The sequence below is a fragment of the Leclercia pneumoniae genome (assembly GCF_017348915.1).
In the GTDB taxonomy this organism is placed as follows: domain Bacteria; phylum Pseudomonadota; class Gammaproteobacteria; order Enterobacterales; family Enterobacteriaceae; genus Enterobacter; species Enterobacter pneumoniae.
On record NZ_CP071383.1, the window covers coordinates 2,233,510 to 2,461,759 of the forward strand.

The 228,250-nt window shown below is 55.1% G+C and carries 226 protein-coding genes, 2 tRNA genes, 4 other RNA genes, 13 pseudogenes and 1 other annotated feature (2 of these 246 running past the window's edge); of the genes and pseudogenes, 108 read left to right on the plus strand and 137 right to left on the minus strand.

The features are described 5' to 3' along the window. The 5 genes and pseudogenes from JZ655_RS10750 to JZ655_RS10770 all read right to left on the minus strand — a co-directional run. Positions 1–695 carry the 5' portion of a response regulator gene (locus tag JZ655_RS10750; RefSeq protein WP_207291751.1) on the minus strand. Its footprint begins 46 nt before the window's first position, so the window shows 695 of its 741 coding nt (coding positions 1–695); it begins with the start codon at positions 693–695; its stop codon lies off the left edge, out of view. 47 nt (positions 696–742) lie between these two features. Next, positions 743–1,739: pseudogene (locus tag JZ655_RS10755) on the minus strand (alpha/beta fold hydrolase). A 138-nt stretch (positions 1,740–1,877) separates the two neighbouring features. Then, positions 1,878–2,345 carry a GNAT family N-acetyltransferase gene (locus JZ655_RS10760; RefSeq protein WP_040075718.1) on the minus strand — a complete coding sequence of 156 codons (468 nt, stop codon included), beginning with the start codon at positions 2,343–2,345 and terminating at the stop codon, positions 1,878–1,880. 142 nt (positions 2,346–2,487) lie between these two features. Beyond that, on the minus strand, positions 2,488–3,378 hold the full coding sequence (locus JZ655_RS10765; RefSeq protein WP_207291752.1) for an alpha/beta hydrolase: 891 nt from the start codon (positions 3,376–3,378) through the stop codon (positions 2,488–2,490). Positions 3,379–3,475: 97 nt separating this feature from the next. After that, on the minus strand, positions 3,476–3,736 hold the full coding sequence (locus JZ655_RS10770) for a DUF2798 domain-containing protein (protein ID WP_046885629.1): 261 nt from the start codon (positions 3,734–3,736) through the stop codon (positions 3,476–3,478). Positions 3,737–3,864: 128 nt separating this feature from the next. Here JZ655_RS10770 and JZ655_RS10775 point away from each other — a divergent pair, with 128 nt between their 5' ends. The 3 genes from JZ655_RS10775 to JZ655_RS10785 all read left to right on the plus strand — a co-directional run bounded on the left by JZ655_RS10775 (position 3,865) and on the right by JZ655_RS10785 (position 6,041). Then, positions 3,865–4,755 (plus strand): LysR family transcriptional regulator, encoded by an 891-nt coding sequence (locus JZ655_RS10775; RefSeq protein ID WP_207291753.1) that lies wholly within the window; start codon positions 3,865–3,867, stop codon positions 4,753–4,755. Between the two features lie 133 nt (positions 4,756–4,888). Then, positions 4,889–5,437: a GNAT family N-acetyltransferase gene (locus tag JZ655_RS10780; RefSeq protein WP_207291754.1), complete on the plus strand. Its 549-nt coding sequence runs from the start codon at positions 4,889–4,891 to the stop codon at positions 5,435–5,437. Between the two features lie 157 nt (positions 5,438–5,594). After that, positions 5,595–6,041, plus strand: coding sequence for a hypothetical protein (locus JZ655_RS10785; protein WP_242637260.1), 447 nt, complete (start codon positions 5,595–5,597; stop codon positions 6,039–6,041). Between the two features lie 39 nt (positions 6,042–6,080). Here the strand turns inward: JZ655_RS10785 and JZ655_RS10790 are convergent, their stop codons facing one another. The 11 genes from JZ655_RS10790 to sad form a co-directional block, all read right to left on the minus strand. Further along, positions 6,081–6,590, minus strand: a complete 510-nt coding sequence (locus JZ655_RS10790) for a GNAT family N-acetyltransferase (RefSeq protein WP_207291755.1) — start codon at positions 6,588–6,590, stop codon at positions 6,081–6,083. A gap of 144 nt (positions 6,591–6,734) precedes the next feature. Continuing rightward, entirely contained in the window at positions 6,735–7,649 is a 915-nt protein-coding gene (locus JZ655_RS10795) for a bestrophin family protein (RefSeq protein WP_040075725.1), read from the minus strand. Between the two features lie 207 nt (positions 7,650–7,856). Continuing rightward, complete coding sequence (locus JZ655_RS10800) at positions 7,857–9,308, minus strand: tagaturonate reductase (RefSeq protein ID WP_207291756.1); 1,452 nt, start codon at positions 9,306–9,308, stop codon at positions 7,857–7,859. A gap of 117 nt (positions 9,309–9,425) precedes the next feature. Continuing rightward, positions 9,426–9,953, minus strand: coding sequence for a GNAT family N-acetyltransferase (locus tag JZ655_RS10805; protein WP_207291757.1), 528 nt, complete (start codon positions 9,951–9,953; stop codon positions 9,426–9,428). A 64-nt stretch (positions 9,954–10,017) separates the two neighbouring features. After that, entirely contained in the window at positions 10,018–10,989 is a 972-nt protein-coding gene (locus JZ655_RS10810) for a sensor domain-containing diguanylate cyclase (RefSeq protein ID WP_207291758.1), read from the minus strand. 51 nt (positions 10,990–11,040) lie between these two features. Then, positions 11,041–12,033, minus strand: a complete 993-nt coding sequence (locus JZ655_RS10815; RefSeq protein ID WP_207291759.1) for a sensor domain-containing diguanylate cyclase — start codon at positions 12,031–12,033, stop codon at positions 11,041–11,043. Between the two features lie 178 nt (positions 12,034–12,211). Next, positions 12,212–13,663 carry a GGDEF domain-containing protein gene (locus JZ655_RS10820; protein WP_207291760.1) on the minus strand — a complete coding sequence of 484 codons (1,452 nt, stop codon included), beginning with the start codon at positions 13,661–13,663 and terminating at the stop codon, positions 12,212–12,214. A 109-nt stretch (positions 13,664–13,772) separates the two neighbouring features. Next, positions 13,773–14,135, minus strand: coding sequence for a DUF4186 domain-containing protein (locus tag JZ655_RS10825; RefSeq protein WP_207291761.1), 363 nt, complete (start codon positions 14,133–14,135; stop codon positions 13,773–13,775). Further along, positions 14,135–15,037 (minus strand): glutaminase B, encoded by a 903-nt coding sequence (glsB, locus tag JZ655_RS10830; RefSeq protein WP_425352489.1) that lies wholly within the window; start codon positions 15,035–15,037, stop codon positions 14,135–14,137. Before glsB ends, JZ655_RS10825 begins: the two co-directional genes overlap by 1 nt. 87 nt (positions 15,038–15,124) lie before the next feature. After that, complete coding sequence (locus JZ655_RS10835; RefSeq protein ID WP_207291763.1) at positions 15,125–16,714, minus strand: methyl-accepting chemotaxis protein; 1,590 nt, start codon at positions 16,712–16,714, stop codon at positions 15,125–15,127. Between the two features lie 114 nt (positions 16,715–16,828). Further along, on the minus strand, positions 16,829–18,211 hold the full coding sequence (gene sad / locus JZ655_RS10840; protein ID WP_207291764.1) for a succinate-semialdehyde dehydrogenase: 1,383 nt from the start codon (positions 18,209–18,211) through the stop codon (positions 16,829–16,831). 99 nt (positions 18,212–18,310) lie between these two features. On the opposite strand from sad, the gene ptrR reads away from it, so the two are divergent. Beyond that, positions 18,311–19,189: a putrescine utilization regulator PtrR gene (gene ptrR / locus JZ655_RS10845; RefSeq protein WP_207291765.1), complete on the plus strand. Its 879-nt coding sequence runs from the start codon at positions 18,311–18,313 to the stop codon at positions 19,187–19,189. Here the strand turns inward: ptrR and JZ655_RS10850 are convergent. Further along, positions 19,143–19,625 carry a GNAT family N-acetyltransferase gene (locus tag JZ655_RS10850; protein ID WP_207291766.1) on the minus strand — a complete coding sequence of 161 codons (483 nt, stop codon included), beginning with the start codon at positions 19,623–19,625 and terminating at the stop codon, positions 19,143–19,145. The genes ptrR and JZ655_RS10850 overlap by 47 nt on opposite strands. A 152-nt stretch (positions 19,626–19,777) precedes the next feature. Between JZ655_RS10850 and JZ655_RS10855 the strand changes: the two genes are divergently transcribed. Further along, a complete protein-coding gene (locus JZ655_RS10855; RefSeq protein ID WP_207291767.1) occupies positions 19,778–20,722 on the plus strand; it encodes an L-lactate dehydrogenase in 945 nt (314 codons plus the stop codon). 3 nt (positions 20,723–20,725) lie between these two features. Here JZ655_RS10855 and JZ655_RS10860 read toward each other — a convergent pair whose 3' ends face one another. From JZ655_RS10860 to dtnK, 3 genes are read right to left on the minus strand one after another with little or no spacing between them, the layout of a single operon-like run. Next, positions 20,726–21,487 carry a DeoR/GlpR family DNA-binding transcription regulator gene (locus JZ655_RS10860; protein WP_040075740.1) on the minus strand — a complete coding sequence of 254 codons (762 nt, stop codon included), beginning with the start codon at positions 21,485–21,487 and terminating at the stop codon, positions 20,726–20,728. A gap of 1 nt (position 21,488) precedes the next feature. Further along, a complete protein-coding gene (locus JZ655_RS10865) occupies positions 21,489–22,475 on the minus strand; it encodes a D-threonate 4-phosphate dehydrogenase (RefSeq protein ID WP_207291768.1) in 987 nt (328 codons plus the stop codon). Then, positions 22,468–23,685, minus strand: a complete 1,218-nt coding sequence (dtnK, locus tag JZ655_RS10870) for a D-threonate kinase (protein ID WP_207291769.1) — start codon at positions 23,683–23,685, stop codon at positions 22,468–22,470. The genes JZ655_RS10865 and dtnK overlap by 8 nt, the downstream gene beginning before the upstream one ends. A 172-nt stretch (positions 23,686–23,857) precedes the next feature. Here dtnK and JZ655_RS10875 point away from each other — a divergent pair, with 172 nt between their 5' ends. From JZ655_RS10875 to JZ655_RS10900, 6 genes are all read left to right on the plus strand, one after another. Beyond that, a complete protein-coding gene (locus JZ655_RS10875) occupies positions 23,858–25,003 on the plus strand; it encodes an iron-containing alcohol dehydrogenase (RefSeq protein WP_207291770.1) in 1,146 nt (381 codons plus the stop codon). 17 nt (positions 25,004–25,020) lie between these two features. Then, positions 25,021–25,905 carry a dihydrodipicolinate synthase family protein gene (locus tag JZ655_RS10880; RefSeq protein ID WP_207291771.1) on the plus strand — a complete coding sequence of 295 codons (885 nt, stop codon included), beginning with the start codon at positions 25,021–25,023 and terminating at the stop codon, positions 25,903–25,905. A 76-nt stretch (positions 25,906–25,981) separates the two neighbouring features. Next, the gene (locus JZ655_RS10885; RefSeq protein ID WP_040075745.1) at positions 25,982–27,394 is read left to right on the plus strand and encodes a sodium:solute symporter family protein; all 1,413 of its coding nucleotides are present in this window, start codon (positions 25,982–25,984) and stop codon (positions 27,392–27,394) included. A gap of 1 nt (position 27,395) precedes the next feature. Continuing rightward, positions 27,396–28,565: a sialidase family protein gene (locus JZ655_RS10890; protein WP_207291772.1), complete on the plus strand. Its 1,170-nt coding sequence runs from the start codon at positions 27,396–27,398 to the stop codon at positions 28,563–28,565. Then, positions 28,562–29,032, plus strand: coding sequence for a NanQ anomerase/TabA/YiaL family protein (locus tag JZ655_RS10895; protein ID WP_207291773.1), 471 nt, complete (start codon positions 28,562–28,564; stop codon positions 29,030–29,032). Before JZ655_RS10890 ends, JZ655_RS10895 begins: the two co-directional genes overlap by 4 nt. Position 29,033: 1 nt before the next feature. Next, positions 29,034–29,711 (plus strand): SDR family NAD(P)-dependent oxidoreductase, encoded by a 678-nt coding sequence (locus tag JZ655_RS10900; RefSeq protein ID WP_207291774.1) that lies wholly within the window; start codon positions 29,034–29,036, stop codon positions 29,709–29,711. A gap of 37 nt (positions 29,712–29,748) precedes the next feature. On the opposite strand, the gene nadS is transcribed toward JZ655_RS10900, so the two are convergent. From nadS to JZ655_RS10920, 4 genes and pseudogenes are all read right to left on the minus strand, one after another. Further along, a complete protein-coding gene (gene nadS / locus JZ655_RS10905; protein ID WP_207291775.1) occupies positions 29,749–30,033 on the minus strand; it encodes a NadS family protein in 285 nt (94 codons plus the stop codon). Between the two features lies 1 nt (position 30,034). Next, the gene (locus tag JZ655_RS10910; protein ID WP_040075751.1) at positions 30,035–30,367 is read right to left on the minus strand and encodes a type II toxin-antitoxin system RelE/ParE family toxin; all 333 of its coding nucleotides are present in this window, start codon (positions 30,365–30,367) and stop codon (positions 30,035–30,037) included. 173 nt (positions 30,368–30,540) lie between these two features. Then, positions 30,541–31,332 (minus strand): annotated as a pseudogene (locus JZ655_RS10915) (PhzF family phenazine biosynthesis protein). Between the two features lie 15 nt (positions 31,333–31,347). After that, complete coding sequence (locus JZ655_RS10920) at positions 31,348–32,139, minus strand: PhzF family phenazine biosynthesis protein (protein ID WP_207291776.1); 792 nt, start codon at positions 32,137–32,139, stop codon at positions 31,348–31,350. Positions 32,140–32,313: 174 nt separating this feature from the next. Here JZ655_RS10920 and JZ655_RS10925 point away from each other — a divergent pair, with 174 nt between their 5' ends. Further along, positions 32,314–33,510 carry a sugar transporter gene (locus tag JZ655_RS10925; protein ID WP_207291777.1) on the plus strand — a complete coding sequence of 399 codons (1,197 nt, stop codon included), beginning with the start codon at positions 32,314–32,316 and terminating at the stop codon, positions 33,508–33,510. 30 nt (positions 33,511–33,540) lie between these two features. Here JZ655_RS10925 and JZ655_RS10930 read toward each other — a convergent pair whose 3' ends face one another. Then, positions 33,541–34,206, minus strand: a complete 666-nt coding sequence (locus JZ655_RS10930) for a MarC family NAAT transporter (RefSeq protein ID WP_040075757.1) — start codon at positions 34,204–34,206, stop codon at positions 33,541–33,543. A 257-nt stretch (positions 34,207–34,463) separates the two neighbouring features. Between JZ655_RS10930 and marR the strand changes: the two genes are divergently transcribed. The 3 genes from marR to marB are packed head-to-tail and all read left to right on the plus strand — an operon-like array spanning position 34,464 to position 35,544. Further along, the gene (gene marR, locus JZ655_RS10935; RefSeq protein ID WP_046885601.1) at positions 34,464–34,898 is read left to right on the plus strand and encodes a multiple antibiotic resistance transcriptional regulator MarR; all 435 of its coding nucleotides are present in this window, start codon (positions 34,464–34,466) and stop codon (positions 34,896–34,898) included. A gap of 18 nt (positions 34,899–34,916) precedes the next feature. Beyond that, complete coding sequence (gene marA, locus JZ655_RS10940) at positions 34,917–35,300, plus strand: MDR efflux pump AcrAB transcriptional activator MarA (RefSeq protein ID WP_154298843.1); 384 nt, start codon at positions 34,917–34,919, stop codon at positions 35,298–35,300. Between the two features lie 28 nt (positions 35,301–35,328). Next, positions 35,329–35,544, plus strand: a complete 216-nt coding sequence (gene marB / locus JZ655_RS10945) for a multiple antibiotic resistance protein MarB (protein WP_046885600.1) — start codon at positions 35,329–35,331, stop codon at positions 35,542–35,544. 33 nt (positions 35,545–35,577) lie between these two features. On the opposite strand, the gene eamA is transcribed toward marB, so the two are convergent. Next, entirely contained in the window at positions 35,578–36,477 is a 900-nt protein-coding gene (eamA, locus tag JZ655_RS10950; protein WP_046885599.1) for an O-acetylserine/cysteine exporter, read from the minus strand. A 193-nt stretch (positions 36,478–36,670) separates the two neighbouring features. On the opposite strand from eamA, the gene ydeE reads away from it, so the two are divergent. Next, positions 36,671–37,867, plus strand: a complete 1,197-nt coding sequence (gene ydeE, locus JZ655_RS10955; protein WP_207291778.1) for an efflux MFS transporter YdeE — start codon at positions 36,671–36,673, stop codon at positions 37,865–37,867. Positions 37,868–37,900: 33 nt separating this feature from the next. Here ydeE and zinT read toward each other — a convergent pair whose 3' ends face one another. From zinT to JZ655_RS10995, 8 genes are all read right to left on the minus strand, one after another. Then, positions 37,901–38,542, minus strand: a complete 642-nt coding sequence (gene zinT, locus JZ655_RS10960) for a metal-binding protein ZinT (protein ID WP_207291779.1) — start codon at positions 38,540–38,542, stop codon at positions 37,901–37,903. Between the two features lie 68 nt (positions 38,543–38,610). Next, complete coding sequence (urtE, locus tag JZ655_RS10965) at positions 38,611–39,309, minus strand: urea ABC transporter ATP-binding subunit UrtE (RefSeq protein ID WP_207291780.1); 699 nt, start codon at positions 39,307–39,309, stop codon at positions 38,611–38,613. A gap of 10 nt (positions 39,310–39,319) precedes the next feature. After that, complete coding sequence (gene urtD / locus JZ655_RS10970) at positions 39,320–40,117, minus strand: urea ABC transporter ATP-binding protein UrtD (protein WP_207291781.1); 798 nt, start codon at positions 40,115–40,117, stop codon at positions 39,320–39,322. Further along, the gene (urtC, locus tag JZ655_RS10975) at positions 40,117–41,190 is read right to left on the minus strand and encodes an urea ABC transporter permease subunit UrtC (protein WP_046885595.1); all 1,074 of its coding nucleotides are present in this window, start codon (positions 41,188–41,190) and stop codon (positions 40,117–40,119) included. Before urtC ends, urtD begins: the two co-directional genes overlap by 1 nt. Further along, entirely contained in the window at positions 41,190–42,764 is a 1,575-nt protein-coding gene (gene urtB / locus JZ655_RS10980) for an urea ABC transporter permease subunit UrtB (RefSeq protein WP_207291782.1), read from the minus strand. Before urtB ends, urtC begins: the two co-directional genes overlap by 1 nt. A gap of 17 nt (positions 42,765–42,781) precedes the next feature. Beyond that, positions 42,782–44,053, minus strand: a complete 1,272-nt coding sequence (gene urtA / locus JZ655_RS10985) for an urea ABC transporter substrate-binding protein (protein ID WP_207291783.1) — start codon at positions 44,051–44,053, stop codon at positions 42,782–42,784. Positions 44,054–44,250: 197 nt separating this feature from the next. Beyond that, complete coding sequence (locus JZ655_RS10990) at positions 44,251–45,354, minus strand: cobalamin-independent methionine synthase II family protein (RefSeq protein ID WP_207291784.1); 1,104 nt, start codon at positions 45,352–45,354, stop codon at positions 44,251–44,253. A gap of 162 nt (positions 45,355–45,516) precedes the next feature. After that, complete coding sequence (locus JZ655_RS10995; protein ID WP_046885591.1) at positions 45,517–45,915, minus strand: rhodanese-like domain-containing protein; 399 nt, start codon at positions 45,913–45,915, stop codon at positions 45,517–45,519. Between the two features lie 68 nt (positions 45,916–45,983). Between JZ655_RS10995 and ftrA the strand changes: the two genes are divergently transcribed. The 3 genes from ftrA (at position 45,984) to JZ655_RS11010 (ending at position 48,590) form a co-directional block, all read left to right on the plus strand. Beyond that, positions 45,984–46,976 (plus strand): transcriptional regulator FtrA, encoded by a 993-nt coding sequence (gene ftrA, locus JZ655_RS11000; protein ID WP_207293834.1) that lies wholly within the window; start codon positions 45,984–45,986, stop codon positions 46,974–46,976. Between the two features lie 270 nt (positions 46,977–47,246). Further along, on the plus strand, positions 47,247–47,915 hold the full coding sequence (locus JZ655_RS11005) for an SOS response-associated peptidase (RefSeq protein WP_207291785.1): 669 nt from the start codon (positions 47,247–47,249) through the stop codon (positions 47,913–47,915). A gap of 384 nt (positions 47,916–48,299) precedes the next feature. Continuing rightward, on the plus strand, positions 48,300–48,590 hold the full coding sequence (locus JZ655_RS11010; RefSeq protein WP_166182385.1) for a Bor family protein: 291 nt from the start codon (positions 48,300–48,302) through the stop codon (positions 48,588–48,590). A 72-nt stretch (positions 48,591–48,662) separates the two neighbouring features. Here JZ655_RS11010 and dcp read toward each other — a convergent pair whose 3' ends face one another. Continuing rightward, the gene (dcp, locus tag JZ655_RS11015) at positions 48,663–50,708 is read right to left on the minus strand and encodes a peptidyl-dipeptidase Dcp (protein WP_207291786.1); all 2,046 of its coding nucleotides are present in this window, start codon (positions 50,706–50,708) and stop codon (positions 48,663–48,665) included. A gap of 125 nt (positions 50,709–50,833) precedes the next feature. Between dcp and JZ655_RS11020 the strand changes: the two genes are divergently transcribed. After that, positions 50,834–51,373 (plus strand): DUF2058 domain-containing protein, encoded by a 540-nt coding sequence (locus tag JZ655_RS11020; RefSeq protein WP_040075776.1) that lies wholly within the window; start codon positions 50,834–50,836, stop codon positions 51,371–51,373. Positions 51,374–51,379: 6 nt separating this feature from the next. On the opposite strand, the gene JZ655_RS11025 is transcribed toward JZ655_RS11020, so the two are convergent. Further along, the gene (locus JZ655_RS11025) at positions 51,380–52,063 is read right to left on the minus strand and encodes an RluA family pseudouridine synthase (RefSeq protein ID WP_207291787.1); all 684 of its coding nucleotides are present in this window, start codon (positions 52,061–52,063) and stop codon (positions 51,380–51,382) included. A gap of 261 nt (positions 52,064–52,324) precedes the next feature. Beyond that, positions 52,325–52,729 (minus strand): hypothetical protein, encoded by a 405-nt coding sequence (locus tag JZ655_RS11030; protein ID WP_207291788.1) that lies wholly within the window; start codon positions 52,727–52,729, stop codon positions 52,325–52,327. 76 nt (positions 52,730–52,805) lie between these two features. Here JZ655_RS11030 and JZ655_RS11035 point away from each other — a divergent pair, with 76 nt between their 5' ends. The 4 genes from JZ655_RS11035 to JZ655_RS11050 all read left to right on the plus strand — a co-directional run bounded on the left by JZ655_RS11035 (position 52,806) and on the right by JZ655_RS11050 (position 55,141). Next, positions 52,806–53,195, plus strand: coding sequence for a hypothetical protein (locus tag JZ655_RS11035; RefSeq protein ID WP_207291789.1), 390 nt, complete (start codon positions 52,806–52,808; stop codon positions 53,193–53,195). 88 nt (positions 53,196–53,283) lie between these two features. Beyond that, the gene (locus tag JZ655_RS11040) at positions 53,284–53,529 is read left to right on the plus strand and encodes a YmjA family protein (protein WP_046885573.1); all 246 of its coding nucleotides are present in this window, start codon (positions 53,284–53,286) and stop codon (positions 53,527–53,529) included. An 88-nt stretch (positions 53,530–53,617) separates the two neighbouring features. Continuing rightward, positions 53,618–54,364 (plus strand): bifunctional NADP-dependent 3-hydroxy acid dehydrogenase/3-hydroxypropionate dehydrogenase YdfG, encoded by a 747-nt coding sequence (gene ydfG / locus JZ655_RS11045; protein ID WP_046885572.1) that lies wholly within the window; start codon positions 53,618–53,620, stop codon positions 54,362–54,364. A 90-nt stretch (positions 54,365–54,454) separates the two neighbouring features. After that, the gene (locus tag JZ655_RS11050) at positions 54,455–55,141 is read left to right on the plus strand and encodes a GntR family transcriptional regulator (RefSeq protein WP_040075785.1); all 687 of its coding nucleotides are present in this window, start codon (positions 54,455–54,457) and stop codon (positions 55,139–55,141) included. 42 nt (positions 55,142–55,183) lie between these two features. On the opposite strand, the gene JZ655_RS11055 is transcribed toward JZ655_RS11050, so the two are convergent. Further along, positions 55,184–55,615, minus strand: coding sequence for a universal stress protein (locus JZ655_RS11055; protein ID WP_207291790.1), 432 nt, complete (start codon positions 55,613–55,615; stop codon positions 55,184–55,186). 262 nt (positions 55,616–55,877) lie between these two features. Between JZ655_RS11055 and ydfZ the strand changes: the two genes are divergently transcribed. Next, entirely contained in the window at positions 55,878–56,081 is a 204-nt protein-coding gene (gene ydfZ, locus JZ655_RS11060) for a putative selenium delivery protein YdfZ (RefSeq protein ID WP_207293835.1), read from the plus strand. Between the two features lie 41 nt (positions 56,082–56,122). Here the strand turns inward: ydfZ and JZ655_RS11065 are convergent, their stop codons facing one another. The 3 genes and pseudogenes from JZ655_RS11065 to JZ655_RS21375 all read right to left on the minus strand — a co-directional run bounded on the left by JZ655_RS11065 (position 56,123) and on the right by JZ655_RS21375 (position 59,411). Continuing rightward, positions 56,123–57,586 carry a mannitol dehydrogenase family protein gene (locus JZ655_RS11065; protein WP_207291791.1) on the minus strand — a complete coding sequence of 488 codons (1,464 nt, stop codon included), beginning with the start codon at positions 57,584–57,586 and terminating at the stop codon, positions 56,123–56,125. Between the two features lie 216 nt (positions 57,587–57,802). Beyond that, positions 57,803–59,098, minus strand: a pseudogene (locus JZ655_RS11070) (MFS transporter); the annotation flags it as partial. A gap of 139 nt (positions 59,099–59,237) precedes the next feature. Beyond that, positions 59,238–59,411: a hypothetical protein gene (locus JZ655_RS21375; protein WP_242637261.1), complete on the minus strand. Its 174-nt coding sequence runs from the start codon at positions 59,409–59,411 to the stop codon at positions 59,238–59,240. A gap of 147 nt (positions 59,412–59,558) precedes the next feature. On the opposite strand from JZ655_RS21375, the gene JZ655_RS11080 reads away from it, so the two are divergent. Both JZ655_RS11080 and JZ655_RS11085 read left to right on the plus strand, forming a co-directional pair. Then, entirely contained in the window at positions 59,559–59,879 is a 321-nt protein-coding gene (locus JZ655_RS11080) for a tail fiber assembly protein (RefSeq protein WP_207291793.1), read from the plus strand. Positions 59,880–59,939: 60 nt separating this feature from the next. Then, positions 59,940–61,087 (plus strand): IS3 family transposase gene (locus JZ655_RS11085; protein ID WP_160435769.1). Its coding sequence is split into 2 segments (ribosomal slippage): positions 59,940–60,177 and positions 60,177–61,087, totalling 1,149 coding nucleotides; the frame shifts between segments, so codons are not numbered across the junction. Here JZ655_RS11085 and JZ655_RS11090 read toward each other — a convergent pair. From JZ655_RS11090 to JZ655_RS11105, 4 genes and pseudogenes are all read right to left on the minus strand, one after another. After that, positions 61,084–61,461, minus strand: coding sequence for a hypothetical protein (locus JZ655_RS11090; protein WP_207291794.1), 378 nt, complete (start codon positions 61,459–61,461; stop codon positions 61,084–61,086). The genes JZ655_RS11085 and JZ655_RS11090 overlap by 4 nt on opposite strands. Before the next feature lie 50 nt (positions 61,462–61,511). After that, positions 61,512–62,209, minus strand: a protein-coding gene (locus JZ655_RS11095; protein ID WP_242637262.1) for an IS1-like element IS1A family transposase whose coding sequence is annotated in 2 segments (ribosomal slippage) — positions 61,512–61,960 and positions 61,960–62,209 — 699 coding nt in all. Because the reading frame shifts where the segments join, the coding sequence is not laid out codon by codon here. Positions 62,210–62,818: 609 nt separating this feature from the next. Further along, positions 62,819–63,253: pseudogene (locus tag JZ655_RS11100) on the minus strand (Y-family DNA polymerase); the annotation flags it as partial. Between the two features lies 1 nt (position 63,254). Then, positions 63,255–63,674, minus strand: coding sequence for a translesion error-prone DNA polymerase V autoproteolytic subunit (locus tag JZ655_RS11105; RefSeq protein WP_040075493.1), 420 nt, complete (start codon positions 63,672–63,674; stop codon positions 63,255–63,257). 635 nt (positions 63,675–64,309) lie between these two features. Between JZ655_RS11105 and JZ655_RS11110 the strand changes: the two genes are divergently transcribed. Continuing rightward, entirely contained in the window at positions 64,310–64,492 is a 183-nt protein-coding gene (locus JZ655_RS11110; RefSeq protein ID WP_040075491.1) for a con-10 family general stress protein, read from the plus strand. Positions 64,493–64,638: 146 nt separating this feature from the next. Further along, positions 64,639–64,836 (plus strand): hypothetical protein, encoded by a 198-nt coding sequence (locus JZ655_RS11115; RefSeq protein ID WP_207291795.1) that lies wholly within the window; start codon positions 64,639–64,641, stop codon positions 64,834–64,836. 76 nt (positions 64,837–64,912) lie between these two features. Here the strand turns inward: JZ655_RS11115 and JZ655_RS11120 are convergent, their stop codons facing one another. Further along, entirely contained in the window at positions 64,913–66,238 is a 1,326-nt protein-coding gene (locus JZ655_RS11120) for an MFS transporter (protein WP_207291796.1), read from the minus strand. 222 nt (positions 66,239–66,460) lie between these two features. Further along, entirely contained in the window at positions 66,461–66,991 is a 531-nt protein-coding gene (cybB, locus tag JZ655_RS11125) for a cytochrome b561 (RefSeq protein ID WP_040075490.1), read from the minus strand. A gap of 185 nt (positions 66,992–67,176) precedes the next feature. On the opposite strand from cybB, the gene gap reads away from it, so the two are divergent. Both gap and JZ655_RS11135 read left to right on the plus strand, forming a co-directional pair. After that, the gene (gene gap, locus JZ655_RS11130) at positions 67,177–68,178 is read left to right on the plus strand and encodes a type I glyceraldehyde-3-phosphate dehydrogenase (RefSeq protein ID WP_046885324.1); all 1,002 of its coding nucleotides are present in this window, start codon (positions 67,177–67,179) and stop codon (positions 68,176–68,178) included. Between the two features lie 103 nt (positions 68,179–68,281). Next, the gene (locus JZ655_RS11135) at positions 68,282–69,208 is read left to right on the plus strand and encodes an alpha/beta hydrolase (protein ID WP_207291797.1); all 927 of its coding nucleotides are present in this window, start codon (positions 68,282–68,284) and stop codon (positions 69,206–69,208) included. A 168-nt stretch (positions 69,209–69,376) separates the two neighbouring features. Here the strand turns inward: JZ655_RS11135 and aldA are convergent, their stop codons facing one another. Together aldA and JZ655_RS11145 are read right to left on the minus strand one after the other, a co-directional pair. Further along, on the minus strand, positions 69,377–70,816 hold the full coding sequence (aldA, locus tag JZ655_RS11140) for an aldehyde dehydrogenase (protein WP_040075488.1): 1,440 nt from the start codon (positions 70,814–70,816) through the stop codon (positions 69,377–69,379). 198 nt (positions 70,817–71,014) lie between these two features. Continuing rightward, the gene (locus JZ655_RS11145; protein WP_207291798.1) at positions 71,015–71,818 is read right to left on the minus strand and encodes a YdcF family protein; all 804 of its coding nucleotides are present in this window, start codon (positions 71,816–71,818) and stop codon (positions 71,015–71,017) included. Positions 71,819–72,035: 217 nt separating this feature from the next. Between JZ655_RS11145 and JZ655_RS11150 the strand changes: the two genes are divergently transcribed. Continuing rightward, positions 72,036–72,308 carry a CsbD family protein gene (locus JZ655_RS11150; protein WP_040075486.1) on the plus strand — a complete coding sequence of 91 codons (273 nt, stop codon included), beginning with the start codon at positions 72,036–72,038 and terminating at the stop codon, positions 72,306–72,308. Positions 72,309–72,347: 39 nt separating this feature from the next. Here the strand turns inward: JZ655_RS11150 and JZ655_RS11155 are convergent, their stop codons facing one another. Then, positions 72,348–73,169, minus strand: coding sequence for a hypothetical protein (locus JZ655_RS11155; RefSeq protein WP_207291799.1), 822 nt, complete (start codon positions 73,167–73,169; stop codon positions 72,348–72,350). A gap of 1 nt (position 73,170) precedes the next feature. Continuing rightward, positions 73,171–73,368, minus strand: a complete 198-nt coding sequence (locus tag JZ655_RS11160) for a hypothetical protein (RefSeq protein ID WP_046885321.1) — start codon at positions 73,366–73,368, stop codon at positions 73,171–73,173. A gap of 250 nt (positions 73,369–73,618) precedes the next feature. On the opposite strand from JZ655_RS11160, the gene JZ655_RS11165 reads away from it, so the two are divergent. The 6 genes from JZ655_RS11165 to JZ655_RS11190 all read left to right on the plus strand — a co-directional run bounded on the left by JZ655_RS11165 (position 73,619) and on the right by JZ655_RS11190 (position 80,045). Then, a complete protein-coding gene (locus JZ655_RS11165) occupies positions 73,619–75,271 on the plus strand; it encodes an MFS transporter (protein WP_040075483.1) in 1,653 nt (550 codons plus the stop codon). Positions 75,272–75,314: 43 nt separating this feature from the next. Further along, positions 75,315–76,394, plus strand: a complete 1,080-nt coding sequence (locus JZ655_RS11170; RefSeq protein WP_207291800.1) for an HlyD family secretion protein — start codon at positions 75,315–75,317, stop codon at positions 76,392–76,394. Further along, complete coding sequence (locus JZ655_RS11175; protein WP_207291801.1) at positions 76,391–77,773, plus strand: efflux transporter outer membrane subunit; 1,383 nt, start codon at positions 76,391–76,393, stop codon at positions 77,771–77,773. The genes JZ655_RS11170 and JZ655_RS11175 overlap by 4 nt, the downstream gene beginning before the upstream one ends. Before the next feature lie 11 nt (positions 77,774–77,784). After that, entirely contained in the window at positions 77,785–78,444 is a 660-nt protein-coding gene (locus tag JZ655_RS11180) for an O-methyltransferase (RefSeq protein WP_207291802.1), read from the plus strand. 15 nt (positions 78,445–78,459) lie between these two features. Further along, a complete protein-coding gene (locus tag JZ655_RS11185) occupies positions 78,460–79,056 on the plus strand; it encodes a DUF1349 domain-containing protein (RefSeq protein WP_207291803.1) in 597 nt (198 codons plus the stop codon). 140 nt (positions 79,057–79,196) lie between these two features. Next, positions 79,197–80,045, plus strand: coding sequence for a DMT family transporter (locus JZ655_RS11190; RefSeq protein ID WP_207291804.1), 849 nt, complete (start codon positions 79,197–79,199; stop codon positions 80,043–80,045). A gap of 168 nt (positions 80,046–80,213) precedes the next feature. Here JZ655_RS11190 and hrpA read toward each other — a convergent pair whose 3' ends face one another. Then, positions 80,214–84,116: an ATP-dependent RNA helicase HrpA gene (gene hrpA, locus JZ655_RS11195; RefSeq protein WP_207291805.1), complete on the minus strand. Its 3,903-nt coding sequence runs from the start codon at positions 84,114–84,116 to the stop codon at positions 80,214–80,216. 204 nt (positions 84,117–84,320) lie between these two features. On the opposite strand from hrpA, the gene azoR reads away from it, so the two are divergent. After that, a complete protein-coding gene (azoR, locus tag JZ655_RS11200) occupies positions 84,321–84,926 on the plus strand; it encodes an FMN-dependent NADH-azoreductase (protein ID WP_207291806.1) in 606 nt (201 codons plus the stop codon). Between the two features lie 49 nt (positions 84,927–84,975). Here azoR and JZ655_RS11205 read toward each other — a convergent pair whose 3' ends face one another. Both JZ655_RS11205 and JZ655_RS21630 read right to left on the minus strand, forming a co-directional pair. Beyond that, complete coding sequence (locus JZ655_RS11205) at positions 84,976–85,248, minus strand: hypothetical protein (protein WP_040075470.1); 273 nt, start codon at positions 85,246–85,248, stop codon at positions 84,976–84,978. A 90-nt stretch (positions 85,249–85,338) separates the two neighbouring features. Further along, positions 85,339–85,452 (minus strand): annotated as a pseudogene (locus tag JZ655_RS21630) (2-thiouracil desulfurase family protein); the annotation flags it as partial. 161 nt (positions 85,453–85,613) lie between these two features. Here JZ655_RS21630 and JZ655_RS11210 point away from each other — a divergent pair. The 8 genes and pseudogenes from JZ655_RS11210 (at position 85,614) to JZ655_RS11245 (ending at position 97,271) form a co-directional block, all read left to right on the plus strand. After that, a protein-coding gene (locus JZ655_RS11210) for an IS1-like element IS1A family transposase (RefSeq protein ID WP_242637262.1) occupies positions 85,614–86,311 on the plus strand; the annotation gives its coding sequence in 2 pieces (ribosomal slippage) (positions 85,614–85,863 and positions 85,863–86,311; 699 coding nt in all). 9 nt (positions 86,312–86,320) lie between these two features. Further along, positions 86,321–88,063, plus strand: coding sequence for a glycosyltransferase family 2 protein (locus tag JZ655_RS11215; protein ID WP_207293836.1), 1,743 nt, complete (start codon positions 86,321–86,323; stop codon positions 88,061–88,063). Further along, positions 88,060–89,391 (plus strand): DUF3131 domain-containing protein, encoded by a 1,332-nt coding sequence (locus JZ655_RS11220; protein ID WP_046885266.1) that lies wholly within the window; start codon positions 88,060–88,062, stop codon positions 89,389–89,391. Before JZ655_RS11215 ends, JZ655_RS11220 begins: the two co-directional genes overlap by 4 nt. Beyond that, positions 89,388–90,935 carry a DUF3131 domain-containing protein gene (locus tag JZ655_RS11225; RefSeq protein ID WP_207291807.1) on the plus strand — a complete coding sequence of 516 codons (1,548 nt, stop codon included), beginning with the start codon at positions 89,388–89,390 and terminating at the stop codon, positions 90,933–90,935. The genes JZ655_RS11220 and JZ655_RS11225 overlap by 4 nt, the downstream gene beginning before the upstream one ends. Continuing rightward, entirely contained in the window at positions 90,920–92,314 is a 1,395-nt protein-coding gene (locus JZ655_RS11230) for a DUF3131 domain-containing protein (protein ID WP_207291808.1), read from the plus strand. Before JZ655_RS11225 ends, JZ655_RS11230 begins: the two co-directional genes overlap by 16 nt. Then, positions 92,311–92,745: a globin gene (locus tag JZ655_RS11235; RefSeq protein ID WP_207291809.1), complete on the plus strand. Its 435-nt coding sequence runs from the start codon at positions 92,311–92,313 to the stop codon at positions 92,743–92,745. Before JZ655_RS11230 ends, JZ655_RS11235 begins: the two co-directional genes overlap by 4 nt. A gap of 2 nt (positions 92,746–92,747) precedes the next feature. Further along, positions 92,748–95,420 (plus strand): hybrid sensor histidine kinase/response regulator, encoded by a 2,673-nt coding sequence (locus tag JZ655_RS11240; RefSeq protein WP_207291810.1) that lies wholly within the window; start codon positions 92,748–92,750, stop codon positions 95,418–95,420. Further along, positions 95,410–97,271 (plus strand): annotated as a pseudogene (locus tag JZ655_RS11245) (glycoside hydrolase family 2 protein). Before JZ655_RS11240 ends, JZ655_RS11245 begins: the two are co-directional and overlap by 11 nt. 83 nt (positions 97,272–97,354) lie before the next feature. Here the strand turns inward: JZ655_RS11245 and paaY are convergent. The 13 genes from paaY to paaA form a co-directional block, all read right to left on the minus strand. Further along, positions 97,355–97,951: a phenylacetic acid degradation protein PaaY gene (gene paaY, locus JZ655_RS11250; RefSeq protein ID WP_207291811.1), complete on the minus strand. Its 597-nt coding sequence runs from the start codon at positions 97,949–97,951 to the stop codon at positions 97,355–97,357. 10 nt (positions 97,952–97,961) lie between these two features. Then, positions 97,962–98,897 (minus strand): phenylacetic acid degradation operon negative regulatory protein PaaX, encoded by a 936-nt coding sequence (paaX, locus tag JZ655_RS11255; RefSeq protein ID WP_207291812.1) that lies wholly within the window; start codon positions 98,895–98,897, stop codon positions 97,962–97,964. Between the two features lie 87 nt (positions 98,898–98,984). Then, the gene (gene paaK, locus JZ655_RS11260; protein ID WP_207291813.1) at positions 98,985–100,301 is read right to left on the minus strand and encodes a phenylacetate--CoA ligase PaaK; all 1,317 of its coding nucleotides are present in this window, start codon (positions 100,299–100,301) and stop codon (positions 98,985–98,987) included. 26 nt (positions 100,302–100,327) lie between these two features. Further along, positions 100,328–101,533 (minus strand): 3-oxoadipyl-CoA thiolase, encoded by a 1,206-nt coding sequence (gene pcaF, locus JZ655_RS11265; protein WP_046885258.1) that lies wholly within the window; start codon positions 101,531–101,533, stop codon positions 100,328–100,330. Then, positions 101,533–101,955, minus strand: a complete 423-nt coding sequence (paaI, locus tag JZ655_RS11270) for a hydroxyphenylacetyl-CoA thioesterase PaaI (RefSeq protein WP_207291814.1) — start codon at positions 101,953–101,955, stop codon at positions 101,533–101,535. The genes pcaF and paaI overlap by 1 nt, the downstream gene beginning before the upstream one ends. Further along, complete coding sequence (gene paaH, locus JZ655_RS11275; RefSeq protein ID WP_207291815.1) at positions 101,945–103,372, minus strand: 3-hydroxyacyl-CoA dehydrogenase PaaH; 1,428 nt, start codon at positions 103,370–103,372, stop codon at positions 101,945–101,947. Before paaH ends, paaI begins: the two co-directional genes overlap by 11 nt. 2 nt (positions 103,373–103,374) lie before the next feature. Next, positions 103,375–104,160 (minus strand): 2-(1,2-epoxy-1,2-dihydrophenyl)acetyl-CoA isomerase PaaG, encoded by a 786-nt coding sequence (gene paaG / locus JZ655_RS11280; RefSeq protein WP_207291816.1) that lies wholly within the window; start codon positions 104,158–104,160, stop codon positions 103,375–103,377. Positions 104,161–104,162: 2 nt separating this feature from the next. Continuing rightward, positions 104,163–104,930 carry a 2,3-dehydroadipyl-CoA hydratase PaaF gene (gene paaF / locus JZ655_RS11285; protein WP_207291817.1) on the minus strand — a complete coding sequence of 256 codons (768 nt, stop codon included), beginning with the start codon at positions 104,928–104,930 and terminating at the stop codon, positions 104,163–104,165. After that, on the minus strand, positions 104,927–105,997 hold the full coding sequence (gene paaE, locus JZ655_RS11290; protein ID WP_207291818.1) for a 1,2-phenylacetyl-CoA epoxidase subunit PaaE: 1,071 nt from the start codon (positions 105,995–105,997) through the stop codon (positions 104,927–104,929). Before paaE ends, paaF begins: the two co-directional genes overlap by 4 nt. Positions 105,998–106,004: 7 nt before the next feature. Continuing rightward, positions 106,005–106,502 (minus strand): 1,2-phenylacetyl-CoA epoxidase subunit PaaD, encoded by a 498-nt coding sequence (gene paaD / locus JZ655_RS11295; RefSeq protein ID WP_040075424.1) that lies wholly within the window; start codon positions 106,500–106,502, stop codon positions 106,005–106,007. A gap of 14 nt (positions 106,503–106,516) precedes the next feature. Beyond that, positions 106,517–107,263: a 1,2-phenylacetyl-CoA epoxidase subunit PaaC gene (gene paaC / locus JZ655_RS11300; protein ID WP_046885252.1), complete on the minus strand. Its 747-nt coding sequence runs from the start codon at positions 107,261–107,263 to the stop codon at positions 106,517–106,519. 8 nt (positions 107,264–107,271) lie between these two features. After that, the gene (paaB, locus tag JZ655_RS11305) at positions 107,272–107,559 is read right to left on the minus strand and encodes a 1,2-phenylacetyl-CoA epoxidase subunit PaaB (protein WP_040075422.1); all 288 of its coding nucleotides are present in this window, start codon (positions 107,557–107,559) and stop codon (positions 107,272–107,274) included. An 11-nt stretch (positions 107,560–107,570) separates the two neighbouring features. Then, on the minus strand, positions 107,571–108,500 hold the full coding sequence (paaA, locus tag JZ655_RS11310; RefSeq protein WP_207291819.1) for a 1,2-phenylacetyl-CoA epoxidase subunit PaaA: 930 nt from the start codon (positions 108,498–108,500) through the stop codon (positions 107,571–107,573). Positions 108,501–108,784: 284 nt separating this feature from the next. On the opposite strand from paaA, the gene paaZ reads away from it, so the two are divergent. The 3 genes from paaZ (at position 108,785) to JZ655_RS11325 (ending at position 114,148) form a co-directional block, all read left to right on the plus strand. Next, positions 108,785–110,830, plus strand: a complete 2,046-nt coding sequence (paaZ, locus tag JZ655_RS11315; protein ID WP_207291820.1) for a phenylacetic acid degradation bifunctional protein PaaZ — start codon at positions 108,785–108,787, stop codon at positions 110,828–110,830. 175 nt (positions 110,831–111,005) lie between these two features. Next, entirely contained in the window at positions 111,006–113,282 is a 2,277-nt protein-coding gene (gene tynA, locus JZ655_RS11320; RefSeq protein ID WP_207291821.1) for a primary-amine oxidase, read from the plus strand. A gap of 143 nt (positions 113,283–113,425) precedes the next feature. After that, positions 113,426–114,148, plus strand: coding sequence for a DUF6216 family protein (locus JZ655_RS11325; RefSeq protein ID WP_046885249.1), 723 nt, complete (start codon positions 113,426–113,428; stop codon positions 114,146–114,148). Positions 114,149–114,179: 31 nt separating this feature from the next. Here the strand turns inward: JZ655_RS11325 and JZ655_RS11330 are convergent, their stop codons facing one another. Then, positions 114,180–115,679, minus strand: coding sequence for an aldehyde dehydrogenase family protein (locus JZ655_RS11330; RefSeq protein ID WP_207291822.1), 1,500 nt, complete (start codon positions 115,677–115,679; stop codon positions 114,180–114,182). Between the two features lie 236 nt (positions 115,680–115,915). Between JZ655_RS11330 and feaR the strand changes: the two genes are divergently transcribed. Next, positions 115,916–116,824, plus strand: a complete 909-nt coding sequence (feaR, locus tag JZ655_RS11335; RefSeq protein WP_046885471.1) for a transcriptional regulator FeaR — start codon at positions 115,916–115,918, stop codon at positions 116,822–116,824. Here feaR and JZ655_RS11340 read toward each other — a convergent pair whose 3' ends face one another. From JZ655_RS11340 to JZ655_RS11350, 3 genes are read right to left on the minus strand one after another with little or no spacing between them, the layout of a single operon-like run. After that, positions 116,825–117,145, minus strand: coding sequence for a YdbL family probable chaperone protein (locus JZ655_RS11340; RefSeq protein WP_046885247.1), 321 nt, complete (start codon positions 117,143–117,145; stop codon positions 116,825–116,827). 7 nt (positions 117,146–117,152) lie between these two features. Further along, entirely contained in the window at positions 117,153–117,344 is a 192-nt protein-coding gene (locus JZ655_RS11345; protein ID WP_046885246.1) for a YnbE family lipoprotein, read from the minus strand. Next, positions 117,341–119,980: a YdbH family protein gene (locus JZ655_RS11350; protein ID WP_207291823.1), complete on the minus strand. Its 2,640-nt coding sequence runs from the start codon at positions 119,978–119,980 to the stop codon at positions 117,341–117,343. Before JZ655_RS11350 ends, JZ655_RS11345 begins: the two co-directional genes overlap by 4 nt. Positions 119,981–120,294: 314 nt before the next feature. On the opposite strand from JZ655_RS11350, the gene JZ655_RS11355 reads away from it, so the two are divergent. Then, positions 120,295–121,284 carry a 2-hydroxyacid dehydrogenase gene (locus JZ655_RS11355; protein ID WP_207291824.1) on the plus strand — a complete coding sequence of 330 codons (990 nt, stop codon included), beginning with the start codon at positions 120,295–120,297 and terminating at the stop codon, positions 121,282–121,284. 133 nt (positions 121,285–121,417) lie between these two features. Then, on the plus strand, positions 121,418–121,831 hold the full coding sequence (gene hslJ, locus JZ655_RS11360; RefSeq protein WP_207291825.1) for a heat shock protein HslJ: 414 nt from the start codon (positions 121,418–121,420) through the stop codon (positions 121,829–121,831). Here hslJ and JZ655_RS11365 read toward each other — a convergent pair whose 3' ends face one another. Next, entirely contained in the window at positions 121,832–122,098 is a 267-nt protein-coding gene (locus JZ655_RS11365; RefSeq protein ID WP_040078481.1) for a putative hemolysin, read from the minus strand. A gap of 268 nt (positions 122,099–122,366) precedes the next feature. Between JZ655_RS11365 and nifJ the strand changes: the two genes are divergently transcribed. From nifJ to JZ655_RS11380, 3 genes are all read left to right on the plus strand, one after another. Continuing rightward, positions 122,367–125,891 carry a pyruvate:ferredoxin (flavodoxin) oxidoreductase gene (gene nifJ / locus JZ655_RS11370; protein WP_207291826.1) on the plus strand — a complete coding sequence of 1,175 codons (3,525 nt, stop codon included), beginning with the start codon at positions 122,367–122,369 and terminating at the stop codon, positions 125,889–125,891. A gap of 363 nt (positions 125,892–126,254) precedes the next feature. Beyond that, positions 126,255–127,364: a porin OmpC gene (gene ompC / locus JZ655_RS11375; protein WP_207291827.1), complete on the plus strand. Its 1,110-nt coding sequence runs from the start codon at positions 126,255–126,257 to the stop codon at positions 127,362–127,364. 188 nt (positions 127,365–127,552) lie between these two features. Beyond that, positions 127,553–127,765, plus strand: coding sequence for a KTSC domain-containing protein (locus JZ655_RS11380; RefSeq protein WP_207291828.1), 213 nt, complete (start codon positions 127,553–127,555; stop codon positions 127,763–127,765). 37 nt (positions 127,766–127,802) lie between these two features. Here JZ655_RS11380 and JZ655_RS11385 read toward each other — a convergent pair whose 3' ends face one another. Further along, complete coding sequence (locus JZ655_RS11385; RefSeq protein WP_207291829.1) at positions 127,803–128,225, minus strand: GFA family protein; 423 nt, start codon at positions 128,223–128,225, stop codon at positions 127,803–127,805. A gap of 531 nt (positions 128,226–128,756) precedes the next feature. Between JZ655_RS11385 and JZ655_RS21545 the strand changes: the two are divergent. Together JZ655_RS21545 and ttcA are read left to right on the plus strand one after the other, a co-directional pair. After that, positions 128,757–128,998, plus strand: a pseudogene (locus JZ655_RS21545) (hypothetical protein); the annotation flags it as partial. Positions 128,999–129,009: 11 nt separating this feature from the next. Continuing rightward, positions 129,010–129,945: a tRNA 2-thiocytidine(32) synthetase TtcA gene (gene ttcA, locus JZ655_RS11390; RefSeq protein WP_207291830.1), complete on the plus strand. Its 936-nt coding sequence runs from the start codon at positions 129,010–129,012 to the stop codon at positions 129,943–129,945. 43 nt (positions 129,946–129,988) lie between these two features. Here ttcA and dbpA read toward each other — a convergent pair whose 3' ends face one another. From dbpA to JZ655_RS11405, 4 genes are all read right to left on the minus strand, one after another. Continuing rightward, complete coding sequence (gene dbpA, locus JZ655_RS11395; RefSeq protein ID WP_046885238.1) at positions 129,989–131,362, minus strand: ATP-dependent RNA helicase DbpA; 1,374 nt, start codon at positions 131,360–131,362, stop codon at positions 129,989–129,991. 28 nt (positions 131,363–131,390) lie between these two features. Next, the gene (ynaL, locus tag JZ655_RS21390) at positions 131,391–131,573 is read right to left on the minus strand and encodes a proline-rich small protein YnaL (RefSeq protein WP_072039506.1); all 183 of its coding nucleotides are present in this window, start codon (positions 131,571–131,573) and stop codon (positions 131,391–131,393) included. A gap of 274 nt (positions 131,574–131,847) precedes the next feature. Beyond that, complete coding sequence (zntB, locus tag JZ655_RS11400) at positions 131,848–132,831, minus strand: zinc transporter ZntB (protein ID WP_040078480.1); 984 nt, start codon at positions 132,829–132,831, stop codon at positions 131,848–131,850. Between the two features lie 122 nt (positions 132,832–132,953). After that, a complete protein-coding gene (locus JZ655_RS11405) occupies positions 132,954–134,096 on the minus strand; it encodes a methyl-accepting chemotaxis protein (RefSeq protein ID WP_072039505.1) in 1,143 nt (380 codons plus the stop codon). 777 nt (positions 134,097–134,873) lie between these two features. On the opposite strand from JZ655_RS11405, the gene JZ655_RS11410 reads away from it, so the two are divergent. Then, positions 134,874–136,106, plus strand: coding sequence for a GGDEF domain-containing protein (locus JZ655_RS11410; RefSeq protein WP_207291831.1), 1,233 nt, complete (start codon positions 134,874–134,876; stop codon positions 136,104–136,106). A 74-nt stretch (positions 136,107–136,180) separates the two neighbouring features. Here JZ655_RS11410 and JZ655_RS11415 read toward each other — a convergent pair whose 3' ends face one another. Next, positions 136,181–137,797 carry a peptide ABC transporter substrate-binding protein gene (locus JZ655_RS11415; RefSeq protein ID WP_207291832.1) on the minus strand — a complete coding sequence of 539 codons (1,617 nt, stop codon included), beginning with the start codon at positions 137,795–137,797 and terminating at the stop codon, positions 136,181–136,183. A gap of 185 nt (positions 137,798–137,982) precedes the next feature. On the opposite strand from JZ655_RS11415, the gene mpaA reads away from it, so the two are divergent. Beyond that, complete coding sequence (gene mpaA, locus JZ655_RS11420; RefSeq protein ID WP_207291833.1) at positions 137,983–138,696, plus strand: murein tripeptide amidase MpaA; 714 nt, start codon at positions 137,983–137,985, stop codon at positions 138,694–138,696. On the opposite strand, the gene ycjG is transcribed toward mpaA, so the two are convergent. Beyond that, entirely contained in the window at positions 138,687–139,652 is a 966-nt protein-coding gene (gene ycjG / locus JZ655_RS11425) for an L-Ala-D/L-Glu epimerase (protein WP_207291834.1), read from the minus strand. The genes mpaA and ycjG overlap by 10 nt on opposite strands. 105 nt (positions 139,653–139,757) lie before the next feature. On the opposite strand from ycjG, the gene tpx reads away from it, so the two are divergent. After that, a complete protein-coding gene (gene tpx / locus JZ655_RS11430) occupies positions 139,758–140,264 on the plus strand; it encodes a thiol peroxidase (RefSeq protein WP_040075395.1) in 507 nt (168 codons plus the stop codon). 44 nt (positions 140,265–140,308) lie between these two features. On the opposite strand, the gene tyrR is transcribed toward tpx, so the two are convergent. The 7 genes and pseudogenes from tyrR to pspA form a co-directional block, all read right to left on the minus strand. Beyond that, the gene (tyrR, locus tag JZ655_RS11435) at positions 140,309–141,850 is read right to left on the minus strand and encodes a transcriptional regulator TyrR (protein ID WP_207291835.1); all 1,542 of its coding nucleotides are present in this window, start codon (positions 141,848–141,850) and stop codon (positions 140,309–140,311) included. 103 nt (positions 141,851–141,953) lie between these two features. Next, positions 141,954–143,018: a YcjF family protein gene (locus JZ655_RS11440; RefSeq protein ID WP_207291836.1), complete on the minus strand. Its 1,065-nt coding sequence runs from the start codon at positions 143,016–143,018 to the stop codon at positions 141,954–141,956. After that, positions 143,015–144,411, minus strand: a pseudogene (locus tag JZ655_RS11445) (YcjX family GTP-binding protein). Before JZ655_RS11445 ends, JZ655_RS11440 begins: the two are co-directional and overlap by 4 nt. A 109-nt stretch (positions 144,412–144,520) precedes the next feature. Continuing rightward, the gene (pspD, locus tag JZ655_RS11450; RefSeq protein ID WP_040075390.1) at positions 144,521–144,739 is read right to left on the minus strand and encodes a phage shock protein PspD; all 219 of its coding nucleotides are present in this window, start codon (positions 144,737–144,739) and stop codon (positions 144,521–144,523) included. A gap of 14 nt (positions 144,740–144,753) precedes the next feature. After that, positions 144,754–145,113, minus strand: coding sequence for an envelope stress response membrane protein PspC (pspC, locus tag JZ655_RS11455; protein WP_040075388.1), 360 nt, complete (start codon positions 145,111–145,113; stop codon positions 144,754–144,756). Continuing rightward, positions 145,113–145,337: an envelope stress response membrane protein PspB gene (pspB, locus tag JZ655_RS11460; RefSeq protein WP_040075387.1), complete on the minus strand. Its 225-nt coding sequence runs from the start codon at positions 145,335–145,337 to the stop codon at positions 145,113–145,115. Before pspB ends, pspC begins: the two co-directional genes overlap by 1 nt. Before the next feature lie 57 nt (positions 145,338–145,394). Then, entirely contained in the window at positions 145,395–146,063 is a 669-nt protein-coding gene (pspA, locus tag JZ655_RS11465; protein ID WP_207291837.1) for a phage shock protein PspA, read from the minus strand. Between the two features lie 151 nt (positions 146,064–146,214). On the opposite strand from pspA, the gene pspF reads away from it, so the two are divergent. The 10 genes from pspF (at position 146,215) to pdeR (ending at position 158,983) form a co-directional block, all read left to right on the plus strand. Continuing rightward, complete coding sequence (pspF, locus tag JZ655_RS11470; RefSeq protein ID WP_172657812.1) at positions 146,215–147,204, plus strand: phage shock protein operon transcriptional activator; 990 nt, start codon at positions 146,215–146,217, stop codon at positions 147,202–147,204. 88 nt (positions 147,205–147,292) lie between these two features. After that, positions 147,293–148,933: an ABC transporter substrate-binding protein SapA gene (gene sapA / locus JZ655_RS11475; protein WP_046885229.1), complete on the plus strand. Its 1,641-nt coding sequence runs from the start codon at positions 147,293–147,295 to the stop codon at positions 148,931–148,933. Further along, the gene (sapB, locus tag JZ655_RS11480) at positions 148,930–149,895 is read left to right on the plus strand and encodes a putrescine export ABC transporter permease SapB (RefSeq protein WP_046885228.1); all 966 of its coding nucleotides are present in this window, start codon (positions 148,930–148,932) and stop codon (positions 149,893–149,895) included. Before sapA ends, sapB begins: the two co-directional genes overlap by 4 nt. Then, on the plus strand, positions 149,882–150,772 hold the full coding sequence (gene sapC / locus JZ655_RS11485; RefSeq protein ID WP_046885227.1) for a putrescine export ABC transporter permease SapC: 891 nt from the start codon (positions 149,882–149,884) through the stop codon (positions 150,770–150,772). Before sapB ends, sapC begins: the two co-directional genes overlap by 14 nt. Then, the gene (gene sapD, locus JZ655_RS11490; RefSeq protein ID WP_207291838.1) at positions 150,772–151,764 is read left to right on the plus strand and encodes a putrescine export ABC transporter ATP-binding protein SapD; all 993 of its coding nucleotides are present in this window, start codon (positions 150,772–150,774) and stop codon (positions 151,762–151,764) included. The genes sapC and sapD overlap by 1 nt, the downstream gene beginning before the upstream one ends. Before the next feature lies 1 nt (position 151,765). Continuing rightward, positions 151,766–152,572, plus strand: a complete 807-nt coding sequence (gene sapF, locus JZ655_RS11495) for a putrescine export ABC transporter ATP-binding protein SapF (RefSeq protein ID WP_207291839.1) — start codon at positions 151,766–151,768, stop codon at positions 152,570–152,572. A 125-nt stretch (positions 152,573–152,697) separates the two neighbouring features. Next, the gene (gene fabI, locus JZ655_RS11500) at positions 152,698–153,486 is read left to right on the plus strand and encodes an enoyl-ACP reductase FabI (protein ID WP_040075380.1); all 789 of its coding nucleotides are present in this window, start codon (positions 152,698–152,700) and stop codon (positions 153,484–153,486) included. Between the two features lie 170 nt (positions 153,487–153,656). Next, on the plus strand, positions 153,657–154,646 hold the full coding sequence (locus tag JZ655_RS11505) for a CMD domain-containing protein (protein WP_207291840.1): 990 nt from the start codon (positions 153,657–153,659) through the stop codon (positions 154,644–154,646). An 87-nt stretch (positions 154,647–154,733) separates the two neighbouring features. Beyond that, the gene (locus tag JZ655_RS11510; RefSeq protein ID WP_046885224.1) at positions 154,734–156,668 is read left to right on the plus strand and encodes an exoribonuclease II; all 1,935 of its coding nucleotides are present in this window, start codon (positions 154,734–154,736) and stop codon (positions 156,666–156,668) included. A gap of 323 nt (positions 156,669–156,991) precedes the next feature. Further along, the gene (gene pdeR, locus JZ655_RS11515; RefSeq protein ID WP_046885223.1) at positions 156,992–158,983 is read left to right on the plus strand and encodes a cyclic di-GMP phosphodiesterase; all 1,992 of its coding nucleotides are present in this window, start codon (positions 156,992–156,994) and stop codon (positions 158,981–158,983) included. Here the strand turns inward: pdeR and JZ655_RS11520 are convergent. Further along, positions 158,980–159,849, minus strand: coding sequence for a crotonase/enoyl-CoA hydratase family protein (locus JZ655_RS11520; protein ID WP_207291841.1), 870 nt, complete (start codon positions 159,847–159,849; stop codon positions 158,980–158,982). The two genes, pdeR and JZ655_RS11520, sit on opposite strands and share 4 nt — an antisense overlap. Before the next feature lie 192 nt (positions 159,850–160,041). Between JZ655_RS11520 and JZ655_RS11525 the strand changes: the two genes are divergently transcribed. The 3 genes from JZ655_RS11525 (at position 160,042) to osmB (ending at position 161,555) form a co-directional block, all read left to right on the plus strand. Further along, positions 160,042–160,224, plus strand: coding sequence for a YciZ family protein (locus tag JZ655_RS11525; protein ID WP_040075375.1), 183 nt, complete (start codon positions 160,042–160,044; stop codon positions 160,222–160,224). A gap of 88 nt (positions 160,225–160,312) precedes the next feature. Continuing rightward, complete coding sequence (gene yciT / locus JZ655_RS11530; protein WP_207291842.1) at positions 160,313–161,065, plus strand: DNA-binding transcriptional regulator YciT; 753 nt, start codon at positions 160,313–160,315, stop codon at positions 161,063–161,065. A 271-nt stretch (positions 161,066–161,336) separates the two neighbouring features. After that, on the plus strand, positions 161,337–161,555 hold the full coding sequence (gene osmB / locus JZ655_RS11535; protein WP_040075373.1) for an osmotically-inducible lipoprotein OsmB: 219 nt from the start codon (positions 161,337–161,339) through the stop codon (positions 161,553–161,555). 69 nt (positions 161,556–161,624) lie between these two features. Here osmB and yciH read toward each other — a convergent pair whose 3' ends face one another. The 5 genes from yciH to pgpB form a co-directional block, all read right to left on the minus strand. Next, positions 161,625–161,951, minus strand: coding sequence for a stress response translation initiation inhibitor YciH (yciH, locus tag JZ655_RS11540; protein WP_046885220.1), 327 nt, complete (start codon positions 161,949–161,951; stop codon positions 161,625–161,627). After that, on the minus strand, positions 161,951–162,688 hold the full coding sequence (gene pyrF / locus JZ655_RS11545; RefSeq protein ID WP_207291843.1) for an orotidine-5'-phosphate decarboxylase: 738 nt from the start codon (positions 162,686–162,688) through the stop codon (positions 161,951–161,953). The genes yciH and pyrF overlap by 1 nt, the downstream gene beginning before the upstream one ends. Before the next feature lie 187 nt (positions 162,689–162,875). Next, positions 162,876–164,045 (minus strand): lipopolysaccharide assembly protein LapB, encoded by a 1,170-nt coding sequence (gene lapB, locus JZ655_RS11550; protein WP_207291844.1) that lies wholly within the window; start codon positions 164,043–164,045, stop codon positions 162,876–162,878. A 6-nt stretch (positions 164,046–164,051) separates the two neighbouring features. Then, entirely contained in the window at positions 164,052–164,360 is a 309-nt protein-coding gene (locus JZ655_RS11555) for a LapA family protein (RefSeq protein ID WP_207291845.1), read from the minus strand. Positions 164,361–164,511: 151 nt separating this feature from the next. Beyond that, positions 164,512–165,276, minus strand: coding sequence for a phosphatidylglycerophosphatase B (gene pgpB / locus JZ655_RS11560; RefSeq protein WP_207291846.1), 765 nt, complete (start codon positions 165,274–165,276; stop codon positions 164,512–164,514). Between the two features lie 176 nt (positions 165,277–165,452). On the opposite strand from pgpB, the gene ribA reads away from it, so the two are divergent. Beyond that, on the plus strand, positions 165,453–166,043 hold the full coding sequence (gene ribA / locus JZ655_RS11565) for a GTP cyclohydrolase II (protein WP_040075365.1): 591 nt from the start codon (positions 165,453–165,455) through the stop codon (positions 166,041–166,043). Between the two features lie 49 nt (positions 166,044–166,092). Here ribA and acnA read toward each other — a convergent pair whose 3' ends face one another. The 6 genes from acnA to topA form a co-directional block, all read right to left on the minus strand. Further along, on the minus strand, positions 166,093–168,768 hold the full coding sequence (acnA, locus tag JZ655_RS11570; protein ID WP_207291847.1) for an aconitate hydratase AcnA: 2,676 nt from the start codon (positions 168,766–168,768) through the stop codon (positions 166,093–166,095). A gap of 174 nt (positions 168,769–168,942) precedes the next feature. Beyond that, entirely contained in the window at positions 168,943–169,041 is a 99-nt protein-coding gene (gene ymiC / locus JZ655_RS21395) for a small membrane protein YmiC (RefSeq protein WP_327061775.1), read from the minus strand. Between the two features lie 133 nt (positions 169,042–169,174). Then, entirely contained in the window at positions 169,175–169,345 is a 171-nt protein-coding gene (locus JZ655_RS11575; protein WP_207291848.1) for a hypothetical protein, read from the minus strand. Between the two features lie 2 nt (positions 169,346–169,347). After that, positions 169,348–169,509 (minus strand): YmiA family putative membrane protein, encoded by a 162-nt coding sequence (locus JZ655_RS11580; protein ID WP_080346611.1) that lies wholly within the window; start codon positions 169,507–169,509, stop codon positions 169,348–169,350. A gap of 305 nt (positions 169,510–169,814) precedes the next feature. Next, positions 169,815–170,789, minus strand: coding sequence for an HTH-type transcriptional regulator CysB (gene cysB / locus JZ655_RS11585; RefSeq protein ID WP_040075362.1), 975 nt, complete (start codon positions 170,787–170,789; stop codon positions 169,815–169,817). Between the two features lie 187 nt (positions 170,790–170,976). Continuing rightward, complete coding sequence (gene topA / locus JZ655_RS11590; protein ID WP_040075361.1) at positions 170,977–173,574, minus strand: type I DNA topoisomerase; 2,598 nt, start codon at positions 173,572–173,574, stop codon at positions 170,977–170,979. A 398-nt stretch (positions 173,575–173,972) separates the two neighbouring features. Between topA and JZ655_RS11595 the strand changes: the two genes are divergently transcribed. Then, positions 173,973–174,224, plus strand: coding sequence for a YciN family protein (locus tag JZ655_RS11595; protein WP_040075359.1), 252 nt, complete (start codon positions 173,973–173,975; stop codon positions 174,222–174,224). 31 nt (positions 174,225–174,255) lie between these two features. Here the strand turns inward: JZ655_RS11595 and sohB are convergent, their stop codons facing one another. Beyond that, complete coding sequence (gene sohB, locus JZ655_RS11600; RefSeq protein ID WP_040075358.1) at positions 174,256–175,302, minus strand: protease SohB; 1,047 nt, start codon at positions 175,300–175,302, stop codon at positions 174,256–174,258. Positions 175,303–175,549: 247 nt separating this feature from the next. Between sohB and JZ655_RS11605 the strand changes: the two genes are divergently transcribed. Both JZ655_RS11605 and cobO read left to right on the plus strand, forming a co-directional pair. Then, positions 175,550–176,311, plus strand: a complete 762-nt coding sequence (locus JZ655_RS11605) for a YciK family oxidoreductase (protein ID WP_040075357.1) — start codon at positions 175,550–175,552, stop codon at positions 176,309–176,311. Then, entirely contained in the window at positions 176,308–176,898 is a 591-nt protein-coding gene (cobO, locus tag JZ655_RS11610) for a cob(I)yrinic acid a,c-diamide adenosyltransferase (RefSeq protein ID WP_046885212.1), read from the plus strand. Before JZ655_RS11605 ends, cobO begins: the two co-directional genes overlap by 4 nt. Before the next feature lie 31 nt (positions 176,899–176,929). Here cobO and rluB read toward each other — a convergent pair whose 3' ends face one another. The 3 genes from rluB to rnm form a co-directional block, all read right to left on the minus strand. Next, positions 176,930–177,805, minus strand: coding sequence for a 23S rRNA pseudouridine(2605) synthase RluB (gene rluB / locus JZ655_RS11615; RefSeq protein ID WP_040075355.1), 876 nt, complete (start codon positions 177,803–177,805; stop codon positions 176,930–176,932). Positions 177,806–177,907: 102 nt separating this feature from the next. Then, complete coding sequence (locus tag JZ655_RS11620) at positions 177,908–178,528, minus strand: L-threonylcarbamoyladenylate synthase (RefSeq protein WP_040075354.1); 621 nt, start codon at positions 178,526–178,528, stop codon at positions 177,908–177,910. Then, positions 178,525–179,406, minus strand: coding sequence for an RNase RNM (gene rnm / locus JZ655_RS11625; protein WP_207291849.1), 882 nt, complete (start codon positions 179,404–179,406; stop codon positions 178,525–178,527). The genes JZ655_RS11620 and rnm overlap by 4 nt, the downstream gene beginning before the upstream one ends. Positions 179,407–179,565: 159 nt before the next feature. Beyond that, positions 179,566–179,661 (plus strand) — a sequence feature (Trp leader region). 23 nt (positions 179,662–179,684) lie between these two features. Here rnm and JZ655_RS11630 point away from each other — a divergent pair. The 7 genes from JZ655_RS11630 to yedF all read left to right on the plus strand — a co-directional run bounded on the left by JZ655_RS11630 (position 179,685) and on the right by yedF (position 187,816). Continuing rightward, positions 179,685–181,247 (plus strand): anthranilate synthase component 1, encoded by a 1,563-nt coding sequence (locus JZ655_RS11630; protein WP_207291850.1) that lies wholly within the window; start codon positions 179,685–179,687, stop codon positions 181,245–181,247. Further along, on the plus strand, positions 181,247–182,842 hold the full coding sequence (trpD, locus tag JZ655_RS11635; protein WP_207291851.1) for a bifunctional anthranilate synthase glutamate amidotransferase component TrpG/anthranilate phosphoribosyltransferase TrpD: 1,596 nt from the start codon (positions 181,247–181,249) through the stop codon (positions 182,840–182,842). The genes JZ655_RS11630 and trpD overlap by 1 nt, the downstream gene beginning before the upstream one ends. Positions 182,843–182,845: 3 nt before the next feature. Then, on the plus strand, positions 182,846–184,204 hold the full coding sequence (trpCF, locus tag JZ655_RS11640) for a bifunctional indole-3-glycerol-phosphate synthase TrpC/phosphoribosylanthranilate isomerase TrpF (RefSeq protein ID WP_207291852.1): 1,359 nt from the start codon (positions 182,846–182,848) through the stop codon (positions 184,202–184,204). Between the two features lie 10 nt (positions 184,205–184,214). Further along, positions 184,215–185,408: a tryptophan synthase subunit beta gene (gene trpB, locus JZ655_RS11645; RefSeq protein ID WP_040075347.1), complete on the plus strand. Its 1,194-nt coding sequence runs from the start codon at positions 184,215–184,217 to the stop codon at positions 185,406–185,408. Continuing rightward, positions 185,408–186,214 (plus strand): tryptophan synthase subunit alpha, encoded by an 807-nt coding sequence (gene trpA / locus JZ655_RS11650; protein WP_207291853.1) that lies wholly within the window; start codon positions 185,408–185,410, stop codon positions 186,212–186,214. Before trpB ends, trpA begins: the two co-directional genes overlap by 1 nt. Before the next feature lie 160 nt (positions 186,215–186,374). Further along, positions 186,375–187,586 carry a selenium metabolism membrane protein YedE/FdhT gene (gene yedE / locus JZ655_RS11655; RefSeq protein WP_207291854.1) on the plus strand — a complete coding sequence of 404 codons (1,212 nt, stop codon included), beginning with the start codon at positions 186,375–186,377 and terminating at the stop codon, positions 187,584–187,586. After that, positions 187,583–187,816, plus strand: coding sequence for a sulfurtransferase-like selenium metabolism protein YedF (yedF, locus tag JZ655_RS11660; protein WP_040075344.1), 234 nt, complete (start codon positions 187,583–187,585; stop codon positions 187,814–187,816). The genes yedE and yedF overlap by 4 nt, the downstream gene beginning before the upstream one ends. A gap of 31 nt (positions 187,817–187,847) precedes the next feature. Here yedF and JZ655_RS11665 read toward each other — a convergent pair. From JZ655_RS11665 to JZ655_RS11715, 11 genes and pseudogenes are all read right to left on the minus strand, one after another. Beyond that, positions 187,848–187,964: pseudogene (locus tag JZ655_RS11665) on the minus strand (OmpW family outer membrane protein); the annotation flags it as partial. A gap of 165 nt (positions 187,965–188,129) precedes the next feature. Further along, entirely contained in the window at positions 188,130–188,447 is a 318-nt protein-coding gene (locus tag JZ655_RS11670; RefSeq protein WP_207293837.1) for a hypothetical protein, read from the minus strand. Beyond that, a complete protein-coding gene (locus JZ655_RS11675; protein WP_207291855.1) occupies positions 188,447–188,686 on the minus strand; it encodes a hypothetical protein in 240 nt (79 codons plus the stop codon). Before JZ655_RS11675 ends, JZ655_RS11670 begins: the two co-directional genes overlap by 1 nt. A gap of 81 nt (positions 188,687–188,767) precedes the next feature. Further along, entirely contained in the window at positions 188,768–189,529 is a 762-nt protein-coding gene (locus tag JZ655_RS11680) for a phage tail fiber protein (RefSeq protein ID WP_242637263.1), read from the minus strand. Between the two features lie 34 nt (positions 189,530–189,563). Next, positions 189,564–189,827 carry a putative holin gene (locus JZ655_RS21635; RefSeq protein ID WP_425352454.1) on the minus strand — a complete coding sequence of 88 codons (264 nt, stop codon included), beginning with the start codon at positions 189,825–189,827 and terminating at the stop codon, positions 189,564–189,566. 256 nt (positions 189,828–190,083) lie between these two features. Next, positions 190,084–190,698, minus strand: coding sequence for a hypothetical protein (locus JZ655_RS11690; protein WP_207291857.1), 615 nt, complete (start codon positions 190,696–190,698; stop codon positions 190,084–190,086). Positions 190,699–190,710: 12 nt separating this feature from the next. Further along, positions 190,711–191,718, minus strand: a complete 1,008-nt coding sequence (locus JZ655_RS11695) for a DUF968 domain-containing protein (protein WP_207291858.1) — start codon at positions 191,716–191,718, stop codon at positions 190,711–190,713. Next, complete coding sequence (locus JZ655_RS11700) at positions 191,718–192,074, minus strand: RusA family crossover junction endodeoxyribonuclease (protein WP_207291859.1); 357 nt, start codon at positions 192,072–192,074, stop codon at positions 191,718–191,720. The genes JZ655_RS11695 and JZ655_RS11700 overlap by 1 nt, the downstream gene beginning before the upstream one ends. Continuing rightward, entirely contained in the window at positions 192,071–192,277 is a 207-nt protein-coding gene (locus JZ655_RS11705) for a hypothetical protein (protein WP_207291860.1), read from the minus strand. The genes JZ655_RS11700 and JZ655_RS11705 overlap by 4 nt, the downstream gene beginning before the upstream one ends. Positions 192,278–192,407: 130 nt before the next feature. After that, on the minus strand, positions 192,408–192,653 hold the full coding sequence (locus tag JZ655_RS11710; RefSeq protein ID WP_207291861.1) for a hypothetical protein: 246 nt from the start codon (positions 192,651–192,653) through the stop codon (positions 192,408–192,410). A gap of 40 nt (positions 192,654–192,693) precedes the next feature. Beyond that, positions 192,694–192,927, minus strand: a complete 234-nt coding sequence (locus JZ655_RS11715) for a DinI-like family protein (RefSeq protein WP_207291862.1) — start codon at positions 192,925–192,927, stop codon at positions 192,694–192,696. A 527-nt stretch (positions 192,928–193,454) separates the two neighbouring features. Between JZ655_RS11715 and JZ655_RS21400 the strand changes: the two are divergent. Together JZ655_RS21400 and wcaA are read left to right on the plus strand one after the other, a co-directional pair. Further along, positions 193,455–193,589, plus strand: a pseudogene (locus JZ655_RS21400) (pentapeptide repeat-containing protein); the annotation flags it as partial. A gap of 81 nt (positions 193,590–193,670) precedes the next feature. Beyond that, positions 193,671–194,555 carry a colanic acid biosynthesis glycosyltransferase WcaA gene (gene wcaA, locus JZ655_RS11720; protein WP_242637318.1) on the plus strand — a complete coding sequence of 295 codons (885 nt, stop codon included), beginning with the start codon at positions 193,671–193,673 and terminating at the stop codon, positions 194,553–194,555. A gap of 89 nt (positions 194,556–194,644) precedes the next feature. Here the strand turns inward: wcaA and JZ655_RS21405 are convergent. The 5 genes and pseudogenes from JZ655_RS21405 to JZ655_RS11735 form a co-directional block, all read right to left on the minus strand. After that, positions 194,645–194,873 (minus strand): annotated as a pseudogene (locus tag JZ655_RS21405) (DNA cytosine methyltransferase); the annotation flags it as partial. A 55-nt stretch (positions 194,874–194,928) separates the two neighbouring features. Then, positions 194,929–195,183, minus strand: a complete 255-nt coding sequence (locus JZ655_RS11725; RefSeq protein WP_207291864.1) for a hypothetical protein — start codon at positions 195,181–195,183, stop codon at positions 194,929–194,931. A 333-nt stretch (positions 195,184–195,516) separates the two neighbouring features. Continuing rightward, entirely contained in the window at positions 195,517–195,648 is a 132-nt protein-coding gene (locus tag JZ655_RS21505) for a hypothetical protein (protein WP_281064303.1), read from the minus strand. Between the two features lie 56 nt (positions 195,649–195,704). Continuing rightward, positions 195,705–196,031: a hypothetical protein gene (locus JZ655_RS11730; RefSeq protein ID WP_207291865.1), complete on the minus strand. Its 327-nt coding sequence runs from the start codon at positions 196,029–196,031 to the stop codon at positions 195,705–195,707. After that, positions 196,028–196,189, minus strand: a complete 162-nt coding sequence (locus JZ655_RS11735) for a PerC family transcriptional regulator (RefSeq protein ID WP_242637264.1) — start codon at positions 196,187–196,189, stop codon at positions 196,028–196,030. The genes JZ655_RS11730 and JZ655_RS11735 overlap by 4 nt, the downstream gene beginning before the upstream one ends. 134 nt (positions 196,190–196,323) lie before the next feature. Here JZ655_RS11735 and JZ655_RS11740 point away from each other — a divergent pair. The 3 genes and pseudogenes from JZ655_RS11740 to JZ655_RS11750 all read left to right on the plus strand — a co-directional run. Continuing rightward, positions 196,324–197,784, plus strand: a pseudogene (locus tag JZ655_RS11740) (3'-5' exonuclease); the annotation flags it as partial. A gap of 52 nt (positions 197,785–197,836) precedes the next feature. Continuing rightward, entirely contained in the window at positions 197,837–198,085 is a 249-nt protein-coding gene (locus tag JZ655_RS11745) for an excisionase (RefSeq protein WP_207291867.1), read from the plus strand. Next, on the plus strand, positions 198,063–199,190 hold the full coding sequence (locus JZ655_RS11750; RefSeq protein ID WP_207291868.1) for a phage integrase Arm DNA-binding domain-containing protein: 1,128 nt from the start codon (positions 198,063–198,065) through the stop codon (positions 199,188–199,190). The genes JZ655_RS11745 and JZ655_RS11750 overlap by 23 nt, the downstream gene beginning before the upstream one ends. Before the next feature lie 46 nt (positions 199,191–199,236). Here the strand turns inward: JZ655_RS11750 and ompW are convergent, their stop codons facing one another. Continuing rightward, positions 199,237–199,869, minus strand: a complete 633-nt coding sequence (ompW, locus tag JZ655_RS11755) for an outer membrane protein OmpW (protein WP_207291869.1) — start codon at positions 199,867–199,869, stop codon at positions 199,237–199,239. Positions 199,870–200,088: 219 nt separating this feature from the next. Between ompW and JZ655_RS11760 the strand changes: the two are divergent. From JZ655_RS11760 to yciA, 4 genes and pseudogenes are all read left to right on the plus strand, one after another. Beyond that, positions 200,089–200,184: pseudogene (locus JZ655_RS11760) on the plus strand (YkgJ family cysteine cluster protein); the annotation flags it as partial. A gap of 25 nt (positions 200,185–200,209) precedes the next feature. Next, positions 200,210–200,953: a YciC family protein gene (locus JZ655_RS11765; RefSeq protein ID WP_046885205.1), complete on the plus strand. Its 744-nt coding sequence runs from the start codon at positions 200,210–200,212 to the stop codon at positions 200,951–200,953. A gap of 54 nt (positions 200,954–201,007) precedes the next feature. After that, complete coding sequence (locus tag JZ655_RS11770; RefSeq protein ID WP_207291870.1) at positions 201,008–201,547, plus strand: septation protein A; 540 nt, start codon at positions 201,008–201,010, stop codon at positions 201,545–201,547. Between the two features lie 216 nt (positions 201,548–201,763). Further along, positions 201,764–202,159: an acyl-CoA thioester hydrolase YciA gene (gene yciA / locus JZ655_RS11775; protein ID WP_207291871.1), complete on the plus strand. Its 396-nt coding sequence runs from the start codon at positions 201,764–201,766 to the stop codon at positions 202,157–202,159. A gap of 38 nt (positions 202,160–202,197) precedes the next feature. On the opposite strand, the gene tonB is transcribed toward yciA, so the two are convergent. Next, positions 202,198–202,923 carry a TonB system transport protein TonB gene (gene tonB / locus JZ655_RS11780; protein ID WP_207293840.1) on the minus strand — a complete coding sequence of 242 codons (726 nt, stop codon included), beginning with the start codon at positions 202,921–202,923 and terminating at the stop codon, positions 202,198–202,200. A 221-nt stretch (positions 202,924–203,144) separates the two neighbouring features. Between tonB and JZ655_RS11785 the strand changes: the two genes are divergently transcribed. Continuing rightward, positions 203,145–203,441: a YciI family protein gene (locus JZ655_RS11785; protein WP_040075339.1), complete on the plus strand. Its 297-nt coding sequence runs from the start codon at positions 203,145–203,147 to the stop codon at positions 203,439–203,441. Between the two features lie 31 nt (positions 203,442–203,472). Here JZ655_RS11785 and leuE read toward each other — a convergent pair whose 3' ends face one another. The 3 genes from leuE to JZ655_RS11795 all read right to left on the minus strand — a co-directional run bounded on the left by leuE (position 203,473) and on the right by JZ655_RS11795 (position 204,630). Further along, entirely contained in the window at positions 203,473–204,108 is a 636-nt protein-coding gene (leuE, locus tag JZ655_RS11790) for a leucine efflux protein LeuE (protein WP_207291872.1), read from the minus strand. Between the two features lie 82 nt (positions 204,109–204,190). Then, entirely contained in the window at positions 204,191–204,322 is a 132-nt protein-coding gene (locus tag JZ655_RS21640) for a KPN_01571 family protein (protein WP_216767431.1), read from the minus strand. Positions 204,323–204,456: 134 nt separating this feature from the next. Then, complete coding sequence (locus tag JZ655_RS11795; protein WP_154298803.1) at positions 204,457–204,630, minus strand: YciY family protein; 174 nt, start codon at positions 204,628–204,630, stop codon at positions 204,457–204,459. Positions 204,631–204,771: 141 nt separating this feature from the next. On the opposite strand from JZ655_RS11795, the gene cls reads away from it, so the two are divergent. Both cls and JZ655_RS11805 read left to right on the plus strand, forming a co-directional pair. Continuing rightward, positions 204,772–206,232, plus strand: a complete 1,461-nt coding sequence (cls, locus tag JZ655_RS11800) for a cardiolipin synthase (protein ID WP_040075278.1) — start codon at positions 204,772–204,774, stop codon at positions 206,230–206,232. A gap of 33 nt (positions 206,233–206,265) precedes the next feature. Beyond that, entirely contained in the window at positions 206,266–206,595 is a 330-nt protein-coding gene (locus JZ655_RS11805) for an HI1450 family dsDNA-mimic protein (protein WP_040075277.1), read from the plus strand. Positions 206,596–206,640: 45 nt separating this feature from the next. Here the strand turns inward: JZ655_RS11805 and oppF are convergent, their stop codons facing one another. From oppF to JZ655_RS11835, 6 genes are all read right to left on the minus strand, one after another. After that, complete coding sequence (gene oppF, locus JZ655_RS11810) at positions 206,641–207,645, minus strand: murein tripeptide/oligopeptide ABC transporter ATP-binding protein OppF (RefSeq protein WP_040075276.1); 1,005 nt, start codon at positions 207,643–207,645, stop codon at positions 206,641–206,643. Continuing rightward, a complete protein-coding gene (oppD, locus tag JZ655_RS11815; protein WP_040075275.1) occupies positions 207,642–208,655 on the minus strand; it encodes an ABC transporter ATP-binding protein in 1,014 nt (337 codons plus the stop codon). Before oppD ends, oppF begins: the two co-directional genes overlap by 4 nt. Before the next feature lie 11 nt (positions 208,656–208,666). Beyond that, positions 208,667–209,575, minus strand: coding sequence for an oligopeptide ABC transporter permease OppC (gene oppC, locus JZ655_RS11820; protein ID WP_040075274.1), 909 nt, complete (start codon positions 209,573–209,575; stop codon positions 208,667–208,669). A gap of 14 nt (positions 209,576–209,589) precedes the next feature. Then, a complete protein-coding gene (gene oppB, locus JZ655_RS11825; protein ID WP_040075273.1) occupies positions 209,590–210,510 on the minus strand; it encodes an oligopeptide ABC transporter permease OppB in 921 nt (306 codons plus the stop codon). A gap of 85 nt (positions 210,511–210,595) precedes the next feature. Continuing rightward, complete coding sequence (gene oppA / locus JZ655_RS11830; protein ID WP_046885199.1) at positions 210,596–212,227, minus strand: oligopeptide ABC transporter substrate-binding protein OppA; 1,632 nt, start codon at positions 212,225–212,227, stop codon at positions 210,596–210,598. Between the two features lie 773 nt (positions 212,228–213,000). Beyond that, complete coding sequence (locus tag JZ655_RS11835) at positions 213,001–213,648, minus strand: YchE family NAAT transporter (protein ID WP_046885198.1); 648 nt, start codon at positions 213,646–213,648, stop codon at positions 213,001–213,003. Between the two features lie 476 nt (positions 213,649–214,124). Between JZ655_RS11835 and adhE the strand changes: the two genes are divergently transcribed. Beyond that, positions 214,125–216,800, plus strand: a complete 2,676-nt coding sequence (adhE, locus tag JZ655_RS11840) for a bifunctional acetaldehyde-CoA/alcohol dehydrogenase (RefSeq protein ID WP_046885197.1) — start codon at positions 214,125–214,127, stop codon at positions 216,798–216,800. Positions 216,801–216,874: 74 nt separating this feature from the next. Here adhE and tdk read toward each other — a convergent pair whose 3' ends face one another. Then, complete coding sequence (gene tdk, locus JZ655_RS11845; RefSeq protein ID WP_040075270.1) at positions 216,875–217,489, minus strand: thymidine kinase; 615 nt, start codon at positions 217,487–217,489, stop codon at positions 216,875–216,877. A 523-nt stretch (positions 217,490–218,012) separates the two neighbouring features. Between tdk and hns the strand changes: the two genes are divergently transcribed. Further along, positions 218,013–218,426 carry a histone-like nucleoid-structuring protein H-NS gene (gene hns / locus JZ655_RS11850; RefSeq protein ID WP_040075269.1) on the plus strand — a complete coding sequence of 138 codons (414 nt, stop codon included), beginning with the start codon at positions 218,013–218,015 and terminating at the stop codon, positions 218,424–218,426. Positions 218,427–218,591: 165 nt separating this feature from the next. On the opposite strand, the gene galU is transcribed toward hns, so the two are convergent. From galU to rssA, 3 genes are all read right to left on the minus strand, one after another. Next, positions 218,592–219,500, minus strand: a complete 909-nt coding sequence (gene galU, locus JZ655_RS11855) for a UTP--glucose-1-phosphate uridylyltransferase GalU (protein WP_040075268.1) — start codon at positions 219,498–219,500, stop codon at positions 218,592–218,594. Positions 219,501–219,699: 199 nt separating this feature from the next. Then, complete coding sequence (gene rssB / locus JZ655_RS11860) at positions 219,700–220,713, minus strand: two-component system response regulator RssB (RefSeq protein WP_207291873.1); 1,014 nt, start codon at positions 220,711–220,713, stop codon at positions 219,700–219,702. 93 nt (positions 220,714–220,806) lie between these two features. Beyond that, positions 220,807–221,709 carry a patatin-like phospholipase RssA gene (gene rssA / locus JZ655_RS11865; RefSeq protein WP_207291874.1) on the minus strand — a complete coding sequence of 301 codons (903 nt, stop codon included), beginning with the start codon at positions 221,707–221,709 and terminating at the stop codon, positions 220,807–220,809. A gap of 113 nt (positions 221,710–221,822) precedes the next feature. Here rssA and JZ655_RS11870 point away from each other — a divergent pair, with 113 nt between their 5' ends. The 8 genes from JZ655_RS11870 (at position 221,823) to JZ655_RS11905 (ending at position 224,228) form a co-directional block, all read left to right on the plus strand. After that, on the plus strand, positions 221,823–222,281 hold the full coding sequence (locus tag JZ655_RS11870) for a YchJ family protein (RefSeq protein WP_072039561.1): 459 nt from the start codon (positions 221,823–221,825) through the stop codon (positions 222,279–222,281). 47 nt (positions 222,282–222,328) lie between these two features. Continuing rightward, positions 222,329–223,171: a formyltetrahydrofolate deformylase gene (purU, locus tag JZ655_RS11875; protein ID WP_040075264.1), complete on the plus strand. Its 843-nt coding sequence runs from the start codon at positions 222,329–222,331 to the stop codon at positions 223,169–223,171. A 156-nt stretch (positions 223,172–223,327) separates the two neighbouring features. After that, a tRNA-Tyr gene (locus JZ655_RS11880) sits at positions 223,328–223,412 on the plus strand. A gap of 43 nt (positions 223,413–223,455) precedes the next feature. Further along, a non-coding RNA gene (locus JZ655_RS11885) (RtT sRNA) lies at positions 223,456–223,587 on the plus strand. Positions 223,588–223,621: 34 nt separating this feature from the next. Next, a tRNA-Tyr gene (locus JZ655_RS11890) sits at positions 223,622–223,706 on the plus strand. Between the two features lie 43 nt (positions 223,707–223,749). Beyond that, positions 223,750–223,880: non-coding RNA, RtT sRNA (locus JZ655_RS11895), on the plus strand. Between the two features lie 43 nt (positions 223,881–223,923). Beyond that, positions 223,924–224,054: non-coding RNA, RtT sRNA (locus JZ655_RS11900), on the plus strand. 43 nt (positions 224,055–224,097) lie between these two features. After that, a non-coding RNA gene (locus JZ655_RS11905) (RtT sRNA) lies at positions 224,098–224,228 on the plus strand. Positions 224,229–224,288: 60 nt separating this feature from the next. Here JZ655_RS11905 and JZ655_RS11910 read toward each other — a convergent pair. Beyond that, positions 224,289–224,732 (minus strand): Lrp/AsnC family transcriptional regulator, encoded by a 444-nt coding sequence (locus tag JZ655_RS11910; protein ID WP_046885195.1) that lies wholly within the window; start codon positions 224,730–224,732, stop codon positions 224,289–224,291. Between the two features lie 106 nt (positions 224,733–224,838). Between JZ655_RS11910 and JZ655_RS11915 the strand changes: the two genes are divergently transcribed. Beyond that, entirely contained in the window at positions 224,839–225,735 is an 897-nt protein-coding gene (locus tag JZ655_RS11915; protein WP_207291875.1) for a DMT family transporter, read from the plus strand. Here the strand turns inward: JZ655_RS11915 and narI are convergent. The 3 genes in view from narI to narH are tightly spaced (each overlapping or abutting the next) and all read right to left on the minus strand, a layout consistent with a single transcriptional unit that may run on beyond the window. After that, a complete protein-coding gene (narI, locus tag JZ655_RS11920; protein WP_207291876.1) occupies positions 225,732–226,409 on the minus strand; it encodes a respiratory nitrate reductase subunit gamma in 678 nt (225 codons plus the stop codon). The genes JZ655_RS11915 and narI overlap by 4 nt on opposite strands. Beyond that, positions 226,409–227,119 carry a nitrate reductase molybdenum cofactor assembly chaperone gene (gene narJ / locus JZ655_RS11925; protein WP_040075259.1) on the minus strand — a complete coding sequence of 237 codons (711 nt, stop codon included), beginning with the start codon at positions 227,117–227,119 and terminating at the stop codon, positions 226,409–226,411. The genes narI and narJ overlap by 1 nt, the downstream gene beginning before the upstream one ends. Beyond that, a protein-coding gene (narH, locus tag JZ655_RS11930) for a nitrate reductase subunit beta (RefSeq protein ID WP_040075258.1) crosses the window boundary here: on the minus strand, positions 227,116–228,250 show its 3' portion. The gene runs 401 nt beyond the window's last position; 1,135 of the gene's 1,536 nt are visible here — the last part of the coding sequence; its start codon lies beyond the right edge, outside the window — the gene reads right to left on this strand; it ends in the stop codon at positions 227,116–227,118. The genes narJ and narH overlap by 4 nt, the downstream gene beginning before the upstream one ends.

The window sequence follows — 228,250 nt, forward strand, 5'->3', positions numbered from 1 at the left end:
CCTTCGCTGCGCACGGTTTTGATATAGGCCGGGGTACGGGCATCCTCGTTCAGGCGTTGTCGCACCCGGCTCACCAGCAGGTCGATAGAGCGCTCGAACAGCTCGGCGTCTCGCCCCTGAGTGAAGTTGAGAAGCTGGTCGCGGGTTAACACGCGCTGGGGGTGATCCAGAAATACCCGCAGGAGACGGTACTCCGCCCCACTCAGCGCCACGATCGTCCCTGCGGCATCCAGCAGATGGCGGGCGCTGGTGTCCAGCTGCCACTCCCCAAAGGCAATGATCCGCCCGGCTTCTGTCACCTGCAAATTAGGTGGCAGGGTACGAAAACGACGCAGAATCGCTTTAATGCGCGCCAGCAACTCCCGGGCAACAAAGGGTTTCACCAGATAGTCATCGGCCCCCATCTCCAGCCCAAGGATGCGGTCCATATCGTCGCTGCGGGCGGTGAGCATCAATACCGGTAGATCCTGGTGCTTATCGCTACGCAGCTGGCGGCAGAGCGTCAAACCGTCGTCGCCGGGCATCATGACATCCAGCACCACCAGATCGATATGTTGTTTATCAAGCACGGCGCGCATCTCTTTGCCGTTGGCCGCCCCGGTCGCGCGGTAGCCCGACTTATGCAGGTAATCAACAATTAGTTCACGAATATCCCTGTCGTCATCGACGACAAGGATATAGTCAGCTGCATCCACGATAAGCTCCTGTTAATAAGGGATACGCAGAAATTAGCATAGTTTGCTTAAAGATGGTCCGCATCCACCACGGCCTGAACAAAATCGCGCGGATCTTCCTGCGGCGGGTTGTGCCCTATATTGCCCGTAAAGGTGCGGTGCTCATATTTGCCGGTAAATTTGGCGGCATAGGCGGCCGGCAGCGGATGCGGCGCGCCGTTGTTATCCCCTTCGATGGTAATGGTAGGCACGGTGATAACGGGCGCCGCCGCCAGTTTTTGCTCGTAGTTGTCGTATTTTTTCTCGCCGCGCTCAAGACCCAGACGCCACCGGTAGTTGCTGATGGTGACCGCCACATGATCCGGGTTATCCAGCGCTTTAGCGCTGCGATTAAAGGTGGCATCACTAAATTTCCAGCCCGGTGAGGCCAGAGTCCAGATCAGCTTCGCAAAGTCGTGGGTGTTTGCGGCATAGCCCTTCTCGCCGCGTTCGGTAGCGAAGTAGAACTGATACCACCACTGTAATTCGGCCTGCGGCGGCAGCGGTTTTTTTACCCGCCTGCTGGTTACCAATCAGATAACCGCTCACCGAAACCAGCGATTTGACCCGATCAGGCCACAGCGCTGCCACGATATCCGCCGTTCTGGCGCCCCAGTCGTAACCAGCAAAAACCGCCTGCTTGATGTTAAGCGCATCCATCAGATTAATGACATCTTTCGCCATGGCGGCAGGTTGCCCATTTCGAGGGGTTTTCGAGGAGAGAAAACGGGTGGTACCAAACCCGCGGTTATAAGGAACAATGACGCGATAACCTTTCGCCGCCAGCGCCGGGGCTACCTCGGCATAGCTGCTAATGTCGTAGGGCCAGCCGTGCAGCAAAATCACCGGTTCGCCATTTTTTGGGCCGATATCAACGTAACCGACGTTCAGGTCACCGGCGTTGATCTGATGCAGCTGATTAAATGCGGCATGGTAATCCGTCCCTGCCGCTTCGGCCTGACAGGCCATCACGGTTGAAAGAGAGAGGGCTGCGACCAGGGTTGAATAAGCCAGTTTGTTTTTCATTTGTCTGTCTCCGGGTTGTGTTTACCCGGACATAACAACATGCCAGTGTAAGGATAATGTGTGCACAACCGGGCCGAACTGCATGTCTGCGTATCGGACCCGGCGCTATATACACTGTGATACAAACAAGGGGAAAAATTAGAGGGTAATGGCCATATTGACGCAGCGCAGCTCGGCGCGGGCCATTGCCGACGGGTGCATACTCTCACCCAGCCACTCAAACCCGTGGCGCAGGTAAAAATCGGCAGCATTCGGTGTCGCTTCGAGTGTCAGGCGGGTTATACCCCGCGCGGCCGCCTCATCTTTAATTGCCGCAATAATTTGCGATGCCAACCCTTTGCCGGTGTAGCCTGGCAGGGTAAAAATCGCTTCTACGCTCGCAGCATTAAGATCGAGATAACCGCTGGCGGCCAGCACACCCTGGGCATCAATAACATAAAACGGGTTATCGATAATCATCTTACGGTAATGTTCGGGCATGGCCTCCGGGGTCCAGTTACGGATAACCTCCGGGCTATAACTGCTGACACAACCGTGGCGGATCGCCAGATTGCGCAGATTCCACAACGCTTCGGCTTCATGCGCCTGTGCTTTTCTCAACTGCATCGCCTCTCCTTATTGTTGTTATTTTTGATTATGAATCGCAGGCGTTTGCGATGTGCGGTTTCAAACGAACACCGCCAGATCCGCGTCACGAGACATAACAATGTTTTAACATGAAAAGGCGGCAGGATGTCAGAGCCAATATTCAGTGCCGGGCAAGAAATTGCGTAATGGCAGCAACCACCCCGGGCGCCAGCGGAAGCGAGGCATCGGAATAAGCCGCCATGTTTTCTTGCAGGCTATCGGAGCGAACCGACTTCGGTACATGATTGGTATCCGGGAGCAGGACCAGAGTGGCATTGGGGTTAGCCGCGCTGAGGCGCCGGGCCTCCTCCGGCTCAACCTGCAGGTCGCGCTCGCCCTGTAAAATCAGCAGCGGTTTGCGCACGGTAGCGATCATGGCCTGCGGATGGCGGGAAAAGAGATCGATAAGAAAGCCTTGAACAGCGGGATTAAAGAGGCTTTGCAATGCCGGGTGGGCGTGTGCAACATCGACACGGCAACCCTGCTCGAGCCCGGCAATAATAGCGCTGCCCTCCTCCTGAAGCGCGGCGTTTGCCAGCTGCTGACGCAAGATTTCACCCAGCGGACGCGCTGGCGTTGCGACCAGCATGACCCCTTTTACCTCCTCTTCCTGCGCAGCGAGCGCCACGACGCCGCCTTCGCTGTGGCCCAGTAGCCAGACGGCGGCGGTAGGCACTTCGCGTTTTAGCACTGCTATCCAGGCACGAACATCATCAACGTAGTCCTGCACTGTTACCGCATTGGCATCAGGCACGGCGGATGCGCTGGCGAACATCCCGCGCTTATCAATACGGAGCGTAGCAATGCCGTACGCGACCAGCGCCTGGGCCAAATGTCGATAGGTAGACGCACTCACGCCCAGCGGGTTATTGCCGTCCCGATCGGTGGGTCCGGATCCGGGAAGAATGAAAACGACCTGTTGAGGAGAAGGGACCGGCGAGAGTAACGTTCCCCTGAGCATACCGCAGGGGCCCTGGGCTTCCAGAAGCGTTTCGATAGTCGTGTCTGGCATAAGCGTGAAACCTGCAAAGGTTGCGAAGCTAAACAAAGAGATATCCGTAAGAGATAAAAGGATATCCCTCTGTTTGTCGTAGCACAACGAGCCGTTTTCAGCCGTGGACCGTCAATCCGACCAGACGGCTCACCACCGGACGGACCACGAGGATGCAGAAAAAGGCCGCCGGCATGGCAACCTGATAAGCATTCATCACATTTTCCATGTAATGCGGGCCGGCGCCGAATTCAGCCAGGGTAATAACCAGGCTCATCAGAAAGGCCATAATGGTCGCCATATAGAGTGCGAAGACGTAAGGTGAGGCGTGCTTTGGCAAGCGAATACGGGGAGTTCTGTTTGCGATGGTGTCGTTCATGAACCGTCCTTCTTGATTTTGTCAGGTGAAAACAGCCGCTAAACTAACAAGTTAAGCGTTCTCTCAGTAGAGCGGCTGTGCTTTAATCATTATTAAGAGAATGTGATGAATAGAACCTCGGAGACGCGATGGACGTGTTAGGGCTAATCAGCAATTTTATTCGGGTGGTCGAGAATGGAAGCATCGCTGCTGCGGCGCGGGCAAAAGGGATGAGCCCAGCGGCGGTAAGCCAGAGCTTATCCCGGCTGGAGTCGCATTTAGGGGTGCGTCTGATTTCGCGCACTACCCGGAGCATGACGTTAACCGAAAACGGAAAACGTTATTTCGAGAAAGTTCGACATATTCCTCAGGATATTGAGATCGCTTCGCAGGCCGCAGCCACGGAGAGTCGACCGCAGGGTCCGCTCTGCATAGCCACAACGGCCGCGTTTGGTCGCCATGTTATCGCCCCACTCATGCCGGCTTTTAATCAGGCTTTTCCCGATATAGAGGTCGAGCTGATCGCAACCGACCGTAACGTCGATCATCGCCTTGAAGGGGTGGATGTGAGTATCCGCATCGAGGCGCAACTTAACGATCAGCTTATCGCCCGAAAAATCGCCTCCCTCCCCTTTGTATTCTGTGCAGCACCGGCCTATCTGGCGCTTGCCGGTACACCCAGCACGCCGGACGAACTGAGCCATCACGCCTGTCTGGTATTTCGTTATCCCACAGATGGACGTTTCCTTCCATGGACATTCGCCGTCAACGGCCAGCAGGTTAACGCCAAACTCAACCCAAAATTTATCAGTGATGATATTGATATCATTGCCAGAATTGCCGTCAACGGCGGCGGGATAGCGCGTCTGGCAAGCTTTGTCGCACAGCCCTTTATTGATAATGGACAGCTGGTCCCTCTGTTCTGTCACGATACGGAATCCGTGCCGATGACGATTTTCGCCTGTGTTCATGAACGATCGGCGCTGAATGCGAAGGTCAGAGCGTTTATCGAATTCCTGGAAGAGGCAATCCGGGAGTGAGTCATGGCCTGGAGGGCCGGTGAAACGTCATAACCTTATACTCATTTACCATTGTTATTAGCGCTTTACGCAGGGCTAAAAATGTTCAATGCTTTTCGTGGCAGCATCTGAACATAAACTCCGGGAGAAGAGTGTGATAGTAGAAACGAAACGCCTGCAACTTCGGCCTGTCACAGAGACCGATGCACAAATGCTGTTCAGCATTTATGGTGACCCGGCGACCAATCAATTTAACCCCGCAGGCCCTTATCCCTCTCTCCAGCATGCAGAAGCGGTGCTTGAACGCTGGCTCACGCACTGGCGTGATAAGGGATTCGGCAACTGGGCGATCGCGTCACGCGAAAATCCTGAACAGATCATTGGCTTTGGGGGATTAAGCATCAGCCGTTATGCCGACATCACTATCAATAATCTCGGATATCGTTTTGCCACCGACGCCTGGGGTAAAGGACTGGCAACAGAGTTTTCTCTCTCTGCCGTGTATTACGGCTTTGAGACGCTCGGACTGAGTGAAATTTCTGCTGTGGTACGGGGTAACCATCTCGCATCGCAAAAAGTGCTGATGAAAACGGGGCTGACCTATAGCCGGGAAGTTGACGACGTGAAGAACGCGCCCCCGAGCCTGCTCTTTACCCTTTCACGAGACGACTGGCGCAAGAGTAGTGCACTGGCTATGCTCTGATCTGTTTGAATTTAAAGAGTAATAAGAGATGAAAATCGTGTTTATCCCCGCGCTGGTGGCAAAAGAGAGAAGATCATGGAGCATAAATGTTGGCCGCAACGGGCCTTTTGACCGGATGGCAACGTTTATCCCTGGCTGCGCAGGCGGATAAGACACGATGAAAAACAGGCTAATTTCTCTGCTTTTATTCCTGACGGGAGTGCTATGTATGACTGAGGCAATGGCTACATCACCAGAGCAGATGGTAGTGGCATTTCAGCATGATTATAAAATCTGGAACGATGAATCCTTCCAGAATCGTCGTCCAGATGATGTCAATGCGATGAAAACGGCGGAGCAAAATTATGCCGCACTGCTAAAAAAATATACCCAACCTGACTTTCACGGTGAACCCGTCGCGTATGGTTCCGACGCTTCGCACGACCCGGCGCGGGAGAAAATTATCGGCAAAAACATCCAACAATATGAGGCGGTTATCACCACCCAGCTGTCGGCTGAGTACTATTCGCCCGTGTATGAGTACCATTTTAGTCAGGAGAAGCAAAAATGGTATTTAACCCAGATTTACCTGGTGGATGAGGACGGGAAATATCCCAGCCTGTGAGATGACTCGCCGGGAATCGCCTGGCGGGTTTTACATCAATTAAAAGCGCATCAACATAGCGACACGTCGGGCGGGATCGAACCCGCTGTTGATTTCATCGGTGATCCGATCCGCCAAATGACACGGCCTTGCGGACCCTTCGATTATTTCAAAACCCAGCGTCGCGTAAAAACGCGCATTAAACGCCGCCATGCGATCGGTTGTCAGGGTTGCCCCAACAAGACCACGGGCTCGCCCGGTATCAAGTATCGCCCGCATCAACTGAGTCCCCACGCCCTGACGCTGCCAGTCAGGGTGCACATCCACTTCAGCAATATGAAGCCAGTTCTCTTCCATGCTGCCTGCTGCAAAACCGACCGGCACCGCCTCCGGCGTCAAAGCCGTCAGTAACACCCCTTCCTCGAGCAAGGCACCCAGTTCGTCCAGGCTTGCCGCAGAGGCCTCGCCGCTGACCGCACCGGCGAGCCGTAATGTATCAAATGCCGCCAATTCAATGGCGCGCAACGCGGCAAACTGTTCAGGCTGCGCGGGCGTGATGGTGATATTCATGATTCCTTTCCAGATAGCGGACAGGATAACGACGCTACTGCAGGTTAGTCCTGCGCGCAAGGCCTGGCTGGCGGCCCGGTTACGTCTGCCGATGGGATAATAAACCTCGAGGCGTGCCAGCGTTGCCAACCGCCCCGAACCGTTTCAGGTTAACTGGTAGTACTTATCAGGCAGGATGCGCGGCGGGATCTCTTGCTCGTCGTTCATCTGCAGGAGGTCTCTTTCCATCGCATTACAAATAGCATCCAGCGGCAGGTCATTGTTTTCAGTGCCGAATGGCTCTTCAAGCTCTTCTGCCAGCGCATCGAGAGAGATAAAGGTATAGGAGATCAACACCGAAACGAACGGCGTCATGTAATGCAGATCCCCCACCAGGGCGAAGGGCAACATGATGCAGAACAGATAGACCGTGCGATGCAAAATCAGCGTATAAGCGAACGGTACCGGTGTATTGGCAATACGCTCGCATCCGGCCAGCACCACAGACATATCATTCAGACGGTTATTGAGGCTGTGAAAGAGGATATCGGACAACTGCCCTTCCCGGCGCCGTACGGCCAGCCACTCCCCCATAATCAACAAAATGCGATTTGCCGGTGTACTGGAATCCATCGTGTGGCGCAGGTTTTCGGGTGACAGGTAGTTCGCCAGCTGGCTGGCCTGCGGTTGGCGGCGGAGCGACATACGCAGGCAATGGGCGAAGGCAATCTGCAGACGCACAAATTCACCCAGTGCCGGATCATCGGGTAGCGTGTTTTTCACCTCGCGGAACAGCGAACGGGAGGCAATCATCAGTTGGCCCCAGAGTTGCCGCGCCTCGACATAGCGTGAGTAACAGGCGTTGTTACGAAACCCGAGGAAGATCGCTATCGCCACGCCGAGGATACTGAATGGCGCTACGGTCAGTTTGATGCCGAGTGAGGTATACCAGGGCAACAGGATAATGACGGCAATAGAGAGCAAAAAATTAAGAAACAGGCGGGAGGAAATTTTAACCAGCACCGAACCGTGCCAGACAAATATCATCCGCAGCCAGTGCTGTTGAGGACGAACGATCATAGTCAGCTTCTGAAGAATTAAGAGCGGCGACTATTAAACGTGATCGTTGTCACGGTTGCAAGTATGTTAAAGAAGTATTGCGCCCTTGCCAGACCTCTGACAGCGCGCACGATGCCAGACCTTGATTAAAAAAGCGAAATAGTATGTTGTAACTAATTGACTTGCTGAAAAACCCGGCCGCAGCCGGGTACAGTTAAGGCAGAAGAATTAGCACAGCGGCTCCACCGCCGCACGCATCCCCTGGTGCAAAATCGCATCCAGATCCAGCGTCACCTGCTCGACCAGACCTTTCACCTGCGTCAGGTCCTGCTCCCAGTGTTCGCTCACGCTCAGAACCGCAGTGACCAGTTGGCTGGTTGCGATCTGCTTATCACGATGCTGAGCCCAGAGCTGCTGGAAACGGGTCAGCCAGTGGGCATCATCCTGCACCGGGTAGGATTCGCCGTTACGTTCACCACGGTAGAAGGCAATCAGCGCAGCCAGCGCAAAGGTCAGGCGCGCCGGGAATTTACCGCTCGCCTGCTGCCCTGCCAGCAACTGCGGCAGAATACGGGTGCGGTATTTGGTCATGCCGTTGAGCGCGATCGACAGCAGTTGATGCTTAATGTACGGATTGCGGAAACGCCCCGTCACCGCGCTGGCGAATGACTCCAGCTCATCGCGCGGCAGATCCAGCACCGGGATTATCTCCTGGTAGATGGCTTTCTCAACAAAGGCGCAGATCTGCGCATCATTCATCGCTTCGCCAACGGTATCCAGCCCGGCCTGGAAGGCCACCGGCACCAGCGCGGTATGCGCCCCGTTCAGAATGGCCACTTTGCGCTCTTTATAGGGTTTGATGTCATCCACAATCAGCACATTAAGCGGCAACTGGTCGAGACGCAGCTCGGCGGCCAGAGATTTAGGCCCCTGAATCACAAACAGGTAAAAGTGTTCGGCGGTGTCGAGGAAGGCGTCGTGATAACCCAGAGATTTCTCGAGCGCCGCCACTTCGTCACGCGGATAGCCCGTGACGATACGGTCAACCAGGGTGGAACAGAAGCTGTTGGCCTCGTTCAGCCATTGAGTAAAGGCCGCCGGCAGCGCCCACTCCTGGGCATAGCGCAGCACCAGCTCACGCAGCGCCTCGCCGTTATAGTCAATCAGTTCACAAGGAATAATCACCCAGCCTTTATCGCTGGCGCCGTTAAAATGGCTGAAACGCTCAAATAACAGACGGGTCAGTTTGGCCGGGTAGCTGACGGCAGGTGCGTCGTCGAAGCGATCTCCGGCGTGGTAACTGATCCCCGCTTCGGTGGTATTCGAGAAGACAAAGCGCATCTCCGGGTTGTGCGCCAGCTTCAGAAATTCATCGTACTGATCGTAGACGCTGATCTCGCGGTTAACAGAGCGGATAAGGCGCGCGTCGCTCACGGCTTCACCCTGCTCATTCAGGCCGCGAATGATGGTGGTATACAGGCCGTCCTGAGTGCTGAGTGACGGGGGGAAATCACTTTTAATCGGACGCACAATCGCAATGCCGGCATTAAGGTCGGTGTGCTCGTTTAGCTGGTCAATCTGCCAGTCGATAAACGCGCGCAAGAAGTTGCCCTCACCAAACTGGATGATACGTTCAGGGTAGAGAGCACCGGGGAAATCACGACGGTTGAGTGTGTTCACAAGGGGGTTCCTTTTATGATTAGTCATACAGCCTGATAAGATTGGTGTGATAACTTACCAAAACTTTACGACCACGAACCCCGTTTTGATCAAACCTTGTAGCAGTTTTGCTAAAGACTATAAAAATTTGTAGAACACCGAGGTAGCCGTCATTTCACCATCAGGCATGAGCGCATAGCGCGGGATCTCACCCACTTTTTGCCAGCCCGCACGGGTGTAGAAGGTTTCCGCTCCGCTGCCGGTGGCGGTATCCAGCACCAGCACGTTTTTATTATGGGAACGGGCGTGCTGCTCGAGCGCCTGCATCAGCTGTAGACCGGCCCCGAGACGACGCGCCTTTTCGTGAACCAGCAACTTGGCGACATCCGCGCGATGGGGTTGGTTTGGCGGCTGGTCGGTAATGAGCTGCACCGTACCGATCAGTGCGCCATCGGCGCGGGATGCGACCAGCACAACGCGTTCGCCACGCCCCACGCTATCGGCAACACCGCGCCAAAAATCACAGGCCTGATCATGGGTAAACGGCAACATAAAGCTTACCGATGCGCCACCCTGTACACAGTTGTGCAGAATGTCGGCTAAAGCGGAAAGGTGGGTAAGGATCTGTTCACGCGAGAGAGATGAAATAGCGAGTGATGTGGTCATTATTTTCTCCATAATCAACCACATCAGCTTGCTCTTAACGTTTTATTAACACAAGAGGATTTACTTATGTTACGCGCCCGGTACCGCGCTGCTGTTTCATGGAGTACATCTTCTCATCGGCGGTGCGTAACCAGCTATGTAGGTCATCGCGATCGTGATCAAACTCGCTCACCCCCCACGAGAAGGAGAGCGCCCACGGGTGCTGGGCGTGCTCATTCCAGACTGCCGCCTGTTCCGTTAGAAACTGCATTGCAATCCAGGCGCCCTTCTCATCACTGTTGGTAAAGAGAATGGCGAACTCATCTCCACCATAGCGCGCCAGCACGTCGGCCTCCCGGAAGGTGGCTTTCAGCAAATCGGCCATGGCCTTCAAGGCCGCATCGCCATCCGCATGACCATAACGATCGTTGATCTGCTTAAAACGATCCAGATCGAGCCAGGCCAGCGTCAGGGGTTCGGCGCGACGACGGGCATTATTGATACCCCAGGTCGCCATATGGTGGAAGCCACGGCGGTTATAGAGCCCGGTCAGGTCGTCGGTGATGGCCGAACTGACGGCTGAAAACTCCACTTCAGCCAGCGCCGCCAGGTCACGCAGACTGGCGATATCCTGTTCGCTAAACTGCCGCGGCCGGTTGTCCAGCAGGCACAAAGCACCTACGACCGCCCCGTTCGGCAGGCTGAGAGGATAACCGGCATAAAAGCGGACCGGCGGGTCATCGGTTACCAGGGGGTTATCGAGGAAACGTTCATCTTTCAGAGTGTCGGGCACGATCAGCGCCGAGGATGAAAGAATGGTATGCCCGCAAAAAGAGATGTTCCGTGGCTGGGCAGCCTCGGACATGCCCGCGGCCGACTTCACCAGGACGGTATGCTCGCCCACCAGATTCACCATCGCCATGGGCACATCAAATAACCGTTTTGCCAGCCTGGTCAATCGATCGCAGGTAGGGTGTAAATTGGCCTCAACGAGACCTGAATCGCGCAGCGATGCAAGACGCTCCGCTTCGTTGGCAGGGAATATGGGTGGTTTCATGTCGTCTCCGGAGGGCGTCCTTTTTAAAAGCTTAGCGCATCTTGCAGTGAATCAATGGGCAAAAATGCGGTTTTTACCTTCCCGTTTCGCCTGATAGAGAGCGGTGTCTGCAGCCTGTAACCAGTCGGTGACACTCTCCATCTCTCTCGTTGCGCTGGCAATACCAATACTTACGGTACACAGCACCGGCTCTTCGGCAACTTCATCAATGATAGCAGCGGCATCCATAATACGGGTAGCCACGCTCCGGGCCTCTTCCAGGGAGGTGTCAGGGAGTAAAATGACGAACTCATCCCCACCCAGCCGCGCAGGAGTGTCGGTTGTACGGGTGGCAACATGCAATATTTGTGACACTGTCACCAAAAACATATCCCCTACTTTGTGGCCAAAACGGTCATTCACCTCTTTGAAGTTATCGATGTCGATAAACATCAGCGCCGATTCATGACAGCTTTTACGCAGTTTATTCAGTTCATGCTCGATGCGTGTTTCCAGTAGACGGCGGTTAGCGATATCCAGCAGCGGATCCATCATCGCGATGCGTTCCAGCTCACGGGATTTCAGGCGCAGGCGAATGGCAATGCTGTCGGTCAGCACGCTCAGCGCCAGGGAATAGACGGCAATCAGCGGCAACGTGGCGTACATGGTACGTTGAGACACCTCAGCAACCAGTGCCATACCCTGGGTCAACCACGTCGCCAGAAATACGGCCACCATCAGCCCCAGCGCCTTTTTCATTAAGGGTACACCGCCTGCTGACAGGCGATCCGCCAGCAGGATGGTGGCAATGGTCACCGAAGGAAGCGGATTGGCGGCCATCATCGCAATCCAGAAACCGCCGGCCCCTGCATCGAGTATCAGGTTCTGATGCTCGGTTTTAAGCGGCGTTGCGGAGTGACGTGAGCGCATCCAGGCGAGAGTTGGCCAGACAAAGGCATTCAGCGCCAGCAGGCCAATTAGCCAGCCGGAGCGGTGTTGCTCTAACAAGACGGAGCAGATAGGGATAAAGCAAAGAAAGGTGCCAAGGATCCGCATCAAGTACATGCGTTTGACGAACCGACTTCCTGGTATGCGGGGGGGCTTACTGATTTGGTCAGTTCCGTTCATCACACGTTTTTTCCGATACAATCACCCTGTTATAGTATTGGCGTTAAAAATACGTAGCAAGATATTTATCTGTTAAACAAGGATATAAACCCCGCAGCCAGACTGGTCTGCGCGGTTATACCTGTTCACGCGCGGTGGTATTCCCGGCAGGCTGAACCCTTTCGTCCAGTCGACCGCTGGTACGATTTCGTCCTGCTTTTTTCGAACGATAGAGATAATCATCCGCTTCGGTCAGCAGGCGGTTAAAGACCTCGGTGAGTTGCCAGGATTCAGATTTACCGCTTCCCAGGCCAATGCTGACCGTGATGAAGAGCGTCTGCCCACGCCAGTGGAAGGGATGCTGCTCAATAGAGGCCCGGATGCGTTCGGCCAGCGCATAGCCCTGCTGTGCCGAAGAAGAGTTGACGACCACCGCAAACTCTTCGCCCCCCATTCGCGCCACCAGGCCATCCTCTCCCACGGTGGTTTGCACCTGTTCGGCGAACTCGGCAAGCACCCTGTCGCCGCACTCATGACCATAGTTATCGTTAATACTTTTAAAGTAATCGATATCCAGCAACATCACCGTCAGGAAGCGAGGATGCCGGTGCGACTCCTCATGTTTGAGCGCTTCGTACAGTCCGGACCGGGAGTAAACACGGGTCAGGAAATCATAGTCCGCGCGCAGCGAGACCTGGCGGATAAGCGAGTTGATCGCCGCCACGCTCACTGCGACCATCACCGGACAAATCGCCATGGTAGCGACCTCCAGACGCGCCGAAAACATCATCGGCGTGGTAAGGGGCGACGTCACGGCGATATCAATAATCGAGTTGGCGATAAGCGTGATCTCTGTGGCTCCGGTCACGAAGGTCAACAGACAGGTTACCGGCACTGAATAGCGTACTGCACACCAGATGAGCGCAGGCAGCGGGAAGGCAAGGCTCCCGGCACCTCCGATCAATACAGAGGCGAAGACCGAGACGATCAGCGCCGCTACTGGCATCAAATTTTGCAGGCGAACCTGACGAGTCAATTCAGGCCACCGGATGGTCAACAGACAGGGCACAATCAGCACCCCGGTAGAGAACTGTTCACTGAACCAGTCGGCCACCGACGGCCAGAAGGTCTGACTGGCAATACCCACAGCACCTGCCGCCCCGATTAACGCACAAAACAGCGCAGCAACAAGACAGTAGCCAAACAGGCGCAGGGCGTTGAGCGGATCCGGCGTACCTTTATTGAGCCGTTTATCGCGGATCACCAGCAGCGCCAGGGTAACGATAAACGCCATATTCGAGAGGTTGATCACCAGCGAGGCGATACCCCAGTTGGTTGTGATGGCATCGTAACCCATCATCGCCACGTATGAGATGGCGTAGTAGCGCAACCGGTTGAGGTAGATATAGCGGGCAAAAATCCCGGCCATCACGCCATTAAGCGGCCAGAAGACCGACAGCGCTTCGATCAGACGTAACTTCGCACCGATAAAGTAAAACAGCGTGGTTAACAAAAAGATCCACACCGCGTTACGTAACGGGTTGTTCTTAGCAAAGAAAGTAAATCTGAAGAAAGGAGAAGCTGACATTCAATCTCTATCCATATCACTGCTTGTGACAGACAATGATCTAGCGGCTGGCGGAAGTGTTAAAAGATTAGCATCAATATATAACACAGAGGTAACACTGCGGTACCCATCAACGTTTTGCGTTCATTTCCTGCACCAGCCAGAAATGAATGACTTGCACAACATAGTGCTGCTGCGCGGCGGTCAGTGCAACCCCTTCCGGAATATTATGCCATTTGGCAAGACAGCCCCGACAGCAGGTCGCGGTAGCATGCTGTGCAATAAACACAGGGTGTCCACGCATCGGCGTCTGTTTGCCATCCTTCGCCGGGCGCGCCGGGGCTAACCGTTTGGCAATAAAATCGGCCGCGTGCTGATCGATGGTCTCTGCCCCTTTATCCCAGCAGTACTGTCGCTCTTTCACTCCCAGACGAAAACGGGAACGAAACGGCGAACGTGCCAGCCGGGTAAACAGCGGAGTGAAATCAGTCATTAGTATACAGAACGCCCCAGTTGGTGGGTGAGCTGCTCCAGTGCCGCGACCCCCGCCAGTGAATTACCCGTCTCGTCCAGTTCGGGGCTCCAGACGGCAATGGCCATCTCATGGGGAACAATCGCTACCACGCCGCCACCCACGCCCGATTTTGCCGGCAGCCCCACGCGCCAGGCAAACTCCCCGGCATTTTGATACATGCCGCTGGTCGCCATCAGGGCGTTAATCTGCCGTGCCTGTAGCGGTGACACCACCTCCTGCCCCAGATGGGGAGCCGAACCCTGGTGGGCCAGAAACAGGAAGGTGCGCGCCAGCTCTACGCAGTTCATCCGCAGCGCGCAGTAGTGGAAATAGTTTTGCAAAACGGTGGTCACGTCGTTGTGGAAATTGCCAAACGACTTCATCAGCCAGGCGATGGCGGCATTGCGCGCCGCGTGTTCAAACTCCGAACGGGCCACGGTGGTGTCGTAGGTGATATCCGACTGGCCGCTGAGCTGGCGCACAATTTCCAGCATCCGCTGACGCGGCGCGCTGAGGCGGCTTTGCAGCATATCGCACACCACCAGCGCCCCGGCGTTAATGAAGGGATTGCGCGGTTTTCCCTGTTCCATCTCAAGCTGGAGTAGCGAGTTGAAGGGCTGTCCGGAGGGATCTTTTCCCACGCGTTGCCAGATCTCGTGCTCGTCGTACTGGCGCATGGCCGCTACGAGGCTTAGCACCTTGGAGATCGACTGGATTGAGAAGCGTTCGGTGGCATCCCCGGCCTGAAACTGCTGTCCGTCGAGGGTGCAGATGGCGATGCCGAGCTTATTGCCCTTTACCGAGGCCAGCGCCGGGATGTAATCAGCTACCTTACCCTGCCCCAGTAATGGGCGCACCTGCGCCAGAATCTCTTCCAGCATCTGATTGTCGATGACCGCAGCCACGTCTTACTCCTTGCTCACAGCCCAAAAACGGGCTGGGAGTATACCAGAGGCAAATGTATTGCGTCAGGCTGGAAGTCGAAAACGCGAAACCGCCTGAATCAGCAAGCCCGACTCATCATGCAGGCGTTGAGACGCTTCGGTGGCGGTGTTCACCAGGAGATCGGTTTGCTGCGCCACGTTGTTCAACCCCTGCAGCTGGCGGGTCATATGGTGAATGCTCTCTCCCTGGCTCAGGGTCGCCACCGAGATATCATTCAACAGGCTGCAGAGATTCCCCACCAGGCTCATGACCTGCTGCAGGTTATCTTCCAGCCGGGTCACCGCCTGCGAACCGTCATCGATCCCCTGCAGGGAGCGATTAATCAGCTCCTGGATGGTTTGGGTCGAGTGGCTGCTCTTGCGGGCCAGCAGCCCGACTTCCCGCGCCACTACGGCAAATCCTCGCCCCTGATTACCGGCGTGAGCCGCCTCAATCGCCGCATTGAGCGCCAGAATATTGGTCTGAAACGCGACGTTATCAATCATTGCTACGATGCCGCGCATTTCAGACGAGCGCTCGACGATGGCCGCCATCGAGGCATTAACGGTAGCCATCATGCGATCCCCGCCTGCCGCCACCTGGCGGGCCTCGTCGGCGCGTGAGCTGGCGAGCTTCGCATAGCCGGTGTTACCCTCCACGTGAGTTTCAAGGGTGGCGATATGGGCGGTGACCTCTTTCAGCTCTCGCGCCTGCAGGGTGGACTGGTGATATAACGCCCGGTTCCCCTCGGCCAGCGAGCCGATATTCTCTACCATCGCTGTGGTGGCGTCGCTCACTTGTCTCACCAGCTGCTGCAGGCCGCATTGCAAGGTATGAATGCTGTCATCCAGCTGCGAAATCTCCCGGTTGACCTGTTTTATCGCAGGCGGCGTACCTGAAAGATCCCCCGCGGCCAGCTGATTGATCCAGCCAATCAGGCCGCGCAGCGGTGTAATGACCCAGCGCGACATGCCAAACCAGACCAGTACGGCAATGGCCACCAGCAGTAGCGGAGCCAGCATAAACAGCGTCTGCAGATTCGACAGGCTACTGGTCAGACGCTGGCGCCCCTCGGCGGCAAGCTGGCTACTGGTCTGCTGATAGCGCGCATAGTTGTCGTTAAAATCGGCCTGGAATGCCTGGGCCGGTACAGCGAAGAAGGCGTCAATGGACTGCGTTTTCACGAGCCCTTCCGCCTGCTCCTGAATCGCACCGAAGAAGAGTTTATAGCTGCTCACCAGCGCGTCGTCCTGTCGCGGCTGCATTGCCTGCCAGCTCGCCCAGGCCTTTCCCGAAGCCGCCAGGGCGCTCCGTGCCTCGTCCATCAGGCTTTGCCAGCTCCCTTCAGAACCTGTCTCTTTGTCCTGCATAAAGTAGACCCCGGCACGGTTGAGCAGATCGCTTGCCGACAGCAGAGCGATACGCGCCTCGTCGAGCTTTTCCTGCTGGGTCAGGGCGAGTTGATTTCGTTGATCGTTGCGCTGGGCGTCGCTCAGCGAGAACGTAAGCAGCACGGAGGAGGAGATTTGCAGTGCGGAGAAAAGCGCAATAATACAGAAGATCCCCGCCAGCAGGCCAAACTGCCGTGGCCTGAGTCGCTGAACAAGGGGACGAAAAATTTGCGTTAGGTTCATATTTGTGTTCTGTAACAAGACGTTAGACGCCAGCGAGTCTACGGTTTATAAATGACAGAACCATTTCAGCAGCATGACAAAGGCCTGCGATCCGCAGGCCTTTACCGGGTTTTGTTACAGACGATCTCTCCACACTGTCTGCACGTTACAGAACTCATGCAGACCAAAGTGGGACAGCTCGCGACCGAAACCGCTCTTTTTCACCCCACCGAACGCTACGCGGGCATCGCTGGCGCTAAAGCCGTTGATAAACACCCCGCCGCACTCCAGCCCATCCGCAAACTGCTGCGCGGTGGCATCGCTGGTGGTGAAGACCGTTGCCGACAAGCCAAAATCACTGTCGTTAGCCAGCGCCAGGGCATGGGCGGCATCGTTCGCCACGGTGATGGCCGCAACCGGCCCGAACAGCTCCTGGCGAAACGCGGTCATTGCAGGCGTAACGTTACCCAGTACGGTTGGCGCATAATAGTTGCCCTCGCCCGCTATTTTCTCGCCGCCAAGCAGCAACGTCGCCCCTTCGGCCAGGGAGGCCTGAACCTGCTGATGCAGTTCATCACGCAGATCATAACGCGCCATCGGCCCGATAAAGGTCTCTTCCTGCTCCGGCGCGCCCATCTTCAGTGCGGCGGTAGCGGCGACGAAGCGCTCGGTAAAGGCCCCGGCAATGCCTGCTTCCACAATAAATCGTTTGGCGGCGGCGCAGACCTGCCCGGTGTTCTGATAACGCCCCGCGACCGCCGCTTTGACCGCCAGATCCAGATCGGCATCGTTAAGCACGATAAAGGGATCGGAACCGCCCAGCTCCAGCACGCATTTTTTCAGCGCCGCCCCGGCCTGGGCGCCGATGGCGGCCCCGGCGCGTACGCTACCGGTGACGGTCACGGCGGCGATACGCCGATCGTTAATCGCCTGGCTCACCCCTTCGTTGGTGGCGTTGATCTGGGCGAATACCCCCTGCGGGAAGCCGGCGGCGGTAAATATCCGGGCGATCAGATCCGCGCATCCCAGCACGTTGGGCGCATGTTTTAACAGATAGCTGTTACCGGCAAGAATAATCGGTACCGCGCCGCGTAATACCTGCCACAGCGGGAAGTTCCACGGCATCACCGCCAGAATCGGCCCCAGGGGACGGTACTCAATGACCGCTTTTTCCACCTGCGTGGCTTCCGGGCTCAGCATCGCCGGACCGTGATCGGCATACCAGTCGCAAAGGCTGGCGGATTTCGCCACTTCGCCCCGCGCCTGAACAAGAGGTTTGCCCATCTCACGGACAATGATCTGGGCCATCTCTTCGCCGTGCTGGCGCAGTGCCGCGCCGAGATCCCGCAGAAGCTGCGCGCGATTGGCCAGCGGTACGGTACGCCACTGGCGGTAGCCCACATCAGCATTGGCGATCGCCGTCTCAACATCAAACGCCGTGGCCCACGGCCAGCGGGCAAGGGTTTCACCGGTCGTCGGATTGACCGAAAAAGCATGAGTAGCTGAGGAGTAGTTCATCTTGTGCTCCAGTGAATAACAGTTGCCTAAGTGTGGCCTGGTCTGCTATTTCTGAAAAATGAATAATATTGACCACCTTTTTCACGAATCGAGAATGGTATGGATTTAACGCAGCTGGAAATGTTTAACGCCGTAGCACAGACGGGGAGCATCACCCTGGCGGCGCAGAAGGTGCACCGCGTCCCTTCTAACCTCACCACCCGTATTAAACAGCTGGAGGCCGACCTGGGCGTGGCGCTCTTTATCCGTGAAAACCAGCGCCTGCGGCTTTCTCCTGCCGGGCATAATTTTTTACGTTACAGCAGGCAGATCCTCGCCCTGGTGGATGAGGCGCGGATGGTGGTGGCCGGCGATGAACCTCAGGGACTTTTCTCTCTGGGGGCGCTGGAGAGTACCGCTGCGGTGCGCATTCCCGCCTCGCTGGCGCAATTCAACCAGCGCTATCCGCGCATACAATTCGCTCTGGCGACCGGTCCCTCCGGCACCATGATCGACGGCGTACTGGAGGGGACCCTCAGCGCGGCCTTCGTTGACGGGCCATTAACGCATCCGGAGCTGGAAGGGATGCCGGTCTACCGGGAAGAGATGATGCTGGTGGTGCCGGCGGGTCATGCGAAGGTGGCGCGCGCCACCGAGGTGAGCGGTCAGGACGTTTACGCGTTTCGCGCAAACTGCTCTTATCGCCGCCATTTAGAAAGCTGGTTCCATGCCGACCGGGCCACGCCCGGTCGGATTCACGAGATGGAGTCTTATCACGGCATGCTGGCCTGCGTGATTGCCGGGGCGGGTATTGCCCTGATGCCGCGCTCGATGCTGGAAAGTATGCCCGGACATCATCAGGTCGAGGCCTGGCCGTTGGCCGAAAACTGGCGCTGTCTCACCACCTGGCTGGTATGGCGCCGGGGAGCAATGACCCGGCAACTGGAGGCTTTTATAGCGCTGCTAAACGAACATCAGCCACCAGCGCCTTCTCCATAAAATGGCTTAGCGGATCGGCGGTATAGGGCGGGAAAGCCTCGCAGAGCTGATATCCCTGCTGGGCATAAAGACGAATAGCGGCATCCTGCTTAATGCCCGTCTCAAGGCGGAGAGTATGGCAGCCGCGGCTCAGGGCTTCATCTTCCAGCGCCGCCAGCAATCGGTTTCCCAGGCGCTGCCCGCGATGCGTCGGATCGATATAGACCCGTTTCATCTCGCCGGTACCGTCACCGTTCAGCACAATGGCACCGCACCCCACGGCGCGTAGCTGCAGGTCGCGGATCGCCATCATAATCAGGCTGTCGGCGGGCAGCGCCGTCAAATCCAGCAGGTGGTTACTTTCAGCCGGGTAGAGTTCGCCTTGATACCGGTCAAGCGCGGCAATCAGCGTAACGATGTCCGGATGAGCGGGTGATTCAGAGGTAATGGAATACATAGCAGGCTCCTTTTGTCGTTTTTCTCTACCCTACCCCTTCACTATGACGGGTTATTCATATTTTAAACTTATAGCTACCCGCGCCCGTTGCGCCGCCCGTTCCCGCGGCGTAACGTTGAAGGCAGTTAACGGTTAAAACCTCAGGAAAAACAATGCACACCAAAGCCCGTAAAGTGATGATTATTGGCGCCGGTAATGTCGGCACCTCCGCCGCTTACGCCCTGTTAAACCAGAATATCTGCGAAGAGCTACTGCTGGTGGATCTTGATAAGGCGCGCAGCGAGGGGCACGCCTGGGATCTGGCCGACGCCGCGGCCTATATGCCGGGGATGATGACCATTTCCACCCGCGAAGTGAGCGACTGCGCGGATGTGGATATCGCGGTGATCACCGTTTCCGGCGGCGCGTTAAAGCCCGGCCAGACCCGGCTAGATGAGCTGACCGCGACGGCTAACATTGTCAAAAGTATTGTGCCGCAGATGATGGCGGGAGGCTTTAAGGGCATTTTCCTGATCGCCACTAATCCGTGCGATATCATCACCTGGCAGGTGTGGCAACTCTCCGGCCTGCCGCGCAGCCAGGTGATCGGTACTGGCGTCTGGCTGGACACCACCCGTTTGCGCCGCACCCTTGCGCAAGCGCTGGATATTGGCGCCCAGAGCATCGATGCCTTTATTCTGGGTGAACATGGGGATACCCAGTTCCCGGTGTGGTCGCACTCATCGGTCTACGGCTCACCTATCGCCGAAGTTTATCAACGCCATACCGGCAATACCCTGGACTTCGACGCCCTGGCTGAACGCGTGCGCAAGCAAGGGTTTGAGATTTACGCCCGTAAAGGGTGCACCGAATTCGGTATCGCCGGAACCATCGCTGAAATCTGCCGCAATATCTTTACTGGCAGCCACCGGGCGCTGGCGATCTCCTGCATTCTGCAGGGGGAATATGGCGTCGATGAGGTGGCAATTGGCGTACCGGCCGTACTGGCGCAGAGCGGGGTTCAGCAGATTATCGAACTGAAACTGGCGGAAGAGGAGCAACAAAAATTCCGCCAGTCGGTAGAGGTCATTAAAGCCAATATTGCTCGCCTGCCCTGACGCTCAGGGTGCCAGCGTCAGGGTGGCGTCGAGCTGACTTAGCGTCTGTTGCGCATCTTCATCCAGATGGCGGTCGGTCACGATATCGGTCAGCGAGTGAAGGTGCGCAACGTTAAACAGCGACCAGGCGCCATACTTTGAGCTGTCTGCCAGCAGTACACGACGGCGGGCGTTAGCAATCAGATCGCGCTTTAACGCCGCTTTTTCTTCCGTGGGCGAGGTTATGCCTCGCTCCACATCCCAGCCATTACAGCTGACAAACGCAATATCCGGCCAGATGTTTTGCAGCAGACGGCGGCCATGTTCGCCGATGCAGGATTGGCTGGAGTCATCGATGCGCCCACCAATAATGGTGACCTCAATCTGCTTAAACTCTGAAAGAAATAGCGCGATATGCAGATCGCTGGTAATGACGCGAAGCGGCAAATGCGTCAGCTGTCGCGCAAGTTCAATCATGGTGGTGCCGGCATCCAGCACCACCGCATCGCCGGCCTTAACGAAGCTTGCCGCCGCGCAGGCGATGGCATGTTTTTCAGCCAGGCTGCGCTGCATCTTTTCACTGGTGGTGGGCTGGGAAGGAATAAACCGGTTCAGGGTTACGCCGCCGTGGGTACGGCTGATAACCCCCTCCTGATCGAGCTTAATCAAATCCCGACGTATGGTCGCCGGGGAGGCGTCAGTCACGGCTACCAGCTGGTCAACCGTCACCAGATTGTGCCCCTTCAGGTAGTCCATTATCTGCTCTAACCGGTTATATCCCTTCATATTATTCCCGTGTGATTTGCATCGCTAACTGGATAGAAACCGTCATGCTCTCAGACTTCGCTTTACCTGTCCACGCAATGTCGAACGCGGTGCCATGGTCAGCGGAAGTGCGGATAAACGGCAGCCCGGCGGTGATGTTGACACCATCATAAAACCCAAGCAGTTTCAAGGGAATATGCCCCTGATCGTGATACATCGCCACCACCATGTCATACATACCTTCATGGCACTGCATAAAGACCGTGTCCGGCGGGCAGGGTCCAAAGACATTCAGCCCCTGCGCTTTCATCGCCTCGACGGCCGGGCCAACGATGGTGATCTCTTCATCGCCAAAAAGACCATTCTCTCCCGCGTGCGGGTTCACCCCCGCCACGGCGATGCGCGGGTTGGTGTAGCCTACGCGCTTAAGGAAGGTATCGGCAATGCCAATCACCGTTTTTACCCTTTCCGGGTTCAGGGTATCAAGGAATTTGCGCAACGCAATGTGGGTGGTGATGTGAATGACCTTAAGCTGATCGGTATAGAGCACCATCGCGTAGTCTTTACTGTCGGTCAGATGTGCCAGCAGCTCGGTGTGCCCTGGATAGAGATGGCCCGCCAGATGCAGCGCTTCTTTATTTAGCGGAGCGGTGGCAATGGCTTTTACCTCTCCGGCCATCGCCAGCTCGGTAGCGCGACGCACGCAGCGATAGGCCAGATCGCCGGCCTGAGCCTGTACCACGCCGGGCTGCAAGGCCTGCGGATCGGCCAGGGGTTCGTCGAGCACGTTGATGATAGCCGGGCCAAAGTGGGCATCGCTGACGCGGGTAATCATCCGTAATTCGGCCGCAGGTGTAATGCCCTTCTCCAGTACGCGCTGCAGCGTCACTGCGCATCCCACCACCACGATCGGTGCACCAGAGAGTTCCCCCCCGGTCAGGGATTTGATAATGATCTCCGGGCCGATGCCCGCCGGGTCGCCCATCGTTACAGCAATGATATTAGTCACTCATCTTCTCCTCGATAAAATGCAGAACCTCAAGCAGCATGGTTTCACTACCAAAACCGCCCGCTTTGGTCATGACTGGCCCCTGCCAGCGACAACCTAAAAACCGACCGAAGGGTACGCAGCGCGCCACCTGCCCGGTGATTTCAAACCCTTCGGCGTGAAGCGCACTGGCTACCGCCATTGCCACATCCCCCCCGGAGACATATAACGCTGCCGGGTTACTGCTCTCCAGCACCTGGCTCGTGAGCGCGCCCAGACATGTGCTGATTTGCTCACCCAGCTCCGCACGACTCAGCTCGTACTGTTGGCACAGCACGTCAATTTGATGACGCGCGGCGTGATCGGAACAGGTGTGCACCACGCAGTGTTCTCCAGCCGCCAGCGCCACACTAATCTGCTGCGCATAACCGCTTATTCCGTCGCGAAAGAGATCGGTGATGTCGATAAAGATAGAGCGGACGTTCTGCTGCTGGCGTACTCGCAGAATCTGCTTTTGCGCGATTTCACTCATCGAGCCAACCACCGCCAATAAAGGACGCGGACGCGCCAGGTGACGCGCCAGGGCATCACACAGTCCGGCGGAACCCACCAGCAACGGACGCGGGTCGCAGGCTGCGGCTACGGCCATGATCTGATCCAGATCGTCATCGCTCTGGGCATCCACAATCAGTAATCGGGTGTCGCCAGTCAGGGCTGCGGCCAGGGTCGACGCCGTAACCACCTGGCTTGACAGCGCCGTCTGCTCTGCCAGCACTGCGGCAATCTGCGCATGACGCACGGGCGTTTTGGGGTCGCTGGCGAATTCGGTTTCCGTCACCGGTAGGCCGAACACGCGACAGACACCCTGCTCGGTGGTACGCCCGGCCTGCGGAAACGCCGGCGCGATAATCGCCTGACGCTGGCCGGTCGCCTGCAGAAGCGCCTCCACTTCCGCCCCGGGATTACCCCGCAGGGTGGAGTCGATTTTTTTCACCTGCCACTGTGCCTGGCGCATTTCAGCACCATAGCCCGCCACCTTTTCAGCGGCCTCTGATGCCGTTAGCGCCCGGCTATCGCTATTAATAACCAGCGCGTCGGCATGACCGGTAAAGGGGGTCTGAAACGCCACACTGACTTTTTTACCGCGCAACGCCAGGCTCACCCCCGCATCGTTAGCCCCGGTAAAGTCATCGGCAATGACTACGACCTCTCTTTTGCTGTTCACTTTCATCCCCACTCCGGTTTGTATTTCTTGTTAATGATTATATTCAATCATGATTGATTATATGTGAGCAAGATCAAGTTATTCAGTTCGTGAATAAATTATAAATTTAAGGACACGATGACTGTGATTGTCTTGTAATGAGCGAAATCAATCACAGACACAGCAACAGGAGATTCATGTGTTAACCATCAACAGTACGATCATCAGCGGCGCGGGCGCTATCCCCGCCATTGCCCCCCTGCTGGCAGGTAAAACGCGTCTATTACTGGTCACCGACGGCAATATCGCCCGTCTTGACGCCGCCCGCTCCATCCGCAGCCTGCTGGAGGCCGATGGCCGCCAGCTCAGCGTGATTGACAGTGTGCCACCCGAGCCCACCAGCCACGACGTGCGCGCCCTGCTGGCTGAAACAAAAGAGACCGCCTTCGATCTGGTGGTCGGCGTAGGTGGCGGCAGCGTACTGGATGTGGCCAAACTGCTTTCGGTGCTGTGTCATCCCCACTCCCCTGGGCTGGATACCCTGCTGGCAGGCGAAAAACCGCAGGTTCGCCTCCCCTCGTTGCTGATTCCGGCCAGCGCCGGCACCGGTTCCGAGGCAACGCCAAACGCGATTCTCGCGATTCCCGAGCAGAGCACCAAGGTTGGCATCATTTCCCCCGTGCTGCTGCCAGATTATGTCGCGCTGCTGCCGGAGTTAACGACCAGCATGCCGCCGCATATTGCCTCTTCAACGGGTATTGATGCCCTCTGCCATCTGATTGAGTGTTTCACCGCAACCGTGGCCAACCCGGTAAGCGATAACGCGGCGCTGACGGGGCTGCGCAAATTGTTGAACAACATTGAAACCGCCTGCGCCGAGCCGCACAACCTGGCCGCGAAGCTGGAGATGTTGTGGGCCTCTTACTACGGCGGCGTCGCCATTGCCCATGCGGGCACCCATCTGGTTCATGCCCTCTCTTATCCTCTGGGCGGGACGTACCATCTGCCCCATGGCGTGGCGAATGCCATTTTGCTGGCCCCCTGCATGCGCGTGGTTCGTCCGGATGCCGTTGAGAAATTTGCACAAGTGTGGGATCTGGTTCCCGGCGCCGACACCTCCCTGTCGATGGAAGAGAAGTCGCACGCGCTGGTGGACTACTTCGCCGCCCTGGTACGTCGCCTGAATTTACCCGACAACCTCGAAACGTTGGGGGTCCCGCGCGATGACATCGCCTCTCTGAGCGATGCCGCCCTGAACGTAAAACGTCTGATGAATAATGCCCCGCGCCAGGTCAGCCATGCCGAGGTCGCAGGTATTTATCAGACTCTGTTTCCAGCCAGTTAACTTCAAAGGAGTGTGTAATGCGTAACAACATTGAGGGCGTGCTGACGGCGATCGTCACCCCCTTCACCGACGACGGGGCGCTGCACCTGCCGGGACTAAAACGTCAGATCCAGCGTCAGCTGGCGGCGGGCAACGGCATCTTTTGTGGCGGTACTAACGGAGAGTTCTTTGTGCTGACCGAAGAGGAAAAAGTGGCCGTCACCCGCACCTGCGTGGAAGAGGTGGCCGGGCGCGCACCGGTGGTGGCACATATTGGCGAAATTTCGACCCGGGCAACGATTCGTCTGGGTAAACAGGTCGAGGCGCTGGGGGTGGACGCGGTCTCCGTTATCACTCCGTGGTTCGTTCCGCTCACCCAGGCTGAATTGATCGCCCACTACACCACCATTGCCGATGCGCTGAACGTACCGGTGTTCCTCTACAACATCCCGGCGCGAACCGGCAACACCATCGCGCCTGAGACGGCCCGGGCGCTGGCCGCTCATCCCAATATTATCGGCATTAAAGACAGCGCGGGGAGCCATGAGAGCCTGAGCGGTTTTCTGAAAGCCGTTGAAGATATTGACGGTTTTGACGTGCTGAATGGCCCGGATTCGCTCATTCATCAGGGCTTTGTTGAAGGATGCTCCGCCTGTATTTCTGGCCTGGCGAACGTGGCGCCGAACGAAATCAACGCCATCTGGGCACGTTTTCGTGCCGGGGATATCGCGGGCTCGCGGCAGGCCCAGGAGAGCGTGACCGATCTCCGTACCCGACTGTACAGCGTCGCTTTTTCGCCTGCGGCCGTGAAAAAAGCGCTGCAGGTCATGGGTGAAGAGGTGGGAGAGAGCCGCTACGCGGTGGCTTTCGATGCGCAACAAACAGAACAGATCCGCCAGATAGTGACGAAGTCACTGCAGTAACCGGCGTTTGCTTTCGTCCATAAGAATTCGGGTGCCCTCTGCGCCCAGGATTCATACGCCCTGAAGAGAGGCTAAGATGAACAACTTTACCGCTGAAGATACCCTCATCATCGTAGGCATTGTGATTGTCTACATTCTGTTTACTACCTGGCTGACGTTCCGGTTACGCAGTAAAAACACCGGCGATTTTATGGAAGGCTCGCGCGCGATGCCGGCGTTTATCGTCGGGATCCTGCTGATGTCGGAATACATTGGTGCGAAATCCACGATCGGTACCGCGCAGGCGGCGTTTGAAGATGGCTTTGCCGCCTCCTGGTCAGTCATCGGCGCGGCTATCGGCTTCCCGCTGTTTGGGCTGCTGCTGGTGAAACGCATCTACAGCACCGGCAAGATCACCATCTCCGGGGCGATTGCCGAAAAATACGGCACCAGCACCAAAAACATTATCTCCATCATTATGATCTACGCCCTGCTGCTGGTGAACGTGGGTAACTACGTGAGCGGCGCGGCGGCGATTTCGACGGTACTGAAGGTGAACTTGCCTGTTGCCGCCTTTATCACCGCCATCGTCAGTACCTTCTATTTCGCTTTTGGCGGCATGAAGGGGGTGGCGTGGGTGACCCTGCTGCACAGCGCCCTGAAGTATTTCGGTATCCTGGTGATTATGGGCTTCGCCTTGTCTAAAACCGGCGGCTTTACCCCCATGATTGAACAGATGCCATCTTACTACTGGACCTGGGACGGCAATATCGGCGCCAGCACCATTGTCGCCTGGCTGATTGGCACCATCGGCTCCATTTTCTGTACCCAGTTCGTGATTCAGGCCATTTCCTCCACGAAAGATGTGAAGTCAGCTAAACGTTCCACCTGGATCGCGTTCTTCTTCTGCCTGCCCATCGCGCTGGCGATTGCGGTAATTGGCGTGGCGGCGAAGTACCTGCATCCGGAGATTAACAGCCTGTACGCAATGCCTATCTTCCTGCAGGACATGAATCCGTGGCTGGCGGGACTGGTGACAACGTCACTTGTTGCCTCCATCTTTGTCAGCGTCAGCACCGTGGCGCTCGCTATCGCCTCGCTGGTAGTAAAAGATTTCTACGTGCCCTACCGCAACCCGACCCCGGAGCAGGAGTTTAAAGCGACCCGCTGGCTGTCGTTGTTGATTGGCTTCCTACCGTTAATCTTTGTGCTGCTGGTCCCGGAAGTCCTGAAGCTGTCGTTCTTTACTCGCGCTATTCGTCTGTCGATTACGGTTGTGGCCATCATCGCCTTCTACGCACCGTTCTTTAAGAGCGCCCGCGGGGCGAATGCCGGGCTGATTGGCGCCTGCGTAGTCACCTCGGTCTGGTATCTGCTGGGCGATCCGTTTGGAATTAACAATATGTATATTGCGCTGGTCACCCCGGCGGTGATTATGGTTCTCGACCGTTTGATCCCCAATAAAGCGGATCGCAAAGCGCCTGCCCCTGTTCAACATAATGGAGTCTGATATGTCTGTAACCGTAACCCGTGACGGGATTATTCGCCCGCTGCCGCAGGATGCCCGCGTGGAAACGGCCATGCTGCCCTCTTCTTGTCCGCAGAACCATGCCGCCAACCTGCTGCCCCTGCCGGATGGCACGCTGATGTGCGTCTGGTTCGGCGGCACCCAGGAAGGGATTGCTGATATTTCTGTGTGGGGGTCTCGCCTGGCTCCCGGTAGCAACCAGTGGAGCGAGGCGGTAAAGCTCTCTGACGATGCCAGCCGCTCCGAGCAGAACCCGGTGCTGTTCCTCGCGCCGGACAACGTACTGTGGCTGCTGTGGACCGCGCAGATCTCCGGCAACCAGGATACCGCCATCGTACGTTACCGCCAGTCTCATGATCTTGGCCAAACCTGGGGTGAGATTGCTACTCTGCTGGATAAACCGGGTACCTTTATCCGCCAGCCCATCACCGTTCTCGAAAACGGTAACTGGCTGCTGCCGGTCTTTTATTGCCGCACCCGACCGGGCGAGAAATGGGTCGGAAACGATGATATTAGCGCGGTGAAAATCTCTGCCGATTGGGGGAAAAGCTGGCGCGATGTCGAGGTGCCGCAAAGCCTGGGCTGCGTCCATATGAACATTACGCCGCTGAAAAATGGGCATCTGGTGGCGCTCTACCGTAGCCGCTGGGCGGATCATATCTATATCAGCCAGTCGCAGGATCAGGGCGAAAGCTGGTCTGTACCGGAACCCACGGCGCTGCCGAACAACAACTCCTCTATCCAGGTCACCACCCTTGCCAGCGGTGAGCTGGCGCTGGTGTTCAACCACATGAGCGCAGCCGGAGCGCTGGAGCGTCGCGCCTCACTGTATGACGAGATCGACGATGGTGATGACCGTAAAGAGCCAGAAGCGACCGGAGAACGCACCGCCTTCTGGGGTGCCCCGCGCGCACCGATGACGGTAGCCATATCGGCCGACGGCGGAAAGAGCTGGGCGTGGCAGCGCAATCTTGATGAAGGCGATGGCTACTGCATGACGAATAACTCGCTGGAGAAGCTGAACCGCGAGTTCTCCTACCCCAGTATTAAACAGGGCGCCGACGGCACGCTACACATCGCTTACACCTATTTCCGCCAGGCGATCAAATATGTTCGTGTCTCGCCTGAATGGGTTAAGGAGTCATCACAGTGATTATCGGCCATCTGAACGCCCTGCCGCTGGCAGGGCTCCCCACCGCGCTGCTGTCCATCCTGACGCGCGCTGATTGCACCCTGGCGGCGCTAGCCGCCCGGGACGACGGCCGCTGGCTGCCGGAAGGTTGCGCATGGTTTTGCCATATCGGCCCGGCGCAGACCCAGCCGCAGACCCAGCGCCATACGGAGTATCATCACCAGTGGGCGGATATTCAGGTTATGCTGGCCGGCAGCGAGATGATCAACGCAGGTGTGCAGTCGCTGGCGCAGCCGCAGGATGAAGAGCGCAAACCGGATCTCTTTATCGCCACCGGCGCTGCGCTCCCGGTCAGCATCAAGTTAACTCCCGGTGCTTTTGCAGTATTTCTGCCCGGCGAGCCGCATCAGGCGTTGTGCGCCTTAGACGATTCCATGACCGTGCGCAAAGCGGTATTCAAGGTGCCGCGCGCCCTGCTGGAGGTGTGACATGCCCAGTGCCATCGTAACGGGTGCAAGCTCAGGAATCGGCGAAGCCATTGTGCATCGCCAGCTTGATGAAGGCTGGCAGGTTATCGGCCTGAGCCGGCGCGCTTTACCCCTTGATCATGCGAACTATCGCTGCGTGAGCGTGGATCTTAGCGACAGCGACGCGTTTGCCGCCGCACTCGCTACCCTGCCTGTACCGCAGGCGATCGTCCACGCAGCCGGGATGATGGCTGCCGCCCCGCTCGGCGAACTGGATCCGGCCATCAGCGCCCGGCTCTGGGGCCTGCATGTTCATGCTGCCGAGCAGCTTTTTAACCACTTTGTACCGCAAATGCGCCCCGGTGGACGGCTGGTTGTTATCGGCAGCCGGACCTCCCGGGGTGCCGCGGGCCGCTCGCAGTATGTCGCCACCAAAGCCGCGCTGGTAGGGATGATTCGAAGCTGGGCGGCAGAACTGGCGCCACGGGGTATCACCGCCAATGTGGTCGCGCCCGGCGCGACCCAGACGCCGATGCTTAGCGACCCCGGACGCGTCTCTTCCCCACCCAGGGTCCCCCCCATGGGTCGCCTGATCCTTCCTCAGGAGGTGGCCGCTGCGGTGAATTTTCTACTGAGTGAGGAAGCGGCCCCGATCACCGGTCAGGAGTGGGTGCTCTGCGGTGGGGCGTCGCTGGGTTAAGGTCATTAAAAAAGCCTGCGGTTGCAGGCTTTATTCTTTAATGCGCAGCGAGAACCGCATAAAACGCCGGATCGGCCTGAATCGCCGCCAGCACTTTTGCTGCCAGCCCGGTAGGATTACGTCTTTTGGACTCCCAGCTTTTAATGGTATCGACGCTGGTGCCCAGCGCTTTTGCCATTTCCGCCTGAGAAACATTTAACTGCGCTCTGATGGCCCTGACATCTGCGATCTCATAGCGGGTTACTCGAGCGGGTTCAGTTACCCCATTCTTGATATCGACCGCCTCTTCAAGAGAAGATTTCAGGTCGTTATAAAAGCTCATGTCATACCTCATTTTTCAGCAATTTGGTTAATTTCTTTAGTTCTGCTTTTTCCGCGTCAGTGAGACTCTCCTTCTCACTTTTCAGGTAAGCCATCAGGAACCAAATAACTTCAACGTTAGCAATAAAGTAGATCACCCGGGCGCATCCACGTTTCCCCTGCGAACCGAGCGCCATCCTGATCTTGCGTAAGCCCCCAGTGTTTTCAATAACATCGCCCCGGTCGGGATATTCGATGAGGGCTTTTTGCAAATTTTTTAGCTCATCATCGGTGGCAATCGCTTTTATCTGTCGAGTGAATGTTCGAGTCTCGATAAATTCTATCGCGTGAGTCATTCGCGTACGCTTCTTGTTATGTACACAGTACACCATTTACATGTACACTGTACACCTCTAAAAAAAGAACGCGAACAAGCGTGCTTAAAAATGCGAGGCGCTTTCCGGGAAAACGTTGGGAGGGGGATTGGCTGCTTTTAACGCGGGCGGAATTTCACGCCGCCCGCGGGATGTTAGCGAAGAAACACCGTGCCTTTCAAATAAAGCGCCGCCTGGCCGCTCATCAGCACGCGGTCTCCCTTGAGTTCACAGCGCAGATCGCCGCCGCGGGCGGAAACCTGACGTGCGGTCATTTGGGTTTTGCCGAGTTGCTCACTCCACCAGGGGATCAGCATACTGTGCGCGGAGCCGGTGACCGGGTCTTCTGCCACCGATTCGCCCGGGCAGAAGAAGCGGCTAACGAAATCCACTTCATCGCCTGGCGCAGTAACGCACACCATTTTACCCAGTGGTTTCAGCGCCTCGATAGCCGGGGTCAGGGATTCAACCTGCTGCTGGTTTTCCAGCACGACCATATAATCACGCCCGACCCGCACCGCGCTGGACGCCGGTATACCGAGCGCACTAAACAGCAGCGCGGGTGGATTGTCGACCGCGTCGCTGCTCCAGGCCGGGAAGTCCAGCGTGAGCCAGTCGCCGTTACGCGAGACCTTCAGGTCGCCAACAAAGCGGGTGGAAAAAAGGATCTCCGTTGCCGGGTAGTCGAGGTATTCAAAAATGACGTGCGCGCTGGCAAGCGTCGCATGGCCGCAGAGGTTAATCTCATCCTGGGTGGTAAACCAGCGCAGCTCGAAGCCTGCGTCCGTGCGGACAAAAAAGGCCGTCTCGGACTGGTTATGCTGCTATGCCATCTTTAACAGAATGTCGTCCGGCAGCCAGCTTTCCAGCGGACAGACGGCAGCAGGGTTGCCACTAAAAGCGCGATCGCTAAACGCATCGACCAGATAAAATGCAATTTCTTTCATTGGGTTACCCCTTTGTTATTCACGAATAAACAGCTGCCCTTTCATATACAGCGACGCCTTCCCGCCCATCATGACGCGATCGCCGTTCAACTGACAACGTACCTCACCGCCCCGGGCTGAGACTTGTCGCGCCAGCAGAGTGGTCTTAGCCAACTTGCCCGCCCAATAAGGGATAAGCATGGTATGCGCCGAGCCGGTGACCGGATCTTCCCAGAGTGCGACGCCCGGTGAAAAGAAACGGCTGACAAAGTCATACTCGCCCTCGCTCGGGGCGGTAATACACACTTTATGTTCACCGGGGATCATAGCGCTGATATTCGGAGTAACGGCTTCCACCTGCTGTCGATTTTCCAGCACCACTACCCAGGCACGGCCTTTACGAGCCTCGACGTAGCGCTCAATCCCCAGCGCGGCCAGCATTTGCGGAGGCGGCGTTTGCTTCTCTGTCGGACAGGCCGGGAAATCGAGCGTGAGCCAGTCGCCGTCGCGGGTCACCGTTAGCGTGCCGGAGGCGGTCTCAAAATGGAGGCGGGGATCGGGGTAACCCAGTTCATTAAACAGGACATATGCCGTCGCCAGCGTCGCATGGCCGCAAAGATTCACCTCCGTGGTGGTGGTAAACCAGCGCAGCGTGATGCCCTCTTTATGACAGACAAAGAAGGCCGTCTCTGACTGATTGTGCTCTTGCGCCATCCTGAGGAGCGTATCGTCCGGCAGCCAGTCTGGTAGCGGACATACCGCCGCAGGATTACCGCTAAATGGGCCGTCACTGAACGCATCTACCAGATAATAATCATATTTCTGCATCGCTTTTCCGGTTGTTAATGTGATGTTGCATCCTATATTCATGGAAATTGTCCGATTTCACCACCCTTTCTCTAACGGTGATTTTGAGATCTACGTCACAAAATGATTGTCTTTTCACCAGCGATGGTTTTAAGATCGCCTCCTCTTCTTTACGTAACGATTCCCAGACAAATTATGACAATCAACACTGATTCCCGCAGGGTCGCGTGGCTACGGGTGGTTACGCTTGCGATTGCAGCGTTTATATTTAACACCACTGAATTTGTGCCTGTTGGCCTGCTCTCCGACATTGCCAGCAGCTTTGGCATGGAAACCGCGCAGGTCGGGATCATGCTGACCATCTATGCGTGGGTGGTGGCAATGATGTCGTTACCCTTTATGTTGCTCACCAGTCAGGTGGAGCGGCGTAAATTGCTGATTGCACTTTTTGTGTTGTTCATTGCCAGTCACGTGCTGTCGTTTCTGGCGTGGAATTTCACCGTACTGGTGGTGAGCCGCATCGGTATCGCCTTTGCACATGCCATCTTCTGGTCGATCACTGCTTCGCTGGCCATTCGTCTGGCCCCGGCGGGCAAACGCGCTCAGGCGTTGAGCCTGCTGGCAACGGGCACCGCGTTGGCTATGGTGCTTGGGCTGCCGATTGGCCGCCTCGTAGGACAATATTTTGGCTGGCGCACCACGTTTTTTGTCATCGGAATGGGCGCGCTGATCACCCTGCTGTGTCTGATTAAATTACTGCCAAAACTGCCGAGCGAACACTCTGGCTCGCTGAAAAGCCTGCCCCTGCTTTTCCGTCGCCCGGCGCTGATGAGCATCTATTTGCTGACCGTTGTCGTGGTGACCGCCCACTACACGGCTTATAGCTACATCGAACCTTTTGTGCAGACGGTTGCCGGCTTTAGCGCCAGATTTGCCACCGTTCTGCTGCTGATATTGGGTAGCGCGGGCATTGTTGGCAGTGTGTTGTTTGGCAAGCTGGGTAATCGCCACGCCTCGTTACTGGTTAGCGGCGCGATTGGCCTGCTGCTGGCGTGTCTGCTGTTGCTGCTACCGGCGTCGGGGAGCGAGTCGAACCTTGCCATTCTGAGCATCTTCTGGGGCGTGGCGATCATGATTATCGGCCTGGGCATGCAGGTTAAAGTGCTGGCGCTTGCGCCAGATGCCACCGACGTGGCGATGTCGCTCTTCTCCGGCATTTTCAACATCGGCATTGGTGCCGGCGCGCTGGTTGGAAATCAAATCAGCCTGCATCTTTCGATGTCCGCTATCGGTTACCTGGGGGCGATACCGGCGCTGGTGGCGTTAATCTGGTCAGTGCTGGTGTTTCGTAAGTGGCCGGTGTCGCTGGAAGAGCGGCCGCAACACGGATAAAAAAAGGGTGGCTCAAGCCACCCTTTTTTATTAGTGATAGGTCTTAATAATTTCCAGCACCCCATTAATGATGAACTGCACGCCCATACAGACCAGCAGGAAGCCCATCAGCCGCGAGATAGCCTCGATCCCGCCCTTACCTACCCAGCGCATAATGGCGCCCGAGCTGCGCAGGCTGGCCCATAAAATGACGCCTACCAGCGCAAAGATCAGCGGTGGGGCCACCATGATGACCCAGTCAGGAAAGGTTGTATTATCGCGCACAGTGGAAGCGGAACTGATGATCATCGCAATGGTGCCCGGCCCGGCCGTGCTGGGCATCGCCAGGGGAACAAAGGCGATATTCGCACCAGGTTTATCCTCCAGCTCTTCCGATTTGCTTCTTGCCTCCGGGCTGTCGTGCGCTTTTTGCGCCGGAAAGAGCATACGGAAACCGATAAAGGCCACAATCAGGCCCCCGGCGATACGCAGGCCAGGAATCGAGATCCCAAAGGTGTTCATCACCAGCTGTCCGGCGTAGTAAGCCACCATCATGATTGCAAAGACATAAACAGAGGCCATCAGAGACTGTTGGTTACGTTCCGCGCTGTTCATGTCCCCCGCAAGACCGAGAAAGAGCGCCACGGTCGTTAACGGGTTTGCCAGCGGCAGCAGGACCACCAGCCCAAGACCGATGGCTTGTAAGAGCTCTACCATAGTGCGTGTCATCCTTTTCCATTCATCAACTCTGGAAGTATACGGTGTTAAAGCAGGTTTAGGCTACGGCGCGCCAATTCTGACTATTTACGCCCGGTGATAAATAATCTTCAGTTATGTAATTGATTTGAAAAAGCTAAAAAAAAGTTCATGAAACGTTTTAGCAAATCGTGGCATCGGGGAATACATTCAGTTGACTTATACTTGCCTGAGCAATAATATCTGCCGTGATTAAACTACTTGCCAGGGCAACCATTGTGAAAAGCACCAGTGATCTCTTCAACGAAATTATCCCACTGGGTCGCCTTATCTATATGGTTAACCAAAAAAAAGACCGCTTGCTCAATGACTATTTGTCGCCGCTGGACATCACTGCCACCCAGTTCAAAGTCCTTTGTTCTGTGCGTTGCGAAGGGTGTATCACGCCGGTTGAGCTCAAAAAGGTCTTATCGGTCGATCTTGGCGCCCTGACGCGCATGATGGATCGACTGGTCTGCAAAGGATGGATTGAAAGACGCCCTAACCCGAATGACAAACGCGGCGTACTGGTGCAGTTGACCAGCGACGGCGCAGCAATGTGTGAGCAATGTCATCAATTAGTAGGGCAAGAATTACACCAGGAACTAACAAAAAACTTAACGGCGGATGAAGTGGCAACTCTTGAGCATTTGCTTAAGAAAATCCTGCCGTAAACAGAAAGAGGTATGACGATGTCCAGACGCAATACTGACGCTATTACAATTCATAGCATTTTGGACTGGATCGAAGATAACCTGGAATCGCCGCTCTCACTTGAGAAGGTGTCTGAGCGTTCAGGTTATTCCAAGTGGCACCTGCAACGGATGTTTAAAAAAGAGACAGGCCATTCATTAGGTCAATACATCCGCAGCCGCAAGTTAACGGAAATCGCCCAGAAGCTGAAAGAGAGCAACGAGCCGATTTTGTATCTGGCGGAGCGTTATGGGTTTGAATCGCAACAGACCCTGACCCGCACGTTTAAAAACTATTTCGACGTGCCGCCGCACAAGTATCGCATCACCAATATGCACGGTGAATCTCGTTATTTGATGCCGCTAAACCACTGTAGTTGTTAATCGCCTTTCAAGACGTATCGAGGAAATCATGAAATTGTTTATCTCCGCCGCCCTCACCCTGTTGGTGCTGGTCTCCGGCCAGAGCTTTGCGGAGCAAACTCCCCGCGCTGTGCAGCAGAATAATCGCGATGCGATGATTCTGCCTTCTGCACATGACCAGTCGCCGTTCGATTTTAACCATATGGGCGCTGGCAGCGATAAATCCGACGAATTAGGCGTGCCGTACTACAACCACGACCTGTAATTCGTATTTGCCCCGCGCTCGCGGGGCTTTTTTTTAGCCCCTTACCTGCGCCGCCCGGCGAAAGCGAAACCCAAAGACGTTGATATAAAGCCCCGCCATAATCAATACCGCCCCCAGCAGTTGCAGTGCACTCAGCTTCTCGTCCAGCAGCAGCGCCGCAGAAGCCAGCCCTACCACAGGAACCAGCAGCGACAGCGGTGCCACACGCCAGGTCTCATAACGTCCCAGCAGCGTTCCCCAGATGCCGTATCCGACAATGGTGGCGACAAACGCCAGGTAGACCAGCGACAAAATGGTGGTGAGATCGATATTCACCAGACTTTGCAGCATCGCCTGTGGGCCATCCAGCAGCCAGGAGGCAACCATGAAGGGCAGAATGGGGATCAGCGCACTCCATACCACCAGCGACATCACCGGCGGGCGCGACGCCAGCAGCATGATTTTTTTATTGAAAATGTTTCCGCAGGCCCAGCTAAAGGCGGCCGCCAGGGTGAGCATAAAGCCCAGTAACGCCACGTGCTGGCCATTCAGGCTGGACTCCACCAGTACCAGTACGCCAAAGACCGCGAGCGTGATCCCTGCCAGCTGTTTGCCCTGCAGCCGTTCGCCAAAGGTTACGGCCCCCAGAATGATGGTGAAGAAAGCCTGGGCCTGAAGGACCAGCGAGGCGAGTCCGGCTGGCATACCGAAGTTAATCGCGCAAAAGAGGAAGGCGAACTGTCCAAAGCTGATGGTCAGGCCGTAGCCCAGCAGCAGACGAAACGGCACCTGCGGGCGGGCGACAAAAAAGAGCGCGGGAAAGGCCACCAGCAGAAAACGCAGCCCGGCCAGCATCAGGGGCGGCATATTGTGCAGCCCAACTTTGATGACCACAAAATTGAGCCCCCATACGACCACCACCAGTAACGCCAGCAGCCCGTCTTTACGCGTCATACTCTGCCCCTGTTTATTAAATTTTTGTAAAGAGAACCAAAGTAGCGAAAAAAAAGCGTGAAGAACAGATCATTAATTCTGGCAGTCAGGCGAAGCACTTAGGGATAAATTAGGTGCTATACAAGCCGCTTATGGCGTGTTAATCCTGATAAGACACAACAAAATAATCATAAGCAATTGTCGGGCAGGAATAATGAAACCATCACTCAGGCGCTCAACCGCAGCGCTGCTGGCTTCGTCATTGTTATTAACAATTGGACGCGGCGCGACCTTACCTTTCATGACCATCTACCTCACCCGCGTCTATGCGATGAGCGTGGAGAATATCGGGTATGCGCTGACGGTGGCTCTGACGATCGGCGTGGTGTTCAGTATGGGGTTTGGCATCCTCGCGGATAAGTTCGATAAAAAGCGCTATATGCTGGTCTCCATTACGGCATTTATCTTCGGCTTTATCGCCATTCCGCTGGTGGATAATGTCACCCTGGTGGTGCTCTTCTTTGCCATGATTAACTGCGCCTACTCGGTCTTCGCCACCGTGCTAAAGGCCTGGTTTTCCGATGTGCTTACCCCAGGCCAAAAGGCGAAAATTTTCTCGCTCAATTACAGCTTTCTTAACATCGGCTGGACCATCGGCCCGCCGATTGGCACCCTGCTGGTGATGTACAGCCTGCAACTTCCCTTCTGGCTGGCGGCGCTCTGCGCTGCGCTGCCGCTGGTCTTTATCCAGCTATGGGTGCAGCGTGTCGAAGCCGCTACCAGCGAATCCGCGCCCGTCGCCTGGCAGCCTTCAATACTGCTGAAAGACCGGGCGCTGTTCTGGTATACCCTCTCTGGTCTGCTCGCCTCCTACGTGGGCGGCTCCTTCGCCAGCTGTATCTCTCAGTATGTCCTGGCCGCCGATTACGACAGCGACTTTGCCCAACAGGTGGTGGCGGTGGTCCTGCCGGTCAACGCGGCGATGGTGGTCTCTTTGCAATACCTGATTGGCCGTAAGCTGACGGGTAAAAATATCCGCCCGCTAATGACTCTGGGGACACTCTTTTTCGTGCTGGGGCTGGCAGGCTTTATGGTGTCGGGAAATAACCTGATTTACTGGGGCGTGGCGGCGGCGATCTTTACCGTCGGCGAGATTATCTATGCCCCGGGGGAATATATGTTGATCGACAATATCGCGCCGCCGGGGATGAAGGCCAGCTACTTTTCCGCACAGGCGCTGGGCTGGCTGGGCGCGGCCTTTAATCCCATGATTACCGGGATTATCCTCACCCATCTGCCGCACTGGTCGCTGTTTGCCATCATGATGGTGGCGATCGTTATTGCCTGGCTGATGATCCTGCGAGGGATGAACGTGAAGGCGTGGCAGGGTGACGTTCCTGAGACCGTATAAAACAGAGGCGAGGATCCCCTCGCCTTGTAGAAATTAGTGGTGCAGCATCTCGTCAACCACCTGCTCTTTGTACATCTCGTTCGGATAGTAGGTTGGCCAGTTATCCATCTCTTTCAGCAGCGCTTCATGCGAGGTGTTGCCCATAAAGATATGGAAATGGGCTGACTGACGCGGGCCAATGGTGTGGTCACTGAACTGAACGAACTTCGGCGCCTTGCTGCTGGCATCCTTACACTCGAACAGATAACGCACTCCCTTCTTACCGGACGCGTAGGTCAGGATTTTATAACCGTTAGAGACGTATTCACAGCGGCTCACGTTCTTACCGGTGTGGAACTCCATCACGTTGTTTTCAATTCCGATGGTCTCTACGTCGGTGGCATAACCCGTGCGGTAATAGGCTTTAATCTCGTCAAAAGATTTGCTCTTCTCTTTTTCCGCTTTCTTTTTGAATACCGGGTCTAAATCACCGCTCAGCAGGAACGGATAGACCGACTGCCAGACGCCGTCCCAGTTGGAGAGCGGGCGCTCTTGCACATCTTTATCGTCAAATACGCCGTTCGCCGCTTTCTGTTCCGCTTCGGTCATCTGATGACCATGTGAATGGGCCCAGGCCTGGCCACCCATCAACAGCGCCCCCAAAGTCATTGCAAGTTTACCAATCTGTCCAGCCACTCTTCTGTCCTCACTCCGTTGTTAAGAGCGAGGATGTTATAATATAACATCACCAGACGCAACGCCCTTTAAATGGCGACCAGACCGCGTACCCCCTCCTGCTCCATATTCTCGCCGCGGCCACGCTGAATGATGCTCCCCCGCGACATCAGCAGATAACTGTCCGCCAGCCCGGCGGCAAAATCATAAAACTGCTCGACCAGCAAAATGGCCATATCCCCCCGGTTCGCCAGCTCGCGGATCACCTGGCCAATCTCTTTGATCACCGAAGGCTGAATGCCTTCGGTAGGTTCATCCAGAATAAGTAACTGCGGCCGACTGGCCAGCGCCCGGCCAATGGCCAGCTGCTGCTGCTGCCCGCCGGAGAGATCGCCGCCGCCGCGATGTTTCATCTCCTGCAGAACGGGGAAAAGCTGCCAGATATCGTCTGGCACCCGCTTCGCTTCACGCGCCGGAAAACGTGATAACCCCAGCAGTAGGTTCTCTTCCACCGTCAGACGGGGGAAGATCTCCCGTCCCTGCGGCACATAGGCCACCCCGGCCTGTACCCGCTGGTGCGGCGAGGCTTTGGTGATCTTTTTACCCTGCCAGATAACCTCGCCAGTGCGGGCGGGCACCAGCCCCATCAGGCATTTCAGCAAGGTGGTTTTCCCTACCCCGTTACGCCCCAGCAGGCAGGTCACCTCTCCGGTATGCGCCTCGAAGCTCACGCCGCGCAGGATATGGCTTCCGCCGTAGTACTGATTCAGTTCGTTAACCTGTAGCATGGCTGGCTCCTTAGCGGCCAAGATAGACTTCAATCACCTGTTCGTTGGCCTGAACGTCACGCAGCGATCCTTCCGCCAGGACCCGCCCCTGATGTAACACCGTGACGTGATCGGCAATGGTTTCAACAAACCCCATATCATGCTCTACCACCATCAGAGAGTGTTTTCCCGCCAGGGTGCGAAACAGCTCGGCCGTGTATTCCGTTTCCGCATCGGTCATGCCGGCGGCAGGTTCGTCCAGCAACAGGAGATGCGGATCCTGCACCAGCAACATGCCAATCTCCAGAAACTGTTTCTGCCCGTGCGAAAGAAGTCCTGCCAGACGATCCCGCTCGGCGCTCAGCCGCAGCAGAGTCAGCATCTCATTGATGCGGTCCCCCTGCTCGCTGCTCAGACGCGCCCGCAGGCTGGCCCAGACCGTTTTATCGCCCTTCATCGCCAGCTCAAGGTTTTGCCAGACGGTAAGCGCCTCGAAGACCGTCGGTTTTTGAAACTTACGCCCAATCCCCTGACGGGCAATCATCATCGGCTCAAGAGTGGTGAGATCGGTCGATTGATCATAAATGGCCCGCCCGCTCTGGGGGCGCGTTTTGCCGGTAATCACATCCATCAGCGTGGTTTTGCCCGCCCCGTTGGGACCGATTACGCAACGCAGCTCGCCCACGCCAATATTGAGCGAGAGATCGCTCAGGGCTTTAAAGCCATCGAAGCTGACGGTAATGTTTTCCAGCTGCAGGACCGGGTCGGTCTGGTCGCGGAAGCGATCCCCCGGCAGCTGGCGGGTAAAGAGGGTTTCGGCGGGCTGCATTATTTTTCTCCCTTACGTAACAGGCCAATCACGCCGCGCGGCAAGAACAGCGTGACGGCGATGAAAATCAGGCCGAGGAACAGCTGCCAGTATTCCGGCATCGCCACGGTAAAGACGCTTTTAGCTCCGTTAACCAGCGCCGCCCCGATCACCGGGCCAATGAGCGTGCCGCGCCCGCCCAGCGCCACCCAGATGGCGGCCTCAATGGAGTTTGTGGGCGACATTTCGCTGGGGTTGATGATGCCCACCTGCGGCACATACAGCGCACCTGCCAGCCCGCAGAGGACGGCCGAGAGAGTCCAGACCAGCAGCTTAAAGCCGCGCGGATCGTAACCGCAGAAGGTAAGGCGGTTTTCCGCGTCGCGTACCGCCGTCAAAATGCGGCCAAACTTGCTTTTCGCCAGCGCATAGCCGATAGCCAGCGAGGCGGCCAGCAGCAGCACGGTGGCAAGAAACAGCGTAATGCGCGTCGAGATGGCGGTGACCGGGAAGCCCAGCAGCGTGGTAAAACCGGTGAAGCCGTTGTTGCCGCCAAAGCCGGTCTCATTGCGAAAGAAGAGCAGCATTCCGGCAAAGGTGAGCGCCTGAGTCATGATCGAGAAATAGACCCCTTTGATCTTTGACCGGAAGGCAAACCAGCCGAATACCAGCGCCAGCAGACCGGGAGCCAGAACAATCAGCGCCAGCGCCCACGCAAAGTGCTGCGTCCCCCACCAGAACCAGGGTAACTCGTTCCAGGAAAGAAACGACATAAAGGCGGGCAACGCATCGCCCGAGGCCTGACGCATCAGGTACATACCCATGGCATACCCGCCGAGGGCGAAGAAGATCCCGTGCCCCAGTGACAACATGCCCGCGTAACCCCAGACCAGATCGAGGGCCACCGCTACGATGGCGTAGCAGAGAATTTTGCCAACCAGGGTCAACATCCAGGTCGATACTGCCAGCGGATGGGTGGCCGGCAAGAGCGACAGAAAGGGCAGCACCAGGAGCGCCGCCAATAGCAGACTGCCGACAATCGGTGCGGTACGTGGCGCTTTGCGCGCCAGGGTTAATGTCAGTGGCTGGCTCATTAGTCAATTACCCTCCCTTTCAGTGCAAACAGACCCTGCGGGCGTTTCTGGATAAACAGAATAATCGCCACCAGGATGAGTATTTTGCCCAGCACGGCGCCCATCTGCGGCTCCAGAATTTTATTGAAGATACCCAGCCCGAACGCGGCCGCGACGCTACCTGCCAGCTGTCCGACGCCCCCGAGTACAACCACCAGGAAGGAGTCGATGATATAGCCCTGACCCAATTCAGGACCGACGTTGCCCAGTTGCGAAAGCGCCACGCCGCCCAGCCCGGCAATGCCGGATCCGAGGCCAAACGCCAGCATATCGACCCGCCCGGTGGGCACCCCGCAGCAGGCAGCCATATTGCGGTTTTGCGTGACTGCCCGGACGTTGAGCCCGAGACGCGTTTTGTTCAGCACCAGCCAGGTGAAGAACAGCACCATCATGACAAACACAAGCACGACAATGCGGTTCCACGGCAATATCAGATTGGCAAAAACCTGTACCCCGCCGGAGAGCCAGCCGGGGTTTGCGACTTCGAGGTTTTGCGCCCCAAACCCCATACGCACCAGCTGGATCAGCATCAGGCTGATGCCCCAGGTGGCGAGCAGCGTCTCCAGCGGACGGCCATACAGATGGCGGATCACCGTGCGCTCCAGCGCCATTCCAATCCCGGCAGTTAGCAGAAAGGCGACCGGCAGCGCCACCAGCGGATAGAGCCCCAGCCACTGAGGCGTGAATTGCGCCATCGCCTGCTGCACAATCCAGGTGGCGTACGCGCCCAGCATCAGCATTTCGCCATGCGCCATATTGATCACCCCCAGCAGGCCATAGGTGATCGCCAGCCCGAGCGCCGCCAGCAGTAAAATGGAGCCGAGTGACAGCCCCATAAAGGCCTGGCCCAGAAGATCGCCTATCATCAGCCGACGCTCAATCTGCTTCAGACTGTGGCTTGCCGCCGCGCGTACGCTGGCATCGGGTTCGGTTTGCGCCTGCGTGTAGGGCGTAAGCAGCGCCTGCGCCCCGGCGTCGTCCGCCTCACCCAGCGCGGTCACGGCCTGGCGGCGCACTTCTGCCTGTGGGCTGGACAGTTGCAGGCGGGCAATCGCCAGATTGAGCGCCTGGCGTATCGCCTCGTTTTGCTCGGCGTTCAGCCGCTGCTGCATAAAACCCAGCATCGCGGGCTGGGCATCCCGCTGCAGCAACTTTGCCGCAGCAAGACGATCCGTGACGTTGTCACTGATAAGCTGATGGGTTGCCAGCGCGGTGGCGGCGGCAATACGTAGACGGTTAGTCAGCCGCACCGCCTTAGGCTGCCCCTGCGGCGTCGCGGCGCTGCCCAGGGTGTCATAGCGCCCGTTGTGGCGGGTAAAGGCGTGTTTCTTTGCATCGACGTAAAGATTCTCCTGTTGCAGTGCCTGTAACAGCGGCAGCCTGGCGGGGTCCGGCGTTGTTGCCCACTCCCCGAGCAGTACCGCCTGCTGGCTGCGGCTGGCGGCAACAAAGGTATCGGCGTCCGTTGCCTGCGCCATCCCTGGCACCAGCCCGGCAAGCCACATGATGGCGATGAGTAAGCGCAGCATGCTCATGGCTGATCTCCCTGAATTTAGTTACTGGCGGTTTTGATAGGGGTGTCGGGTTTTTTATCGTTACCGGCGATAAACGGGCTCCATGGCTGAGCGCGCACCGTGGCATCGGTCTGCCAGACCACGTTGAACTGACCGTTATCTTCGATTTCACCGATCATCACTGGCTTATGCAGGTGGTGGTTGGTTTCATCCATAGTCAGGGTGAAGCCAGACGGCGCTTTAAAGGACTGGCCCGCCATGGCGGCACGTACTTTATCCACGTCGGTGGTACCGGCCTTCTCAACCGCCTGAGCCCACATATGGATCCCCACATAGGTGGCTTCCATCGGGTCATTGGTCACCACGGTATCGGCGTTCGGCAGCTTATGCGCTTTGGCGTAGGCTTTATACGCGGCTACAAACTGCTGGTTGTCAGCGTTATCGACCGATTCGAAATAGTTCCAGGCGGCCAGATTCCCCACCAGCGGTTTGGTGTCGATACCGCGCAGCTCCTCTTCCCCAACCGAGAAGGCGACGACCGGCACGTCGGTGGCTTTTACCCCCTGGTTCGCCAGCTCTTTATAGAAGGGAACGTTAGAGTCGCCGTTAATGGTAGAGACCACTGCGGTTTTGCCGCCAGCGGCAAATTTTTTGATACTGGAGACGATGGTCTGGTAGTCGCTGTGACCAAAGGGCGTATAGACCTCTTCAATATCTTTATCCTGAACCCCTTTCGAGTGCAGATAAGCGCGCAGGATTTTGTTAGTGGTGCGTGGATAGACGTAGTCGGTGCCCAGCAGGAAGAAGCGCTTCGCGCTGCCGCCATCTTCACCCAACAGATACTCCACCGCCGGGATCGCCTGCTGGTTAGGTGCCGCGCCGGTGTAGAAAACGTTCGGCGACATCTCTTCCCCTTCGTACTGGACCGGATAGAAAAGCAGGCCGTTCAGCTCTTCAAATACCGGCAGAACCGATTTACGCGAGACCGAGGTCCAGCAGCCGAACACCGCGGCAACCTTATCCTGGCTCAGCAGTTGGCGCGCTTTTTCAGCAAACAGCGGCCAGTTCGAGGCGGGATCCACCACCACCGGCTCCAGCTTTTTGCCCAGCACTCCCCCTTTGGCGTTAATTTCATCAATAGTCATTAACGCCACGTCTTTCAGCGGCGTTTCAGAAATAGCCATCGTGCCGGAGAGTGAGTGCATGATGCCGACTTTGATCGTTTCAGCGGCCTGAACGCTGAAACTCATCCCCATGGCCACCACAGAGGCGGAGAGAGCAAAAGCTTTTATTAAGGTACGACGGTGCATATTTTCACTCCTGAAAAGAAAGCTGTGCGAAATCGTCCGCGACGACAGGACGTAGAAAGAGCAAAACATCAGTTCAGAAGTGAATGAGCAAAAAGGATGCCAGGTTGACAGCGTGCGGGTTTAGCGAGGTTTGATGGAGGGAGGTAATGCAGCGGCACAGCGTTGCATTAAATAAGTGCAACGCTGTGCCTCATTTTTTACCAGACTTCGCTGGCGATGCGGGTGACCAGGCGAACCTTGTCCCACTGTTGTGCTTCGGTCAGGCTATTGCCCTCTTCCGTTGATGCAAACCCGCACTGCGGGCTGAGGCAGATCTGCTCTTTAGCCACATACTGGCTCGCCTCTTCCAGACGCGCTTTCACCCCTTCTGGGTTCTCCAGCTCGCCGTTTTTGGTCGTGATCAGCCCCAACACCACCTGCTGCTTGCCCGGACGGACGAAACGAAGGGGAGCAAAATCACCGCTGCGATCGTTATCGTACTCCAGGAAGAAAGCGTCAACGTTCACCGTGCCAAACAGAACTTCGGCCACCGGCTCGTAGCCGCCCTCCGAGATCCAGGTTGAACGGAAGTTACCGCGACAAACGTGCAGGCCGATGGTGAGGTCGTCGGGCTTGCCCTCCAGCGCTTTGTTCAGAACACGCGCATAGGTACGGGCCAGTTGCTCGGGATCGTCACCGCGCTCGATGATCTGCCGACGCTGGTCGTCAGAGCAGAGATAGGCCCAGACGGTGTCATCCAGTTGCAGATAGCGGCAGCCTGCTTCATAGAAGGCGTGGATCGCATCGCGCCAGGTGGTGGCCAGATCGTCAAAATAGGCATCCAGTTCAGGATAGACGGTGGCATCGATATCTTTGCGACCGCCACGGAAGTGCAGCACGCTCGGGCTGGGGATAGTCATTTTTGGCTGCGCTTCACCGCTAATGCTTTTCAGGTAGCGGAAATCTTCCAGCATTGGGTGCGCGCCAAAGCCCAGTTTGCCGGTAACCCGCACGCCGTGGGCTTTAGTCTGCACGCTGTTGAACTGAATACCCTGGCTGGAATCGTAACGCTCCACACCCTGCAGACCGTCGAAGAAATCGAAGTGCCACCAGGCGCGACGGAATTCACCATCCGTCACCACGTGCAGGCCGCAGGCACACTGCTGCTCAACAACATGGCGGATGGCGTCATTCTCTATGGCACGCAGCGCGCTGGCATCAATCTCACCGTTGGCAAATTTCACCCGCGCTTCTTTAATCGCGTCAGGGCGTAAAAAACTGCCAACTACGTCGGCGCGGTATGGGGCGTTATGTCGCTGCATGCTTTTCTCCTTTATCTGTCGGCAGATGATTGCCGACAGTGATAATTCATCTTATGAATCTTTAGACTTCTGGATGTCTAAATGTCCAAAAAAGATGTCATATGCGACCCGCCACGGCAAACGAGAAAAATTCATGTGTGTTGAATAAAATTCATGTTGCACTCAGTCGCCGCTGGCGAAGGCGAAGTTTTCATCCTCCCAGCCGGTGATCCCCCCCAGCATGATCTTCACCGGCAGTCCCAGCCGGGCAAGTTTCAGCGCCGCGCGATCGGCTCCGTTACAATGCGGCCCGGCACAGTAAACGACGAACAGCGTACCCTCCGGCCACTGAGCCATCTTTTCGGCGGTGATTTGCGACCAGGGTAAATGGATGGCACCCGGCAGGTGGCGATGGGCAAAATGCGCCGCCTGCCCGACGACGTGCAGTAACACGAAATCCTGCTGACCACTGCTCAGGGCATGGTGCACATCCGCGCAGTCGGTCTCTACGCTCAGGCGACGCAGAAAATGGGCGACCGCTTCTTGCGGCTCGGCGACGGGGAACTCGGTAACATAACTCATGGCTTTCTCCTGTGTGTCTGTGTTAACACTAGAGTAACGAGAGACGATGCCTGTGAATGCCAGCACCTATGCCAGAAAACAGCAAAAAGATGACAAACTTAAGACATATTGCGCGCCCGCGTGTGGTGGCACTGGCCTATGACGGCCTCTGTACTTTTGAGTTTGGCGTGGCAGTGGAGATCTTCGGCCTGCCGCGCCCGGAAATGGGCGAGAACTGGTATCGCTTTGCCGTGGCATCTGTGGATGGCGGCGAGCTACGGGCTACGGGCGGGATCCGCATGGTCGCCGATGGTGACCTGTCGCTGCTGCAGGAGGCGGATTTGATTGTCGTTCCTGGCTGGCGTGGCGTAGAGAGCCCGGTGCCGTCAGCGCTGTGCGAAGCCCTGCAACAGGCGCAGCAGCGAGGCTGTCATTTGCTCTCTATTTGCTCAGGCGTCTTTGTGCTGGCCGCTGCGGGGCTACTGAATGGCCAGCGCGCAACCACGCACTGGCGCTATACCCAAACCCTGAAGAGCCGCTTTCCGCGCATTAACGTGGTGGAAGATGTGCTGTATCAGGACGAGGGGCAACTGCTGACTTCCGCGGGGAGCGCTGCGGGTATTGATCTGTGCCTGCACGTGGTACGACGTGATTATGGCATGGAGGCAGCTAATCAGGTCGCGCGCCGCCTGGTGATCCCGCCCCATCGCGATGGTTCTCAGACCCAGCAGCTCAGCCGCCCGGTGGCACAACTGCGTGAAAGCCAACGGCTGGGGCAGTTATTCGATTACCTGCATCAACATCTGACCCTGGGGCATACGGTGGGCTCCCTTGCCCAGCGCGTTGGGATGAGCCAGCGTACGTTTCTGCGACGTTTTCAGGAGGCGACCGGTACCACCCCTGCCCGCTGGCTGCTGAATGAACGCCTGACCCGCGCCAAAGAGTTTCTGGAGAACAGCCGCCTCAGTATTGACCGTATCGCCGAACAGACGGGCTTCGGTAATACCGCTACGTTGCGCCATCACTTCCGTCAGCACTTTGCCCTGTCGCCTGCCCAGTACCGCAAACAGTTCTGCTCGTGAAAGCAGGCAAAAAAAAACCGCCAGAGTCTGGCGGTAAATGCTTGCATGGATAGATTTTGTGTTTTGGTATCTACGTTCCCGGTATTCCGTGCCGGGTTGCGGATCGTTTAATACGCTATCATGGAGAAAGTAAATGAGAGGTAAACGGCGCACAAAGAGCGGAGCTGCCCCGGCGTGATGGCTAACAGAGTGAGAATCTGCCATTTTCTACCCGGGGCCTGAGTCACTACAGAGTACTGGCGAAAACACCTAACCTTGAAGGAGGTTTCTATGTGTGGACGTTTTGCACAAGCCCAAACCCGGGAAGCGTACCTGGCGTTTCTTGCTGACGAAGCCGAGCGTGATATTGCGTACGATCCGGCTCCAATCGGCCGTTATAACGTGGCGCCGGGAACGAAAGTCTTGTTACTCAGCGAACGCGATTCACAATTACACCTCGATCCCGTCTTCTGGGGTTACGCGCCGGGGTGGTGGAATAAGCCGCCGCTGATTAATGCCCGCGTTGAGACGGCGGCCACCAGCAGGATGTTCAAGCCCCTATGGCAGCATGGACGGGCGATCTGCTTCGCAGATGGGTGGTTTGAGTGGAAGAGAGAGGGTAATAAAAAACAGCCCTGGTTTATCCACCGCGCTGATGGTCAGCCAATATTTATGGCGGCGATTGGCAGTGCGCCTTTTGAACGGGGTGACGAGGCCGAGGGTTTTGTGATTGTTACCTCCGCCGCCGATGAAGGGTTAATCGATATCCACGATCGTCGGCCACTGGTTCTGTCGCCCGACGCGGCCCGGGCGTGGATGCGTCAGGATCTCAGCGGCAAAGAAGCGGAAGCCATTATTGCCGACGGCGCCGTGCCCGCCGATAAGTTTATCTGGCACGCCGTAACGCGCGCCGTAGGGAATGTGAAGAATCAGGGGCCCGAGCTTATTGAGGCACTGTGATCTTAATTAAAAGCGATATCTAAACATCGTGACGTTCCGGTTATAATAAATCATCTTTTTTACGCGCTGCTTCCTGAATGAATTCCGAAATAATCCCGCCAGCACGATTACCAAATAAAGGTAGCTTGACACGAAATATTTTATTATCTCTTCAGTCTGATTTGCGTTTAGTTAATAAAGATTAAGTCTATGACATATAACTGCGCGACTTTTAAGGCCGCTGGGTTGACTTATCTGCAATTGAAGCACTTGATTGAATAAAGTTTGCTCAGCGCGGTCTTCAGGTACACATTAATAATATCTTGTTGGTCGACTGGTCTGATATGCTATGGATTCTAAAATATGTCATCATTTTTTGGCATTAAACTTACAACAAGGTCAATTATGAAAAAGTTAATTATGGTTGCGCTCATTGCAGGGGCGGTATCTGGCTGCGCACAACAATCTTTCTCTGTAAACAAAGGAACTACCTTTGCACCGCAGAAAGTGACCACTCATCACTTCTTCGTTAGCGGCATTGGTCAGTCTAAACAGATCGATGCAGCACAAGTTTGTGGCTCTGCGGACAAAGTTGTTCGTACCGAAGTTCAGCAAACTTTCGTTAATGGCCTGCTGGGTGTTGTGACTTTCGGTATTTACACCCCGCGTGAAGCGCGCGTGTATTGCGCTAAATAAGCGTTCAGTCAGCGGGATATTCTCCCGCTGACCTCTCATCGTTAGGCTAAAAATCGCTTCACAATATCAATATTACTCACTCAACCCCCTGTTTTTCAGCATCGGCTCAATCTTAGGATCGTGCCCACGCCATACGCGATAAAGTTCAGCTAAATCAGTGCTATTCCCTCGGGACAAAATCGCCTCACGGAATTTCTGCCCGTTCTCGCGGTTCAATCCGCCCTGCTCCACAAACCACTGGTAGCCGTCGTCGGCCAGCATTTGCGTCCAGAGATAGGCGTAATAACCCGCCGCGTAACCGCCGCCGAAAATATGGGCAAAATAGCTGCTACGATAGCGTGGCGGTATGGCCGGGAGATTGAGTTGCTCTTTCTCGAGGGCTGCGGATTCGAAGGAGTCGACATCCTGCGGTGCTTTATCGGCGCTGATACTGTGCCAGTTCATATCCAGCAGCGCGGCACTCAGCAGTTCGGTCATGTCATAGCCTTTATTAAACTGGGTGGCGCTGAGCATTTTCTCACGCAGCGCGTCCGGCATTGGCTCTCCGGTCTCGAAATGACGAGCGTAGTGGGCAAAAACCTGCGGATGGCTGGCCCAGTGTTCGTTGATCTGCGAAGGAAATTCCACAAAATCGCGCGGTGTATTGGTCCCTGAAAGCGTGGCGTAACGCTGGCTGGCAAAAAGCCCATGCAGTGTATGGCCAAATTCATGGAACAGGGTGATGACATCGTCCCAGGAGATCAGCGCAGGCTGGCCATTGGCCGGTTTCTGGTAGTTACAGACGTTGTAGATTACCGGCCGCGTGGCGAACTCATGAGATTGCTCGACGAAGTTGCCCATCCACGCACCTCCGCCTTTCGAATCACGGGCAAAGAAATCGCCGTAGAATAGCGCCAGCCCGTCGTCGTTATCATCGAAGATCTCCCAGACGCGGACATCCGGGTGATAAACCGGGATATCGCTACGCTCAACAAAGCGAATACCAAAGAGCTGGCTTGCCGCCCAAAAAACGCCATCTGTGAGCACCGTATTGAGTTCAAAGAAAGGTTTGACCTGACTCTCATCCAGCGCATATTTCGCCAGCCGCACGCGCTCGGCATAGAGAGACCAGTCCCAGGCCTGAGCCGTAAAGCCGCCTTGCTCAGCGTCAATCACATGCTGAATGTCCGCCAGCTCTTTTAGCGCGCGTCCTCGCGCCGCCGGGACAATACCGCGCATAAACTCCAGCGCCGCCTGCGGCGTTTGCGCCATCTGGTCGGCCAGCTTCCAGTTGGCAAAACTCTCGAAGTTGAGCAGTTCAGCCTGCCGGGCACGCAGCGCGGCCAGGCGACAGACGATAGCGCGGGTATCGTTTTGGTCGCCCTTCTGCGTGCGCAGCCAACTGGCCTGAAAAAGATTTTCACGGGTTTGCCTGTCACGAAGCTGTTGCAACGCGGGCTGCTGGGTGGTGTTAAGCAGCGGAATCAACCAGCGATCCTGGAGCCCCTTTTCCTCTGCGGCCTGCGCGGCGGCGGCTACCTCTGCCGGGCTGAGACCATCAAGCTGATGGCGATAATCAAGCACCAGCCCACCCGCTTTATCGGCAGCCAGAAGCCGCTGATTGAACTGGCTGGTCAGCGTCGCCGACTCGGTATTTAACGCTTTTAGCTCTTCCTTACCCGCAGCATCCAGCCGCGCGCCGGCCAGAATAAAACGCTGATAAAGCTCTTCAGTCAGGCGCAGGGATTCAGCATCCGGGGCCTGGTCATGCCGCTGGTTATAGACAGCCTCAACGCGGTCAAAAAGGGCATCGTTAAGCCAGATATCATTAGAGAGCGCCGCCAGTTCGGTTGAGACCGCCTCCTCCAGCGCCTGCAGAGAGTCGTTGGTATGTGCTGAGGTCATGGCGAAAAAAACACTACTGACGCGCGACAGCAGCGCCCCGCTCTTTTCCAGCGCTAAAATCGTGTTGTCAAAATCAGGCGGCAGGCGCTGGCTAATGATGGCGTCAATCTCTTCACGCTTCTGGCGGATCGCTTCGTCAAAGGCCGGACGATAATCGTCGTCGGTGATACGGTCAAAAGGGGGAGCCTGGTAAGGTAACGCGCTGATTTCAAAAAAAGGATTGTGCTGCGACATGACGAACTCCTGAATAGGGTGAATCTCACCAGAGTAGGCCAGCGCGCCACTCCCTGCAATCCTGGTATCCTGTTAATAATTGCAGGTATAATTGCGGAAATTGTTTAACGGGTTCAGAGAAGACGATGACAAAACTCACCTTACAAGAGCAAATGCTCAAAGCTGGCCTGGTCACCAGCAAGAAAATGGCCAAAGTCCAGAGAACCGCTAAGAAGTCGCGCGTTCAGGCCCGTGAGGCACGTGAAGCCGTAGAAGAGAATAAAAAGGCGCAGCAAGAGCGGGATAAACAGCTGAGCGAACAGCAGAAGCAGGCAGTGCTCTCTAAAGAGTTCAAAGCGCAGGTGAAGCAGCTCATTGAAATGAACCGCATTCCCCTCTCTAAAGGCAATATTACCTTTAACTTTACCGACAATAATGTCATTAAAAAGCTGGAAGTGGATAAGACCACCCAGGCCCAGTTGATTAACGGACGTCTCGCCATTGCGCGTCTGGCCGTTGATAACAAACCGGAAGGCGAATACGCCATCATCCCGGCGAGCGTTGCCGAGAAAATTGCCCAGCGTGATGCCGGCAGTATTGTGTTACACAGTGCGCTGAGTCAGGAGGAGCAAGATCAGGACGATCCTTACGCCGACTTCAAGATCCCTGATGACCTGATGTGGTAAACCGCGTCAGAACGGGCTGGCATGATGAATATCCATCACCGCATGGCTGACCGGATGGACAAAATGCAGCTCGCTGGCATGAAGCATCAACCGCGACGCCTGTTCCGTACCCGGCTGCAGACGCCCGCCGTAGAGATCGCAGCCTAATATCGGGTGACCCAGGTGCTGGCAATGAATGCGCAGTTGATGGGTTCGCCCGGTCTCGGGGGTAAGTGCCACCCGGCTTACTGGCAGACCGTCGCGATAAAAACGCTCCAGAGTCCGATAGCGAGAGCGTGCTGGCTTACCCTGGATAGCGCAAATCGACATCAATGGAAACAACGCAGGATCTTTAGCAATAGGCGCATCAATCACCCCGTCATCATGGCGAAGATGGCCACAGAGCAGCGCGCTGTAGCCTTTTTTTACGCTGCGCTGGCTGAACTGCTGGCAAAGCGCCGCGTTAATGGGTTTAGTGCGAGCGACCACCATCAGCCCGGATGTGCCAAAATCGAGACGATGCACCAGCGCGCAGCCGGGGAATCGCTGGACCAGGCGGTAATGCACCGAATCAAGATTCTGCGGGTTTTTACCCGACAGACTGAGCAAGCCGGCAGGTTTGTTGATCAGCACCAGGTGTTCGTCCTCATAGAGGATCTCTATTTCGTCATGGCACGGTGGTGCAATAAAGGTATCAACAATGGTAGACATCAGGTCGCCTGCTGTAAGAAAGGGGGCGAATAATATCCCATTCTTTACCGCTACGCGAATTGCCACAATGCAGAGTGAATGTTACGCGCCCGCTCTGCCGATGAAAGGCAAGCGCCCTCGCCCCCTTAACTGGCGGCGCGGAAGAATGACCTCTTTTTTCTTTTCTGATTACGCAAAGCAAGCTGGGATTACACGTCCGTAAGAGCGGGAATTATTAATAACAGCGTAGATAATAAAAAACGCTTACGCCCGCCATGCTTATTAACTCCAGCTAATAGAATCGAGCAGACCTGAAATATCCTCCCGAATTTCCATCCCGGAATCTGTTAAATCAACAATAGAAAGAATACTTTCATTGCCCAGTTGAATATTGACCTGCTCTACCACCAGCGCCAGATGCGTCATTACCGCCTGGAGCCCGTGAATGTCAACATTAACTTGATCGAGACTGAGATAGCAGACGCCCCTCGCTGTGATCGCAAAACTTGCGCACCGGTTAGTGTAGTGTTGGTGAAAAGCCGTAATCCACTCGGCCGTTGGGCAATAATAAGGCTTTATTTGGATGCAGAGACGCTCAACGATACCCTTATTAATAATGCACGCCGCTTTATCAAAGTCCGTCAGAATGACAGCATGTGTCATAAAAATCGAGGCAGGCTTTTTCATCAGGGTAGTTCTTATTTATGAGAGAGATACATTTCATGCTATAATACCTATCCCCTGTCTTCAACCGTCACTTTTTATGCCGCAACTTATCTGGTGTCTCGATAACTATTTCGAAGAGAAGAAAAAAGATTGTTATTTCGTGGTATTCGGCCGCAAATTTCCCATAAAGCATGATGATAATTTTAAAAAGAGTGAAAATCCGCCGGGTAGAGCAGCGTTATTAAGCTGGTTTAAAGCACACTATCCCCATATAGCGGTCGAGCCGGTATGGCCGCACAGCAGCACCAGTCTGTCGCTCTTCTTTGATCGGGAATACGATGGTTCTGTCACGATTGAGTTTGACGACGAGAGCCTGCGTGCGTTCTGCGAAGAGTGGGAAGATGAAGACCAGAACGGGTGTTCCAGAGACGGGACGTTCATCTGTTATCACCTCCCTTATGCGTCGTATCTGGAAAATCGAGGTTAATGCCTGAGTAAACCGCTATCAGAAATTAAGATTAAGAATGATAATATTCAGTCCGGACACCCATTTATGCAGCCTGACAGGATAAACAATGAACCACGACATTCCCCTCAAGTTTTACGACATCGTTGACGAGTACGCCACTGAAACGGACATTGCCGTTAACGACGCCGAGCGCGACACGCTGGCGCACTATTTTCAGTTGCTGATCACCCGTTTAATGAATAACGAGGAGATCAGTGAAGAAGCCCAGCAAGAGATGGCCGCAGAGGCCGGTATTAACCCGCTGCGCATTGATGACGTTGCCAACTTCCTCAATCAGTGGGGCAATGAGTAGCCCACATTAAGGCCATGCAGCGGCCCTTACCCTGCGCCAGATCACATGCTATGGTAGTACAACACAAAAAGCGTTGAGGAACAGTGAGATGATTATTTTAGTAACTGGAGCGACCGCAGGTTTTGGTGAAAGTATTACCCGTCGTTTTGTGGCCAACGGGCACAAAGTCATTGCGACAGGCCGCCGTCAGGAGCGTTTGCAAGAGCTGAAGGATGAGCTGGGTGACAGCATTCTGACCGCGCAGCTGGACGTGCGTAATCGCGCCGCCATTGAAGAGATGATCGCAAACCTCCCTGCCGAGTGGCGTGAAATTGATGTGCTGGTTAACAACGCCGGTCTGGCGCTGGGCATGGAGCCTGCGCATAAAGCCAGCGTTGAAGACTGGGAAACGATGATCGACACCAACAACAAAGGTCTGGTCTATATGACCCGTGCAGTGCTGCCGGGTATGGTTGAGCGTAACCGCGGCCATGTCATTAATATTGGCTCTACTGCGGGCAGCTGGCCTTATGCAGGGGGTAACGTTTATGGCGCCACGAAAGCTTTTGTTCGTCAATTCAGCCTCAACCTGCGTACCGATCTGCACGGCACCGCTCTTCGCGTGACCGATATCGAGCCAGGTCTGGTGGGCGGAACCGAGTTCTCTAACGTGCGCTTCAAAGGCGACGACGATAAAGCCGGTAAAACCTACGAGAATACCCAGGCCCTGACCCCAGAAGATGTCACCGAGACGGTCTGGTGGGTCGCGACCCTGCCGAAACATGTCAATATCAACACCGTAGAGATGATGCCGGTCAGCCAGAGCTTTGCTGGCCTGAGCGTCCATCGCGGCTGATCTTCCTCTCCCGGCCTGCGGGCCGGGTATGGGATGACCGGCAAAAGAATGGTAGTATTTACCGCTTAATTCTTCGAGAAATCACAACGCATGGCCGCAGAATCGCAACTTAATCCTACACAGCCCGTCAACCAGCAAATCTACCGCATTTTGCGCCGCGATATCGTGCGTTGCCTGATTCCGCCGGGAACGCCGCTGTCGGAAAAAGAGGTCTCCGTGCGCTTTGACGTCTCACGTCAGCCAGTGCGTGAAGCTTTTATCAAACTGGCTGAAAACGGACTCATCCAGATCCGTCCGCAGCGCGGCAGCTATGTTAATAAAATCTCGCTTAATCAGGTGCGTAATGGATGCTTCGTGCGCCAGGCCATTGAGTGTGCGGTGGTCCGCCGCGCCGCCAGCCAGGTAAACGACAATCAGTGTTATTTGCTGGAACAAAATCTGCACCAGCAGCGTATAGCCATTGAGCGCAAGCAACTTAATGACTTTTTCCAGCTCGACGACGAATTCCACCAGAAGCTGGCGCAAATCGCCGACTGCCAGTTGGCCTGGGATACGGTTGAAAACATTAAGGCGACTATCGATCGGGTGCGTTATATGAGCCTTGACCATGTCTCTCCGCCCGAGATGCTGTTACGCCAACACTACGATATTTTCAGCGCGCTGGAAAAACGCGATGGGGATGCGGTGGAAAAGGCGATGACGCTGCATCTGCAAGAGATTGGCGAGTCCGTGCAGTTAATTCGTCAAGAAAATAGCGACTGGTTTAGCGAAGAGTAATGCTGCCGCATCCTGTTATATTACCAGGATGCGGCAAAATAATTAGCGAACCACTAATACCGGAATTTTGGCATAGCGTAAGACGGATTCGGCGTTTGAACCTAACAGATGGGTGGTGACGCCCGGTTTTTTTGAGCCAATAACAATCACGTCATATTCACCGTCAGCACTCATGGCAATGATTTCGTCACGCACATTACCGAATCGTACCCGCGTCTGAATATTTTCCGGCGCAATATCGAATAGCCGCTTCAACTCATTCATCTTCTTCTCTGACTCTTGCGTCATATAGTTTTCAAACTTTTTAATGTCTGACGAGAAACCTCGTAACATGGCGCGTCCATTGACCGGCAGAATGTTTAATAGCGTGATGGTGGCATTATCAGCCTTAGCGAGAAAAGAAGCATGGCGCACCGCTTTATCGCTTAAATCCATTTCAAAGACATCGACAGGCATCAATATTCTTTTGTACATCGTCTCTCTCCTTATTGCGCTAGCCAGGTTGCTTAACGTTATTAAGAGTGACACGATGAAATCAAACCATTCCTAAACAGTCCCGTCAGGAAATTACCTTAAGAGGTAAAGAAATGTCGGCCTGAGTTATTCTTGCTGTGAGATAAAAAAGTGTGAGTTTGATCAAAAACAAAAAAACGGCTGCGCTACAGGCGTATTAATACTATCCCGTGAGCGGCAAGAACCATCACGTCGCTTCGGTTAGCATTAGAGGAGAAATATGATGATGACTTACGACCGCAACCGTAACGCAATTTCCACCGGCAGCCGGGTAATGATTAATAGCACCGGCACTACAGGCACCATCCGCGCGATTCATAGCGAAGGGCTGAGCGCCGCTCAGGTACGCCGCAACAAAACGGTAGAAGTCGAGGGCGTAGAAGGCCGATTCGAACCGGTTGAACTCATCCGCCTCGGTTTGCATTAAGAGGCCGAATCATGCCGCCGCGCACGGCGGCATCTCCTGACTCAGCGGGAAGCGGCGTACTGCGCCACCGTCGCCTTCGCCCCCAGCTTCAACAGCGTGAGATAAGCCTGTTTCACCGCGTCAACAAAGATTTCATCCTGCGGTAATTCATTTCCGAAAATCGCTTCAATACCCAACAGCGCAGTGACCCGACTCACCCCTTCTTCACTGTGCTGTACCGCCGCCTGAATAACCGGCAGCAGCGGGTCGCACACCTCGATAGGTTGTCCCTGCTCATCTACTCCGCTCACATAGCGCATCCAGCCCGCCACGCCCAGCGCCAACAGCGGGAAGCTACGTTGATGTGCCCGATGCCAGCGCACGGAGTCGAGCATTCGCTGCGGCAGTTTCTGGCTACCGTCCATGGCGATCTGCCAGGTGCGGTGACGCAACGCCGGATTGCTGTAGCGGGCTATTAACAGCTCAGCATAACGGTGAAGATCCACCCCTTTCACCTTCAACGTGGGCGCCTGCTCCTGGAGCATCAGCGCCTGCGCTGCGTGGCGGTAGTTCGTATCTTCCATGCAGTCATTGATATGCTGATAACCCGCCAGATAGCCCAGATAGGCGAGGAAGGAGTGGCTGCCGTTTAACATACGCAGCTTCATCTCTTCGAAGGGGACAACGTCTGCAACCAGCTCCGCCCCTGCCTTTTCCCACGCTGGTCGCCCTGCTACAAAGTTATCCTCTACTACCCACTGGCGGAAGGGTTCACAGGCAACCCCGGCAGGGTCGCGTACGCCGGTGATGTGCGCGATTTTATCCAGCGTATCGGCGGTAACGGCAGGCACAATACGATCCACCATAGTGGACGGAAAGGTGACATTCGCTTCAATCCATTCCGCAAGCTCGCTTTCTACCGCCCGGGCGTAAGCACAAATAACATTTCGGGTAACGTGACCATTTTCAGGCATGTTGTCGCACGACATCACGGTAAAGGCCGGCAGCCCTCGCTGTTTACGACGAGATAGCGCCTCGACCACCACGCCGGGAGCAGATTTTGGCTGATGGGGGTTTCGCAGGTCTGCCACGATAAACGGATGATCGAGCATCAGTTCCCCGCTGGCAGGTGCATGGCAGTAACCTTTTTCCGTAATGGTCAGCGAAACGATGGCGATTTGCGGTTCGCACATGGCTGCCAGCACGGTTTCCAGGCCGTCCACATCCACATGCAGCGCTTTTGTGACCACCCCAACAACGCGTGCAGTCCAGGCATAGGCAGACATTTCCGCTACGGTATAGAGGTTATCCTGCGCACGAAGATCGGCAATTTGCTGCTCACCGCCGATCAAATTAACCTCGCAGTATCCCCAGTCGCTGCCCTGCTCTGCCGCCAGGATATCGGTATAGACCGCCTGATGCGCACGGTGGAATGCACCAAAACCGAGATGAACAATGCGCGTTTGCAGGGTATTTCGATCGTAGCGCGGGAGCGTCGCGTTTGCCTTTAATAACGGATTTTCCATAATTGACTCTTTTAGCGAAGATTTATCTCAGGCGCGTCGCCGCGTCCCAGAGGAGTCGCGGCGGCACCGGCTTACTAAACTAACTAGAATGGTAGAAGCTATAAAAAAGAGAGCTGCCATCTACCATACTGATTGTTGAAGCCGGGTTATTGATTTACGTTAACTTTTAGGCAAGTGGTGTGACAGCTATTGAAAGCTGTGTGACAACATTCGCCATCAGGATAAAGCGCCCTGCTTAGCGCGCGCGCCATCCCGCGCAGGCTTTGCTTCGGCTGCATCTTCCAGGGCGCTCAGATCACGGTCACGCACTTCGGGCATCAGCACCGCAGAGACCAGACCAATCACCGAGTAGACCACCACCATGACCGCGATCGGCCACCAGGCACCGGTCATATTGCAGAAAATTCCTGCCAGCACCGGACCGAAGCCCACCGCCACCAGCCCCCCCGCCTCTTTCGAGATCGCCATGCGGGTAAAGCGATTACGCGAGCCAAACATCTCCGCCATGGTAATGTTTTCCAGTGCAAACAGCCCCAGCACCGCGACGTTGTGGATGATGATAATGGACGCCATGATCACCCCTGGCGCGTTGGCTTTGTCGACGATAATCGACAGCATCGGCCAAGCCAGAAGAATGGCCGAAATATTGAGGATAATATAGGGTAAGCGACGGCCAAACTTATCTGAGAGCCAGCCCAGCAGTGGAATCGAGATAAAGCCCAGGAACGAACTGATCATCAGCGCATCGGTAGGGATGCTCTTATTAAACAGCAGCGTCTGCACCAGATAGCCCGCCAGGAACGTCTGAATCAACCCGGAGTTACCCGCCTGACCAAAGCGCAAGCCGGTCGCCAGCCAGAAGGATTTGCTTTTAAACATCGCCCCCAGAGTGCTCTCCTGCGGCGCCGTCACGGCTGGCGCCTCTTCGGCATTCACCTTTTCGAAGACCGGGCTCTCTTTCAGGTTCATACGCAACCAGATAGCAAAGATCATGACCACCACGCTTGCAAGGAACGGGATACGCCAGCCCCACGCCACCAACTCTTCCCGGTCGAGGGCAAAGAACATAATCGCCCAGATCGCAGTGGCGCTCAGGGTGCCGCAGTTGGTGCCCATCGCCACCAGTGAAGAGATGATCCCGCGTTTACCTTTCGGCGCATACTCCGCCAGCATGGTGCCTGCCCCGGAGATTTCCGCCCCGGCGCCCAGCCCCTGGATGATACGCAGCGTGACCAGCAACACCGGCGCAAAAATCCCGATCTGCGCATAAGTAGGCAGCACGCCGATCAGGGTGGTGCAGATCCCCATCATGGTAATGGTGATAAACAGCACTTTTTTACGGCCAATGCTGTCGCCCATTTTCCCGAAGATAAAAGCCCCCACGATACGGGCGATATACCCCGCGCCGTAGGTACCCATCGCCAGGATCAGGGCCATTGCGGCAGACTGTTCCGGGAAGAAAATCTCGTGAAAGACCAGCGCGGCGCCCAGCGAGTAGAGCTGAAAATCCATGATATGCGGCACTAAGATTTAATTTCAGGATGATGTAGGAAGAAAGCAGGCTTCTACCAAAGCATTAGCGCAAGATGAATCACTACCTTCAGAGGTTTTGAGTTGTTTTGCGCTAATTTTTTGCCCCATCTATGCCCCATCAAATCACCGGACAGTCATCACTCCCCAGCGCCCGGTTGATGAAATATGTCACCCGCCCCATTACTTCTGCCTCTTCCATGGCCTCGCCTTCTATCGCCTCTCCATCACTCGTTATCAGCGCCCTTCCCTGCAGCTTCGCGAACTGAGTACGGCCACCCATGAGTATCAGCAATACCTCTCCATCCCGTAACCTGTAAACAGGCTCAATGATGGCGTAACCGTCAGCTGTCTCGACTATGCGACTATCTCCGGTCACGCCACCACTGCTGGAGATATTCGGGTTTACTACTTTGACCCGCTGAACCACGAGTTTATCGGGATGTCAGACGAACATATCTATGAGGGTGTTAGCATTCCAGGAAACTCAACGGCAATTGAACCGGGTGATGCAGTTGAGGGAGAGGTTATGGTCTTTACTGGCGAAGGCTGGGAGGCGAAAGAGGATCATCGAGGAGAGACCGCATATTCCACTGATAAGCTACAAGCAGTCTTAGTGGATTATATAGGCCCGGTGCGTGATGGGTTTACGCTGAACGAGCCGACAACAGTCTTCGATTTGTGGGATGGTGATAAGTGGGTGACTGATACAGCTTCACAGCATGCTCACGATATCCAGACAGCAGAAGCAACCAGGGAGTGAATCGCCACGGGTTTAACAGACACCTCAGAGTCATTTAAGATGACTTAAAGAGAGGTGCCCATGAGCGGTAAGCGTTATCCCGAAGAGTTTAAAATTGAAGCGGTAAAACAGGTTGTTGATCGCGGCCATTCTGTTTCCAGCGTGGCAACACGTCTCGGTATCACCACCCACAGTCTTTATGCCTGGATAAAGGCATATGGCCCGGATTCCTCAACCAATAAAGTCCAGTCAGACGCTCAGGCTGAGATCCGACGCCTCCAGAAAGAGCTGAAGCGGGTTACCGACGAACGGGACATATTAAAAAAAGCCGCGGCGTACTTCGCAAAGCTGTCCGACTGAGGTACGCCTTTATCCGTGACAACACCTATTGCTGGCCTGTCCGACTGCTTTGTCGGGTGCTGGATGTGCATCCGAGTGGTTTTTACGCCTGGCTTCAGCAGCCGGATTCACGGCGGCATCATGCTGACCTGAGGCTGACGGGGCTGATAAAGCAGTTCTGGCTGGAGTCGGGTTGCGTTTATGGTTATCGCAAGATCCACCTCGACCTGCGGGATACCGGACAACAGTGCGGAGTTAACCGTGTCTGGCGACTGATGAAGCGTGCCGGGATAAGGGCTCAGGTCGGGTACCGTAGCCCACGGGCACGTAAGGGTGAAACCAGCATCGTGACGCCCAACAGGCTCCAGCGGCAGTTCAACCCGGAAGCACCGGATGAGCGTTGGGTAACGGACATCACCTACATCCGGACTCACGAAGGCTGGCTGTATCTGGCTGTGGTTGTTGACCTGTTCTCGCGCAAAGTTATTGGCTGGTCAATGCAGCCCCGGATGACAAAGGATATTGTCCTGAATGCACTTCTGATGGCCGTGTGGCGACGTAATCCTCAAAAGCAGGTGCTGGTTCATTCTGATCAAGGCAGTCAGTACACAAGCTATGAGTGGCAGTCGTTCCTGAAATCACACGGGCTGGAGGGCAGTATGAGCCGTCGCGGTAACTGTCATGACAACGCAGTCGCAGAAAGTTTTTTCCAGCTACTGAAACGTGAACGGATAAAGAAAAAGATCTACGGAACGCGAGAAGAAGCTCGCGGTGATATTTTTGATTACATCGAAATGTTTTATAACAGTAAGCGTCGGCATGGTTCGAGTGATCATATGCCACCAACTGAATACGAAAAACAATATTATCAGCGGCTCGGAAGTGTCTAGATTATCTGTGGCGATTCACTTTCAAGCATATGCTGCATTACGGTAAGTTGCGGACTGAGGCAATACTCTTTCGTCGCACTGATAATGTTACGCTGGAAAGATCGCCAGTTAATTTCTTCACTAATCGGTTCTGTAATCATCTGGCGCTCTTCTCCTGTAGCGTTTCCTACCTGCTCAGAAAGTGCTTTAAGGGAGTCCATCGCAACGTCAGAATCAGCGTAAAGAGTTAGTATCTCGCCACAAGTTAACTTTCCCAACAACACCGCTCGTTCATATTCTTCTGCCAATCCCATGATTGTGCTATCAGAAACATGATTGTTCCTGATCCAACTAACAATATTTTGTAGCGCAGCGACACGCTGAATAATGGCCATAGCCTGGCGGTTACAGTTAGTTAAGCGTTGAACCCGGTAATGACTCCAACTTATTGATAGTGTTTTATGTTCAGATAATGCCCGATGACTTTGTCATGCAGCTCCACCGATTTTGAGAACGACAGCGACTTCCGTCCCAGCCGTGCCAGGTGCTGCCTCAGATTCAGGTTATGCCGCTCAATTCGCTGCGTATATCGCTTGCTGATTACGTGCAGCTTTCCCTTCAGGCGGGATTCATACAGCGGCCAGCCATCCGTCATCCATATCACCACGTCAAAGGGTGACAGCAGGCTCATAAGACGCCCCAGCGTCGCCATAGTGCGTTCACCGAATACGTGCGCAACAACCGTCTTCCGGAGCCTGTCATACGCGTAAAACAGCCAGCGCTGGAGCGATTTAGCCCCGACATAGCCCCACTGTTCGTCCATTTCCGCGCAGACGATGACGTCACTGCCCGGCTGTATGCGCGAGGTTACCGACTGCGGCCTGAGTTTTTTAAGTGACGTAAAATCGTGTTGAGGCCAACGCCCATAATGCGGGCGGTTGCCCGGCATCCAACGCCATTCATGGCCATATCAATGATTTTCTGGTGCGTACCGGGTTGAGAAGCGGTGTAAGTGAACTGCAGTTGCCATGTTTTACGGCAGTGAGAGCAGAGATAGCGCTGATGTCCGGCGGTGCTTTTGCCGTTACGCACCACCCCGTCAGTAGCTGAACAGGAGGGACAGCTGATAGAAACAGAAGCCACTGGAGCACCTCAAAAACACCATCATACACTAAATCAGTAAGTTGGCAGCATCACCGTTGAACCCGAGTAGTTAGAACATCGTCAACATTTACGATAGCGGACTCATCAATGATCTCCCTCAGTAGTTTTGAACGCTGGCTAAGAGTTGCTTCAATTCCTGAGTAAATCTTGAAAGTTTCGTTATGTCCTTTAATGACATATTCAATAAGCTGTACGTATCGGTTACGGGTGACAATCACTTGATGAAGTGAGGTAAGGCGACTTTCCCAGTACCTTGTATAGGCAGTTTCGATACCGCTAGGGAAAACATCCAGCGGTGGTATTGCATCGCCTATTTTCCCGTGCTGGGCGGCAACCATCGTCTGAAGTTTGTCTGTCGAAAGAGAATATAGATGCCAATTCATCAAATAAATCGAACTCTTATGAAATACCGGTTAACTAATACTGCTACCAACCTTCAAGTTTTTCCAGTATCGATTCAGTCAGCATGTCCGCCCGTTCAAAAAAACACTATCCAGCGGGCTCAACAGATTGCTTCATATGCTGCATGCATATGTGAAAAGCATTGTTAAATGCTACTAATGAAGGAAATACTTGATCACTGTATAAGGCGAGCGTTTTCGTGGGTGCAATTCCGACCCCGACGGTCAGGTGAGTATGCTGTTTCACGGTGGCGCGGATCTCCTTGCCAAATTCCGTGAGGTCACGGCAGTTACGTACCCCCGTCAGGTCGCAAAAAGCTTCGTCGATGGAGTAGATCTCTACGCGCGGCGTCAGCAGCTCCAGGGTATCCATCACCCTGGCGCTCATATCGGCATACAGCTCGTAGTTGCTGCTGAAGGCCACAATGTTATGCCGGCGAAAAATCTCTTTCTGCTTAAAGTACGGCGCTCCCATTGTTACCAGCCCCTTTGCTTCGGCGCTGCGGGCAATCACACAGCCGTCATTATTCGACAGCACCACCACCGGCCGTCCCTGAAGATCCGGGCGGAAGACGGTTTCACATGACGCGTAAAATGAATTCACATCACAGAGGGCAAACATGCTAGTGGGTCGCTTTGATGATATAGGTGACCACGCCGAAGATATCGAGCGACGCTTCGCTGCCGATCACTATCGGTGAGTAGGCACTGTTCATGGGGTTGAGCTGGATCCGGGGGCGCAGCTGCAGGCGCTTCACCGTAAATTCGCCTTCAATGGCGGCAATCACGATATCTCCGTGGTCCGCCTTTCTGGCGCTATCAACCACCAGCAAATCGCCGTCGCCAATCCCGGCGTCAATCATCGAATCCCCCGCTGCTTTCACAAAATAGGTCGCGCTGGGGTGCTGGATTAAAAGTGCATTCAGATCGATACGCTGCTCGACATAATCTTGCGCCGGGCTGGGGAAGCCACACTGAACTAAATCACTAAAAAGGGGGAGCGCTATTACTTCGCGCAACTCTGCGGGTCTGTACAACATCATTATACACGCCTCTTATACTGTTTTTATATACAGTAGTTTCAATGACGAAGACGATCAAGCGGCATTTTTGCCGCGGCTGGTTATGCTTTCGCCAGGCCGCAGCTAACTGTTTCTCTTTGCAGAAAATTAAAATTTGTAAATCCGGGGCAGAATAAAAAAACAGCAGGCTAATTATGACAACTGAAATGAATAAGAAAACGGCTATAAGGGGTAGCAAAGAGAAATTGCCTCCTACGCATTTATCAATCCGTTCAGATTTTCGACAGATTTATCCATGCGTTGTACACCGCGGCCTATCGCGTAATTGACAGTTCAGCCTAAGAAAACGTCACCCTGCGTGCCTCCGGAATCGGCGTTAGCACATCCAGGACAAATCTTAATTTCCCACAATACCTTCACTTTTGTCAGGATTTCCACTCCTCCCCTACAGCGGTAAACCAGGCGAAACTTATATTTCCCGCGCTAACTCCTTTATCTACAGCGATATATTCTTAGAATATTTAATGCGCACTAAAATAATGCCCTGGCTGGCTTACTTGATCATTTCACCGTTCGGTCTACATTTATTTCTGCAACCTTGCGGAGTGTTTCATTCCCTACACTGGAATATCTATATTGAAAACAGGAGAACGTTTATGACAACACATCGAGGCGGTTCCGGTAATTTTGCAGCAGACCGTGAGCGTGCGTCCGCGGCCGGGCGCAAAGGTGGACAGCGCAGTGGTGGCAACTTTAAAAACGATCCACAGCGCGCATCTGAAGCGGGCAAAAAAGGCGGACAAAATAGCCGCGGCGGTGGTCGTAAAGCTGCAGAATAAAAGTTCCAATATATTCTTTGGCCGCTCTTAATGGTAGCCAGAAATAAATTTAGCACCGTGCGTAAATATGCGTAAATAAATGCCCTGAGACCTGATTGAATTTGCGGAGGTTGATTATGCTGCATTTAAGACGACGAGTTCGTAATGTGCGTAACAGTCATCGTTGCGGTGACGATGTTGGCTGGATGATGGCGGGTGATAGCGAGTTGCTCCGTTCGCCGGAAAGTGGCCCCGGGATGCAGGTCGCCAGAAAGCTGGACGACCCTACCCACGAATCTACGCTGGAGCTCGACCCGCTCCAGAACTGGCTGGTAGACACCATGGCCAGACGTGAAATCAAGTAATCAGCTGTTGAGTAGTGAAATGCGTTTTGTGTTTTTTGCTTAGCCCGGAGCGTCACTCCGGGCTTTTTTTATGGCCTTAGCGGCGCAGCGGCAGCCCTGCCGTCTCTCTGGCGCGCAGTACCGTCAGGAAGGTGATAAGCGCCGCACCCATCACATACAGCGCTGGCGAGAATGGATTGCCGGTCGCGGTCATCAGGTAGGCAGAGAACCACGGCGTGATGCCGCCAAAGAAGGCCACCGCCAGGTTGTAAGCAATCGCCATCCCACCGTAACGAATACGGGTAGGAAACAGCTCGGCCATTGCCGCGCTGCAGGCGCCATCGAAGGCGGCGATAAAGGCCCCCAGCAGCAGCATGGCCAGCACGGCAGAGAGCATATCGCCATTGGCCATTACCATCATTGCCGGGTAAGTAAAGAGGATAAAACCGGCGCACCCGGCCAGCATTAGCGGCTTACGGCCAAATTTATCCGAGAGATACCCCATAAAAGGCACCATGACCGCAATGCCAAACAGCCCGAGGGTGGTGATGGCATAAGAATCCAGCTTCGAATAGTGCATCTCGGTAGAGAGATAGCTGGGCATAAAGGTTTGCAGCGTCCAGTGCCCTACCGCTTTGATCACCACAAAACCGACGCAGAAGAAGAGCGCGCCCCAGGCTTTGGTTACGGCAGCATGCAGCGGTGCGGCTTCGGTTTTACCGCTCTTGAGCGTTTCGAGAAATTCGGGGGAGTCTTCAAGCTGGTTTCGCAGGTACAGCCCCACCCAACCCAGCGGCCCGGCGATCAAAAACGGAATGCGCCAGCCCCAGTCGTTCATTGCCGCCTCACCCAACCCTGCGGTAAGCAAGAACACCAGCCCGGAACCGGCAACAAAGGCCATGAATCCAAAGTTGTCTATCCAGCAGGTAAAGTAACCGCGGCGCGCGTCAGGCGCATATTCCGCAAGGAACGTGGTCGCACCGGCGCTTTCGCCCCCGGCGGCAAATCCCTGAATCAGGCGGGTGATCACCAGCAGCACCGTGGCGGTGATGCCAATCTGCGAAAACGTGGGCAGCAGCCCCATTACAAAGGTCGCGCCAGAGGTCAGCAGGATCACCGTCGCCAGTACCTTGCGTTGGCCTATGCGATCCCCAAGCGAGCCGAAATAGAGTCCCCCAAGCGGGCGCATGACAAAGCCGGCACCGAATACCGCAAACGACGACAGCAGCGCCACCGCGGGGCTCTCCGCATGAAAGAACTGCAGGCCAATAATCGCGGCCAGCGTACCGTAAAGCCCAAAATCGAACCATTCGACAAAATGGCCAACGCCGGTGGCGAGCAGCACCTTACGGAGTTTGCGGGCCACGGGGATCTCCTTTTCGGATACCGCGCGATCTAATGAGGGCTGAGCTGAGGGGTTCATACTCCCTCCTTTGCAGGGTGCCGACTGGCGGGCGGTGGAACGCGAAGCGGCCTGACGATCATACCAGCAAATGCCGGACAGGATGAACGCGCGACAGTGTTTCTATTATAGATATACCCTTTGGGCGTAAAATACCCAGCGCGAAAGATGAAAATGTGAACTGACGCGAGAAAAACAAAAACCCGCTACGGGTAGCGGGTTTGAACGGCGCCTGGCGTGCGGTCAGGAACGCTTTTTCGGCATCATACGCAGCAGGGTGTTGTCTTTCCAGTAATAGTGGTGCAGTAGCGCGGCAAAGGCGTGAATGCCAATAATAAAGTAACCCGCCTTCGCGAGGGTAACATGCCAGCTCTTCAGCAGATCCACCACCTCAAAATTGGACTCTGCCGCGTGCGGCATACCCAGCCCAAAAGCAAACCAGGTATTGCCACGGTTATACATCATCACCAGCCCAATCAGCGGCAGCGCAATAAACAGCAGATAAATGAGGAGATGCCCCAGATGCGACAGCCCGATATACATCGATTTCGGCTTCGGCACGATAGGCGGCGCCGGGTATTTCAGGCGCACCAGCAGGCGCGTCACCATCAGCACCAGAATAGAGATGCCGCAAGAGACGTGAACCATGTTAATGACCGGGCGGGCCGAGCGCGGAAATAGGCCGCGGAACTCCATGGCGCAGTAGGCCACGATCACCAGCAGAAAGACCAGCCAGTGAATGCTTATTTGCAGGCCGGTATATTTATTGCGCATACATTTTCCTGAACGAAACGTCGAAAGCGTCAACATAACCACCTTTACTTAAAAATTCATTAAGTTTTCTCTATGGATTTTCAAAAACTTCCCGTCACATGAAGCATATTCAGTTGCCCTGGCAAGATTCATAGTCTAATCCTGGAGAGGTTCAACGTATCGTTACGTTCATTCAGGAGCACACCATGAGTAAAATTGGTATTAACGGATTTGGACGCATTGGACGCCTGGTACTTCGCCGCCTGCTGGAGACGAAAGACAGTAACACCGTAGTCGCAATTAACGATTTAACCTCCCCCAAAGTTCTGGCCTACCTGTTAAAGCACGATTCAAACTATGGCCCCTTCCCCTGGAGTGTGGATTTCACCGAAGATTCGCTGATTGTCGATGGAAAATCGATCTCGGTGTATGCCGAAAAAGAGGCGAGCCATATTCCGTGGAAAGCGGCCGGGGTCGATCTGGTGGTGGAGTGCACCGGTTTTTACACCTCTCAGGAAAAATCACAGGCACATATTGAGGCGGGCGCGAAAAAAGTGCTGATCTCTGCGCCGGCCGGGGAGATGAAAACCATCGTCTTTAACGTCAATGACGATACCATCGACGCCAGCGACACCATTATCTCCGTCGCCTCCTGCACCACCAACTGCCTGGCGCCGCTGGCCAAAGTGCTGCATGACGCATTCGGCATAAAGGTGGGCACCATGACCACCATCCACGCGTATACCGGCACCCAGGCGCTGGTGGATGGCCCGCGCGGTAAGGATCTGCGCGCTTCCCGGGCGGCGGCAGAGAATATTATTCCCCATACCACTGGCGCGGCGAAGGCCATTGGGCTGGTGATCCCGGCGCTAAGCGGCAAACTGAAGGGTCACGCCCAGCGCGTACCGGTGAAGACCGGCTCCGTGACTGAACTGGTCTCGATTCTGGAGAAAAAAGTGACCGTGGAGGAGATCCACCAGGCGCTGAAAAAAGCCACCGAGGGCAATGAGTCCTTCGGCTATACCGACGAAGAGATTGTCTCTTCCGACGTGATCGGCTCGCATTTTGGTTCGGTATTTGATGCCACCCAGACCGAAGTGACCGACGCCGGTGATGTGCAACTGGTAAAAACCGTTGCCTGGTATGACAACGAATATGGCTTTGTCACCCAGCTGGTGCGCACGCTGGATAAATTTGCCGCACTGTAATCGCATCGCGGGCAGCCCTGCTGTCCGCGCCTTGTGAATAGGTGCAAGTTTTCCCTTTCGTGACTCTGTTATAACAACCACTTACTTCAGAAGGAGCGTTGTTATGGAATCACTCAGCCGCGAAACACTCGAACGCCAGATGGCGCAGGCCGTCAGCCAGGCCACGACCTTCCACATCTGGCCCGAAGGCGAAGCGCCGGGTGCCGCCGCCAGCGATGCGGTCTTTACCCCCGAACCGAAACATACTGGCACCTCTGACTACGATCGTTCCGTGACCGGGGTGCGCGCTCCGCAGATCACCGTCTATGCCCCTGCCCGGCCGAACGGCGTGGGGATCCTGGTTGCACCGGGTGGCTCTTATCGCCGCGTGGTGCTCGATAAAGAGGGCAGCGCCCTTGCCTCATTCTTTAATCAGCGCGGTTATACCCTGTTTGTGATGACCTACCGGATGCCCGGCGACGGCCACGAGGAGGGTGCCAATGCGCCGCTGGCCGACGTGCAACGCGCCATGCGCATCCTTCGCGCCAGAGCGGCCGAGTGGAAGCTCGACGTAAGCCGCATCGGCGTACTCGGCTTCTCGGCGGGGGGGCACGTCGCCGCGAGCCTCGGTACGCGGCATGATGAACCGGTCTACACACCGCGGGATGCCATCGACGAGCATGACGCCCGCCCGGCCTTTATGGCGCTGGTCTACCCGGTGATCACGATGCACGCAGATATCGACCATCCCGGTTCGCGCCATGAGCTGATTGGAGATACGCCAACCGCGGAACAGATTAGCCATTACTCGCTGGAAGATCGCGCCAGTGCCGACGCCCCGCCCACGTTTTTGCTGCATGCCGTAGACGATCCGGCGGTAAAAGTGGAGAACAGTCTGGTGATGTTTAACGCCCTGCGTCGGCTGGGCGTACCGGTGGAGATGCATCTGTTTGAGCGCGGCAAGCATGGATTCGGCATACGCGATGCGCAGGGATTGCCGGCGGCCATCTGGCCGGAATTGATGATGAACTGGATTGCGACAAAGGTATAAGTAAAACGACAACCTGGCGGTTGTCATGCCCGTCAGTTAAGCAATTCGGTGTTTCTACGTCACTCAAGTGGAAAGATTCCGTTCACTCAGGCATCTCTTCTGTGGTGAACGAAACCCTTCCACCGTGCTTAACTGCCAGGCATAACAAAGTTCGGGTTGCCGTTGCTATCAGGACTGCAAATAGACCACCTGCGTCTGCAGATACTCATGCAGACCATGTTTGCCATCCGCCCCGCCGATCCCCGATTTCCGCCAGCCAGCGTGGAAGCCCTGCATCGCCTCGAAGTTTTCGCGGTTGATGTAGGTTTCGCCGAACTTCAGCCCTTTGATGGCTTTCATCGCCACGTTGAGATCCTGGGTGTAGATAGACGAGGTCAGACCGTAGTCGCTGTCGTTCGCCATGGCCAGCGCATCGTCCAGGGTGTCGAACACCACCACCGGCAGCACCGGACCGAAGGTCTCTTCGTGCATGATGGTCATCTCCTGGCGCACATCCAGCAGCAGCGTCGGCGGGTAGTAATAGCCCTTGCCCTCTACCGCTTTACCGCCGAGCACCACTTTCGCCCCCTCCTGCACCGCGCGCGCCACTTTCTGCTCGACGCGCTCCAGCGCCGCGGCATTGATCAGCGGCCCCATAGCAATATCGTTGCGCTCGGCCGGATTGCCGAACTGCACGGCTTTCATCGCCTCGCCCAGGCGATTGACAAAGCGGTCGTAAATCCCTTTCTGAACATACACGCGCTCGGCGCAGTTACAGACCTGCCCGGTGTTGATCACCCGTGAATCGACGATAGCCTTCACCGCCAGCTCCAGGTCAGCATCATCCATCACGATGGCCGGGGCTTTACCGCCCAGCTCCAGGCAAACTTTGGTGATGTTTTTCGCCGCTGCGGTCATGATCTTCTCGCCCGCCCCTACGCTGCCGGTCATGCTGACCATCGCCACTTTCGGGTTGCCCGCCAGCTCCTGACCCACGGTTTCACCGCGGCCCAGCACCAGGTTAAAGACCCCTTTCGGCAGGCCGATCTCATCCACAATTTTAGCGAAGGCGATGGCGTTATTCGGCGTGAACTCGCTCGGCTTGATGACAATGGTATTACCGGTCAGCAGCGCCGGCGCCAGTTTGCGGGCAATCAGGAAGAACGGGAAGTTCCACGGCAGAATGCCGGTGGTGACACCGAGAGCACGTTTGAACAGCAAAATGTTCTCACCCGGGCGATCGCTTTGCAGGATCTCCCCTTCGTAGCGACGCGCCCACTCGGCCATATAGTCGATATAGTCAGCGGTAAAGTTCACTTCAACGTCGGCCAGCTGCTGGATCTTGCCGCCCTCGGCGACAATCAGGGCGCTAATTTCGCTGGCGCGCTCACGAATGCCCGCTGAAATTTTACGTAACCAGCCAGCGCGTTCGATAGCAGGCAGCGCTTCCCAGCCAGCCTGAGCGCGTTCAGCCGCGTCGATCGCCTTGCGGGCATCTTCAGCGCTACCATCGGGAATACGGGAAATGACCTCTTCGGTAGCCGGGTTGATCACATCAATCCAGGCATCACCCTGCCAGGCTACAAACTGTCCATCGATATACATAGGATGTTGTACGGGTACTGTCATGACCTGCTCCTGTAATTACACTGTTTTTAACAAGTAAAATTATTGTTAAAAACTACAGATACAGACCCGCATTCCTACTGTATCGCGCTGTTTTTGTGAGACATCTCAAAAAAGAATCGCGTCAGCAACCTATTGTCATTACATCACGGTAACAAAGAATGCCCGTTTGCGAAAAAGCCATCGCAAACGGGCAGAAAATTACAACAGTGAGCGACTGGTCAGGGCGTCGGTGAGAACGGCGTCGTTACGCAGGATCTGCCAGGCCGCCTCCACATCCCGGGGAATATCAACGTGCGCGATAAAATCGTGTCCTGCCGGGCCATAGCCATTGATATCATCGCGCAGGCGCGGCAGCTCGCCCAGTACCAGCGATAGATAGCGCTCTACCGGCCACAGCCCTTCGCCACTGCCGCTGAATATCAGGCCATCTTCACTATTCTGCAGTTGCGGTACGAGGCCCGGATGGCTGATCCACTGGGGCGCAGCCGGTTCATCCCGACAGACGCGAGCGAAGGTCGCCATGGTGCGGCGCTGCATGGTGGGGTCCTGCACTACAATCACCCGGCTCGCCGGCAGCGGATGATGCTGCATCAGCGCCCAGCTAAAGCGCGCATTCTCACCGCAGTTGGTGGACTGATCTTCTATCACCACCCGTTCAGCCGGAATATGCCAGAACTGCTGAGCGATCTCCGCCAGGATGGCGGCCTCGGCCTTACCGGTGGTCCGCACCCTGTTATAAAGCGGGTGCTGCGCAATGGCGGCGTATAAAAAGGTAGTGGAGTGGCCAATACCGCCGCTTATCAACAGCGGAACGTTGAGATCGGCTGCCAGACGGCAGGCCGCATCGATTGAGGGGATCACCGCATTCCCTGCCAGCACCACCAGATCGGCCTGTGGAGGCGCCGCCGAGTGCGTTAAGTGCTCTTCCGCAAGCCACACGCCAAGGGTATTTACCGCTGCCAGCGTTTTATCCGGCAAACACGGGAAGATTGTTAGCGTCATCGTTACCTCCTTCCATCTCTTTAGCTCAGGGTAACGTGCAGGTCGGCCATGAATAGAGGATCTCTCTGAAAGCCGAAACGAGGGTTACCTTATAAGGATAGTGGAACGGGCATAGCCTCGGCTTATTTACCTGCGTTGCTCCAGGTATGATTCTCATTCTTCGATGCTGATCTAAATTCGGGTCTATGCTTAATCCTGAACATCAAAGGAGAATGCTATGTCAGACCAAAATATCGATAATGACGCAAAGTATGCGGGCGAAAAAGCCAAAAACAAACTGGATGAAGCAGCCGGCGCTGCGCAGCAGCAATTTGGTAAAGTTTTCGACTCCCCTGAGCATGAGTTCAAAGGCGCGGGTCGTAAATACGCTGCGAAAGCCAGCGATGTCCTGACTGACGTGACGGATACCGTGAAAAATAATCCACTGAGTGGCTTAATTGCCGCGGGTGCAGTGGGTGTCGTACTGGGCCTGCTGTTGGGCCGTAAGTAAGACTAAGGGCCTTCGGGCCCTTTTTTATTTATTCGTTAGTCATCTCTCCGCCATATCAGGCTTTTCTTCCTCCGCTGGACCTTCTGACTCTTCATTATTGACGTCGGCACGCTGCGCCAGCTCCAGCGAACTCGCGCTGGCTGGGTCAAAAAGCGCCAGACTCTCAACCTGATCGAGCATAATCACCCTTCTGAAGGCCATCGCGCTTTCGGGTTCTGAATCCAGGGTAATGTCATGATCGGCATACCAGCGACTGTAGTTATGCTCAATACACAGACTCATCGTTTTGCCATCGCGGTAGCCGCTTAACATCGGGATCAGAACGATATTGGCTGTTTTTTCATATTCCAGACTCGCGGTATGCACCATCCCGACATAAATCCGGCGCGACTTGAGGGTCACCAGCGCCAGCTCCCCCGCCTCCATACATTGATAAAGCAGTTGCTCAATCCCGCTGGATTGCGCCAGCCGTTTATAGAGCATTTTCCTGCCTTCACCGTCGAGCCGGGCGCTACCGGCCCAGTTTGAGCGGTAGAGACAAAAGAGGATGGCAAAAGCCAGCATCACCACCACCGGCGCCTGGATACCGAGAAAACTCCAGTTCATAAAGTCCACTTGCCAGTCGGCATAGCGTTCAGATGTGAAGTGGAATTTGTTGGCGAGGAAGGAGAGCATCAGCAGCAGTAACCAGAGCAGCCCTGTCGCCAGAACCCCTTGCAACACGAAGATACAGCCGTAAAGGGCGACAAGGAAATAGACATCCCAACCGAAAGAGCGCTTGATCTTAAATCGGGTGGAGAGGTCGCGGCTGGTGTACCAGTATCCACAGACCATCAACACCATAAATATCGCCGTTCCCACGTTACGCCCTCTTCAGCGCGGTCACATGGCGCAGAAAATCCTCGCGCACCGCTTTGCTTTTGAAATTAACCGATGCGTTACCATCTTGATCGATAATAATACGATCGCCGTCTTCGACGGCTTCGATGATCTCTTGTTGGCTCATGACCTGCAGTAAAGATTCCGGACTGGAAAAGAGGGAGCTGAATATGCGTCTCATATTATGGCTATCCTTATAGTGAAAACGATAAGCGTGGTAGAGGCTTGCCGCCGCTGCATTAAGGATATGCTGAAAATGAGGGGAAAAGCGTGCCTGGAAGAGAAATAGCGGCAGACCGGCCCGCTAATCATGTAAATTGCAGCACATTTGATTAACTGACTCGTATCATCTTCACTTGAATTTGTAATTGCGTCAGACATAGAATCATTAGCCCTCTAACTATTCAACAAAACTATAGGTAACAACCCTTATGCGCCTGCCTCAACGCGACCCCTATGCTCCTCGCGAGTGGCAGCCCCATGAAAAACCGATGCTGCTGGGGTCGCCCTCAACCCCCGTGCACAGCACCCCCAAACGCGTGGCTTACGGCATTGTCGGGCTGCTGGTCTGCCTAACCGGGGCGCTGGGCAATGCGATGGTTTCGGCAAACCTGCAAAACCTGCAGGGCACCTTTGCCGCCTGGTCAACGGAGATCGCCTGGCTACCTGCGGTTTACGTCATGACGAACGTCTCGATTAACTTGCTGCTGGTGAAGTTTCGCCAGCAGTTTGGCTTGCGCGCATTCACCGAAGGTTTTTTGGTGCTCTATGTGCTGGTGACGTTCTTTCACCTGTTTGTGAATGATCTTAGCTCTGCGCTGATGGTGCGCGCCGCTCACGGCATGGTAGCGGCGGCGCTGAGTTCGCTTGGCATCTATTATCAGATTCAGGCCTGGCCCGCCAAGCACCGCTTAAAAGCCCTGACCATCGGCATCACCGGTTCGTCACTGGCCATCCCTATCGCCCGCCTCTTCTCTACCGAGCTGTTGCAGCTAGAAGAGTGGCGCGGCCTGTATCTGTTTGAACTGGGGCTGGCGCTGATTTCGCTGGGCTGCGTTATCGCCCTGAAGCTGCCCCCCGGCGATCGGCGAAAAGTGTTTGAGAAGAAAGATTTCATCACCTTTATTTTGTTGGCGCCGGGTATGGCGCTGCTGTGTGCGGTGCTGTCGCTGGGCAGGCTTGAGTGGTGGTTTGAAACCCCCTGGATCGGCTGGTCTCTGGCGCTGTCGCTGGTGCTGATCGTGACGGCGATTGTCTTTGAGCACAACCGCAGTAATCCGCTGCTGAACACGCGCTGGCTCTCCAGCGGCAGCATTGTGCGCCTGGGGCTGATTATGCTGCTGATCCGCATCGTGCTGGCGGAACAGAACACCGGTGTGATCGGCTGGCTGCAATATGTGGGACTGCAAAACGAACAGATGACCCACCTGGCCTGGTCGATCTTCGCCGGTATCGCCTGCGGCATCACCGTCAGTTGCCTGACCATCAAACCCACAAAGCTCGCCTGGCCGATTGTTACCTCGCTGGTGTTGATGATTGTGGCCTCGCTGCTCGATAGCCAGTCCACCAGCCTGACCCGCCCGGATCAGCTCATGCTGAGCCAGTTCCTGCTCGGCTTCGGTAGCGCCTTCTTCCTTGCCCCTGCGATGCTGGCCGGCATTGGCGGCGTCATTGCCGATCCACGTAACCTGGTGAGCTTTTCGGTGCTGTTTGGGATGAGCCAGAACATTGGCGGCTTGCTGGGCTCGGCGATCCTCGGGACCTTCCAGACCTGGCGCGAGAAGTACCACTCCAGCATGCTGGCGGATCAACTCACGACCCTGAATCCACTGGTGAATGAACGGTTGCAGCTCTACAGCCAGATGTATCGCAGCCTGATTGGCGACAGCGCATTGCTGAGCACCCAGGCCGCCACCCAGCTACAAACTGTCAGCACGCTGCAGGCAAATATTCTGGCTTATAACGATACTTATCTTCTGACGGCGGGAATTGCGACCGTCACCCTGCTCTGGATTTTATGGCGATTGCTGCGGCTGCGTATTACGGCCAGGCTGGCGCTGAAAAGGGCAACAGGCAGTAAATAATGGATGTTAAAACAATGATCAATGCGTTATTTCAGGAGTGGTTATGAGTCAGCAGGATGCCGCCAAAGAGCAGGCCAATACCCGTAACAATTTGCGCGTGGTATCCGTGTTCGCCGCCGCCGCCATCGTCATCGTTGGTGTGCTGGTGATTCTCTACGCGTGGCAATTGCCCCCTTTCACTCGCCATACGCAGTTTACTGATAACGCCTACGTGCGCGGGCAGACCACCTTTATCAGCCCGCAGGTCAACGGCTATATCACCGAGGTGCATGTACAAGATTTTGACCGGGTGAAAAAAGGTCAGCTCTTGCTGCAGATTGATGACCGCATCTATCGCCAGCGCGTACATCAGGCCGAGGCGCAGCTGGCGATGAAAATCGCGGCGCTGAAAAATAACCAGCAACAGCGTAAAAGTGCCGAATCGGTGATCCTGCGTAACGACGCGGCGCTGAAAAACGCCCGGGCGCAGAGTCTGAAAACTCAGGCCGACCTGAAGCGGGTGAAGGATCTTACTGCCGACGGCTCGCTCTCGATTCGTGAGCGCGATGCTGCCCTGGCGAGCGCGGCACAGGGCAGCGCCGATATCGACCAGGCCAAAGCGACGCTGGAGATGTCACGTCAGGATTTGCAGACGGTCATTGTGAATCGCGGCTCGCTGGAGGCCGATGTCGAAAACGCTAAAGCGGCGCTGGAACTGGCGCAAATCGATTTACAAAACACCCGTATTGTCGCCCCGCGCGATGGTCAGCTCGGGCAGATTGCGGTGCGGCTGGGCGCCTACGCAACGGCCGGCACCCACCTCACTACCCTTGTCCCGCCGCAACACTGGGTCATTGCCAATATTAAAGAGACGCAGCTGGCCAACCTGCGGGTAGGTCAGTCGGTGAAGTTCACGGTGGATGCCCTGAACGGCAAGGCCTATGAGGGCCGCGTCGAGAGCATCTCCCCGGCGACAGGGGTCGAGTTCAGCGCCATCACGCCGGATAACGCTACCGGCAACTTTGTGAAGATTGCTCAGCGGATCCCGGTGCGCATCGAGGTGCTGGGTAAACCGGAGGCGTCTGCCCTGCTGCGCCCGGGAATGTCGGTCCAGGTGACGATCAATACGGAGGAGGAGAAATGACTCTTCGTCCAATGGCGGCGCTGACGATCGCCGTGGCCCTTGTAGCCTGCCAGTCGGTGGACGTCACGCCGGCCAAACCCTCACTGCAGATCCCGGCCCAGTGGCGCGCCACGACTGGCCCCGCCAGCCCGGCAGAGCAGCTCTGGTGGCGCAATTTTCATGATAATCATCTCAACCAGTATGTGGATCAGGCGCTGCGCAATAATAGTGATGTGCTGATCGCCAGAGAGCGGATCAATGAGTATCAGGCGCAGGTGTATGCCTCCGAAGGAAGCCTGTTCCCGTCGCTGGATGCTGGCGTCAGCGGCACGCGGGCGAGGTCGCAATCTGCCGCGACCGGCCAGCCTGTTTACGGCGCGCTCTATAAAGGCAGCCTGACGGCCAGCTATGACGTGGATATCTGGGGCGTGAACCGTAACAACGCCCGGGCTGCCGAAGCGTCGCTGGCGGCGCAGAAAGCAGCGGCTGCGGCCGCCGATTTGACGGTCGCCTCGTCGGTCGCGTCGGGGTATGTCACCCTGCTGGCGCTGGATGAACAGCTGCGGGTGACGCAATCTACGCTGAAATCCCGTGAAGAGGCGTACAACCTGGCGAAGCGGCAGTTTGAGACGGGCTACAGCTCGCGGCTTGAGCTGATGCAGTCGGACTCCGAGTTGCGCTCAACGCGGGCGCAGATCCCGCAGTTGCAACACCAGATAGTGCAGCAGGAAAACGCACTGAGTCTGCTGCTGGGGGGAAATCCGGGAGAGGTGCCCCGCAGCGCAGAGTTCGACACGTTGACGCCCCTGCGCCTGCCGTCGCAGCTTCCTTCAACCCTGTTAAATCGCCGCCCGGACATTGTGCAGGCCGAGCGCCAGCTTATTGCGTCTGACGCAACGCTGGCCGCGTCGCGCGCCAGCCTGTTGCCATCCATCAACCTGACCGCCACCGGTTCAGTACAGGATCGTACCCTGCCGGGCCTGCTGGATAATCCCCTGCAGCTGTGGAGCATCGGCGGCAGCATTCTGGCGCCGCTGTTGAACCGCCAGGCGTTGAATGCACAGGTGGACATCTCCCAGTCTCAGCGTAACCAGGCGCTCTATCGCTATGAGAAAGTGGTCCGTAACGCCTTTGCCGAGGTAAATGACAGCCTGGACGCCATTACCCGCTATCGCGAGCAGCTGCAAGAGCTGCTGGCACAGCAAGAGGTGGCGCAGGAGACGCTGCGCATTGCCCGGAACCGCTATCGCAATGGGTATTCCTCCTATCTCGACGAGCTGGATGCCCAGCGCACGCTGTTCTCGGTGCAGACCAGCGTGGTACAAGCCAAAAATAACCTGCTGCTGGCGCAGATCGATTTGTATAAAGCGTTGGGCGGCGGATGGTCTGATAAAAACTAAGGGGTCAGTCTATGCAGCAGCAGTGGTCGGCAGTAGATAATTATATGATTTCTGAGCTTATCCCTCAGGATGAGGTGCTGGAGAAAGTGCTTGAAAACAACCAGCGCGCGGGCTTACCCGAACACGATGTGGCCGCCAACCAGGGGCAACTGCTGGCCCTGTTTGTGCGCATGACGCAGGCCCGGCGCATACTGGAAATTGGCACGCTGGGGGCGTACAGCAGCATCTGGATGGCGCGCGCCCTGCCCGCTGACGGCAAGCTGACAACGCTGGAGGCCGACCCGACCCATGCCCGGATTGCCCGGCAAAACATTCACCTGGCCGGTCTGGACGACCGCATTGAGCTCATTGAAGGCCCGGCGTTACGGTCCCTGGAAAATTTCGGCGACGTTGCGCCCTTCGACATGATCTTTATCGATGCCGATAAACCTAACAACCCCGGCTATCTGGAGTGGGCGTTGCACTATTCGCGCCCTGGCACGCTGATCGTCGGAGATAACGTGGTGCGCGACGGCGAAGTGATTAACCGCCAAAGCGACGACGCGCGCGTACAAGGGGTGAGGCGCTTTATTGAGATGATGGGCGATCACCCTCGCCTGAGCGCCACCGCGCTGCAAACCGTAGGGGTTAAAGGCTGGGATGGGTTTACGCTGGCGCTCGTGAACGGTTAATGAGGAGAGACCCTTATGCAGAGCATTGAATCCCTGAGCGCGCCGGGCGGAGTCTGGATTAACCCGCCAGTTGAACACCACCTCGACGGTGAGACATTACGCCTGACCAGCGACGCCAATACCGACTTCTGGCAAGGGACCTGGTATGGCTTTCACCGACACAGCGGGCATGCGTTCGGCTTTTATTTGTCGGAGGATTTCACGGTTCAGGTCAAAATCGAGGGTGAATTTTCCCGGCTGTACGATCAGGCTGGGCTGTTCATCTATGAAAGTGAAACCTGTTGGGTGAAAGCGGGCATTGAGTTTAATGACGCCCAACCGGCCATCGGCAGCGTCGTAACCCGCGGCACCTCTGACTGGTCGACGGGCCTCTTTCCAGGCGATCCAACGACATTCTGGATGCGCGCCACCGTACAGAATGAGGCCCTGCGCATTCAGTACTCTACCGATGGTCAAACCTGGCCGCTGCTGAGACTCTGTCCCTGGCCACGCGGTAGAAAACAGTTCGTCGGGGTAATGGTCTGCACCCCGGAAAGAGCGGGTCTGGAGGTGATGTTCAGCGATTTCAGGCTGGGCCCCCCTAACGGGAAAGCGCTTCACGATTTGACGTAGCAGCCCGCGAAGCGGATCGCGTTCAGGCAATGAGCCTGGGCACCTGTCTGGACGAGGTGACGAAGTCCGGCGCGGAACGGTATCGACTCGCTGGCTGAGCATTTTTGCGCAGACCAAAAACCTGTCCCGAGCGAAGAATAATGAAAAAGATTGTGCTGGTTCTCTTTGTATTGGCCGCCTTTGCGGCCAACTCTGTGCTCTGTCGTATCGCCTTAAAACAGGGCTACGCCGACCCCGAAACCTTTAGCCTGCTGAGATTAATCGGGGGGGCAGCCGCGTTGTCTCTCTGGCATGGTGTTCTGGGAAGAGTCAAAGAGATCCGCTGGAACATCACCGATGCACTACTGCTGTGCGCCTACGTATTATTTTTCTCCATCGCCTATGTCCGGCTCAATACGGCCACCGGCGCGTTGCTGCTATTTGGCGCGGTGCAGGTCTGCATGATCGGCTGGAGCCTGTTAAAAGGGGAAAAACTAAGCCGTTTCAAATCTGTCGGGATCGTGACTGCCATCGGCGGGCTTATTATGCTGCTGCTTCCTGGCGCCACCGCCCCTCCCCTTATTCCCGCCTTAACGATGGTCGTTTCAGGCATGGCCTGGGGGGCATACTCTGTGCGCGGGAAAAATATCACCTCTGCGGCCGGGAGTACGGCGGGCAATTTTATCCTCAGCGTGCCCATCGTTTTGATTCTTAGCCTGTTTCGACAGCAACCCGCTCATATCGAGAGCCAAGGTGTTTTCCTTGCGCTGCTCTCAGGGGCCCTGGCGTCGGGTATCGCCTATGTACTCTGGTATCAGCTGGTGACCCGCCTCTCTTCTGTCACCTCCAGCACCCTGCAGTTAAGCGTCCCATGCCTTGCGGCACTCGGCGGCGTGCTGTTTCTGGGGGAAGTGCCGGACGGGCGCCTCTTACTCTGCACCCTGATCGTGCTGGCAGGCATCGCCATGGTGATCGCGTCCGATCAAAAAACGCGTAGCAGTGTCGATTAACAAAAAAGGAGCCGCTATGTCAGCCGGGGATTTATCAAGGATGGGCAGCGCTGTTTAACGACCAACCCCCCTCTTCCTGACTGGCTGAATAGCGTCGTTGAGATGCTCTGATAATGCAGCGCACAAGAAAGCGAAAAAGGGCGAAATGCCCTTTTTCGCTTCGCATGCTTAAGGTGTGATTTGCTCCATCGCCTGTAGGATACGCTTATCGGATATGGGATAAGGCGTTCCTAACTGCTGGGCGAAGAAGCTGACGCGTAGCTCTTCAATCATCCAGCGGATCGCCTGCACGTCTTCATCATCGCGGCGCGCTGGCGGCAGCTTGTTCAGCCACTGTTGCCACGCCTGCTGCACGCTCTCCACTTTCAGCATCTGGGCGCGATCCCGGTGCGGATCGACGGCCAGCTTCTCCAGGCGCTTTTCAATCGCATTGAGGTACCGCAGCGTGTCGCCCAGGCGCTTAAAGCCGTTACCGGTAACGAAGCCACGATACACCAGCCCTGCCATTTGCGCTTTCACGTCAGACAAGCCCAGAGCCATGGTCATATCCACGCGGCCCTTCAGCCGCTTGTTGATATTAAAGACCGCGGTGAGGATCTGCTCGACCTGTTTCGCGATCTCTACCACGGTGTCGTTCAGCTCTGCGCGTACTTTTTCGTGCAATTTCGCAAAGCCCTCTTCGCTCCAGACCGGGCCGCCCGCTTCGTCGATAAGCTTATCCACACCACAGGCGATACAGTCATCAATCAGGTCCAGCACTTTGCCGTAAGGGTTGAAGTAGAGCCCCAGCTTGGCCTTGTTAGGCAATTTCTCGTGCAGGTACTTGATAGGCGACGGAATGTTCAGCAACAGCAAGCGACGCAGCCCGCGCCACATCTGTTGCTGCTGTTCCTGCGGATTATCAAACAGCTTGATGGCCACGCTGTCACGCTCATCCACCAGCGCCGGCCAGGCTTTTACCTTGTAGTTACCGCGTTTCTGCTCGTAGCTTTCCGGAAGCTGACCAAAGCTCCAGATATGCAGCCCGCTCTGCTCGATACCGTCGTCGGCCACCGCAGAGAGCGTCTCCTGGACCTTGCCTTTCAGCGCCTCTTTCAGCGCCGTCAGGGAGCGACCTTCCTGCAGCTTTTTGTTTTTGTCGTCGACCACGCGAAAGCTGATTTTCAGGTGATCGGGCACCTGATCCCAGTTCCAGTCTTCCCGGTCGATGGTGGTACCGGTCATGCGGCGGAATTCACGCTCCATGGCATCCAGCAGCGGCAGCTCCAGCGGCGTGACGCGGCCTAAAAACGCCTCGGCGTAGTTTGGCGCAGGCACAAAATTACGCCGTACCGGTTTTGGCAGCGATTTGATCAAGGCAATCACCAGCTCGCGGCGCAGGCCAGGGATTTGCCACTCAAACCCGCTCTCTTCCACCTGGTTTAACAGCGGCAGCGGAATGTGGACGGTGACACCATCCGCATCCGTGCCCGGTTCGAACTGGTAGGTGAGACGCAGTTTGAGATTGCCCTGATGCCAGAAGTTCGGGTAATCGAGCTTGCTGACCGACTCCGCCCCCTCTTTGATCAACATGCTCTTCTCAAAGTTGAGCAGGTCCGGCGTCTCTTTACTCGCCTTCTTCCACCAGCTGTCGAAGTGGCGGGCAGAGATCACGTCGTGGCTGATGCGCTGGTCGTAAAACTCAAACAGCGCCTCGTCGTCTACCAGAATGTCGCGGCGACGCGATTTATGCTCCAGCTCTTCCACTTCGGCGCGCAGCTTCAGGTTCTCGCGGAAGAACGCATGGCGCGTCTGCCAGTCGCCTTCCACCAGCGCATGACGGATGAACAGCTCGCGACTGAGGGCCGGGTCAATCTGGCTGTAGTTCACCTTACGTGCAGCGACAATCGGCAGGCCGTAGACGGTGACCTTTTCGGTTGCCATCACCGCCCCCTGCGCCCGCTCCCAGTGCGGCTCACTGTAGGAGCGTTTCAGCAAGTGCTGAGCGACTGGTTCAACCCATTCCGGGTCGATGCGTGCCGCGATGCGCCCCCACAGGCGGCTGGTTTCGACCAGTTCTGCCACCATGGTCCATTTCGGCGGTTTCTTGAATAAACCAGAACCCGGGAAGATGGAGAAACGCGCATTGCGGGCACCGGTAAATTCTTGCTTATCCGCATCCTTCATCCCGATGTGGGACAGTAGCCCGGTCAGCAGCGCAATGTGAATCTCACGGTACTCCGCCGGCTCGCTGTTCACCGGAATGCCCAGCTCTTTCACCACCTGACGCAGCTGGGTATAGATATCCTGCCACTCGCGCACGCGCAGATAGTTGAGGAAATCCACCCGGCACTGGCGGCGGAACTGGTTCGAGGAGAGCGCTTTTTGCTGCTCACCCAGGTAGTTCCACAGGTTCACGAAGGCGAGGAAATCGGACTCTTTATCGTGGAAACGGCGATGTTTTTCGTCGGACGCCTGCTGCTTATCCATTGGGCGTTCGCGCGGATCCTGAATCGACAGCGCCGAGGTGATAATCATTGCCTCACGCACGCAGCCATGTTTTTGCGCTTCCAGCACCATACGCGCCAGACGCGGGTCGACCGGCAGTTGGCTGAGCTGGCGGCCCAGCGGCGTCAGTTTATAAGCGGTTGCCTGCTCATCGGTGGTAATGGCGCCGAGCTCTTCCAGCAGGCGCACGCCATCCTGGATGTTGCGTTTATCCGGCGCTTCAACGAACGGAAACGCGGCGATATTGCCCAGCCCCAGCGCGGTCATCTGCAGAATAACGGACGCCAGGTTGGTGCGCAGAATTTCCGGGTCGGTAAACTCCGGGCGCGAGAGGAAATCGTCTTCCGAATAGAGACGAATACAGATCCCTTCCGACACACGGCCGCAGCGGCCCTTACGCTGGTTGGCCGACGCCTGGGAGACCGGCTCAATCGGCAGACGCTGCACTTTGGTGCGGTAGCTGTAGCGGCTGATGCGCGCCGTACCCGGATCGATAACGTATTTAATGCCCGGCACGGTGAGCGAGGTTTCCGCCACGTTGGTAGCCAGCACGATGCGGCGCCCACTGTGCGACTGAAACACGCGGTTTTGCTCGCTGTTCGACAGGCGGGCATACAGGGGCAGAATCTCGGTATGGCGCAGGTCGCGCTTGCTCAGCGCATCGGCGGTGTCGCGGATTTCGCGCTCGCCGCTCATAAAGATCAGGATATCGCCCGCGCTTTCGTTACCCAGTTCGTCAACGGCGTCGAAAATCGCCTGCAGCTGGTCGCGTTCGGTATCGTCTGCCTCTTCTACAATGGGGCGATAGCGTACTTCGACCGGATAAGTGCGGCCCGACACTTCGATGATGGGCGCGTTGTTAAAATGCTTTGAGAAGCGCTCCGGGTCGATGGTCGCGGAGGTAATAATGATTTTGAGATCCGGACGACGCGGCAGCAGCTCTTTCAGGTAGCCGAGCAGAAAGTCAATGTTCAGGCTACGCTCGTGGGCTTCATCGATAATGATGGTGTCGTACTGCATCAGCAGGCGGTCCTGCTGGATCTCCGCCAGCAGGATACCGTCGGTCATCAGTTTGACCATGGTGTTATCGCTGACGTGATCGCTAAAGCGCACCTTATAACCGATGCAGCCGCCCGGCTCCGTTTGCAGCTCTTCGGCAATACGGTTCGCCACGGTACGTGCCGCCAGACGACGCGGCTGGGTGTGGCCTATCAGCCCTTTTACCCCGCGCCCCAGCTCCATGCAGATTTTCGGCAACTGGGTGGTTTTACCGGAGCCCGTCTCCCCCGCCACGATCACCACCTGGTGGTCGCGTACGGCCTCGAGGATGTCCTGTTTCTTCTGGCTGACCGGCAGATTTTCCGGGTAGGTGATGGCCGGGCGCGCGGCTTCGCGCAGCACGACCTTCCCGGCCGCCTGTTCAATCTCTTTCGCCATCTCCTGATAGATGGCCTGTTGTGCATCAGGATTTTTAACCTTTTTCACACCGTGCAGGCGTCGCGCAAAGCGCTGCTTGTCGCGCAGCGTTAAAGCGTCGAGCTGCTGCTGGAGCATCGGGAAGGTCAATTTCTGTTGTTCTGTCATAGCGTTAAGGGGCAGTGCACTGCCGGATAAAATCTCATTTTAATGATTGTTATAGAGTACCACACCGAGGCATTACGCGCCTTATTCAAAAAATTCGAACATAGGCTTCGATATATTGCGCTATCCCTATGGCAGGATTGTGAATAGAGTGTCATCAAGCAACGGGGTTACCCCCCTTCAATCAAACAAAAACAGGAATCACCCATGAGTAAAGTATTAGTTTTGAAATCCAGTATTCTGGCAGGGTACTCTCAGTCTGGTCAGCTTTCTGATTACTTCGTTAAACAGTGGCGTGAACAGCACACCGCTGACGAAATCACCGTGCGTGACCTAGCTGCAAACCCGATTCCTGTGCTGGATGGCGAACTGGTGGGCGCACTTCGTCCGAGCGATGCCCCTCTGACGCCACGTCAGCAGGAAGCGCTGGCGCTGTCTGATGAACTGATTGCTGAACTGCAGGCCCACGATGTTATCGTGATTAACGCCCCGATGTATAACTTCAACATCCCAACCCAGCTGAAGAACTACTTCGATCTGGTGGCGCGTGCTGGCGTAACCTTCCGTTATACCGAGAGCGGCCCGGAAGGTCTGGTGAAAGGTAAACGTGCTATCGTGCTGACCAGCCGCGGCGGTATTCACAAAGATACCCCAACCGACCTGGTTGCTCCGTACCTGACCGTGTTCCTGGGCTTTATCGGTATCACCGACGTGAACTTCGTGTTCGCTGAAGGTATCGCTTACGGGCCGGAAGTGGCGACCAAAGCGCAGAATGACGCAAAAGCGGCAATCGACGGCTTTGTCGCAGCCTAAGTTTCTCCCCTCTCACCGCCCGGTGGGAGGGTTTTCTTTTCTGCCTGATTTACTTCAGACCCTCTGATAACCACGCGATAACAAAGCACACGAGCGCCACAAGCGAGACGACGACGGGCCATGTCATAAAAGCATGCACTGTCATCTCTTCTTCTTTTTTAATATCCGCCAGACGGGCAAGCGCCCTCTTCTCATCCCGCGCATTGACCTCTTCAAACAGTTTTTGATATCCCTGCTGCTTTAATTGCGTCGCGCCCTGAAGATCGCTTTTTGGCAATGCTTTAACGGTATTCCCTTTTCTGAAAAAGAAAAACTCAGGCATCTCTGTTCCTTTATTGCAAAGTTGCGTGACCTTCAACATTACGGGGGGCGGCGTACTATTTCCATCATTTTCAGGCGAGCAACAGCTACCGCTGCCCTGGTAGGTTTCAGCACACGATTTGAACTGAGGGCTTCCGTCAGTTAACAACGCAGCATGATAGCCCGATTCCTGAGTCGCTTGTAGAGCTAACCAGGCGGCAAGTTGAGTGACGATTTTGCTTTAGCCGTTCCGTTATAACGAACATGGAACCTTATCAGGGTCCGCATAATGTAATTGAATAATGTCAGCTTAGAGTGAAACACCCACGTTAGGTGATGCTGCCAACTTACTGATTTAGTGTATGATGGTGTTTTTGAGGTGCTCCAGTGGCTTCTGTTTCTATCAGCTGTCCCTCCTGTTCAGCTACTGACGGGGTGGTGCGTAACGGCAAAAGCACCGCCGGACATCAGCGCTATCTCTGCTCTCACTGCCGTAAAACATGGCAACTGCAGTTCACTTACACCGCTTCTCAACCCGGTACGCACCAGAAAATCATTGATATGGCCATGAATGGCGTTGGATGCCGGGCAACCGCCCGCATTATGGGCGTTGGCCTCAACACGATTTTACGTCACTTAAAAAACTCAGGCCGCAGTCGGTAACCTCGCGCATACAGCCGGGCAGTGACGTCATCGTCTGCGCGGAAATGGACGAACAGTGGGGCTATGTCGGGGCTAAATCGCTCCAGCGCTGGCTGTTTTACGCGTATGACAGGCTCCGGAAGACGGTTGTTGCGCACGTATTCGGTGAACGCACTATGGCGACGCTGGGGCGTCTTATGAGCCTGCTGTCACCCTTTGACGTGGTGATATGGATGACGGATGGCTGGCCGCTGTATGAATCCCGCCTGAAGGGAAAGCTGCACGTAATCAGCAAGCGATATACGCAGCGAATTGAGCGGCATAACCTGAATCTGAGGCAGCACCTGGCACGGCTGGGACGGAAGTCGCTGTCGTTCTCAAAATCGGTGGAGCTGCATGACAAAGTCATCGGGCATTATCTGAACATAAAACACTATCAATAAGTTGGAGTCATTACCTGGCAAGTATTAGCGGTTGCCGCGCTTATTCTTGGTGCTAATTATATCTACTGGCGCTGGACAGCCTCATTGAATACCGATGCGCTCTGGTATGCCATTCCGCTGGTGCTGGCAGAGACTCTGGCCTGGATCGGTACGGTGCTGTTTACCATTAATTTGTGGAAGGAAGAGGACCCTGCGCAAAATCCGCCGCCGGTTGAGATCAACGACTGCCTGAGACCCGAAGACGCAGAAGACGTAAGGCCAATCAAGATCGACCTTTTCATCGCCACCTATTCCGAAGATGTGGAGCTGGTCAGGCTCTCGATCCGCGATGCCCTGAAAGTCACCTACCCCGGCCCGCTGGATTTTAAGGTGCACGTGCTGGATGACGGACGACGCCCCGAGATGAAGGCCGTCTGCGAACAAGAGGGAGCCAACTATATCACCCGACAGACCAATATCGGCTTCAAGGCCGGTAACCTGCGCAATGGGCTTGAACAGACCGACGGTGATTTCCTGGTAATTTGCGATGCCGATACCCGCGTTTTTCCGACGCTGCTGAGCCATACGCTCGGCTATTTTCGCGATCCGGACGTCGCCTGGGTACAAACCCCGCAGTGGTTCTTCGACCTGCCGGAGGGTGAAAACCTCTCACGCTGGCTGGGGCGCAGAGCGGGTAAAGTGGGCTACGGGCTGGGATGGCTGGCGCAGAAATTCATCGGACCGGTCACCGTTGGCCGGGACCCCTTCTTCAACGATCCGCGCATGTTCTATGACGTAATTTTACGCCGCCGCAACTGGGCTAACGCCGCATTCTGCTGCGGCGCAGCTTCTATCCACCGGCGCGAAGCGGTGATGCAGGCAGCGCTACGAAGCTATGTCTGGGCTGTCGAAGAGGAGATCGACCGCCATACCCGCGATATACGCGATCCCGCGATGCGCGAAACCCTGCAGGACGCCATGCGCCCACACGTTGCGTTCGATACCGAGCTTACCCCCTATAAGTTTCACGTTTCCGAGGATATTTATACCTCGATCCTGCTGCATGGCGACAGCGCGCGTCGCTGGCGCTCGGTGATGCACCCGCGTATTGAATCGAAAATGCTCTCCCCGCAGGACATGCTGACGTGGATGATTCAGCGCTTCAAATATGCCGCGGGTTCGCTGGATATTCTTTTCCACGATAATATTTTCAGCCGCCGCCGCTTTAAGCTCTCGTTGCCGCAGACGCTAATGTACGCCACCACCTTCTGGTCTTACATGGCCTGCGTGTGGAATACCGTATTTCTGATCTCCCCCATTATTTATCTTTTTACCGGTATTCCGCCCGTCTCCGCCTGGTCTGAGCCCTTTTATCTCCATTTCCTCCCCTTTTTCATTGTCTCCGAGCTGGCATTTATGTTTGGCACCTGGGGCATATCGGCGTGGGACGGCAGGGCCTCTTATCTCTCGTTTTTCTCCATGAATCTGCGCGCGTTAAACACGGTATTGCGCGGGGAGCAGATTAAGTTTCACGTCACGCCAAAAGAGCGACAGACCGGCCGCTTTCTCTATCTGGTGAAGCCGCAAATCGCCATTGTCGTGCTTACCCTGGCAGGGCTCATCTGGGGAGGCATTCAGGTGGCGCGAGGGGAAGTAGACGACCCTTCCGGCTACGTCATTAACATCTTCTGGGGCGCGGTGAATATTGCTGCCATGCTGCCGCTGATCCTGGCCGCCATGTGGACGCCGACTGAAGAGGAGGCGCAGCCATGAGAAAACGCGATGCGCTGCTGTCCGCCCGCAGTTATCTCACGATTTTGATCGGCTTTCTGCTGGGGTTCGCCATTGTTGTCTGGGTAGAAAAACAGATGCCAACGCGTGTCGAAAGCAGTGCGGGAATGAGCCTAAGTAACGATTTCCCTCCGCTTCCCGCCCCGCGTGAATTGACCTTTGACGAGGCTATCTGGGCGCGCGTGGCATGGCAGTATTATGTGAATAATACGCAGCCGAACGGCCTGGCCAACGCACACGATGGCGAACCCTGGTTCAGCCTGTGGAGCACCGGCAGTTACCTCTTTGCCATGATCGCGGCAAAGCAGCTCAACATTCTGAGCGACGACGAGTTTGATGAACGCGTCACCGCCGCGTTGTTTACCCTGGGCCAGCTGCCGCTTAATCCGCAGGGGTTGCCTGCTGCCTATTATCATGCAGACACGCTCCACATGCTGGGTAAGCCGGATCCCTCCGCGATAGGCATGGGCCGCCTGCTCAACGCCCTGCAAACATTGCTGTGGCGTTATCCTCAGCACGCCGCCGCCGTGCGGGATCTCTTTAACCAGTGGAAGGTGGCGGCCCTGATTACCAACAACACCGCGACACAGGCCGCCGCGCCGCTTCATCACTGGGCGCTGGCGGTGGATGAGCCCAGAAACAGCTTCGGTTACCGCTTGTATGCCAGCCATACGCTGCGGCTCATCGACAGCGCAGCGGGACTGGCGGTCACTAACCCGCCGGAGGGGCAGCAGATGATCGACATCGACGGCATCATGGTGCCCGACGAAGGGCTGCGCACCCCCTGGGGTCGTCAGCCCTCTCTGATCAGCCTTCCCTATCTGTTAACAGGCCTCGAACTGGGTTTTGACGTCCAGAGCGCGGAGATTACCTGGCGCATTATGCAGATCCAGCAGCGCCGCCACGGCCTGCGGGTCAGCAAGCCCCCTATCAGCACCGACTATGCCGAGCCCGCCCCGGACTATGTCAACGATCTGCCTGACCGCCAGCCGCTGCAAAACAGCGCCCTGCGCGATGCCACCCCCGAGCAGACGGCTATCACCTCTACCCGTACCGCCTTTGCCTGGTATGCACTGTTCCGCAATGGCTGGAGCGAAGCCTTGCGCCAGCAAGTGCAGAAATTGCAGGTACCCGGCAAGGGCTGGCAGCGCGGACTTAATCTCAACAGCAGCGTAAACGACATCGTAGACGGCGACACTAACGCCATCGTGCTCGAAAGCCTGGCCTATATCGTTCACGGTCAGATGCTATGTCTGGCCTGCCTCGGCCCCGCCAATCCACCTACTTCGTCAGCAGGAGCTAAGCCATGAAGCTGAAATCGTTACTCTATTTTCCTCTTCTGGCCGGGCTTATGGCGTGCTGGCTCACCCTCTCTGCGGCGCAGGCCGTCACCGGGCTACCGGCCTCCGAGTACGAACCGCGTAGCGGGGAGCTGAATGCGCGGGAGATGGCGATTGCCAAAAACGCCTGGCAATATTTTGTCGCCAATTACCAGCCCACCACCGGGCTGGTGAATGCCGTAAATAAATACCCCTCCACCACCATGTGGGACAGCGCCTCTTATATGGCTGCCATGACGGCAGCACGTGAGCTGGGGATTATTGATAAAGCCGAGTTCGATCGCCGGATGCTGAAATTACTCGCCACCCTCAACAAGCTGGATTTGTTCCGCAACGAGTTACCTAACAAGGCCTACAACACCATCACCGGGCAGAAGGTTAACTACCAGAACAAGCCTGGAGAAATTGGCTTCTCGGCGCTGGATATCGGCAGGATGTTGATCTGGCTGAAGGTGATTAAAGAGCGCTATCCAGAATACGGCAACAGCATCGATAACGTGTTACTGGGATGGAATTTCACCAACGTCATCAACCCCTGCGGCATGCTGTACGGCGCTTACCTGGAAAATGGCCAGCCAAAGTATGTCCAGGAGGGGCGCCTCGGCTACGAGGAGTATGGCGCGGCGGGGTTCTCGCTGTGGGGCTTTGGCACGTGTCAATCCAGCCAGCCTCAGCCTTATGAGCTGGCAGAGATCTACTGCGTGATGGTGCCTTACGATTCGCGCGATCCCCGTATGACCAGCCAGCACAACTATGTGGTCACCGAGTCTTACGTCCTCTACGGCCTGGAGTTTGGCTTTGATAAGCCCGAGGATCGGGATAACACCCCGCGCGATTACTCGCACCCCTGGATGAAAAACTTCGCTGACCGGGTCTACCAGGCCCAGGAGAACCGCTACGCGATTACCGGGGTGTTAACCGCACGCTCCGAGCATCAGCTCGATAAGTCCCCCTACTTCGTTTATGACACCGTCTTCAGCGACGGCTTTAACTGGAACACCATCACCGATAAAGGCCAGTACGTACCCAATACCGCGGCCATTTCGCTGAAGGCGGCGCTGGGTATGTGGGTCTTATGGGACTCGCCCTATACCGACCGCCTGCTGGACGCCATCGAAAACGCTAACGAAGCGGACAAGGGCTATTACGAAGGGCTATACGAAAATGGCGATGGCCCCATTAAAGAGTTCATCGCCAATAACAACGGCATCATGCTGGAGTCGCTGCTGTTTAAAAAAGAGGGCAAATTGCTCCAGTACAATACTGACAACCCGAAAAACCGCGATTTCGCCCCTTCGCTCTGGGACAAAAAGCTGGTGGATCTGTTTGAGCCGAATAACACCGCGCGCAATCGCCCCTTCCTGAACAGTACGCCGGCCGTCAAAACCTGGTGTGAACAGACCGGCACTACGCAGCGGACGAAACCCGCCTGCCAGGCTTGCCAGTGCGCCTCTTGCAACGCGGACGCGCCCGTTAAATTACCCCCGGTGACCGCGCAATGCTTAAAACCCTAGCCCGCACGCTGGCGGTCTCTGCTGTGGTATTGGTCGTCCTGCTGGCGCTGTTCAGCCGGGAGGGCGCCGGGTGGCGCTGGTTAACCAAAGGGGGCTGGCACACCACCGCGCGTATCGATGCCCTCACCCCCCAGGAGCGGGAGTGGGCGCGTATTGCGTGGCGCTATTTTGAAAATAATACCCAGCCGCAAACCGGGTTAGTCAACGGTAGCGACAAACAGCCGCGCGCAACCTTGTGGCAGATGGGCGATACGCTTATCGCCCTGCTGGCCGCCCGGGATCTGGGGCTGGTTAACGAGCCTGAGTTTGATGCCCGGCTGACCCGCCTGCTGGGCACGCTCAATCGCCTGACGCTAACCGACACCCGCACGCCAGGCAGACTTTATTCCACGCAGACGGCGTCCCCCATTGATTTCAGCGGTAAGCCAGCGAAGAGCGGCTGGTCGGCAAAGGATATGGCGCGACTCATGCTGGCCCTGCGGCTCACCGCTGAGCGCGCTCCTCAGTATCGCGAGTATCTGGATAAGATCATTCTGCGCTGGAACTTCTGCCCGGTCATCGACGATGAGGGAGAGTTGCGCTCTGCTTCAATGCAGAACGGGCAGCCGATGATTCGCGACGAACTCCGTCTCGGTGAGAGCGAATATGCCGCCAGCGCGTTTCGCCTGTGGGGGTTTGCTCCCGACAAGGCGCTAAACCCGCCGTCGCAGCATGTCATTCTCTTTCAGCGTCGGCTCGCCGTTGATGCCCGCGACCCGCGCACCACCTGGCAACCCTCGCTGCTGACCACCCTTCCCGCCATGCTACCGGGGCTGGAGTTCGGCTGGCAGTTGCCCGGCGTCTCCTCCGATCTGCAAAAAACGCTGCGTACCCGGGCCGAAGGGATATGGCTCAGCCAGAAAACGCGCTGGGAGCAAGATAAAGTCCTTACCGCGCGCGCCGACTTTTATCTCACTCAGGCTCCCTGGCACGTTGAGGATACCGTCTGGGGGAATGGCTATGCCTGGAACACGCTGGGAGACGATGGAAAATATTATCCCCGGCTGGCACAGGTGTCGACCAAAGCGGTTTTTGTGCTCTGGGCGCTGTGGGATAACGACTACACCGACAGCCTGATGGCAGTGACTCGCCATCTCAATCGCCCGCAGCAGGGGTGGTTCGAAGGTCGCGTCGAGGCAACCGGGGACATTAACCCCACCCTCACCCTCTCAACCAACGCCATGGTGCTGGAAGCCCTGCTGTACAAAAACAACGCCGGGCCGCTGTTAGAAAACGGTCTGGTGGATAACGCGGGCTATTTCTCTCGCCGCACGTCAGATACTTTCAACCCGCCCGGCCTCTGTCTTCCGGGTGAACGGGCCGCGAGGGCCACGCAATGAAATTCTACCGCGACCTCTTTGAGGCAAGCCTAAACCGCGTCATTGCCGGGCACGACAGAAAACGCTTTTTCGAGGCCTTCTGGGACACCTTCATTCATATGTCCCCTGAAACGGAGCGGCACTTCGCCCGTCGCCCGAAACAGGAGGGCCAGCAGATGATCTACAAAAGCTTCTTCGCCATGCTCGCGGTCGACGGCGTGCTGTTTGTACCCGATTTTCTCGAACGGCTTGCCCGGGAGCAGAGCGATGAAGGGCTGCGCCTGCCTCCGCGCTTTTTTGCCCTGTGGCGAGAAGCGATGCTCAGCACCGTACGCACCCGCGACCCGCTCTGCGATGAGGAGATCCTCACGGCCTGGGCGATGGCGATAGCGCCCGGTCTGGAATATCTGCGCCGCCAGGCGGAGCTTCACTATCAGGCGGGAGACGACTAACTATGCCATCCACCTCTCCTTTCGATTTGAACGCGCTGCCCATGGGGGTGATGATCTATGATGCGGCGGAACGCCTGCAGGGCTGGAATGACAAGCTCACCCTCTATTATCCCGTCATTACCCCCTGGTTAGCCGTTGGCGCCACGCTGGAGAGCCTGGCCGAGAAATTTATTGATTCGGGCTATCACATCGATCCCGTCCGTCGCCGCACCCTGCGCGACGCGATCATCCGTAACTGTCGTCAGCCGAACCACCGTGAAGTGCGGCAATCCGGAAACCGACGGCTCTATGTTCAGCACCAGCGACTTAACGATGGCGGCATTATCAGCCTGCATACGGATATTACCGGGCTGGATGAGGCACAGCGCTCACGCCACCAGCTGCACGACGATTTTTTACTGACCGCAGAGACAATCCAGATAGGTATCTGGGACTGGCAAGTCTCCCAGGACAGCCTGCAGGTCAACGATACGCTGCTGGCGATGGTGGGCCAGTCGCGCGTGCAGTTACACTACCCGCTGCGCTTTTTGCTGAATCTGGTTCATGCCGAAGATTTGGCCACCCTGCGTAACGCGATGACTGCCTCAAAAAAGGATCACATGCCGGTTTTTGAATGTGAGATACGCGTTCAGCATCCGACCCAGGGCTGGCGCTGGATGCTCATCTCAGGCCAGGTTGTGACCCTCAGCATGCAGCAGGAGGCCGAACGCGTTATCGGCACGCTGCAGGATATTACCCGGCGCAAAGAGGCAGAGCTTCTCGCCATTGAGGCGGCGAAAGTCGCCCAGGAGGCCAACGAGGCGAAAAGCGCGTTCCTCGCCAACATGAGCCACGAAATCCGTACCCCGATGAACGGGATCCTCGGCATGACCCAGCTCTGCCTGGACACGCCGCTAAATCCAGACCAACGGGAATACCTGACGCTGGTAATGAGTTCGGCCCAGTCGCTACTGCACATTATTAACGACATTCTCGACTTCTCGCGTATTGAGTCGGGCAAGATGTCGGTCGATGAAGAACCGCTGGAGATCCGCCCTTTCGTTCAGGCGTTGATTCGTCCACATATGCCCGCCGCCAGTGAAAAAGGCATTGAGCTGCTGGTGGATATCGCCCCGGCCGTGCCGGAGGTGCTAATGGTGGATGGCCCGCGGCTGCGTCAGATCCTGACCAACCTGCTGGGTAACGCGCTTAAATTTACCCATCAGGGCGAAGTGCTATTGGTCATTGAACCGGGCGCTGAACCCGATCAATGGCGCTTTCGCATTCGCGATAGCGGGATCGGCATACCGCCGGAGAAGCAGAAAAAAATCTTCGAGGCCTTCAGCCAGGCGGACAGTTCCACCACCCGCCGCTACGGCGGTACCGGGCTGGGATTAACCATTTCGGCCCGACTGGTTAGCCTGATGGGGGGAGAGCTCAGCGTGCAAAGCGAACCGGGAGTGGGCAGTGAATTTGCCTTCACCCTGGTGCTGCAGAGCCAGCAGGCTGCGCCGACCAGCGGCGACACTATGACGGGCTTTAACGGCGAACGGGTGCTGGTGGTTGACGATAACAGCACTAACCTGCGCCTGCTCGATACCATGCTTCGCCAGATGAACCTGACGCCGACCTGCGTGAATAACGCGAAAGAGGCGTTACGGCTGGCCGGCACCGACGCTGGCTGGCCACTCATTCTGCTGGATGCCCAGATGCCGGATATGGACGGCGTCTCCCTGGCGCTGGAGATCACTGTCCTGCCGCAGGGTGAGCAGAGCCATATCATCATGCTCAGTTCAATGAGCCGCCATTTTGATGCCAATATGCTGAAACGCATTGGGATCGCTCATTATCTGCATAAGCCCGTTGCCCATCGCGAACTCTATCACGTCATTGCCAGCGTCCTTGCCCCCGCGCCTGCTACAGCCCCGCCGCCGCCCGCCGCCGAGCCGGCCACAGAGGTGGGTGGACTGAACATTCTGCTGGCAGAGGACAATCTGGTGAACCAGAAAGTCGCCATGCGGTTGCTGGAGCGGCTCGGCCACCGGTGCGAAGTGGTGAATAACGGCCGGGAAGCGCTGACACGCTGGCGCGAGCAGCCCTGGGATCTGCTCTTTATTGACCTGCAAATGCCCGAAATGGACGGTGAGACCGCCCTGCGCCTGATTCGGGAAGAGACGCGCGCGCAGGGGCGCAGCCACCAGCCCGCCATCGTGATGACCGCCCATGCCATGCAGGGTGATAAAGAGCGTTGTCTGGCGATGGGCTTCGATGGCTATATTGCCAAGCCGGTGAATCAGGAAGCCTTGCAGCAAGAGATCGCGCGCGTTGGTGTCGGGATCGATAAGGGGCTGCCGGACGAGGCGCGCCTGCTCAGGCAGTGTGCAGACGATCCTGACCTGGTGCAGGAGCTGCTGCTGTTATTCAGTACCGGACTTGACGAGTCGATAGCCGCCATCGTGCAGGCTATCGACAACGACGATCGCGAAGCGCTGCGCCGCGCGGCGCACAGGCTGCGCGGTGAAGCGCTCACCCTCGGCTTCACCGGCCTGACCGAAACGCTCCAGCAGCTTGAGAGCGAGGCGGCATCGCTGGATCTGGCCGGGCTAAGCGCGCTACGACGCGAGCTTCTCGATGAGGCCGGGCGCAGCGCGACATGGCTACGCCAGCGGGTGCAGGAGGTAAAACATGATCCGTAAATTGCTCGTGCTGCTGATGGTCACTCCTCTGCTGGCGCAGGCCAGCCAGCCCGTCACCTGGTCGCTGGCAGGTCAATGGCGCGTACATGATGCTAACGACGAGACCTTCGACGGGGTGAACACCCCGGACCGTCACTGGCGCACCATCCAGGTGCCCGCCAACTGGTACAGCGCCGGATATGACCACCAGGGTGCCCTCTGGTACCGGCATGAATTTTCCCTTCCCGAACGCGCACCCGATACCATGGCAACGCTGATCTTTGACGGCGTGGACTATTTCGCCGATGTCGTACTGAACGGCAAAGCGCTGGCCCGCCATGAGGGGTATTTCCAGCGTTTCCCGGTGGACGTCAGCGACACCCTACGCCGCTATAACCGGCTCGCCGTCAAGGTGAACAGCCCATGGGAAGATCCCAAAACCGTCTGGCCGCTGCACAAAACCCAGATGAAAGGCATCCTTAATCAGCATGACACCCGCCCCGGCGGCGCGTGGTCTGAGCACGGGCAGGATGCCAACTCCGGCGGGATCTGGGCGCCGGTGAAACTGCACCTGAGCCGCGGTGTGACCATAGACGACGTAATTCTGCGCCCGGACTGGCGCGACGGACTGGAAAACCCTGTTTTGCGCGCCGAGATCCGCTACCGGGCCCTCGCGGCCGGCTCTGTGACGCTGCGCCTCTCAGCTGCGCCAGATAATTTCAACGGCCAGCGCATTGAGCAGACCTTTTCGGTAAACCTGACGCAGGCGAACGGCAAGCCCCAGAGCCTGGACGTCAGCCTGCCGATGAAGGGGGTCAGGCTGTGGTGGCCAGCAGGGTATGGCAAGCCAAACCTGTACCGGATCCGCGCCACGCTGGTGGATGACCAGGGGTGATGGACACTGCCGTCACGCGCACCGGATTACGCAAGCTGGAAGAGCAGCCTGACAATCAAGGCTGGCGCATTAACGATCGACGGCTGTTTATCAAAGGCAGTAACTATATCGGTTCCCCGTGGCTCGGCACCCTGACGCGCCAGAAGTATCGCCGGGATTTCACGCTGCTGCAGAAGATGAATGCTAACGCGATACGCGTGCACGGGCACGTAGCTGGTCGCGCCCTCTATGAAGTGGCCGATGAGATGGGGCTAATGATCTGGCAGGATGTCCCTCTGCAGTGGGGCTACGACAACAGCGACGCCTTTGCCGATAACGCCGTGCGGCAGACTCGCGACATGATGGCGCAGTTCGGCAACTCGCCGGCAATCATTGTCTGGGGCGGCCATAACTTCCAGCCCTTCCAGACCTTTAAATTTGCCGGAATACCGCGGGGCAACAACATTCAGGAGATGATAAAGAACACCCAGGAGTATCAGGCGCAACTGGTGGCCATGGCCGCCGAGAGCTACCGTCGGCAGCGGTATCAGCCTGTCACAGCCCTCTTCCACTTTATGTTTGTGGAAACCTGGCCCTCAATTAACTGGGGGGTGGTGGATTATCTGCGTAAACCGAAAGCGGGTTACTATGCGTTGCAGCGCGCTTATCAGCCAATTCTTCCCTCCATTGAACCCCTTAGCGCAACCTGGCGCGTGGGGAGTGAGGCCAGAATAGGCCTGTGGGCGATTAACGATAGCTGGGAAGCCTGTGACTCCTGTCGCCTGACGTGGCAGGTAAAGCAAAACGGACGCGCCCTGGCGAAAGGGAATATGACCCTGACGCTCCCTCCCGATTCGGGTAAAAAGGTCAAGGAGATCGCGGTGACCCCCATCAGCCAACACAAGGTGACCATTGAGTACCGTATCGAGCATCAATCGGGTGCGCTCGCGGGGGTAAACATGCGAGAAGAGAACGTTGCGGCGCAGAGCGCGCGTTAAGGCAGGGTGAAATGGGCAGTGCGGCCGTTCTGGAGAATGCGTTAGTGAATCTCCTCAGCCGCACCCTTTCATGCAATGCAGAATTAGCGGGATGATTTTGGCCGCAGGTTTTCATCAAACACCAGCCGCTGACGTCCCGGTTCCACTTCCCGCAGCGGTTCCACCTGATGCAGGGTACGCTTACAGCGATCCACCAGCACCTGATACTCCCGGGTGCCCTGCTTCTTCCAGGCCATTTCCTGCTCCGTCAGCGCGCGGATGGCTTTCGCCGGGCTGCCGATAATCAGGTACCTGGCGGGCATTTCCGCCTTCGCTTTCACAAAGGCCGCCGCGCCGACAATGCTGTTTTCGCCAATCACCGCACCGTCCATGATCACCGCATTCATCCCCACCAGCGCATTTTTGCGGATAACGCAGCCGTGCAAAATGGCGCTGTGGCCGATATGTCCGTCCTCTTCCACAACGGTATCCTGCTCGGGAAAGCCGTGCATCACGCAGTTATCCTGCACGTTAGCCCCGTCTTTCACCACAATGCGCCCGAAGTCGCCCCGCAGGCTGGCATTGGGCCCGATATAGACCCCTTTGCCAATAATCACATCGCCAATCAATACCGCAGTCGGATGAACATAGCTCTCTGGCGCCACGACCGGCGTCAGACCATCTATTTGATATACAGGCACATAACCTCCGTTACGCGCTGGTCAGGCCGCCAAAGCGTTGCCAGTAAAGCGAACCCGGCGCAAGCAGTTCACCCACCGTGGTCTCGCCCTTTTCACTGACAAACGCCAGCGCCCCGGGCGCCACGCGTTGATAAATGTTGATGCAGAGTTGTCGCGCCGTTTGCCCCGCCCAGTGCGGTGGGAGCAACTCCTCCGGCAGCAGCGGATCTTTAAGGATCACGCGACGGTAAAAATGGATCAGCAACAGCTGGATCTGAAAACAGCGCTCAGGCGTTAACGCCTCCGCAGAGGCTTCGCGCAGCAGCGGCAGTAGCGGCCTGAACGAGTCGATAAAGCTTTCGTACATCAGGTTCTGTTCGCTTAAATGCCAGCACTCTTCGACACGGGCGCGCAGCGCGGCACGAGAAAGCGCCAGGGGGGTGTGCGCTTCAAAACAGATGACGTTATCTGCCACCCCCGCTTCATGCAGCAGCGACTGCACGTCGGCCAGTTGCTGGGATGGCGAGGCCATCAGGCTCGGTGCCAGCGTGCCAAACCCCTGCCAGATGAGCTGCTTTTTCACCTCATTGAGGGTGGATTTATCCAGCCCCTCTGACAACAACAGCAGCCACTTACCATCCCAGGCGGGCTGTTCCGCCCGGTAAATTTTGTGTTCCGCGCGGCGGGTTAAACGCAGCCCCTTGTCGCTCAGTCGATAAAAACTGCGACGTCCAATGCGCGCCACGTCCAGCCAGCCCTCTTTGTTCAGGCGAAACAGTGCGGTACGCACAAAACGTTCACCAAATCCCATTCCTTCCAGCAGCGCAGCCAGGCTACCCAGCCAAATTTCCCCGCCACGATGGGAGAGCGCATCGCCATACAGGGAGGCGATCAGTGAGGTTCCGCTCACGGGTACAGAACTGACCGCATGCTGGATAAAGTCGTCGAGTTTACTCATGTGATTCATTCTGCAGTTATTATGAGTGAGGATGAATCATAGCACAGCCGAAAAGCGTCTGGCCCGCCCCTAAAAGAGAGAGGGCCAGCGTCAGGATTAGCCGTTGGCGGCCATTTTCCGCATGTCGAATACGCGACAGGCTTTTCCTTCGGAACGTGGGATGCTGCCACAGTTCACGATAGTGACATCGGTCGAGATCCCCACCATCGATTTAATACGATGGCGCAACTGGTGGCACACCTGGCAGCGCTGTTCATGGCTGAGCATCAGACTGCTCTGTTTCAGCTCGACCTTCACGCAAAGTGAATCAAGATGGCCGTTACGGTTCACTTCCAGCTGGTAATGCGGCGAGAGATGTTCAAACTTGACGATCTCCTCCTCCAACTGGGACGGGAAGACGTTAACGCCGCGAATGATGAGCATGTCGTCACTGCGTCCGCTAATGCGATCCATCCGCCGCATGGTGCGCGCCGTCCCCGGCAGCAGGCGCGTCAGGTCACGGGTGCGATAGCGAATCACCGGCAGCGCCTCTTTGGTCAGGGTAGTGAACAGCAGCTCGCCCTGCTCGCCGTCCGCCAGCGGGGTACCATCGTTCGGATTGACGATTTCGGGATAGAAATGATCTTCCCAGATGGTCGGACCGTCCGCGGTTTCAATGCACTCCATCGCCACCCCGGGTCCCATCACTTCCGACAGACCATAGATATCCAGAGCGGTAATGCCGAGGCGTTTTTCGATTTCGCAGCGCATCGCCTGCGTCCACGGCTCGGCACCAAACACCCCGACGCGCAGGGAGCACTGACTGGCGTCGCCACCCATCTGACGCTCCAGCTCTTCAATCAGATTCAGGCAGTAGGAAGGCGTGACCATAATCATATCCGGCTGGAAATCACGGATCAGCTGGGCCTGTTTTTCGGTCTGGCCGCCGGACATGGGGATCACCGTCGCCCCTAAACGCTCGGCGCCATAATGGGCACCCAGCCCGCCGGTAAAGAGCCCGTAGCCGTAGGCGACGTGAATTTTATCTTTTGCGCTGCCGCCCGCTGCACGCAGCGAGCGCGCAACCAGGTTGGCCCAGTTATCGATGTCATTCTGCGTATAGCCCACGACCGTCGGCTTTCCGGTCGTACCGGACGAGGCGTGGACGCGCACCACCTGCTCCATCGGCACGGCGAAGGTGTCGAACGGATAGTTATCACGCAGATCTTGTTTCGTGGTGCAGGGGAACTTGCGGATATCCGCCAGCTCTTTGAAATCATCAGGGTGAACGCCCGCCGCATCGAATTTGCGTTGATACATCGGGACGTTGTCGTAAGCGTGTTTTAGCGTCCACTTCAGACGCTGGGTTTGCAAAGCCTGCAGTTCATCAACGGAGGCGGTTTCAATCGGATCAAGCTTTGTTGTCGTTGTCATTGTAGGGTGCTCACAGTAAGAGTTGATCAAACACGCTCAAGGATCATGGCAATGCCCTGACCCACGCCGATACACATGGTGCAGAGTGCATACCGCCCGTTGCGGCGGTGCAGCTCATGAGTGGCCGCCAGCGCCAGTCTGGCCCCGCTCATCCCCAGCGGATGGCCTAACGCAATCGCCCCGCCGTTCGGGTTGACGTGGGCGGCATCATCCGCCAGACCCAGTTCACGTAGAACGCCCAGCGCCTGCGCGGCAAACGCCTCGTTCAGCTCAATCACGTCCATATCGTTGATGCTTAAACCGGCACGCTCCAGAACTTTGCGGGTGGCTGGCACCGGGCCAAGCCCCATCAGACGCGGCTCAACACCGGCGGTGGCCATCGCCACAATGCGCGCGCGCGGGGTTAAGCCCTGGCTGGCCGCCATGTCGGCGCTGGCGACGATCAGCGCTGCGGCGCCATCGTTCACCCCGGACGCGTTCCCGGCGGTCACCACCCCATCGGCACGGAAAGGGGCTTTCAGGCCAGCCAGCATCGCAAGCGTGGTGTCCGGTCGCAGGTGCTCATCGTGCTGCACTTCGGTCACGGCCCCTTTTTTGCCTTTCAGAACCACCGGCACAATCTCCTGCGCCAGAATGCCGCTGGCCTGCGCCTGGGCGGTGCGTTGTTGGCTGCGGTAGGCAAAGGCGTCTTGATCCTCACGGGAAATATTTAACAATTTGGCTACATTCTCTGCCGTTTCGGGCATGCTGTCAGTACCAAATTGCTGTGCCATGAGCGGGTTCACAAAACGCCAGCCGATGGTGGTATCAAAAATCTCGTTCTGCCGCTGAAAGGCGCTGGTGGCTTTGCCCATCACAAAGGGGGCACGGGACATCGACTCCACTCCCCCGGCGATCATCAGGTCGGCATCCCCGGCACGAATGGCGCGGGCCGCGAAGCCCAGTGCATCAAGGCCAGATCCGCACAGCCGGTTCAGCGTCGTACCGGAGACGGTCTGGGGCAGCCCGGCCAGCAGCAGCGACATGCGCGCCACGTTGCGGTTATCCTCCCCCGCCTGGTTGGCACAGCCGTAAATCACATCATCAATACATCCGGCATCCAGACCGGGATTACGCGCCAGCAACTCGCGCAGCGGGATGGCCCCCAGATCGTCGGTGCGTACGCCTGATAAGGCGCCAGCGTAGCGGCCAATCGGAGTGCGGATCCCGTCACAAATATAGGCGTCACGCATCATGCTTCTCCTGTGATAGTGCCGCCGATGCGGTGGGATTTCCCACGGAAGAAGGCGACGGTTTTCTGTTGTTGATTAACAATTTCGATGTCATACACGCCGGTCTGTTTGCCCTGGTGACGAACCTGCGCGGTGGCGGTCAGCCTGTCGCCGGCAAAGGCCGGGCGGATAAACTCGATGGCGCAGCCGGACGCGACCGCTGCCAGCCCCTGGCTGTTACAGGCGTAGGCGAAGGCGGTATCGGCCAGGGTAAACAGCTGGCCGCCATGACAGCTTTGATGGCCGTTCAGCATTTGTGGCGTGACCTGCATGGTCAGTACGGCATAACCGTCATTCATCTCGATAATGTCGATACCATACGCCTGGGCGCAGGCATCTTTTTCATACATGGCTCGGGCGTTACGCCAGGCGTTATGACTCATAGCTACTCTCCAGAAGCGCACGCTGGCGCAGCAGGGAAGATGGGCGATAGCGCTCTTCGCCGTAGTGTCGTTGCAGGTTTTCCAGCAGGATCAGCACCCGTTGCCAGCCGAGTTGTTCACCCCAGGCCAGCGGGCCGCGCGGGTAGTTCACCCCCAGCCGCATCGCGGTATCGATATCCTCTTCCCGGGCCACCCCTTTTTGCAGCGCGTCCAGGGCTTCGTTGATGATCATCGCCAGGGTGCGCCAGATAATCAGCCCCGGATAGTCTGCGACCTGCAGGACGCGCTTGCCCCGCTGTTGCAGATAATGCACCGCTTTACGCGTCGCCGAATCCGGGTTGCTGTCGGCGCTGGCGATGACCGCCACGTCCCCTTCAAGACGATCAATCACCACCACCGGGCAGGCATAGCGCGCCGCTAAGGCCTGCGCCGTCTCCCCCTGCGTATCAATGAGCAGCAGGTCGTCAATTTTAGTGACACCGTCACTTCTCTTTTCACTGTAACCGGCGCTGTCGCCGTCGCTTACCGCCTCATACCAGCCCACCGTCGGCTTATCGCTGCGCCAGTTGTAGACGCCCTGTCCGCTCTTCTTGCCAAGACGGCCGCCCAGCACCAGCTCCTGCTGCATCAGCGAGGGGAGAAAACGGCGCTCTTGCCAGAAGGCGTTAAACACGGAACAGGTCACGGCAAAGTTGACGTCCTGGCCGATCATGTCGGTAAGCTCCAGCGGTCCCATGGGGAAGCCCGCCCCTTCACGCAGGGCAGCGTCCAGATCCTGCGGGGCCGCCACCTGCTCCTCCAGCGCACGCCAGGCTTCGGCGTAGTACGGACGCGCCACACGATTGACAATAAAACCCGGGGTAGACTGGCAACGCACCGGCTGTTTACCCCAGCGGATCGCCAGGTCGCACAGCTGCTCAACCACTTCGTTCGAGGTTGCCAGCCCGCTCACCACCTCCACCAGCTTCATCACCGGTGCAGGGTTGAAGAAGTGCAGACCCGCCACGCGCTCGGGGTGAAGCACGCCTGCGGCAATGGCGGTAATCGAGATCGAAGAGGTGTTACTGGTCAGCAGGGTCTGCGGCGGGCAGATCTCAGCCAGCTGGGCAAACAACGCCTTTTTCACTTCCATACGCTCGGACGCCGCTTCAATCACCAGATCGGCGGCGGCCAGCGCCTGAATATCGGTGACCGGCGTCAGTCGGGAGAGCGTCTTTTCGCTCGCTTCGGCGCTGAGCTTGCCGCGGGCCACGCGCGATGCCAGACGGCTGCGGATGCCCTCGATGGCGCGGGCAATCGCCCCGGCGTCGATGTCATATACCAGCACCGGGTGGCCCTGACTGGCCGCCACCTCGGCGATCCCGGCCCCCATGATGCCGCTGCCGATAACCGCGACGGTTTGAACAGATAGCGTCATGATTATTTCCCCGTGAAGTGCAGCGCACGTTTGTTAAGAAACGCACTGACCCCTTCGCGATAGTCGGCGCTTCGGCCCGCTATGCGCTGATAATCACGCTCCAGATCGAGCTGGGCATTGAGGGTGTTGGTTTCCGAGGCGTTGATGGCCTGTTTAATTAACCCCAGACCGAAGGTGGGCTGAGCGGCCAGATGCACCGCCAGCTGCTGTGCGGTATCCACCAGCGCGGCATCGTCCACCACCTGCCAGATCATCCCCCAGGCGTGCGCCTGCTCTGCGCTGAGCTTTTCACCCAGCAGCGCCAGCCCCATCGCCCGCGCCCGGCCCGCGACGCGCGGCAGCAGCCAGGTACCGCCGCAGTCCGGCACCAGCCCCAGCTTGCTGAACGCCATGACAAAGTTTGCCGAACGCGCGGCAATCACGATGTCGCAGCCCAGCGCGAGGGTAGCGCCTGCGCCAGCGGCTACGCCGTTCACCGCGCAGATCACCGGTTTTGGCAATGCCGCCAGACGACGAACCAGCGGGTTGTAAAAACGCTCAACAGACATCCCGAGGTCCGGCGCAGGGCCGTTCGGGTCAACGTTACGGTCGTTCAGATCCTGCCCGGCGCAAAACCCGCGTCCGGCTCCGGTGATCAGCAGGCAGCGGATAGTCTCATCGCGTTCAGCCTGCTTCAGACATTCCGCCAGCTGCTGGTGCATCACATCGTTAAAGCTGTTAAGCCGATCCGGGCGGTTGAGGGTGAGGGTCATCACCCCGTGTTCAACGTGACTAAGAATGAAATCCATGGTTAACGTCCTTTAAATTCGGGGCTGCGTTTCTGCAGGAAGGCGGCGATCCCTTCGCGACGATCTTCGGTGCCAGCCAGCAGCGTAAAGAGCTGACGCTCCTGGGCAAGCCCCGCCTGCAGAGGAACTTCCTGCGACTGGCGCAGCGCCTGTTTCGCCGCCTGCAGTGCCAGCGGCGAGTGGCGGGCCATCTGTGCGGCCTGCTGCAGGGCGTACTCCAGAGTCAGGGCATCCGGGTGAATATCACTCACCAGCCCTGCCGCCAGCGCCTGCCGGGCGGTGATGCTTTCGCCGGTCAGCACCATTTTGCTGGCCAGCGATTTGCCAACGCAGCGGATCAGACGCTGGGTGCCCCCGGCGCCCGGCATAATCCCTAAAGTGATCTCCGGCAGACCAAAACGGGCGCTTTCACCGGCAATCACCACGTCACAGAGCAGGACCAGTTCGCAGCCCGCTCCCAGCGCGTAACCGTTCACGGCGGCAATCAGCGGTTTACTGAAGATGTTGATACGCGCCCAAAGCTGGAGGCGAACGTCGTTGAGGGTGGCGGGCAGATCTTTTTCCGCCATCTCGTTCAGGTCGGCCCCGGCGGCAAAGAAGCGGGCATCGCCGGTGATGACGCATACCGAAATCGTGTTATCCACGGCGGCGGCTTCCAGCGCCTCTGCCAGCTGGCCGAGCAGCGCATTATTCAGGGCGTTGCGCGCCGCGGGGCGGTTTAGCGTCAGCTGCAATACGCGGCCATGACGGGTCTGGATCAGTTCGCTCATACCATCCCCTTCGCGTCGAAGTCGACTACCACGTCAGGCGTCAGCGGCAGGGCCTGGCAGCTCAGCACATAGCCTGCGGCCAGTTCGTCCGGCTCCAGGCTGTAGTTGGTGGTCATCTCGACTTTTCCGCGCACCACTTTGCACTTACAGGTGGCGCAGACGCCCCCTTTGCAGGCATACGGCAGGTCAGCCCCCTGGCGCAGGGCCGCATCAAGAATGCTTTCATCTTCCGCCCCGAGGGTGATTTCCCGGTCGCGACCATCCTGGCGGACGGTCACTTTCTGTCCCTGCGCCTGTACGCTATGGGCGCGTTTGACCGCCGTACCCGGGGTGTTAAAACGTTCCAGATGGATGGCTTTTTCCGGCATCCCCAGCGCTTTCAGCGCGTTTTCAGCGTCATCCATCATCGCCATAGGGCCGCAGATAAAGGCCTGATCGAACTGGCTGAAATCAATCAGTCGTTGTGCAAGCGCGTGCAGCTTTTCGCCGTCGATACGCCCGCTCAGCAGCGCGCTGTCCAGCGTCTCCTGGCTGAAGATATGCACCAGTTGCAGGCGCGACGGGTAGCTGTCTTTCAGGTCCGCCAGCGCCTGGCGGAACATCATGCTCTGGCTACTGCGGTTGCCGTAGATCAGCGTGAATTCGCTGTCGGGTTCGGTTTGCAGAGTCGTGGCGATAATCGCCAGCATCGGGGTAATACCGGATCCGGCGGCAATCGCCAGATAGCTCCCCTGCTGTCCCGCCTGCGGCTGATAGCCAAAGTGGCCCTGCGGAATCATCACCTCCAGCGCCATCCCCTGCTTGATCTCCCCCTGGGCATAGCGCGAGAAACGCCCGCCGTCGATGGCTTTCACCGCCACGCTGATCTCCCCCGGATGGACGCTTCGACAGATGGAGTAGCAGCGGCGCAGCTCCTCATCACCGAGGCGAGCCTTCAGGGTCAAATGTTGACCGGGACGGAAGCGATACGCCTCCTGCAGCGTGGGTGGGATAGCGAAGGTGATGGTCACCGCATCGCGGGTTTCGGGCTCCACTTTTGCCACCGTTAAGGAATGAAACGTTGTCATGGCAACCTCAAATACATTTGAAATAGTCGAAGGGTTCACGGCAGCTATCGCAGCGGTAGAGCGCCTTGCAGGCCGTGGATCCAAATTCACTGATAAGGGTGGTCGAGGTGCTGGCGCAACGCGGGCAGGTCACCTCTGCCGCCAGATGGGCGTGGCAACTGTGTCCGGCGGGTGGGCTAATGCCATACTGACGCAGACGCTCGCGGGCATCCGGGGTCATCCAGTCGGTGGTCCAGGCCGGGTCGAGCTGAATGGCGACCTGCACCGGCGCAAAGCCGTGCGCGGTCAGTGTGTCGCGGATCGCGCCGATCAGATGATCCGTTGCCGGACACCCCGAATAGGTGGGGGTGAAGCCGATCGACCAGCCGTCGCCCTGGGCTTCAACGCTGCGCACCATGCCCAGGTCGGTAATGGTTAATACCGGGATCTCCGGGTCCGGGATCTGGCTTAATAGCGACCAGATTTGCGGGACTTCGGCGGGGGCCAGTTCAGCGAAACGTTGCATAGCGTCCTCCTCTGTTACCACTGCTGACCGGGATAGACGCGTTGCAGATATTGCATCTCTGCCAGCATCGGCCCCAGATGTTCGGTATGCAGACCCTGCCTGCCGCCGCTGCGGTAGGCCGCCTCTTCTGGTACCGTAAGGGCTGCATCCTTGAGACCGGTCATGATTTCCGCTTCCCAGGCGTCGCGCAGCGTACGCGGATCGACCGCGATGCCCTCTTCGCTCAGCGCCAGGTCAACGTCGTCGGCCTCAAACAACTCCCCGGTAAAGCGCCACAGTTCGTTGATGGCCTGCTGCATTCTTTCAGCGGAGAGTGCTGTCCCGTTGCCGAGGCGCTCCAGCCAGCCGCGGCTGAAACGCAGGTGGTAGCGCACCTCTTTCAGGGACTTGGCGGCGATTGCGGCCAGTTGCGCATCGCGGCTCTGCACCAGACGGCTATACAGCGCCACGTGCCAGGCATCAATGAAATACTGGCGCGCGATGGTATCGGCAAAGTTACCGTTCGGTTGCTCCACCAGCAGCAGATTGCTGAACTGACGTTCATCTCGCCCGAAGGCCAGCGAATCTTCATCGCCGTCCCCTTCCAGCTCGGCGGCATAGGTTAAGAAGTTGCGCGCCTGCCCCAGCAAATCGAGGCCGATATTGGCCAGCGCCAGGTCGATCTCCAGCTCCGGTGCATGGCCGCACCACGCGCCAAGGCGCTGGGAGAGCACCAGCCCGTTATCACCCAGACGCAGTACATAAGCCGTTAATGTTTTCATCCCTGACCTCACATATGCTCGATGCCATCAGGGATGGTGTAGAAAGTGGGATGGCGATAGACCTTGCTCTCAGCCGGGTCGAAGAACTCTCCGCGCTCTTCCGGCTGGGAGGCGACAATTTCGCTCGCCTTCACCACCCAGATTGAGCAGCCTTCGCTGCGGCGGGTATAGGCATCGCGGGCATTCTCCAGCGCCATGCGCTCATCGGCGGCATGCAGGCTTCCCACATGACGGTGAGACAACCCCTGTTTGGTGCGGATAAAGACTTCGTATAACGGCCAGTATGTTTTGCTCATTGTGCTTCCTCCTACGCGACGTTGCGGACGTGCTGTTTTTCGGTGTGCGCCAGTGCGGCTTCGCGCACCCACGTCCCCTCTTCCCAGGCTTTACGCTTGGCGGCCAGACGCTCGTGGTTGCACACGCCGCGGCCGTTGATCACGTCGTCAAATTCTTGCCAGTTGATTTCGCCGAAGCGGTAGTGACCGCTCTCTTCGTCCAGATGCAGATCCGGGTCCGGCACGGTCATGCCCAGCATCTCAACCTGCGGCACGGTGTTGTCGACAAAGCGCTGACGCAGCTCATCGTTACCGAAGCGTTTGATTTTCCAGGCCAGACTGCGGGCGCTGTTCGGTGAGTTATCATCGTTGGGTCCAAACATCATCAGCGCTGGCCACCAGAAGCGGTTGATGGCGTCCTGCAACATCTGCCGCTGCGCCTTGCTCCCCTGTGACAGCGCCATGCAGGCTTCAAAGCCCTGACGCTGGTGGAAGCTCTCTTCTTTACAGATTTTCACCATCGCCCGGGCGTAGGGGCCATAAGAGGTTCGGCAGAGCGCCACCTGGTTCACAATGGCCGCCCCGTCCACCAGCCAGCCAATCACCCCGATATCCGCCCAACTCAGGGTGGGATAGTTAAAGATGGAGGAGTATTTCATTTTGCCGTCGAGCATCTTTTGGTAGATGTCTTCCCGGGCGCAGCCCAGCGTTTCTGCCGCACTGTAGAGATAGAGTCCGTGACCCGCCTCGTCCTGCACCTTCGCCAGCAGAATGGCTTTGCGCCGCAGCGTTGGTGCGCGGGTGATCCAGTTACCTTCCGGCAACATGCCAACAATCTCAGAGTGCGCGTGCTGGCCAATCTGACGGATCAGCGTTTTACGATAGGCTTCCGGCATCCAGTCTTGCGGCTCAATGGCCGTCTCCTGCGCGATGCGTTGCTCAAAACGTTGTTCTTCTGTCACATCATCACCTTTATGATTCGTGAATCCATCAAGTGACGCCGATTAGCGAATCACTTTGTTTTTTAAAAGTTACACAAAGGTTAAATATAACCCCAAGAGTTGTTTGTCTATTTTGTGATGGCGCTCGCAACCCTTTTGCTTAGCCCGCGTCGCGCCTGGATCGATGCGCAGGACATTCGTCAGGCAAGATCACATTGTTAACAAATTATTAAAACACTCCTTGCATTTTATGATTCGCGATCAAACTATCTATAGTGAAATCACGAAACACTTGGAGAGAAGAGATGCAGCAGTTAGCCAGCTTCTTATCCGGCACCTGGCAGTCTGGCCGGGGCCGTGAACGCAGCATTTATCACGCCATTACGGGCGAACCGCTCTGGCAGGTCACCAGCGAAGGGCTGGATATGGCCGCCGCGCGTCGCTACGCCATTGAGAAAGGCGGTGAGTCACTTCATGCGATGACCTTTATCGAGCGCGCCGCGATGATCAAAGCGGTGGCGAAGCATCTGCTAAGCCAGAAAGCGGAGTTCTATGCCCTCTCGGCACAGACCGGGGCAACCAAAGCCGATAGCTGGGTGGATATTGAAGGGGGCATCGGTACCCTTTTCACCTATGCGAGCCTGGGTAACCGCGAGCTGCCGGACGATACTCTGTGGCCGGAAGATGAACTGATACCGCTCTCTAAAGAGGGAGGCTTTGCGGCTCGTCATGTACTGACGTCGAAATCGGGCGTGGCGCTGCATATTAATGCCTTTAACTTCCCCTGCTGGGGGATGCTGGAAAAACTGGCGCCAACCTGGCTTGCCGGAATGCCTGCCATTATCAAACCGGCCACCGCTACCGCTCAGCTCACCCAGGCGATGGTAAAATCCATCGTTGAAAGCGGCCTGGTGCCCGAAGGGGCAATCAGCCTGATATGCGGCGGCGCGGGCGATCTGCTTGACCACCTGGACAGCCAGGACGTGGTGACCTTTACCGGCTCGGCAAGCACCGGCCAGATGCTGCGGGTTCACCCCAACATCGTCGCCAAATCCATCCCCTTCACCATGGAAGCCGACTCGCTAAACTGCTGCGTGCTGGGGGAGGACGTTACGCCGGAGCAGCCGGAATTTGCCCTGTTCATTCGCGAAGTGGTGCGTGAAATGACCGCCAAGGCCGGACAAAAATGTACCGCCATTCGCCGTATCATCGTGCCGCAGGCTCAGATCGAGGCGGTGAGCCAGGCGCTGATCGCCCGGCTGGAAAGCGTGGTGGTCGGCGATCCGGCGCAGGAGGGGGTAAAAATGGGGGCGCTGGTCAACGCCGAACAGCGCGCCGACGTGCAGGAGAAGGTTGATGCACTGGTGACGGCAGGCTGTCAGGTGCGCCTCGGCGGCAAAGCCGATCTCAACGCGGCCGGCGCATTCTTCCCGCCGACGCTGCTCTTCTGTCCGCAGCCGGATGAAACCCCGGCGGTGCATGCCACCGAAGCCTTTGGCCCGGTCGCTACTCTGATGCCGTACCAGGATGCTGAACACGCGATGGCCCTTGCCCGTGCGGGTGAAGGGAGCCTGGCTGGCACGCTGGTAACCGCTAATCCGGCGCTGGCGCGGCAGTTTATTGCCGGCGCGGCGCGGGCGCATGGCCGTATTCAGATCCTTAACCAGGAGTCAGCCAAAGAGTCTACCGGCCACGGCTCTCCTCTGCCCCAGCTGGTTCACGGCGGGCCGGGACGTGCCGGGGGCGGCGAGGAGTTGGGCGGCCTGCGCGCGGTGAAACATTATCTGCAGCGTACGGCGATTCAGGGCAGCCCATCAATGCTGGCAGCCATCAGCAAACAGTGGGTACGTGGCGCCAGCGTGCAGGAAGATCGCGTTCATCCGTTCCGCAAATACTTTGAAGAGTTACAGCCAGGGGATAGTCTCCTGACGCCGCGCCGTACCCTGACCGAGACCGACATCGTCAATTTCGCCTGCCTGAGTGGGGATCACTTCTACGCCCACATGGATAAAATCGGTGCTGCCGAGTCGATCTTCGGCGAGCGCGTGGTGCACGGTTACTTTGTCATTTCTGCCGCTGCCGGTCTCTTTGTGGATGCGGGCGTAGGCCCGGTGATTGCCAATTACGGCATGGAAAATCTGCGCTTTATCGAACCGGTCAAACCGGGCGATACCATCCAGGTACGCCTGACCTGTAAACGTAAAACGCTCAAGAAACAGCGTACGGCGGATGAGAAACCGACCGGCGTAGTGGAATGGGCGGTGGAGATCTTCAACCAGCATCAGCAGGCCGTGGCTCTCTACTCCATTCTGACCCTCGTCGCGCGCCAGCATGGGGACATTGACCTCTGACCCTCCTCTTTCGGATAACGCAGCCTGCGTTATCCGGCTTCTGGCACATCTGACAAATAATCTGGCAAACGCAGGCAAACAGTGTCCATGGCGATATTGCTATGTTGGCGATGAGTAAACCGCGCGCAGAACAGCGGTCCCGAGTGCACAACGACACAACAATACGAGGTTAATTATGGGAAGCCCCTCTCTTTTTTCCCCGCGTAAAACGGCAGTCGCTCTGGCCGTCGCGGCCCTTTTACTTGGCCAGGCGCCGGCGATGGCGCATGGCACCGCCGCACACATGGTGCCGATGGACAAAACCCTGGCCGACTTTGGCGCGGATGTGCAATGGGATGACTACGCCCAGATGTTTACCATCAGCAAGGATGGCGCCTTTGTGAAGGTGAAACCCGGCGCGAAACAGGCGATGGTCAACGGCAAGCCGGTGACGCTACAGGTGCCGGTGGTGATGGAAGGCCAGACGGCGATGATCCCCGAAACCTTTATTAACGACGTCTTCCAGTCAGGGCTGGACCAGACTTTCCAGGTGGAAAAGACCCCGCACCCGCTGAACGCCCTCTCGGCCGACGAGATCAAGCAGGCGGTGGAAATTGTTAAAGCCGCGCCGGATTTCAAACCTAACACCCGCTTTACCCAGATTGCGCTGGTAGAGCCTGAAAAAGCCAAAGTATGGGACTTTGTCCTCAATGGCACCGCCGTTGATGCGCCTCGTCAGGCCGCCATCACCATGCTCGACGGGAAACATATCGTCGAAAGCGTGGTGGATCTGCAAGAGAAAAAAGTGGTCAGCTGGGCGGCCATTAAAGATGCGCACGGCATGGTGCTGCTGGATGACTTTATGACCGTACAAAGCATCGTCACCTCCAGCCCGGAGTTTGCGCAAGCGCTGAAGAAGCACGGCGTGGATGACCCGAGTAAGGTGGTGACTACGCCGTTGACGGTCGGTTACTTCGACGGTAAAGACGGCCTCCGGCAGGAAGATCGCCTGCTGAAGGTGGTGAGCTATCTGGATGTCGGTGACGGTAACTATTGGGCCCACCCGATCGAAAACCTGGTGGCCGTGGTCGACCTGGAGCAGAAAAAGATCCAGAAAATTGAAGAGGGTCCGGTGGTGCCAGTACCGTTGACGCCGCGTCCGTATGATGGCCGCGACCGCGTGGCGCCGAGTCTGAAACCGCTGAATATCGTGGAGCCGGAGGGTAAAAACTACACCATTACCGGCGACATGGTGCACTGGCAGAACTGGGATTTCCACCTGCGGCTGGACTCCCGCGTAGGGCCGATTTTGTCGACCATTACCTATAACGACAACGGTAAAAAACGCCAGGTTATGTACCAGGGATCGCTGGGCGGAATGATCGTGCCTTACGGCGACCCGGATGTGGGCTGGTACTTCAAGGCTTATCTGGACTCCGGCGATTACGGCATGGGCACCCTGACCTCCTCGCTGGTGCGCGGTAAAGATGTGCCTTCAAATGCGGTGATGCTCAACGAGACCATTCCGGACTATACCGGGGCACCGATGGAGATCCCGCGCGCTATCGCTATTTTCGAACGCTATGCCGGGCCAGAGTATAAGCACCAGGAGATGGGGAAACCCAACGTCAGCGCCGAGCGGCGGGAGCTGGTGGTGCGCTGGGTCAGTACCGTAGGGAACTACGACTACATCTTTGACTGGGTCTTCCACCAAAATGGCACCATCGGAATTGATGCCGGGGCAACCGGTATCGAAGCGGTGAAAGGGGTGCAGGCGAAAACCATGCATGATCCGAGCGCCAAAGATGACACCAAATATGGCACGCTGATCGACCATAATATTGTTGGCACCACCCACCAGCATATCTATAACTTCCGCCTGGATATGGACGTAGATGGCACTAACAACCGCATGGTGGCCATGGATCCTGAGGTGAAGCCAAACACCACGGGCGGCCCACGTACCAGCACCATGCAGGTGAATCAGTACACCATTGATACCGAACAGCAGGCGGCACAGAAGTTCGACCCCGGCACCATCCGCCTGCTGAGCAACACCACTAAAGAGAACCGCATGGGTAACCCGGTGTCTTACCAGATAATCCCTTACGCCGGGGGCACCCACCCGGTCGCCACCGGAGCGAATTTCGCGAAGGATGAGTGGATCTACCATCGTCTGAGCTTTATGGATAAGCAGTTGTGGGTGACCCGCTACCATCCTAATGAGATGTACCCGGAAGGCAAATTCCCGAACCGCTCCATTCACGATGAGGGGCTGGGCAAGTACAGTAAAGATAACGAAAACCTGAACGACCAGGATAACGTGGTCTGGATGACCACCGGTACCACCCACGTGGCACGTGCGGAGGAGTGGCCTATCATGCCAACCGAGTGGGTCCATACCCTCCTCAAACCCTGGAACTTCTTTGACGAAACCCCCACGCTTGGCAAGAAGAAAGACGAGAGTAAATAACCGTGAAGCCGGGCGTGATGCCCGGCTTTTTTTGCCATGGTTAACACGATATGACCACCGCCTCCCGGGACGTAACGCTTCCTAATTCACTATCAGGCTGCTAATAATGTGCCAGTGGATGATGATCGACCGAAGAGGACGCTATGGAAAATAATATTTCTTTCATTGACTTAATTGGCAAGGAGTTCAGCGGATCGCCAATCGGAACGCTGGCTGCATTTATCGCGATTTTTGGCGCCATCGTAGCGCTCATGAAGGTCTGTGCCAGGCGGAACCCCACATCGGCACATGAAATTTACCAGAAGAATGGAATAAGCCGGTTTCTGTTGTTCCTCTTCGCAATCAATCTCCCTTTAAACAAAACCCCCTCGATATCCAGAACCGAGCTGATTGGATCATGCTTAATCGCCGCTATCTCGCTGAGCGCCTGCGGTTTTATGGGCAACATGCTGTTTAAGGTTGCGAATACGCCAAAAGGCGCGGCATCGCTTTTTTACAAGCCTACCGATGAGAACTTTTATCTCTCCCCGCAGGGCGGTTCAGAGGCTTTTGCAGTCATCCGTAAAGGGCGTTGGTCGATCACCCCGGCCACCTGCCAGGCCCGCGCAGAAATGCCGCTTACCCCCTCCCACGGCCTGGTACAAATGATTTGCGAGACCTTTGTTAATGAGGAATATAAGCAGGATGTGATTAAGGCAGTAAAACAGTTCGAAAAAGATAAGCCGGTTATCTACACCATGGTCACCTTGCTCAGTATGTTGCTGTTCTGGATCGCCGCAAGCCTGCTGCTCTCGCTTATCTATAAAAAGCGACTCCACAACTATGTTAAGAATGAGCACAAGATTGCTGAAAGCTACGTGATGTGAAAAAGCCCTCTTACGAGGGCTTCAGCTAACTTCAATACCGTACACAAACCGATTTGGTTTCACACCAGCCGTCCAGCCAGTCGGGGCCAAAATCACGCCCGGTGCCGGACTGCTTCATGCCACCGAACGGCAGGTTGGCGTCAATCAGGGTATGGCTGTTCACCCAGACGGTACCGGCCTGCAGTCGATCGCTGTACGAAAGCGCATGGCTGATGTTTTGCGTCCAGATGCTGGCGGTCAGGCCATATTCGGTGTCGTTCGCCAGCTTCAGCGCCTCTTCCCCGTCGGCCACCCGCACTAAATTGACGACCGGGCCAAACACCTCTTCCCGCGTCAGGCGCAGGCTGGCATCCGGGTTCACCACCAGCGTTGGCGAGACATAATAGCCCTTACCGTCCGGCCCACGATTGCCGGTAATCAGCTCCGCGTGCCCGGATTGCGCTTCATCAAGGAAGGTCTGAACCTTGTCGCAATGGGCGCGGGAGACCAGCGGGTTGATATGTGCTTGCGGGGACATGCCCGGCCCGACGCTTAAGGACTTCACCGCCTGCTCAAACCTGCTTACCAGGGTATCGAACAGCGGCGCTTCGATATAGATACGCGAACTGGCCGCACACACCTGGCCCTGGTTGAGGAAGCTGCCGGTCATTAACCCTTCAATAACCCAGGCCGGATCGGCATCTTTCAGCACGATGGCCGGGTTTTTGCCACCCAGCTCAAGGGTGACGCCCATCAGACGCTCCGCCGCGGCGCGGGCAATTTGCTTGCCGGTGGCGGTAGAGCCGGTAAAGCTCACCTTAGCGATATGGGGATGGCTGGTCAGGGCGGCGCCGCACACTGCCCCGCTGCCCGTAACCACGTTAAACACGCCATCGGGAATACCCGCTTCACTTGCCAGTTCGGCCACCCGCAGCATGGTCAGCGGCGTGGTTTCCGAAGGCTTGATCACGATCGAGCAGCCTGCCGCCAGCGCGGGCATCACTTTCCACATACCAATCATTAGCGGGAAGTTCCACGGCACGATGCCCGCCACAACGCCGACGGGCTCTTTGCGTGTCCAGGCCTGGTAACGCGCCCCCTGGGGCATCGGAATAGAGAGGTCGAGGGTCTTGCCGGTAATTTTGGTGGTAAGCCCGGCGGTATAACGCATCCAGTTCAGGGTGCAGCCCACTTCAAAGGCGCGGGAGATATTAATGGATTTGCCCTGCTCCAGGGTTTCAAGCTGGGAAAGCGCCTCACTGTGTTGCTCCACCAGATCGGCAAAACGCAGCAGAATGCGTTCACGCTCGGCGGGCAATTTACCCGCCCAGCTACGGCCCACAAAGGCGCGCCACGCGGACATGACCGCGCGATCGACATCCTGAACGCTGGCGTCGGCGGTGGTGGCAATCACCTCGCCGGTCGCCGGGTTGAACACATCCAGAGGGTTATCGCTATCGGAGGCAGTCTGCTCTCCCTCGATCCAGAGACCGTGCTGGCGGTCTAAAAATTGCTGCACGCTTTGCAGTACGGCGACCTGAGTATCAGACATACCTTCTCCTTATCTTTCGCAGGGTGTCACAGCAGTCTAAGGTGGCTTTGGCAAATCCGCTTTTATCTCTATGACATTCACTTTGTCACCTGTGACAGGCACCGCAATTCGTGATAATTCCCGCTTATTACACTATTCCCGGTAAGTGTTCTTTCCTATAGTCAGCGCAATGCCTGTGGAATTTGGCAACATAAATGCAACAATGCTTAAACATTAACGGCGTGACGGGAATGAATATGGCGTGCGTAAGCGAACAGGAAAGATTTCAGCACTGGCTGGCGCAAATTAACGCGGTTTGCGGCAGTTTCGCAGCCCGGCCAATGAACGGTGAATTTTTTGGCGAGCTGGAGTCGACCTGGACCGGTAACCTGAAGCTGAGCACCGTGACCGCCGGTGGCGTGAATCTGTTTCGCACCCGCCAGGAGATTAAGCACAGTAACGACGCCTGGTTTTATACCGTGTTCCAGCTGGAAGGCGTGGCGGGACTGGAACAGGATGATCGTCAGATCACCCTGGCAGCCGGGGATATTAGCTTAATCGACGCCTCGCGCCCCTGCTCGCTTTACTGGCAGGAGAAGTCCCGCCAAATCTCCCTGCTGCTGCCCCGACAGATCCTTGAACAGCACTTCCGTTTTCAGGAGGTGAGCTGCGCACAAAAACTCTCCCATACCCTGCCCACGGTACAATTAAGCCACCGTCTGATGCAGGAGAGCATGAGCAACCCGACGCTTAGCGAGCAAGAGAGCGAAGCGGCGCTGGAGGCGATGGTCTGCTTACTGCGCCCGGTACTACAGCAGCGTGAAAGCACCCTGCCGCGCAAGGAGCGCCAGTTCAAAAGCGTGCTGTCATTGATTGACGATCATATTCAGGCGGAACATCTGCGCCCCGAGTGGATTGCGGCAGAGAGCGGTATGTCAGTACGCAGTCTCTATCGTATGTTTGCCGATAAAGGACTGGTGGTCGCGCAGTACATTAAAAACCGTCGTCTCGATCTCTGCGCGCAAATGCTGCGCGCAACCCGCGATGAAGAGAAACTGGCGGGCATTGGTTACAGCTGGGGCTTTACCGATCACAGCCATTTTTCTACCGCCTTTAAGCAACGATTTGGCATCTCACCCGGCGAATACCGCAAACGCCACCGCTGATCACTTCTTTAGCCACTTGCCGTTAATGCCTTTGACATACTCACCGGGGCGGGCGCGCTCCACCAGCTTGATGCCAGCCATTTTGGCCACTTCGTCTACCGGAATATTGTTACTGTCCGCCAGTTTTTGATAGCTGTCGGTACGCGCCTGGTTAATTTGCGCCACCAGCGCCAGCGTCTCGCGATCCTGAGCCACGGGCGCCAGGTATCCGTCCAGCGTCTCCCCTACACGCCCCTGGCTGCGGGCTTCGTTCAACGTGAGCGCCGAGGCCTGCGCGCAGAGTCCCAGCGTAAGCAGAATGATGGCTAAGGATTTCTTCATGACCACCTCAGAATAGATCGCTGCGGGATTTCAGCAGCGCTTCCACGTCTTTATCCACTTTAATGTGAATTTCGTGTTCGATCTTCACGTTCATATTGATGGTGATGGGCTCTTTCGGGGCCGCCACTTCGATACGCGGCGTACAGCCCGTCAGCAGCATAACGACCACGGCGACGACGCCACCGGCCAGTGTTCTCATTGTTGTTCCTCACATTCCTTGCCCTTCGGGCAGTGGGTTGCTGGTAAGGTGGCGTTCTGTTCAAGCCACGCTTGCAGGTTGTCGCCAAAGCGCAGGCTGCGCCAGAGAGTAAACACATTTTCCTGATGGGTGTAGTTCAGGTTAACGGCATTCGATTTGCCATCCACGCGGCTGATGCCTTTCAGCGTTGACGATAGCGTCAGCTCCCCCAGGTTATCTACATTGAGTTTTGTCCACGACTGAGAAATTTCCATGTAGCGCAGCCAGTCGATAGCGACGCCGGCGGCCATGTTGTCTTTTACGATCGCGTCTGCCGTGTTTTTATCGATACGCAGGGTCATTGGCCCGGCGTTAGAGAGCCAGCCATCTTTGATAATCCACTTATCGTTATTCAGCCAGAACGGCAGCGCCCCGCTCACTGGTCCGGAGAGGGTAAACTGCTTCGGATTCACGGCGCTGATCAGCTCGCTGGAGGAGATATTCTGCACGCGTAATAATGCCGCATCATGCTGGGGCATCCGCAGTTGCTGCATGGTGACCTTGCCCCCCAACAGTTCGACGTTAACGTCGGTTAACAGCAGCGGCGCCTCTTCGCGCCAGGGGTAATCACCCTGCAGGTCGGCGGTAATATGGTGCATCGTCACCTGGTTTTTCACCTCCGCGATACGCAGCGTGACCGGGCCGTGGGTGCCCAGCGACCAGGCCCCCTCGCTGAAGCGGAATGGCAGGACGAAATCGACGCCGTTGATCTCGTTGTCGGGCATCCAGACGCTGCCGTTTTTTAGCACGCCATGTCCTCCCGCCTCAAAACCTTGATCCGCCGCCGCAGAAAAGGCGACCTGGGCATAGAGCTCCCCATCGCGCAGCTTCATTTTCCAGTCAGGCGGGACCAGGGGCTGGAAGACGTTTAACGACTGCTGCGGCCACCACGCCTGCCCGCGTAGACGTTCGCCATCCCAACGGCCATTCACCTGTACCGGGCCGATAGCCCCGGCGTGCAGCGCTCCTTTAAACTGGAAGAGCGTGGGATCGGTGCCATCGACGCTGAACGTCAGGGTGGAGGGCGGCAGCACGCTGCCGCCGGTAAAGGTCGTCTCTTGTGCATTAAAGGCCAGCGCGCCGCTAAAATGGGGATCGGCAGGGTCTCGCTGCCAGCGCACCGGGCTTTCCAGTACCAGCCGTGGCTTGCTGGCGAGCATAGAGCCGTATTGCAGTTTATCAAAGCCGGTGGAGAGCGCGTTCAGCGCAATCACCGTGTCGCGCCATTCGCCCTTGCCTGCTACATCCCAACGCGCCTGCATGGGCAGAAAATGTCCCTCGCCCCAGTAACGCCACTGCCACAGCCCCTTATCCGGCAAAAAGTTGTTCGCCTGGCCGTCAAGATGGAGGGTGAAGTTACCCATCTCATTTTCATGCGCGCGCAAAATGGCCTGTAAACGTCCATCAATGCCATTACCGGTAAGCGTGACCCCGGCCAATGGCCACCGCACTTCATCAATATTCAGTGCGTTGATGAGACGGCCACGCGACCGTAGCAGCGCCCCGGGGGCAAAAGCCAGTTTAGGATCGGTCAGGCTGCCCGTCAGCGTTGCCGGGAGCCCGGCGTAGAAAATGAGATCATCCTGCTTGGCCTCACCGTTAAGATGCAGCGGCATATTGCTGTTATCCATACTTAACGTACCGGGGCCAAAGCTGAGCACGGCGTTACCCTTTCCGGCATCACCGGAGGTGACTACGTTCATCCGGCCAGAAATAATGGCCTTATCGATGCCCTGCTGCCAGTTTTCAATTCGCACCCCCAGCCGACCGCCAAGCGGAATGCCCGATTGCGTCCAGCTCCAGCGGCCATCGCTGATGGAGAATTGCTCCGGGGTGATCTGCCAGGGAAGATCCAGCAACGGCTCGCCGCTTTCGCGGGCAATCATCACCAGTTGACCTCTGTTATCCTGCCACTCCAGTTCGGCATCAACCGGTGAGTTAACCTGGGGCACCGAGAAGGTGGTCACGGCATGCCCCTGTACCGGCAGGCCGTCCGGTACGAGCGGAAGCGTGAATTCGCCCACCAGCTTCACCGGCTGGGGCGAGTCTGGCAACTGGATCTCAACATCGCTGACGGTAAGATTTTGTCCGCGCAGCGTACCCCGCAGCTTGATTGATTCACCGTCGTAATGGATTTCCTGCACTTTCGGGGTCAGTGAAGCGGTAATTCTGCCTTGCCACTGCTGCCAGGGCGCCAGGGTCAGGCGATCAATACTCAGCCAGGTGTTGGGCAGTAACGATTGCCACTCCGCAAGGGTCTTCGGGGCGGCTGCGCTCGGTGCGCTTTGCGGAATTTTGCTGAAACAGGCGCTATTAAGCGTGACCGCAGCGGCGTCGAACTTCCAGCGGCTGGGGTGAGAGAGCGTGGCATTTTCGATGCGCGCGATTTCGCAATCTTCTACCAGATAGCGCAGATCGGGGATGACCAGGGCGTGGCGCGTCAGGTGCGGGCTTTTTTCGAAGGCAATGCGGGTCCCCACTGGCAGCCAGATCCCGGCCAGGGTCGGAACCCACTGGGCAAGGGTCATCAGCAGCGTCAATGGCAGCAGTAACAGCAGCAGAAGGAGCGCGATGGCGGCTTTGTATTTACCCTTCATGGGTAGTTAATATCCTGATTTAGCGAAAATATTTGCCGGCAATGCCGGGCATTGTGGCACGTTTAGCCGCCAGATTGAAGCCAGGTGCGTTTTAAGGATAGTTGCTCTGACCCGAAGCAGTAAACCGCGTGTGCTGATGCGTTAGGGTAAAGCGAGAGTGGCAGAATAAAACCCTGTTGTTTTAATCTGATAGAGTTCAGGCGCAAAGATGCTCTAGAATTATTCATAGAAGATATTGATTTCAATCATTTTTCATAAAATGTAAAATTATTTTAATTACGCTACTATGAAGTTAAATCACTGGAGAAAGTCCTATGAAACTCGCGGTATATAGCACAAAGCAGTACGATAAAAAGTACCTGCAACAGGTTAACGAGGCGTATGGCTTCGAGCTTGAATTTTTCGACTTTCTGCTGACTGAAAAAACGGCCAAAACGGCGCACGGCTGCGAAGCCGTCTGCATTTTCGTCAATGATGACGGGAGCAGACCGGTGCTGGAAGAGCTAAAGAAACAGGGAGTGAAGTATATCGCCCTGCGCTGTGCGGGCTTCAATAATGTGGACCTCGATGCCGCCAAAGAGCTGGGGCTGAAAGTGGTTCGCGTCCCGGCCTACTCTCCGGAAGCCGTGGCTGAACATGCCATTGGTATGATGATGTCCCTGAACCGTCGTATTCACCGTGCCTATCAGCGCACCCGTGATGCGAATTTCTCCCTCGAAGGTCTGACCGGCTTTACCATGTACGGTAAAACAGCTGGGGTGGTCGGTACCGGTAAAATTGGCGTAGCGGCACTGCGTATTCTGAAAGGTTTCGGTATGCGTCTGCTGGCGTTTGATCCCTATCCGAGCGCAGCGGCGCTGGATCTCGGCGTTGAGTATGTTGATCTGCCGACGCTCTTCTCCCAGTCCGATGTGATCTCCCTGCACTGCCCGCTGACCCCGGAAAACTACCACCTGCTCAATCAGAGCGCTTTCGACCAGATGAAAGACGGGGTGATGATTATCAACACCAGCCGTGGCGGTCTGGTTGATTCTCAGGCCGCGATCGAAGCGCTGAAAACGCAGAAAATCGGTGCGCTGGGGATGGATGTTTACGAGAACGAACGCGATCTCTTCTTTGAAGACAAATCAAACGACGTGATTCAGGATGACGTGTTCCGTCGCCTGTCGGCCTGCCATAACGTGCTGTTCACCGGCCACCAGGCCTTCCTGACGGCCGAAGCCTTGATCAGCATCTCTGAGACCACCCTCGGTAACCTCAGCCAGCTGGCCAAAGGGGAAGAGAGCCCGAACGCGCTGGTATAATGTCCCGCCAGGCATTGTTCATACATAGATATGGACAATGCCTTTTCGCTTTCAGATTAAGCCCGATGATATTTTTCACATCCTTTATAGAATGTGAGTTAGGCATTTCGCAGTAATAATGTTGAGAACCAAAATGAAAACGCTCGTTGCAGTAACGCTGTTAAGCCTGACCCTGACCGGCTGTGTAAACCCAGGGAAAGCCTCAGTGCAAAAAGATCAGTTACAGAACCACCGCTTTGTGCTGGAAAGTGTTAACGGCGCCGCCGTAAAGCCCTCCGCCACACCACCTGAAATCGCGTTTGGTGAGAAAATGGCCGTATCCGGGGTGATGTGTAACCGCTTCAGCGGTGAAGGGAAGCTCTCAGAGGGAGAACTGAAGGTCAAAGAGATGGCGATGACGCGCAAACTCTGTACCGACCCTCAGCGTAATGAGCTGGATAATACGCTCAGCACTATGCTGCGCAAAGGCGCGCAGGTTGACCTCACCCAGGATCAATTAACCCTGGCGACGGCAGAAACGACGTTGATGTTTAAACGTGTGGAGTAATCAGTAACTTCCGCACGATCCGCCGGCAAGCGATTGTTCACTGCAACGTTTGCCGTTGGGCAAGGCACACATGCCGATGGCCGAGCCATCCAGTTGACGTGCAACCGAGAGCGAGCCGCCAATCATGGCGCAGTTCGCTTGTCCCGAGTTGGACATCGCCGCTCTCATCCCCGGCGCGACATGCGCGGCGGTGGCCTGCTGAACAGGTTCATTGCTACAGGCCGACAGTAACAAGGCGGCACACCCTACCCAAAATGCTGCACGCATAACTTCTCCCCACATGAATTGGCAAAACCTAACCATCATAGGCACCCACTCCGCTCGCGTCGAGACCGCATACGCGTATTTATGCGTCCGCGAAACATTTTCTCGCAATTTTTTGGCAAAACCTTGATCTGATCGGGGGCGCGGCCGTCTCCCAGGACACAAAAGCGAAAATTGAAAAACCCTACCTTTGCTAACATTAAAGGATAATTACAGGACTCGTCATCGCGCGCGAGTCCCCTCTTTTTTGCGCAATGTAAGGGTGTCTCCTATGCAAACTATTGACGGTAATGGCGCAGTCGCGTCCGTCGCGTTTCGCACCAGTGAAGTGATCGCCATTTACCCAATTACCCCTAGCTCCACAATGGCTGAACAGGCCGATGCCTGGTCGGGTAATGGTTTAAAAAACGTCTGGGGCGATGTGCCCCGCGTTGTTGAGATGCAGTCAGAAGCCGGGGCGATCGCCGCGGTGCACGGGGCGTTACAGACGGGGGCGCTCTCGACCTCGTTTACCTCTTCGCAGGGGCTGCTGTTGATGATCCCGACGCTTTACAAACTGGCCGGTCAGTTAACGCCGTTTGTACTGCACGTGGCGGCCCGTACCGTTGCCACGCACGCCCTGTCGATCTTTGGCGACCACTCCGACGTTATGGCCGTACGCCAGACCGGCTGCGCCATGCTCTGCGCGGGCAGCGTCCAGGAAGCGCAGGACTTTGCCCTGATCTCACACATTGCCACCCTGAAGAGCCGCGTGCCCTTTATTCACTTCTTTGATGGGTTCCGCACTTCGCATGAGATCAACAAAATTAAGTCGATTACGGACGACACCATCCGTAGCCTGTTGCCGCAGGCAGAGATCGATGCCCACCGGGCCCGGGCGCTGAATCCGGAACACCCGGTGATTCGCGGTACATCGGCAAACCCGGATACTTATTTCCAGTCCCGGGAGGCCACCAACCCTTGGTACAACGCGGTGTACGACCACGTGGAGCAGGCGATGAACGACTTTGCGGATGCCACCGGACGGGCGTACAAGCCCTTCGAGTATTACGGTCACCCGCAGGCGGAGCGCGTGATAGTGATCATGGGATCGGCCATCGGGACCTGTGAAGAGGTGGTAGATGAGTTGTTGACCCGTGGCGAAAAAGTGGGCGTGCTAAAAGTGCGTTTTTATCGCCCCTTCTCGGCCCGACACCTGCTGGCCGCACTGCCCGAGAGCGCACGCGCCGTGGCGGTGCTGGACCGCACCAAAGAGCCCGGCGCGCAGGCGGAGCCGCTGCATCTGGATGTGATAACCGCGCTGGCGGAAGCCTTCAGCAGCGGCGAGCGCGAAACACTGCCGCGCGTAATTGGCGGGCGCTATGGCCTTTCATCTAAAGAGTTTGGCCCGGATTGCGTGCTGGCAATCTTTAACGAACTGCAGGCCAGCAAGCCGAAGCCGCGCTTTACCGTGGGGATCTACGACGACGTAACCCACCTCTCTCTGCCATTACCGGAAAACACCCTGCCCTCGCGTGCGAAGCTTGAAGCGCTGTTTTACGGTCTGGGCAGCGACGGGAGCGTGTCGGCCACCAAAAACAACATCAAAATCATTGGTAATTCCACACCCTGGTATGCCCAGGGCTATTTTGTCTATGACTCGAAAAAAGCAGGCGGGTTAACCGTCTCGCACCTGCGCGTCAGCGAGGAGCCGATTCGCTCTGCCTATCTGGTGTCGCAGGCCGATTTTGTTGGCTGCCACCAGCTGCAGTTTATCGACAAATATCAGATGGTAGAGCGCCTGAAACCGGGCGGCATCTTCCTGCTGAATACCCCCTACAGCGCCGATGAGGTCTGGGGACGTCTGCCGCAGGACGTGCAGGCCATGCTGAACCAGAAAAAAGCGCGCTTCTTTGTGGTGAATGCCGCAAAAATTGCCCGCGAGTGCGGTCTGGCGGCGCGCATTAACACCGTGATGCAGATGGCGTTCTTCCACCTGACAAATATTCTGCCAGGCGACAGCGCCCTGATGGAACTGCAGGGGGCGATTGCCAAAAGTTACAGCAGCAAGGGTCAGGAGCTGGTGGAGCGCAACTGGCAAGCGCTGGCACTGGCCCGCGAATCGCTGGCAGAAGTGCCCTTGCAAGCGGTAAATGCCAGCAGTCCGCACCGTCCACCGGTGGTATCGGATGCGGCACCAGACTTTGTTAAAACCGTCACCGCCGCGATGCTGGCAGGTCTGGGTGATGCCCTGCCCGTCTCCGCGCTGCCGCCGGACGGCACCTGGCCGTTGGGCACCACCCGCTGGGAAAAACGCAATATCGCCGAAGCCATTCCGATCTGGAAAGAGGAGCTCTGTACGCAGTGCAACCACTGCGTCGCTGCCTGTCCGCATTCGGCCATCCGCGCTAAAGTGGTCTCGCCTGAGGAGATGGAAACGGCACCGGCCAGCCTCCATTCACTGGATGTGAAATCCCGCGACATGCGTGGACAGAAGTATGTGCTGCAAGTCGCGCCTGAAGATTGCACCGGCTGTAATCTCTGCGTTGAGGTGTGTCCGGCTAAAGATCGCCAGAACCCGGAGATCAAGGCCATCAATATGATGTCCCGGCTGGAGCACGTGGAGGAGGAGAAAACCAACTACGACTTCTTCCTTAACCTGCCGGAAATTGATCGCAACCAGCTTGAGCGGATCGATATTCGTACCTCGCAGCTTATTACGCCGCTGTTTGAATACTCCGGCGCCTGCTCCGGCTGCGGTGAAACGCCCTATATTAAGCTGTTGACCCAGCTCTACGGCGACCGGATGCTCATCGCCAATGCCACCGGCTGCTCCTCTATTTATGGGGGTAATTTGCCCTCCACGCCGTACACTACCGATGCCAATGGCCGCGGGCCGGCCTGGGCGAACTCTCTCTTTGAGGATAATGCCGAGTTTGGTCTGGGCTTCCGCCTGTCCGTAGACCAGCACCGGGTGCGCGTTATGCGCCTGCTGGAACAGTTTGCGGATAACATCCCGGCTGATCTGAACGCGGCGCTGCACGCTGACGCGACGCCGGACGTTCGTCGTGAACAGGTTACTGCGCTGCGCAGTGCGCTTCAGGGCGTTGCGGGGGCTGAACAGCTCCTTACCGATGCCGACGCGCTGGTGGAAAAATCGATCTGGCTTATCGGCGGTGATGGCTGGGCTTACGACATCGGCTTTGGCGGGCTGGATCACGTGCTCAGCCTGACGGAAAACGTGAACATTCTGGTGCTGGATACTCAGTGTTACTCCAATACCGGCGGTCAGGCATCGAAAGCGACGCCGCTGGGTGCAGTGACCAAATTTGGCGAGCATGGCAAGCGCAAAGCGCGCAAAGACCTGGGCGTCAGCATGATGATGTATGGTCATGTGTACGTGGCGCAAATTTCGCTGGGTGCCCAGCTTAACCAGACCGTGAAGGCGATTCAGGAGGCGGAAGCGTATCCAGGCCCGTCGCTGATTATCGCCTACAGCCCGTGCGAAGAGCATGGTTACGATCTGGCGCTGAGCCACGACCAGATGCGCCAGCTTACCGCAACCGGATTCTGGCCGCTGTATCGCTTTGATCCGCGTCGCGCCGATGAGGGTAAACTGCCGCTGGCGCTGGATTCACGTCCCCCGTCCGACGCGCTGGCCGAGACGCTATTGCAGGAGCAACGCTTCCGTCGTCTTAACGCGCAGCAGCCGGAGGTGGCAGAGCAGCTCTGGAAAGACGCCGCCGCCGATCTGCAAAAACGCTATGATTTCCTGGCGCAGATGGCCGGTAAGGCGGAGAAAGCGCCGAGCGAGTAATCCCTATTTAGCGGTATAAAAAAAGCCCGAAGATTTGTCTTCGGGCTGTTCCATTTGGAAAACAATAGGATTTAAAATTTTAAATCGTATTCTCAACGAATTGAAATAACAACGGGCATATAACGCAGCCTATTCTAATACAGTTAACGGAACAGGTATAATTCCCATTTTACATAGTTCCACTTAAATATATTCATGTAACTTATCATTGTTTCCCCTGCATTATATCCTTGAGATTTTACTTACATAGTAACAATTATACTTTGTGACTCCGCAAGCGAGTGAATTAGCATGAGACACCTTTCCAGCCGGGAAGGTTCAGCACGTATTAAATAATAAAATATAGCTTGAGGATCCGTCATCATGAAAAGAAAAGTTTTGGCTTTGATCATCCCTGCCCTTTTAATGGCTAGCACAGCTCATGCGGCAGAAATATATAACAAAGATGGCAACAAATTAGATCTCTACGGCAAGGTTGATGGCCTGCACTATTTCTCTGACGATAAAGGGGCTGACGGCGATCAAACTTATATCCGTCTGGGCTTTAAAGGCGAAACCCAGATTAACGATCTGATGACTGGCTACGGTCAGTGGGAATATAACGTCCAGGCCAATAATACCGAAGGGTCTGAAAACCAGTCCTGGACGCGTCTGGCCTTTGCGGGCCTCAAGTTCGGCCAGTACGGCACCTTTGATTACGGTCGTAACTATGGCGTGCTGTACGACGTCGAGGCCTGGACCGATATGCTGCCAGAGTTCGGTGGCGACAGCTATTCCAAAGCAGATAATTTCATGACCAACCGTGCCAATGGCGTGGCGACTTATCGCAATGCGGATCTGTTTGGCCTGGTTGAAGGCCTGAACGTAGCGCTGCAGTATCAGGGTAACAACGAAGATGAGGGCAACGGGAACGAAGGCACCAATAACGGTCGCGACATTCGTCATGAAAACGGGGACGGCTTCGGTATCTCCTCTACCTACGATTTCGGGATGGGTATCAGCGCCGGCGCGGCCTACACCACCTCTGACCGTACCAACGCGCAGATCAACCGTACTACGGCGGGCGGTGACAAAGCGGATGCCTGGACCGCCGGCCTGAAATACGACGCCAACAACATTTACCTGGCGACCATGTACTCTGAAACCCGTAACATGACTCCGTATGGCAAATTTGAGGACGCGGTCGCCAATAAAACCCAGAACGTCGAAGTCACTGCCCAGTATCAGTTCGATTTCGGTCTGCGTCCGGTCGTCTCTTATCTGCAGTCAAAAGGGAAAGATTTGGGCCACGGCTGGGGCGACCAGGATCTGGTGAAATATGCTGAAGTGGGTGCGGTTTACTACTTCAACAAAAATATGTCTACCTACGTTGATTATAAAATCAACCTGCTGGATGAAGACAACGCCTTCTATGCCGCCAATGGCATAGGTACCGACGATATCGTCGCCACCGGTCTGGTTTATCAATTCTGATAACAGCCGCCCGCGTATCCTCGCGGGCGATTATTTTATAGCAGCCCATCAGTTTTGCTTATTTCACACCCACCGTTCATAACCTTATATTTAGGCTTTACACGCAACCACTCTTTTTAGTTGCGTCAACCGGGGGAATTGAGCCAGGATTACTATCACCTCTGCCTCGAAGTAAAGGGGACCTTGCTATGAATCATCACGCCGTCAAATCTTCACGCATCGCGTCTATTGCTTACGATACATTTAGCGAAACGCTGGAGATTCGTTTTATCGATCGCAGCGCGTACCGTTATCAGCGCGTGCCGGTACGTATTTATAACGACTTTTTGAGCGTCGTCTCGAAAGGTCGCTTCTATGATGGCGTCGTAAAAGGGAAGTTTAAAGAGACGAAGCTTCGGTGAACGCACCTCCGCTGTGCGTCTGCCCTTAACCTCCAGGCTAATCCGCCAGCCTGCGGGCCGGGCGATAGGTGAGTATTCCTGCCAGCCCACCGCCGCCGTCGTTCGGATGTACGGTCCCTTCCGAAACCTCCACTTCCGGGAAGTCGAACGGCGAAACATACTCAATGCAGGCCACGTTCACGCCATATTGATCGGGCCTTGAACGACGCTGATGGAAGGTGTAGATGCCGCATACTGAACAAAAATAGTGCGCCGCCGTCCGCGTGTTAAATCGGTACTCTGTCAGTTTATCTTTGCCTTTCAGCACCGTCACGCCCGACAGCGGTGCCGAGACCACTACCGCGCCGCGCATACGGCAAAAGGAGCAGTTACAGCGGCGGATGGTGTTAAACCCATCCGACAGTTCAACCGTAAATTGCACCGCGCCGCAGTGGCACTGCGCTGACACTTTATTTGCCATAAGATCCCCCTCGTTGAAACTCTGCTAAAAATGCGCACCCTGTTATGACAAGCCCCACCGGTACGGGTTAAGTGTAAGACGCGCTGGCGATTACTGCCCGCCTGCCGGGCATGACGTAACGCCTTCTTGTACTTTGGCTGGGCAAGGCATTGCCGCTCAGGTGCTTAATTTGCCGTAATTAATGGGCTGGGGGGCTAATGTGTGAGGTTATACGTAAGGAAAGTCCTAATCACCAGGCCATACGCTTGTTGTTGGTGGCCAGGCTGCCAGGCTATTGATGACTCTGATGCGGAGAATGCCAACTCCGGGGAAACATCAATAAAAAGAGCGTTAAGACTGAGACTCCTGTAGCCCTCCTTGTGGGGGCTTTTTTTTATCATGGTGCCCCTTAAAGCGCGTTTTTTAGCGCACCGCGATCACTTATTTTTACCCGCCAGGCGTGAGAGAAAATAGAGGCGATGCACGCTCTTTACCCTTTATGCGTTCCTGAAGCGTTTACAAATTTTGCTGCGCAGGAAGCAAGAGTGACGTTCTGCGCTAAAACATGCTGGCATTCGTCGCCGCAATCCGTACCATACACGGCACACTTTCGCATGCTGGTGATGACCAGCAGGCGCTAACCCGTCTTTTATTGTTAATCGGATGGGGCACATTCATGCGCAGAGGGTGTACGAAATCTTTGCTTTCTTGAAGATGAGAGCAATAGCGAACAGGCGGTAATGCTGAAGACCAGACCGGCGCTTTACCCCACTGGTGCCCCATTTGATATCTGAGTAACTTTTAAATGCAACAGAATCAAGATATTAGTAAAAAAGAACAGTACAACCTGAACAAGCTGCAAAAGCGTCTGCGTCGTAACGTCGGCGAAGCCATTGCGGATTACAACATGATTGAAGAAGGCGACCGCATCATGGTCTGCCTGTCAGGTGGTAAAGACAGTTATACCCTGCTGGAGATCCTGCGAAACCTCCAGCAGAGCGCCCCGGTCAATTTCTCGCTGATTGCGGTCAACCTTGATCAGAAACAGCCGGGCTTCCCGGAGCATATCCTGCCGGAATATCTGGACCAGCAGGGTGTGGAGTATAAGATTGTTGAAGAGAATACCTACGGCATTGTGAAAGAGAAGATCCCGGAAGGCAAAACCACCTGCTCGCTCTGCTCTCGCCTGCGTCGCGGTATTCTCTACCGTACTGCCACCGAGCTGGGTTGCACCAAGATTGCCCTCGGTCATCACCGCGACGACATCCTGCAAACCCTGTTCCTGAATATGTTCTACGGTGGCAAGATGAAAGGCATGCCGCCAAAATTGATGAGCGATGACGGTAAGCACATTGTGATCCGCCCACTGGCCTACTGCCGCGAGAAAGATATCGAGCGCTTTGCCGAGGCTAAAGCCTTCCCAATTATTCCGTGTAATCTGTGCGGCTCGCAGCCTAATCTGCAACGCCAAGTGATTGCCGACATGCTGCGTGACTGGGACAAACGCTATCCAGGTCGCATTGAAACCATGTTCAGCGCCATGCAGAACGTGGTGCCGTCGCACCTTAGCGATATCAACCTGTTTGACTTTAAAGGCATTAAGCACGGTTCGGAAGTGGTGAACGGCGGCGATCTGGCCTTTGACCGCGAAGATATTCCGATGCAGCCGGCCGGATGGCAGCCGGAAGAAGATGACGCACAGCTGGATGAGATGCGCCTGAACGTCATTGAAGTGAAATAAAAACAACGCGTCTCAGACAAGCGCTGAGACGCGATTTCCCCGCTTATTTCAGCAGGCGAACGCGGCAGGTTTTGCCTTTAATCTTTCCGTTTTGCAGCTGTTTCCAGGCTTTCTGCGCTACCGACTGACGTACTGCCACATAAACGTGAGCGGGATGGACAACGATTTTCCCGATATCGGCACCCTCCAGCCCAATGTCACCGGTTAACGCCCCCAGCACATCACCCGGACGCATCTTGGCTTTTTTCCCGCCATCAATGCACAGGGTGGCCATCTCCGCCGCCAGCGGCGTAATACTGACATTCGCCGGGGCTGTGACCCAGTTCAGTTTGATTTGCAGCATCTCCGCCAGGATGTTGGCGCGCTGCGCCTCTTCCGGCGCGCAGAAGCTGATGGCTAACCCGCTGTTCCCTGCACGCGCAGTACGTCCGATACGGTGGACATGGACTTCGGGATCCCATGCGAGCTCGTAGTTCACCACGAGCTCCAGGGATTTGATGTCCAGGCCACGGGCCGCCACATCCGTCGCCACCAGCACGCGCGCGCTGCCGTTGGCAAAACGCACCAGAGTCTGGTCACGATCGCGTTGTTCTAAATCTCCATGCAGGGAGAGCGCGCTTTGGCCCGCCGCGGTCAGGGCGTCACACACCGACTGGCAATCTTTTTTAGTATTACAAAACACCACGCAGGAGGCGGGTTTGTGAATGCTTAGCAGCTTCTGGAGCAGCGGGATTTTGCCCTGCTGCGTGGTATCAAAGAACTGCTGTTCGATCGCGGGTAACGCATCCACAGTGTCGATCTCGATCGCCAGTGGATTTTGCTGCACCCGGCCACTGATCGCCGCAATGGCTTGTGGCCAGGTCGCCGAAAAGAGAAGGGTTTGTTTAGAGGCAGGGGCAAAACGGATCACTTCGTCGATGGCCTCGCTAAATCCCATGTCCAGCATGCGGTCGGCTTCATCAAGCACCAATGTTTGCAGGGCCTCCAGCGACACCGTCCCTTTTTGCAGGTGATCTAACAGACGGCCCGGCGTGGCAACGATAATGTGCGGCGCATGTTGCAAGGAGTCGCGCTGGGCGCCGAACGGCTGACCGCCGCAGAGGGTTAAAATTTTGGTGTTAGGCAAGAAACGCGCCAGACGGCGCAGTTCGCCAGCCACCTGATCCGCCAGCTCCCGGGTCGGGCAAAGTACCAGCGACTGCGTCTGGAACAGCGAGGCATCAATGTGCTGTAACAGGCCAAGACCGAATGCAGCCGTTTTACCACTGCCGGTTTGCGCCTGCACGCGTACATCGCGTCCCTCAAGGATCGCCGGAAGCGCGGCAGCTTGTACAGGGGTCATCGTCAGGTAGCCCAACTCGTTGAGATTATCGAGTTGGGCAGCAGGCAGTACGTTCAGTGTAGAAAAGGCGGTCACAATTATTCTCGCGTTAAAAAAGTCACAGTCAGCAGGCGCGTATCCTCGCAGATCTGCCCTTACGATGCGACATTTTAATCGGAACTTCATCAGGGGGTGGATCCGGCATCGGTTGCGGACGCGGAATAGGTTCGGGCACAGGTACCGGGTCGGTAGGCACCGGGTCCGATTGTTGTGGCTGCCAGAGCAGCAGTGTTAACAGACAGGTCATTTTACCCTCCGGGCATTGGGAGTGACTCTTTTAGGGTAGACGCTGCTGTACGACAGGCAAAAAAAAGCCGACTAATTTAGTCGGCGTCGTACGAATCAATTGTGCTATGCAGTAATTCAAAAAAGGAAGTAAGACAATATGGAGCGCAACGCCCATCGCTTGACGTTGCATTCACCTGCGAAACGAATAGTGCACCTTTACGACAGGCAGTTTCTTGACCTCGCTCAAGTAAAATGGCGTTTTAAGCTTTTCACAACCTGAGAAATGCGTAAATTTACAGCCATTTACTGCGATGCAACCACCATGCAACACCGCCGATTAAAACCACTAACATGATGCAAAACACTGAAAAACCGAAGCGGTATGCCCCTCCGGGAATACCGCCCAGATTGACGCCAAACAGGCCGGTTAAAAAGGTACTGGGTAAAAAGACCATCGCCATCAGCGACATCGTGTAGGTGCGCCGGGATAGCGACTCCTGCATCACCTGCGCAATCTCATCGGACATCACCGCGGTTCGCGCGATGCAGGCGTCAATCTCATCCAGCCCGCGGCCAAGACGGTCAGCGATATCCTGCATCCGCCGGCGCTGATCGTCATTCATCCAGCTCAGGCGCTCACTCGCCAGCCGTGCATAGACATCGCGCTGCGGAGCCATATAGCGCCGCATCACAATCAGTTGTTTGCGCAGGAGCGCGAGGAAACCGCGCGGGGGAATTTGCTGATCGAGCAGATTGTCTTCCAGATCGATAATTTTATCGTGCAGCTCTTCAATAAACTCGCTGGCGTGCTCGGTCAGGGCATCGCAGACATCCACCAGCCAGCCACCACAATCTTCCGGCCCGGTCCCCTCTTTCAGATCATTAATGACATCGTCCAGCGCCAGTACCTTGCGCTGACGCGTCGAGACAATGAGCCGCTCATCCATATACACGCGCATCGCTACCAGCTGATCGGGACGTTCATCGGTGCTGCCATTAATACACCGCAGGGTGATCAGGGTACCCTCACCCATTCGCGTAACGCGCGGGCGCAGACTTTCCCCAGCCAGCGCATCGCGCACATAGTTGGGGAGTAATGGGGTCGATGCCAGCCAGTCAGCACTCTCAGGTTGCGTGTAGTTCAGGTGAAGCCAGCAAGGGTGTTCACGATCGATGATATCGTCGTTTTCCAGCGGCCTTGCTGCCCCCTTTCCGTCAAGTATCCACGCAAATACCGCGTCAGGAACGTTAACTTCAGATCCTTTAATGCCTTCCACAGCGCCTCCGCCTTTCATCTATCTTGTTGTCAGTCTAGCCACCCTGGCATGTTAAGCAACAATTTACATGGGCATCGCGCTGAATTTGCTCATAAAAAAGCCTGGCGAACCAGGCTTTATCTTTAGTAAGAGTGCCCCATTCGTGAGGCTAATCGTCGACCATCCATGCCATAGTTTTCCGTATTCTCTTGCTCAAGACGGAAGTTACGCGTGCGGGCCTGCAGCTCAATCACCTGATTTTTTAATACCGCAGAGGAGCCAGAGAGTTCATCGACCATCGCCACGTTGCTCTGGGTCACGTTCTCCAGGTCGCTCAGCGCGAGGGTGATTTGCGCAATGCCCATCTCCTGTTCGCTGGTGGAGTTCGAAATCTCATTCATTAGCTGGCTCACCTGACCCGAGCCGCTCACGATATCGCGCATGTTCTTTTCTGCCTCCGACACCACCATCGCCCCCTGGTTGACGTTATGGCTGGTCACGTCGATGAGCGATTTAATGTTTTTGGCCGCTTCCGCACTGCGATGGGCCAGGCTACGTACCTCACCCGCCACGACCGAGAAGCCTTTACCGTGGTCGCCGGCGCGTGCGGCCTCTACGGCCGCGTTCAAGGCCAGAATATTGGTCTGGAAAGCGATACCGTCAATCATGGAGATAATTTCGGTCATCTGCTGAGCGCATTCGGTTATCGAATTCATATTATTCGCCACCTGCCCCATCAACTCGCCCCCCTTTTTCGCCTGCTGTGTGGCGGCATTCGCCCGCTCGCTGGCCAGACGGGTGTTGTCTGCCGTGTTACGTGTGGTGGCGGCCATCTGCTCCATACTGGCCGCCGTTTCTACCAGTGAGGCCGACTGCTGCTCTGTTTTGGCCGACAGCGCGGCGCTGCGTGCCGCCAGTTGATCCGACAGGCTCATCGCCGTTTGTGAAGAGGCACGAATTTCACTTACCAGCGTCGCGATATTGCCGGATAGCGTGTTAATGCCCGGGATTAATCGCCCGGCGCAATTATTACCGAACTCAGGAATGATTACGCCCAGTTTGCCCGCGGTAACTTCTTCAATACTTTTTTTCACAGTATTGATCGGCTTCACAAGAAATTGTGTCAAATAGGTGAATAACAGTAAAAAAGCGACGATGAAGAAAATGTTCAACGCGATCAGTAGAGTGAATTTACCGGGAGACACTGCAACCAGGAAATTGGATATTAAAAAGACGCCCACGAGATAAACAAGAACAAATGTTCTTACGCTAATGTTTTTAAGCATAATAGAGTCCGCAATCGATATTTTTGTCGATATTGAGTTTATAGCACCCGCCTTTTTATTTTTCATCTCAAATTTAAGGTCTTGTTGCCTTTGGTGGTCATACCAGTTAATTTGCGTTAGGTAAGGATATAATCTGCCATTAATAAATACAAACCAGCAAAAACTCCAGTACGCATGCGCTCTATATACTATATCGTTATTTTTTAACAACGTAGTTTTTAATTGCGCTACGTCTCACTGATGAAAAGAATCAGGGTTGATTAAACCTAATTTAGTCACACTTAAGTATTATCGAGATGGCATGTTTCTTCAATACCGCTACAAATAATGATAAAGATTTTTCGCTGAATACCGATAACGTATAGACCCAGAAATAATATTTTGACCGAATGGTCAATTATTTGCCAGACTGTTTCGACTTCTGCAGGCCAGAGATGCAATAATTTATAAAACAGTGTTTTTATTCCGGTTCTCATCCACCACCCCGTTCTATCCTGGCTCCCTGTTATCATCTCGATGATTGACGACCCTGTACGGACCCAACGTTTTACCGCGAACGCGCGTTTGTTGATTAATTACGTGGCGATTGAGACCCGGTTTTCAGCTCCGCTCGTGGCGACAGCAAAACGTTAGCCGTCAGTAAAATAAATAAGAATCATGCGCGGGTCTCACAAAAAAATCATGCCTGATGGTATGAAGTAGAGTATGTTGCAAAGAAACCCGTGCGTGTCGTTTCCGTTATGGTCCAGGCTGCGTGCCGATAAATGGGACTTAATTATGTCGCTACCTGAGTTTGATGCGCTTAATATTCTTAAAACGCCCGTCTGGTTGATCTCCGCGGAAACAGAAACCCTGCTTTTTGCCAATACGGTGGCGAAAGCGTTTATGCAGGGGGCAACGTTCGACGCGCTGCGTAAGGGGAATTACTGCGCCCATGCGCAAACGTCGCTGGCCATGTATGTTCCAGATTTAAAAGCGCAGCAGGAGATTGTTGAGGTCTGGACTATCCTGCATCGCGACGAACAAATCACCCTGAGCTGCCGGCTGTCGCTGACCTCCTTTGCCCCTTATGGCGAAGTGATTGTCTTCGAAGGTCTGCCTCCCCAGCCTGCGACGGGACTCAAAGCCACCCGCTCGGCCACCTATCAGCGCAAAAAACAGGGTTTTTACGCCCGCTTTTTCCTCACTAACAGCGCGCCGATGCTGCTGATCGATCCGGCCCGTGACGGCCAGATCGTAGATGCCAACGTCGCGGCCCTCACTTTCTACGGCTATAACCATGACGAGATGTGCAGCAAACACACTTGGGAGATCAACACCCTTGGCCGGAACATCTTGCCAGTCATGAACGAAATCGCCCGCTTGCCCGGCGGACATAAGCCGCTGAATTTTGTCCATCGCCTCGCAAACGGGACCACCCGCCACGTACAGACCTACGCCGGGCCAATTGAAATCTATGGCGATAAGTTGATGCTGTGCATCATTCACGATATTACCGAGCAAAAAAGGCTGGAGCAGGAACTTGAGCACGCCGCCCTTCGCGATTCGCTCACGGGGCTGCTGAACCGCCGTCAGTTCTATAGTCTGACCGACAAAACAACCGCCGCTCAGCTGCCGCTCCAGCAGGAGTTCAGCCTGCTGCTGGTGGACACCGATCACTTCAAAGATATTAATGATATGTTCGGCCATCAAAAGGGGGATGAGGTATTAATTGCCCTTGCAAGGATGCTGGAGAGTTGTTGCCGCAAAGACGATTACGTCTTCCGCTGGGGGGGCGAAGAGTTTGTCCTGCTGCTCCCCCGCACTTCACTGGAAGCTGCTTTACAACTGGCAGAAACTCTTCGCGTCGCTATTGCTCACATCGCCCTTCCCGGCCTGCCGCGCTTTACTGTCAGTATTGGTGTCGCACGTCACAACCCGGACGAGAACATAGATGAACTTTTCAAACGGGTGGATGATGCGCTCTACCGCGCAAAAAACGATGGGCGTAACAAGGTGCTGGCCGCCTGAAGGGGTAGCCCGGTTTCACGTCCCCCCTTCTGATTAGGCGCGGTTGCCTGACCTTCACAGGCAACCGCTACGCATCAGTGCTTCTCAATATACATCGTGCGGCTGTAGGCCACGTCTTCCGGGTTATTGATCGGGTAGCCCTTCACCCAGGGTTTGATCAAGCGGCCATTGGTGTATTGATAAATCGGGGCCACTGGGGCTTTTTCGGCCAGAATTTTCTCTGCGGCGTTGTAATCCGCATTCCGCGCCTTCGCGGTGGTCTCCATGGATGCCTGGTTAATCACCTTGTCATACGCCGGGTCGTTGAAGCGTGAAATATTCCCCGTGTGGGTGGAGGTCAATAGCGAGAGGAAAGTCGACGGCTCGTTATAATCCCCTACCCACGAGGCGCGGATCACATCGAAGTTGCCGGTGTTACGACTGTCGATGTAGGTTTTCCACTCCTGGTTTTGCAGCTTCACATCCACGCCGAGGTTCTTCTTCCACATCGACGCCACCGCGATGGCGATTTTCTGGTGGTTTTCAGAGGTGTTGTACAGCAGCGTCAGCTTCAAGGGGCGCTGAGGATTATAGCCTGCCGCCTGAAGCAGGGTTTTCGCCTGGGCGTTAAGCTCCTCTTGCGACATCTGCTCAAACGGCGACGGCTCCGGAGTAAAGCCCGCCGTCACATCCGGGGTGAAGTGCCAGGCCGGTTTTTCGCCCGTACCCAGGACTTTCTCGGCCATAATGCGTCGGTCGATGGTCATACTCAGCGCCAGACGCACCCGGGCGTCGGCGGTCGGCCCTTTCTGGGTATTAAAGGCGTAGTAATAGGTACCTAACTGAGGGGGCGTATAGACCTGCCCTGGAATATCTTTCAGTAACTTTTGATAGAGGTTTTTCGGGAAAGATTCTGTAATGTCGATATCGTTCGCCAGGTAGCGTTTGGTGGCGGAAGACTCCTGATTGATCGGCACAAAGGTCACCTTCTTCAGTACCGTTTTGCCATTGTCCCAGTAATGCGTATTGGGCTCGACCACCAGCTTCTCGTTCACCACCCGATCTTTCAGCACGAACGCGCCGTTTCCTACCAGCGCACCAGGGCGGGTCCACTCTTTACCGCTTTCGATGTTGGCTTTTTGTACCGGATAGAAGGCGAAACTGGCGGTAAGGTTAGCAAACCACGGCAAGGGTTTATCCAGTTGCACGCGCAGGGTGTGGTTATCTACCGCCGTCACGCCGAGCTTGTCTGGCGTGGCTTTCCCGTCAATGATCGCCTGGGCATTGGTCACGCCTGCCAGCGCAGCAAACCACGCAAAAGGCGACGTGGTTTTCGGATCAACCAGACGCTGCCAGCTGTAAACAAAATCTTGTGCCGTGACCGGGGTACCGTCTGACCACCGGGCATTATCGCGCAGGGTGAAGGTCCAGACCCGGTTGTCATTGCTCTGCCAGCGGGTAGCAACACCCGGTACCAGCTCGCCTTTCTCGTTCTGGTTTACCAGGCCTTCAAACAGATCGCGTATAACCTGAATTTCAGGCAGCCCCACGGCTTTGGCGGGATCGAGTGAAGCGGGTTCATCTTTAATATGGCGAACCAGCTCCTGTCTCGGCGCCAGCTGCGTGCCGGAAGGAATATCCGCCGCAAAGGACCAGGATGACAGGCCGCACAGCAACAGGGCAGAAGTAAGCAGCGAAACAGGATGCTTCATGAGATCCTCTCTGGAATAGTGGCTAACAAGCAGATGGCTAATTATTTGTTTCAGAACAGTGAAATGCAAATAACTTACGCCGGAAACATGATATGCGCCAGTTTTCCCGGGCTGGCGAAACTATTTGATTAAGCGGATGTTTTGCACAACACTGCCAGTAAGCACCATTATCATCAGGATCCCCTATGACCCTTACTCGCCCCCGAACAGAACGTGGCGCTTTTCCTCCCGGCACCGAACATTATGGTCGCTCACTGCTTGGCGCGCCGCTTATCTGGTTTCCCGCGCCCAATGCCGATCGTGAAAGTGGCCTTATCATCGCCGGCACCCATGGCGATGAAAATTCCTCGATTGTCACCCTCTCCTGCGCGCTACGCACTCTGGCGCCCGAACAGCGTCGGCATCACGTGGTGTTGACGGTTAATCCGGATGGGTGTCAGTTGGGGCTGCGCGCCAACGCGCGCGGGGTGGATTTAAATCGCAACTTCCCGGCAGCAAACTGGCGCGCAGGCGAGACGGTTTATCGCTGGAACAGCGCGGCAGAAGAGCGGGATGTGGTGCTGCTAACCGGCGAAAAGCCAGGTTCAGAGCCCGAAACCCAGGGGTTGTGCAAGTTGATTCACAAGCTGCACCCGGCATGGGTGGTCTCGTTTCACGATCCGCTCGCCTGTATAGAGGACCCCGGCCATACGGCGCTGGGACGCTGGCTGGCAGAGGCTTTCTCCCTGCCACTGGTCACCAGCGTCGGCTATGAAACGCCAGGCTCGTTTGGTAGCTGGTGTGCGGACCTGGGTCTGCACTGCATCACCGCAGAGTTCCCCCCCATCTCCTCTGACGAAGCCAGCGAGAAGTATCTGAAAGCGATGGTGGGCCTGCTGCGCTGGGAAGCTCAAAGATAGAGGGTACCGGCGCGAAACTGCAGGGCGGGTGAGACATCGACCGCCAGCCACGTGGGGCCATCCAGGTCGGCGAAGCTGACCTCTGGCACCAGCGGCAGCGCGGCGCCGATGGCTCTGGAGGTGCAGAGCATGCAGCCCAGCATCAGGGCGAACCCCTGCTCCTGCGCCTCATTAGCTAACGCCAGCGCCTCGGTCAGCCCACCCGTTTTATCGAGTTTTATATTGACCATCTCATAGCGCCCTTTCAGCTCACTCAGGCTTGCACGCGTGTGGCAGCTCTCATCGGCACAGATAGGCAGCGGATGAATAAAGTTCGCCAGCGCCGCATCTTCCCCCGCGGGGAGAGGCTGTTCAAGCATCGCCACCCCGAGGTCTGCCAGCAGCTGGCAGCGCGCCGCCAGCCCTTCAACGTGCCAGGATTCATTAGCATCGACAATCAGCGTAGCCTCTGGTGCTGCCGCACGGATCGCAATCATCCGTTCGCTTATCAGGCGATCGTCCAGTTTGACCTTCAACAATCTTGCTCCGGCCGCGCAGAGCGCCTGGGCGCTGGCGGCCATCTGCTCGGGCTCGCCAATGACCACTGTCTGGGCCGTTATGAGGCTTTGGGGGAGCGTGGCACCCGCCAGATGCGCCAGAGGCATCTCCTGCTGACGGGCGGCAAGATCCCAGAGTGCGCAGTCTACGGCATTGCGAGCCGCCCCGGGGGGCAGAGCAGCCTGCAGCGCTTCGCGCGTCATACCCTGCTCGATTTCTGGCCCCAGGGCCATAATTTGCGCCATCACAGAGGCTGGCGTTTCGCCGTAGCGCGGATAAGGCGTACACTCCCCCACACCTTTAATGCCCTCCTCCTCGATTTCAACGACCACGACGCAGGCTTCGCTGCGGGCACCCCGGGAGATGACAAAGGGTGAATGCAGAGGCCAGGCTTCTTCGTAAACCTTGAGGGTTTTCATCACTCGCTCCTGTAATGCGACTTATCGTAAATAGGGTTTGCCGTGTTATTCGCTGTTGTCATACACTAGCGGCGACGTTAACTATATGTAAACAGGAAGATATCCATGTCACAACTCGTTCATTTCCAGGGCAACCCGGTTGCTGTTGCTGGTGCCATTCCGCAGGCGGGTAGCAAGGCACAGGCTTTTACTCTCGTAGCAAAAGACCTGTCCGACGTCGCGTTGAGCCAGTTTGCTGGCAAACGTAAAGTCCTGAACATTTTCCCAAGCATCGACACTGGCGTGTGTGCCGCATCAGTGCGTAAATTCAACCAACTGGCCACTGAAATGGACAACACCGTGGTGCTGTGCATTTCCGCCGATCTGCCGTTTGCCCAGTCTCGCTTCTGCGGCGCAGAAGGTCTGAGCAACGTCATCACCTTGTCTACGCTGCGTAACGCAGATTTCCTGCAGAACTATGGCGTGGGCATTGCCGAAGGCGCGCTGAAAGGCCTGGCCGCACGTGCTGTTCTGGTCATTGATGAAAACGACAATGTCGTCTTCAGCCAGCTGGTGGATGAAATTACCACCGAGCCAGATTACACGGCTGCGCTGGAAAGCCTGAAAGCCTAAGCGCTACGGCAAAATAAGAAAGCCTCCGCAAGGAGGCTTTTTTGTTACTCGTCACCTTTTTTCTGGCTCAGTCCATACTCGCGCAGCTTATTGGCGATTGCGGTATGCGACACGCCCAGACGCTTCGCCAGCTTACGGGTGCTGGGGTAATCGCGATAAAGCTGGGTGAGTACCGAGCGTTCAAAACGGCTGGTGATATCATCCAGCGAACCTTCCATCGCCTCTTCACCCACTGACACCGTACCGGCGTCATAGTCCGGCAGCAGAATGTCCTGTGGGCGGAGCTCATAACCTTCCAGCTGACTGAGGGCCCGGTAGATCGCGTTTTTTAACTGCCGCACATTGCCCGGCCAGCCGTAGCGCGTCAGCACGTTACTCAGATCGGACGAAAATTTAGGACGCGGAATACCTTGCTCATCGGCAAAGCGAGCGACAAAGAGTTCCGTTAACGGCATGATGTCCTGCGGGCAATCACGCAGCGGTGGAATATTCAGGGTCAGCACGTTCAGACGATAGTAGAGATCTTCCCGGAACAGCCCTTTTTGTACCAGCTCCACCAGGTTTTTTTGGGTCGCGCAGATGACGCGCACATCCACGTGAACCTCGTGATCTTCCCCCACCCGGCGGAACGTACCGTCATTAAGGAAACGTAGCAGTTTGGCCTGCATGCGCGGCGACATTTCGCCAATCTCATCCAACAGGACCGAGCCGCCGTTGGCCTGCTCGAAGAACCCTTTTATCCCCTCCGGCGCGTGGCCGAACAGCTCACTCTCGACCGCATCTTCCGGAATCGAAGCGCAGTTAAGCGCAAGATAGGGTTTTGCCGCGCGCGGGCTGGCCAGGTGGACAGCATGCGCCAGCAGATCTTTACCGGTGCCGGTATCGCCGGTGATCAGCAGCGGCGCGGTGAGGTTTGCCAGCTTACGGGCCTGGTCAACGACGTGACGCATCTTCGCGCTGACAGCGATGATCTGATTGAACGCACTCATATCCTGGCTGCTGAGGTCCTGCAGCTGACGTCCCATTCGCACCGTAGAGCGCAGCATAATCACCGCCCCGGTTAGCACGCTGACGTCATTTTCACCCTTCAGGTAAAACGGCGTAATCTCCATCAGGAAGTTTTGCCCGTGGATCACCACGTGTTCGCTGTGGGTGGACTGCGGGTTGCTCTCCAGCCAGCGCTGGAAATTAAAACCGGGGATCAGCTGGGGTGCCGTATGGTTACGCAATTTGTCTGCGTCAAGACCGAAAAGCTGACAGCCTGCCTGGTTGGCACGCTCGATTTTGCTTTTCATATCAAGGGATAAAAACGGTTCCGGCATCGCCTGCAACAGGGCGTTCAGCGCCAGATGTTCGCGTTCGGAAGGCATCCACGGCACCGTGCGCACATCCGTAACGCCAGCGATACGGCGGATTTCAGCCATCAAACTGCTGAATGTATCGAATTCGATTTCGGCGAAATTGAGGTAAATCTTCCCGATGGGATCGATCTCAATGCCGCGCAGATCAATGCTACGCAAAACAAGGAGATCAAGTAACTCGCGAGTCAGGCCGAGACGGTCCTTACAAAAAACTTCCAGACGCATGGGAAAATCACTCTATAAGCCAGTAACCTACAAATGATAAGCCAGATATCGCTATTCAGGAAGATGGCTGTCAACAAATATTGACAGCCTGCGGAAATAACACTCAGTCCGCCTGGGACTGCGGCTTTTTATTCAACGTCTCTTTCAACTGGCCGATCAATTCGCGGCGGAAATCACCGAGCCGCGGTTTGTCCCCCTCGATCCACGGCAGCGGACGGCAGAGCTCCATGGCTTTGATCCCCAGACGTGCGGTCAGTAAACCAGCCCCGATACCCTGGGCGGCGCGGGTCGAGAGACGCGCGGCCAGATCCTGAGACATCCAGTCCATACCCACCTCACGTACCAGTTCAGTGGCGCCGGCAAACGCGATGTTGAGCAGTACCAGGCGAAACAGTCGCAGCCGACTGTAGTACCCCAGCTCAATGCCGTAGAGGGTGGCGATGCGGTTGATCAGCCGTAAATTACGCCAGGCAATAAAGGCCATATCCACCAGCGCCAGCGGACTGACGGCAATCATAAGCGTGGACTCAGCGGCCGAGCGGCTGATTTCACGTCGCGCCTGCGAGTCGAGTACCGGCTGTACCAGGTGTGCGTACAGTGAAACCACTTCCCGGTCATTCTGCGTTTCGTGAATCGCGGCGTACCAGCGCTGCAACGCTGGATGAGAGTGATCCATCCCCGCCTGTTGCGCTAATTTTTCACAGAATGCACGCCCTTTGCCCGTGGCATGGCTGTGTAGCAAATCGCGGGCTTCGTCGCGCTCGTGCGCACGCTGACGCAGGCGCCAGAGTCGACGCCATTCGGTGGCCAGCGATCCGACCCCTGCGCCAATAATCAGGGCGCCCGCCGCGCAACCTCCCAGTGCCACCCAGTCTTGCGTCTGCCAGGCGTGCATCGTCCACTGAACGCCCTGGCCCACCACGCTTATACCAAACAGCGCCAGCCCGGCGGTGACCATTTTGCGCCACAGGCTGCGTTTAGGCCGCAGGGCCTGCTCCACAACCGCTTCCGCCTGGCCCTCTTCTTCAGCGAGCAGCGTTTCTGTTAACGCCGGTGCGAAGTTGTCCGCCTGGGGGCCGTTAAAGGTCTGCGCAGAGCGAAACGCTTCGGTGCGGTCCGGCTCCAGCGGTCCGGAGAAATCAATACGGGGTTTGAGCGGTTCCGTCATCGCAATTTATCTCCAATTAAAACTCCAGTGCAGCATCCAGGCGTATATGCGGTAGCGGTTGATCGACATTCATCGTCTGAGGACGGAATGCTTCAAACTGAAAACCCTGATTTTGCCAGAACGCCTGGCCTGGCAAGCGAGCGGGCACCTCCCCGGGATAGACCGTAAGCGGTTCGCCATCGCTCAGACGATGCCCGCGCAGCGCCGGGATTTTCTCACCGTTTACGTCAATCAGCCCACTCTGCGTAGCCTGAACCGACGCCAGCCCCAGACAATCCATGCTGATCCCCTCGAAGGCGGCGTTCTGCCAGGCATCCTGCACCAGCTGTTGCAGGAGTGAGACCATATTGGCGTGCTGATCTACCGTCACGTGATCGGCTTTGGTGGCGGCAAACAGCAGTTTATCAATGACCGGGGAGAACAAGCGCCGAAACAGCGTTCGCTGGCCGTAGTGGAAACTTTGCATGAGCTGGGTGAGCGCCAGACGCATATCGTTGAAAGCTTGCGGGCCGCTGTTAAGGGGTTGCAGGCAATCAACCAACACGATCTGACGGTCGAAGCGCAAAAAGTGGTTGGTGTAAAAGCCCTTGACCACTTTGTCGCAATAATAGTTAAAACGCTCGCGCAGCATGCCGGCGTTGGTCTGTTTATCGGCCTGCGCCAGCTTAGATTCGCCGTAGGTCTCCACATCCGGCCAGGGGAAGAACTGCAGCGCGGGTGCACCCGCCATATCCCCGGGCAGCACGAAGCGGCCCGGCTGGATAAAGTGCAGCCCCTCTTTTTTGCACTGATGCAGATAGTCGGTCCAGGCTTCAGCGATAGCGGCCAGACGGTTTTCATCAGCCGGAGCCAGCGGATCCAGCCCTTCACAGAGGCTGCGCCATTTGGCTGACCACTCGGCCCTGTGACCCTGTAACAAACCGGTCATCTGCCGGGACCAGCTCAGGTAATCCTGCGTCAGCATGGGCAGGTCCAGCAGCCATTCGCCGGGGTAATCTACGATTTCAAGATAGAGCGTAGACGTCTCTTTGAAGTGGCGCAGTAGTGAGTCATTGGAGCGAAAACGAAGCGCCAGGCGGATTTCGCTAACCCCACGGGTCGGCGTCGGCCAGGTGGGAGGCGTACCGTACAGCTGCGCCAGCCCTTCATCATAGGTAAAACGGGGGATACCGAAATCGCGCTGGGGCACGCGTTTTACGCCTAACAGACGCTCTTCGCGCACGGCGCTCAGAAGCGGCAGACGCGCCCCCGCATGAAGATTGAGCAGTTGGTTGACCATCGCCGTGATAAAGGCGGTTTTGCCGCTGCGGCTCAGTCCAGTGACCGCCAGGCGCAAATGCCGGTCAACCCCGCGGTTGACCAACGAGTTGAGTTCATTTTTAAATCGCTTCATCGCCATCCTGTATCGTCTGAAGGAATTATTGTTCTTAAATATATGACATGGGGTTAACAAGAAGGGAATAAAAGCCCCCGAAGGGCAATGGCACATCATCGATGTGCCGTTATTTCAGTTTGCCGGAAAGGCGAGTCGCCAGTTTTTTCAGTAAGGGTTCGAGGGCCACCGCCAGCAACAGTCGGACGGGTTTACGTGCGACCGACTTGATCGCCCAGCCCGCAACCCCTGCCGGGCCGTAGCGCAATGCGGTGAGTAGTACCAGCTTCCCTGCGATTTTGAGGCCTGGTTTAACACTCTGCCCGGCCTTGTGCCAGCGTTGATTCATCTCTGTTCTCTCAGTTATAGCTGACGAAAACGGCTTCGCAGCGTAAAGGTATCGGAGGTGACATACCGTTCCATTTCGCGCAGGCGCTGTTCGCCTGACGCCAGTTCGGCATCCACCGCATCCAGTAATTCAGAACTTGTAGGGACGTTTTCCCCCTCCATCGCTCCCTCCGGCATCGGATCCAGCACGAAGGACAAAATGATATAGGCCACTAACGTAATAAAGGCCAGGCCAAAGAAGATGGAGAGCACAGTCACTACGCGCACCAGCTTAACCGGGACATCCAGGTAATGCGCAAGACCCGCACACACCCCACGAACCATCCCCTGCTGAGGAATACGCCACAATTTTTTATTCAGATTCAATCCGGCCATTAACGATCCCTCCACTGTGGATGTTCCGCATCCAGGATGGCTTCCAGCGCCTGGATACGCTCACGCATTTTTTTCGCATCGAGGGTTAGCTGACTCAGTCGCTGCTGCTCGCTTTGGGATAATTCGCTACGTGAAGAGCGGTTGCTGTAGTGAAGCCACAGCCAAATCGGCAAAACAAACAGCACGAAAATGGTCAGTGGAATGGCAAGAAAAAGCGCGCTCATGTCTACTCCTTGTCTTACGATGAGTGGCGGTGCCGCCTGTGGGCACCGCTAACGTTATTATTGGTTATCGACTTTCATTTTGGCTTTCAGCGCAGCCAGTTGCTCACTGATTTCATCATCCGCTTTCAGTTCTGCAAACTCTTGATCCAGGGACTTCTGTTTGCCAAAGCTGTGGCTTTCGGCCTCGGCTTCCATTTGATCAATGCGACGTTCGAAAGATTCAAAACGCGCCATCGCTTCATCCAGTTTTCCGCTGTCGAGTTGACGACGCACATCGCGGGAAGAGTTGGCCGCCTGATGACGCAGCGCCAGCGCCTGTTGACGGGCACGGGTTTCGCTCAGCTTGTTCTCCAGCTCAGCGATCTCTTTTTTCATGCGCACCAGGGTTTCATCAACCAGGGTCACTTCATGCTCAAGCGTCGCGACGATATCGGTCAGCTTCTGTTTTTCGATCAGTGCGGAGCGGGCCAGATCGTCTTTCTCTTTACGCAACGCCAGCTCGGCCTTCACTTGCCACTCGCTCTGCTGTGCGGTCGCTTGCTCAATGCGGCGAGTTAACTGTTTCTTTTCTGCCAGCGCACGCGCAGAGGTGGAGCGCACTTCTACCAGCGTGTCTTCCATCTCCTGAATCATCAGACGCACCAGCTTTTGCGGATCTTCCGCTTTTTCGAGCAGTGAGTTGATGTTGGCGTTCACGATGTCGGCAAAACGAGAAAAAATACCCATAATTCAATCCTCACAATGTAGTAATCGGGCGATGCCCTGCTGAATGACTAATACAAATAGCGTGCCATTTTTATATCTTATTGATTTTCAACATTGTGATTGCTTTTTGGTCAGTTACATCCTACTCTCGCTTAGTGAATCACACCACTAAATGGTTAATTTCATCATGGCTGAATTTAAAGACACGCTGTTGGGAGAAGCCAACAGTTTTCTCGAGGTACTTGAGCAGGTCTCGCGGCTGGCCCCTCTCAATAAACCGGTACTGATTATTGGCGAACGCGGGACCGGTAAAGAGCTGATTGCCAACCGCCTGCACTACCTTTCCGGGCGCTGGGATGGCCCCTTTATCTCGCTGAACTGCGCCGCGTTGAATGAGAACTTACTTGATACAGAACTGTTTGGGCATGAGGCTGGCGCCTTTACCGGCGCGCAAAAACGTCACCCCGGTCGCTTTGAACGTGCCGATGGTGGCACCCTGTTTCTTGACGAGCTGGCCACTGCGCCGATGCTGGTGCAGGAGAAACTGTTGCGCGTGATTGAATATGGCGAGCTGGAGCGTGTGGGTGGTAGCCAGCCCTTGCAGGTAAACGTGCGACTGGTTTGCGCCACAAACGCCGACCTGCCGGAGATGGTGGCACAAGAAAAATTCCGCGCCGACCTGCTGGACAGGCTGGCGTTTGATGTCGTGCTACTCCCGCCGCTGCGCGAACGACGCAGCGATATCATGCTGATGGCCGATCAGTTTGCCATCCAGATGTGTCGCGAGCTTGGCCTGCCCCTCTTTCCCGGCTTCAGCGAGCGCGCCCGCGAAACCCTGATGGGATACCGCTGGCCAGGCAACATTCGTGAGCTGAAAAACGTGGTGGAACGTTCGGTTTACCGCCACGGCACCAGCGAGACCGAACTGGACGATATCATTCTCGATCCCTTCTTACGTACGCAGCGGCACGAGAAGGAGCCCGTTCAGCCCAGCGATCACGCTCTGCCGCTTGATTTACGCCAGTTTCAGCTTGATCAGGAAAAGCAACTGCTTGAGCAGAGCCTGAACGAGGCAAAATATAACCAGAAACGCGCCGCTGAACTGCTGGGCCTGACCTACCATCAATTAAGGGCATTGCTCAAAAAGCATCAAATGCGCTGACATTATCAGCACTTACCCGCAGACATTTTTACCTGGCAGGCGTAAGTGCGATACACTTTGCAGATTGAATCTAAAAACCCTAAATATTATGCGTCTGGTTTTCTCGTCCCTGATTGCACTCGGCCTGTTCAGCAGCCAGGCATTCGCCGTCCCCTCCCCTGCGGATCGCACTGATATTCGCGAAAGCGGCTTTGTCTACTGCGTAAGTGGCCAGGTCAATACCTTCAATCCGCAGAAAGCGAGTAGCGGGCTGATCGTTGATACGCTCGCCGCTCAGCTCTACGATCGCCTGCTGGACGTCGATCCCTATACCTACCGGTTAGTGCCTGAACTGGCTGAAAGCTGGCAGGTGCTGGATAACGGCGCGACTTACCGTTTCCGTCTGCGCGACGACGTTGATTTCCAGACTACGCCGTGGTTTAAACCGACCCGCAAACTCAACGCGGACGACGTGGTCTTTACATTCCAGCGGATCTTTAATCGCCAGCATCCCTGGCACTATATTAACGGTGAGGCTTTCCCGTACTTCGACAGCCTGCAGTTCGCTGACACCGTTAAGGATGTGCGAAAAATCGATGCCCATACGGTAGAGTTTTCACTCTCCCGACCAGATGCCTCTTTCCTCTGGCATCTGGCGACGCACTACGCCTCGGTGATGTCTGCTGAATATGCCACCGTTCTGGCACAGCGCGATCAGCAGGAGTTGCTGGACCGCCAGCCCGTGGGAACCGGCCCCTTCCAGTTGGAGGAGTATCGCGCTGGCCAGTATATCCGCCTGCAGCGACATGCCCACTTCTGGCGTGGGACACCACTGATGCCTCAGGTGGTAGTCGATTTGGGTTCCGGCGGTACGGGGCGACTTTCAAAATTGCTGACCGGTGAGTGTGATGTTCTGGCCTGGCCGGCCGCCAGCCAGTTAACGATTCTGCGTGATGATCCGCGCCTGCGCCTGACTCTGCGCCCCGGCATGAACATTGCCTACCTGGCCTTCAATACCAACAAACCGCCGTTGAATAACCCGGCGGTGCGTCATGCCCTGGCGCTGGCTATCAATAATCAGCGTTTAATGCAGTCTATCTATTATGGTACCGCTGAAACGGCGGCATCGATCTTACCGCGCGCCTCGTGGGCTTATGATAATGAGGCTAAAATTACGGAGTACAATCCGGCTAAATCGCGCGAGCAGTTAAAAGCGCTGGGTGCCGAGAATCTCACCCTGCAGCTGTGGGTCCCCACCAGCTCGCAGGCCTGGAACCCCAGCCCGCTGAAAACCGCCGAATTGTTGCAGGCGGATCTGGCGCAGGTGGGGGTGAAAGTGGTGATTGTGCCGGTCGAAGGGCGTTTCCAGGAGGCGCGCCTGATGGATATGAATCATGACCTCACGCTCACGGGCTGGGCGACGGACAGTAATGATCCGGACAGCTTTTTCCGCCCGCTCATGAGCTGCGCGGCGATCGATTCGCAAACCAACTACGCGCACTGGTGTAATCGGGAATTCGACGCTGTGCTGCAGAAAGCGTTGGCCACCCAGCAACTTGCGGCGCGCATTGATGCCTACGATGAAGCCCAGAGTATTCTGGCGAAAGAACTGCCGGTGTTACCGCTGGCCTCTTCCCTGCGTCTGCAGGCTTACCGCTACGATATGAAAGGCCTGGTACTCAGTCCGTTTGGCAATGCGTCCTTTGCGGGCGTCTCTCGTGAGAAACCGGAAGAGGTGAAAAAACCGTGATTATTTTTACCTTACGCCGGCTGGTATTGCTGCTTATTACCCTCTTCTTCCTGACCTTTATTGGCTTCAGCCTGAGCTATTTCACCCCTCATGCGCCGCTGCAGGGGGCATCGTTATGGAATGCCTGGGTATTCTGGTTTGACGGCTTATTGCACTGGGACTTTGGCGTCTCCAGCATTAATGGTCAGCCCATTTCCGAGCAGTTAAAAGAGGTCTTCCCGGCGACCATGGAGCTCTGTATCCTCGCTTTCGGTTTTGCGCTGATGGTTGGTATTCCCGTGGGGATGCTGGCCGGGATCACCCGCAATAAGTGGCAGGATAAGCTGATAAGCGCCTTCGCACTGCTGGGCTTCTCAGTGCCGGTCTTCTGGCTGGCTCTGTTGCTGACGCTGTTCTTCTCGCTGACTCTCGGCTGGCTGCCGGTATCAGGGCGCTTCGACCTGCTCTATAACGTGAAAACCGTCACCGGTTTTGCCATCATCGACGCCTGGTTATCTGACTCCCCGTGGCGCCACGAGATGATCGTCAGCGCCGTGAGTCATATGGTTTTACCAGTGCTGACCCTTGCCGTGGCCCCCACCACGGAGGTGATTCGCCTGATGCGTATCAGTACCATTGATGTGTTTGATCAGAACTACGTCAAAGCCGCCGCGACGCGCGGACTATCGCGCCTGACGATTCTGCGCCGCCATGTGCTGCATAATGCGCTGCCGCCGGTAATACCGCGTCTGGGCTTACAGTTTTCGACCATGTTAACGCTGGCGATGATCACCGAAATGGTCTTTAGCTGGCCGGGTCTGGGTCGCTGGCTGATTAACGCTATCCGCCAGCAAGATTACGCCGCCATTTCTGCGGGCGTGATGGTAATAGGTGCACTGGTGATCATTGTGAACGTGATCTCCGATATTTTGGGCGCTATGGCTAACCCACTGAAACATAAGGAATGGTATGCCTTACGATAGCGTTTACAGCGAAAAACGCACCCCCGGTGCGCTACGCACCGCGTGGCGTAAATTCTACGGGGATACGCCGGCAATGGTCGGCCTTTACGGCTGTGGTGGCCTGCTGCTGCTCTGTCTGTTAGGCGGCTGGTTTGCACCTTATGGTATTGATCAGCAGTTCCTCGGTTATCAGTTGTTGCCTCCGTCCTGGTCGCGCTATGGCGAGGTCTCATTCTTTCTGGGGACCGACGATCTGGGGCGCGATCTCCTGAGCCGTTTGTTAAGCGGCGCGGCCCCTACCGTGGGCGGTGCGCTTATTGTCACGCTTGCCGCCACACTGTGCGGTCTGGCGCTGGGCATTCTGGCCGGGGCGACGCATGGCCTGCGCTCGGCGGTGATGAACCATATTCTCGACACCCTGCTGTCGATTCCGTCACTGCTGCTGGCCATTATCGTGGTGGCCTTTTTCGGGCCTCATTTGAGCCACGCCATGTTTGCCGTCTGGCTGGCGCTGCTGCCGCGTATGGTGCGCTCGGTCTACAGCCTGGTACATGACGAACTGGAGAAAGAGTATGTTGTGGCGGCGCGTCTTGATGGCGCCACCACCCTGAACATTTTATGGTTCGCCGTGCTGCCCAACATCGCCTCGGGGATGGTGACAGAGATCACCCGCGCCCTGTCGATGGCGATTCTGGATATCGCGGCCCTCGGCTTTCTTGATCTTGGCGCACAGCTCCCTTCACCTGAATGGGGCGCGATGCTCGGCGACGCGCTGGAGCTTATTTACGTGGCGCCCTGGACGGTGATGCTGCCCGGCGCGGCGATTATGGTTAGCGTACTGCTGGTCAACCTACTGGGCGACGGCATTCGCCGTGCGATTGATGCGGGGGTGGAGTAATGCCATTACTGGATATTCGCAATTTAACGATCGAATTCAAGACCAGCGAAGGCTGGGTCAAAGCCGTCGATCGGGTCAGCATTACCCTGAGCGAAGGCGAGATTCGCGGACTGGTAGGAGAATCCGGTTCGGGTAAAAGCCTTATTGCCAAAGCCATCTGCGGCGTGGCAAAAGACAACTGGCGGGTCACGGCCGACCGTATGCGCTTCGATGATATAGACCTGCTGCGCCTTTCCGCACGCGAGCGGCGTAAGCTGGTGGGCCATAACGTATCGATGATCTTCCAGGAGCCGCAATCCTGTCTCGATCCGTCTGAACGAGTGGGTAAACAGCTGATGCAGAACATCCCCGGCTGGACCTATAAAGGTCGCTGGTGGCAGCGTTTTGGCTGGCGCAAGCGCCGTGCCATTGAGTTACTGCACCGGGTCGGGATAAAAGATCATAAAGATGCCATGCGCAGTTTTCCTTACGAGCTGACTGACGGCGAATGTCAGAAGGTAATGATTGCCATCGCGCTGGCGAACCAGCCACGTCTGCTGATTGCCGATGAACCCACCAACGCGATGGAGCCCACCACGCAGGCGCAGATTTTCCGCCTGCTGTCGCGGCTGAATCAAAATAACAACACCACCATTTTGCTGATCAGCCATGATCTGCAAATGCTGAGTAAATGGGCAGATAAAATTGACGTGATGTACTGCGGCCAGACGGTAGAAACCGCATTCAGTGAAGATCTGGTGACCACACCGCATCACCCTTATACGCAGGCGCTGATCCGCGCGATTCCCGATTTTGGTAGTGCGATGCCGCATAAAAGCCGGCTTAATACCCTGCCCGGCGCCATCCCTCTGCTGGAACATTTACCCATTGGCTGTCGCCTTGGGCCGCGCTGCCCCTATGCTCAGCGTAAATGTATTGAGACGCCGCGCCTGGCCGGGGCCAAAAACCACCTGTTCGCCTGCCATTTCCCGCTGAACATGGAGAGAGAGTGACATGGTCGACACACTGCTGGAAGTGCGCAATCTCAGTAAAACCTTTCGCTATCGCACCGGTTTATTCCACCGCCAGAACGTTGAGGCAGTCAAGCCGCTGAGTTTCGCGCTGCGTGAAAAGCAGACGCTGGCGATTATTGGGGAGAACGGTTCGGGTAAATCGACGCTGGCAAAAATGTTGGCCGGAATGATTGAACCCACCGACGGTGAGATCCTGATTGACGATCATCTGCTGAAGTTTGGCGACTACTCTTTCCGTAGCCAGCGCATCCGCATGATTTTTCAGGATCCGTCGACCTCGCTCAACCCGCGCCAGCGCATTTCGCAAATTCTGGATTTTCCGCTACGTCTGAATACCAATCTCAGTGCCGAAGCGCGGCGCAAGCAAATTATCGACACCCTGCGTATGGTGGGTCTGTTACCGGATCATGTGAGCTATTATCCACACATGCTGGCACCGGGGCAGAAACAGCGTCTGGGCCTCGCCCGCGCCCTGATCCTCCGCCCGAAGGTGATCGTTGCCGATGAAGCATTGGCCTCGCTGGATATGTCGATGCGTTCCCAACTGATTAATCTGATGCTGGAGTTACAGGAGAAACAGGGGATCGCCTATATTTATGTGACCCAACATCTGGGCATGATGAAACATATCAGCGATCAGGTACTGGTGATGCACGAGGGCACCGTGGTTGAGCGTGGTAGCACGGCGTCGGTGCTTGCTTCTCCGCTGCATGACCTGACAAAACGGTTGATAGCCGGGCATTTTGGCGAAGCTTTAACCGCCGATGCGTGGCGAAAAGACAGGTGATTCCTCCCTGTTTGAGTGGTCGGATTAACTAACTTCGCGACACATGCTATTATCGCCGCGTTTTAACGACGGTCGCCCACAAATGATGACGATCGCCACAACAATGAATATAAGGATTAAGAGCTATGGGTTTTCTTTCCGGTAAGCGCATTCTGGTCACTGGCGTTGCCAGCAAACTGTCCATCGCATACGGTATCGCACAGGCTATGCACCGTGAAGGCGCTGAGCTGGCGTTCACCTACCAGAACGAGAAGCTGAAAGGCCGTGTGGAAGAGTTTGCCGCGCAGCTGGGGTCCAGCATCGTTCTGGAATGTGACGTTGCTCAAGATGAAAGCATCGATGGCATGTTCGCTGAGCTGGCAAAAGCATGGCCGAAATTTGACGGCTTCGTGCACTCTATCGGTTTCGCACCGGGCGATCAGCTGGACGGCGACTACGTCAATGCCGTAACCCGTGAAGGCTTTAAAATCGCACACGACATCAGCTCCTACAGCTTCGTGGCGATGGCGAAATCCTGCCGCACTATGCTGAATCCAGGCGCTGCCCTGCTGACCCTCTCTTATCTGGGCGCAGAGCGTGCAATCCCTAACTACAACGTTATGGGTCTGGCTAAAGCCTCTCTGGAAGCGAACGTACGCTACATGGCGAACGCAATGGGTCCTGAAGGCGTGCGTGTTAACGGCATCTCTGCGGGTCCAATCCGTACGCTGGCTGCCTCCGGTATCAAAGATTTCCGTAAAATGCTGGCGCACTGCGAAGCGGTTACCCCGATTCGTCGTACCGTTACCATTGAAGACGTGGGTAACTCTGCGGCCTTCCTCTGCTCTGACCTCTCTGCAGGTATCTCCGGCGAAGTGGTTCACGTTGATGGCGGTTTCAACATCGCAGCAATGAACGAGCTGGAAATCAAATAAGCTTGTCCTGTTACCCGGCGGCGCACGCTGCCGGGTGCTTCCCTCCCTTCTCCCTCGCATCACCCCGACCTTATATACCGTTCTGCTATTTGTTATCACTTAACAATATTTTTCCCTCCGTATGGGTTACGCCAGGATATTGATCGCCATTTTGAGATCAAGGAACGCCCATGGAACAACGCCGTCTTTCTGGTAAAGGCCACTGGTATCACGAAACCCAGTCTAATCACTGTCCGGCTGATGTTCTGCCCCTGGTGCCTGAAGCCGCTTACGTCGACGACCGTTTTTTGCTCGATTTAGCCCTTTCTGAAGAGACCCTGTCCGCGCATGAAGGCTGGCTGGCGCCTGCGCGGGAGCTCTGTAGCTTGCTGTTCCCTCTGCGGGTACCGGTATCGCGATTACGAACCCTGAGCGCATATGACCGCCTGAGCACCGCCCTGACGGTCGCTCAGGTCTGTGGCGTGCAACGTTTATGCAATCACTACGCAGCCCTTCTCGCCCCACTCCCCGGCCCGGACTCCTCGCGTGAAAGTAACCGCCGCCTTGCCGAGATTACCCAGTACGCCCGCCAGCTTGCCAGCTCGCCCGATGTCATCGACACCAAAGCCCAGCAGCAACTGGATGAAGTGGGTTTAACCACCTATGACGTGATAGTGATTAACCAGATTATCGGCTTTGTTGGCTTCCAGGCGCGCGTCGTCGCTGCGTTTCAGGCGATGCTGGGCCACCCGGTACGCTGGTTGCCAGGCCACCCTGGTTCGTCGCAACCGCTGATTGAGGAGGCGCAGCTGAGCGACTGGCAGGCGATTCTGCCGGTGGTGGCGCTTCCCGACGCCAGCGCACAACAGCTGGAGTCCCTGGCCCGCTGGCAAAACCAGCCCGCGTTACAACACCTGGCACCGGTGCTATGCCATGAGCCGGCGCTGCTGGAACGCACCGGTCAGATCCTGACAAGCGGAGTAGAGACCGTATCGACCTGCCCCGCCGCAGTCACCGCAGTCGAACTGCTGAGCTGCTCGCCAGACCGCTTTAGCGCTGCGCAATTCGCCCCGCTTATCCGGGAGGACGTTACCGCAACCCGGGCGATCAACCTGCTCGCCTGGAGCGCATTTTGTGGCTGGCTAAACCGCCTGAAGATCGCGCTACGTAAGGTCGAATAACCCTTCTTTTTACCGAAAGAGCGCTTGCTGAAGACCTAAGAATCGCGTAAAACTGTCAGCCGCTCATTGGCTACGAAAATAGACACTATGCTTCAGGACAACCCGCTGCTTGCGCAGCTAAAACAGCAGCTTCATTCTCAGACGCCCCGCACTGAAGGGGTTGTAAAAGCCACGGAAAAAGGCTTTGGCTTCCTCGAAGTCGATGCGCAGAAAAGCTACTTCATCCCGCCTCCGCAGATGAAGAAAGTGATGCACGGCGACCGTATCGTCGCTGTGATTCATACCGAAAAGGAACGCGAATCCGCCGAGCCGGAAGAGTTGATCGAGCCGTTCCTGACCCGTTTCGTTGGTAAGGTTCAGAGAAAAGACGACCGTCTTTCTATTACGCCGGACCATCCCCTGTTAAAAGATGCCATTCAGTGCCGTGCCGCACGGGGCGTTGAACACGATTTCAAAGAAGGCGACTGGGCCGTTGCTGAAATGCGCCGCCATCCGCTGAAAGGCGATCGCTCCTTCTATGCTGAACTGACCCACTTTATCACCTTCGGCGACGACCACTTCGTGCCATGGTGGGTAACCCTGGCGCGCCATAATCTTGAAAAAGAGGCGCCAAACGGCGTGGCGACGGAGATGCTGGATGAAGGTCTGGAGCGTCAGGATCTGACTGCCCTGAACTTTGTCACCATTGATAGCGCCAGCACCGAAGATATGGACGATGCGCTGTACGTCGAAGAGCGTGCCGATGGCAAACTGGCGCTGACGGTGGCTATCGCCGACCCTACCGCCTGGGTTGCCGAGGGGAGCAAGCTGGATGACGCGGCCAAAATCCGTGCGTTCACCAACTATCTGCCGGGCTTTAATATCCCAATGTTGCCGCGTGAACTCTCTGATGACCTGTGCTCTCTGCGCGCCATGGAAGTTCGCCCGGTGCTGGCTTGTCGTATGACCATCGCGACGGATGGCACCATCGAAGATGACATCACCTTCTTCGCGGCAACCATCGAATCGAAAGCGAAGCTGGTGTATGACAACGTCTCAGACTGGCTGGAAAATAGCGGTAGCTGGCAGCCTGAAAACGACGCCATTGCCGACCAGATTCGTCTGCTGCACCGCGTATGCCAACGCCGTAGCGAATGGCGTCAGACTCATGCGCTGGTCTTTAAAGATCGACCAGACTATCGCTTTATTCTGGGCGATAAAGGCGAAGTGCTGGATATCGTGGCAGAACCGCGCCGCATTGCTAACCGTATCGTTGAAGAGTCAATGATTGCGGCCAACATCTGTGCAGCCCGCGTATTGCGCGACAAACTTGGTTTTGGCATCTACAACGTCCATACCGGTTTCGACCCGGCCAACACCGAAGCGCTGGCGGCTCTGCTCAAAACCCACGATGTGCATGTTGATCCGCAAGAGGTGCTAACCCTCGAAGGTTTCTGCAAATTGCGTCGTGAGCTGGATGCCCAGCCGACCGGCTTCCTCGACAGCCGTATTCGTCGCTTCCAGTCATTCGCGGAAATCAGCACCGAGCCCGGTCCCCACTTTGGCCTTGGCCTGGAAGCCTACGCGACCTGGACCTCACCTATTCGTAAGTATGGCGACATGGTGAACCATCGTCTGCTGAAGGCTATCATCAAAGGCGAAACCATTGCCCGTCCCGGCGATGAGACCACCCTGCAGATGGCCGAGCGCCGCCGCCTGAACCGCATGGCCGAGCGCGATGTCGGTGACTGGCTGTATGCCCGCTTCCTCAACGATAAAGCCGGAACGGAGACGCGTTTCCCGGCCGAAATTATCGATGTCAGCCGTGGCGGCATGCGCGTACGTCTGGTGGACAATGGTGCGGTGGCGTTTATCCCTGCACCATTCCTGCACGCCGTTCGCGACGAGTTGGTCTGTAGCCAGGAAAATGGCACAGTGCAGATCAAAGGCGAAACGGTGTATAAGGTCACCGAAGTGATCGATGTCACCATTGCGGAAGTCCGTATGGAAACCCGCAGCATTATCGCCCGCCCTGCGGTCTAATAACCTGCTGAAATGTCGGCTGCACCTCTTTCAGGGCAGCCGACATTTTTTATTCTGCGTTAAACCTCGCATTCATCACTTTTCCTCGCTCTTTTCCCCCACAATCCGCCAAAAGCGATCACAATTATCTATAGCTTCGGTGCGGTAGCATCACGATATTGTAGAATTTTCATTCACTTTTACCCCTTTTCATTATTCTCGTTCTAATATAAGAAAACAGGGAAAAAACAATAATTTCATCTCGTGAATACCTTTCGGAACTGGTGGTGTACGCGAATGAAAATGCGCATTGTGAGCGCTATTAAGCGGGCCCGGGAGAGAACATGATTGACGATCTGGAGCAAAATTTGCTGTTTCGTTATATGGGCACCCTCAGTCCCTGGTGGCGCCTGACAGCCGACAGTAACGCGCTCCATCTTGCTGCCAGCGAGAGTTCCGATACCACGCAGGTGGTCGCCCTGACGGATGAACAGGCCGACAGCATTCGCGAGATGACCGTTATTACCTCCAGCATTACCATGACACTTTCGCTCTATGGCACCGACGTCCCGGTGCATCTGGTTGGCCGTAAAATCAATAAAAAAGAGTGGGCTGGCACCGCCTCTGCCTGGAATGACACCCCTTCCGTTGCGCGGGATCTGGCCCAGGGGCTCTCTTTTGCCGAGCAGGTGGTTTCTGAAGCCAACTCCGTGATTGTCATTCTCGACCGACACGGCAATATTCAGCGTTTCAATCGTCTGAGCGAAGAGTATACCGGCCTGAAAGAGCAGGAAGTCATCGGCCAGAACGTCTTTAAACTCTTTATGAGTCGCAGCGAAGCGGCTGCCTCCCGGCGTAATATCAGCGGTTTTTTTCGTAACGGCAGCTCCTATGAGGTGGAACGCTGGATCAAGACCCGCAAAGGTCAGCGCCTGTTTCTCTTTCGTAATAAATTCGTCCATAGCGGTAGCGGAAAAAATGAGATCTTCTTGATCTGCTCAGGCACGGATATTACGGAGGAGCGCCGCGCCCAGGAACGACTGCGCGTGCTGGCGAATACCGATACCATTACGGGCCTGCCTAACCGAAACGCCATCCATGAAATGATCAGCGATGCTATTGCGCAGCGCGGAGAGGGTCAGGTGGGCGTGGTCTATCTCGACCTGGATAATTTCAAAAAGGTGAACGATGCCTACGGGCACATGTTTGGCGATCAGCTCCTACAGGCCGTCGCGCTGGCGATTTTGAGCTGCCTTGAAGAGGGGCAGGTTCTTGCGCGCCTGGGTGGGGATGAGTTTATTGTTCTGGCGACTGACACCTCCCAAAGCTCGCTGGAGGCGATGGCCTCACGCATTTTAACCCGCCTGCGGCAGCCCTTTCGCATCGGTCTCATCGAAGTCTACACGGGTTGCTCACTGGGTATTTCCCTTGCGCCTCAGCACGGCACCGATCGCGAGAGCGTGATCCGTAACGCCGATACAGCGATGTACACCGCCAAAGAGAGTGGCCGCGGTAAATTTACGGTCTTCTCACCAGAGATGAATCAGCGCGTATTTGAGTACCTGTGGCTGGATACCAACCTGCGTAAAGCGCTCGATAATGACCAGTTAGTGATCCACTACCAGCCCAAGATTACCTGGCGCGGAGAAGTCCGGAGCCTGGAGGCGCTGGTGCGTTGGCAATCGCCCGAACGCGGGCTGATCCCTCCCATGGAGTTTATCTCCTACGCGGAAGAGTCCGGGCTCATTGTGCCTCTCGGGCGCTGGGTGATGCTCGATGTGGTGCGCCAGGTGGCCAAGTGGCGTGATAAGGGAATCAACTTACGGGTGGCGGTTAACGTCTCAGCGCGGCAGCTCGCGGATCAGACCATTTTCAGCGATCTGAAACAGGCCCTGAAAGATTTGAATTTCGAATACTGTCCGATTGATGTAGAACTCACCGAAAGTTGCCTGATTGAGAATGAAGAGCTGGCGTTGTCAGTGATCCAACAATTCAGCAAGCTGGGATCGCAAATTCATCTGGATGACTTTGGTACTGGATACTCATCCCTCTCTCAGCTGGCGCGTTTTCCCATTGACGCTATCAAGCTCGACCAGGCCTTTGTGCGGGATATTCATAAACAGTCCGTCTCTCAATCGCTGGTGCGTGCCATTGTGGCCGTGGCGCAGGCCCTGAATCTGCAGGTGATCGCTGAAGGGGTGGAGAGTGCGAAAGAAGACGCCTTTCTGACAAAGAATGGCGTCAATGAACGACAGGGATTTCATTTTGCTAAACCTATGCCCGCGACTGCCTTCGAGCGTTGGTTTAAACGCTACCAGTCACGCAATGCCCGCTAGCTCGCTTTACGCAATCCGGAAGCGGTGTGACGATCCTGCAGCTGAACCAGCCGTTCCATATAGGCGATATCTTTCGGTTGCAGGCAGAATGCGGCATCTACCCAGTCCTCAGTGATATCCATCAGTTCGCTACGGGGTAACTGCATCACGCGCTGCCGGGCCCGCAACATCGCCCGAACACCATTCATTTTGGGCTGCAGGGTATCAATAAAGGTCCGTGTCGCCACATAGCCTTGCCCCGGCTCAAAAAGCACGTCCACCAGTCCATGCTGCTGGTACCACTCCGCCGTGTGTGATTCCCCTTTGTAAATCAGCTCTTCGGCCAGTTTCATGCCGGAACGACGCGCAACCAGCGAGTAGCCGCCCATCCCCGGAAAGAGGTTGAAGGCGATCTCCGGGAACCCTAAGCGCACATCTCGCTGGGCCAGCAGAAAGTGATGGGCCAGCGCCGCCTCAAAGCCTCCACCCAGCGCGCTCCCTTCGACCATCGAGAGGGAAATCGCCCCGGTATCAAAGCCCCTTGAGGCCGCATGGACACAATCCACGCAGGCGCGAGCGTAAGCGCGTAAGGCTTCGCGTCGGCCATGCTGGATACACTCCACGAAGAAACGTAAATCACCTCCTGCATTGTACATATCCGGTACCAGCGAGCCGGTCACCCAAAAGTCGACGATAAAGCCCGATTGCCGCACCAGCCATGACATATTCATGATCTCTTCGATCAGCGCATGATTAAAACAGGGTCGCGGCTGAGCGCGCAGCATCATCCAGACGGTACGTCTCTCCTCCTCGTAATATCCCGCCAACTGCGTGAATCGTTCCGTATCAGTAAAGAGTTTACAGGTCACCTGATTGATAATAGTCATAGTCTATTTCCTCTTGGAAAAAAGCGCGTTGCGCGCAGAGTTAGACTAATCCACTGCTAAAGTACCCATCATGTTGAGCGTTAAAAATATCACTATCATTTATGTCATTTGGTGAGAACACATTTTCCCTTCTCTTTTGCCCTCATTTTCTGCATCATTGAATTTATTCACTTTTCATTTAAGGATGAGATTATGTCTGATATCAATGCACTGAAAGTGGCTCAACGTATTGATACCGTGCTGGATATCCTGGTCGCAGGCGATTATCACTCTGCTATTCGTAATCTCGAGATTTTAAAAAGCGAATTACTGACCCAGGCGGGGAGCGAACCCGCTTCCGATGCCCCTCAGCCGAAAGCGCCATGGGAGGTGTGAGGTATTCACGACCTCATGCGTGCTCCTTAGTGAGTTATCTCTGTTTTAACCATTAACCAACGGTGCTTACCGTTTTGATATGGATGCTATGAATTCCCGACAACAACAAATTCTGCAGATGGTGATCGACAGAGGGCGCGTCAGCGTCGTCGAGCTGGCGAAAACAACCGGCGTGTCGGAAGTGACCATCCGCCAGGATCTCAACCTGCTTGAAAAAATGAGTTATCTGCGTCGCGCGCACGGCTACGCGGTTCCGCTCGACAGTGAAGATGTTGAAACGCGGATGATGAATAACTATGCCCTGAAGCGTGAACTGGCGGAGTTTGCCGCCTCACTGGTGAACAACGGCGAAACGGTCTTCATTGAGAATGGCAGTAGCAATGCCCTGCTCGCCCGGACGCTGGCAGAGCAGAAAGAGGTGACTATCGTCACCGTCAGCAGCTATATCGCCCATCTGCTTAAGGAGACGCGCTGCGAAGTGATCCTGCTGGGCGGTATCTATCAGAAGAAGAGCGAAAGCATGGTTGGCCCGCTGACGCGGCAATATGTTCAGCAGGTGCATTTCAGTAAAGCCTTTATCGGCATCGATGGCTGGCAGCCTGAGACCGGCTTTACCGGGCGTGACATGATGCGTTCCGATGTCGTCAACGCGGTGCTGGAGAAAGGCGGCGAAGCGGTCGTACTGACCGATAGCTCCAAGTTTGGTGCTGTTCACCCTTATATGATGGGCCCCATCTCGCGCTTCAGCCGGGTCATTACGGATAACGGCCTTAAAGCGGAGCATCAGCAGCAATTAGAACGTGACGGACTCATCGTCGATATCGTAAAAAAACCTGAATGACCTCCCTCCTCTTCGCCCGATTATTCGGGCGAATTATCCCCTCGCGTTGTATGAGACTATTCCGACCATTTCTTTAAGACTATTTACCTGTCTGCTGAATGATTAAGACGTAAAATTAATGTTAGCGATATAACAGGAAGTAACTATCACCTGCGTGATTTTGTAACGCCTGCGCGACAAGGTTTCATGGATAACGGCAACTGAGTATGTAAATAAGCTATACTTAGATTGATTATGTGTTCCATGAATCAATAATTCAGGAGAACGTATTATGTCTTTACTTACCAGCAAGAAATTAACTGCCGCCGTGGTGGCAGTGACTCTGGCAATGTCTTTGAGCGCATGTTCCAACTGGTCCAAACGCGATCGTAACACCGCTATCGGCGCGGGTGCTGGTGCTATCGGTGGTTCAGTCCTGACCGATGGCAGCACGCTGGGTACCTTAGGTGGTGCAGCAGTCGGCGGTATTATCGGCCACCAGGTAGATTAATTAAGTTAGTCAGCTTCACGCTATTGAATTTAATGCCACGGCCAATGCCGTGGCTTATTTTTTCCTTTTTTAACCACCTGCCAGTTTGACTTTCATCCCTTTGGCTTCCAGCAGCGATTTAATAAGATCGCGTTTATCCCCCTGGATTTCTATTACGCCATCTTTTACTGCGCCGCCGCAGCCACATTTCTTTTTTAATTCCGCGGCTATCTGCACCAGCGTAGCATCGTCGGCATCAATACCGGTAACCAGACATACGCCCTTCCCTTTCCGCCCGCTGGTCTGGCGCTGAATACGCACAATACCGTCCCCTTTCGGTCGTTCTGGGGAAGATTTGGGTTCATCGATACGCCCGGTTTCAGTTGAGTAGACCAGACGACTGTTTGTATCGCGCATTACGCCCCCTTATTCAGTGATGCGTTGATGGCACGCAGGGTTTGCGCCGGATCGGCAGACTGGGTCACCGGACGCCCAATAACCATATAGTCTACGCCGGCAGTCTGCGCCTGTTCCGGCGTCATGATACGACGCTGATCGCCCGCATCGCTGCCCACCGGACGAATCCCTGGCGTCACCAGCTTGAAGGACTGACCCAGCTCGCTCTTAAAGCGAACCGCTTCCTGAGCGGAACAGACCACGCCATCGAGGCCAGAATTTTGGGTCAGGCGTGCCAGACGTTCTGCGTGCTCCGCTGGCGTGAGCGTAATGCCCAGCTCGAGCAAGTCGCTGGCTTCCATGCTGGTGAGCACGGTAACCGCAATTAAGAGCGGGGCATCGTTGCCAAACGGTATCAGCGCTTCGCGCGCTGCTGTCATCATTCGTGCACCGCCGGAGGCGTGAACGTTTACCATCCATACACCCAGATCTGCAGCTGCCGCTACGGCATGCGCGGTGGTGTTAGGAATGTCGTGAAATTTAAGGTCGAGGAAGATTTCAAACCCGCGCTGCTGCAGGTCACGGACGATTTGCGGCCCGAACAGCGTAAACATCTCTTTACCCACTTTCAGACGGCAGTCGCGTGGGTCGATGCGATCAACAAAAGCCAAAGCGTTATCACGATTGTTGTAATCAAGGGCGACAACAACAGGAGAGGATGTAACTACGCGGGAAGATGATGAAGCTAAAGACGTCATGACCTGGCCTTCTCGTCGATGGGCGCCGCACCGGCGCGGGATAGATAAACGGCGAGCATTCTACCTGTGAGTGCTAAAAATTAACAGAAAGCATTTAAATCCTGTCAGGCTACAGGCCGCACGGAGTCAAAGGGCCGCAGATGAATCACCAATAGTATGTTGTAACTAAAGTGAGATTTTTTAAAAATTATTGCCCATCCAGCCCGCGAATCGGCTTAATGGTATTCCATGCCCGGCACGACGGACAGTGCCAGTAAAGGGTATAGGCCGTAAAACCACACTTCTGACAGCGAAAACGCGGCTTGCTGCGTACCTGTTGACCCACCATGTCGCGCAGCACCATCAGACTCTCTTTGGCGCGCCCCTCTTCGGCATCATGAAGGTGATAGTCCATCAGTTTATGAAATACGCGCATGGTTGGATGGCGCTGTAGCTGACGGTTTATATAGAGCTGCGCAGTGTCGCTACCTTCATGCTGTTCGATGACATCTGCCAGCATCAGCTCGGCGCTGGCCCCGGTGTTCTCTTCCACGCAGCGGCGCAGGAAAGCGACCCACTCCTCGGGTTTGCCCAACTGCTGATAGCAGGTTTGCAGCATCTCTAAGGTTTCGCTAACTAACTCTTTATCTTGATCAATGACGCGCAGCAAGCTCTCCACGGCTTTGTTATATTCGCCTTTGGCCATAAACACCCGGCCGAGCATGATGGAGATACGCGCGCTATTACGATCCGCCGCGGCGCCTTTTTTCAGCAACGCAATAGCGCGATCCATGTCCTCGCTGCCCATCTGCTGCAGCGCAAGCTCGCAGTAGAAATGGGCAATTTCGCCGCGCTGTTTATCTTTACCCAATTTCACCAGCCGTTCAGCCACCTCAATCGCTTTTTGCCAGTCACTGGTGGCCTGGTAAATTTGCAATAACTGCTGCAGGGTGCTGATACGGAAATCGGTTTCGTCCACCAGTTGGTTGAACATATCTTCCGCGCGGTCATAAAGCCCGGCGGCCATGTAGTCACGACCAAGCTGTTGAACGGCAAGCAGGCGCTGGTCGTAGGTTAACGACGCGCTCTCCATTAAGGTCTGGTGAATACGAATTGCACGGTCAACTTCTCCGCGGGAGCGGAAGAGGTTACCGAGGGTGAGGTGAGCCTCAACGGTGCCGGTATCTTCTTTCAACATCTCAAGGAACAGGTCTACCGCTTTATCCTGTTGATTGCTCAGCAGGAAGTTAACCCCTGCCACATAGTCACGTGACAGGCGGTTGGCTTCATCCTGTTTTGTCTGTTGCGCACTTCTGCGGCCCATATACCAGCCATAGGCTGCGGCGACAGGCAAAAGCAGAAACAACAACTCCAGCATCTTCGATTATTCCTTCGCGACCGGCACACCTGAAGTTACCGGAACGTCGGCCGTGGGCGCGATCTGATATTCAAGACGTTTAATTTTTCGTTCAGCACGGGCCAACGAGACGCGTACTTTAAGCCAGAACAGCCCGCAAATTAGCCAGCCGATCGCAAAGCCTGCTGCAAAAAGCACCGCCAGCAGACTTGAAATTCGATACTCGCCCTGCGCCAGCAGATAATTGAAAGTTACCTGTTGATCGTTTTGCGAACCTAATGTGACGGAAATGACAAAAATCGCCAATACCAGTAAGAAAATGAGTAAATATTTCACATTACTTCCCGTTATGTGGTTTGAGCGAATAAAGTGTGTTCAACATACCGCAATCAGCCTTATAACCTATCATTTTAAGGGCTGACGCGAAACGGAAAAAGTCGCGCGCCAGATTAGGATCTGCGGGTTAAATCGCGATTTTCAACCGCGGTCAGCTTTCCGCGTCCCGGGTGGCGATTTCTCGCTCTTCTTCTTTCGGCGGCATCAGCGGTCCACAGACTCGCTCAGCAATCCAGGTGGCAAGCGTCACCAGCAGCCATGATATAAGCGTAGCGACGATCAGATCGACCGGCCAGTGCATTCCCAGGAGCAGACGGCTGCCCATCACCCCCGTGGCCCAGGCCAGCAGAACGACGATGGTGATGGTGCGCCGGCGTGGCCATAACAGCCCAACGCCCAGCAACGCCCAACTGGCGGCAAACATGGTGTGGCCCGAAGGAAAGGCAAAACCCGTCTCTTTTTGCCAGTGCTTGCGTAAGAATTTCGGAATATCCGTCTGCTCGGCCAACTGCTCTTTCACCAGTTCACCGCGCGCCTTACGCTTTAAATTGTAGAAGTCGTTTACCGGCACCTGGTGCTCTTTTTCGAGCCAGACTACATAAGGACGCGGTTCTTGCGCACGTTCTTTAACCCAGGATTTCACCCCCTGCCCCACGGCAATCGATCCCCCGAGAATGGCAAACAGCATGATGGCGGCACGTAGACGAAAGCGCAGACACCATAAGAACCAGAGGCAGAGTAGCGTATGGGTAATAATGCCCCAGGGTTGGGTGACGGTTTCGGTTACCCAGAACAGGGTTTTCAACCAGGCGCTGCTGCCTCCTGGCTGCCACTGCCAGCCGGAGATCCAGACGGCGGCGGGCATAATGAGCAATATCCCTGCTCCTACCGCCGTACGGCGGGCAATTGAAAGCATGTCGACTCCTTTTATCGGTAAGCCCAACAATCATAACCGAAAATTCATCGACAGGTAAAAATGTCGGATTGTGCGTTTAACGTTCGTATAGCGGGCGTGGATTAGGTGAACCTGCGCAGCTTGTGGCAAAATAAGCAGATAAAGAGAGCCGAACAGGCACATTTCTGGAGAATCACATGCAGCTTAAACGTGTGGCAGAAGCCAAACTGCCTACCCCCTGGGGCGATTTCCTGATGGTGGGTTTCGAAGAACTGGCAACCGGGCAGGATCATGTTGCGTTAGTCTACGGAGACATTTCCGGTCAGACGCCGGTACTGGCACGCGTGCACTCTGAATGTCTGACGGGCGACGCGTTGTTTAGCCTGCGTTGTGACTGCGGGTTCCAGCTCGAAGCTGCCCTCTCGCATATTGCTGAAGAGGGGCGCGGTATACTGATGTATCACCGCCAGGAAGGACGTAACATTGGCCTGCTGAATAAAATACGGGCCTATGCACTGCAGGATCAGGGTTACGATACCGTCGAAGCGAACCATCAACTGGGCTTCGCGGCCGATGAGCGTGATTTTACGCTGTGCGCGGATATGTTTAAGCTGCTGGGCGTAGACGAAGTGCGTCTGTTGACCAACAACCCACGTAAGGTCGAAATTCTGAGCGAAGCGGGCATCAATATCGTGGAGCGCGTACCGCTGATCGTCGGACGTAACCCGAAAAACGCCCATTATCTGGATACGAAAGCCGCCAAGATGGGCCATCTCCTCGGCGAATAAACGCGATAAAAATGAATGCCCGGCCATCGCTGCCGGGCATTTTTTTGCGTTAGTTAAGCATGTTTCGAATGACGTAATGCAGGATGCCGTCGTTCTGGTAGTAGGTTAACTCGGTTGCGGTATCAATACGGCAGCGGCATTCCAGCACTTCCGTTTTGCCGTCGGCACGCGTCAGCGTAACTGGCACGGTCGCACCCGGTTTCAGATTTTGAAGATCGCGAATATCGATCTTCTCCTCACCCGTCAGCCCCAGCGTTTTCCGTGATTCGCCCTGCGGGAACTCCAGCGGCAAGATGCCCATCCCAATCAGGTTTGAACGGTGGATACGCTCGAACGACTCGGCAATCACCACCCGCACGCCTAACAGACGTGGCCCTTTCGCCGCCCAGTCACGGCTGGAGCCAGAGCCATACTCTTTCCCGGCGATAACCGCCAGCGGCGTGCCTTCCTGCTGATAGGCCATGGCCGCATCGTAGATCGACACCACCTCGCTGCCCGGCAGGTGACGGGTCATGCCCCCCTCTACGCCCGGAACCATCTCATTACGAATGCGAATATTAGCAAAGGTACCGCGCATCATCACTTCGTGGTTACCCCTGCGTGAACCGTAGGAGTTAAAATCACGACGCTCTACACCGCGGCTTTGCAGGTAACGTCCTGCCGGGCTGTCGGCCTTAATGCTGCCCGCTGGGGAGATATGGTCCGTGGTCACCGAGTCCCCCAGCATTGCCAGGATCCGTGCCCCGTGGATATCCTCCAGCGGTTTTGGCTCGGTACCCATATCGTCAAAGAATGGGGAGAGACGAATATAGGTTGAGTCGCTCTGCCAGCTATAAGTATCTGAGCGTGCCACTTCGATATTTTTCCACTCGGGCGTGCCTTCAAAGACTTCGGCATACTCTTTGCGGAACATATCGGTTGAGACCTGCTCAACCGCGCGAGATATCTCCTGCGCCGATGGCCAGATATCTTTCAGGTAGACCGGGTCGCCTTTGCGGTCATGCCCCAGCGGATCGGTTGCCAGGTTGATATTCATGTTCCCCGCCAGCGCGTAAGCCACCACCAGCGGCGGCGAAGCCAGCCAGTTCGTTTTTATCAGGGGATGAATACGACCTTCAAAGTTACGATTGCCCGACAGCACCGCACCAACGGTGAGGTCACCCTGCTTAATCGCCTGTTCGATAGGCTCCGGCAGCGGCCCCGAGTTGCCGATACAGGTCGTACAACCGTATCCCACCAGGTTAAAGCCCAGCTCATCGAGGTATGGGGTAAGTCGGGCCTGCGCCAGGTAATCTGATACCACTTTCGAACCCGGTGCCAGCGAGGCTTTGACCCAAGGCTGACGCTTCAGGCCCAGCGTGACGGCTTTTTTCGCCAGCAGCCCGGCGGCCATCAGCACGCTGGGGTTGGAGGTATTGGTACAGGAGGTGATCGCCGCGATAGCCACCGCGCCGTCCGGCAGCTGGTAGGCGTGGCCGTTCATGGAATAATCGACGGGACGGCGATCTTTCTGCGCCGTATTGACCTCAAGCTCGGTGCTGGCGGCAAAGGCTTTCGGTACATCCCCCAGGGCAACACGATCCTGAGGGCGTTTTGGTCCGGCCAGGCTCGCCTCTACGCTGCCCATGTCCAGCGCCAGCGTACTGGTGAAGACGGGCTCATCTCCCGCATTACGCCACATACCTTGCGCCTTGGCATAGGCTTCTACCAGTGCCACCTGCTCCTCGCTGCGGCCACTCAGACGCATATAGTCGAGGGTGACGCCATCGATAGGGAAGAAGCCGCAGGTTGCGCCATATTCTGGCGCCATATTGGCGATGGTGGCGCGGTCCGCCAGCGGAAGAGAATCCAGTCCGTCCCCGTAAAATTCGACGAATTTGCCCACTACCCCGTGCTTACGCAGCATCTGGGTGACGGTCAATACAAGGTCAGTGGCGGTGATGCCCTCACTGAGTTTGCCGGTCAGTTTGAAACCGACCACATCAGGAATAAGCATTGATACCGGTTGACCAAGCATCGCCGCTTCGGCTTCGATACCGCCGACGCCCCACCCCAATACCCCAAGGCCGTTGATCATGGTGGTATGCGAGTCCGTGCCAACCAGCGTGTCCGGATAGGCCACCCACTCTTTATCCTGAAGTTCGCTCCAGACCGCTCTGCCCAGATATTCAAGGTTCACCTGATGGCAAATCCCCGTTCCGGGCGGTACGACACTGAAGCGGCTAAATGCCTGTTGTCCCCACTTCAGGAAGACGTAGCGCTCGTGGTTGCGCTCCATTTCCAGACGCACGTTCTCTTCAAAGGCATCGTCGTCACCAAAGTGGTCAACGGTAACGGAGTGGTCGATAACAAGGTCAACGGGGGAGAGAGGATTCACTTTTGCGGTATCACCGCCCAGGCGTTTAACGGCTTCACGCATGGCGGCCAGGTCAACAACAGCAGGCACGCCCGTAAAGTCCTGCATTAAAACCCTGGCGGGGCGGTAGGCGATCTCCCGGTCAGCATGGGCGGTTTTCAACCAGCCGGCGAGCGCGCGAATATCTTCAAGCGTGACGGAAGTTTCGTCCTGCCAGCGCAGCAGGTTTTCCAGCAACACTTTTAACGACTTGGGTAGACGCGCAATATCCCCAAGTTCCCTGGCAGCCAGCGGCAGACTGTAGTAATGGTAAGTTTTATTCTCAGCCTGCAATGTGTCCTTACTGGCTTCGCGTAGGGTTAACGACATAAGCTCCTCCTTAATTACAGGGATTGCGATGTCCTGACAGTTATCAGGGCTGTAATTAAAGATAACACAAAGAGAACGTAACGTTTTGATAACAACCCAAATTGATAAATTAGCGGGATAAATCTGAATAAAGACGCATAAAAAACCCCGCACACAGGCGGGGTTTTTAAGCAATCAGTTGATTGTCATCCAGATTAGCTGGCACCAGAAAAGGATCGACAGTGAAAACGCGCCCATCCAGGACCAGTATTTGATACTGCGCATATTATTCATCATTGCGACACCAGTCATATATTTATTCGTAAGGGTTGAGGTTTTACTCAGTAATATTGCTGATGTGTATTTATTAATGAGTACAAAAGCGCGGCGAGTAATTGGACAATTACGCGGAGCGGCAAAAACTAAATTATTGTTTTTTCGGTTCGTCTTCTGCGAACGCGTCAATAAAAGCTTTCTGCTGCGGCGACAGCTTCCAAGAAGCCGGCACGTTAGCCTTTTCAGGTTTACGCGTGTCGCGCGCTGTGTCACGGTGCTGACACATTAGCTTGATGGTTTCAAACCGCTCCTGAACAGCCATAGTTAACCCCAAAAGTGCCAGACGAGGAGCGCAACGACCACCCAAAACAGTGCTGAGCCAAGGAATACGGCCAGCCAGGCTTTACGCTTGAGCTGCGGGTCCCTTTGCGGTTCTTCACTTCCTGATGGCATTGCTATCCTCTTGCAATCGATTTCGCTTATCATTTCGATACCAAACAATCGGCATAAGTAATCATGGTTGAGATAAATCCTAAAAGAACTTTAGACGAAAATCCAGTGAATTTACGAATCCTAAGCCATTAAATAGTTAATCTTTTGACCGGAAATAAATAATTGAAACGAAGAATTTGCGAAGCGGGATAATATTTTCTACTTTTGTCGCAAATTTGCGACAGTTTAGTCTGGCGAAGGGAGAAATTGGGCGGGTTAAACGAAGATGATGATAATTCTAATTTAGGTTAAGCCATTAAAGACGGTATCTTTCCGCAGGGGAAAGATACCGGATGTGATTATTTTTCCGGAAGTTTAATATCTTTAAACATCGCTTCGATATCTTCATTCGAGCGTAACGCGACGGCGGTATCCACCACATCGCGCGTCAAATGAGGCGCGAAACGTTGAATGAAATCATACATGTAACTGCGCAAGAAGGTGCTTCGACGGAAACCGATTTTGGTCGTACTGTGGCTAAATACGCCCTGCGCATCCAGACGGACTAAATCCGGATCGGAGACGGGATCGACCGCCATACTGGCAATCACCCCTACCCCAAGCCCCAGACGAACGTAAGTTTTAATGACGTCGGCATCAGTGGCGGTAAAGACGATACGCGGCGTCAGCCCGGCACGATTAAATGCGGTATCCAGCTCTGAGCGTCCGGTAAAGCCAAAGGTGTAGGTCACCAGCGGGTACTGGGCCAGTTCCTCAATAGAGACGGAGCTTTTCGCCGCTAAGGGGTGATCCGGAGTTACTACGATAGAGCGGTTCCAGTGATAGCATGGCAGCATGACCAGATCGTCGTACAGGTGCAGGGCCTCCGTAGCAATCGCAAAGTCTGCATTGCCTTTCGATACCGCCTCAGCAATTTGCGTAGGCGACCCCTGGTGCATATGCAGTGATACGCGCGGATAACGCTCAATGAAACCCTTAATAACGCCTGGCAGCGCATAACGCGCCTGGGTGTGGGTCGTCGCAATATAGAGCGAACCTTTATCAGGCCAGGTGTGTTCGCCCGCCACGGATTTGATGGCATCCACTTTGGATAGTACTTCGCGGGCAATACGAATAATTTCCTGTCCGGCGGGGGTAACCTGCGTCAGGTGTTTACCGCTACGGGCAAAGATTTGGATGCCCAGCTCATCTTCAAGCATACGCACCTGCTTGCTGATACCGGGCTGGGAGGTATAAAGACCTTCTGCGGTCGAAGAGACATTGAGGTTGTGATTAACGACCTCAACAATATAGCGAAGCTGTTGTAGTTTCATGCCAGACCATCCGATTTAACGCACACGGGCAATCGCTTAAGACGATTTGATAATAAGAAAGGGGTTAACTATAACCACTATATCATTTATATCATCACTGTATAGTACGGAACTAAAAATAATAAGAATGTAATAAAAAAGGGCCGGAGATCCGGCCCTTTTACAGGTAAGTTACGGTATGTAAAGGTTATTTCTTACCTTCAACCCATTTACCGTCAACGAAGAATGCAGACCAGCCAGTGGCTTTGCCCTCTTTTTCCGCTGCAACATACTGCTGTTTCGTTTTACGGCTAAAGCGGACCACGGTCTTGTTCCCTTCTGGATCCTGCTGCGGCGCATCAGCCAGATAACGCAGTTTTTCCGGCAAGCGGTCGCGGAAGCGGTACAGCTCTTCCACTAATGGCGCGCGGGTTTCGCGAGATTTCGGGAAGGTGTTAGCCGCCAGGAAGACCCCTGCAGCACCGTCGCGCAGTACAAAGTAAGCGTCCGATTTTTCGCATGGCAGTTCAGGCAGCGGAACCGGATCTTCTTTCGGCGGCGCCACTTCACCGTTACGCAGAATCTTACGCGTATTTTTACACTCGTCGTTTGTACAAGCCATGTATTTGCCAAAACGCCCCATTTTCAGGTGCATTTCAGAACCACATTTTTCGCACTCTACAATCGGGCCGTCATAGCCTTTGATACGGAACTCGCCCTCTTCGATCTCGTATCCATCGCAGGTTGGGTTATTACCACAAACGTGCAATTTGCGTTTCGGATCGATCAGGTAGCTGTCCATCGCCGTGCCACATTTCTGGCAACGACGTTTGGCGCGCAACGCGTTGGTCTCTGCGTCATCACCTTCCAGTACGTTAAGAACTTCGTTCTCTGGCACCAGGTTAATGGTGGTTTTGCAACGCTCTTTCGGCGTCAGCGCGTAACCGGAGCAGCCCAGGAAGACACCGGTGGTCGCAGTACGGATACCCATTTTGCGGCCACAGGTCGGGCAATCGATGCTGGTCAGCACCATCTGGTTCGGCTGCATGCCGCCCTCTTCCGGCGCCTTTTCCGCTTTATCCAGCTGAAGGGTGAAGTCGCTGAAGAAGCTATCGAGCACCTTCTTCCATTCCGCCTGATGGTTCGCCACCTGATCGAGACGATCTTCCATCTGGGCGGTAAAGTCGTAGTTCATTAGCTCGCGGAAGTTGTCTTCCAGACGGTCGGTGACAATTTCTCCCATCTTCTCGGCGTAGAAACGACGACTCTCAACGCGTACATAGCCGCGGTCCTGGATGGTGGAGATGATTGACGCGTAAGTCGACGGACGACCAATACCGCGTTTTTCTAACTCTTTAACCAGTGACGCTTCGCTAAAACGTGCCGGCGGCTTAGTAAAGTGCTGAGCCGGGGTTAATTCAACCAGCGAGAGTGTGTCGCCCTTATTCACTGCCGGCAGGGTGCGGTCTTCATCACCTTTACGCAGCGCAGGCATCACTTTAGTCCAGCCGTCGAAGCGCAGAATGCGTCCGCGCGCTTTCAGGCGGAAATCACCCGCAGCAACGGTCAAGGTTGTGGAGTCGTACTGGGCCGGGTTCATCTGGCAGGCAACAAACTGACGCCAGATCAGTTGATAAAGTTTCTGCGCGTCCGCTTCCATATCTTTCAGCGATTCAGCGGAGACGGCTACATCAGAAGGACGAATCGCTTCGTGCGCTTCCTGAGAGTTTTCTTTGCTCGCATACTGGTTCGCACTCTCCGGCAGATATTTCTTACCGAAGTTATCGCTGATGTAATCCCGCACCATGCTCACAGCATCCTGACTGAGGTTCGTCGAGTCAGTACGCATATAGGTGATGTAGCCTGCTTCATACAGACGCTGCGCCATCATCATGGTTTTCTTCACGCCGAAGCCCAGACGGGTACTTGCCGCCTGCTGCAGGGTGGAGGTGATAAATGGTGCGCCAGGCTTGCTGGAGGTCGGTTTGTCTTCACGCTCCACCACGTCGTAACGTGCTTTTTCCAGCAGCGCCACGGCAGCCATGGTCTGGTCGCGGTTTTCCGGACGAAACGGCTTGTCGTTCTGATGCGTGACTTCCAGCGGCAGTTCATCGCCAGCCGGGGTAGTAACGTTGGCATTGATATCCCAGAACTCTTCCGGGACGAATGCTTTAATCTCACGCTCGCGCTCTACGACCAGGCGTACCGCTACTGACTGAACACGTCCGGCGGACAGCCCACGGGCAATTTTTTTCCACAGCAGCGGAGAGACCATGTAACCCACAACGCGGTCCATAAAACGACGAGCCTGTTGCGCATTTACACGATCGATATTCAGTTCGCCCGGCTTTTCAAACGCCTGACGAATCGCATTCTTGGTAATTTCGTTAAATACGACACGGCTATAGCGTGTCTCGTCGCCACCGATGATCTCCCGCAGGTGCCATGCAATGGCCTCCCCTTCGCGGTCAAGGTCGGTTGCGAGATAGATGTGGTCTGCTTTTTCAGCCAGCTGTTTCAGCTCGTTGACAACTTTCTCTTTTCCTGGCAGCACTTCATATTGTGCCTGCCAGTCATGCCAGGGATCGACCCCCATGCGGTTGACGAGCGCACTACGTTCATCCTTTTTAGGCTTTTTAGCCCCTTTGGTGGAGGTAGAGTCTGCGCTCTTTTTACTGGCTGAGCCACTGGTCGGCAAATCGCGGATATGACCGACGCTGGACTTAACCACGTAGTCACTACCCAGATACTTATTGATCGTTTTGGCTTTTGCCGGGGACTCAACGATAACGAGAGCTTTACCCATAATCACCTTTACCTAATTTGTTTCTTCCAGGAATACGTCGCACGTAATTTCACCTTCCACTGGCGACGAGCCATTTATATTGCGACATCCCCGGTGGATATCAACCCCCTGCGGTTTCCGGACGACAACGCGTCTTTCTCCAGGCGGTTGAGTTAACGGGCTTTTTCTCGCATCAACGTGACTGCACGACGAAGTTTAGGTCGAATGTCAAGCAAATCTATTGCCAGAATGACGAAAGCGCACACTCTACCTGATATAATTCGTTACGCAACTTTATTAGCATGCAAAAGCAAATCTCGCCAGCGGGGTCAGCAGGATAAACCCACTGCTAAAACAGGGAAAATTTGCCCACTTCATCGCTGCGGCGTAGACTATTGTCACTGTTTAAGGAGTGGATTATGCAGCAAACGACCCAACCTGTTGACCGAGCCACGTTGCTCGCAGAAGCAAATAAACTGATTCGTGAACATGAAGACACCCTGGCCGGCATTGAAGCCACGGGCGTCGAGCAGCGCAACGGCGTGCTGGTGTTCAGCGGTGAGTATTTCCTTGATGAGCAAGGGCTTCCAACCCCAAAAAGCACCGCGGTGTTTAATATGTTTAAATACCTGGCGCATACGCTCTCGGAAAAGTATCACCTTGTTGATTAAAAAAACGCGAGGCCTTGGCCTCGCGTTTTAGTTACAGCAGCGGTTTTTGACCGCGCTGAAGCCAGCGTAGCAGAAGGCGATCGGCGCTCTCAGCCGCGCTGTTGGTGAAGCGGTCAGTCAGGCGTTTACGCTGGACAAACCGTACCCCTACCAGTTCATGGTTTTCCATCAGGCCCAGCAGCAGATCGTCGCTGGTCCCCACTTCGTCAACCAGCCCTTTCTCCTGCGCCTGGACACCGTACCAGTGCTCACCGGTTGCAACCTGATCAATATCCAGTGACGGACGCATCTGCTTAACGAAATCTTTAAACAGATGATGAGTTTCATTAAGATCTTCGCGAAACTTCTGCCGCCCCTCTTCGGTGTTTTCACCTAACAGCGTCAGGGTGCGTTTGTACTGCCCCGCCGTGTGCAACTCGATATCAATATCTTTGCTTTTCAGAAAGCGGTTGAAGTTAGGGATCTGCGCTACCACGCCAATCGACCCGATAATCGAGAATGGCGCCGCGACAATTTTGTCCGCCACGCAGGCCATCATGTAGCCGCCGCTTGCCGCGACTTTGTCGACCGCGATCGTCAGAGGGATCTGCTTGTCACGTAAGCGCTGCAGCTGCGAGGCTGCCAGGCCATAACCGTGCACCACCCCACCAGGGCTTTCGAGTCGTACCACCACTTTATCTTGCGGTTTGGCAACGGCAATAACAGCGGTTACCTCTTCACGCAGGGAAGCCACCTCATGCGCATCCATACTCCCTTTAAAATCCAGCACATAGACGCGCGGTTTTGTCGGCTCGTCTCGCTGCTCCTGTTTAGCCTTCGCTTTAGCGGCTTTGGCTTCCTGCTTGTGTTTCTTCTTCTGGGCTTTATGCCACAGCTTTTGCTGATGTTTGTCGAGCAGGGAGACCGACATATCTTCCTGCATTTCGCTGTACTGCTCGCTCAAACGGGTAATACGTAACTCGCCGCGCTGACGCTTGCGCTGCGTCAGGTTAACAATGAGAACTGCGATTATCGCAATGGCAATCACCACCGTTGCGATTTTCGCCAGAAATAAACCATATTCAGAGAGTAATTCCACGCGTCCACCTTGATTTAACCACTTGTTTTCGCACCCAGTGTACAACAGCCATGGCCGGGCGTCTCGCTTGTGAAGTTACCCTTGCGATCGCGCTTCCGGAATGGTTAAACCGCCGCGAAATGTTTGCAAATTGTTAATTTCACTACCAAGTCTCCGGTAGACTGATTGAAATCACACGCGCTTTCGGGCATAAACCCGAAAAGCGTAGAGAGCAGACGCAGAAAACATGCGTGCCAGAGGAGTTACCGTGCACTATCAACCGAAAAAAGATCTACTGCAAAACCGTATTATTTTGGTCACCGGCGCCAGCGACGGCATTGGCCTTGAAGCAGCCTTGACCTATGCCCGCCACGGCGCCAGCGTGATCCTGCTGGGCCGTAACGAAGAGAAATTACGCGCTGCGGCCGACGATGTCGCCCAGGTGAGCCCGCATCCGGTGCGCTGGTATACACTGGATCTCCTGACCTGCACCCCTGAGAGCTGTCAGGCCCTGGCGCAGCGCATTGCCGCCCACTACCCTCGCCTCGACGGGGTGCTGCATAACGCCGGTTTACTGGGGGAAGTGCGCCCGATGGATGAACAGGATCCGGTGTTGTGGGAGCAAGTGATGCAGGTCAACGTCAACGGTACTTTTTTCCTGACTCAGGCATTGCTTCCTTTATTACTGAAGTCAGACTCTGGCTCGCTGGTCTTTACCTCTTCCAGCGTTGGCCGTCAGGGGCGTGCCAACTGGGGCGCTTATGCCGTCTCGAAATTCGCTACTGAGGGGATGATGCAGGTTCTGGCAGAAGAATATCAGAGCCGTCATCTGCGCGTGAACTGTATTAACCCAGGAGGTACGCGTACCAAAATGCGTGCCAGCGCATTCCCGACGGAAGATCCGGACAAACTCAAAACACCTGCCGACATTATGCCGCTCTATTTATGGCTGATGGGCGATGATAGCCGCCGGAAAACCGGTATGACTTTTGATGCCCAACCGGGCCGTAAACCAGGGATTTCCCAATGAGTGATGATCGTCATCAGCAGCGCCAGCAGCGGTTAAAAGAACAGGTCGACGCCCGCGTTGCCGCCGCTCAGGACGAGCGTGGAATTATTATTGTCTTTACGGGCAATGGTAAGGGTAAAACTACCGCCGCGTTTGGCACCGCCACTCGCGCGGTCGGTCACGGTCAAAAGGTCGGCGTAATCCAGTTTATTAAAGGCGAATGGCCAAACGGCGAGCGTAATCTGTTGGAACCGCATGGGGTAGAGTTTCAGGTGATGGCAACCGGGTTTACCTGGGACACGCAAAACCGGGAGACTGACACCGCCGCCTGCCTGGCAGTCTGGCAGCATGCCGAGCGGATGCTGGCTGATCCCAGCCTGAACATGGTGCTCCTGGATGAGATTACCTATATGGTGGCCTACGACTATCTGCCGCTTGAAAGGGTCATCACCGCGCTGCAAAACCGGCCAGCTCATCAGACGGTGATCGTGACCGGGCGTGGTTGTCACAGAGATATTCTGGAGATAGCAGATACCGTTAGTGAGCTACGTCCGGTCAAACATGCGTTTGATGCCGGGGTGAAAGCGCAAATCGGTATCGACTATTAAGAAAAAACCCGGCAATGCCGGGTTTGATTTTTTAACCGTTATTGTTACGGCTGCCTGAGCGGCGACCGGTGCTCACCTGGCTGTGGCGCTTCACCGCACGGCGGATCTGGTTCGCCTTCATGCGACGGCGATCTTTCTCAACCGCCACCTTGGAGGTGGTTTCTGGCGTCAGCCCCACCAGCTCGCGCAGGTAGTTCGTCTGGGTTAAATCCAGCTCGGTGTAACCACCGCGAGGCAAACCTTTCGGCAGGAGGATGTCGCCGTAGCGCACGCGAATCAGGCGGCTGACCTGCACGCCCACGGCTTCCCACAGACGGCGCACTTCACGGTTACGGCCTTCGGTCAGGGTCACGTTGTACCACTGGTTGATGCCTTCACCGCCGGTGAATTTGATGGTTTTAAATGCTGCCGGACCATCTTCAAGCTGCACACCGCGCGACAGGTCGCGCACTTTATTGTCGTCGACTTCACCAAACACGCGTACCGCGTATTCACGCTCAACTTCACGACTTGGGTGCATCAGACGGTTGGCCAGTTCACCATCGGTAGTGAACAGCAGCAGCCCGCAGGTGTTAACGTCCAGACGGCCCACGGCAATCCAGCGCGCACCGCGCAATTTCGGCAGGCGATCGAAGACGGTAGGACGCCCTTCAGGATCGTTACGGGTACAGAGTTCGCCTTCTGGCTTATAGTAAGCCAGCACGCGGCAGATCTGCTCCGCCGACTCTTTTACCGAGATCAGATGTCCGTCGATACGGATCTTCAGTCCCGGTACGATCTCAACGCGATCGCCCAGCGTAGCGATTTTGCCGTCTACACTGACGCGACCTGCTTCAATAATGGTTTCGATTTCACGGCGTGAACCGTGGCCAGCACGCGCCAGCACTTTCTGTAATTTCTCGCTCATTGAGCTTCCTTCAGGTGTCGCCTTCACAGGCGTCGAACAGGATTCATTATAGCGGGATAACACCGCAATAATGATGGCCGCGTAGTATAGCGGCTTACATCATTACAAGAAAGGCTTAACGTCACCCACACCTTCACGGATAACAGTTGGCCCTTCGTCGGTTAAATCGATCACCGTTGTCGGCTGTTGACCCAGGTAACCGCCGTGAATAATCAAATCCACCACTTTCTCCAGACGGTCTTTGATCTCTTCCGGGTCTGACTCGGTAAATTCGCTGCCCGGTAGCATCAGGGATGTCGAGAGCATCGGCTCGCCCAGTGTTTCAAGCAACGCCTGTGCAATGGGGTTCGACGGCACACGCATACCGATTGTTTTACGCTTCTCTTGCAGAAGACGACGGGGTACCTCTTTAGTCCCTTTCAGGATAAAGGTGTAGTTGCCCGGGGTGTTATTTTTAATCAGGCGAAACGCCACGTTGTCCACATAGGAGTAGGTGGAGAGCTCCGAGAGATCGCGACACATCAGGGTAAAATTGTGCCCGTCCGGCAGCTGGCGAATGCGGCAAATACGCTCCATCGCCCCTTTGTCTTCGATCTTGCAGCCCAGCGCGTAACCGGAGTCCGTGGGATAGACGATAACGCCGCCCTTACGCACAATCTCCACCGCCTGGTTAATCAACCGCGCCTGCGGGTTATCCGGATGGATATAGAAAAATTGACTCATACTTCCCTCTCTTTATTTGGCTCGGGCTGTTCCCAGAGCTGCCACACCGGCTCGACGCCCGCGGGTAACCACAGCTTGCGGCCCAGCTCTATCCACGGACAAGGCTGATGAAAATCGGAGCCTTGCGAGGCCAGTAAACCGAACTGTTGGGCATAAGTTGCAAGTTGTGTACGCTCATTGGGGGCTTGCTGGCACTGTGCGACTTCCATCGCATCGCCGCCCTGTTTCGCGAACCAGGCCAGCAGCCTTTTCAGCCACTTGGCGGAGAGGTTATACCGTGCCGGATGGGCCAGTACCGCCTTACCGCCAGAATGATGAATGACATCAATAGCTTGTTCTATTGTACACCACTGCGGAGGAACGTATCCGGTTTTCCCCCGCGCCAGGTATTTTTTGAAAACATCGGCGATGTTATTGGCCTTCCCCGCTTCCACCAGAAAACGGGCGAAATGACCCCGGGTTACAGCCCCGCCTCCCGCCAGCCGAAGCGCCCCTTCCAGGGCGCCCGGAATGTGTGCTTTTTCCAGACGTTCGGCAATCAACGCAGCCCGCTGGTTACGACGGTTTTTTTGCTCGTCCAGAAATTCGCACATCAGCGGGTTCTCAATGTCGATATTCAGACCAACAATGTGAATCTCATGATTTTCCCAGAGAGTGGAGATCTCCACGCCTGAGATTAAGGTTAACGGCAGTTGGCTGCGGGTAATTTCCGCCCGTGCTGCCGGGATCGCCTCGGTGGTATCGTGATCGGTTATTGCCAGGGTGCCTACGCGCATCTCATGGGCGCGATGAACTAACTCTTCGGGCGTAAGCAGGCCGTCTGAGGCCTTTGTGTGGCTATGTAAATCGTAGATCACTGCATAATTCGTGTCGCTCAAAGCGGCTCCCGTCACTATTTTCATCTCTTTGCGCTCACTATGATAACGGTATGCCGTGAATAACTGAAATCGGGGGTTGACATTCAACCATCGAACTAGTTAACTAGTACGCAAGTTCACTTTTTAAGGTATCTGCAAATGACCCTCTCTTTCTCTCAGCATGGTTGGTGGCGCACTTCCTGAATTTACGGGCAGTGTCAGACGTTTGCGTCGCGCATACAGATACCAGGCCCGCCACAGAGCGGGCTTTTTATTGAACAGAATATGAGAACACACTAATGCAAACAGCCAAACCAACCCTCGAACTGCTTACCCGGGACGCAGCCTATCGCCATAACCCAACGGCCCTGTTTCATCACCTCTGCGGCGCCCGCGCGGCCACCCTGCTGCTGGAATCCGCCGATATCGACAGCAAAGATGATCTAAAGAGTTTGCTGCTGGTAGACAGCGCTTTGCGGATCACCTCCATGGGTGACGTTGTCACTATCCAGGCGTTATCGGCTAACGGCGCGGCATTGTTACCTTTACTGGATAGCGTCCTGCCCGCTGGCATTGAAAATGAACAACGCCCGGACGCCCGCGTTCTGCACTTCCCGCCGGTAAGCCAGCTGCTGGATGAAGATGCCCGGCTCTGCTCATTATCGGTCTTTGATGCCTTCCGCCTGTTGCAAAACCTGGTCAATGTGCCGGAAGACGAGCGTGAAGCGATGTTCTTTGGCGGGCTGTTTGCCTATGACCTGGTCGCCGGTTTTGAAAATCTGCCTGACGTTGAACAGGGAAATCGCTGCCCGGATTACTGCTTCTACCTGGCAGAAACCTTACTGGTGATCGACCACCAGAAGAAAAGCACCCGTATTCAGGCCAGCCTTTTTACTCCCCTGACGGATGAGAAAGAGCGCCTCGAGCAACGTATCGCCCAGTTACAGCAGCAGATGACGGAAGAGCCTGCTTCTCTGCCGGTGCAACGCGTTGAGCAGATGCGCTGCGAATACAGTCAGACCGACGACGAATTTGGCGTGGTCGTACGCCAGATGCAGAAAGCGATCCGCGCAGGCGAAATTTTCCAGGTGGTGCCATCCCGTCGCTTCTCGCTGCCGTGCCCTTCTCCGCTGGCAGCCTATGATGTGCTGAAGAAGAGCAACCCGAGCCCGTACATGTTCTTCATGCAGGACAACGACTTCACATTGTTCGGCGCCTCGCCGGAAAGCTCCCTGAAATATGACGCCACCAGCCGTCAGATTGAAATCTATCCGATCGCCGGGACTCGCCCGCGGGGTCGTCGTGCGGACGGCACGCTTGATCGCGACCTGGACAGCCGTATTGAGCTGGAGATGCGTACCGATCAAAAAGAGATGTCTGAACATTTGATGCTGGTTGATCTGGCGCGTAACGACCTGGCGCGTATCTGCACGCCGGGCAGTCGCTACGTGGCGGATTTGACCAAGGTCGACCGTTACTCTTTCGTGATGCACCTGGTCTCCCGCGTGGTTGGCGAGCTGCGGAGCGATCTGGACGTGCTGCACGCCTATCGGGCCTGCATGAACATGGGCACCCTGAGCGGCGCGCCAAAAGTCCGCGCCATGCAGCTTATCGCTCAGGCAGAGGGACGACGCCGCGGTAGCTATGGCGGCGCGGTAGGTTACTTCACGGCCCATGGCGATCTGGATACCTGCATCGTCATCCGCTCCGCTTACGTTGAAGATGGTATCGCTACCGTTCAGGCTGGCGCTGGCATCGTTCTTGATTCCGTACCGCAGTCTGAAGCCGACGAAACCCGCAATAAAGCCCGCGCCGTACTGCGCGCGATTGCCACCGCACATCACGCACAGGAGATTTTCTGATGGCTGACATTCTGCTGCTCGATAATATCGACTCCTTTACTTACAACCTGGCGGATCAGCTGCGTGCCAACGGCCACAATGTGGTGATCTACCGTAATCACGTCCCGGCTCAGACCTTAATTGAGCGCCTGGCCACCATGCAGAACCCGGTGCTGATGCTCTCTCCGGGCCCGGGTGCGCCAAGCGAAGCAGGCTGTATGCCAGAACTGCTGACCCGTATGCGCGGTAAACTACCGATTATCGGTATCTGCCTCGGCCATCAGGCGATTGTGGAAGCCTACGGCGGCTACGTCGGCCAGGCGGGTGAAATTCTGCACGGCAAGGCATCCAGTATTGAACACGACGGCCAGGCGATGTTTGCCGGGCTGATGAACCCGCTGCCGGTGGCGCGTTACCACTCGCTGGTGGGCAGCAACATTCCGGGGGGTCTGACCATTAACGCCCATTTCGAGGGAATGGTGATGGCTGTACGTCATGACGCCGACCGCGTCTGCGGCCTGCAGTTTCACCCGGAATCCATTCTGACCTCACAGGGGGCTCGGCTGCTGGAGCAGACGCTGAACTGGGCGCTGCAAAAACTGGAGCAGACGAATACCCTGCAACCTGTTCTGGAAAAACTGTACCAGGCGCAGACCCTGAGCCAACAAGAGAGCCACCAGCTATTCTCCGCCGTGGTACGCGGTGAGCTGAAACCCGAGCAACTGGCAGCCGCCCTAGTGAGCATGAAAGTCCGTGGTGAAAGCCCGCAGGAGATCGCTGGCGCAGCAACCGCTCTGCTGGAAAACGCTGCGCCGTTCCCGCGTCCGGATTATCGCTTTGCCGACATCGTGGGTACCGGCGGCGACGGCAGTAACAGCATCAATATCTCCACCGCCAGCGCCTTTGTGGCTGCCGCCTGTGGTATCAAGGTGGCTAAACACGGTAACCGTAGCGTCTCCAGCCGTTCCGGCTCATCCGATCTGCTGGCCGCATTTGGCATTAACCTCGACATGAATGCTGAAAAGTCTCGCGCTGCGCTGGACGAACTGGGGGTCTGCTTCCTGTTCGCGCCGAAGTACCACACCGGTTTCCGCCATGCTATGCCGGTGCGTCAGCAGCTGAAGACCCGTACCCTGTTTAACGTGCTGGGGCCGCTGATTAACCCGGCACACCCTCCGCTGGCGCTGATTGGCGTTTACAGCCCTGAACTGGTACTGCCCATAGCTGAAACACTGCGCATGCTGGGATATCAGCGTGCAGCCGTGGTTCACAGCGGCGGCATGGACGAAGTGTCACTGCATGCCCCTACCCTGGTGGCAGAACTGAACGATGGCGAAATCAAGAGCTATCAGCTTGAGGCGAGCGATTTTGGCTTAACGCCTTACCATCAGGAGGCGCTGGCAGGCGGTACCCCGGAAGAAAACCGTGACATTCTCACCCGCCTGTTACAAGGTAAAGGTGAAGCCGCTCATGAGGCTGCCGTCGCCGCCAATGTCGCCATGCTGATGCGCCTGCACGGCGAGGAGGATCTTAAGGCGAATGCGCAAAAAGTTATCGACGTGTTGCGCTCTGGCGCAGCATACGACCGTGTGACCGCACTTGCGGCAAGAGGGTAATTCATGCAGACCGTTTTAGCGAAAATCGTTGCCGATAAGGCTATCTGGGTAGAAGCCCGTAAGGCGCAGCAGCCACTCGCCAGCTTTCAGAACGAGGTGGTTCCCAGCAGCCGTCGATTCTACGAAGCCCTGCAGGGCGCACGGACGGCATTTATCCTGGAGTGCAAAAAAGCCTCCCCGTCCAAAGGGGTGATCCGCGACGACTTCGACCCGGCCACCATCGCCGGAATTTATAAACACCATGCGTCGGCGATTTCTGTTCTGACGGATGAGAAGTATTTCCAGGGCAGCTTTGATTTTCTGCCTGTCGTCAGCGGTATCGCGCCGCAGCCGATTTTGTGCAAAGACTTTATCATCGATCCTTATCAGATCTGGCTGGCGCGTTTCTATCAGGCCGACGCCTGCCTGTTGATGCTCTCGGTGCTGGATGACGAGCAGTATCGTCAACTGGCGGCCGTCGCCCACAGCCTTAACATGGGCGTGCTGACGGAAGTGAGTAATGAAGAGGAGCTGGAGCGCGCCATTGCGCTGGAGGCCAAAGTGGTGGGGATTAATAATCGCGATTTGCGCGATCTCTCCATCGACCTCAACCGTACTCGCGAGCTCGCGCCGCGCCTGGGTGCCGGGGTAACGGTCATCAGCGAATCGGGGATCAATACCTATGCCCAGGTGCGTGAGCTGAGCCACTTTGCCAACGGTTTTCTGATTGGCTCCGCCATGATGGAGCAGGTCGACCTGAGCGCCGCCGTGCGCCGGGTGCTGTTAGGTGAGAATAAGGTTTGCGGACTGACGCGCCCGGAAGATGCCGCCGCGGCGTATGCTGCTGGCGCGATCTATGGCGGGCTCATTTTCGTCTCCTCCTCCCCGCGGGCGGTAGATATCGCGCGCGCCCGTGACGTCATGGCCGCCGTGCCGCTGCGCTATGTTGGCGTATTCCGCGATGCCGCTATTGCCGACGTTGCCGCAACAGCCAGAGCGCTGAACCTGACCGCCGTTCAACTGCACGGCAGTGAAGATCAAGCCTATATAGACGCGCTGCGCGAATCGCTGCCCGAACAGGTCGACATCTGGAAAGCGCTGAGCGTGAGTGATGTTCTGCCCGTACGTAACCTGCAACACGTGACTAAATATGTGCTGGATAACGGCCAGGGCGGTACCGGGCAACGTTTCGACTGGTCACTGCTAACCGGCGAGAAGCTCGACAATGTTCTTCTCGCGGGGGGTTTAGGTCCGGATAACTGTGTAGAGGCCGCTAAAGCGGGCTGTGCAGGACTCGATTTCAATTCAGGCGTCGAATCGCAGCCTGGCATTAAAGATGCCAGCAAACTGGCTTCGGTGTTTAAAACGCTGCGTTCATATTAAGGAAGAGAAGATGACAACATTACTTAACCCCTATTTTGGTGAGTTCGGTGGCATGTATGTGCCACAGATCCTGATGCCCGCGCTGCGCCAGCTGGAAGAAGCCTTTGTCAGCGCGCAAAAAGATCCTGCGTTTCAGGCCGAATTTACCGACCTGCTGAAAAACTACGCCGGACGCCCGACCGCGCTGACCAAATGCCGCAACCTCACGGAAGGGACGAAGACGACCCTCTACCTGAAGCGTGAAGATCTACTCCACGGCGGCGCGCACAAAACCAACCAGGTGCTGGGACAGGCGCTGCTGGCAAAACGGATGGGCAAAACCGAGATTATCGCTGAAACCGGTGCCGGTCAGCACGGCGTTGCCTCTGCCCTTGCCAGCGCCCTGCTCGGCCTGAAATGCCGCATCTATATGGGGGCTAAAGATGTGGAGCGCCAGTCACCGAACGTCTTCCGGATGCGTTTAATGGGTGCGGAGGTGATTCCGGTACATAGCGGCTCCGCAACCCTGAAAGATGCCTGTAATGAAGCGCTGCGCGACTGGTCTGGCAGCTACGACACCGCCCACTACATGCTGGGCACGGCGGCGGGCCCTCACCCGTTCCCGACCATTGTGCGCGAATTCCAGCGCATGATTGGCGAAGAGACCAAAGCGCAGATCCTCGAAAAAGAGGGGCGTTTGCCGGATGCGGTCATCGCCTGCGTTGGCGGTGGATCTAACGCCATCGGCATGTTCGCCGACTTTATTGATGAAACCAGCGTCGGACTGATTGGCGTTGAACCGGCCGGGCACGGTATTGAAACCGGCGAGCACGGTGCGCCGCTGAAGCATGGCCGCGTGGGGATTTATTTCGGTATGAAGGCGCCGATGATGCAGACTGAGGAGGGGCAGATCGAAGAGTCCTATTCAATCTCTGCCGGGCTGGATTTCCCGTCCGTGGGGCCGCAGCACGCGTTCCTGAACAGTACCGGTCGTGCGGATTACGTCTCTATTACCGATGACGAAGCGCTGGAAGCTTTCAAAACGCTCTGTCGCAGCGAAGGTATTATCCCGGCACTGGAGTCCTCGCACGCGCTGGCCCATGCCCTGAAAATGATTAAGGAAAACCCGGAAAAAGAGCAGCTGCTGGTGGTTAACCTTTCCGGTCGCGGTGATAAAGATATCTTCACCGTTCACGATATTTTGAAAGCACGAGGGGAAATGTGATGGAACGTTACGATAACGTATTTGCTGAGCTCAAAGCACGCAAGGAAGGCGCATTTGTTCCCTTTGTGACCCTGGGCGATCCGTCGCCTGAACACTCTTTAAAAATTATCGACACGCTGATTGAGGCCGGTGCCGATGCGCTGGAGCTGGGGATCCCCTTCTCCGATCCGCTGGCTGATGGCCCGACCATCCAGAACGCGACTCTGCGCGCCTTTGCCGCCGGTGTCACCCCGACCCAATGTTTTGAAATATTGGCCACCGTTCGTCAGAAATACCCGACCATTCCGATTGGCCTGCTGATGTATGCCAACCTGGTCTTTAGTCGCGGGATTGATGCGTTTTATGCCGAATGCGCTCGCGTGGGTGTGGACTCGGTACTGGTGGCAGACGTGCCGGTGGAGGAGTCTGCGCCGTTCCGTCAGGCGGCGATGCGTCATAACGTGGCGCCGATTTTTATCTGCCCGCCTAATGCCGACGACGAACTGCTGCGCCAGATTGCCTCTTATGGCCGCGGTTATACCTATCTGCTCTCTCGTGCAGGGGTAACCGGCGCAGAGAATAAAGCCTCGCTCCCTCTGCATCACCTGGTCGCAAAACTGGCCGAATATCATGCGGCACCGCCGCTGCAGGGCTTTGGCATCTCTTCACCGGACCAGGTTAAAGCGGCCATCGAGGCGAAGGCCGCAGGGGCGATCTCCGGCTCGGCGATTGTCAAAATCATCGAGAACAACCTCAACAGCCCTGACCAGATGCTTCGCGAGCTGAAAACCTTTGTTAGCAGCATGAAAGCAGCAACACGAGGCTGATAACCTATTCGCCGTCTGAAATTTTCAGGCGGCGTTTCGCATAAATTGATCCCGTCGAGCTTTACGGCTTTTTTCTCTTTTCAAACGCCATTCCCGGCGTATCATCCCCTCTTCTTTTACGGCTAACGCCCCTAATCCTTCTGAGTTCAGAGGTTTATCCATGTCATGGCATGACTTCAAACAGGCTTATCTTATTAAGTTCTGGTCACCTGTCCCTGCGGTTATCGCAGCGGGCATTCTCTCTACCTATTATTTCGGCATCACCGGCACCTTCTGGGCCGTGACGGGTGAATTCACCCGCTGGGGCGGGCAGTTGCTCCAGTTAGCGGGGGTGCATACCGAAGAGTGGGGATATTTCAAACTGATCCATCTTGAGGGTTCGCCTCTGACCCGTATCGACGGCATGATGATTATCGGGATGTTTGGCGGCTGCTTTGCCGCCGCACTGTGGGCCAATAACGTGAAGCTGCGTATGCCGCAAAACCGGGTTCGTATTGCGCAGGCCGTCGTCGGGGGCATTATCGCCGGTTTTGGGGCCCGTCTGGCGATGGGGTGTAACCTGGCGGCCTTTTTCACCGGCATTCCACAGTTTTCGCTGCACGCATGGTTCTTCGCCCTGGCCACCGCTGTCGGCTCGTACTTCGGCGCGCGCTTCACGCTGTTACCGATGTTCCGTATCCCGGTCAAAATTCAAAAAGTGAGTGCAGCCTCGCCCCTGACACAGAAACCGGAGAAGGCTCGACGCCGCTTCCGCATGGGGATGCTGGTCTTCTTCGGCATCCTGGCCTGGGCGCTGTGCACGGCACTTAATCAACCCAAATTAGGGCTGGCGATGCTCTTCGGCGTTGGCTTTGGGTTGTTAATTGAACGCGCGCAAATCTGCTTTACCTCCGCCTTCCGCGACATGTGGATCACCGGACGGACCATGATGGCGAAAGCCATTATTGCCGGGATGGCAGTGAGCGCCATCGGCATCTTTAGCTACGTACAACTTGGCGTCGAACCAAAAATCATGTGGGCAGGCCCGAACGCCGTGATTGGCGGTTTGCTGTTTGGTTTTGGCATCGTGCTGGCCGGCGGCTGTGAAACCGGCTGGATGTATCGTGCCGTTGAAGGCCAGGTTCACTACTGGTGGGTGGGGCTGGGTAATGTTATCGGCTCAACGTTGCTGGCCTACTACTGGGATGATCTCTCGCCTGCGCTCGCGACAAACTGGGATAAAGTCAATCTGCTGAATACCTTCGGTCCGCTGGGGGGATTACTGGCAACCTATGTGATGTTGCTGGCCGCCTTTTTACTGGTGCTGGCCCAGGAGAAACGCTTCTTTCGCCGCACGTCCCGCCAAACAGCAACCTGTAAGGAGACCGCATGAAACAGTTCATTCCTGATTATCGCCTGGACATGGTGGGTGAGCCCTGTCCGTATCCCGCCGTGGCCACGCTGGAGGCCATGCCACAGCTGAAGAAAGGCGAGATCCTGGAGGTAGTGAGCGACTGTCCGCAGTCGATCAATAATATTCCCCTTGACGCTAAAAACCATGGCTATACCGTGCTGGATATTCAGCAGGACGGGCCGACCATTCGCTATTTGATTCAGAAGTAAAGTGAGGGTGGCCTTGCGCCACCCTTTTCTCTTAGAAGCGATAACCCGCTGAGAACATAAACACCCACGGATCCAGACGGGTACTGATATTTTGTTGCTCGCCGCCCGCCTTGAATTTCACCTCAGTGTCGATATCCATGTACCAGACGGGCACCATTCTGATTTTATAATATCAGTATGATTTATATAGATTTTAAGACAATTCAATACTAAGACTTGACCTCAAACGACATCTTTTTAACCTCTTGATATTTAGATGTAAAAGAATAGTTTTGCAGAACGAATCCCCAGATGATTTCTGAACGCTACTCGATCAAATCGTTGGTCTATCATCTTCAAGTACACGATTGATGAAAAACGTCACCCTGCCCAGCACCCCTACTTCACCCATAGCCTCTCCTTCTATCGCTTCGCCATCGTCAGTGATCAACGATCGGCCTTGTAGTTTCGCAAACTGGGTATATCCACCACACAGAATTAGCAGCACCTGCCCCTGTGAAAGTTTTGTCACCGGCTCAATAACGGCATAGCCGGTTGCCGTTTCGACGATACGACTCAGATCCGTTGTAAGCATATCCTCGGGATTTAACCTGCGCTCGATATAGTCGCCCGCCGGCGAGACGAACCCCATCAGCGGATGTACCCCATGTTGCGCATAATCCACAAGCGGTTCTGGCTGTCGTCGGGTGTTTTATCTACAAAGCCAGCCTGGTATCGTTCTATCCATTCATTGGCGTCAGCTTCTGTGAAATGCCAGTTTCTGGCGCGTAGCTCCCTGATAAAGTCAGCGGTGCGCAGGCACTGATACCCTTTCGGGTTTTTGTGTACGGCCGCAACGAAAGCGGCGCGAAGGTCTGATTTGCGGGGCATGATCCATACTCCATTTATACTGTTTTTATATACAGTAGTTTTTAACGGAGAGTAGATCAATGTGAAGCCGCCTATCAATAATTATGACAGATGGTTTTCAGTGTTCACTTTCTGCTCTAGTGATGCCTCAGCAATCCTTTTATTCCAGATGCTGTCCTCGGGCATATCGAGTCGGATATCAATCCAGCTATTGGCAGGAACATCTATCAGTTCGCCTTTCGTTTTCACCATCTCACCAGATTCGGTAAGCATGTATTTGCGCCTGAACAAACGGATCGTCAGCCCTCCGCTTTCCGTCTGCTCTGCCTCGACTATACCAAGTTCCCCCATGCCTGCCGGGTCCATTGGGGGAAGTAGCTGCCATCCTTCCGATGCCAGGCCAGCCGAGCCAGTCAGTACATAGACACCAACATCGAGCCGGGAAATATTGATTCCTTCAGCCTCGGCATTTGATGTTCCGCAACCGCACCAGGCAAAGCCCTCTTCGTCAACGTCCTTACGCTGGTTATCTGCCTGGGAATTAACGATGCGGGCTACCGGGGAAGCGGCTTTTAATGTTCCGTCACTGGCCTTGGTGGTATTTGCTGTGCTGTACTGGATTGTCCATGGACTGAAGGTTCCGTTGACTCTCAGTCGGGTGGCAATAACACCACCATCTGCAATCTGAAGTTGCGCTACATAAGTACCAGCAGCCCGGTTCATTACGAGCATAGGCATGTAGTTATTCCAGTAGCCTGTTCCGGCTGCACCTGGACCTGCATAGAAGCCGCTGTCCAGGGCATAGCTGGCGCTTGTTGGCGATATGCCACTACCCCCAACGCCGAAATCTCCAACTGAAAGCATGTCTCCAGTGTTGCTGTACGCGTTTCGTGTCGCGCTACTTCCCAAACCGAGGTTTGTGCGAGCGCCTTCTGCATTCGTTGCACCAGTCCCTCCCTGCGCAACGGATAAACGACACCACACCGAAGAGACCTCGTTCTATCGCGCTGAGGTTATGAGACGTGAGAACGTAGATTAGCGCCCCGGCAAGCGCCCCGAGGATTACGCCTGCCTCTGTGTTTGCCCAGAACCCGGCAAAAGTGGCAGTCGTAACCGCTGCATGCGCCGTAGCGCTGCCGGATAGTGGTTCAGACATAAGCATTCCGTGTGTAGAAGGTCAGGCTCTCCGGATGCTTAACGACAAAGCACCTGATGGGGGTTTCCGGGAGCCTGAAATAGGAAAGGCCACCAGATGGTGACCTCAGAAGATAAAAAAACCCGCATGAGCGAGGTTTCTGAATTTATTTGGTAAGGGCTTTTCGTCGCTGCCATCGTGGCGCAGCTCTGCCAAGCATGAATGGATTATTCACTTTTCTGGCCCGTTTTCAACACCTCTTTGAAACTTTTTGACATAAATCTCATTTTCGCTCGGTTTCAATCTGCCGGCGAACGGCCAGAAAGACCTTCGCCTGGAATATCTCCAAGCACCAGCGAACGCGTTTCCGGGCCTCGCCGGTAGTTAGCCAAGGGGCTACAGCCTGAAGCTCACGGGTGATGTCGGATATCTTCTTGCGAGTGGTGTAGAACTGCAGCCCTACCTGATAAACGGGATCATGAGAATCGAAGGTTGCCAACATCACTTGCTCTATAAAGTCCGAATCCTCGCGGCGCTCGCTCTCATCAATCAGTTCTGACAAGGTGACAGGCCAAAGGATGGCTTTTGCTCGCAGTGCCGCCTGAACTCCACGGAACCCTTCTTCACGTGCCTGGCCCAGAGCTGCTGTAATGCGGGTTAACTGAGCGTCGGACCACTCCTCTTTTTTGACTTTAGACCAGAACTGGCTGGAGTTCTCAAGTCGATACTGTGAGCGGGTTTTTCCTCCAGTCACTTCACCCCAGATTGTTAACAGTGATTTTATCCACGCTGACTGGACACTCGTTAATGGTTTGAATTTGCCGAGCCAGCTCTTTCGAGGAGCAGTTGCTGCTTGCCCAAGAGCTTCTAGGTGATTGCGGCGTTGACGTGGTGTCATTTGTAATTCTCCTTACGCCAGAACGCCGAGCGCATAAGCCCGGTCCAGCAAATTGATAATCAGTACTGGTTGCGCGCCGTACTTGCGCTCAAATTCAACCGGGTCGTTATGCAGTTCGGTGTGATGGATACGGCAGAGCGGGATCACAAAAATGTCGTGCGCTTTCGTTGCCATACCACCCTGCCCCCAGCCGATTAAGTGATGGGGGTCATCAGCCTGCTGACCACAACAGGCGCAAGATTGGGTTTTAACCCAGGCAAGATAATTGCTGTTCTCCCAGCGGATGCGCTTGGGGCGCTTCATGAAGGTCAACGGCGATTCAGGTTCAACAACAGTGACAACTACGGGTTGAGGAATAGGCATTTCAGCCACTTTGTCAGCGATAATGCTGGTGGCCGGCACACTCGGGACGATGTCACTTTCCCGATTACTCATCTTCTCCTGAGGTAATCGAAGGACCTTACGTGCGAAGGACTCTGGCAGCTCTCCGAAAACGCCCTTAATGACAGCCCACCAGCACAACTCAGACAGGGAGAGCTGGCGAGTCTTGTCCAGCAGAAGCGTGGAGCGGATGGTGTCCAGAATCCAGTCGATGAGGTTTTGACGAGCCAGCTCTGCCAGCGCTTCTGTATACTGCCCTCTCAATAAGTTGTCACAGTAGCCGCACAACCGAAGCGCGCCTGGGTCGTGTCGCATGACGGTCATTTCGTGATAGTGATAATCGCTATGTTCGTTCTGGCAATGCCCAGAGCTACTCCTGAGTAACCAGTTCTCAAGACTTGGCAGCCCACCAGCTGCGTAAATCACTTTCTCCGAATGGAAGAATGGGATCAGATCCTGCTCGAAAGCCAACGGCTGCAGAGCATCGGGAACTCGGCCAGCTGGGTAGCTTTTCATGCTTTCAGGCTGGCGTTCCACCAGAACCCTGCCACCGCTGAAAAGGCTCATTAGTTCACTGCCCGGCTTAAGCAGAACCACACCAAGTTCCCGGGCTATAACTGGCTTTAATAACGCTCGCATCAGTTAATCTCCCGAATAATGATTTGCCCTACTTCTCCCCAAAGTTTCGTTACGCGTGAATCCCAGATATGGGCATCATCCTCGAATAGTGCATCCAGCAACGCCTTTTCCAGATTGTCCTTATCGGGCTTGCTCTGGTGAGGCTTGCCGTTCATTTCAGCGCGTTTCTTCTTGCTCCAGCTCTTGGGCATGGGGAGGATGAACGTAACGTGGGAGTTTGCCTCTGGCAGCTTAACTCCAAGCAAACGGACGTGATCGCAGAATGCCCGGTACCGAAGCACTTCTGGTCGTTTCTTCCACTTGTCTGCGCGGGTCATGCGTGGCTTGCCCATCGGCACTACGTTATAGATTTTCATGAGTGACCCCACGCACGGGAACGCATGCTTTGTACTGTTTTTGGGTTGGACTTTTGCTGGGGCAGCTCTGCGCTTACGGTCCAGTATCGCGGATCCATGTCGAGGGTTTTCTCTACGCGAACGCCTTTTTCGCGATAGCGCTTAACCAGCTCCTCTGCTTCGTCTGTAGTCAGATTGGTGTGGGTGAACCAGCTCTTTTTCACGCCTGCTCCCGTAAAGCTGCAGACAATAAAAAAACGCTGTCCCCGGATGGGGTCAGTGGTAAGGTTTTATTGATTGGTTTTTGCGCCATGGTATCTCTCCAGTGGCGCAGCAGGTATAGGTTGTTCAGGCCTATGAGGGGAGTGTATCAGAGTTTAGAGAAACGCGAATACCCGCCTTCTCCAGCATCTGTGTAAAGAGTGTTGGTGTGCCTACTATCTCATCTCGCTGGAGCGGCATGAAGGATACTTCATCGCCACGCCTGTACATCAGCGCTCGCTCACATTCTGGAAATGATTGCAGTCGTGCAACGATAACCCCATCGTGACACCTAATGACCGCATATCCCTTTTTTGGTAATTCTTCTTTTTGTTTCACCAGTCCCCCCTTCAGCCTGGAAAAGTCATTGAATGCTGTATTAATAAAACCAGTCGTCAGCGCTTTCCCAGGTCTGCTGGAGGATTTCTTCAACTTTCGTTTTAACGTCTTTCTCACCACCAGAAACACTCAACCCATCCATACCTGCGCGCCGAATAGTCACCGAGCAATCTTCAAACTCATTCTGTAATCGTTTAGATAGTTCTGTTTGAAGCGCCGGGAGCGCGCCATCTGGAAGTTTTTTAGTCCGATCAATGGTTAAATCAACTTTCATTTTTCCCTCCTCGCTGAAAAACTGTATATTTATACAGTTACTTTATAAACCTCTCATTTCTGGTTTGCAATAATTTCGGGGCATCAAATGCGGTTTGTATTGATGAAGATAAGGACGCATCGACCATGTTTTGTTAGAAACCCCAGGAGATCCTTGCACACAACGTACGCCTCGCTCCATGTTTGGTTACTTATCGATCAGGCTGTTTCGGAAGCATTGTCTTCTCGAGTGGTCAAGGCCAAGAGGTTACATAAAATTTAACCTTAAGTTGCTTTATTGTTAAGGCAACATGATCGTCTTTTTTTGTAAGTTCCATGGCATATATCCTAAAAATTATTGGCATGATTGCTGAACAGCAACAGCAGTGTTTAACTGTGCAGAATGTTTGTTATATGCGCTTACATAAAGCAAAAAATTTAAACATGAACAGCAAAAAAGTGGCACAGAGAAAATTGCTCAAACATCACAATAAATCTTTAAAAAATCCAGACTATTATTCAGATCTAGCAGGCGCTGACTTGCGTTTTATGGACCTCCGGAGGCTAAATTTGAAAAATATCAACTTATCCGGAAGTGACCTTTCTTTCAGTGATCTACGTGGGGTTAATTTCTCATTTGCCAATCTTAACGGGGCTAATATGAGTCACTGCAATACAGAGGGGGCTATCTTCGATCATGCGGTTTGCGCTGGCGTTGACTTCTCTGGAAGTAATATCAAAGCCGCAAGTTTTACTGGTGCATTGATGGATAATGATTACGTGCCGGAGGCTACGTTGACCGCTACACCTCTTATCACTGTTTACATGCCGACATGGAATCGTGAAGCGCTGACAATACGGGCTATAAATTCTGTAATTAGGCAAGATTATATTCATTGGGAACTTATCATTATTGATGATTTTTCCTCTTCTTTTGAGAAGCTGCAGGCATTTGTTGCTGAACTTAAAGATCCACGTATAACCTATATTCGTAACGAATTTAATTCGGGTGCCTGCGCTGTCCGAAATCAGGCCATAAAAATGGCCAAAGGCTATTTGATTACAGGCTTGGATGATGATGACGAATGGCTACCTACCCGTCTTTCGTCGTTTGTTGCCTATCAGTACAAGCTTGAGACTCACGCATTTTTGTATGCAAATGATTACCTATGTGAAAGCAATAGTTACCAAAATTTAAGCGAATTGAAAGATTATCCTAAACCCGCATACAAAAAGAGCCTGTTTGATAAAAGAAATATAATTGGCAATCAGATCCTGACATTAACCGACAGACTGCGTAAAACATTGTTTGATGAGAATTTAAGCGCAGCGCAGGATTATGATGCTTTTTATCGATTGGCTGAAACATATGGCGACCCATTCAAACTGGATGACATTACTCAAGTGCTTTATGTAAATCATGGAGAAGTTCGAATTACATGCTCAGGGAGAAAGTTCGCAGGTTATCTGGATTTCTATCGAAAGCATAAATCTAAATTAGATGCTTCCAGTAGAAAATATCAACTCTTTACCCTGTACTATATCCGTAATAAAAGCATGAGTTCGCGAACGCTGATGAAATTGATGACACTTCGCAATATTAAAAGATATCTGATGATGTATTCCAGTTTTAGAAACAGAAAGTTCTAACTGCCTGATAAAAATATCGTTTCCTCCCCCGTTTCAAACGGACAAAGCGCTAAAATGTAGCCGCGACTTCGCGGCTACATTTTAGTCAATTATGTCGCATTCTTAATGATGCGCATTTCTGGCATGTTGTCCTTACCCGTGCTTCAGCAAACGGCCCTAGTACTGAATTGCCACACCGGGCAACTTGCTTATCCTTCGCATACTTCATACCACGATAGTCCCGGTCGATGATCTACCACTCCGGGAAACCTCGGGCGTGGCACAGCTCTGCAGCATGCGCATACTGATATCCACAATACGGTACTCCACGCTCATTATGATCCCATGACTTTTGCCATCCAATTATTAAAACCGAATTTAGCTTTTAGAACCTTTAAAGCAGGTTTCCTGGTATTGGCTTTGGCTGTTTGGTATCGATCAAGCTTTCGACCTGCAGCGAGTCCGTCGCTTTTCCGATTCCTATCGCATAGGTTTTTCCATTGTATTCATGCAACACAACATCAAAAACACGGGCCGCATTAGCGGACTGTACCGTCACTTCAGTCACCAAAAACTTTTTATTCGGATAATCATACATTTTTACTTCGCCAGTCAGTCCATTTCCGATTAGTAAAATATCTACTTCCATACGAACCTCACAATCAATTTCAGATTTTTGTTAAAACTACCACAGCCTAATAGCTACAGTGATGAACTAGTAGAACACTTCACCAAATAATTTTTTCAAGTGGGGATTCATTCTAAGATACTCATCCCACGTTAACCCCAAAGCGGCCGCTATTTGACGATAATAAATTTCTTGTTGACTAGACTGAATCTTAATGAAATTAGCCATAAACCCTCCTTTGTGAAAGAGAGCACATTTTCCCTCTTCCGCTCTAAGTGTCTATTTGGGGTTTGTCATTCAAGAGACAAAGGCAACCTTATTCAACACATCCTTCTCGCAACATGTAAGACTGGCTTACAGGTTCGGCACCCTGAAGCATGGCGGCGCGGTAAGCATCCAGCGCAGCGCCAGTGTGGTGCAGTCCAGCCGATCGCCCAGGCGAGTGAACATCTTCGCCATATCGATGATCGGCGTGTCGCTGCTCATCGCCTTCGCAAACTAATGACCAACCGCCACCAGCTGTTTGTTGTTCAGTGAATCGTTCATACCCGCGCGCTCCCGAAAATTTTGTGTACCTGATAGCCCTGCCAGTTCTGGCGGCAGACGTCTGTAATGCTTGGCTGTTGGCGCTCCACCAGCACCACCTGCAATGGCTTGATGCGCTTCTCTCCACCCGGCAGCATGACGAATACGGGGTGCCGTGGCTGGCCAATGTTCTTAACTGCTCCTGCTGTTACAAGGTGCTCAAGCATGCGACACGCCTTTTTGCTGTCGCAGTCGAGCAATCGGCAAACCTGACGCGGTGTAATCTCACCACCGGACTGGATAGCGCGAATGATTGTCCAAAGCTTATTGCTGGCCATATTCATGCTCTCCTCGCCATTCGCAGGCATTCATTGCGGCGTTTGGCTATACGTGCCACTTCAACTGAGCTGCAGGCAATGCTGAACATGTCGGTATAAACGCCAGCTGCACGCCGCCATAAACCCTTGTCAGCCAGCGCCTTCGCTTTCTGTTCAGCTGCCATGATTCTCGCCGGGTCACTTTTCAGGATCATGCAGGGCAAGATAACGTCTGGAATGTCAGCATCGGGTGCAACCGTGTAAGCGTCACGAGCTCGCGCTGGTACTTCGCTTCACTAAAATCTGGGTGGAATCTGAATATATCGACCGCGGCCTGCTAGTCAAAGAGTGGCTGAAGGGTAATCGTGTATCGCAGATTCAACGCACTGATACGAAAACCAATGCCGGCGGCGGTAATAAGACAGACCGCAACCCAACCCTTACCCACACGTTGGACACACTGGACATTGAAATTGCGCTGGCCACTCTGCCAATGGATTTCAACATCCACGATATCCCTGGTGGTGTTTTCCGTCGTGCAAAAGAGATCGTCAGCAATAAAGAAAGCCCGTTCAAAGAGTGGTCCGAAGCACTACGTAAAACCGCCGGCATCCTGGATTATTCGCGCGCCGCTATCTTCGCACTCATCCGTGGCGCCGCAGATAGCGTTCACCACTTCCCGGTCAGTCTGCAGACGTATATCAACGCGAACCTGACTGAAACCGACCACGAGCACCCGACTGAAGAAACTCTGGCAGCCGCTGGCAACGTGCCGGAAAAAAGCTGGGAAAACGAAATTAACGAGCAGGTCGCAGCAGAGCAGAAAGTCGCAGCCAAACAACCAGAAATCGCCAACGTGGGTGGGGGAATTTTCTCCATCGATGGCCTGATGGGCGGAAAAACTGACCCGATCACCACAACCCCCTCAAATGATGTCGATAAAACGGAAATCGTAACGGAGACCACCAGCGATGTGCAGATGGAAGCGGCTCAGCCAGAGAAAGTCGAAGCTACTGATGCGGTATCACCAGGCGAAAGCGCTGATGCAGCTGATTCGCAAGCAGATGCTGTAGCGGATACCGTCTGCGACGACTGTGGTATCGAAGGTGGCGGCGGTTGCCCCGACTGCAGCGGTGTAGCTGGCGATGCAACCTATGTAGCAATGGAGGCGGGACTGAAAGAAGAGCTGGAGCATGGTTCAACTAATCCGGAAACCTTGTTCACGCACCTGATGGTGGATCTCGAAACTATGGGTAAAAAACCGGGCGCGCCGATCGTTTCAATGGGGGCCGTATTCTTTGACCCGGCCAGCGGAAAAACTGGCGCCGAACATTACCAGGTGATTAACCTCGAATCGTCGATGTCATTCGGGGCCAGGCCAGACGCCAGCACCATCCTCTGGTGGCTGAAGCAATCGCCGGAGGCCCGATCTGCAATCGTGGTCGATGATACGGTCGGGCTGGTAGAAGCGCTCGAGCAACTTCTCGACTTCATTGCTGAAAACGCAGCCAACGGTTCTAAGAATGTGCAGCTTTGGGGGAATGGTAGTTCGTTTGATTGCTCCCTCCTTGAAGCGGCATTTGAACTGGCTGACACCCCCTTCCCTATCCCGCACTGGAATTACCGGGACGTGCGAACCGTCGTTGAGCTGGGAAAAGCGGTTGGGCTAAATGCTCGTTACGACATTCCTTTTGAAGGCGATCAGCATAACGCTCTGGCCGACGCCCGCCACCAGGTCAAATACGTTTCAGCTATCTGGCAGCGCCTGAACGCAAACTGATTTCCTATATTCACATTTTGGCCCTGTAAAGGGCCATTATCTGGAGAAGACTATGTCCAGATTAGTTCTGCTATCTGAATGGGCAAAGCTTGAGTTTGGTGAGCCAGTGCCCGGCGCATCTACCCTTAATAAGTACGCAAAGAACGGCATGATATCCCCGCCACCCTGCAAAGTCGGTAAAAGCTGGCGCGTTGAGGTATCAGCCAGATTTGTTGGGTTTTCTGCTGAGCCAGTTATAAAGAAACAAGATCACCCACTCCTCAGGAGGATTTTAGAAGATGGCGCGACCGCGGAAACATAACGTGTCTATTCCAGGCCTTTCCTGCTATCTCGATTCGCGCACCAAGAAAGTCTACTGGCGATATAAGCATCCGGTAACTGGTAAGTTTCACGGACTGGGAACGGATGAAAGTGTCGCCAAAGAAATCGCAGTGGAAGCAAATAGCCGCCTGGCAGAGCAGAAAATGCGACATTTGATCCAGACCAAGAACGAGATCAATAAACGCCTTGGCGGTGCGGCCACAATCAGCGAATTTTTGGTTCGCTACAAAAAACTGCAGGAAGAGCGACTGGAGCGTGGCGAAATAAAGCTCAACACCTACAAGCAAAAAGGTTCTCCTTTGAAGGTGCTGGAGGAGTTTTACGGGCAACGAAAAATGGATGAGATCACAGTGAAGGATGTTGTTTCTATTCTGGATGATTATAAAGAGAGGGGTCATAACCGAATGGGGCAGATCTTCAGGAAGGTGGCTATCGATGTGTTTACGGAGGCGCAGCAGGTTGGTGAAGTTCCTGCTGGTTTTAACCCTGCATTGGCAAGCAAAAAACCGCACGTGAAAATTACACGGCAAAGGTTAACGCTGGAAGAGTGGGTGCTTATCTTTAACGCAGCAGAAAAAGATAACTACTTTTTACAACGTGGCATGCAGCTGGCGATACTGACAGGTCAGCGTCTGTCTGATATTTGCAATATGAAGTTCAGTGACATCATGGAAGGCTGTCTGTGCATCGAGCAAAGCAAGACAGGATTCAAGCTGGCAATTCCTCTTGAGTTACGTTGTAACGCGCTGGGCATCTCGCTCGGTGAAGTGATCTCATCATGCCGCGACAAGGTTCTGAGCCCTTACCTGTTGCACCACCACCACGCAAAAGGGAAAGCCAAACGGGGCGGCATGGTAAAGCCGGCAACTTTAACGGTCGCATTTAGCAAAGCGAGAGATAGCGTGGCGTATGAATGGGACAAAAACGGCTCGGCACCAAGCTTCCACGAACAGAGATCATTATCGGAGCGCCTTTACCGCGAGCAAGGGATAGACACTCAGGTTTTACTTGGACACTCCAGCGTAATCATGACGAATAAATATAATGACACTCGAGGAAAAGGGTATAAAAAACTGGTCATTTAGAGACCAGTTTTGCAGAAAGGTTTTGCAGGAGTTTTGCAGAAGAGTTTCAGAAGCGGTAGCCCGCCGAGAACATGAACACCCACGGATCCAGTCTGGTGCTGATATTCTGCTGCTGATCGCCCGCTTTAAAGCGCACTTCGGTGTCGATATCCATGTACCAGACGGACATGTTGATCAGCCAGTCGCGGTTGATGAGGTAATCCACCCCCGCCTGTCCCGCCATACCCCAGGAGTCTTTCAGGCTCAGATCCGACAGACCGGCCTCTTTACCTTTGTCATTAAACTTCTCGTCAAAGAAGGTGGTGTAGTTCACCCCGGCGCCGATATACGGGCGAACCTTGCTACCTGCATCGCCAAAATACCACTGGGCCATCAGCGTTGGCGGAAGATGGTGAACCGTGGCGATATCGCCCATTGGCCCAAGCCCCACTTTATGACGGAACGGGGTGGCGGCCAGAAGCTCAACCCCGACATTGTCGGTGGCCATCCAGGTTAAGGTCATACCCAGTTGCGTATTGTTATTGACGTTGAAGCCGCCCATTCCCAGCACGTTGTCAGAGCCTTCCGTTGGGCGAACCGTGGCGGAGCCCGCCCGGAAGAAGAATTCCCCTGCCTCATGGGCATAAGCGCCGCCTGACAGACTGCCTAAGATAAGTGCTGCAACCACTGCCTTTTTCATATCCACTCCCTCGTTATGGTTTTAACTGCGAGGGGGAATATACCTACAAATAATTACGAAGTGATCTTACTCAGATCACATTCATTTCAGTAATTTAACATTCATTGATCTACGTTAATTTTTCCTGTGGTTCGTTAAAAAGAGTATTGGTAAGCAGATCAATTTTGCCGATAGATGCCAAATTCAAAAATGTGCGCGTCTTGAGGGGTAAAAACCTGTCATGGATTACTGATGCTTTACAAAGATATGCTTTTCCATACAAGCCTTGATGCTGCCACCGCAGAGTTATCCAGGGTACAATTGCCCGCTAATTAATACCTGCAATACTCAAGGAGAGTGCATGTCTATCACGGCGAAGTCTGTCTACCGTGACACGGGGAATTTTTTCCGCAATCAGTTCATTACCTTTTTACTGATTGCCTTGTTATGCGCATTTATCACGGTGGTACTGGGTCATGCTTTTTCGCCGAGTGAGGAGCAGATTGCCAGCCTGAGTCAGGGTGACAATCTGGCCGGTAGCGTTGGGTTGTTTGAGCTTGTACAGAATATGACGCCCGAGCAGCAGCAGATTTTACTGCGCGCGTCGGCGGCCTCTACCTTCTCTGGTCTGATTGGTAATGCAATTATGGCCGGTGGCGTGCTGCTGATGATTCAGTTGGTCACTGCCGGTCAGCGGGTGAGTGCTCTGCGCGCTATCGGGGCCAGTGCTCCGGTGTTGCCAAAACTCTTTATCCTCATCTTCTTAACGACCCTGCTGGTGCAGATGGGTATTATGCTGGTCGTGGTGCCTGGCGTGCTGCTGGCCATTGTTCTGGCCTTTGCGCCGGTCATGGTGGTACAGGATAAGATGGGCATCTTTGTCGCCATGCGCAGCAGTGTGCGTCTGGCCTGGGCGAATATGCGTCTGGTGGCGCCCGCCGTGATCGGCTGGCTGCTGGCTAAAACCGCCCTTCTGCTGTTTGCCCCCAATTTTGCTGTATTAACACCTAATGTGGGCGCCGTTGTTGCCAACACGCTGAGCAACCTGATCTCCGCGATTTTGCTGGTATACCTGTTCCGTCTGTACACGCTGATTCGCCAGTAACCTCCCTGACGGCCTGGGTCATGCTCAGGCTGTCGCAGATAATGGAATCGAAGAATGAAGCAGTTTCTTGATTTTTTACCGCTGATTGTCTTTTTTGCGTTCTATAAGCTCTACGACATCTATGCCGCTACCACGGCGTTGATTGTTGCTACCGCTGTTGTGCTTATCTACAGTTGGGTGCGCTATCGCAAAGTAGAGAAGATGGCACTCATCACTTTCATCCTGGTCGCCGTGTTTGGTGGTCTGACGGTCTTCTTCCATAACGACGAGTTTATTAAATGGAAGGTGACGGTCATTTACGGTCTGTTCGCTGGCGCACTGCTGGTTAGCCAGTTTGTCATGAAGAAGCCGCTGATCCAGCGCATGCTGGGTAAAGAACTGGCGCTGCCGCAGGAGGTCTGGTCACGCCTGAATATCGCCTGGGCGGTGTTCTTTATTCTTTGTGGACTGGCGAATATCTATATCGCTTTCTGGCTGCCGCAAAATATCTGGGTGAACTTTAAAGTCTTTGGTCTTACCGCGCTGACGCTGATTTTTACGCTGTTGAGCGGTGTCTATATTTATCGCCATATGCCGCAAGACGATCAGCAATAATCTCTGCGCCAGGCTGCTCTGCGGCCTGGCTTTCATTCTGATACTTTATAAAAACCCCTCCTGCTTGTGACGCCTTCAGGGCGAGCCATTTCTGACGACATCCGTTGCTTATTCCCGCCATTCGCTCCTGCAAAATGGACGCTATCACCTGTTCTCCTCGGCTGGAAATCATAGTAGCATCCCGCCTGAAGTCCTCCGTAATGAGTAGAGTACATAATGACAACAACGAACGCCCCACAGGGCGAACTGGTTTTACGCACACTCGCCATGCCCGTAGATACCAATGCGAATGGCGATATTTTTGGCGGCTGGCTGATGTCGCAGATGGATATGGGTGGTGCAATTCTTGCGAAAGAGATTGCCCATGGCCGCGTGGTGACGGTCAGAGTCGACGGCATGACCTTTCTGCGCCCGGTTGCCGTCGGTGACGTGGTGTGCTGTTACGCGCGCTGCGTGAAGAGGGGTAATACCTCGGTGTCGATCAATATTGAAGTGTGGGTGAAGAAAGTCTCTTCCGAGCCAATTGGTCAGCGTTATAAAGCGACCGAGGCGCTGTTTATTTATGTGGCCGTAGACAACGACGGTAAACCGCGTCCTTTGCCCAAGATCTAACGAACAGACAAAAAAAAGCCTCCTTACGGAGGCTTTTTTTATTCCATCGTCGCACCGCCGTTCAGGCGGAAGACAATATTGACAATTAAACCGCTGCCCGGTTTGCCCGCTTCGTAACGCCATTTGCGCATTGCGTTTTTCACTTCGCGCTCGAACATGTTTGATGGCTGGGCGGAAAGCACCTGCACATTTTCAACGCGCCCGTCAGGCGTAACGTCGAATTTCACGCGAACGCGGCCTTCAATACGCAACGCCTGTGCGCGTGCCGGATATTGCGGCTGATTACGGCTCAATGCGCGCGGCCCTGAAGGTGCAGTGACTACCGGCTTCGCGGTGCTCGGCGTGTTACTGACTAATGGCCGCGATGGGGCCGTATTCTGAAACGGTGCGGTACGTGGTTCAACCGGACGTTCTTCACGTTTCGGACGCTCTTCGACCTTCTTCACCGGTTTCGGCTTTGGCTTCGGCTTGGGTTTAGGCTTCGGCTCGGGTTTATGGATCACCACCGGTGCTTCTTTAGGTGGCTCCGGAATGGGTTCCGGTTCGGGTTCTGGCTCAACAACAGGTTCCGGTGGCGGGGGTGCAACCTGGACAGGCTCCAGCTCTGCAGGCGTAACCATGGTCACGGAAATAGGCTGCGCAGGCGCTGGCATTTCAATAACCTGATGTACCGATGTGTATAGCAGACCCGCCACGACGGCTCCATGAATACCGACTGACAGCAATGTCGGCCAGGGAAAGCGGCGAGGTAAATCAAGGGTCATTGAAGTCATAATCGTTTCAGTTAAAAAACCAGACCTCGATTTTAAATGCAAATAGCAATCATATTCAATAAGCCAGTTCATCTTCAGGCGATTTAAGCCCACTGACGCTGAAAAAAGGCACGCGTTTGTTACAGTTTTAACATTGTCTATATCTTTACATTGCAGTCATATGACGTTTCACTTAACGTAATTAACTCTTTTATCGCTTCAGGAGCTCCACCGTGCTTTACGTGATTTACGCTGAAGATATTGCAGATTCCCTGGAAAAACGTCTTTCCGTCCGCCCTGCCCATCTGGCCCGTTTGCAACTGCTGCACGATGAGGGCAGATTGCTGACTGCGGGTCCACTGCCTGCTGTTGATAGTAACGATCCGGGCGCCGCAGGATTTACGGGTTCAACGGTTATTGCGGAATTTGAGTCGCTGGAGGCCGCCAAAGCCTGGGCGGAGGCGGATCCCTACGTTGCGGCGGGAGTGTATCAAAAGGTCGCGGTCACGCCTTACAAGAAAGTCTTCTAAAAGTAGTCAAGGCTCCCGAGGGAGCCTTGAATCACTGCAGCGATGCCAGCCTGGCAGCAAAACCAACAAACAACAGCCCGATTAAACCGTTGCCCAGTTTGGCCAGTTTCTTTTTGGTTTTCAGATAACGGGTGACAAATGCCCCTGAGAAGATCAAAAAGCTCATATAAATAAAGCTAATCAGCTCCAGCGTCAGTGCCAGAATCATAAAAGAGACGCCGGTATGTTTGGCGTTGACATCAATAAACTGCACAAAGAAGGAGACATAAAACAGAATCGCTTTCGGGTTGGTCATACTCAATACCAGCGAGCGTTTCATGATCATTTTTGCCGGCTCCGCGCTGCCGGATTCGCCCTGCTGCTTATGCGTAATAACTGACCAGAGGATTTTTCCACCGAGCCACAATAAATAAAAAGCGCCCAGATAGCGAACCACGTTAAAGAGAACCGGGGTCGTCTGAATCAAGGCTGCCACGCCCGCCCAGGCGAGGAACATCAGTACCGCATCACCAATAAAAACGCCACTTGCCGCAAGGTATCCCTTCTTCACACCGTGCCCAATTCCGGTTTTCAACACAAACAGCGTATTAGGCCCGGGCACCAGTACGATAAAAATCGCACCGACGACATAAGTCCAAAAATTCACCACACCAAATTCAGCAAACACCTTTCACTCCTGTTGAAATTGCATAACCCGGCTATCTCCGGGTGACACCTGACTGACGAAGAGACGTTTTTTAACAACGCGCTTATATCGTCATGCAATGCGCCGAGAGGGTCAAAATATAGTCAATAAAGGCCGATAAAGATGGCTGTTGTGTATATTCCCTCAACGCATCCACGATAAATAACGCAATAATTACCCAGAGAAATGGATTCATTGTTGTTATATCTGCGATACGGGGGCTATATCATACAGCAGCGGGCAAGGAAATTAACCCGATTAAGCGAAACGGTGGGAAAACTTAAAGGGTGAAGAGAACATCGGGCACCGCAGAGGGTGCCCTGGTATCGTTCACTGAATCTGAACGGCGAACAACAACGAATTTCGTTGACGGTTCACACTGCATTTCCTGATGGCGTGGATACGCATATTGCGGCGGGATTGTGCTTCCAGCCACCGCGACTTGCGGCGGCTGCTCTGTCGCAACATGCGCCAGCGCCCTACTTCAGTTTTACTGCGCTTCATGTTTACAACTCTTGCCTTAACAGAGGCGCCATTATAGACCCTTACCAGACGCAAACCAGCGCTTTTATCTGCCGTTTTTATTTGCCAGAAAAATCCTGATGCGTAAACTCATAACAATACGCTTTCAAAAGGATTTTTTTTATGACGACCTTCTACACCGTGGTGAGTTGGCTGGTCATTCTGGGATACTGGCTGGTGATAGCCGGGGTAACGCTGCGCATACTGATGAAGCGCCGCGCCGTGCCGTCCGCGATGGCCTGGCTGTTGATTATCTATATTCTGCCTCTGGTGGGGATTATCGCTTATCTCTCCGTCGGGGAACTGCACCTGGGGAAGCGTCGCGCCGAGCGTGCCCGTGCCATGTGGCCCTCGACGGCAAAATGGCTGAACGACCTTAAAGCCTGCAATCATATCTTTGCCGAAACCAACAGTGACGTGGCGTCGTCCCTGTTTAAATTGTGCGAACGTCGCCAGGGGATCGCCGGCGTCAAGGGCAATCAGCTGCAGCTGCTGACCTCTTCCGACGATGTCATGAACGCGCTAATCAGAGACATTCAGCTCGCCCGGCATAACATCGAAATGGTCTTCTATATCTGGCAACCCGGCGGTATGGCTGACCAGGTGGCGGAGTCGCTGATGGCCGCGGCCCGTCGAGGCATCCACTGCCGCCTGATGCTCGACTCCGCAGGCAGCGTCGCCTTCTTCCGTAGCCCCTGGGCTGCGATGATGCGCAATGCCGGCATCGAAGTCGTGGAGGCGCTGAAAGTCAACCTGTTGCGTGTGTTCTTACGCCGCATGGACCTTCGCCAGCATCGAAAAATGGTGCTGATCGATAATTACATCGCCTATACCGGTAGCATGAATATGGTTGATCCCCGCTTCTTTAAACAGGACGCGGGTGTCGGCCAGTGGGTTGATTTGATGGCGCGTATGGAAGGCCCCGTCTCCACGGCCATGGGGATTGTCTACTCTTGTGACTGGGAAATCGAAACCGGTAAACGTATTCTGCCCCCGCCGCCAGATGGCAATATCATGCCGTTCGAAGAGGCCAGCGGGCACACCATTCACACCATCGCCTCCGGCCCCGGCTTCCCGGAAGATCTGATTCATCAGGCCCTGCTTACCGCCGCCTACTCGGCGCGTGAGTACCTGATTATGACGACGCCCTACTTCGTGCCAAGCGACGACTTGCTGCATGCCATCTGTACCGCAGCGCAGCGCGGGGTTGATGTGAGCATTATTCTGCCGCGGAGAAACGATTCGGTTCTGGTGGGCTGGGCCAGCCGTGCTTTCTTTAGCGAACTGCTGGCCGCCGGGGTGAAAATCTACCAGTTTGAAGGCGGCTTACTGCATACCAAGAGCGTCCTGGTCGATGGCGAACTGAGCCTGGTGGGGACGGTGAACCTCGATATGCGCAGTCTGTGGCTCAATTTTGAAATCACGCTGGTCATTGATGACGCCGGTTTTGGCGGCGATCTGGCGGCTGTTCAGGACGACTACATCTCCCGCTCTCGCCTGCTGGATGCGCGCCTGTGGATGAAACGTCCGCTGTGGCAGCGAATTGCCGAACGACTGTTTTACTTCTTTAGTCCGTTGCTGTAAAACGTGCCCAACGATGTTAAACAGGTAGTCATCATGGAAATGGATCTGAACAATCGCCTGACCGAAGACGAAACGCTCGAGCAGGCTTACGATATTTTTCTCGAACTGGCGGTTGATAACCTCGATCCCGCAGACGTTATTCTTTTCAATCTGCAGTTCGAAGAGCGTGGCGGCGCAGAGCTGTTTGATCCGTCAGAAGACTGGGCCGAGCATGTCGATTACGACCTCAACCCGGACTTCTTCGCCGAAGTGGTGATTGGACTGGCGGACGAAGACGGCGGCGAAATTAACGATATTTTTGCCCGCGTTCTGCTGTGTCGGGAAAAAGACCATAAGCTTTGCCACATTCTCTGGCGCGAATAAAAGAAAAAGGCTGCGGTAGCAGCCTTTTTTATTGATGGTGTTCGCTTAGAGCGGGTCAACCTTCAGACAAGAGACCGCGTGGCGGAAGCTCCCTTCCAGCACCGGGCGCGTTTTAGCACACTCCGGCCCCGCTATCGGGCAGCGCGTACGGAACACGCAGCCAGACGGCGGATTGATCGGGGATGGCAGTTCACCTTCCAGCAACTGAATACTTTTGTTCTTCTCCAGATCCGGATCGGGTACCGGCACCGCCGACATTAGCGCTTTGGTGTAAGGGTGCAGCGGATTGTGGTACACCTCATCGTAGGTGCCCAGCTCAACGGCGTGGCCTAAATACATGACCAGAACGCGGTCAGAGATGTGCTTTACCACCGCCAGGTCGTGGGCAATGAAGATCAACGACAGCCCCATCTCGCGCTGCAGTTTTTGCAGCAGGTTAACCACCTGCGCCTGAATAGAGACGTCCAGCGCCGACACTGGTTCATCACAGATAATCAGCTTCGGCTCAAGGATCAGCGCACGGGCAATCCCGATACGCTGACACTGGCCGCCAGAAAACTCATGCGGGTAGCGGTTGATCAGGTTTGGCAGCAGCCCTACTTTCATCATCATCGCTTTTACGCGGTCACGCACTTCGGTGCGCGGCATTTTTGGATGATAAGTACGCAGCGGCTCAGCGATGATTTCGCCGATGGTCATACGCGGGTTCAGCGAGGCCAGCGGATCCTGGAAAATCATCTGGATATCGCTGCGCACATTGCGCCACTCTTCCGGCTTCATTCCCAGCAGATCTTTACCCAGCCAGGCAACCTTGCCGTCGGTAGCTTTCACCAGGCCAATGATGGCACGGGCGAACGTCGATTTACCGCAGCCCGACTCCCCTACCACGCCCAGGGTTTCGCCTTCATACAGACGCAGCGTGACGCCATCTACCGCTTTCAGCGTTTTTGGCGGCTGCCAGAACCACTGTTTGCCATCCTTGATGTCGAAGTGCACCTTCAGATCGGCGATTTCGAGCAATACGTTTCTTTTTTCGTCGATAGCGTTCATACCAGCTCCTCGTACGGCTTAAAGCAGGCGCGTAGACGGCCTGGTGCAAATTCCACCAGCGGTGGAGCGCTGTTACAGATCTCCATCGCATGCGGGCAGCGCGGCTGGAACGGACAGCCTTTCGGCAAGCGCAGCAGGTTTGGCGGGTTGCCCGGGATGGTTAACAGAGATTCACCCTCTGCATCGAGACGTGGCACAGCATTCAACAGACCGATAGAGTAAGGGTGCGCGGGTTGATAGAAGACATCGCGCGCTTTGCCATACTCCATGGTACGGCCGGCATACATCACCAGCACCTTATCGCAAATACCTGCCACAACCCCCAGGTCGTGGGTGATCATAATGATCGCGGTATTGAACTCACGCTTCAGTTCATTCAACAGGGTCATGATCTGCGCCTGCACGGTCACGTCCAGGGCCGTTGTCGGTTCATCGGCAATCAGCAGCTTAGGCCGGCAGAGAAGTGCCATAGCGATCATCACACGCTGACGCATCCCGCCAGAGAACTCGTGCGGGAACATGCGCATACGCTTACGTGCTTCGGGCATTTTCACCGCATCAAGCATTTTGACGGACTCTTCAAACGCTTCGGCTTTGCCCATCCCTTTGTGCAGCATCAGGACTTCCATCAGCTGCTCGCCCACACGCATGTAAGGGTTCAGGGAGGTCATCGGATCCTGGAAAATCATCGAAATCTGCTCGGCACGGAGCTTATTCAGCTCCTGCTCAGGCAAATTCAGAATCTCCCGGCCGTTAAATTTAGCAGAACCGCCAATGACGCCGTTCGCCGCCAACAGGCCCATCAGCGCAAATGCCGTCTGGGACTTACCGGAACCCGACTCACCTACGATGCCCAGCGTCTCACCGGCGCGCAGGCTGAAATTGAGATCGTTTACCGCAGTCACATCGCCATCAGGGGTTTTAAAGGTGACGCGCAGATCTTTTACGTCCAGCAGCGCGTTGCCCTGCTGCTGTGCAATGGGTGCAGATGCCGTTTCAATAATTGTCATCACGGCGCTCCTTAGCGGTCTTTCGGATCGAGGGCATCACGCAGGCCATCGCCGATAAAGTTGAAACAAAACAGCGTCACGACCAGGAAACCAGCCGGGAACAGCAGCAGCCACGGTGAAACCTCCATGGAGTTGGCGCCATCGCTAAGCAACGCGCCCCAGCTGCTGAGAGGCTCCTGGGTACCCAGGCCGAGAAAGCTCAGGAAAGATTCGAACAGAATCATGCTTGGCACCAGCAGCGAGGCGTAAACCACCACCACGCCGAGCACGTTCGGCACAATGTGGCGCACCACGATGTTGCCGGTAGAAACACCGCCAACCTGGGCCGCTTCGATGAACTCTTTACGCTTCAGGCTCAGGGTCTGACCACGCACAATACGCGCCATGTCCAGCCATGACACCATCCCGATCGCCACGAAGATCAGCAGGATGTTCTGACCAAAGAAGGTCACCAGCAGGATCACGAAGAACATAAACGGGAAGGAGTTAAGAATTTCCAGCAGACGCATCATTACCGAGTCCACTTTTCCGCCAAGATAGCCAGAAAGTGAACCGTACAGGGTACCGAGGATCACCGCGACGAAGGCTGCGGCAATACCCACCATCAGCGAGATACGCCCCCCGATGGCTACGCGCACCAGCAAATCTCGCCCGGAGGAGTCGGTACCAAAATAGTGGCCCGATTCCGCATCAGGGGCGCTGGACATCATGCCCCAGTCGGTATCGAAATAGGTGAATTGCGACAGCATTGGCGCCAGCGTGACGAACAGGGCAATGAGCACCAGCACAATCAGGCTGGCAACCGCCGCGCGGTTGTGCATAAAGCGACGGCGAGCATCCTGCCACAGGCTGCGTCCTTCCACTTCCAGCTTCTCACTGAAGTTTTCCAGCGCCTCGCTATTTTTCTTACTTAACATCATCGCGAGCTCCAGGATCAGTAGCGAATTTTCGGATCGATAACGGCATAGAGCACATCGACGATCGCGTTAAAGAGAATAGTCAGCGCACCGACGAGAATGGTCAGGCTCAGCACCAGCGAGTAGTCACGGTTAAGCGCACCGTTAACAAACAGCTGGCCGATACCCGGCAGACCATAAATGGTTTCGATAACCATTGAGCCGGTGATAATGCCGACAAACGCCGGACCTAAGTAGGAGAGCACGGGCAACAGCGCAGGTTTCAAAGCGTGACGGAAAATGATCCGACGCATTGGCAGCCCTTTCGCACGCGCAGTACGGATGAAGTTAGAGTGCAGAACTTCAATCATTGAACCACGGGTGATACGCGCAATACTGGCGATATAAGCCAGTGACAACGCCACCATTGGCAAAATCATGAATTTCAGTGCCCCGCCGTTCCAGCCGCCGCCGGGCAGCCATTTCAGCGTGATAGCGAATATCATGACCAGTAACGGCGCCACGACAAAGCTCGGTATGACGACCCCGGTCATTGCCACCCCCATTACTGCATAATCCCATTTTGAGTTTTGTTTAAGCGCGGCGATGACGCCGGCAGTGACGCCGAGAACCAGAGCCAGCAAGAATGCTGCAGCGCCTAATTTAGCCGAAACGGGGAAGCTCGAGGCCACCAGATCGTTTACGGAATAGTCTTTATATTTAAATGACGGTCCAAAATCGCCGTGCGCCAGCTGCTTCAAATAATTGAAGTACTGGGTGGAGATCGGATCGTTTAAATGATATTTCGCCTCGATATTGGCCATTACCTCTGGCGGTAATGTACGTTCACCGGTAAATGGACTCCCCGGCGCGAGACGCATCATAAAGAAGGAGATCGTAATAAGAATAAATAGTGTTGGAATCGCTTCAAGACAGCGACGTAGGATAAATTTCAACATTGCCCGTACCTTCTGGCGTGTGCCTATATAGTGTCACGATGATTAGACACAGTGGGGCGAGCGCTGCCCGCCCCACTTATTGCCATTAATGCTTGATAATATACAAGTTTTTAACGTAGATATTATCCATCGGGTCTTTACCGGTATATCCACCTACCCACGGTTTCACCAGACGGGCGTTCACGTAGTAGTAGACCGGCACAATCGCGGAGTCTTTATCCAGTTGTTGTTCAGCTTTGGAGTAGAGCTCGGAACGCTGGGCTTCGTCAGTCGCTTTCAGCGTATCGCCAATCAGCTTGTCGAACGCTGGGCTCTTATAGTGCGCCGTGTTGTTCGAGCTGTCGCTCAGCATTGTGTTCAGGAAGGAAGTCGGTTCGTTGTAGTCTGCACACCAGCCAGCACGCGCCACATCGAAGGTACCCTGATGGCGGCTATCCAGGAAGGTTTTCCACTCCTGGTTTTCCAGCTTCACGTTCGCACCCAGGTTCTTTTTCCAGATGGAAGAGACGGCGATAGCCAGTTTCTTGTGCAGGTCAGAGGTGTTGTACAGCAGGCTGAAGGACAACGGCTTGTCAGCGGTAAAGCCCGCTTCGGCCAGCAGTTTCTTCGCTTCTTCGTTACGTTTTTCCTGAGACCAGCCGAACCACTCAGGCTGAGTCAGTTTCGCGCCATCGGTATACGGAGGGGTGTAGCTGTATGCCGGCAGATCGCCCTGGTTTTTCACCTTGTTAACAATAATGTCGCGATCCAGCGCCAGTTTCAGTGCGGTACGAACACGAACGTCATTGAATGGCGCTTTCTGGTTGTTGATTTCGTAATAGTAAGTACACAGATACGGGTCAACATGGACTTCAGCCGGGATCTCTTTCTTCAGCTTCTGGAACAGTTCGATCGGCATGTTGTTATAGGTCATGTCGATTTCACCGCTGCGATAGCGGTTAACGTCAGTCACTTCTGAAGAGATTGGCAGGTAAGTTACCTGGTTAATAACGGTCTTGGCGTTATCCCAGTAGTTAGTGTTACGCACCAGGTCGATACGTTCGTTAACAACCCAGTCTTTCAGCTTATAGGCGCCGTTGGTCACGATATTTGCTGGCTGAGTCCACTTATCACCAAATTTCTCAACCGCAGCTTTTGGAACCGGGGAGACGGACGGGTGAACCAGAAGTTTGTAGAAGTAAGGAACCGGCTCGCTCAGGGTCACTTCGAAAGTATTATCATCAAGCGCCTTAACGCCCAGATCGGTGACCGGTTTTTTGCCAGTGATGATGTCATCAATGTTGGCAATATGACCGTACTGCAGATAGCTCGCATACGGAGAGGCAGTGTTTGGATCTGCCAGGCGCTGCCAGCTATAGACGAAATCGTGTGCGGTAACAGGAGAGCCATCTGACCATTTCGCATCTTTACGCAGATGGAAGGTCCAGACTTTACCGTCTTTATTTTCCCATTTTTCAGCCACACCCGCTACCGGGTGGCCGTTTACATCAGAGACCAGCAGACCTTCGAAGAGATCGCGGTTAACGTTGGACTCAGGTACACCTTCAATTTTGTGCGGATCCAGAGACTGAACCTCAGCACCGTTGTTACGCACCAGCGTCTGTTTTTCCGCCAGTTGTACTCCAGCAGGAACGTCTGCAGCCATTGCAACGTTGCCTGCGATTAGCGCAGTCAAAATTCCCGCCGCTACCAGACTTTTTTTTGTGATGATGGACATTGTGTTGGTACTCCACTCATTATAATTACTGGTTTTTACCAGCCTGTTTAATTCCCCTGTTGGGGTTTCCTGACAACCCAGGAGTTTATGTGGCTGTCAGGTGTTTTTACTGCCTGCTATCACCGACTTTACTATTACCGGTGGTTCGTTCGACCACCTTATGTCGATTTTTCACACCCCTCTCCTGTCAGAGAGATGTATTTTTTTGTGAAAACGAAAACCTCAAATACAAATGATTCTCATCTTCGTGATATCTGCTGAAATTATAAGGCCGGAAAGTACCAAATGGCTGTAACCGGTGCCAATACATTTTGCAAATTTGTTAAGCAATTCTCTTTTACGAAAGATAATGACGCTTTGTGGGCTACCCTGCCGCGCATCGAAACCAGACAAATAATGCCAATTTTCAATGGGATAAAGAATGATGATGCACCCCGATCGTTATAAATCCAGAGGCGAGAGGCAATCTGTACAAAAAATTAACAACTGTCTATTTTTTAGCACATTCATCTACATGAATCATCAAATTACTAATATCATTTCATTAATCCCTCAGCAAGCCCCAGAGTATGGTGTGAGTAAAATAACAGGCTGGTTGCGTGCAATGTGAGCTTCAGAAGTGAGGATGTATAGACAAACTATTGAAAGTTAAGGGAACAAAATGATGAGTGGAAGTTCTTATCTTTCATGAAATTTTCAACTTTTATTATAGGATTTACTAATAATGATGAAAAAAAGCGAAGCCATTAGCTCCGCTCTTTCGTATGAAATAGTTATGACAAGAGTCCAGGGAATATCGACTTAATTCCGGTGACAATAAATTCAATACCCAGGGCCATTAACAATAACCCCATTATACGGGTGATCACGTTAATACCGGTCTGGCCCAGCAGACGAACCAGCCAGGGTGCCATGCGGAAGACGCCCCAACAACATAACGCAAACAGCGCAATGGCGAGGGAAAAGCCGATTAAGTGCATCCAGTTATGGTATCGGGTTCCCCAGACTATCGTTGAACTGATTGCCCCAGGCCCCGCCATTAAGGGCAGCGCCAGCGGCACCACGCCAATACTTTCGCGTATCGCGGTTTCTGATTTCTCTTGTTTGTTCTGCTTATCTTCCCCGAGCTTGCCGCTGATCATCGACATCGCAATGGTAACCACCAGAATTCCCCCGGCGATCCTGAACGAATCGATGGAGATGCCGAAAATCTGCAATATGGAATCGCCAAGATAGAGCGAGGTCAGCAGGATGATCGCCACCGACAAGTTTGCGGTGAGGTTAGTTTTGTTCCTCGCCACGGCCGACTGGTAGCTGGTCATGCTGATAAACACGGGAATGATACCGACCGGGTTAACTAACGCGAAAAGACCAATAAAAAATTTAAAATAGGTTTGAAAATCAAAGAGCGATAGATCCACTGTTAGCTCCGGTAAAACGCAGTGCCTGATAAATAAGGGTGGGAATAATAACCGCGCTGAAGATACGCTTTTTAGACCCAGACTTCATCACAATATTGCTCAAACCCTGAATTTGGGAATGTAAAATATTTGTATACTGAATGAGTCATTATGGTTCAATAATTTACGGAACTCATTAACACCGGATGAAATCACACGAAATGCCCCTGCTGAAAGGTATCAGCTTATGGATAAATTGATTTGGATCATGATTTTCGTACTCAGAAGTGAGTAATCTTGATTACGCCACCAGGGAGTTTCAATACTACTCAATAAGGTGTTGAAAGGAGGCTCTTTTAGTAAGTCAGGGGTTGCATAAACAAGATAAACCGTTGATTTCAATGTGAGTTAAGCAAGTCACTTACGCACTGTCTATACTGTTTGTCGTGTCGAGCAGCTGATTTACTAAAAGAGTTTAACTTTATCAGGAGAGCATTATGGCTGTTACTAATGTCGCTGAACTTAACGCACTTGTAGAGCGCGTAAAAAAAGCCCAGCGTGAATATGCCAATTTCACCCAAGAACAGGTTGATAAAATCTTCCGCGCCGCCGCTCTGGCTGCTGCAGATGCTCGAATCCCTCTCGCTAAAATGGCCGTTGCCGAATCCGGTATGGGTATCGTTGAAGATAAAGTGATTAAAAACCACTTCGCTTCAGAGTATATCTACAACGCCTATAAAGATGAGAAAACCTGCGGGGTGCTGTCTGAAGATGATACCTTCGGCACTATCACTATCGCAGAACCTATCGGCATCATTTGCGGTATCGTTCCAACCACCAACCCAACCTCTACCGCTATCTTCAAATCGCTCATCAGCCTGAAGACCCGTAACGCAATTATCTTCTCTCCACATCCGCGTGCCAAAGATGCAACCAATAAAGCTGCAGATATCGTACTGCAGGCCGCTATCGCAGCGGGTGCACCGAAAGATTTAATCGGCTGGATCGATCAGCCTTCTGTTGAACTGTCCAACGCGCTGATGCACCACCCGGACATTAACCTGATCCTCGCGACCGGTGGTCCAGGTATGGTTAAAGCCGCTTACAGCTCTGGTAAACCTGCCATCGGTGTAGGTGCCGGTAATACCCCGGTCGTTATCGACGAAACAGCGGATATCAAACGTGCTGTGGCATCTGTACTGATGTCTAAAACCTTCGATAACGGTGTTATCTGTGCGTCTGAACAGTCTGTGGTTGTTGTTGATTCAGTATACGATGCCGTTCGCGAACGTTTTGCCAGCCACGGCGGCTACATGCTGCAGGGTAAAGAGCTGAAAGCCGTTCAGGACATCATCCTGAAAAATGGCGCGCTGAACGCGGCTATCGTAGGTCAGCCAGCGTATAAAATTGCTGAACTTGCAGGCTTTACCGTTCCTGCTTCTACCAAGATTTTGATCGGTGAAGTCACGGTTGTTGATGAAAGCGAGCCATTTGCGCACGAAAAACTTTCCCCTACTCTTGCCATGTACCGCGCAAAAGATTTCGACGACGCGGTAGAAAAAGCAGAGAAACTGGTGGCAATGGGCGGTATAGGTCATACCTCTTGCCTGTACACCGACCAGGATAACCAGCCAGAACGTGTTGCTCACTTCGGTCAGAAGATGAAAACCGCACGTATCCTGATCAACACCCCAGCTTCTCAGGGTGGTATCGGTGACCTGTATAACTTCAAACTCGCGCCTTCCCTGACTCTGGGTTGTGGTTCCTGGGGTGGTAACTCCATCTCTGAAAACGTTGGTCCTAAGCACCTGATCAACAAGAAAACCGTTGCTAAGCGAGCTGAGAACATGTTGTGGCATAAACTTCCGAAATCTATCTACTTCCGTCGTGGCTCATTGCCAATCGCGCTGGATGAAGTGATTACTGATGGCCACAAACGTGCGCTCATCGTGACTGACCGTTTCCTGTTCAACAACGGCTATGCAGACCAGATTACCTCGGTACTGAAAGCGTCCGGCGTTGAAACGGAAGTGTTCTTCGAAGTTGAAGCGGATCCAACGCTGAGCGTGGTTCGTAAAGGTGCTGAACTGGCCAACTCCTTCAAACCAGACGTGATTATCGCGCTGGGCGGCGGTTCCCCGATGGACGCAGCAAAAATCATGTGGGTGATGTACGAGCATCCTGAAACCCACTTTGAAGAACTGGCGCTGCGCTTTATGGATATCCGTAAACGTATCTACAAGTTCCCGAAAATGGGCGTGAAAGCGAAAATGATCGCGGTAACCACCACGTCCGGTACCGGTTCAGAAGTGACTCCGTTTGCGGTTGTTACCGACGATGCAACCGGTCAAAAATACCCACTGGCTGACTATGCCCTGACTCCGGATATGGCAATTGTTGACGCCAACCTGGTGATGGACATGCCGAAATCGCTCTGCGCATTCGGCGGTCTGGATGCGGTCACTCACGCTCTGGAAGCATACGTCTCCGTACTGGCTTCCGAGTTCTCCGACGGTCAGGCCTTGCAGGCTCTGAAACTGCTGAAAGAGAACCTGCCAGCCTCGTATAACGAAGGGTCTAAAAACCCGGTAGCACGCGAGCGTGTCCACAGTGCAGCAACCATCGCCGGTATCGCGTTTGCTAACGCCTTCCTGGGTGTTTGCCACTCTATGGCGCACAAACTGGGCTCTCAGTTCCACATTCCTCACGGTCTGGCGAACGCCCTGCTGATTGGCAACGTTATCCGCTATAACGCCAATGACAACCCAACCAAGCAGACTGCATTCAGCCAGTACGACCGCCCACAAGCGCGTCGTCGTTACGCTGAAATTGCAGACCATTTGGGTCTGAGCGCACCGGGCGACCGCACTGCCGCGAAGATCGAGAAACTGCTGGCATGGCTCGACAGCATCAAAGCTGAACTGGGTATCCCTAAATCTATCCGCGAAGCCGGTGTTCAGGAAGCTGACTTCCTGGCTCACGTGGATAAACTGTCTGAAGATGCTTTCGATGACCAGTGTACTGGCGCTAACCCGCGTTACCCGCTGATCGCTGAGCTGAAACAGATTCTGCTGGATACTTACTATGGCCGCGAATACACCGAAGGTGAAACTGCTGCGCCTAAAGTTGAAATGCCAGTCAAGGCCGATAAGAAAGCGAAGAAAAGCGCTTAATTAACGGCCCAACAAAAAACCCGCCTTCTGGCGGGTTTTTTTATATATGGGGTTAACTGAGAATTGATTAAGTATTAACGGCGGTAGGCTTCTTGAATTGCGGTCAGGGAGCCTACTACCAGCGCGTCCTTATAATGCTTGCGGCATACCGATACGTAACGTTCGTTCCCCCCTATTACCACCTGCTCCCCTTCTGCATAAGGTTTACCATGCTGATCCAGACGCAGCACCATGCTCGCCTTACGTCCGCAGAAACAGATGGTTTTCAATTCCACCAGTTTATCTGACCATGCCAACAAATACTGGCTGCCAATAAACAACTCACCACGAAAATCCGTACGCAGGCCATAACAGAGCACGGGAATATCCAGTTCATCGACCACTTCTGAAAGTTCATGAACCTGCTGACGGGTTAAAAATTGGCTCTCATCGACCAGCACGCAGTGGATGGGCTGACGCGCATGTTCGGCGCGGATATCCTCCAGCAGGCTGGTCTGCGGGTTATAAAGCCGGGCGGGAGAAGAGAGTCCAATTCGTGAACTGACTTTACCGCTGCCAAAGCGATCGTCAATCTCAGCGGTATAGACGACAGTCCGCATCCCGCGTTCCTGGTAATTGTAGGAGGATTGCAGCAGCGCCGTCGACTTACCGGCGTTCATTGCTGAATAGTAAAAATACAGTTGTGCCATTGGCCGTAAAACCCTAATGAATGTGTATTATTCCCGATGCGGCATTGTACCATATTTTGTCGGGGCATCCGTCTGGCCTTGCAACAGGCGGCATAGCCGCGCCGCGATGGAGTTGCTATTAAAATCTAAAATAAAGCGAATGGCATGTAACAAGAACCACTGTAAGTTCTGGAAAATGCAGTTATTTATTGTTTAATGTAATGCAGAAAAAATCCGAAATTAATTAAGAATTCCTAAGGATTACTGTCTATAACGCGCTAATACAAATGGTTGATATTTATCCCTGGAAACTATAATGCTGTGGGAACCGTCACAAAAGAAAGCGATTACCGTCAGGTTAAATCCGCATCTTTTGATAACTAACGTCGCTTTCAACAGAGTAAATTTAAGTTAGCGTATTTAATAATATCGTCAGATATTGGCTATTTTTTGAATTCCTTACATTCTGCCCTATTGCACATATCAATTTATGCCTCTATTATTACCTCAACAAACCCCACAATATAAGTTTGAGATTACTACAATGAGCGAAGCACTTAAAATTCTGAACAACATCCGTACTCTTCGCGCGCAGTCAAGAGAATGCACACTTGAAACGCTTGAAGAAATGCTGGAAAAATTAGAAGTCGTAGTTAATGAGCGTCGTGAAGAAGAAAATGCTGCTGCTGCAGAAATCGAAGAGCGTACTCGTAAACTGCAACAATATCGCGAAATGCTGATTGCTGATGGTATTGATCCTAACGAATTACTGAACAGCATGGCTGCGGCTAAATCTGGCACCAAGGCTAAACGCGCAGCTCGTCCGGCTAAATATAGCTACATCGATGAGAACGGCGAATCTAAAACCTGGACTGGCCAGGGCCGTACCCCAGCTGTTATCAAGAAAGCCATGGATGAACAAGGCAAACAGCTGGACGACTTCCTGATCAAGGAATAATCCAGAACGCTTTATAAAAAATCCCGCTTAAGGCGGGATTTTTTTATGCCCCTCTTTTATTGACAGAGACATCAGGTTACAGATTGTCTTATTAAGACTCATCCTGGTGGGCATAAAAAAACCGGAGCCATGACTGGCACCGGTTTCAGAGTGGATAAAGCGAGCTTAGTTTTTAATACCCAGCGTCTCTTTCAACCAACCCTTGAATTCTTCACCCAGTGACTGGTGGCGAATCCCATATTCTACAAACGCCTGCATGTAACCGAGTTTATTACCGCAGTCATGGCTCTTACCTTTCATATGGTAGGCTTCAACGGTCTCTTTCTCGATCAGCATATCGATACCGTCGGTCAGCTGAATTTCATCACCGGCGCCTGGAGGGGTTTTAGCCAGCAGCGGCCAGATTTCCGCACTCAGGACATAACGCCCTACCACCGCCAGATTAGACGGCGCTACGTCGGCTTTAGGCTTCTCTACGACGCCTACCATAGGTACGCTCTCGCCTGGCTGCAGCGCAATGCCTTTGCAATCTACAACGCCGTATGCAGTTACGTCTTCGACAGGCTCAACCATAATCTGGCTGCTGCCGGTATCGTCGAAACGTTTGATCATTTCAGCCAGGTTATCCTGAGAAAGATCGGATTCAAATTCATCAAGGATAACGTCTGGCAGAATAACCGCGACAGGTTCATTACCTACAACCGGGTGTGCACACAGTACGGCATGACCCAGACCTTTTGCCAGACCCTGACGCACCTGCATAATAGTGACGTGAGGCGGGCAAATAGACTGAACTTCTTCCAGCAGCTGGCGCTTAACACGTTTTTCCAGCATGGCTTCAAGTTCAAAACTGGTATCGAAATGGTTTTCGATAGAGTTTTTGGATGAATGCGTTACCAGCACAATTTCAGTAATGCCAGCGGCAATACATTCATTGACCACATACTGGATTAATGGCTTATCAACGAGTGGCAGCATCTCTTTTGGAATTGCCTTCGTTGCCGGCAGCATACGGGTTCCTAACCCAGCAACCGGGATAACGGCCTTTGTGACTTTCGAATTTAGGGCAGCCATTGAAACTCTCCTGAACTGTTCAAGTTTTGAACTTATCTGCATAAATAACGCGTTTAGTATATCAGTCTCAGTTACCAGTCCGGGTCTGAAAAGGACGCGCTACCGATTAATTAGGATAAATACGAATGAAACTGGCAGTGATAGTAGCACTGCCCTTGAAACGACGGTAAAGCTATCTGTGGAGATATATTACAAATGCTTATTCCGTAGACAACATTAAGCGTAAACGGCCGCCTGCCCCCCAAATTTGACACTGCCAGGATGCGCAGCGGTGACTTATTTGGTTTAGATAGGTATTTCCTAAAGTACCTAAAGGGACGCCGTTACTGACCTGAATATGATGTTCCCCAGTATTAAGCGTGGCATTAAGCCCAGCGGAGACCAAAATCAAATTTTTTAAACCGCTATGGTAATAACCCACCAGCAACGGAAATTGTCCCGGTAAATTTGCCTGACGCAGCAGTTGATTAACCTGTTTAAGCAAGCTGCCCAACTCGGGGAGCCGCTGCCGCTGATGAGAAAGCTGTTCTTGCAATAAACCGTTAAACAATGCGCGTAACAATAAAGCAGCCAGGACGCCATTATCCCCTGCGCGGGTAACATCCAGACAATAAAATGCCAGATCGTTATCCGATAACGGTGCAATATCCAGCACCAGTCCCGGCTTGTCGGCAGCAACCAGCTGGCGATAATTAACCTTGCACTCGGCGATGATCTGCTGAACCGGAGGCTGTAACTCTTTCAGTAATTTCGCTGCTGCATGGGGGTTATTGACCAGTGCATCCCAATCCTGGAAGAGACGTTCTTCCTCTTCCACACGTGAATTGAACATATTGGGATAAAGGCAGGCGAAGACGGTTTCCCGCAGACGATTGAGATCTTTCACTGGTTTGAGCAGTACGTCCTGCACGCCCAGACGAAGCGCTTTCGCGATGTCAGCCATATTCTCGGTGGCTGAAATCACCAGCACGGGCGTCTGATCGCCTTCATTGCGGAGGTGCTCGACGAGCGCCAGGCCATTCATACGCGGCATGGCGAGATCGCAGATCATCAGATCGGGCTTCATGCTCATCATAATTTCCAGTGCGTCGATACCATCACCGGCCAGTGCTGTTGTTGCACCTAACGATGAGAGCCAGGAGTCAAGCAGTGAACGGAAAACGGGCTCGTCTTCGACAATCAGGATATGTTTTCCGGCCAATGGTTGCGTCATGTTTTCTCCCCGGGCTGACAGTAGATCAATAGTGGCACGCTATCGGTACTATCGCCTGTCAGATTTTGCTGAAGTAATCAAAAAAAGGGGCGCTCAGTGTGTCGTGCGCACCAAAGGTATCAATTCATCCATTTTCTTTTCGACAGCTTGCACGCCTGCCGTAATGGCTGCTTCTGCCCGATGAAAATCGAGCGTCGAGATTTGCGGACAAAAAGGTTGAATCAGAATATCAGGTGGATCGCCCGCCATGCGGTTGCGTTTTAGGCGATTTTCTAGCACCTGGATGGAGGTCGTCATAATTTCCATTGCCGTAGGTGCCGCAACCAGCTTACGCGCAGTAAAGCGCCCTAACCTTTCACGAAGGCGTTCATGCCATACTCGCTCCTCGCTACTGGTTTCATCAGAATGCGTGTTTACTGGCATCAGGTCTTGCTGCATAAGATGGGCATCATGCTGGAGATCAACTGCAATAACGATATCCGCGCCCATGGCGCGCGTCAGGGAGATAGGAATGGGGTTAACGACACCGCCATCCACCAGCCAGTAACCATTGTGCGGGACCGGTGCCATTAAGCCCGGCATACTGCAGGAGGCGCGCACGGCCAGGTGGATATCCCCTTCGGTGAACCAGAGTTCCCGGCCGGTGCTAAGGTTGGTGGCAACGGCGCCGAAGGGACGTTGGCAATCGGCAAAGTCGCTCAGCGGCATAACCTGACGGTAGTGGTTGAAGACACGTTCACCGCGCAGTAACCCGCCACGCTGCCAGGAGAGATCCATCAGGCGCAGCACGTCCCAGTAGCTGAAAGAACGTACCCAGGTTTCCAGCTCGGGTAATTTGCCACAGGAGTACGCAGCACCCACCAGAGAACCAATCGAACAGCCTGCAACTATATCAATTTCGATACCAAGACGTTGTAAGGCATTGATCACACCTATATGCGACCAGCCCCGGGCCGCACCCGACCCTAAAGCCAGTCCAATTTTAACCTTTCTCATTCTTACCGTTTAGCGTCCCCTGGACTCCTGACAATGGCGTCATTGCAACCGCTCAGTTAACATAGTGCCACCCTGGCGTTTTCGCCGTTATTTTAGCTTTCAGGAAGAGAATGGTGTCTCAACTCTGTCCCTGTGGTAGCGCTCTCGAGTATAGCCTATGTTGCCAGCGATATCTTTCTGGTGAACAGGTTGCTCCTGATCCGTCACACCTTATGCGTTCACGTTACAGTGCTTTTGTGAGCCGTGACGCAAACTATCTGATAAAAACCTGGCATCCATCCTGTCAGGCTGAGACTTTTCGCCAGGAGATTGAAGCCGGTTTTGCTCATACCGAATGGCGCGGCCTCACCCTTTTTGACACGGCCACAGGCCATGACGAAAACGAAGGTTTTGTCAGCTTTGTCGCCCGATTTTCCGAGCAGGGAAAAGCCGGGGCGATTATCGAGCGTTCCCGTTTCTTAAAGGAAGGGGGACAGTGGTACTATATTGATGGTACTCGTCCGCAGTTTGGCCGTAATGACCCCTGCCCCTGCGGATCAGGTAAAAAATTTAAAAAGTGCTGCGGGCAGTAGTCCCTGGCCACCTATAACAAGCCAACAATCAACAGGATTTACCGGCAATGCAATCAATTCAACGCAAAGTCTTGCGCACTATTTGTCCTGACCAGAAAGGTCTCATCGCCCGTATTACCAACATTTGTTACAAGCACGAACTGAATATTGTGCAAAATAATGAGTTTGTTGATCATCGCACCGGCCGTTTCTTTATGCGTACCGAGCTGGAAGGGATTTTTAACGACGCCACGCTGCTGGCGGATCTGGATGGTGCGTTGCCGGAAGGTTCGGTTCGCGAGTTAACCCCAGCGGGTCGTCGTCGCATTGTCATTCTGGTCACTAAAGAGGCGCATTGCTTGGGTGATCTGCTGATGAAAGCGAACTACGGCGGGCTGGATGTGGAGATCGCTGCGGTAATTGGCAACCACGATACCCTGCGCACGTTGGTTGAACGTTTTGATATTCCTTTCCAGTTGGTCAGCCACGAGGGGCATACCCGCGAAGAGCATGATGCGTTAATGGCAGATGCCATTGATGCCTATAACCCGGATTACGTGGTTCTGGCGAAATATATGCGCGTATTAACCCCCTCTTTCGTGGCGCGTTTCCCGAACAAGATTATCAATATTCACCACTCGTTCCTGCCTGCCTTTATCGGCGCGCGCCCTTATCATCAGGCCTATGAGCGTGGTGTTAAAATCATTGGCGCCACTGCACACTACGTGAACGATAACCTGGATGAGGGTCCTATCATCATGCAGGACGTGATTCATGTGAATCATACCTATACCGCAGAGGATATGATGCGTGCCGGACGCGATGTTGAGAAAAACGTCTTAAGCCGCGCGTTGTATCAGGTGCTGGCGCAACGTGTGTTCGTCTACGGTAACAGAACAATTATTCTTTAATCCTTTGGGAAATGAATTGATTAGCTTTGCACCTTTACGGATAAAAAGCAGTCAAACAATGTCATTTACCTAAAGGAATGCTTTACAGGGGCGTCTCATTTGATATGATGCGCCCCGCTTCCAACAGGAAGCAGACCAGTAATAGCATTACCCCGTGGTGGGGTTCCCGAGCGGCCAAAGGGAGCAGACTGTAAATCTGCCGTCATCGACTTCGAAGGTTCGAATCCTTCCCCCACCACCATTATTCACCACAGCAATGTGGTAACACCGGTGAGTTAACGTAAGGTTTGCGCTTATCGGGAAGGGTGAGAACCTTCGACTAAGGTTCGACTCTCGCGAAAGCGAGAGAACGTTGCAAAAAGCAACGGCCCGAAGGGTGAGGAGCGAAGCGACGAATAATCCTTCCCCCACCACCATCTTCACGCAGCACCTCAAAATAGTATTACCCCTGGTGGGGTTCCCGAGCGGCCAAAGGGAGCAGACTGTAAATCTGCCGTCATCGACTTCGAAGGTTCGAATCCTTCCCCCACCACCATCACTTACCTGTCGCTACAAACTTTCTCTCAGTTCAGTGCTCCATATTCTCCGAAGCGGGAAGGATGAGAAGCTTCGACCAAGGTTCGATTCGAGCGAAGCGAGAAAGCGTTGCCGCAGGCAACGACCCGAAGGGCGAGGCGCAGCGCGCCGAGTAATCCTTCCCCCACCACCATCACTTACCTGTCGCTACAAACTTTCTCTCAGTTCAGTGCTCCATATTCTCCGAAGCGGGAAGGATGAGAAGCTTCGACCAAGGTTCGATTCGAGCGAAGCGAGAAAGCGTTGCCGCAGGCAACGACCCGAAGGGCGAGGCGCAGCGCGCCGAGTAATCCTTCCCCCACCACCATCACTTACCTGTCGCTACAAACTTTCTCTCAGTTCAGTGCTCCATATTCTCCGAAGCGGGAAGGATGAGAAGCTTCGACCAAGGTTCGATTCAAGCGAAGCGAGAAAGCGTTGCCGCAGGCAACGACCCGAAGGGCGAGGCGCAGCGCGCCGAGTAATCCTTCCCCCACCACCATCACTTACCTGTCGCTACAAACACTCTCTCAATTCATTGGTGCACCATTAGCAACTGCAGTTACATCGGCGGCAACCGGCGTTTCACCGGCGAACTCTTCACGATTGACGTGTTGCACTGGGCATGTTCAGCCAGACCGTCCAGCAGCGTATCCAGTTGACCGATAGAGCGCACCACCAGCCTGATCACAAAGCAATCCTCCCCCGTGACCTTATCGCTTTCAATGCACTCAGGCATGGCCTGAATATACTTATCGACCTTGTGCAGTAACCCTGGCAATGGCCGCACGCGCACCAGCGCCTGCAAGGTATACCCCAACGCCGCGAGATCCACGCGTGCGCCATAACCCTGAATCACGCCACGCTCTTCGAGCCGCTTCAGACGTTCGGCCGTGCTGGGCGATGTCAGTCCAACCCGGCTGCTAAGAACCTTTAACGACATGCGCGCATCTTCAACCAGACAGGCCAGTATTTGCCGATCGATTTCATCAAGCAGGCTTTCCATCATTTTCACCTTATTTAAAAAAGCATTTAACCCATTTCGCCTTATTTCCTCTCTGTAAAACATATCAGACTTTTTCGACAATAGAGCCTCAATCAGGAGGTGTGCGATGCAAGATATTCATAAAGGCGTCTGGCAGATGGGTCTGGCGATGCTCATTTCAGGCTCAATTGGCGCGTTTGTTCTTCTTTCTGGTCTGCCGGTGACGGACGTCGTTTTCTGGCGCTGCGCGATCGGCGCCGTGACGCTGCTGGCTTTTATTCGGATCGGCAATAAACCGTTCAGTACGCTCACCCGCACTGCACTGGCGCTGGCAGTTATCGGCGGGGTCGCCCTGGTGGTGAACTGGTTACTTCTTTTCGCGGCCTATACGCGCATCTCGATTGGCCTGTCGACGGTGGTCTATAACACTCAGCCTTTCATGCTGGTAATGATGGGGATGTTTTTAGGAGAACGCGTCACTCTGGTGAAATGGGGGTGGCTGCTGCTCGCTTTTACGGGCGTGGTGATTTTGCTCTCCAGTGAACTTACCGGTGGCCATAACGCTGAATGGCTTACGGGCATCGGGCTGGCGCTCGGCGCGGCTTTTTTCTATGCGCTTACAGCAATCATTACCCGTAAGCTCTCCTCCGTCACGCCGCAACATATTGCCTTTATCCAGGTACTGGTGGGGGTGGTGATGCTGTTGCCGATGGCGCATATGCCAACGTTTTCGGGCAACTTCCCGTGGCCCATTTTGCTCACCCTTGGGGTCGTCCATACCGGCATCATGTATCAGTTGCTCTACAGCGCCATTCAGAAACTACCAACGCCCATCACCGGCTCCCTCTCTTTTATCTATCCGGTAGTGGCTATCCTGGTCGATAACCTGGTGTTTGGTCACTCACTGAATCTGACACAGCTGGCGGGCGGCGCACTGATACTGTTTGCGGCGGCGGGTAACAATCTGGGCTGGGGCGAAAAAAAACCCCGCGAGTGCGGGGTTGATATCAAAACGGTGGATTAGCGACGGGCACGTACCAGCTGGTATCTGCGCGTCAGGTACTCTACCGGCGCGCTCCAGATGTGCACCAAACGTGAGAACGGGAACAGCACAAACAGCGTCATCCCCAGCACCAGGTGCACGCGGAAGACAAAGGCCACGCCGTCCAGATGCTCAGAGGCCCCGCCGTGGAAGGTCACCACGGATTGGGCCCACCCCACGAGCTTCATCATCTCACTGCCGTCCATATGCTGCGCAGAGAACGGAATGGTCAGCAGGCCGAGCGCACACTGCACCATCAGCAGGGTAAGGATCAGAATATCCGCGCCGGTAGTCGTCGCACGCACGCGTGGGCTAAACAGACGGCGTTTCAGCAGTAATAAGCCCCCCACCAGGGTCATCACCCCGCAGGCGCCGCCTGCCAGCATCGCCATTTTCTGTTTCACTTCGATCGGCAGCCAGGCTTCATACATCCAGTGCGGCGTTAGCATCCCCAGGAAGTGACCGGCGAAAATCCCCAGGATCCCGATGTGGAACAGGTTAGAGGCCAGGTTCATCCCCTTGCGGTCCAGCATCTGGCTGGAGGCCGCACGCCAGCTATACTGGCCATAGTCATAACGCAGCCAGCTTCCCACCAGGAATACGGTGCCCACAATGTACGGGTAGATGTCAAAGAAGAACATATTCAGGAAGTGCATTATTGCTGTCCTCCGTTAGAGATATTCAAATATTGCGGGGCAACGGCTCCGGCAAAACGACGCTGGTGAGCCGAGATTTCAGACTCGCCGCAATTCTGGTCAGCAAAGAATTTCACCTGCTCCTCTTCCCAGACGGCATCCAGCGCCTGTGGGGTATCATCGCGGGCTTCGTCCGCGATTTTTTCCGCCACTTTCTCACTGTCGATTGCCGCTTTTGCCAGTTTCACCAGCAGTTCGAACAGAACGGCATACGCACTTTCACGCTGTTGCAGACGCGCGTTCAGCAATGCCAGAATCGGCGCGATATCCTGCAAACCGCCCAGCGCCTCTTCTTTCGGCAGCTGCGCCAGATACTCCAGATAGAGCGGCAGATGATCCGGCAGCTCACGGCTGTCGAGCTGCAGGCCATGCTGCTCGTACTGCGCCATCAGATCCACCATCGCCTGACCGCGGTCGCGGGATTCACCGTGTACGTGTTCGAACAGCAGCAGCGAGGTTGCGCGGCCACGGTCGAACAGCTGGCTGTAGTCTGCCTGCGCATCAAGCAGATCGCGCGCAAGCAGATCGCGCAGGAACACGCCCAGCTTCTGGGCATCGGCTTTATCCAGATTTTCAGATGACGCGAGTGCATCGAAGAGTTCCTGTTGATGCTGCGCAAGCGCAGCATCCGGGTACTCGAGCAGACGCGAAACAATGACAAGTTCAATCATTGGTGCGGCTCCGTTTTGCTGGTCACATCCATGGCATCGATGCGGCGGCTGTTGAACAGGTTGAATTTGGTGTCAGACCCGTGGCAACCATCACCAAAGGTAAAACCACATCCGCTTTTTTCCGGGAAGGCTTCGCGCGCCTGCTCACGGTGGCTGCTCGGCACCACGAAACGGTCTTCGTAGTTCGCAATCGCCAGATAGCGGTACATCTCCTGCGCCTGCGCTTCCGTCAGACCTACCTCTTCCAGGGCACGGGTATCAATCACACCGTCCACGGTTTCAGTACGTTTGAAGTGACGCATTGCCAGCATACGTTTCAGCGCCAGCAGAACCGGCTGGGTGTCACCTGCGGTGAGCAGGTTCGCCAGATACTGAACCGGGATACGCAGGCTTTCTACGTCCGGCAGAATGCCATTGCTGCCCAGTTCACCTGCGTCAGCCGCAGACTGAATCGGAGACAGAGGCGGCACATACCAGACCATCGGCAGCGTGCGGTATTCCGGATGCAGCGGCAGCGCCAGCTTCCAGTCCATCGCCATTTTGTACACCGGCGATTGCTGCGCCGCGTCGATCACGCTCTGCGGTACGCCATCTTTCAGCGCCTGGGCAATCACTTTCGGATCGTTCGGATCGAGGAACACGTCCAGCTGGCGCTGATACAGATCTTTTTCGTTCTCAGTGCTGGCTGCGGTTTCAATCGCGTCCGCGTCGTACAGCAGCACGCCGAGGTAACGGATACGGCCCACGCAGCTTTCGGAACAGACCGTCGGCATACCCGCTTCGATACGCGGATAGCAGAAGATGCACTTCTCGGATTTACCGCTCTTCCAGTTGAAGTAGATTTTCTTGTACGGGCAACCGGTGATACACATACGCCAGCCGCGGCACTTGTCCTGGTCAATCAGTACGATGCCGTCCTCTTCACGCTTGTAGATAGCACCGCTCGGACAGGTCGCCACACATGCCGGGTTCAGGCAGTGTTCGCACAGACGCGGCAGGTACATCATGAAAGTGTTTTCAAACTGGCCGTACATCGCCTTCTGCATGTTCTCGAAGTTTTTGTCTTTCGACAGTTTCTCGAACTCACCGCCCAGATCGTCTTCCCAGTTCGGACCTTTCTCGATCTTATTC

Coding starts and splice junctions, on each gene's coding strand:
- JZ655_RS10760 (WP_040075718.1), bottom strand. CDS start 2,345: ATGCAGTTGAGAAAAGCACAGGCGCATGAAGCCGAAGCGTTGTGGAAT.
- JZ655_RS10765 (WP_207291752.1), bottom strand. CDS start 3,378: ATGCCAGACACGACTATCGAAACGCTTCTGGAAGCCCAGGGCCCCTGC.
- JZ655_RS10770 (WP_046885629.1), bottom strand. CDS start 3,736: ATGAACGACACCATCGCAAACAGAACTCCCCGTATTCGCTTGCCAAAG.
- JZ655_RS10775 (WP_207291753.1), top strand. CDS start 3,865: ATGGACGTGTTAGGGCTAATCAGCAATTTTATTCGGGTGGTCGAGAAT.
- JZ655_RS10785 (WP_242637260.1), top strand. CDS start 5,595: ATGAAAAACAGGCTAATTTCTCTGCTTTTATTCCTGACGGGAGTGCTA.
- JZ655_RS10790 (WP_207291755.1), bottom strand. CDS start 6,590: ATGAATATCACCATCACGCCCGCGCAGCCTGAACAGTTTGCCGCGTTG.
- JZ655_RS10795 (WP_040075725.1), bottom strand. CDS start 7,649: ATGATCGTTCGTCCTCAACAGCACTGGCTGCGGATGATATTTGTCTGG.
- JZ655_RS10805 (WP_207291757.1), bottom strand. CDS start 9,953: ATGACCACATCACTCGCTATTTCATCTCTCTCGCGTGAACAGATCCTT.
- JZ655_RS10810 (WP_207291758.1), bottom strand. CDS start 10,989: ATGAAACCACCCATATTCCCTGCCAACGAAGCGGAGCGTCTTGCATCG.
- JZ655_RS10815 (WP_207291759.1), bottom strand. CDS start 12,033: ATGTACTTGATGCGGATCCTTGGCACCTTTCTTTGCTTTATCCCTATC.
- JZ655_RS10820 (WP_207291760.1), bottom strand. CDS start 13,663: ATGTCAGCTTCTCCTTTCTTCAGATTTACTTTCTTTGCTAAGAACAAC.
- JZ655_RS10825 (WP_207291761.1), bottom strand. CDS start 14,135: ATGACTGATTTCACTCCGCTGTTTACCCGGCTGGCACGTTCGCCGTTT.
- glsB (WP_425352489.1), bottom strand. CDS start 15,037: ATGCTGGAAGAGATTCTGGCGCAGGTGCGCCCATTACTGGGGCAGGGT.
- JZ655_RS10835 (WP_207291763.1), bottom strand. CDS start 16,714: ATGAACCTAACGCAAATTTTTCGTCCCCTTGTTCAGCGACTCAGGCCA.
- sad (WP_207291764.1), bottom strand. CDS start 18,211: ATGAACTACTCCTCAGCTACTCATGCTTTTTCGGTCAATCCGACGACC.
- ptrR (WP_207291765.1), top strand. CDS start 18,311: ATGGATTTAACGCAGCTGGAAATGTTTAACGCCGTAGCACAGACGGGG.
- JZ655_RS10850 (WP_207291766.1), bottom strand. CDS start 19,625: ATGTATTCCATTACCTCTGAATCACCCGCTCATCCGGACATCGTTACG.
- JZ655_RS10855 (WP_207291767.1), top strand. CDS start 19,778: ATGCACACCAAAGCCCGTAAAGTGATGATTATTGGCGCCGGTAATGTC.
- JZ655_RS10860 (WP_040075740.1), bottom strand. CDS start 21,487: ATGAAGGGATATAACCGGTTAGAGCAGATAATGGACTACCTGAAGGGG.
- dtnK (WP_207291769.1), bottom strand. CDS start 23,685: ATGAAAGTGAACAGCAAAAGAGAGGTCGTAGTCATTGCCGATGACTTT.
- JZ655_RS10880 (WP_207291771.1), top strand. CDS start 25,021: ATGCGTAACAACATTGAGGGCGTGCTGACGGCGATCGTCACCCCCTTC.
- JZ655_RS10885 (WP_040075745.1), top strand. CDS start 25,982: ATGAACAACTTTACCGCTGAAGATACCCTCATCATCGTAGGCATTGTG.
- JZ655_RS10890 (WP_207291772.1), top strand. CDS start 27,396: ATGTCTGTAACCGTAACCCGTGACGGGATTATTCGCCCGCTGCCGCAG.
- JZ655_RS10900 (WP_207291774.1), top strand. CDS start 29,034: ATGCCCAGTGCCATCGTAACGGGTGCAAGCTCAGGAATCGGCGAAGCC.
- nadS (WP_207291775.1), bottom strand. CDS start 30,033: ATGAGCTTTTATAACGACCTGAAATCTTCTCTTGAAGAGGCGGTCGAT.
- JZ655_RS10910 (WP_040075751.1), bottom strand. CDS start 30,367: ATGACTCACGCGATAGAATTTATCGAGACTCGAACATTCACTCGACAG.
- JZ655_RS10920 (WP_207291776.1), bottom strand. CDS start 32,139: ATGCAGAAATATGATTATTATCTGGTAGATGCGTTCAGTGACGGCCCA.
- JZ655_RS10925 (WP_207291777.1), top strand. CDS start 32,314: ATGACAATCAACACTGATTCCCGCAGGGTCGCGTGGCTACGGGTGGTT.
- JZ655_RS10930 (WP_040075757.1), bottom strand. CDS start 34,206: ATGGTAGAGCTCTTACAAGCCATCGGTCTTGGGCTGGTGGTCCTGCTG.
- marA (WP_154298843.1), top strand. CDS start 34,917: ATGTCCAGACGCAATACTGACGCTATTACAATTCATAGCATTTTGGAC.
- marB (WP_046885600.1), top strand. CDS start 35,329: ATGAAATTGTTTATCTCCGCCGCCCTCACCCTGTTGGTGCTGGTCTCC.
- eamA (WP_046885599.1), bottom strand. CDS start 36,477: ATGACGCGTAAAGACGGGCTGCTGGCGTTACTGGTGGTGGTCGTATGG.
- ydeE (WP_207291778.1), top strand. CDS start 36,671: ATGAAACCATCACTCAGGCGCTCAACCGCAGCGCTGCTGGCTTCGTCA.
- urtE (WP_207291780.1), bottom strand. CDS start 39,309: ATGCTACAGGTTAACGAACTGAATCAGTACTACGGCGGAAGCCATATC.
- urtD (WP_207291781.1), bottom strand. CDS start 40,117: ATGCAGCCCGCCGAAACCCTCTTTACCCGCCAGCTGCCGGGGGATCGC.
- urtC (WP_046885595.1), bottom strand. CDS start 41,190: ATGAGCCAGCCACTGACATTAACCCTGGCGCGCAAAGCGCCACGTACC.
- urtB (WP_207291782.1), bottom strand. CDS start 42,764: ATGAGCATGCTGCGCTTACTCATCGCCATCATGTGGCTTGCCGGGCTG.
- urtA (WP_207291783.1), bottom strand. CDS start 44,053: ATGCACCGTCGTACCTTAATAAAAGCTTTTGCTCTCTCCGCCTCTGTG.
- JZ655_RS10990 (WP_207291784.1), bottom strand. CDS start 45,354: ATGCAGCGACATAACGCCCCATACCGCGCCGACGTAGTTGGCAGTTTT.
- JZ655_RS10995 (WP_046885591.1), bottom strand. CDS start 45,915: ATGAGTTATGTTACCGAGTTCCCCGTCGCCGAGCCGCAAGAAGCGGTC.
- ftrA (WP_207293834.1), top strand. CDS start 45,984: ATGCCAGAAAACAGCAAAAAGATGACAAACTTAAGACATATTGCGCGC.
- JZ655_RS11005 (WP_207291785.1), top strand. CDS start 47,247: ATGTGTGGACGTTTTGCACAAGCCCAAACCCGGGAAGCGTACCTGGCG.
- JZ655_RS11010 (WP_166182385.1), top strand. CDS start 48,300: ATGAAAAAGTTAATTATGGTTGCGCTCATTGCAGGGGCGGTATCTGGC.
- dcp (WP_207291786.1), bottom strand. CDS start 50,708: ATGTCGCAGCACAATCCTTTTTTTGAAATCAGCGCGTTACCTTACCAG.
- JZ655_RS11020 (WP_040075776.1), top strand. CDS start 50,834: ATGACAAAACTCACCTTACAAGAGCAAATGCTCAAAGCTGGCCTGGTC.
- JZ655_RS11025 (WP_207291787.1), bottom strand. CDS start 52,063: ATGTCTACCATTGTTGATACCTTTATTGCACCACCGTGCCATGACGAA.
- JZ655_RS11030 (WP_207291788.1), bottom strand. CDS start 52,729: ATGAAAAAGCCTGCCTCGATTTTTATGACACATGCTGTCATTCTGACG.
- JZ655_RS11035 (WP_207291789.1), top strand. CDS start 52,806: ATGCCGCAACTTATCTGGTGTCTCGATAACTATTTCGAAGAGAAGAAA.
- JZ655_RS11040 (WP_046885573.1), top strand. CDS start 53,284: ATGAACCACGACATTCCCCTCAAGTTTTACGACATCGTTGACGAGTAC.
- ydfG (WP_046885572.1), top strand. CDS start 53,618: ATGATTATTTTAGTAACTGGAGCGACCGCAGGTTTTGGTGAAAGTATT.
- JZ655_RS11050 (WP_040075785.1), top strand. CDS start 54,455: ATGGCCGCAGAATCGCAACTTAATCCTACACAGCCCGTCAACCAGCAA.
- JZ655_RS11055 (WP_207291790.1), bottom strand. CDS start 55,615: ATGTACAAAAGAATATTGATGCCTGTCGATGTCTTTGAAATGGATTTA.
- ydfZ (WP_207293835.1), top strand. CDS start 55,878: ATGATGACTTACGACCGCAACCGTAACGCAATTTCCACCGGCAGCCGG.
- JZ655_RS11065 (WP_207291791.1), bottom strand. CDS start 57,586: ATGGAAAATCCGTTATTAAAGGCAAACGCGACGCTCCCGCGCTACGAT.
- JZ655_RS11080 (WP_207291793.1), top strand. CDS start 59,559: ATGTCAGACGAACATATCTATGAGGGTGTTAGCATTCCAGGAAACTCA.
- JZ655_RS11090 (WP_207291794.1), bottom strand. CDS start 61,461: ATGGCCATTATTCAGCGTGTCGCTGCGCTACAAAATATTGTTAGTTGG.
- JZ655_RS11105 (WP_040075493.1), bottom strand. CDS start 63,674: ATGATGTTGTACAGACCCGCAGAGTTGCGCGAAGTAATAGCGCTCCCC.
- JZ655_RS11110 (WP_040075491.1), top strand. CDS start 64,310: ATGACAACACATCGAGGCGGTTCCGGTAATTTTGCAGCAGACCGTGAG.
- JZ655_RS11120 (WP_207291796.1), bottom strand. CDS start 66,238: ATGAACCCCTCAGCTCAGCCCTCATTAGATCGCGCGGTATCCGAAAAG.
- cybB (WP_040075490.1), bottom strand. CDS start 66,991: ATGCGCAATAAATATACCGGCCTGCAAATAAGCATTCACTGGCTGGTC.
- gap (WP_046885324.1), top strand. CDS start 67,177: ATGAGTAAAATTGGTATTAACGGATTTGGACGCATTGGACGCCTGGTA.
- JZ655_RS11135 (WP_207291797.1), top strand. CDS start 68,282: ATGGAATCACTCAGCCGCGAAACACTCGAACGCCAGATGGCGCAGGCC.
- aldA (WP_040075488.1), bottom strand. CDS start 70,816: ATGACAGTACCCGTACAACATCCTATGTATATCGATGGACAGTTTGTA.
- JZ655_RS11145 (WP_207291798.1), bottom strand. CDS start 71,818: ATGACGCTAACAATCTTCCCGTGTTTGCCGGATAAAACGCTGGCAGCG.
- JZ655_RS11150 (WP_040075486.1), top strand. CDS start 72,036: ATGTCAGACCAAAATATCGATAATGACGCAAAGTATGCGGGCGAAAAA.
- JZ655_RS11160 (WP_046885321.1), bottom strand. CDS start 73,368: ATGAGACGCATATTCAGCTCCCTCTTTTCCAGTCCGGAATCTTTACTG.
- JZ655_RS11165 (WP_040075483.1), top strand. CDS start 73,619: ATGCGCCTGCCTCAACGCGACCCCTATGCTCCTCGCGAGTGGCAGCCC.
- JZ655_RS11170 (WP_207291800.1), top strand. CDS start 75,315: ATGAGTCAGCAGGATGCCGCCAAAGAGCAGGCCAATACCCGTAACAAT.
- JZ655_RS11175 (WP_207291801.1), top strand. CDS start 76,391: ATGACTCTTCGTCCAATGGCGGCGCTGACGATCGCCGTGGCCCTTGTA.
- JZ655_RS11180 (WP_207291802.1), top strand. CDS start 77,785: ATGCAGCAGCAGTGGTCGGCAGTAGATAATTATATGATTTCTGAGCTT.
- JZ655_RS11185 (WP_207291803.1), top strand. CDS start 78,460: ATGCAGAGCATTGAATCCCTGAGCGCGCCGGGCGGAGTCTGGATTAAC.
- JZ655_RS11190 (WP_207291804.1), top strand. CDS start 79,197: ATGAAAAAGATTGTGCTGGTTCTCTTTGTATTGGCCGCCTTTGCGGCC.
- hrpA (WP_207291805.1), bottom strand. CDS start 84,116: ATGACAGAACAACAGAAATTGACCTTCCCGATGCTCCAGCAGCAGCTC.
- azoR (WP_207291806.1), top strand. CDS start 84,321: ATGAGTAAAGTATTAGTTTTGAAATCCAGTATTCTGGCAGGGTACTCT.
- JZ655_RS11205 (WP_040075470.1), bottom strand. CDS start 85,248: ATGCCTGAGTTTTTCTTTTTCAGAAAAGGGAATACCGTTAAAGCATTG.
- JZ655_RS11220 (WP_046885266.1), top strand. CDS start 88,060: ATGAGAAAACGCGATGCGCTGCTGTCCGCCCGCAGTTATCTCACGATT.
- JZ655_RS11225 (WP_207291807.1), top strand. CDS start 89,388: ATGAAGCTGAAATCGTTACTCTATTTTCCTCTTCTGGCCGGGCTTATG.
- JZ655_RS11230 (WP_207291808.1), top strand. CDS start 90,920: ATGCTTAAAACCCTAGCCCGCACGCTGGCGGTCTCTGCTGTGGTATTG.
- JZ655_RS11235 (WP_207291809.1), top strand. CDS start 92,311: ATGAAATTCTACCGCGACCTCTTTGAGGCAAGCCTAAACCGCGTCATT.
- JZ655_RS11240 (WP_207291810.1), top strand. CDS start 92,748: ATGCCATCCACCTCTCCTTTCGATTTGAACGCGCTGCCCATGGGGGTG.
- paaX (WP_207291812.1), bottom strand. CDS start 98,897: ATGAATCACATGAGTAAACTCGACGACTTTATCCAGCATGCGGTCAGT.
- paaK (WP_207291813.1), bottom strand. CDS start 100,301: ATGACAACGACAACAAAGCTTGATCCGATTGAAACCGCCTCCGTTGAT.
- pcaF (WP_046885258.1), bottom strand. CDS start 101,533: ATGCGTGACGCCTATATTTGTGACGGGATCCGCACTCCGATTGGCCGC.
- paaI (WP_207291814.1), bottom strand. CDS start 101,955: ATGAGTCATAACGCCTGGCGTAACGCCCGAGCCATGTATGAAAAAGAT.
- paaH (WP_207291815.1), bottom strand. CDS start 103,372: ATGACGCTATCTGTTCAAACCGTCGCGGTTATCGGCAGCGGCATCATG.
- paaG (WP_207291816.1), bottom strand. CDS start 104,160: ATGGATTTCATTCTTAGTCACGTTGAACACGGGGTGATGACCCTCACC.
- paaF (WP_207291817.1), bottom strand. CDS start 104,930: ATGAGCGAACTGATCCAGACCCGTCATGGCCGCGTATTGCAGCTGACG.
- paaE (WP_207291818.1), bottom strand. CDS start 105,997: ATGACAACGTTTCATTCCTTAACGGTGGCAAAAGTGGAGCCCGAAACC.
- paaD (WP_040075424.1), bottom strand. CDS start 106,502: ATGCAACGTTTCGCTGAACTGGCCCCCGCCGAAGTCCCGCAAATCTGG.
- paaC (WP_046885252.1), bottom strand. CDS start 107,263: ATGAAAACATTAACGGCTTATGTACTGCGTCTGGGTGATAACGGGCTG.
- paaB (WP_040075422.1), bottom strand. CDS start 107,559: ATGAGCAAAACATACTGGCCGTTATACGAAGTCTTTATCCGCACCAAA.
- paaZ (WP_207291820.1), top strand. CDS start 108,785: ATGCAGCAGTTAGCCAGCTTCTTATCCGGCACCTGGCAGTCTGGCCGG.
- tynA (WP_207291821.1), top strand. CDS start 111,006: ATGGGAAGCCCCTCTCTTTTTTCCCCGCGTAAAACGGCAGTCGCTCTG.
- JZ655_RS11325 (WP_046885249.1), top strand. CDS start 113,426: ATGGAAAATAATATTTCTTTCATTGACTTAATTGGCAAGGAGTTCAGC.
- JZ655_RS11330 (WP_207291822.1), bottom strand. CDS start 115,679: ATGTCTGATACTCAGGTCGCCGTACTGCAAAGCGTGCAGCAATTTTTA.
- feaR (WP_046885471.1), top strand. CDS start 115,916: ATGGCGTGCGTAAGCGAACAGGAAAGATTTCAGCACTGGCTGGCGCAA.
- JZ655_RS11340 (WP_046885247.1), bottom strand. CDS start 117,145: ATGAAGAAATCCTTAGCCATCATTCTGCTTACGCTGGGACTCTGCGCG.
- JZ655_RS11345 (WP_046885246.1), bottom strand. CDS start 117,344: ATGAGAACACTGGCCGGTGGCGTCGTCGCCGTGGTCGTTATGCTGCTG.
- JZ655_RS11350 (WP_207291823.1), bottom strand. CDS start 119,980: ATGAAGGGTAAATACAAAGCCGCCATCGCGCTCCTTCTGCTGCTGTTA.
- JZ655_RS11355 (WP_207291824.1), top strand. CDS start 120,295: ATGAAACTCGCGGTATATAGCACAAAGCAGTACGATAAAAAGTACCTG.
- hslJ (WP_207291825.1), top strand. CDS start 121,418: ATGAAAACGCTCGTTGCAGTAACGCTGTTAAGCCTGACCCTGACCGGC.
- JZ655_RS11365 (WP_040078481.1), bottom strand. CDS start 122,098: ATGCGTGCAGCATTTTGGGTAGGGTGTGCCGCCTTGTTACTGTCGGCC.
- nifJ (WP_207291826.1), top strand. CDS start 122,367: ATGCAAACTATTGACGGTAATGGCGCAGTCGCGTCCGTCGCGTTTCGC.
- ompC (WP_207291827.1), top strand. CDS start 126,255: ATGAAAAGAAAAGTTTTGGCTTTGATCATCCCTGCCCTTTTAATGGCT.
- JZ655_RS11380 (WP_207291828.1), top strand. CDS start 127,553: ATGAATCATCACGCCGTCAAATCTTCACGCATCGCGTCTATTGCTTAC.
- JZ655_RS11385 (WP_207291829.1), bottom strand. CDS start 128,225: ATGGCAAATAAAGTGTCAGCGCAGTGCCACTGCGGCGCGGTGCAATTT.
- ttcA (WP_207291830.1), top strand. CDS start 129,010: ATGCAACAGAATCAAGATATTAGTAAAAAAGAACAGTACAACCTGAAC.
- ynaL (WP_072039506.1), bottom strand. CDS start 131,573: ATGACCTGTCTGTTAACACTGCTGCTCTGGCAGCCACAACAATCGGAC.
- JZ655_RS11405 (WP_072039505.1), bottom strand. CDS start 134,096: ATGCTTAAAAACATTAGCGTAAGAACATTTGTTCTTGTTTATCTCGTG.
- JZ655_RS11410 (WP_207291831.1), top strand. CDS start 134,874: ATGTCGCTACCTGAGTTTGATGCGCTTAATATTCTTAAAACGCCCGTC.
- JZ655_RS11415 (WP_207291832.1), bottom strand. CDS start 137,797: ATGAAGCATCCTGTTTCGCTGCTTACTTCTGCCCTGTTGCTGTGCGGC.
- mpaA (WP_207291833.1), top strand. CDS start 137,983: ATGACCCTTACTCGCCCCCGAACAGAACGTGGCGCTTTTCCTCCCGGC.
- ycjG (WP_207291834.1), bottom strand. CDS start 139,652: ATGAAAACCCTCAAGGTTTACGAAGAAGCCTGGCCTCTGCATTCACCC.
- tpx (WP_040075395.1), top strand. CDS start 139,758: ATGTCACAACTCGTTCATTTCCAGGGCAACCCGGTTGCTGTTGCTGGT.
- tyrR (WP_207291835.1), bottom strand. CDS start 141,850: ATGCGTCTGGAAGTTTTTTGTAAGGACCGTCTCGGCCTGACTCGCGAG.
- JZ655_RS11440 (WP_207291836.1), bottom strand. CDS start 143,018: ATGACGGAACCGCTCAAACCCCGTATTGATTTCTCCGGACCGCTGGAG.
- pspD (WP_040075390.1), bottom strand. CDS start 144,739: ATGAATCAACGCTGGCACAAGGCCGGGCAGAGTGTTAAACCAGGCCTC.
- pspC (WP_040075388.1), bottom strand. CDS start 145,113: ATGGCCGGATTGAATCTGAATAAAAAATTGTGGCGTATTCCTCAGCAG.
- pspB (WP_040075387.1), bottom strand. CDS start 145,337: ATGAGCGCGCTTTTTCTTGCCATTCCACTGACCATTTTCGTGCTGTTT.
- pspA (WP_207291837.1), bottom strand. CDS start 146,063: ATGGGTATTTTTTCTCGTTTTGCCGACATCGTGAACGCCAACATCAAC.
- pspF (WP_172657812.1), top strand. CDS start 146,215: ATGGTTAATTTCATCATGGCTGAATTTAAAGACACGCTGTTGGGAGAA.
- sapA (WP_046885229.1), top strand. CDS start 147,293: ATGCGTCTGGTTTTCTCGTCCCTGATTGCACTCGGCCTGTTCAGCAGC.
- sapC (WP_046885227.1), top strand. CDS start 149,882: ATGCCTTACGATAGCGTTTACAGCGAAAAACGCACCCCCGGTGCGCTA.
- sapD (WP_207291838.1), top strand. CDS start 150,772: ATGCCATTACTGGATATTCGCAATTTAACGATCGAATTCAAGACCAGC.
- sapF (WP_207291839.1), top strand. CDS start 151,766: ATGGTCGACACACTGCTGGAAGTGCGCAATCTCAGTAAAACCTTTCGC.
- fabI (WP_040075380.1), top strand. CDS start 152,698: ATGGGTTTTCTTTCCGGTAAGCGCATTCTGGTCACTGGCGTTGCCAGC.
- JZ655_RS11505 (WP_207291840.1), top strand. CDS start 153,657: ATGGAACAACGCCGTCTTTCTGGTAAAGGCCACTGGTATCACGAAACC.
- JZ655_RS11510 (WP_046885224.1), top strand. CDS start 154,734: ATGCTTCAGGACAACCCGCTGCTTGCGCAGCTAAAACAGCAGCTTCAT.
- pdeR (WP_046885223.1), top strand. CDS start 156,992: ATGATTGACGATCTGGAGCAAAATTTGCTGTTTCGTTATATGGGCACC.
- JZ655_RS11520 (WP_207291841.1), bottom strand. CDS start 159,849: ATGACTATTATCAATCAGGTGACCTGTAAACTCTTTACTGATACGGAA.
- JZ655_RS11525 (WP_040075375.1), top strand. CDS start 160,042: ATGTCTGATATCAATGCACTGAAAGTGGCTCAACGTATTGATACCGTG.
- yciT (WP_207291842.1), top strand. CDS start 160,313: ATGAATTCCCGACAACAACAAATTCTGCAGATGGTGATCGACAGAGGG.
- osmB (WP_040075373.1), top strand. CDS start 161,337: ATGTCTTTACTTACCAGCAAGAAATTAACTGCCGCCGTGGTGGCAGTG.
- yciH (WP_046885220.1), bottom strand. CDS start 161,951: ATGCGCGATACAAACAGTCGTCTGGTCTACTCAACTGAAACCGGGCGT.
- pyrF (WP_207291843.1), bottom strand. CDS start 162,688: ATGACGTCTTTAGCTTCATCATCTTCCCGCGTAGTTACATCCTCTCCT.
- lapB (WP_207291844.1), bottom strand. CDS start 164,045: ATGCTGGAGTTGTTGTTTCTGCTTTTGCCTGTCGCCGCAGCCTATGGC.
- pgpB (WP_207291846.1), bottom strand. CDS start 165,276: ATGCTTTCAATTGCCCGCCGTACGGCGGTAGGAGCAGGGATATTGCTC.
- ribA (WP_040075365.1), top strand. CDS start 165,453: ATGCAGCTTAAACGTGTGGCAGAAGCCAAACTGCCTACCCCCTGGGGC.
- acnA (WP_207291847.1), bottom strand. CDS start 168,768: ATGTCGTTAACCCTACGCGAAGCCAGTAAGGACACATTGCAGGCTGAG.
- ymiC (WP_327061775.1), bottom strand. CDS start 169,041: ATGAATAATATGCGCAGTATCAAATACTGGTCCTGGATGGGCGCGTTT.
- JZ655_RS11575 (WP_207291848.1), bottom strand. CDS start 169,345: ATGGCTGTTCAGGAGCGGTTTGAAACCATCAAGCTAATGTGTCAGCAC.
- JZ655_RS11580 (WP_080346611.1), bottom strand. CDS start 169,509: ATGATAAGCGAAATCGATTGCAAGAGGATAGCAATGCCATCAGGAAGT.
- cysB (WP_040075362.1), bottom strand. CDS start 170,789: ATGAAACTACAACAGCTTCGCTATATTGTTGAGGTCGTTAATCACAAC.
- topA (WP_040075361.1), bottom strand. CDS start 173,574: ATGGGTAAAGCTCTCGTTATCGTTGAGTCCCCGGCAAAAGCCAAAACG.
- JZ655_RS11595 (WP_040075359.1), top strand. CDS start 173,973: ATGCAGCAAACGACCCAACCTGTTGACCGAGCCACGTTGCTCGCAGAA.
- cobO (WP_046885212.1), top strand. CDS start 176,308: ATGAGTGATGATCGTCATCAGCAGCGCCAGCAGCGGTTAAAAGAACAG.
- rluB (WP_040075355.1), bottom strand. CDS start 177,805: ATGAGCGAGAAATTACAGAAAGTGCTGGCGCGTGCTGGCCACGGTTCA.
- JZ655_RS11620 (WP_040075354.1), bottom strand. CDS start 178,528: ATGAGTCAATTTTTCTATATCCATCCGGATAACCCGCAGGCGCGGTTG.
- JZ655_RS11630 (WP_207291850.1), top strand. CDS start 179,685: ATGCAAACAGCCAAACCAACCCTCGAACTGCTTACCCGGGACGCAGCC.
- trpD (WP_207291851.1), top strand. CDS start 181,247: ATGGCTGACATTCTGCTGCTCGATAATATCGACTCCTTTACTTACAAC.
- trpCF (WP_207291852.1), top strand. CDS start 182,846: ATGCAGACCGTTTTAGCGAAAATCGTTGCCGATAAGGCTATCTGGGTA.
- trpB (WP_040075347.1), top strand. CDS start 184,215: ATGACAACATTACTTAACCCCTATTTTGGTGAGTTCGGTGGCATGTAT.
- trpA (WP_207291853.1), top strand. CDS start 185,408: ATGGAACGTTACGATAACGTATTTGCTGAGCTCAAAGCACGCAAGGAA.
- yedE (WP_207291854.1), top strand. CDS start 186,375: ATGTCATGGCATGACTTCAAACAGGCTTATCTTATTAAGTTCTGGTCA.
- yedF (WP_040075344.1), top strand. CDS start 187,583: ATGAAACAGTTCATTCCTGATTATCGCCTGGACATGGTGGGTGAGCCC.
- JZ655_RS11670 (WP_207293837.1), bottom strand. CDS start 188,447: ATGGGGTTCGTCTCGCCGGCGGGCGACTATATCGAGCGCAGGTTAAAT.
- JZ655_RS11675 (WP_207291855.1), bottom strand. CDS start 188,686: ATGCCCCGCAAATCAGACCTTCGCGCCGCTTTCGTTGCGGCCGTACAC.
- JZ655_RS11680 (WP_242637263.1), bottom strand. CDS start 189,529: ATGCTTTCAGTTGGAGATTTCGGCGTTGGGGGTAGTGGCATATCGCCA.
- JZ655_RS21635 (WP_425352454.1), bottom strand. CDS start 189,827: ATGCTTATGTCTGAACCACTATCCGGCAGCGCTACGGCGCATGCAGCG.
- JZ655_RS11690 (WP_207291857.1), bottom strand. CDS start 190,698: ATGACACCACGTCAACGCCGCAATCACCTAGAAGCTCTTGGGCAAGCA.
- JZ655_RS11695 (WP_207291858.1), bottom strand. CDS start 191,718: ATGCGAGCGTTATTAAAGCCAGTTATAGCCCGGGAACTTGGTGTGGTT.
- JZ655_RS11700 (WP_207291859.1), bottom strand. CDS start 192,074: ATGAAAATCTATAACGTAGTGCCGATGGGCAAGCCACGCATGACCCGC.
- JZ655_RS11715 (WP_207291862.1), bottom strand. CDS start 192,927: ATGAAAGTTGATTTAACCATTGATCGGACTAAAAAACTTCCAGATGGC.
- wcaA (WP_242637318.1), top strand. CDS start 193,671: ATGGATAATGATTACGTGCCGGAGGCTACGTTGACCGCTACACCTCTT.
- JZ655_RS11725 (WP_207291864.1), bottom strand. CDS start 195,183: ATGGAAGTAGATATTTTACTAATCGGAAATGGACTGACTGGCGAAGTA.
- JZ655_RS21505 (WP_281064303.1), bottom strand. CDS start 195,648: ATGAGCAGCGACACGCCGATCATCGATATGGCGAAGATGTTCACTCGC.
- JZ655_RS11730 (WP_207291865.1), bottom strand. CDS start 196,031: ATGAATATGGCCAGCAATAAGCTTTGGACAATCATTCGCGCTATCCAG.
- JZ655_RS11735 (WP_242637264.1), bottom strand. CDS start 196,189: ATGGCAGCTGAACAGAAAGCGAAGGCGCTGGCTGACAAGGGTTTATGG.
- JZ655_RS11745 (WP_207291867.1), top strand. CDS start 197,837: ATGTCCAGATTAGTTCTGCTATCTGAATGGGCAAAGCTTGAGTTTGGT.
- JZ655_RS11750 (WP_207291868.1), top strand. CDS start 198,063: ATGGCGCGACCGCGGAAACATAACGTGTCTATTCCAGGCCTTTCCTGC.
- ompW (WP_207291869.1), bottom strand. CDS start 199,869: ATGAAAAAGGCAGTGGTTGCAGCACTTATCTTAGGCAGTCTGTCAGGC.
- JZ655_RS11765 (WP_046885205.1), top strand. CDS start 200,210: ATGTCTATCACGGCGAAGTCTGTCTACCGTGACACGGGGAATTTTTTC.
- JZ655_RS11770 (WP_207291870.1), top strand. CDS start 201,008: ATGAAGCAGTTTCTTGATTTTTTACCGCTGATTGTCTTTTTTGCGTTC.
- yciA (WP_207291871.1), top strand. CDS start 201,764: ATGACAACAACGAACGCCCCACAGGGCGAACTGGTTTTACGCACACTC.
- tonB (WP_207293840.1), bottom strand. CDS start 202,923: ATGACCCTTGATTTACCTCGCCGCTTTCCCTGGCCGACATTGCTGTCA.
- JZ655_RS21640 (WP_216767431.1), bottom strand. CDS start 204,322: ATGAATCCATTTCTCTGGGTAATTATTGCGTTATTTATCGTGGATGCG.
- JZ655_RS11795 (WP_154298803.1), bottom strand. CDS start 204,630: ATGAAGCGCAGTAAAACTGAAGTAGGGCGCTGGCGCATGTTGCGACAG.
- cls (WP_040075278.1), top strand. CDS start 204,772: ATGACGACCTTCTACACCGTGGTGAGTTGGCTGGTCATTCTGGGATAC.
- JZ655_RS11805 (WP_040075277.1), top strand. CDS start 206,266: ATGGAAATGGATCTGAACAATCGCCTGACCGAAGACGAAACGCTCGAG.
- oppF (WP_040075276.1), bottom strand. CDS start 207,645: ATGAACGCTATCGACGAAAAAAGAAACGTATTGCTCGAAATCGCCGAT.
- oppD (WP_040075275.1), bottom strand. CDS start 208,655: ATGACAATTATTGAAACGGCATCTGCACCCATTGCACAGCAGCAGGGC.
- oppC (WP_040075274.1), bottom strand. CDS start 209,575: ATGATGTTAAGTAAGAAAAATAGCGAGGCGCTGGAAAACTTCAGTGAG.
- oppB (WP_040075273.1), bottom strand. CDS start 210,510: ATGTTGAAATTTATCCTACGTCGCTGTCTTGAAGCGATTCCAACACTA.
- oppA (WP_046885199.1), bottom strand. CDS start 212,227: ATGTCCATCATCACAAAAAAAAGTCTGGTAGCGGCGGGAATTTTGACT.
- adhE (WP_046885197.1), top strand. CDS start 214,125: ATGGCTGTTACTAATGTCGCTGAACTTAACGCACTTGTAGAGCGCGTA.
- tdk (WP_040075270.1), bottom strand. CDS start 217,489: ATGGCACAACTGTATTTTTACTATTCAGCAATGAACGCCGGTAAGTCG.
- hns (WP_040075269.1), top strand. CDS start 218,013: ATGAGCGAAGCACTTAAAATTCTGAACAACATCCGTACTCTTCGCGCG.
- galU (WP_040075268.1), bottom strand. CDS start 219,500: ATGGCTGCCCTAAATTCGAAAGTCACAAAGGCCGTTATCCCGGTTGCT.
- rssB (WP_207291873.1), bottom strand. CDS start 220,713: ATGACGCAACCATTGGCCGGAAAACATATCCTGATTGTCGAAGACGAG.
- rssA (WP_207291874.1), bottom strand. CDS start 221,709: ATGAGAAAGGTTAAAATTGGACTGGCTTTAGGGTCGGGTGCGGCCCGG.
- purU (WP_040075264.1), top strand. CDS start 222,329: ATGCAATCAATTCAACGCAAAGTCTTGCGCACTATTTGTCCTGACCAG.
- JZ655_RS11910 (WP_046885195.1), bottom strand. CDS start 224,732: ATGGAAAGCCTGCTTGATGAAATCGATCGGCAAATACTGGCCTGTCTG.
- JZ655_RS11915 (WP_207291875.1), top strand. CDS start 224,839: ATGCAAGATATTCATAAAGGCGTCTGGCAGATGGGTCTGGCGATGCTC.
- narI (WP_207291876.1), bottom strand. CDS start 226,409: ATGCACTTCCTGAATATGTTCTTCTTTGACATCTACCCGTACATTGTG.
- narJ (WP_040075259.1), bottom strand. CDS start 227,119: ATGATTGAACTTGTCATTGTTTCGCGTCTGCTCGAGTACCCGGATGCT.